Origin of the sequence: Sphingobacterium sp. UGAL515B_05 (assembly GCF_033097525.1) — a bacterium.
Classification (GTDB): Bacteria; Bacteroidota; Bacteroidia; order Sphingobacteriales; family Sphingobacteriaceae; genus Sphingobacterium.
Map to the genome: position 1 here is coordinate 230687 of NZ_CP109907.1, position 230686 is coordinate 461372.

The 230686-nt window shown below is 39.6% G+C and carries 192 protein-coding genes and 4 pseudogenes (2 of these 196 cut by a window edge); 80 read left to right on the plus strand and 116 right to left on the minus strand.

Annotated elements, in window-relative coordinates; translation table 11 throughout:
- The 10 genes and pseudogenes from OK025_RS00830 to OK025_RS00875 form a co-directional block, all read left to right on the plus strand.
- Positions 1-1858: the 3' portion of a TonB-dependent receptor gene (locus OK025_RS00830; protein ID WP_317667919.1), read on the plus strand. Its footprint begins 1433 nt before the window's first position; only the last 1858 of its 3291 coding nucleotides appear in the window; its start codon lies beyond the left edge, outside the window; its stop codon occupies positions 1856-1858.
- A gap of 11 nt (positions 1859-1869) precedes the next feature.
- Positions 1870-3348, plus strand: coding sequence for a RagB/SusD family nutrient uptake outer membrane protein (locus OK025_RS00835; protein WP_317667920.1), 1479 nt, complete (start codon positions 1870-1872; stop codon positions 3346-3348).
- On the plus strand, positions 3335-4738 hold the full coding sequence (locus OK025_RS00840) for an alpha-L-fucosidase (RefSeq protein ID WP_317667921.1): 1404 nt from the start codon (positions 3335-3337) through the stop codon (positions 4736-4738). The genes OK025_RS00835 and OK025_RS00840 overlap by 14 nt, the downstream gene beginning before the upstream one ends.
- The gene (locus tag OK025_RS00845) at positions 4725-6311 is read left to right on the plus strand and encodes a sulfatase (RefSeq protein WP_317667922.1); all 1587 of its coding nucleotides are present in this window, start codon (positions 4725-4727) and stop codon (positions 6309-6311) included. Before OK025_RS00840 ends, OK025_RS00845 begins: the two co-directional genes overlap by 14 nt.
- A gap of 571 nt (positions 6312-6882) precedes the next feature.
- A complete protein-coding gene (locus OK025_RS00850; protein ID WP_204990787.1) occupies positions 6883-7473 on the plus strand; it encodes an RNA polymerase sigma factor in 591 nt (196 codons plus the stop codon).
- Positions 7474-7556: 83 nt separating this feature from the next.
- Complete coding sequence (locus tag OK025_RS00855) at positions 7557-8573, plus strand: FecR family protein (protein WP_317667923.1); 1017 nt, start codon at positions 7557-7559, stop codon at positions 8571-8573.
- Between the two features lie 24 nt (positions 8574-8597).
- Complete coding sequence (locus OK025_RS00860; protein ID WP_317667924.1) at positions 8598-11948, plus strand: TonB-dependent receptor; 3351 nt, start codon at positions 8598-8600, stop codon at positions 11946-11948.
- Positions 11949-11959: 11 nt separating this feature from the next.
- Positions 11960-13345: a RagB/SusD family nutrient uptake outer membrane protein gene (locus OK025_RS00865; RefSeq protein ID WP_317667925.1), complete on the plus strand. Its 1386-nt coding sequence runs from the start codon at positions 11960-11962 to the stop codon at positions 13343-13345.
- Positions 13346-13373: 28 nt separating this feature from the next.
- Positions 13374-14846: a TlpA disulfide reductase family protein gene (locus OK025_RS00870; RefSeq protein WP_317667926.1), complete on the plus strand. Its 1473-nt coding sequence runs from the start codon at positions 13374-13376 to the stop codon at positions 14844-14846.
- Between the two features lie 328 nt (positions 14847-15174).
- A pseudogene (locus OK025_RS00875) lies at positions 15175-16202 on the plus strand (MBL fold metallo-hydrolase).
- A gap of 2 nt (positions 16203-16204) precedes the next feature.
- On the opposite strand, the gene OK025_RS00880 reads toward OK025_RS00875, so the two are convergent.
- The 9 genes from OK025_RS00880 to OK025_RS00920 form a co-directional block, all read right to left on the minus strand.
- Positions 16205-17020 carry an AraC family transcriptional regulator gene (locus OK025_RS00880; protein WP_317667927.1) on the minus strand — a complete coding sequence of 272 codons (816 nt, stop codon included), beginning with the start codon at positions 17018-17020 and terminating at the stop codon, positions 16205-16207.
- Positions 17021-17199: 179 nt separating this feature from the next.
- Entirely contained in the window at positions 17200-18537 is a 1338-nt protein-coding gene (locus OK025_RS00885; RefSeq protein ID WP_317667928.1) for an alginate export family protein, read from the minus strand.
- 272 nt (positions 18538-18809) lie between these two features.
- Entirely contained in the window at positions 18810-19394 is a 585-nt protein-coding gene (locus tag OK025_RS00890; protein ID WP_317667929.1) for a Crp/Fnr family transcriptional regulator, read from the minus strand.
- A 61-nt stretch (positions 19395-19455) separates the two neighbouring features.
- Positions 19456-21066 carry a Na+/H+ antiporter gene (locus OK025_RS00895; protein ID WP_317667930.1) on the minus strand — a complete coding sequence of 537 codons (1611 nt, stop codon included), beginning with the start codon at positions 21064-21066 and terminating at the stop codon, positions 19456-19458.
- A gap of 179 nt (positions 21067-21245) precedes the next feature.
- The gene (locus OK025_RS00900; protein WP_317667931.1) at positions 21246-21890 is read right to left on the minus strand and encodes a (4Fe-4S)-binding protein; all 645 of its coding nucleotides are present in this window, start codon (positions 21888-21890) and stop codon (positions 21246-21248) included.
- Between the two features lie 234 nt (positions 21891-22124).
- Positions 22125-22766: a hydrolase gene (locus OK025_RS00905; RefSeq protein ID WP_317667932.1), complete on the minus strand. Its 642-nt coding sequence runs from the start codon at positions 22764-22766 to the stop codon at positions 22125-22127.
- A 349-nt stretch (positions 22767-23115) separates the two neighbouring features.
- Positions 23116-23700, minus strand: coding sequence for a Crp/Fnr family transcriptional regulator (locus OK025_RS00910; protein WP_317667933.1), 585 nt, complete (start codon positions 23698-23700; stop codon positions 23116-23118).
- Positions 23701-23732: 32 nt separating this feature from the next.
- Positions 23733-24452, minus strand: a complete 720-nt coding sequence (locus tag OK025_RS00915) for a response regulator transcription factor (RefSeq protein ID WP_317667934.1) — start codon at positions 24450-24452, stop codon at positions 23733-23735.
- A 7-nt stretch (positions 24453-24459) separates the two neighbouring features.
- On the minus strand, positions 24460-25854 hold the full coding sequence (locus OK025_RS00920) for a HAMP domain-containing sensor histidine kinase (protein ID WP_317667935.1): 1395 nt from the start codon (positions 25852-25854) through the stop codon (positions 24460-24462).
- 130 nt (positions 25855-25984) lie between these two features.
- Here OK025_RS00920 and OK025_RS00925 point away from each other — a divergent pair, with 130 nt between their 5' ends.
- The gene (locus tag OK025_RS00925; protein ID WP_317667936.1) at positions 25985-27394 is read left to right on the plus strand and encodes an alpha-L-fucosidase; all 1410 of its coding nucleotides are present in this window, start codon (positions 25985-25987) and stop codon (positions 27392-27394) included.
- 87 nt (positions 27395-27481) lie between these two features.
- On the opposite strand, the gene OK025_RS00930 is transcribed toward OK025_RS00925, so the two are convergent.
- Both OK025_RS00930 and OK025_RS00935 read right to left on the minus strand, forming a co-directional pair.
- On the minus strand, positions 27482-27949 hold the full coding sequence (locus OK025_RS00930) for a hypothetical protein (protein WP_317667937.1): 468 nt from the start codon (positions 27947-27949) through the stop codon (positions 27482-27484).
- A 17-nt stretch (positions 27950-27966) separates the two neighbouring features.
- Complete coding sequence (locus OK025_RS00935) at positions 27967-28224, minus strand: hypothetical protein (protein ID WP_317667938.1); 258 nt, start codon at positions 28222-28224, stop codon at positions 27967-27969.
- 304 nt (positions 28225-28528) lie between these two features.
- On the opposite strand from OK025_RS00935, the gene OK025_RS00940 reads away from it, so the two are divergent.
- The 6 genes from OK025_RS00940 to OK025_RS00965 are packed head-to-tail and all read left to right on the plus strand — an operon-like array spanning position 28529 to position 34385.
- Positions 28529-29164, plus strand: coding sequence for a hydrolase (locus OK025_RS00940; protein ID WP_317667939.1), 636 nt, complete (start codon positions 28529-28531; stop codon positions 29162-29164).
- A gap of 33 nt (positions 29165-29197) precedes the next feature.
- Positions 29198-30595 (plus strand): alginate export family protein, encoded by a 1398-nt coding sequence (locus tag OK025_RS00945; RefSeq protein ID WP_317667940.1) that lies wholly within the window; start codon positions 29198-29200, stop codon positions 30593-30595.
- A gap of 4 nt (positions 30596-30599) precedes the next feature.
- Positions 30600-31364, plus strand: coding sequence for a M17 family peptidase N-terminal domain-containing protein (locus OK025_RS00950; RefSeq protein WP_317667941.1), 765 nt, complete (start codon positions 30600-30602; stop codon positions 31362-31364).
- Between the two features lie 11 nt (positions 31365-31375).
- The gene (locus OK025_RS00955) at positions 31376-33259 is read left to right on the plus strand and encodes an amidohydrolase (RefSeq protein ID WP_317667942.1); all 1884 of its coding nucleotides are present in this window, start codon (positions 31376-31378) and stop codon (positions 33257-33259) included.
- A gap of 14 nt (positions 33260-33273) precedes the next feature.
- Positions 33274-33714: a DoxX family protein gene (locus OK025_RS00960; protein ID WP_317667943.1), complete on the plus strand. Its 441-nt coding sequence runs from the start codon at positions 33274-33276 to the stop codon at positions 33712-33714.
- Between the two features lie 5 nt (positions 33715-33719).
- Positions 33720-34385 (plus strand): YoaK family protein, encoded by a 666-nt coding sequence (locus OK025_RS00965; protein ID WP_317667944.1) that lies wholly within the window; start codon positions 33720-33722, stop codon positions 34383-34385.
- An 89-nt stretch (positions 34386-34474) separates the two neighbouring features.
- Here OK025_RS00965 and OK025_RS00975 read toward each other — a convergent pair.
- From OK025_RS00975 to OK025_RS00990, 4 genes and pseudogenes are all read right to left on the minus strand, one after another.
- Positions 34475-35296: pseudogene (locus OK025_RS00975) on the minus strand (alpha/beta fold hydrolase).
- Positions 35297-35523: 227 nt separating this feature from the next.
- A complete protein-coding gene (locus OK025_RS00980; RefSeq protein ID WP_317667947.1) occupies positions 35524-36033 on the minus strand; it encodes a DsbA family protein in 510 nt (169 codons plus the stop codon).
- Between the two features lie 2 nt (positions 36034-36035).
- Entirely contained in the window at positions 36036-36497 is a 462-nt protein-coding gene (locus OK025_RS00985) for a redoxin domain-containing protein (protein WP_317667948.1), read from the minus strand.
- A gap of 278 nt (positions 36498-36775) precedes the next feature.
- Positions 36776-37327: a hypothetical protein gene (locus OK025_RS00990; RefSeq protein WP_317667949.1), complete on the minus strand. Its 552-nt coding sequence runs from the start codon at positions 37325-37327 to the stop codon at positions 36776-36778.
- Between the two features lie 377 nt (positions 37328-37704).
- Between OK025_RS00990 and OK025_RS00995 the strand changes: the two genes are divergently transcribed.
- Together OK025_RS00995 and OK025_RS01000 are read left to right on the plus strand one after the other, a co-directional pair.
- The gene (locus tag OK025_RS00995; protein ID WP_317667950.1) at positions 37705-38655 is read left to right on the plus strand and encodes an SDR family NAD(P)-dependent oxidoreductase; all 951 of its coding nucleotides are present in this window, start codon (positions 37705-37707) and stop codon (positions 38653-38655) included.
- Between the two features lie 74 nt (positions 38656-38729).
- Positions 38730-39644: a helix-turn-helix transcriptional regulator gene (locus tag OK025_RS01000; protein ID WP_317667951.1), complete on the plus strand. Its 915-nt coding sequence runs from the start codon at positions 38730-38732 to the stop codon at positions 39642-39644.
- Positions 39645-39655: 11 nt separating this feature from the next.
- Here OK025_RS01000 and OK025_RS01005 read toward each other — a convergent pair whose 3' ends face one another.
- The 3 genes from OK025_RS01005 to OK025_RS01015 all read right to left on the minus strand — a co-directional run bounded on the left by OK025_RS01005 (position 39656) and on the right by OK025_RS01015 (position 42263).
- A complete protein-coding gene (locus OK025_RS01005) occupies positions 39656-40180 on the minus strand; it encodes a hypothetical protein (RefSeq protein ID WP_120336645.1) in 525 nt (174 codons plus the stop codon).
- Positions 40181-40339: 159 nt separating this feature from the next.
- Positions 40340-41089 (minus strand): DeoR/GlpR family DNA-binding transcription regulator, encoded by a 750-nt coding sequence (locus OK025_RS01010; protein ID WP_317667952.1) that lies wholly within the window; start codon positions 41087-41089, stop codon positions 40340-40342.
- A gap of 4 nt (positions 41090-41093) precedes the next feature.
- On the minus strand, positions 41094-42263 hold the full coding sequence (locus OK025_RS01015; RefSeq protein WP_317667953.1) for an MFS transporter: 1170 nt from the start codon (positions 42261-42263) through the stop codon (positions 41094-41096).
- Between the two features lie 75 nt (positions 42264-42338).
- Between OK025_RS01015 and OK025_RS01020 the strand changes: the two genes are divergently transcribed.
- Positions 42339-42728, plus strand: coding sequence for a VOC family protein (locus OK025_RS01020; protein WP_317667954.1), 390 nt, complete (start codon positions 42339-42341; stop codon positions 42726-42728).
- A gap of 95 nt (positions 42729-42823) precedes the next feature.
- Here the strand turns inward: OK025_RS01020 and OK025_RS01025 are convergent, their stop codons facing one another.
- The 3 genes from OK025_RS01025 to OK025_RS01035 all read right to left on the minus strand — a co-directional run bounded on the left by OK025_RS01025 (position 42824) and on the right by OK025_RS01035 (position 44481).
- The gene (locus tag OK025_RS01025) at positions 42824-43423 is read right to left on the minus strand and encodes a hypothetical protein (protein WP_317667955.1); all 600 of its coding nucleotides are present in this window, start codon (positions 43421-43423) and stop codon (positions 42824-42826) included.
- A 55-nt stretch (positions 43424-43478) separates the two neighbouring features.
- Positions 43479-43730 carry a hypothetical protein gene (locus OK025_RS01030; protein WP_317667956.1) on the minus strand — a complete coding sequence of 84 codons (252 nt, stop codon included), beginning with the start codon at positions 43728-43730 and terminating at the stop codon, positions 43479-43481.
- A 346-nt stretch (positions 43731-44076) separates the two neighbouring features.
- On the minus strand, positions 44077-44481 hold the full coding sequence (locus tag OK025_RS01035) for a hypothetical protein (RefSeq protein WP_317667957.1): 405 nt from the start codon (positions 44479-44481) through the stop codon (positions 44077-44079).
- A 283-nt stretch (positions 44482-44764) separates the two neighbouring features.
- On the opposite strand from OK025_RS01035, the gene OK025_RS01040 reads away from it, so the two are divergent.
- On the plus strand, positions 44765-45367 hold the full coding sequence (locus tag OK025_RS01040) for a hypothetical protein (protein WP_317667958.1): 603 nt from the start codon (positions 44765-44767) through the stop codon (positions 45365-45367).
- 142 nt (positions 45368-45509) lie between these two features.
- Positions 45510-46448 carry an energy transducer TonB gene (locus tag OK025_RS01045; protein WP_317667959.1) on the plus strand — a complete coding sequence of 313 codons (939 nt, stop codon included), beginning with the start codon at positions 45510-45512 and terminating at the stop codon, positions 46446-46448.
- A 6-nt stretch (positions 46449-46454) separates the two neighbouring features.
- Here OK025_RS01045 and OK025_RS01050 read toward each other — a convergent pair whose 3' ends face one another.
- From OK025_RS01050 to OK025_RS01060, 3 genes are all read right to left on the minus strand, one after another.
- Complete coding sequence (locus tag OK025_RS01050; protein WP_317667960.1) at positions 46455-47819, minus strand: hypothetical protein; 1365 nt, start codon at positions 47817-47819, stop codon at positions 46455-46457.
- A 289-nt stretch (positions 47820-48108) separates the two neighbouring features.
- Positions 48109-48543 carry a hypothetical protein gene (locus OK025_RS01055; RefSeq protein ID WP_317667961.1) on the minus strand — a complete coding sequence of 145 codons (435 nt, stop codon included), beginning with the start codon at positions 48541-48543 and terminating at the stop codon, positions 48109-48111.
- 19 nt (positions 48544-48562) lie between these two features.
- A complete protein-coding gene (locus tag OK025_RS01060) occupies positions 48563-50545 on the minus strand; it encodes a hypothetical protein (RefSeq protein ID WP_317667962.1) in 1983 nt (660 codons plus the stop codon).
- A 397-nt stretch (positions 50546-50942) separates the two neighbouring features.
- On the opposite strand from OK025_RS01060, the gene OK025_RS01065 reads away from it, so the two are divergent.
- The 6 genes from OK025_RS01065 (at position 50943) to OK025_RS01090 (ending at position 60846) form a co-directional block, all read left to right on the plus strand.
- Positions 50943-51491, plus strand: a complete 549-nt coding sequence (locus OK025_RS01065) for an RNA polymerase sigma-70 factor (protein ID WP_317667963.1) — start codon at positions 50943-50945, stop codon at positions 51489-51491.
- A gap of 84 nt (positions 51492-51575) precedes the next feature.
- Positions 51576-52769 carry a FecR family protein gene (locus OK025_RS01070; protein WP_317667964.1) on the plus strand — a complete coding sequence of 398 codons (1194 nt, stop codon included), beginning with the start codon at positions 51576-51578 and terminating at the stop codon, positions 52767-52769.
- Positions 52770-52997: 228 nt separating this feature from the next.
- Positions 52998-56408: a TonB-dependent receptor gene (locus tag OK025_RS01075; protein WP_317667965.1), complete on the plus strand. Its 3411-nt coding sequence runs from the start codon at positions 52998-53000 to the stop codon at positions 56406-56408.
- A gap of 10 nt (positions 56409-56418) precedes the next feature.
- Positions 56419-58179 (plus strand): RagB/SusD family nutrient uptake outer membrane protein, encoded by a 1761-nt coding sequence (locus OK025_RS01080; RefSeq protein ID WP_317667966.1) that lies wholly within the window; start codon positions 56419-56421, stop codon positions 58177-58179.
- Positions 58180-58269: 90 nt separating this feature from the next.
- Complete coding sequence (locus OK025_RS01085; RefSeq protein WP_317669748.1) at positions 58270-59595, plus strand: alpha-L-fucosidase; 1326 nt, start codon at positions 58270-58272, stop codon at positions 59593-59595.
- A 216-nt stretch (positions 59596-59811) separates the two neighbouring features.
- Positions 59812-60846, plus strand: coding sequence for a hypothetical protein (locus OK025_RS01090; RefSeq protein ID WP_317667967.1), 1035 nt, complete (start codon positions 59812-59814; stop codon positions 60844-60846).
- Between the two features lie 238 nt (positions 60847-61084).
- On the opposite strand, the gene OK025_RS01095 is transcribed toward OK025_RS01090, so the two are convergent.
- The 8 genes from OK025_RS01095 to OK025_RS01130 form a co-directional block, all read right to left on the minus strand.
- Complete coding sequence (locus OK025_RS01095; protein WP_317667968.1) at positions 61085-61375, minus strand: hypothetical protein; 291 nt, start codon at positions 61373-61375, stop codon at positions 61085-61087.
- A gap of 74 nt (positions 61376-61449) precedes the next feature.
- Positions 61450-61962, minus strand: coding sequence for a hypothetical protein (locus OK025_RS01100; protein WP_317667969.1), 513 nt, complete (start codon positions 61960-61962; stop codon positions 61450-61452).
- 263 nt (positions 61963-62225) lie between these two features.
- Positions 62226-62579, minus strand: a complete 354-nt coding sequence (locus tag OK025_RS01105; protein ID WP_317667970.1) for a hypothetical protein — start codon at positions 62577-62579, stop codon at positions 62226-62228.
- Positions 62580-62799: 220 nt separating this feature from the next.
- A complete protein-coding gene (locus OK025_RS01110) occupies positions 62800-63156 on the minus strand; it encodes a DUF1493 family protein (RefSeq protein ID WP_317667971.1) in 357 nt (118 codons plus the stop codon).
- Between the two features lie 180 nt (positions 63157-63336).
- Complete coding sequence (locus OK025_RS01115) at positions 63337-63969, minus strand: hypothetical protein (protein WP_317667972.1); 633 nt, start codon at positions 63967-63969, stop codon at positions 63337-63339.
- Positions 63970-64069: 100 nt separating this feature from the next.
- Positions 64070-64276 carry a hypothetical protein gene (locus tag OK025_RS01120; protein WP_317667973.1) on the minus strand — a complete coding sequence of 69 codons (207 nt, stop codon included), beginning with the start codon at positions 64274-64276 and terminating at the stop codon, positions 64070-64072.
- A gap of 45 nt (positions 64277-64321) precedes the next feature.
- Positions 64322-64729 (minus strand): hypothetical protein, encoded by a 408-nt coding sequence (locus tag OK025_RS01125; protein WP_317667974.1) that lies wholly within the window; start codon positions 64727-64729, stop codon positions 64322-64324.
- 558 nt (positions 64730-65287) lie between these two features.
- Positions 65288-65719, minus strand: a complete 432-nt coding sequence (locus tag OK025_RS01130) for a hypothetical protein (protein ID WP_317667975.1) — start codon at positions 65717-65719, stop codon at positions 65288-65290.
- Positions 65720-65972: 253 nt separating this feature from the next.
- On the opposite strand from OK025_RS01130, the gene OK025_RS01135 reads away from it, so the two are divergent.
- On the plus strand, positions 65973-66431 hold the full coding sequence (locus OK025_RS01135) for a hypothetical protein (protein WP_317667976.1): 459 nt from the start codon (positions 65973-65975) through the stop codon (positions 66429-66431).
- 44 nt (positions 66432-66475) lie between these two features.
- Here the strand turns inward: OK025_RS01135 and OK025_RS01140 are convergent, their stop codons facing one another.
- The 14 genes from OK025_RS01140 to OK025_RS01205 all read right to left on the minus strand — a co-directional run bounded on the left by OK025_RS01140 (position 66476) and on the right by OK025_RS01205 (position 84295).
- A complete protein-coding gene (locus tag OK025_RS01140) occupies positions 66476-66982 on the minus strand; it encodes a hypothetical protein (RefSeq protein WP_293955573.1) in 507 nt (168 codons plus the stop codon).
- A gap of 313 nt (positions 66983-67295) precedes the next feature.
- Positions 67296-68009, minus strand: coding sequence for a LytR/AlgR family response regulator transcription factor (locus OK025_RS01145; protein ID WP_317667977.1), 714 nt, complete (start codon positions 68007-68009; stop codon positions 67296-67298).
- A 6-nt stretch (positions 68010-68015) separates the two neighbouring features.
- On the minus strand, positions 68016-69086 hold the full coding sequence (locus OK025_RS01150) for a sensor histidine kinase (RefSeq protein ID WP_317667978.1): 1071 nt from the start codon (positions 69084-69086) through the stop codon (positions 68016-68018).
- A gap of 4 nt (positions 69087-69090) precedes the next feature.
- Positions 69091-71316 carry an outer membrane beta-barrel family protein gene (locus OK025_RS01155; protein ID WP_317667979.1) on the minus strand — a complete coding sequence of 742 codons (2226 nt, stop codon included), beginning with the start codon at positions 71314-71316 and terminating at the stop codon, positions 69091-69093.
- Positions 71317-71546: 230 nt separating this feature from the next.
- The gene (locus OK025_RS01160) at positions 71547-73403 is read right to left on the minus strand and encodes a DUF4859 domain-containing protein (RefSeq protein ID WP_317667980.1); all 1857 of its coding nucleotides are present in this window, start codon (positions 73401-73403) and stop codon (positions 71547-71549) included.
- A gap of 22 nt (positions 73404-73425) precedes the next feature.
- Positions 73426-74394: a hypothetical protein gene (locus tag OK025_RS01165; protein ID WP_317667981.1), complete on the minus strand. Its 969-nt coding sequence runs from the start codon at positions 74392-74394 to the stop codon at positions 73426-73428.
- A gap of 79 nt (positions 74395-74473) precedes the next feature.
- The gene (locus OK025_RS01170; RefSeq protein WP_317667982.1) at positions 74474-75616 is read right to left on the minus strand and encodes a DUF4859 domain-containing protein; all 1143 of its coding nucleotides are present in this window, start codon (positions 75614-75616) and stop codon (positions 74474-74476) included.
- A 19-nt stretch (positions 75617-75635) separates the two neighbouring features.
- The gene (locus OK025_RS01175; protein WP_317667983.1) at positions 75636-77111 is read right to left on the minus strand and encodes a RagB/SusD family nutrient uptake outer membrane protein; all 1476 of its coding nucleotides are present in this window, start codon (positions 77109-77111) and stop codon (positions 75636-75638) included.
- 45 nt (positions 77112-77156) lie between these two features.
- On the minus strand, positions 77157-80315 hold the full coding sequence (locus OK025_RS01180) for a SusC/RagA family TonB-linked outer membrane protein (RefSeq protein WP_317667984.1): 3159 nt from the start codon (positions 80313-80315) through the stop codon (positions 77157-77159).
- Positions 80316-80709: 394 nt separating this feature from the next.
- Complete coding sequence (locus OK025_RS01185) at positions 80710-81573, minus strand: AraC family transcriptional regulator (RefSeq protein ID WP_317667985.1); 864 nt, start codon at positions 81571-81573, stop codon at positions 80710-80712.
- Positions 81574-81713: 140 nt separating this feature from the next.
- Complete coding sequence (locus OK025_RS01190; protein WP_317667986.1) at positions 81714-82241, minus strand: hypothetical protein; 528 nt, start codon at positions 82239-82241, stop codon at positions 81714-81716.
- 36 nt (positions 82242-82277) lie between these two features.
- Positions 82278-82820, minus strand: a complete 543-nt coding sequence (locus tag OK025_RS01195) for a hypothetical protein (RefSeq protein ID WP_317667987.1) — start codon at positions 82818-82820, stop codon at positions 82278-82280.
- Between the two features lie 97 nt (positions 82821-82917).
- The gene (locus OK025_RS01200; protein WP_317667988.1) at positions 82918-83226 is read right to left on the minus strand and encodes a hypothetical protein; all 309 of its coding nucleotides are present in this window, start codon (positions 83224-83226) and stop codon (positions 82918-82920) included.
- Positions 83227-83233: 7 nt separating this feature from the next.
- Positions 83234-84295 carry a hypothetical protein gene (locus OK025_RS01205; protein ID WP_317667989.1) on the minus strand — a complete coding sequence of 354 codons (1062 nt, stop codon included), beginning with the start codon at positions 84293-84295 and terminating at the stop codon, positions 83234-83236.
- A gap of 363 nt (positions 84296-84658) precedes the next feature.
- Here OK025_RS01205 and OK025_RS01210 point away from each other — a divergent pair, with 363 nt between their 5' ends.
- From OK025_RS01210 to OK025_RS01225, 4 genes are all read left to right on the plus strand, one after another.
- Positions 84659-85354: a hypothetical protein gene (locus tag OK025_RS01210; RefSeq protein WP_317667990.1), complete on the plus strand. Its 696-nt coding sequence runs from the start codon at positions 84659-84661 to the stop codon at positions 85352-85354.
- The gene (locus OK025_RS01215) at positions 85351-86436 is read left to right on the plus strand and encodes a hypothetical protein (RefSeq protein ID WP_317667991.1); all 1086 of its coding nucleotides are present in this window, start codon (positions 85351-85353) and stop codon (positions 86434-86436) included. Before OK025_RS01210 ends, OK025_RS01215 begins: the two co-directional genes overlap by 4 nt.
- A gap of 373 nt (positions 86437-86809) precedes the next feature.
- On the plus strand, positions 86810-87553 hold the full coding sequence (locus OK025_RS01220; protein ID WP_317667992.1) for a MauE/DoxX family redox-associated membrane protein: 744 nt from the start codon (positions 86810-86812) through the stop codon (positions 87551-87553).
- Positions 87547-87930: a hypothetical protein gene (locus OK025_RS01225; protein WP_317667993.1), complete on the plus strand. Its 384-nt coding sequence runs from the start codon at positions 87547-87549 to the stop codon at positions 87928-87930. Before OK025_RS01220 ends, OK025_RS01225 begins: the two co-directional genes overlap by 7 nt.
- Before the next feature lie 59 nt (positions 87931-87989).
- Here the strand turns inward: OK025_RS01225 and OK025_RS01230 are convergent, their stop codons facing one another.
- The 4 genes from OK025_RS01230 to OK025_RS01245 all read right to left on the minus strand — a co-directional run bounded on the left by OK025_RS01230 (position 87990) and on the right by OK025_RS01245 (position 94528).
- The gene (locus OK025_RS01230) at positions 87990-89348 is read right to left on the minus strand and encodes a RagB/SusD family nutrient uptake outer membrane protein (protein WP_317667994.1); all 1359 of its coding nucleotides are present in this window, start codon (positions 89346-89348) and stop codon (positions 87990-87992) included.
- A gap of 13 nt (positions 89349-89361) precedes the next feature.
- On the minus strand, positions 89362-92529 hold the full coding sequence (locus OK025_RS01235; RefSeq protein ID WP_317667995.1) for a SusC/RagA family TonB-linked outer membrane protein: 3168 nt from the start codon (positions 92527-92529) through the stop codon (positions 89362-89364).
- A 44-nt stretch (positions 92530-92573) separates the two neighbouring features.
- A complete protein-coding gene (locus OK025_RS01240; protein ID WP_317667996.1) occupies positions 92574-93878 on the minus strand; it encodes a TlpA disulfide reductase family protein in 1305 nt (434 codons plus the stop codon).
- A gap of 266 nt (positions 93879-94144) precedes the next feature.
- Positions 94145-94528 (minus strand): hypothetical protein, encoded by a 384-nt coding sequence (locus OK025_RS01245; protein ID WP_317667997.1) that lies wholly within the window; start codon positions 94526-94528, stop codon positions 94145-94147.
- A gap of 932 nt (positions 94529-95460) precedes the next feature.
- Here OK025_RS01245 and OK025_RS01250 point away from each other — a divergent pair.
- The 5 genes from OK025_RS01250 to istB all read left to right on the plus strand — a co-directional run bounded on the left by OK025_RS01250 (position 95461) and on the right by istB (position 102176).
- On the plus strand, positions 95461-95706 hold the full coding sequence (locus OK025_RS01250; protein WP_317667998.1) for a helix-turn-helix transcriptional regulator: 246 nt from the start codon (positions 95461-95463) through the stop codon (positions 95704-95706).
- A 440-nt stretch (positions 95707-96146) separates the two neighbouring features.
- Positions 96147-99248, plus strand: coding sequence for a hypothetical protein (locus OK025_RS01255; RefSeq protein WP_317667999.1), 3102 nt, complete (start codon positions 96147-96149; stop codon positions 99246-99248).
- A gap of 132 nt (positions 99249-99380) precedes the next feature.
- The gene (locus tag OK025_RS01260; RefSeq protein ID WP_317668000.1) at positions 99381-99677 is read left to right on the plus strand and encodes an ATP-binding protein; all 297 of its coding nucleotides are present in this window, start codon (positions 99381-99383) and stop codon (positions 99675-99677) included.
- A 189-nt stretch (positions 99678-99866) separates the two neighbouring features.
- Positions 99867-101420 (plus strand): IS21 family transposase, encoded by a 1554-nt coding sequence (istA, locus tag OK025_RS01265; protein WP_317667111.1) that lies wholly within the window; start codon positions 99867-99869, stop codon positions 101418-101420.
- Positions 101421-101438: 18 nt separating this feature from the next.
- Entirely contained in the window at positions 101439-102176 is a 738-nt protein-coding gene (gene istB, locus OK025_RS01270; protein WP_317667110.1) for an IS21-like element helper ATPase IstB, read from the plus strand.
- 165 nt (positions 102177-102341) lie between these two features.
- On the opposite strand, the gene OK025_RS01275 is transcribed toward istB, so the two are convergent.
- The 9 genes and pseudogenes from OK025_RS01275 to OK025_RS01315 form a co-directional block, all read right to left on the minus strand.
- Positions 102342-103004: an IS3 family transposase gene (locus tag OK025_RS01275; protein WP_317668001.1), complete on the minus strand. Its 663-nt coding sequence runs from the start codon at positions 103002-103004 to the stop codon at positions 102342-102344.
- A 179-nt stretch (positions 103005-103183) separates the two neighbouring features.
- Positions 103184-103600, minus strand: coding sequence for a transposase (locus OK025_RS01280; RefSeq protein WP_317668002.1), 417 nt, complete (start codon positions 103598-103600; stop codon positions 103184-103186).
- A 33-nt stretch (positions 103601-103633) separates the two neighbouring features.
- A pseudogene (locus tag OK025_RS01285) lies at positions 103634-104065 on the minus strand (transposase); the annotation flags it as partial.
- Positions 104066-104083: 18 nt separating this feature from the next.
- Positions 104084-104287 (minus strand): hypothetical protein, encoded by a 204-nt coding sequence (locus tag OK025_RS01290; protein ID WP_317668003.1) that lies wholly within the window; start codon positions 104285-104287, stop codon positions 104084-104086.
- A 443-nt stretch (positions 104288-104730) separates the two neighbouring features.
- A complete protein-coding gene (locus tag OK025_RS01295; RefSeq protein ID WP_317668004.1) occupies positions 104731-107355 on the minus strand; it encodes an NACHT domain-containing protein in 2625 nt (874 codons plus the stop codon).
- 92 nt (positions 107356-107447) lie between these two features.
- On the minus strand, positions 107448-109346 hold the full coding sequence (locus OK025_RS01300; protein WP_317668005.1) for a DUF2075 domain-containing protein: 1899 nt from the start codon (positions 109344-109346) through the stop codon (positions 107448-107450).
- A complete protein-coding gene (locus OK025_RS01305) occupies positions 109346-109675 on the minus strand; it encodes a nucleotide pyrophosphohydrolase (protein WP_317668006.1) in 330 nt (109 codons plus the stop codon). The genes OK025_RS01300 and OK025_RS01305 overlap by 1 nt, the downstream gene beginning before the upstream one ends.
- A gap of 110 nt (positions 109676-109785) precedes the next feature.
- Positions 109786-110658: a hypothetical protein gene (locus OK025_RS01310; RefSeq protein ID WP_317668007.1), complete on the minus strand. Its 873-nt coding sequence runs from the start codon at positions 110656-110658 to the stop codon at positions 109786-109788.
- Entirely contained in the window at positions 110643-111587 is a 945-nt protein-coding gene (locus OK025_RS01315) for a hypothetical protein (protein ID WP_317668008.1), read from the minus strand. The genes OK025_RS01310 and OK025_RS01315 overlap by 16 nt, the downstream gene beginning before the upstream one ends.
- Positions 111588-112172: 585 nt before the next feature.
- Here OK025_RS01315 and OK025_RS01320 point away from each other — a divergent pair.
- The 3 genes from OK025_RS01320 to OK025_RS01330 are packed head-to-tail and all read left to right on the plus strand — an operon-like array spanning position 112173 to position 119565.
- Positions 112173-114710 carry a hypothetical protein gene (locus OK025_RS01320; RefSeq protein ID WP_317668009.1) on the plus strand — a complete coding sequence of 846 codons (2538 nt, stop codon included), beginning with the start codon at positions 112173-112175 and terminating at the stop codon, positions 114708-114710.
- Between the two features lie 9 nt (positions 114711-114719).
- Positions 114720-117458 (plus strand): hypothetical protein, encoded by a 2739-nt coding sequence (locus tag OK025_RS01325; protein WP_317668010.1) that lies wholly within the window; start codon positions 114720-114722, stop codon positions 117456-117458.
- 13 nt (positions 117459-117471) lie between these two features.
- Positions 117472-119565 (plus strand): DUF262 domain-containing protein, encoded by a 2094-nt coding sequence (locus OK025_RS01330; RefSeq protein WP_317668011.1) that lies wholly within the window; start codon positions 117472-117474, stop codon positions 119563-119565.
- A 1083-nt stretch (positions 119566-120648) separates the two neighbouring features.
- Here OK025_RS01330 and OK025_RS01335 read toward each other — a convergent pair.
- Complete coding sequence (locus OK025_RS01335) at positions 120649-120804, minus strand: hypothetical protein (protein ID WP_317668012.1); 156 nt, start codon at positions 120802-120804, stop codon at positions 120649-120651.
- A gap of 384 nt (positions 120805-121188) precedes the next feature.
- Entirely contained in the window at positions 121189-121635 is a 447-nt protein-coding gene (locus tag OK025_RS01340) for a nuclear transport factor 2 family protein (RefSeq protein WP_317668013.1), read from the minus strand.
- Between the two features lie 216 nt (positions 121636-121851).
- Between OK025_RS01340 and OK025_RS01345 the strand changes: the two genes are divergently transcribed.
- Entirely contained in the window at positions 121852-122415 is a 564-nt protein-coding gene (locus tag OK025_RS01345; RefSeq protein ID WP_317668014.1) for a hypothetical protein, read from the plus strand.
- A 183-nt stretch (positions 122416-122598) separates the two neighbouring features.
- On the opposite strand, the gene OK025_RS01350 is transcribed toward OK025_RS01345, so the two are convergent.
- The 6 genes from OK025_RS01350 to OK025_RS01375 all read right to left on the minus strand — a co-directional run bounded on the left by OK025_RS01350 (position 122599) and on the right by OK025_RS01375 (position 126732).
- Positions 122599-123045: a nuclear transport factor 2 family protein gene (locus OK025_RS01350; RefSeq protein WP_317668015.1), complete on the minus strand. Its 447-nt coding sequence runs from the start codon at positions 123043-123045 to the stop codon at positions 122599-122601.
- A gap of 542 nt (positions 123046-123587) precedes the next feature.
- Positions 123588-123860: a hypothetical protein gene (locus tag OK025_RS01355; RefSeq protein WP_317668016.1), complete on the minus strand. Its 273-nt coding sequence runs from the start codon at positions 123858-123860 to the stop codon at positions 123588-123590.
- Between the two features lie 221 nt (positions 123861-124081).
- The gene (locus tag OK025_RS01360; protein WP_317668017.1) at positions 124082-124528 is read right to left on the minus strand and encodes a hypothetical protein; all 447 of its coding nucleotides are present in this window, start codon (positions 124526-124528) and stop codon (positions 124082-124084) included.
- A 167-nt stretch (positions 124529-124695) separates the two neighbouring features.
- Entirely contained in the window at positions 124696-125682 is a 987-nt protein-coding gene (locus tag OK025_RS01365; RefSeq protein WP_282253081.1) for a YhcG family protein, read from the minus strand.
- A gap of 132 nt (positions 125683-125814) precedes the next feature.
- Positions 125815-126261 (minus strand): hypothetical protein, encoded by a 447-nt coding sequence (locus tag OK025_RS01370; RefSeq protein WP_317668018.1) that lies wholly within the window; start codon positions 126259-126261, stop codon positions 125815-125817.
- Positions 126262-126474: 213 nt separating this feature from the next.
- Positions 126475-126732 (minus strand): hypothetical protein, encoded by a 258-nt coding sequence (locus tag OK025_RS01375; protein ID WP_317668019.1) that lies wholly within the window; start codon positions 126730-126732, stop codon positions 126475-126477.
- Between the two features lie 936 nt (positions 126733-127668).
- Between OK025_RS01375 and OK025_RS01380 the strand changes: the two genes are divergently transcribed.
- On the plus strand, positions 127669-128655 hold the full coding sequence (locus tag OK025_RS01380; RefSeq protein ID WP_317668020.1) for a hypothetical protein: 987 nt from the start codon (positions 127669-127671) through the stop codon (positions 128653-128655).
- 91 nt (positions 128656-128746) lie between these two features.
- Here OK025_RS01380 and OK025_RS01385 read toward each other — a convergent pair whose 3' ends face one another.
- The gene (locus OK025_RS01385) at positions 128747-129193 is read right to left on the minus strand and encodes a nuclear transport factor 2 family protein (protein ID WP_317668021.1); all 447 of its coding nucleotides are present in this window, start codon (positions 129191-129193) and stop codon (positions 128747-128749) included.
- 167 nt (positions 129194-129360) lie between these two features.
- On the opposite strand from OK025_RS01385, the gene OK025_RS01390 reads away from it, so the two are divergent.
- Positions 129361-129912, plus strand: a complete 552-nt coding sequence (locus OK025_RS01390; protein WP_317668022.1) for a hypothetical protein — start codon at positions 129361-129363, stop codon at positions 129910-129912.
- Between the two features lie 153 nt (positions 129913-130065).
- On the opposite strand, the gene OK025_RS26730 is transcribed toward OK025_RS01390, so the two are convergent.
- The gene (locus tag OK025_RS26730; protein WP_411567685.1) at positions 130066-130278 is read right to left on the minus strand and encodes a DUF1016 N-terminal domain-containing protein; all 213 of its coding nucleotides are present in this window, start codon (positions 130276-130278) and stop codon (positions 130066-130068) included.
- A gap of 259 nt (positions 130279-130537) precedes the next feature.
- Between OK025_RS26730 and OK025_RS01395 the strand changes: the two genes are divergently transcribed.
- From OK025_RS01395 to OK025_RS01405, 3 genes are all read left to right on the plus strand, one after another.
- Positions 130538-131881 (plus strand): hypothetical protein, encoded by a 1344-nt coding sequence (locus OK025_RS01395; protein ID WP_317668023.1) that lies wholly within the window; start codon positions 130538-130540, stop codon positions 131879-131881.
- A gap of 4 nt (positions 131882-131885) precedes the next feature.
- Positions 131886-132782 (plus strand): hypothetical protein, encoded by an 897-nt coding sequence (locus OK025_RS01400; RefSeq protein ID WP_317668024.1) that lies wholly within the window; start codon positions 131886-131888, stop codon positions 132780-132782.
- Positions 132783-133129: 347 nt separating this feature from the next.
- Entirely contained in the window at positions 133130-134089 is a 960-nt protein-coding gene (locus tag OK025_RS01405; protein ID WP_317668025.1) for a hypothetical protein, read from the plus strand.
- 272 nt (positions 134090-134361) lie between these two features.
- On the opposite strand, the gene OK025_RS01410 is transcribed toward OK025_RS01405, so the two are convergent.
- The 4 genes and pseudogenes from OK025_RS01410 to OK025_RS01425 all read right to left on the minus strand — a co-directional run.
- Complete coding sequence (locus OK025_RS01410; RefSeq protein ID WP_317668026.1) at positions 134362-134514, minus strand: hypothetical protein; 153 nt, start codon at positions 134512-134514, stop codon at positions 134362-134364.
- Between the two features lie 349 nt (positions 134515-134863).
- Entirely contained in the window at positions 134864-135310 is a 447-nt protein-coding gene (locus tag OK025_RS01415; protein WP_317668027.1) for a nuclear transport factor 2 family protein, read from the minus strand.
- 164 nt (positions 135311-135474) lie between these two features.
- On the minus strand, positions 135475-135693 hold the full coding sequence (locus tag OK025_RS01420) for a PDDEXK nuclease domain-containing protein (RefSeq protein ID WP_317669749.1): 219 nt from the start codon (positions 135691-135693) through the stop codon (positions 135475-135477).
- A 15-nt stretch (positions 135694-135708) separates the two neighbouring features.
- Positions 135709-135852, minus strand: a pseudogene (locus OK025_RS01425) (DUF1016 N-terminal domain-containing protein); the annotation flags it as partial.
- 236 nt (positions 135853-136088) lie between these two features.
- Here OK025_RS01425 and OK025_RS01430 point away from each other — a divergent pair.
- Positions 136089-137771 (plus strand): S8 family serine peptidase, encoded by a 1683-nt coding sequence (locus tag OK025_RS01430; protein WP_317668028.1) that lies wholly within the window; start codon positions 136089-136091, stop codon positions 137769-137771.
- Between the two features lie 135 nt (positions 137772-137906).
- Here the strand turns inward: OK025_RS01430 and OK025_RS01435 are convergent, their stop codons facing one another.
- Complete coding sequence (locus OK025_RS01435) at positions 137907-138353, minus strand: nuclear transport factor 2 family protein (protein ID WP_317668029.1); 447 nt, start codon at positions 138351-138353, stop codon at positions 137907-137909.
- A gap of 484 nt (positions 138354-138837) precedes the next feature.
- On the opposite strand from OK025_RS01435, the gene OK025_RS01440 reads away from it, so the two are divergent.
- Together OK025_RS01440 and OK025_RS01445 are read left to right on the plus strand one after the other, a co-directional pair.
- Entirely contained in the window at positions 138838-139362 is a 525-nt protein-coding gene (locus tag OK025_RS01440) for a hypothetical protein (protein ID WP_317668030.1), read from the plus strand.
- Positions 139349-139921, plus strand: coding sequence for a hypothetical protein (locus OK025_RS01445; protein WP_317668031.1), 573 nt, complete (start codon positions 139349-139351; stop codon positions 139919-139921). The genes OK025_RS01440 and OK025_RS01445 overlap by 14 nt, the downstream gene beginning before the upstream one ends.
- 122 nt (positions 139922-140043) lie before the next feature.
- On the opposite strand, the gene OK025_RS01450 is transcribed toward OK025_RS01445, so the two are convergent.
- Together OK025_RS01450 and OK025_RS01455 are read right to left on the minus strand one after the other, a co-directional pair.
- A complete protein-coding gene (locus tag OK025_RS01450; protein ID WP_317668032.1) occupies positions 140044-140469 on the minus strand; it encodes a hypothetical protein in 426 nt (141 codons plus the stop codon).
- Positions 140470-141010: 541 nt separating this feature from the next.
- Entirely contained in the window at positions 141011-141397 is a 387-nt protein-coding gene (locus OK025_RS01455) for a nuclear transport factor 2 family protein (RefSeq protein ID WP_317668033.1), read from the minus strand.
- A 466-nt stretch (positions 141398-141863) separates the two neighbouring features.
- Here OK025_RS01455 and OK025_RS01460 point away from each other — a divergent pair, with 466 nt between their 5' ends.
- The 4 genes from OK025_RS01460 (at position 141864) to OK025_RS01475 (ending at position 144374) form a co-directional block, all read left to right on the plus strand.
- On the plus strand, positions 141864-142445 hold the full coding sequence (locus OK025_RS01460) for a Crp/Fnr family transcriptional regulator (protein WP_317668034.1): 582 nt from the start codon (positions 141864-141866) through the stop codon (positions 142443-142445).
- A 247-nt stretch (positions 142446-142692) separates the two neighbouring features.
- Positions 142693-143583 (plus strand): MBL fold metallo-hydrolase, encoded by an 891-nt coding sequence (locus OK025_RS01465; RefSeq protein ID WP_317668035.1) that lies wholly within the window; start codon positions 142693-142695, stop codon positions 143581-143583.
- An 82-nt stretch (positions 143584-143665) separates the two neighbouring features.
- Positions 143666-144055: a nuclear transport factor 2 family protein gene (locus tag OK025_RS01470; RefSeq protein ID WP_317668036.1), complete on the plus strand. Its 390-nt coding sequence runs from the start codon at positions 143666-143668 to the stop codon at positions 144053-144055.
- A 28-nt stretch (positions 144056-144083) separates the two neighbouring features.
- A complete protein-coding gene (locus OK025_RS01475; protein WP_317668037.1) occupies positions 144084-144374 on the plus strand; it encodes a hypothetical protein in 291 nt (96 codons plus the stop codon).
- A gap of 146 nt (positions 144375-144520) precedes the next feature.
- On the opposite strand, the gene OK025_RS01480 is transcribed toward OK025_RS01475, so the two are convergent.
- Positions 144521-144967, minus strand: coding sequence for a nuclear transport factor 2 family protein (locus OK025_RS01480; RefSeq protein WP_317668038.1), 447 nt, complete (start codon positions 144965-144967; stop codon positions 144521-144523).
- Positions 144968-145185: 218 nt separating this feature from the next.
- Here OK025_RS01480 and OK025_RS01485 point away from each other — a divergent pair, with 218 nt between their 5' ends.
- From OK025_RS01485 to OK025_RS01500, 4 genes are all read left to right on the plus strand, one after another.
- Entirely contained in the window at positions 145186-145944 is a 759-nt protein-coding gene (locus OK025_RS01485) for a type 1 glutamine amidotransferase domain-containing protein (protein ID WP_317668039.1), read from the plus strand.
- A gap of 202 nt (positions 145945-146146) precedes the next feature.
- Positions 146147-147052 (plus strand): alpha/beta hydrolase, encoded by a 906-nt coding sequence (locus OK025_RS01490; protein WP_317668040.1) that lies wholly within the window; start codon positions 146147-146149, stop codon positions 147050-147052.
- Positions 147053-147142: 90 nt separating this feature from the next.
- Complete coding sequence (locus tag OK025_RS01495) at positions 147143-148000, plus strand: helix-turn-helix domain-containing protein (RefSeq protein ID WP_317668041.1); 858 nt, start codon at positions 147143-147145, stop codon at positions 147998-148000.
- A gap of 52 nt (positions 148001-148052) precedes the next feature.
- Entirely contained in the window at positions 148053-148967 is a 915-nt protein-coding gene (locus OK025_RS01500) for a hypothetical protein (protein WP_317668042.1), read from the plus strand.
- Between the two features lie 419 nt (positions 148968-149386).
- Here OK025_RS01500 and OK025_RS01505 read toward each other — a convergent pair whose 3' ends face one another.
- The gene (locus tag OK025_RS01505; protein ID WP_317668043.1) at positions 149387-149833 is read right to left on the minus strand and encodes a nuclear transport factor 2 family protein; all 447 of its coding nucleotides are present in this window, start codon (positions 149831-149833) and stop codon (positions 149387-149389) included.
- Positions 149834-150043: 210 nt separating this feature from the next.
- Between OK025_RS01505 and lepB the strand changes: the two genes are divergently transcribed.
- A complete protein-coding gene (gene lepB, locus OK025_RS01510) occupies positions 150044-151030 on the plus strand; it encodes a signal peptidase I (protein ID WP_317668044.1) in 987 nt (328 codons plus the stop codon).
- Positions 151031-151206: 176 nt separating this feature from the next.
- Here the strand turns inward: lepB and OK025_RS01515 are convergent, their stop codons facing one another.
- The 6 genes from OK025_RS01515 to OK025_RS01540 form a co-directional block, all read right to left on the minus strand.
- Positions 151207-151965: an NADAR family protein gene (locus OK025_RS01515; protein WP_317668045.1), complete on the minus strand. Its 759-nt coding sequence runs from the start codon at positions 151963-151965 to the stop codon at positions 151207-151209.
- A 115-nt stretch (positions 151966-152080) separates the two neighbouring features.
- On the minus strand, positions 152081-152467 hold the full coding sequence (locus OK025_RS01520; RefSeq protein WP_317668046.1) for a nuclear transport factor 2 family protein: 387 nt from the start codon (positions 152465-152467) through the stop codon (positions 152081-152083).
- A 495-nt stretch (positions 152468-152962) separates the two neighbouring features.
- Positions 152963-153580 (minus strand): hypothetical protein, encoded by a 618-nt coding sequence (locus OK025_RS01525; protein WP_317668047.1) that lies wholly within the window; start codon positions 153578-153580, stop codon positions 152963-152965.
- 167 nt (positions 153581-153747) lie between these two features.
- The gene (locus OK025_RS01530; protein WP_317668048.1) at positions 153748-154056 is read right to left on the minus strand and encodes a hypothetical protein; all 309 of its coding nucleotides are present in this window, start codon (positions 154054-154056) and stop codon (positions 153748-153750) included.
- A 296-nt stretch (positions 154057-154352) separates the two neighbouring features.
- Entirely contained in the window at positions 154353-155063 is a 711-nt protein-coding gene (locus OK025_RS01535; protein ID WP_317668049.1) for a hypothetical protein, read from the minus strand.
- A 609-nt stretch (positions 155064-155672) separates the two neighbouring features.
- Positions 155673-156236 (minus strand): suppressor of fused domain protein, encoded by a 564-nt coding sequence (locus OK025_RS01540; RefSeq protein WP_317668050.1) that lies wholly within the window; start codon positions 156234-156236, stop codon positions 155673-155675.
- Between the two features lie 421 nt (positions 156237-156657).
- Here OK025_RS01540 and OK025_RS01545 point away from each other — a divergent pair, with 421 nt between their 5' ends.
- Both OK025_RS01545 and OK025_RS01550 read left to right on the plus strand, forming a co-directional pair.
- Positions 156658-157227 (plus strand): DUF6088 family protein, encoded by a 570-nt coding sequence (locus tag OK025_RS01545; protein WP_317668051.1) that lies wholly within the window; start codon positions 156658-156660, stop codon positions 157225-157227.
- A gap of 103 nt (positions 157228-157330) precedes the next feature.
- On the plus strand, positions 157331-157639 hold the full coding sequence (locus OK025_RS01550; protein ID WP_317669750.1) for a nucleotidyl transferase AbiEii/AbiGii toxin family protein: 309 nt from the start codon (positions 157331-157333) through the stop codon (positions 157637-157639).
- Here the strand turns inward: OK025_RS01550 and OK025_RS01555 are convergent.
- A complete protein-coding gene (locus OK025_RS01555; RefSeq protein ID WP_317668052.1) occupies positions 157529-159142 on the minus strand; it encodes a family 43 glycosylhydrolase in 1614 nt (537 codons plus the stop codon). The two genes, OK025_RS01550 and OK025_RS01555, sit on opposite strands and share 111 nt — an antisense overlap.
- A gap of 566 nt (positions 159143-159708) precedes the next feature.
- Between OK025_RS01555 and OK025_RS01560 the strand changes: the two genes are divergently transcribed.
- Entirely contained in the window at positions 159709-160752 is a 1044-nt protein-coding gene (locus OK025_RS01560) for a hypothetical protein (protein ID WP_317668053.1), read from the plus strand.
- Between the two features lie 195 nt (positions 160753-160947).
- Here the strand turns inward: OK025_RS01560 and OK025_RS01565 are convergent, their stop codons facing one another.
- The 10 genes from OK025_RS01565 to OK025_RS01610 all read right to left on the minus strand — a co-directional run bounded on the left by OK025_RS01565 (position 160948) and on the right by OK025_RS01610 (position 172525).
- A complete protein-coding gene (locus tag OK025_RS01565) occupies positions 160948-163302 on the minus strand; it encodes a TonB-dependent receptor domain-containing protein (protein WP_317668054.1) in 2355 nt (784 codons plus the stop codon).
- Positions 163303-163391: 89 nt separating this feature from the next.
- Positions 163392-164099 (minus strand): LytTR family DNA-binding domain-containing protein, encoded by a 708-nt coding sequence (locus tag OK025_RS01570; protein ID WP_317668055.1) that lies wholly within the window; start codon positions 164097-164099, stop codon positions 163392-163394.
- Positions 164100-164101: 2 nt separating this feature from the next.
- Positions 164102-165163: a sensor histidine kinase gene (locus OK025_RS01575; RefSeq protein WP_317668056.1), complete on the minus strand. Its 1062-nt coding sequence runs from the start codon at positions 165161-165163 to the stop codon at positions 164102-164104.
- Positions 165153-165515 (minus strand): hypothetical protein, encoded by a 363-nt coding sequence (locus OK025_RS01580; protein ID WP_317668057.1) that lies wholly within the window; start codon positions 165513-165515, stop codon positions 165153-165155. The genes OK025_RS01575 and OK025_RS01580 overlap by 11 nt, the downstream gene beginning before the upstream one ends.
- A complete protein-coding gene (locus OK025_RS01585; RefSeq protein WP_317668058.1) occupies positions 165515-167692 on the minus strand; it encodes a peptidase domain-containing ABC transporter in 2178 nt (725 codons plus the stop codon). The genes OK025_RS01580 and OK025_RS01585 overlap by 1 nt, the downstream gene beginning before the upstream one ends.
- On the minus strand, positions 167682-170657 hold the full coding sequence (locus tag OK025_RS01590) for a lantibiotic dehydratase (RefSeq protein ID WP_317668059.1): 2976 nt from the start codon (positions 170655-170657) through the stop codon (positions 167682-167684). Before OK025_RS01590 ends, OK025_RS01585 begins: the two co-directional genes overlap by 11 nt.
- Positions 170654-171760 (minus strand): lanthionine synthetase LanC family protein, encoded by a 1107-nt coding sequence (locus OK025_RS01595; protein WP_317668060.1) that lies wholly within the window; start codon positions 171758-171760, stop codon positions 170654-170656. Before OK025_RS01595 ends, OK025_RS01590 begins: the two co-directional genes overlap by 4 nt.
- Before the next feature lies 1 nt (position 171761).
- Positions 171762-171917, minus strand: coding sequence for a hypothetical protein (locus tag OK025_RS01600; protein WP_317668061.1), 156 nt, complete (start codon positions 171915-171917; stop codon positions 171762-171764).
- Between the two features lie 198 nt (positions 171918-172115).
- Positions 172116-172271 (minus strand): class I lanthipeptide, encoded by a 156-nt coding sequence (locus tag OK025_RS01605; RefSeq protein WP_317668062.1) that lies wholly within the window; start codon positions 172269-172271, stop codon positions 172116-172118.
- Positions 172272-172369: 98 nt separating this feature from the next.
- The gene (locus OK025_RS01610; protein WP_317668062.1) at positions 172370-172525 is read right to left on the minus strand and encodes a class I lanthipeptide; all 156 of its coding nucleotides are present in this window, start codon (positions 172523-172525) and stop codon (positions 172370-172372) included.
- 347 nt (positions 172526-172872) lie between these two features.
- Between OK025_RS01610 and OK025_RS01615 the strand changes: the two genes are divergently transcribed.
- Complete coding sequence (locus OK025_RS01615) at positions 172873-172995, plus strand: hypothetical protein (RefSeq protein ID WP_317668063.1); 123 nt, start codon at positions 172873-172875, stop codon at positions 172993-172995.
- A gap of 3 nt (positions 172996-172998) precedes the next feature.
- Here the strand turns inward: OK025_RS01615 and OK025_RS01620 are convergent, their stop codons facing one another.
- Both OK025_RS01620 and OK025_RS01625 read right to left on the minus strand, forming a co-directional pair.
- On the minus strand, positions 172999-173811 hold the full coding sequence (locus tag OK025_RS01620; protein ID WP_317668064.1) for a hypothetical protein: 813 nt from the start codon (positions 173809-173811) through the stop codon (positions 172999-173001).
- Positions 173812-174222: 411 nt separating this feature from the next.
- On the minus strand, positions 174223-174816 hold the full coding sequence (locus OK025_RS01625) for a hypothetical protein (RefSeq protein ID WP_317668065.1): 594 nt from the start codon (positions 174814-174816) through the stop codon (positions 174223-174225).
- A gap of 84 nt (positions 174817-174900) precedes the next feature.
- Between OK025_RS01625 and OK025_RS01630 the strand changes: the two genes are divergently transcribed.
- The 6 genes from OK025_RS01630 (at position 174901) to OK025_RS01655 (ending at position 184243) form a co-directional block, all read left to right on the plus strand.
- Complete coding sequence (locus tag OK025_RS01630) at positions 174901-175065, plus strand: hypothetical protein (protein ID WP_317668066.1); 165 nt, start codon at positions 174901-174903, stop codon at positions 175063-175065.
- Between the two features lie 288 nt (positions 175066-175353).
- Entirely contained in the window at positions 175354-178563 is a 3210-nt protein-coding gene (locus tag OK025_RS01635) for a TonB-dependent receptor (RefSeq protein WP_317668067.1), read from the plus strand.
- 37 nt (positions 178564-178600) lie between these two features.
- Entirely contained in the window at positions 178601-180514 is a 1914-nt protein-coding gene (locus OK025_RS01640; protein WP_317668068.1) for a RagB/SusD family nutrient uptake outer membrane protein, read from the plus strand.
- A gap of 33 nt (positions 180515-180547) precedes the next feature.
- A complete protein-coding gene (locus OK025_RS01645) occupies positions 180548-181744 on the plus strand; it encodes a DUF5000 domain-containing lipoprotein (protein WP_317668069.1) in 1197 nt (398 codons plus the stop codon).
- A 30-nt stretch (positions 181745-181774) separates the two neighbouring features.
- Complete coding sequence (locus tag OK025_RS01650) at positions 181775-183010, plus strand: DUF4998 domain-containing protein (protein ID WP_201670357.1); 1236 nt, start codon at positions 181775-181777, stop codon at positions 183008-183010.
- Positions 183011-183019: 9 nt separating this feature from the next.
- Positions 183020-184243 (plus strand): hypothetical protein, encoded by a 1224-nt coding sequence (locus OK025_RS01655; protein ID WP_317668070.1) that lies wholly within the window; start codon positions 183020-183022, stop codon positions 184241-184243.
- 95 nt (positions 184244-184338) lie between these two features.
- Here OK025_RS01655 and OK025_RS01660 read toward each other — a convergent pair whose 3' ends face one another.
- Entirely contained in the window at positions 184339-188391 is a 4053-nt protein-coding gene (locus tag OK025_RS01660; RefSeq protein ID WP_317668071.1) for a two-component regulator propeller domain-containing protein, read from the minus strand.
- A 546-nt stretch (positions 188392-188937) separates the two neighbouring features.
- Between OK025_RS01660 and OK025_RS01665 the strand changes: the two genes are divergently transcribed.
- Together OK025_RS01665 and OK025_RS01670 are read left to right on the plus strand one after the other, a co-directional pair.
- The gene (locus tag OK025_RS01665; protein ID WP_317668072.1) at positions 188938-189279 is read left to right on the plus strand and encodes a hypothetical protein; all 342 of its coding nucleotides are present in this window, start codon (positions 188938-188940) and stop codon (positions 189277-189279) included.
- 539 nt (positions 189280-189818) lie between these two features.
- Positions 189819-190637, plus strand: coding sequence for a hypothetical protein (locus OK025_RS01670; protein WP_112373557.1), 819 nt, complete (start codon positions 189819-189821; stop codon positions 190635-190637).
- 309 nt (positions 190638-190946) lie between these two features.
- Here OK025_RS01670 and OK025_RS01675 read toward each other — a convergent pair whose 3' ends face one another.
- The 16 genes from OK025_RS01675 to OK025_RS01750 all read right to left on the minus strand — a co-directional run bounded on the left by OK025_RS01675 (position 190947) and on the right by OK025_RS01750 (position 220029).
- Positions 190947-192512 carry a DUF4832 domain-containing protein gene (locus tag OK025_RS01675; protein ID WP_317668073.1) on the minus strand — a complete coding sequence of 522 codons (1566 nt, stop codon included), beginning with the start codon at positions 192510-192512 and terminating at the stop codon, positions 190947-190949.
- Positions 192513-192556: 44 nt separating this feature from the next.
- The gene (locus OK025_RS01680; RefSeq protein ID WP_317668074.1) at positions 192557-193771 is read right to left on the minus strand and encodes a SusE domain-containing protein; all 1215 of its coding nucleotides are present in this window, start codon (positions 193769-193771) and stop codon (positions 192557-192559) included.
- 121 nt (positions 193772-193892) lie between these two features.
- Entirely contained in the window at positions 193893-195533 is a 1641-nt protein-coding gene (locus OK025_RS01685) for a RagB/SusD family nutrient uptake outer membrane protein (RefSeq protein WP_317668075.1), read from the minus strand.
- 16 nt (positions 195534-195549) lie between these two features.
- Positions 195550-198546, minus strand: coding sequence for a TonB-dependent receptor (locus OK025_RS01690; RefSeq protein WP_317668076.1), 2997 nt, complete (start codon positions 198544-198546; stop codon positions 195550-195552).
- 434 nt (positions 198547-198980) lie between these two features.
- Positions 198981-200150 carry a glycosyl hydrolase family 28 protein gene (locus OK025_RS01695; RefSeq protein ID WP_317668077.1) on the minus strand — a complete coding sequence of 390 codons (1170 nt, stop codon included), beginning with the start codon at positions 200148-200150 and terminating at the stop codon, positions 198981-198983.
- 138 nt (positions 200151-200288) lie between these two features.
- On the minus strand, positions 200289-204263 hold the full coding sequence (locus OK025_RS01700; protein ID WP_317668078.1) for a response regulator: 3975 nt from the start codon (positions 204261-204263) through the stop codon (positions 200289-200291).
- Between the two features lie 290 nt (positions 204264-204553).
- Positions 204554-205300, minus strand: coding sequence for a hypothetical protein (locus OK025_RS01705; RefSeq protein ID WP_317668079.1), 747 nt, complete (start codon positions 205298-205300; stop codon positions 204554-204556).
- 38 nt (positions 205301-205338) lie between these two features.
- Positions 205339-208104: a sugar-binding domain-containing protein gene (locus OK025_RS01710; RefSeq protein ID WP_317668080.1), complete on the minus strand. Its 2766-nt coding sequence runs from the start codon at positions 208102-208104 to the stop codon at positions 205339-205341.
- Between the two features lie 86 nt (positions 208105-208190).
- Complete coding sequence (locus OK025_RS01715) at positions 208191-209978, minus strand: glycoside hydrolase family 2 protein (protein ID WP_317668081.1); 1788 nt, start codon at positions 209976-209978, stop codon at positions 208191-208193.
- A 28-nt stretch (positions 209979-210006) separates the two neighbouring features.
- Positions 210007-211569, minus strand: coding sequence for a DUF4832 domain-containing protein (locus OK025_RS01720; protein ID WP_317668082.1), 1563 nt, complete (start codon positions 211567-211569; stop codon positions 210007-210009).
- Between the two features lie 612 nt (positions 211570-212181).
- Positions 212182-213186, minus strand: coding sequence for a S41 family peptidase (locus OK025_RS01725; protein WP_317668083.1), 1005 nt, complete (start codon positions 213184-213186; stop codon positions 212182-212184).
- A 202-nt stretch (positions 213187-213388) separates the two neighbouring features.
- On the minus strand, positions 213389-215941 hold the full coding sequence (locus OK025_RS01730; protein WP_317668084.1) for a tetratricopeptide repeat protein: 2553 nt from the start codon (positions 215939-215941) through the stop codon (positions 213389-213391).
- Between the two features lie 229 nt (positions 215942-216170).
- Positions 216171-216617: a nuclear transport factor 2 family protein gene (locus OK025_RS01735; protein ID WP_317668085.1), complete on the minus strand. Its 447-nt coding sequence runs from the start codon at positions 216615-216617 to the stop codon at positions 216171-216173.
- Positions 216618-217178: 561 nt separating this feature from the next.
- Complete coding sequence (locus OK025_RS01740) at positions 217179-217625, minus strand: nuclear transport factor 2 family protein (protein ID WP_317668086.1); 447 nt, start codon at positions 217623-217625, stop codon at positions 217179-217181.
- Between the two features lie 614 nt (positions 217626-218239).
- The gene (locus OK025_RS01745; RefSeq protein WP_317668087.1) at positions 218240-219454 is read right to left on the minus strand and encodes a hypothetical protein; all 1215 of its coding nucleotides are present in this window, start codon (positions 219452-219454) and stop codon (positions 218240-218242) included.
- Positions 219451-220029 carry an RNA polymerase sigma factor gene (locus OK025_RS01750; RefSeq protein ID WP_120335478.1) on the minus strand — a complete coding sequence of 193 codons (579 nt, stop codon included), beginning with the start codon at positions 220027-220029 and terminating at the stop codon, positions 219451-219453. The genes OK025_RS01745 and OK025_RS01750 overlap by 4 nt, the downstream gene beginning before the upstream one ends.
- A gap of 163 nt (positions 220030-220192) precedes the next feature.
- Here OK025_RS01750 and OK025_RS01755 point away from each other — a divergent pair, with 163 nt between their 5' ends.
- Genes OK025_RS01755 through OK025_RS01770 form a run of 4 tightly spaced genes read left to right on the plus strand, consistent with a single transcriptional unit; the run spans position 220193 to position 223004 of the window.
- Entirely contained in the window at positions 220193-221050 is an 858-nt protein-coding gene (locus OK025_RS01755; protein WP_317668088.1) for a hypothetical protein, read from the plus strand.
- Positions 221051-221073: 23 nt separating this feature from the next.
- Entirely contained in the window at positions 221074-221481 is a 408-nt protein-coding gene (locus tag OK025_RS01760; protein WP_317668089.1) for a cytochrome c, read from the plus strand.
- A 10-nt stretch (positions 221482-221491) separates the two neighbouring features.
- A complete protein-coding gene (locus tag OK025_RS01765; protein WP_317668090.1) occupies positions 221492-222043 on the plus strand; it encodes a YceI family protein in 552 nt (183 codons plus the stop codon).
- Positions 222044-222062: 19 nt separating this feature from the next.
- Positions 222063-223004 (plus strand): DUF5777 family beta-barrel protein, encoded by a 942-nt coding sequence (locus OK025_RS01770; RefSeq protein WP_317668091.1) that lies wholly within the window; start codon positions 222063-222065, stop codon positions 223002-223004.
- 171 nt (positions 223005-223175) lie between these two features.
- Here the strand turns inward: OK025_RS01770 and OK025_RS01775 are convergent, their stop codons facing one another.
- Complete coding sequence (locus OK025_RS01775; protein WP_046672091.1) at positions 223176-223361, minus strand: CsbD family protein; 186 nt, start codon at positions 223359-223361, stop codon at positions 223176-223178.
- A gap of 128 nt (positions 223362-223489) precedes the next feature.
- On the minus strand, positions 223490-223885 hold the full coding sequence (locus OK025_RS01780; RefSeq protein WP_317668092.1) for a hypothetical protein: 396 nt from the start codon (positions 223883-223885) through the stop codon (positions 223490-223492).
- 327 nt (positions 223886-224212) lie between these two features.
- Here OK025_RS01780 and OK025_RS01785 point away from each other — a divergent pair, with 327 nt between their 5' ends.
- The 5 genes from OK025_RS01785 to OK025_RS01805 form a co-directional block, all read left to right on the plus strand.
- Complete coding sequence (locus OK025_RS01785) at positions 224213-224578, plus strand: hypothetical protein (RefSeq protein ID WP_317668093.1); 366 nt, start codon at positions 224213-224215, stop codon at positions 224576-224578.
- A gap of 78 nt (positions 224579-224656) precedes the next feature.
- Positions 224657-225187, plus strand: a complete 531-nt coding sequence (locus OK025_RS01790) for a sigma-70 family RNA polymerase sigma factor (protein ID WP_317668094.1) — start codon at positions 224657-224659, stop codon at positions 225185-225187.
- Between the two features lie 42 nt (positions 225188-225229).
- Positions 225230-226255 carry a FecR family protein gene (locus tag OK025_RS01795; RefSeq protein WP_317668095.1) on the plus strand — a complete coding sequence of 342 codons (1026 nt, stop codon included), beginning with the start codon at positions 225230-225232 and terminating at the stop codon, positions 226253-226255.
- 25 nt (positions 226256-226280) lie between these two features.
- Positions 226281-229637: a SusC/RagA family TonB-linked outer membrane protein gene (locus OK025_RS01800; protein WP_317668096.1), complete on the plus strand. Its 3357-nt coding sequence runs from the start codon at positions 226281-226283 to the stop codon at positions 229635-229637.
- Positions 229638-229647: 10 nt separating this feature from the next.
- A protein-coding gene (locus tag OK025_RS01805) for a SusD/RagB family nutrient-binding outer membrane lipoprotein (RefSeq protein ID WP_317668097.1) crosses the window boundary here: on the plus strand, positions 229648-230686 show its 5' portion. It continues 461 nt past the right edge of the window; only the first 1039 of its 1500 coding nucleotides appear in the window; it begins with the start codon at positions 229648-229650; the stop codon falls past the right edge of the window.

Consider the following 230686-nt stretch of genomic DNA (forward strand, 5'->3'; position numbering starts at 1 on the left):
GCTACCGGCACACCTCAATGAACATGGTCGATACTACCTTAATAACTTTATCGCTTTAGACAATCCATTGGCCCTAATCAATGGTAAGGAGAATAGAAATATCTCCAATACCTTTTACGGATTGATTACCGCAGAAATTAAACCTTTTACCGACTTTACAGCAACATTACGTGTTGGTGGAAGTACCGCCAACATGATGAACTCCAGTTATACGGACCGATCGACCATAAACGGTCTTGCCAATGGCGGATTGGGTTCAAAAAATGCGTCAAGTGGCCACCAATGGTTGGGCGAGTTTTTACTCAACTACAATAAAAAAATTGGAAAACATCAATTGGCTTTCTTATTGGGAACAACATTTGAAGAGTTTCAAAGTGAAGGCGTGGGAGCCAGTTCAATGAAATTTTTATCTGACGTCACTTCTTACAACCTTTTACAGAGTGGAGATGGTGATAAAGGCGACAATGTAAGTTCTAGTAAAAGCCGAAACAGACTCAATGGTGTATTAGGCCGTATCAATTATAATTTTAACGATCGTTATTTTATTACAGCCTCTTTGCGTTCAGATGGTACATCGCGCTTTTCTGAAGAAAACAAGTTTGCATTTTTTCCTTCCGGAGCTTTTGCCTGGAAATTAACGGATGAAGATTTTCTTTCCCCTTTGAAAGAAAATGGTACCACGCTTAAACTGAGATTTGGATATGGACGATTAGGAAACCAAGGAATAGACAATTACCAAACAATCAACACCTTGGTCGCGTCGGGAAATGCTGTCTTTGGTGATAAGATTTATCAGGGTGTTGTCCCAGCGAGACTACCTAATAAAAATCTACGGTGGGAATCTACGGAAGAAATAAATCTAGGATTAGATTTTGAGCTTTTGCGTGGGCGAATTACGGGATCTGTCGACGCGTACAAACGTAATACTAAGGATCAACTATTCAGTAAGCCCATTTCTTCAGTGGTGGGTTTTAGCAACTACATGGTCAATTTTGGAAATGTTGAAAACCGTGGTATTGATTTACAGTTAAACAGTAAAAATATTATTCGTGATCAATGGCAATGGAACAGTCTATTTAATTTGGCTTTACTAAAAAATGAAGTCAAAGAGCTACCAGATTTTATTCCACAACTTATTACGGGATCTATTGCCAGTTTTATCTCCAACTATCAACTTGTAGAACGGGGTCAACCCATGTTATCTTTCTATGGGTATGAGACGGAGGGAATATTTCAGAACGATGCGGAGATAAAAAACTCAGCACAACCTGAAGCAAAGCCGGGGCATATTCGCTTTAAAGATCAGAATCAAGATGGGAAAATAGACTTAAAAGATCGAACCACTTTAGGAAAACCTTTTCCTTCAATCAATCTGAGCCTTTCCAATACGTTCAAGTATAAAGATGTTTCACTGGACTTCCTACTTCAATACGTGGGCGGAATTAGTATGTTAGACGCCAATATCACCGAAACTCTCTATCCTACCAACGAATACCGCAACAGGTTATCCGAATACTACCTGAATAGGTGGACTGCAGAAAACCCGACCAATCAATATCCGAGCGGCGTAAACCCCACTGCCTATGGTGGCGACTATATTATCAATTCAATGACGGTAAGAGATGCATCGTTTTTAAGACTCAAAAATATCAATTTAAACTACGAGGTATTGAAAAATGGAAAATCAGTCAATCGCGTCAATATATTTCTGGCACTAGAGAATTTGGCAACTTGGACCAAATATAAAGGTTATGATCCTGATGCAAGTGCGACAGGAACTAATGCCGTTTCCAAAGTGAGCTACAATAGCTACCCCTTAGCACGCACGATTCGATTGGGATTAAACCTTACACTCTAAATTCGACTAACATGACAACATTAAAACTTAAATATCTCACCATACTATTGCTATCCCTATCGACGATAGGCTGCAATTCATTTTTGAAAGAAGAAGTATATACAGAATACGACCCCAACAAATTCTTGGCCGATGAGACCGGCATTGATGCACTACTTACAGGAGCTTACGCGCAATCCCGTATTATTGCTTATGATCATCGTAACTATACCTATATGATGAATGAGTTCAACACAGATATTGCCTTTGAAACTGGCGGTGGCCTTGAAAAAGATGCCGCTCCATTTATTCAGTTTAATTGGTCTGTCAATAATAGTTTTTTAAACTCATTCTGGGAGAAAATGTATAAAGCCATTGCCAGTGCAAACTCGGTTATCATTCTATCCAATCAGCTCAACGGCTTAGACCCGGCCAAACTCAACAAAATACAAGCCGAAGCCAAGTTTATCCGCTCGTCATCTTATTATTTCCTTTATAATTTATTCGGCCCTACCCCCTTGATTGACATCCCCGTCGGCGCCAGTCCCCAGGAGATCGAAGAAATTGGAAAAAATGCCAAAAGAGCCGACAGAGATGCCTTTGTCAACTATATCATCAGTGATCTTGAATTTGCCAAACAATATTTACCGCTTACAGAAAGTCCAATAGGCAGGGCAACAAAAGGTGCCGCTCTTGGGTATTTAATGAAGATTTATCTCAAAGAAAAAAATTGGAAAAAGCTGACCGATGTCACTCAGGAAATTATAGACCTTCATCAATATGAACTGTATAGTAATTATCCACGACTTTTTGCCATTGAAGGAGAAAGCAATAAAGAATACATCTTTAGGGCACCTTGTATCGCGCAGGCAGGCTACCAAAATAACTACATGGCACATGCTTTCCCGCCAAACTACCCTATTCTCACCAACTGGGTCAATTTTGGTGCACAATTCCGTACCTATAGTGCATTTTACAAAACCTTTGAATCGAACGATAAAAGACGTGAACTTCTCATACGAAACTATACCGATATCTCTGGTAGAAATGTGGAATTGCTCGAGGATAACAATGGTAAAGCCCTCAATGATGTACGAAGCTTCAAATACTGGCCAGATCCAAACGGTGTGGGCGAAAATATGGGTAACGATATTGTCTACATACGTTATGCCGATGTTCTTTTAAGTCGTGCTGAAGCACTTAATGAGCTAAATGGTCCTAATCAAGAGAGTATCGACCTCATCAATCAGGTTCGTCAACGTGCTAATACAACTTTACTCAAATTTGCAGACTATAATGACAAATTATTGTTGCGTGATTTTCTACTGGCGGAACGTGGGCGAGAGTTCTTTTCTGAAGGATTACGTCGCGAAGACTTGATTCGACATGGAAAATTTATCCAGTCAGCCAAAGAGCGAGGTTATGCAGCCAAAGAATACCAGGTCGTTTATCCTATCCCACTCCAACAAATTGATGCAAACCCAAATTTAACGCAAAATGAGGGTTACTAAACCATACCACGATTTATTGCTGTTCATTATCATGCTTGGGCTTTCCTGTCCAAGCATATATGCTCAAGTTGTCGCCCTCCCAAATAAACAGCAGCTCGCATGGCAGAGAGCCGAATTTGGTATCATCTTTCACTATGATCTGCATGTCTTTGACCGGAAGGCATATCAACAGCAATCCAATCGCATTGTTCCGGTTCCTGATATACACATTTTCCAGCCGCAACAACTGGATGTCGAGCAATGGGTGCTGAGTGCAAAACTAGCCGGGGCTAAATTCGCACTCATTACCGCGACTCATGAAACTGGATTTGCCCTTTATCCTTCGAAAGTCAATCCCTATAATACGAGTGCTTTAGGGTGGAAAAACGGGAAAGAAGATCTTGTTGGTGATTTTATAAAAGCCTGTATCAAACACGGGATAAAACCAGGTATTTATGTAGGGATTCGTTGGAACGCTTACCTCGGTATTCACGATTTTAAAGCAATCGGTACTGGACAGCAGCAAATAGAACGGCAAAAATACTATAATAAAATGGTCGAGGGAATGGTACAGGAGCTATGCACATGGTACGGTCCACTGTTTGAGATTTGGTTTGATGGTGGAGCCAGCAGCCCTGAAAAAGGTGCTCCAAATGTGCTCCAAATTGTAAAAAAATATCAACCTAATTGCCTTTTTTATCATAACGACGAACTGGCAGAAGCAAGATGGGGCGGTTCAGAGTCTGGAACAGTACATTATCCGTGCTGGTCGATGTTTCCTTTTCCTTATACCGGTGCAGGAGAGAGTTGTCCAAGGGCAATTTCCGCAAACGATTTCTTACTCTTAAAAACCGGTGATCCGGATGGAACCTATTTTATGCCTGCAATGGCTGATGCCCCGCTCCGCGGAGCAAACGGTCGACACGAATGGTTTTGGGAGCCAAATGACGAAAATTCGATATTTTCTCTTAACCACCTTGTGGATATGTATCAAAAGTCTGTCGGCAGAAATGCAACATTGATCTTAGGAGTTACACCCGACACCCTGGGGCTTGTACCACAAATAGATCGGCGGCGATTAGAAGAACTTGGAAGTGAGATCAAACGTCAATATGGTAGTCCGATAAAGGATCTAGACCCAAAACAAGAGCTTATTCGCTTTAAAAAAGCAAAAGCTGTTAGCCAGTTAATGATTGAAGAAAGCCTTGAGCAAGGACAACGTATACGTGCTTTCCACATCACTGCGAAAACAAAGCAGGGATGGCAAACACTATTTACGGGTTCATCCGTTGGTAACAAATGTATCATTCAATTGAAAGGCCCGATTCGCTGTACACAAATTAAATTAACAATAGATAAGGCCATTGGCCAACCTATTATTCATACTTTTAATGCTTATGATACTTTCTAAGAAAAATAGCAAATTTATCCTATTAGCGACCCTATTTACAAATTTAGGGTTATTGCAGCAGGCGCAGAGCCAAACCAAGGCACAACTTGGTCCCACAACAGAACGCCCCAATATTGTCGTGTTTTTTGTGGATGACCTCGGTTGGCAGGACATGTCCGAACCATTTTACAAGGTCAAAACACCGATCAACGAAAAGTTTCATACCCCCAATCTGGAAACATTGGCCAAAGAAGCCATTAAATTTACCAATGCGTATGCAACACCGGTGTGCACACCTTCCCGGGTGAGCTTTCTGACCGGTTTAAATGCTGCTCATCATCGTGTCACCAATTGGACCCATCCCAAAGCTGACACCCCGACCGATAGCAAAGATGAATTGTTGAATCCACCGGATTGGAATATCAACGGACTAAGTCCTGTGCCCAATGTACCACATACCATATATGCTACTCCATTTCCAAGCATCCTTAAGGCCAATGGTTACTATACCATTCATGTGGGCAAAGCACATTGGGGATCTGCCGGAACACCTGGCGCCAGCCCTTTAAATTTGGGTTTTATGGTCAATATTGCAGGACACTCCGCTGGGCACCCACAAAACTACTATGGCGAGCAGAATTACGGTAACCTTCCTGGTAAAGCCGGTTATCAGGCAGTTCCCGACCTTATGGAATACCATGGCACATCCACATTTCTAACGGAAGCCTTAACCCGAGAGGCGCTGAAGGCACTGGAGGAGCCTATACGCCGTAAGGAGCCTTTTTTCCTTAATTTTTCCAACTATGCGGTGCATGTCCCGATCCAACCCGATCCACGTTTTGTACAAAAATACCTCGACCGCGGCTTAGATTCCACTGAAGCAGCTTATGCGTCACTGGTCGAAGGTTATGACAAAAGTATGGGTGATATCGTTCAATTTCTTAAAGACAAAAACCTATACGATAACACCGTCATTATTTTCCTTAGCGACAATGGCGGACTAAGCCTCAGCCCTATGCGCACCGGACCAAGCCATACACAGAACCTGCCATTAAAAGCTGGGAAAGGGTCGGTTTACGAAGGTGGAATCCGGGTTCCTCTGTTGATCAAACAGGCCAAACAGCACCCTGCAAGTACAGATGCTACCCCTGTTATGGTCGAAGATCTCTTTCCAACGATTCTCAGTTTAGCCAAAATAGATCACTATCAGCTCGTACAGGAAAAACCAGATGGAAAGAATCTTTTGCCATTAATGGAAGGCAACAGGTCCGACAATTGGAACAGCCGGCCATTGGTGTGGAATATCCCCAACAAGTGGACAGTGCCAGACGGCCCTGGAATCAACTTTTTCTCGGCAATAAGACAAGGTGATTATAAGTTGCTTTACGACATGAAAAATGGGAAGCTTGAACTTTATAACCTGCAGCAAGATATCGGTGAACTCAACAACCTTGCCCCAAAAATGAAAGGAAAAACCAGCGAGCTCAGCAAATTACTTTCTGATCAACTCCGGACCTGGAAGGCTCAGTTGCCGACCTACAAAGCTACGGGACAGCAGATCCCCTATCCTGATCAAATTAAGCTGATGGATTAAGGGGCTGCTTGGATGACTTATACAACGAAGCCCCGAAAGTATATATCGGGGCTTCGCTGGTTTATCCTCCCCTCTGAGGATACGATTTAGCAAAATATGTTGCTATCCATGACAACTATCCTTTTTTCTCTTTTTTTGCAGATTCAATCAGTTCACGCATTTCTAACTTAATGTAATCAACATTAGGGGTCTTTTATTAATTTAAAATATTATTAAACTTTGACAATAAAAACCGAATTTTTTATTGCCCTGCACGCATAAAACAAGATAAATTTCAGTACCCATCCAAAAACAAATGTACTTTTGACTATTTATTCGAAAAATTAAAAGTGAATTCTATTTTAATTTTATTCAACCTAATTTTGAGTTAATTACGGCTCAAAAACCAATTTCTTATGAGTATAAGCCCAAATGATGATGTCAAATGTTTAATGAATTTCAAAAGATTAAACACAAAAAATAAAAAATACGTACAGATCTTGACCTTATTTAATAAAATCTGTAATATTGAAAAAAAGTTACATTCCTCAACCCTACCAATCCAAGGAATTCAACTTCACACTATCATATCATGAAAAACGATAAATATCCAGCTCATAATGATGCAAGCTTGTTAGCTCGGCTCCGAGAAGGCGATTTAGAGGCTTTCAATATTTTGTATGATAAATATTGGTCTTTACTTTTAGATGAATCTTACAAAAGGCTCGAAGATTTGGCTTCCTGTGAAGAGATTGTTCAGGATGTATTTATTGAACTTTGGGAACACTGTCCGAGTAGAGAAATTCACAACCTGAAATCCTACCTCATTGCATGCATGAAATACAAAGTCTTTGAAACCTATAAGAAAAACAAACGCAGAAATATCCTTATCGAAGAAAATCATCACCTTTATCGAAGTTATGAAATTCTGGAAGGAGATCAGTATGCCGAAAAGGATTTAAAATCTTTAATTGAACAATGGGTAGCCAATCTCCCACAAAAAAGAAAAGAAATCTTTAAAATGAGATACTTAGATGGACTTACCACAAAAGAAATTAGTGATTTGACAGAAACTTCCCAAAATACAGTTCAAAATCACCTCGGAGTATCAATTCAAAAATTAAAAAAACTTGTTATCCAACATTTTTTGACGCTACTATTAATTTTATACAACTGTAAATAAGCAAATTACAAATAAACACCAATTTAGACTAGTACATTTTTTCCTGTTAGGGGCACTATTTAAGTGAACATTGTACTAATCATATGCAATATCCTAACCAAGAGCTCGAAAAGCTAATTGACAAATACTTAAAAGGCGAAGCCAATTCGGAAGAAATAGACGTCGTGGAACGTTTTTTCGATTCATTTTCATCCCGACCGAATTTAAGCAAAACACTACCCGATCATGTACAGAAAGCACTCAAAGCACGCATTCATGGCAGAATTATAAAGAAACTGACTCGGAGGAATCAGAAAACATTCAATTTCCCTAGAATTGCAGCAGCTGCAGCTATCCTCTGTATCGCTTTTACATCTCTTTATCTTTACAAAATTGCGCAATCAAACAATCAAGAACTTACGCTAACAAACGGACAACAGCAGCGAATTGTTCTAGAAGACGGTACAAAAGTTACACTTAATGCTTCGAGCAAAATAATCTACCCCGCCTCATTCAAAGATTCCAGCACACGTGAAGTTACTTTGATCGGGGAAGCATTTTTCGATGTCGCCAAAAATCCATCCAAGCCCTTCCTTATTCATACACCAAGAATGGAGATTAGCGTTCTGGGAACCGCTTTCAATGTGCGCGATTATGCCGAAGAAAATAATGCCGAAACAGCTTTGGTACGTGGCAAAGTCTCCATTTGGAAAAAAGGAACTGACAATCAGAAATTTATATTAAAGCCCAAAGAAAAGTTTGTGATCAGAAAGGTATATGGAGTTGAAAAGGAATTCCCATCGACAACTACTAAAACCGCATCGGCTCCCATGGCAATAGCTATTCAGCCATTTTCCATCTCTGAAAAAGACGGATCCGCTTTAGAAACCGAATGGTTATTAAATCGGATTACCATTCAAGATGATAGATTACTGGATATCGCCTTAAAGCTAGAGCGCATGTATGGCGTGGAAATTAAAATTACAAACAAAGCAGTTGCCAACCAACGCTACTCAGCAACATTCGAAAACGAACAACTAGAAAATATCCTAAAAGCATTACAAACTGTCAATTACTTTCAAATTAAAAAAACGGGGAAAAATCAAATACAACTATTCTAAAAACAATCAACCTATATAACTCACATGAACAAAACAAAACCCAAATTTAGAAAAGAGTCGAGATTGGCTTTACTGCTCATTTGTCTTAGCGCCATGCATATACAGAGCTTCGCCTATTCTCAAACTGAAAAAATTGATGTCTCCGTCCAGGGAGGAAAACTCGAAGATGTATTTCAAACAATCAATGACAAGAGCAAATACAAAATGTTCTTTAGCAAATCGACTCTCCCAAACTCGACAATCAATATTGTTGGAAAGAAAATCAGTGTAAAAGATCTTCTTTCCCAGTCTCTGGCCGGGAGCAACCTAACATGGGAAGTATTGGACAATGATATTATCGCTATAAAAGAAAAAAAACAGAATCAGCAACACATTGCGGGCCAAGTAGTCAATGAAAATGGAACGCCTTTGGCAGGAGTATCTGTTATCATAAAGGACTGGCAAAAAGCAGAATATCGCAATATGCAAACGAGTACCGCAACGGATGTCAATGGACAATGGGGACTGCGTATTCCAAATGACGATGTCATTATTACTTTTTCTTTTATTGGTTATCAGAAGGTTGATATCACTGCGAAGCAGCTTATTGCCAATTCTACTCCTATTAAACTTAAACCGGAAGAAGGAAGCTTAGAAGAAGTGGTTGTTATTGGCTACGGTACGACAACACGTAGATTGAATACGGGATCAGTTGCTTCGATCACAGCGAAGGACATTACCTCTCAACCTGTAAGTAATCCCCTTGCCGCACTATCGGGAAGAATGTCCGGTGTATTGATCGCCCAAAACAATGGTGTGCCCGGAAGTGCCGTTCAGATTCAGATTAGGAATCAGGCGTCATTAAGTGGAACGACCTCAGGTTCAATACCGCTATACGTGGTTGATGGAGTTCCCTTTACCAATTTTAACGGTGGACAACCTGCAACGGATAACCTCAATTCATTTGGGATCTCAGCTTCCTCAGGCGGCTTAAGTCCCTTCAGCATGATTAATCCAGCGGATATTGAACGTATTGATGTCTTGAAAGATGCCGACGCTACAGCGATCTATGGTAGCCGGGGCGCAAATGGTGTCGTATTGATCACCACAAAAAAAGGATCTGCAGGTCGTACTCGCATTGGTGTCAACTTTAACACCGGATTTACCGAGGTCAACCACTTTATCCCTATGTTGAACCTAGAACAATATCTCACGCTAAGAAAAGAGGCTTTTGCTAATGCTGGAGTTACACCTACAGCCGATAACGCTCCAGATCTTATGTTATGGGATCAGAACAAATCGACAGATTGGCAGAAAATGCTGATTGGAAACAAAGGACATATTACCGACGTTCAAGCGAATATGTCTGGTGGAAACGAATCGACCCGCTTTTTCTTTAATTCGGGATATAGACGCGAGAGTACTGTTTTTTATGGGGACAGCAAAAACAGTCGCTTTACATCACGGTTAAACTTGGATCACACCTCTTCTGACAAAAAATTCAATGCCGCTCTATCAGTTAGCTATGCCAACGACAATTCGGATATGCCTTCCTCTGATGTCACATCACTCTACAATTTGCCCCCCAATTATCCGATCTATAGTGACAATGGAAAATACTATTGGTTACCGTCATCAGCTTTTATTGACAACCCAATCGCCTTGCTCGAACGGAAATACTTTGGTAATACCAATAATCTGATCTCAAATGCCAATCTGAGCTACAAAATTATACCTGGACTGACAGCAAAAGCAAATTTTGGCTATACAATCACACAGTTGAACCAAAATAATCAACGGCCAATTACTTCCTTAAACAATACCGTTTCCAACCCGCTTGGTTCTTCTAGTTTCTCTAATACAAAGGCCGAAAATTGGATTATTGAACCGACATTGGATTATGTAAAAAGTATCGGCGGAGGTAAATTTACGGCATTAATTGGAACAAGTTTTCAGCAAAATTCATCCCGTTCACAGACAACCAATGGTTCTAATTATTCAAACGATGCACTTTTAGGTTCGCTAAGTGCCGCAGGATTATTCACTGCCAGCAATAACCTCGTATATTACAAATACAATGCACTATTCGGAAAAGTAAATTACGACTGGAAAGAGAAATATTTGTTTAATGGAACTTTTAGAAGAGATGGCTCATCTCGTTTTGGACCTAAAAACCGATTTGGAAATTTTGGAGCAATAGGGCTAGGATGGGTCTTTGGAAAAGAGGATTTTATACAAGATAATCTAACGTTTTTGAGTTTTGGTAAATTGAGAGCGAGCTATGGAACTACAGGTAATGATCAAATTTCAAATTACCTTTATCTTCCACTCTACTCTTCAACAACCGCGTATCTAAATAATCCTTCCATGAATATTGGAACACTTCCAAATGAATATATCAAGTGGGAAACAACCAAAAAACTGGAGTTTGCTTTAGATCTAGGTTTCTTGAAAGATCGAATTTTGTTTACTGGAAACTTTTTCAGAAATCGTTCTTCTGATCAGATAACTGATTTAGTTTTAAGTACTCAAACGGGCTACAACAGTTACAAAGAAAACCTACCAGCATTGATCCAAAATACAGGCTTGGAACTGGAGTTGAATACCACCAATATTACAAATGAAAATTTTACATGGAAAACATCTGCTAATTTCACGTTTTATAAAAACAAACTTGTCGAATTTCCTGGAATTGAAAACACATTTTATTCAAGTAGCTTTCTAGTTGGTGAGCCGCTCAATATGGTCCGTTTATATCACTATCAAGGTGTAGACCCCGGAACAGGAAGAGCGTTATACGAAGATCGCAATGGCGATGGGGCTATAACGGGCGATGACCGATACGTTGCTAACTTAGGTACACCTTTCTATGGTGGATTTAACAATACTTTTTCCTACAAAGGCTTCGAGCTCGGCGTATTTTTTCAATTTAACCACCGCTTTGGAGTAACTAAAATCCTCAACACAAGACCGGGTGCTATGCTCAACCAAAATGATTACTGGTTGGACAGATGGACACCAAATAACAGTAATACAAATATCCCGGGAGCAATTATCCCGACAGTACCGGCATCTTCAGCTGATGGAGTTGCATTAAACAACTCTTATAATCAATATACCAGCTCTGATGCTGTCTATGGGGATGCTTCCTATATTAAATTGAGGTCTGTCAATTTATCTTACAACTTGCCCAAAAGCTGGACTTCGAGATTAAAAATGTCTAATTGTAATGTATTTATGCAAGGGCAAAATCTCTTTACTTGGGCCAAGAACAAATATGTCCTGGATACCGAAACGACCGTTCAAGGTGGCCCATCTGGTTTAGGAACGGGAACGATTGCCCAGGTATTGCCTCCATTGCGGACGATTGTATTTGGATTTAACTGTCAATTTTAACACGAGAGATCATGAAATTAAACATCAATAAAAATATACTATTATTAGCAATTACCAGTGGAACTCTTTTGACCAGCTCCTGCGAAAAATTTGTGGAATTGGGCGCTCCACCGACACAAGTTGTAGCTGGCGAAGCATTCTCCACAGATGCTTCTGCAAATAGTGTCATACGCGGATTGTATACCACAGCATTAAGCATCAATCTCGCTGGGACTTCAACCTTTTACACGGGAATCGCTGCAGACGACCTTCAATACAATGCGGCTGATGCAAATACCTCGGAATTCGCCAGCAATAACCTGCTGAGCACAAATGGGAATGTCGCTAATTTCTGGTCAAATTGTTACCAACTTGTCAAGAATGCAAACAATGCGATATCCGGTCTCGAAGCATCCACCAGCCTTACCCCAAGTGTAAAAGATCAGCTCCTGGGCGAAGCGAAATTTTTTAGGGCCTATACCTATTTCTATCTCGTCAACCTTTATGGTGATGTGCCATTGCAATTACGTGATGACCTCCACGCTTTTGAAGATGCAATTCTTCCACGAACTTCTGCACAGCAAGTATATGATCAGATTATTGCTGATCTAAAAGATGCGGAAAGTAAGATGGCGACGGCCTATGATGCAACAGCAAGCCCGAGAGGAAGAGCTAACAAAGCTGCTGCAAGTGCATTATTGGCAAGAGTTTATCTTTACCAAAAGGATTATCAAAATGCCGAATCTTATGCGACCAAAGTATTACAGTCATCTGATTATGGCATGCCGACGCCAGATAAAAATTTTGTAAACTCAAGTAATGAGGTTATCCTTCAACTTGGCAGTCAAACGGGAGTAACGACATTTGGCTCCAACTATATTACCGCGGCTACAGCTACACCCGGCTACACCCTACCGGACGCTGTGTATAATAGCTTTGAGACATCTCCGACGGTTGACTTAAGAAAAACAAATTGGACAAGTTCAAAGACGGTCTCCAACAAAATCTATTATGCCATAACCAAATATAAAGTATCCTCGGGAACAGGTTCCGAATACCATATTATGCTTCGCTTAGCCGAGCAGTATCTTATTCGCGCAGAAGCGAGGGCTAAACTGGGAAAACTTGCCGAAGCCCGAACAGATGTGGATGCTGTCCGTTCTCGCGCTGGACTTGCAGGACTTAATTCAAGCTTAAACCAAACACAATTACTATCTGCAATAGAAATGGAACGCCTGCACGAATTTTTCGGTGAGTTCGGCCATCGTTGGCTCGACCTCAAGCGGACCGATCGTGCTACCGCTGTATTGTCTCCAATCAAATCAAACTGGCAGGCCACGGATGTCTTGTATCCCATTCCACAAGCCCAGATTTTGATCAACAATAAACTGACACAGAATCCAGGATACCAAGATTAATGAATTTAAAAAATCATACAGACAAAAAATGAAAACAAAAATCTTAACGGCTGCGTTGGTGTTTTCGCTAACAGCATCTTTTGCACAACAACCAGCAAAAAACAAATACCAACAGTATCTCCCAATTATAGAAAAAGGTACGTTGGTACAAAAGGATTCGCTTGCTAATGTATTAATGAGCGAATTAAAGACTTATAAATCAGAAGAAGACTACCGTACTACAATCAACATTTTGCGTTCTTTAGGGAAAGAAGATCTGCAGGCATCTGCAGAAGTACTGGCTAAGAAAAAATATCCAAAAGGATCACTAACCCGTGATGCCTTTATCACAGATGTTTTTTACAATGCAAGTACGCCAGTACAAAAAGAAAAAGCTTATAACGACCTTATCAAAAAATGGCCAGTTAAAAACTTCAAGGAAGAACCACTGACTTATGATTATGTATTGGCTAATTTAGCACAAAGTTTTGCGAACGATGGGAATGCACAAAAAGCAGTATATTATCTAGAAGAAATGAAAGAACGATTCTGGCGCGGAAATGGATATATCCCTGTTGGTCAAATCCTCCTGAGAACAGGTGATACGACTACTGCAGCAACACTCTTAAAAACCGCTATGGATGATAGTTATTACTATTTAACCCTTCCAGAGGATCAAAAAGACAATAAGGCCCGGTTTGCGGCCATGGGGTATGCAAGCTCCATGTCAGCTTATGTCAATATACTCGTTTCACAGAAAAAATTTACCGAAGCACAAGGTTATATAGAAAATGCATTAAATGCAGCACCAGAGCAAGCGGATGGTCTAGCAATGGTATACTACAAATCTTTAATGGGCACAGGAAGAAAGCTTGAGGCATATAATATTCTCACCAAGTTATATGCTAAAGGACAATTTGCGGTCGAAAATGATCTTAAAAAATTATATACTGAATTGAACGGATCTGTTCAAGGCTACGAGAATTTTAATGCATCCTTAAAAATAGAGTTAACGCAAAACATTCGCAACCATATCAAAGAAATGGCAACTTTTAAACCTGCACCTAATTTTGAATTACTCAATCTTAAAGGTGAAAAAGTATCCCTAGCCAGTTTAAAGGGAAAAGTTGTGGTATTGGATTTTTGGGCAACTTGGTGTCAGCCATGTATCCGTTCATTCCCAGGAATGAAGGCAGCACAGGACTCTTATGCAGATGATAAGGATGTACAATTCTTATTCATGAATACCTGGGAGCGCGATAAGAACTATAAAGAAAATGTGATATCCTTTATCACCAAGAATAACTATCCTTTTGAAGTTCTCTATGACGATCAAAAAGATCCACAAACCGGAGAAGTTATGGCCGCGAAATTCGGAGTCAAAGGAATTCCAGCAAAATTTATTATTGATAAGGAAGGGAATATACGCTATTTTCTTACAGGATCTACTCCAAATGTAGATTATATTAAATTAGAAATGAAAGAGCTCATCGAAGCTGCTAAAAAACCTTATAAAGGCTAAAAAGAAGGGGGCTGTTCAATCTTTTGAACGCCCCCTTCTTTTTATAATCCAACCAACTGTAATCCAGCCAGCTCCTGAGCGTAAAAGAAGAATTTTTTGTGGGCTTTAAGGCTTTCTTAATATTGTGGATCGGAGAATCTGCCGAAATGAGCCATACAGCACATAAATTTGAGCTATCAGCAAAAATAGATCTGTCTCAGCAGTCTTATCTTTGTTGTTATACAATATGCAGATGACAACAAGAAACAACAGCAATAAGTGGCTTCGGTTTTTGAAAAGAACAATCTTAGGACTGACTGTTCTCATCGCTCTTATCGGACTATATATGATGCATCCACAATTCGGCAAAAGACCCTCGGGTGAAAGACTTCAACGCATACAGCTATCGAAACAGTTTAAAAACGGAAAATTCCAGAATAGCAGCCCCACACCACAGCTCACGCAGCCCTGGACGGTCGCCCTATACGATTACTTTTTTAAACGCTCGAATGAAACAAGTCCCAAACACACTATTCCAACAGTGGATATCGACTGGGAAAAGTTGTTACGTCAGCCTCATGGGCTTGTTTGGTTTGGTCACTCCTCTTATTTCCTTCGTCTCGATGGTAAGAACATACTCGTCGATCCTGTCCTTAGCGGCAGTGCTTCCCCTATTCCAGGAAGTGTAAAAGCGTTTAAGGGAGCCGATGTCTCTACCGTATCTGCCCTACCGCCGATTGACTATCTATTCATATCACATGACCATTATGATCACATGGATTACAAGACGTTAAAGGCACTACAACCCGGGTTGGAAAAGTCATTGTTGGTCTTGGTGTTGGCTCCCATCTTGAATATTGGGGATATCGTCCTGAACAGATCATCGAAAAAGATTGGTGGGACGAAATAAATTTGGGTGATGGTTTCAGTGTAACAGTTGCACCCGCCAGACATTTTTCAGGCCGCAGTATATTTACTGCCAATACATTATGGGCATCCTATGCGCTCCAGACACCTTCCATGCGGCTCTATTTAGGCGGGGATAGCGGCTACGATAACCACTTCAAAGAGATAGGTAATCAATTGGGTCCTTTTGATCTGGCTATATTGGAAAATGGCCAATACGACCTTAGCTGGAAACATATACACATGATGCCGGAAGAGGTTGTCCAAGCGGCACATGATCTCAAAGCTTCCTTACTGTTTCCGGTTCATTCGTCCAAGTTTGTATTGGCCAATCATGCCTGGAATGAACCTTTAGAACGTATTTCCAAGGAAGCAATACGACAACAACAGCCCTTGCTTACCCCCATGATCGGCCAGGTCATCGACCTCGATCAGCCACCTTTAACACCTAGTTATTGGTGGCGGAAATAGTTTTAAGCAACGGAATTGATAGTCGCTGGTGTTATGCCAAACTTCTCCTTGAAAGAAGCATAAAAATGAGAAAGGTTTTCAAAACCCAGATCAAGATAAAAATCAGCAGGTTTTTGCCGCTTATTTTCAATTAGATAATAAGCCTCAGAAAGACGTCTTTCTTGCAGCCATTTTCGGGGCGATGTCTGAAATATTTTCTCAAAATCACGTTTAAAGCTTGCTAAACTCCGCCCTGTTAGTTTCGCAAAGTTTTCTAAAGGTACATTGTACCGATAGTTTTTAACCATAAACTGCTCGAGATCAATTTTATGCGGCTCTGAAAAGTCAAAAAGCAGGTCTTTTAACTGTGGATAGCTTTCCAACAACAAGGTGATCAACTCGTAGATCTTTATATTTTCCATCTGTGGGCTTACTCGGTCGATGGCTTCCGCATAGGGGGTCAGCGACTCAAAATAACTTTTTATAAACAGGTTACTTTCCAGTACAACATTGGACTCACCCTGATACTTTTTGTCTGAATTAAGGTGATGGTCCATCGCATATTGCTTCAGCCGATCAGCCCCCAGTAATACTGAAACAGATTTATAAACATTATTTTCTGCGGGATATTTAAAAGCTTTCGCCAGTTGGTTTCTACGGGCAACTACAATCTGACCTTCTGCCGCCACCAATTTTCCTTTCTGATGGTCCAGATGTGTTTCACCAGATAGCTGAAAAAAAACAACATGTTCGGGAATGAACTGTTCGTGCCCAAATGCTTTCTCGACATAACAGGAATATAAAAAAGCTTTTCCAAAATCTTTTTCCTCGATGCTCATTGCTATCTTTTACCAATTTATATGACAATATTTACCAATTTCTCAGAATCAATAAACAGAATCTAAAGATAACAAATATCCATTATCTTCCCGAACATTTATTTGGTATACAGCTCAAATGTGATACATTCAAAAGCTCAAATTTGCAGCAACAACAACAACAACAACAACAATCAACCTTATAGATCAATTTTCAATGTAAGCGCATTGTAGAAGGTGCTTGCACTTTCGCCTGTTTGTTTTATAAACTGTCCGGCCGCAAAAAAATAGGTCTCGGAAGAAAGCAGTAGATTAGGTGCAAATCGATATTCTAACTTTACTCCAGGCTGCCAGCCGATGTAGCGTGCATTTGTCTGGTCGCCGCGTCGCAGTAGCGCTCGCGACGAAGAATACAATCCGTCATCGAGCTGCGCCCGCCAATAAAAATCGGCCTCCAAGATCGTTTTAAACTTATCTCTGAAGACGAATTCGACCGAAGGATGAACATCGAACATATTCATGGCCGCAATTTGGTTGATCAAACCAAAATATGCAGGATTGTTAAACATCGGATTAAAAGTACCCAAATGGTTATCATCAACTTTACTATCGCCCGAAATATAATCCAACTTGATCCCATAGTCCATTGCAGTTTCTTGCAATTTCTTAATATAATGCCAATCCCCTTCGATTGAAAATGCTCGAATACGTTTATCTGCAAGACTACCAAACTGATAGTTTACCTCGGAATTATACCGAAAACGATTGGCAATTAACCCCGAACGACGAAAGCCAATGGTATTCCTTGTTTCATGGCCGCCGCCTGCATTGTATTTATTGTCGGCTTTATAACCGAAATAATAAAAATCTGTAGATCCCCCAACAAGTTCACTTGATTTTAATACATTATAAACTCCCCAGGTATACGCTCCATGTGCGGAAGAGTTGTCAAATATTCCTGTAGGCACTCTTACTTCACGGCCGTACCAGGCTTGACTCGAAAATTTCTTTTCCTCATACATAATGCGCTCCATATCAAAGCTCCGACGTATATTGAGTCCTTCGCGGGTTGCCATTAACCTGCCTGTCCCCAAGAAGACTTCCTGTCGCCCAGTTCGAATGGTCAGTAAAGCTCTAGGAGTGACGTTGAATGTCAAATCGACAAAGGCCTGATTCAAGTCCAATTTATCACTTTGTGTGTAGACGGGTTCCTTTCTTGAGATCAAGCCATGCTGCAACTGCCCATAAAAACGGAGGTGTTTTTTTAAGTGTACGTCTGCATAAAATTGAATTCGCTGGGAGTAATAGTTTTCATTTGCTTCAGCGGATCTACTCCAATTGGCATGGCGGGTTGTTTCCATCCGCGGTCGAAATTGCCCTCCAAAACTTAAGTAACTATCTCTTTTCTCATTCAGCGGAATATTTTTTATCCGTTCCAGCAGCCAATCTCCCAGTGTGTCTTTTGGGACAGGCCCCATATCCGCTGAGAAAATTTCAGATCTTTCAAAATAAGACCGATTTTCGGCATTAAGTTTCATATAGAATAAACTTAATAGCACACATATACCTAAACTTTTTCGCATTTCTTGTTGCACTTACATAGTAGATTTCCACTTCCTCAAAGGAAGCCCCAATAGGTCAATTATCTTGTTTCCACTCGATTTTTTTGACGATTATAAAAGTAGGTCAATACATGCCGATCCTCCAATAACAAATATTAAGTATTTGTCTTAATGAAGTTTAAGGAAAAGCAATAAAAAAGGGTAGCTACCTATACGGCAGACTACCCTTCTCTATTTATTTTTTACCTCTATTTCTTTTTTTGCATTTGAAACATCATCTTGCTAAAGAATTCAGGTGTGACACCAATGAATGAAGCGATATACTTCTGCGGTAGCTGCATTACCAGAGAGGGATAGAGCTTACAGAAACTTTCGTAACGCTCTCGCGCCGTGAATCCCATACTATTGACATACAATTGCTGGTAGGCCGCAAGTGAATTTTCGGCGAGAATACGAAAAAAGCGTTCAAATTTGGGATGAACATCATATAGCTGATCTAAATCGACCTTTGAAATTTGACACACCTCGCTATCTTCGATTGCTTCTATGTTTAATTCGCCAGGATTTTGACGCATAAAACTCTTCACATCCGCTATCCACCAGCCCGGAGGGGCAAACTGGAGATTGTGTTCGAAGCCTTTACTGTCTCGTAAAAAAATACGAAGAATACCAGACGTTACAAAATTGATATATTTATTGATTTCCGTTTCCTCAACGAGTAGCTGTCTTTTTCGGACTTTTTTATAGTGCAACATAGAAAGGAAACGTTGTTCTTCTTCTGTTGTAAGGTCGATGTATTTTGAAATATTGTCTAATAAAAGTTTTGTATCCATTTTAAATTGTTCCTATCAAAATAAAAAGCACATATACGTTGTACGTTAATACACAAAAATGTTAAAAATGTTTGTAACCAGCTATTTTTAACTCTTTCAGATCTAAAGAAGATTCTGCTTTCCGAATTTCTTCTTCACTGTACAGCTTTTGCTTTCTCATATTAACAAGTGCTTTTCGTTGTAATTTGAAAATATCCGCCAAAATACCGTGATATTCATTAAGTTCCTTTTGTTTTTGATCGTGCAATTCTGTGGCTGTCAAATGCAACTGTTCTATGGCCAGGTTATCGTTCAGTCTTTGATTCAAGTTTCTCAAGAAACTGTTCTGTTCAATCTGCAATGCATCGTTGCGTTCCAGCTCATCCTTGGCGACCTGATCCAAGATTTTCTGTATCCCCATTTGTTGTTCATGTGACGACGATACAGGATCTATTTCGTCTATTTTTATCCATTTGATAAGTAAGGGTAGAGTTAATCCCTGAAATACCAGTGTAATAAAGATGACAATAAAGGTGATAAATATGATTAAATTCCTAAAAGGAAATGCCATTTGCGCATAGACTACTGTAGGAATTGATAGAGCCGTCGCCAAGGAGACCACACCACGCATGCCAGCCCATCCGATAATAAGCGGATTTTTCCAACCCGGACTTACATCTTTTCTAGCCGCTGAGCTTACCCAACGGGGCACGTGAGCCAAAGGATATACCCACAAAATTCGGACTACAATAACAATCAGACTGATGATGAGCCCGTACTGAATACCCTGCACGATAGAGGTTTCGCCTAGTCCGCGAATGACTTCGGGTAACTCAAGGCCAATCATGATAAACAACAGGGCATTCATCGTGAATATAAGTGTTTCCCAGACACCTACCATATTCACGCGTGTCATACCTGTTTTAAAAATTTCATGGGAGCGGAAAGACATAAACAGGCCTCCACTCACCACAGCCATAACCCCAGAAAAATGGAAATGTTCCGCTGTCAGATACAATACATACGGTGTTATGATGGTGAAGGTAGCATCAATTGCTGGTGTTGTGGGCAGAAAACGATGGATCACGTAAAATAAGTGAGCCAGCAGGATTCCGACTACAATTCCCATTCCGGCCACAACAAAGAATTGTCCCACTGCTGCCTGAATAGAAAATGTTCCCGTAAAAATCGTTAGCAGTGCAAAGCGAAATACGATAAGTGAGGAGGCATCGTTCACGAGACTCTCTCCTTCCAAAATTGTACCGGTCCGTCTCGGAACTTTCATCCCCTTCAGCACGGTCGTTGCAGCTATCGCGTCGGGTGGAGAAATGATGCCCCCCAGTAAAAAGCCCAAGGCCAACGTAAATCCAGGAATCAAAACCGTTGAAGCATAGGCGACCACCGAAGAAGTAACCAGCACCAAGCCCAGTGCTAAAAATGCTATTGGGCGTTTCCATTTCCAAAAGTCGTTCCAGGAAGTATACCAGGCGGCCTCATAAAGAATAGGAGGAAGAAAGAACAGGAAAATGACCTCAGGATCCAGCTTAACTTCCGGAACCCCAGGAATAAAACTTATCCCTAAACCCGCTATCACGAGAAAAATTGGATATGCAATCCGTATACGTTGGGCTACCATGACCAATAACATCACGATCATCAGTAAACCTAATATTAAAAGTAAATCTTTTTGCATTAGTTTCTTTGGTTACTTTTATATAGTATATGAACTCAAAGTTACCATCTCGACCAAGTACACACAAATAACCTTTATTAAGTTTGAAACTTAATAAAGGTTAAGCTTGAAACCTTTGAGATAGCCCGAGTCTTGTTTTTCTTCAGGCCTAACTGGAAAGAAAATTTATTCTCAATTTACTATGAGTTCGTGTATTCAATAGAAAGCGCCCCAGTAGGACAGCGCTTTACTTGTTCAATCAACGCCGCTGTGTCTGCACCATTCACATTAATCCATGGACGTTCCTTTAAATTAAACACAGCTGGTAACTGTGTCACGCAGCGGGCTGAATGTTTACACAACTCGGGCTTCCATACGACCGTCAGATTTTCATTGCTATAATGCATTTTCTTTTCAACGTCTTCGTCATGATATAAGAAGGTTCTAATTTTTGTATCGCCTTCCAAAAGTTTTGAAATGGGGCAATGCTGTGCAATTTCCAACAAACGGTCCTTTTGTTCGGAAGACAATACACTTTCCGGAAAGGAGATATCCCGATCGATCACATAAGTTGTCTTTCCGCCTGAGGTAGTCTGAAATAAATTGGATTTGACAACAATTTTCGCTACATCCCAGCCTTTATTATCAATGTACATCCGTAGCGTGATAATTGTACAGGATGTAAGTGAACTCAATAATAGCGTAAACGGGTCTGGTCCTAAATCACGACCACCATTTTTTACTGGCTCATCAACGATAAAGCGGCCGTTACGCCATTTCATTTCGCATTGATACTTTGTCGTCCCGCCAGTTCCAATAATTGGTTCTTCAAATTTATAGCGCATTGAATAGCTTATTTTAATAATAAAATATGTTTATTTATTTTTTGAGGTTCAAGTTTTACTAAGGTGAAGAATAAACTTACTGTTGCCCCAATTTGCTTTATTACCATAAAAGATAGGCTTATAGGGGTAATCCCAAAAAAAATGCGACAGCGGACCTATATAAAAGCCCACTGTCACAAAAAATGTTAAAACAGAAAATGAGTATTCAAAATCAACATTTCTGTCTATCCCATCTTACTTGTGCAGGTGGGAATAGAAAGAAAGACCTGCTGTACCACCAGTTTCAATAAATAGGTTCATGAATCCTGCTGCAGTTTCAGACCGGTTCCAGTCACGTTGCATTTCACAGAACAACATAGGTGTGGTTACCGGAATAGCACCTGCCTGTTCGATACGACGTAAACCTGCATCATGGGCAACTTTTGTTACACCACCTACAGCGTCTACCACAGGATAAACTTCAAAACCTTCTTTTAGCGCATCAAGTGCCGGGAATGCAAGACATACTTCAGTCCAGAGTGCTGCCATAATTAACTTCTTACGACCAGTTGCCTTTACAGCTGCAACAAATTCTTTATCTTCCCAAGCGTTGATGGAAGTACGGTCGATTGAGGTTACACCATCCAAAACTTCTCGTAATTGACCGATGGTATCTTCGTTTAAGCCAGTAGATACATTCACTGTCGTTAACACAATTGGCAAATTATATAACTTCGCCATTTTAGCAGTACCAACAATGTTGTTCACCAACAATTGTCTGTCCATCGAATTAATCGAATTCACTTGAACTGGTTGAAAATCGATAATAACCAATGCTGAATTTTCAGGGGTTAAAAGATGATCATTTTTTTGATCACGAATTGGAAAACTTGCCATTTCTCTTACTTTTTAATTAATTACTATATAAAAAAAAACATTCTGTGATCATCCAAAGTCATAGAAACAAACACTAGCTCCTGGTAATACTTAAGAGCTCGATCAACAGCTGGCAAACAAATACTTACCAACACATCCCGCTTAATCTCAAGCATCAATCTATAGGTTTAGCCAGTGTCTGTTCAAATCATTTCCAGATGACTTTACAAAGCTACTATGTGTGCTGCTCCCCCTCCAATAACATTTATTAAGATGTTTTCTTAACTTTTATTAAGTTATTTTAACCCAGATAAGCAGCTCGAAATAAAAATAGGATGATAAAAATGATGAACTAAAAAGTAGGATATAGTTATTTTTTCGTGGCAAGTCTTTTACGAATAATGCTCACAAATTCAGGTGATACCCCCAAATAAGAAGCAATATAATATTGTGGTATCCGTTGGGAGATGGTCGGATACAAAGCGATAAATTCCAGGTAGCGATCTGCAGCGGGTTTTGCCATCGTGTGGATGAGTCTATTCTGCAGAACGGTTAGTCTACGTTGCACGAGCATCCGAAATACGCGTTCAAATTTGGGAACATCGAGCAAAAGTGTTTCTTTAGTTTCCGGAGTTAACACCAGTAGTTCACTATCTTCCAGCGTTTCCATATATAAACTTGATGGCGTATGGTAATGAAACGATGCAATATCACTAATCCACCAATCCTCGACAGCAAAGGCAAGGGTCACTTCAAAACCATTCTCATCAAGATAGTAAATCCTGACACAGCCTTTTTGGAGATATCCCTCAAATTGGCAAACCTCCCCTTCTTGCAACAGTAGTGTTTTCTTGGGCACCTTGCGTACCGTTAACAATCCCGTAAAAATTTGGATTTCCTCTTCCGTCAAGGTAATACACTTTGACACATTCTTAAGAATATTTTCGTATAGCATAAACGTTCCAGTAAAATATTTTTGATGTTTTTTTAAACGTCTTGAACAGTTTTATTTTCGTGCAATATATACCCTACTCCATAGATACTTTCAATATGAAGGTTATCATCCCGCTGCAAAGCTTTACGTAAGCGCGAAATGAAAACTTCCAAACTTTTGCCATTAAAAAAATCCGTATTGCCCCAAAACTGAAGTAGAAGCTCTTTTTTATTGACAAGTAGATTTTTGTTCCGGATAAGATGCCCCAACAATTCAGCTTCCCGAACCGTTAATTTCTGACAACCGCCCCTTCCATCGCTCAAGCTGTATTGCTCCATGTTGAGGGATAGTTCTCCAATCTTCAGCTCGGTTTCAGATAGGATTCCCGATTCGGTCACATTCGCAACGGTCAATAAATTACGGATTTTTAACAAGATCTCCTCCATGTCAAAGGGTTTGGCAATATAATCAACAGCACCCAAACTAAGCCCTTTGAGCCGCGATGTACGTTCATGAAGTGCTGTTAAAAAGAAAATGGGTTGCCCAGGATTAAATTGTATCATTCGCTCCGCCAGATCAAAACCATTGCCGTCAGGTAACTGCACATCAATAATAAGTAATTTGACCGTATAAGCCTGAAAACCCGCCCAGCCTCCTTGCACTGTACTTTCCCAGCGTACCGTAAAGCCCTTGTATCGCAAATAACGTGAGAAAACTTCGCCCAAATCAGGTTCGTCTTCGATCAAAAGGATATCAATCTTGTCTTTTGTCATTGAATACTTAGTTGCCCATGTAAATATAAAAAATAGTGCCGGAACCAGACTTACCCGCCTCGATATGAATCCTCCAACCCAACCTATCCAAGTAAGATTTAACATAATAAAGTCCAAGCCCCAGTCCAGGTTTATTGCCTGCTAATTTCCCTCTATAAAATGCTGTAAATATAGCTCTCTGATCTGCAGTAGCGATCCCAATCCCGTTATCCGCTATTCTGAGACTATATTGATGATCCCGCTGTTTCCAGGTAAACCGGATCATCTTGTTATGATTATTGTTAAATTTTATCGCATTGGAAACCAAATTATCTAAGATTGAAAAATAATAATCTTCATCAAGGTTTATCTTCACATCAGCAACAAGAGGTTCATATTGAATTTCAATTTCTCCTCGGTAGCGCAACTGAAGTTCATCTAATATTTGCTGTGTCAACCGATCAATAGAAACCGATACGATTTTAGTCTGTTGTTCCTGTAACGCAACAGCTCCCATGACCTGTTCAAAATAAGCTTTGAGCCGCTTGGCTTGTCTTTCCACGATGCGCCCAAGTTGTGTCACCTCCATATCGTCTTTTCCTGTCTCACGGTCGATCAAACTATGTGCACTGATCAAAATCGTCGTCAGCGGTGTATTAAATTCATGGCGCATATGATTCAGAAAACTCGTTTTCAGATCTGCAAGTTTGCGTTGGTTGATCCAATTGCTATAGGTTCGATAACTCAATAATACGATCACAACAATACAGGCTAAGGAGAGTAAAAACACGGGCACCATACGTTGGACAATACGCCAGTCTCTATTTTCGTAATCAACGTAGAGGCTATACGTAAAACGATAAGGAATCGGATTTTTGTCACTAACAGACAGTTGAAATACCCTATTATTGTCCGTCCCGCGTTTGAGGGTACCACTGATTAGACCTGTACGATCATTACTTGCAGCCTCATAAAAAGTCTTCCAGATACGATCTTTTGACTTATATATTTCCAATTTATCAAAATGAAATAGGTAAACAAGTGTCGTATCAAGCCGTTGCGCATGTACAATCTGACGAAAGATACTGTCTAACGACTGCTGCCTTCGCATTCGATCCAAAAAGTCATTCATACAACGGCTACCGTACTCGTCTGCATCTGCGGAGTCATTTATTTTTTTTTCATACCATATCGGCAAACAAGGCACTAATGTGGTTTGGAATATGGCATCCCCGCCAGGGAATATCTTATCGTCCATAATAGCAGCTCCATATGCATTCTGAATCCGGTTGAGCTGTCCAATCTGATAATTCTTATCTTCGAGTTTATAGGTGTTGAAGATAAGAAAACCGATCAAAACCGTCAGAATCAGAAAGCTTGTTCCAAATGCCCAGGGATATATATTCTTGCCGGTACTCTTCATGGTTTAAAAATAACATCAATTTGTCGAATCCAGATATTCATTAGGCTTTTATTAGGCTTTCGTTAGGTTTCCATTAGGCTAAAATAGTACATACATACCTTACCTTTACGGTATAACAACTTTGTAAATTATGTCCAAAATTTCACAGCTTCTACTTTACTGCCTATCTTTTCTTTTACTGGGCAACCCGCTAATGGCACAATCCGGTTTTTCAAAGAAGGTTCTTGAACAAAGGCAGCTCGACTTTGTCAATCTTGGGTTCGGGATGTTTATCCATTATGGCATGCCGACCTTCATGGAACAAGACTGGTCAGACCCCAATGCCGCACTTAAACTCTTCAAATCGCCAAAACTCGATGCAGATCAATGGGCTAAAGCCGCCAAATCGGCCAACATGACCTATGGTTGCCTTACCACCAAACACCATAGTGGTTTCCCTATCTGGAATACCAAAACAACAGATTATAATGTGATGAATACACCTTTACATCGCGATGTTGTCAAAGAGTTTACGGATGCTTTCCGCAAAAATGGTTTACGTGTCATGCTGTATTATTCCATTCTGGATATGCATCAAGGCATACGTCCACACACCATTACGAAAGCATATATCCAATTGATCAAAGATCAGCTGACCGAATTACTGACCCAATATGGCGAAATCGACGCCTTGGTCATCGATGGATGGGACGCCCCTTGGTCGCGAATTTCGTATGATGACGTTCCTTTTGATGATATCTACTATCTTGTCAAATCGCTCCAACCGAAATGTTTGTTGATGGATCTCAATTCGGCAAAATACCCAGGTGATGCATTGTTTTACACCGATATCAAATCGTACGAACAAGGCGCCGGTCAATTTATTTCTAAGGAGCATAACAAACTGCCGGCAATGGCCTGTCTTCCCTTACAGCAAAATTGGTTCTGGAAAACTTCGTTTCCAAACACCCCAGTTAAAAACGTCAATGAATTGGTCGAAAAGTTTGTAATTCCGTACAACAACGCGTATTGCAACTTTATGCTCAATGTAGCACCAAGTAGTGATGGTCTGATGGATCAAAATGCACTTGACGCACTGAAGACAATCGGTACATTATACAAAAATAAACCCAACTACAGTGCATTACCAAGTTACCAGGCACCTATAGTCGATCACAATATTGCCAAACAAGTGCCTTCATACAGTAGCTGGAGTGATGACATGAACATTATGGATTTTGCCAACGACGATAACTTTGGTAGTGCCTGGGTCTCCAATCCGGCAGTCAAAGGTGAAGTATGGTATGAATTGGATTTTGAACGTAGTAAAGCCTTCAATAGTGTTGTTATTACGGAGGGAAAAGACAATCCTTCACAGTATAACTTATCCTATCTGAAAGATGGTAAATGGCATCCTATCGCGGTTACAGCGGTACAACAGGGCCGCATCAAGATCTTTCGCTTTGAGGAAGTACTGGGACAAAAATTACGTTTCAGCATTAAACCTGAAAAAGGCCATGCGGTCGTAAACGAAATTGGCGTTTATCAAGAAAGAAGATAGCAGCCATACCCAAAGTAGCACTCAACGAGAGCTTAGTCTTCTCTTATAAAAGTTCCTCCAAGGCACTTTTATAAGAGAAGATTATTTTTATGGTTTATCTAGATAATCCTCCAAGACCTTTCCATTTTTATTAAATCTCACGTAATAACCATGCATAAGGACCTGAATACGTTTTGTCTCACCCTCTCTTTTTCCAAAAGTACCAACAGCGCTCCTATCGGGTGCTCCAAAATCAAAATCCATATCAAGCAATAACGGATATTTCATTGTATTGACCAGCCCCACGCGATTACTACCTTTAATCCAACGGGTCAAATCATCATCTCGATCATTGTAATAGGTCCCCAGCCTCAACAAATAAATTTCTTCATTCCTATCCAAGCTTAGATAAATCCTTTCCTTTTCGTTCTTAAATCGGCACTTGCCCACTTGTTGAGCCAGCAATTTCTCAATCGAATCTGGAAACACATACAAAATCTCTTGAGCAGACACAATTGAAGTGACATAGCAGACGATTAATAACAATAAACAAGTCTTTAATGGAAATACTTTCATCACATTTTTTTGAGGGACTATACTTTCTGTAAAATCAGAGGAACAGATTCCATTTCCAAAGAATTTATTTCATCCAAATGGACATGTGCACCTATCGGCACATCATCCTGTGCCAATATCAAAAGCTGTTTGGCCAGTGATATAAGTCCTTGCCGGTTTGCAGTAATTACAATTTCATCAGCTATTATTTTACTCGCAATTTCAAACCCTTCTTCCCAAGAAGACTGCACTCCCAAGGCATCTGCATAATCAGGTAAGTTAATTTCTATATTCATTGGCAATAACTGTATACGCATAAACTTACTCAAAATCGGATAGACTTAAGCGAATACGATCAAAAATTTCATCATAGCAATAAATATATCCCTTCAAAAACGACTTAGTATCATCCTCTTAGCCTATAGCTTGTAGAGCAAAATCAATTGTTCCTATGAAATTTCACCTTTTTCCATTTCTTAAACTAGTTCAACGTGCAATAACATATAGCCCCCTAACTTTGATTGCATGCGATATTCCCATGGAAATGATCCATGATAAACTGAAAAGATGTCGCATTAAATAACAATAAAATACATATTTATGAAACCATCACCTGCACTATTATCTCCGACCAATCATGCCTTGGTCCTCATTGACTTCGAAGGTCAAATGGCTTTTGCCACAAAGAGTATCACCATGGAAGAGTTGCGAACAAACGTCGCTATTCTCTGTGGAGCTTCCAAAATTTTCAGCGTTCCTACCATTGTTACAACGGTTGCCGAAGAAAGTTTCTCAGGTCCGGTATTTCCGGAAATTGAGGAAGTCTATCCGCAGACAAGCAATACCTATATTGACCGTACGAGCATGAATACCTGGGAAGACGAAGGTGCTTATCGTACCATCACCGGCACTGGAAAACAGAAGCTGGTTTTAGCTGGCTTATGGACAAGTGTCTGTATCGTTGGTCCGGCACTCTCTGCATTGGCCGAACATTACGAAGTATACGTCATCACGGATGCCTGTGGGGATATCAGTCACGAAGCCCACGAACGTGCCATCCAACGCATGATTCAGGCTGGTGTGCATCCCATTACTTCCATTCAATACCTTTTGGAGCTACAACGGGATTGGGCACGTGAAGAAACCTATGTTGCAGTAACAGATCTAATGAAAAAACATGGTGGCAGCTATGGCTTAGGGATTCATTACGCCCATAATATGATAAAACACGGCTAATTCAACGGCAAAAAATCATTCAAATCATAACTCGTGCAAAAGCAACAGACCATATTCAACTACATCCGTCAGGCGGCCGTCGTATTGTCGATAATCAGCCTATTTCCGCATTTTTCCAAGGCGCAGACCTATAAATTAATGCGTTTTGAGGAAGACTACAGCTACCTCGCGGACAGTACACGACATGGTAATCAAAAGCTTAAATATAGCCCATTAACCAAGAACGGTAAATTATGGCTTTCGATGGGTGGCGAGGCACGGTTGGAATACGTCGATTTTAACAATGAAGACTGGGGACGCATACAACTTGGGCATAACAACTTTCTACTGCAACGTTATAGCATGCACGCCGATCTACATTTCGGAACGCGTCTCCGTCTTTTCACCCAGCTTCGCTCGGCCCTACAGCATGGTCGTAAAAACGGTTCCCGCCAGATCGATGAAGACCAACTGAATGTACAGAACCTATTTATCGATGGAACGCTGTTCAAACAAAATGATAAATCAGTATTGATTCGCCTTGGCAGGCAGGAGCTTGACTATGGCTCCGGCCGATTAATCTCCGTCGGTGAAGGCCCGAATGCCCGAAGATATTTCACTGGAGCAAAACTAGCTTACAACAGCAGTAAAGTGAATATTGAAGCATTTGCCATGATGGCAGATACCATTAGACCGGGTGTATTTGACAATAAACCCTCCAAACAGGTGAACTTGTGGGGAGCATACGGTAAATTTATTGTTCCTCAACAGGCCAATCTCGATTTATATTACATCGGCATCTATCGCGATCGTTCGGTTTTCGAGGAAGGTATAGCACAGGAGATCCGTCATACCCTAGGAGCCCGGGTATGGAAATATGGCGGCGGATTTATTTATAACCTTGAAGGGGCTTATCAATTTGGATCTTTTGGCCAAAGTAAGATAGCAGCATGGACCGCTTCCGTCGATATCGGTTACCTCTTTGAAAATACGATGCTCAGACCATCCATAAATCTACGCAACGACTATATTTCGGGAGACAAAAAGGCTGGAGATGGAAATCTACAAACTTTTAATCCAATATATCCAAAAGGAGGCTATTTTGGCTTCAGCCCGCAAGTAGGCCCTGTTAATCTGATTGATATCCATCCCTACGCCACTTTCGATCTCCTTTCCAAACTCAAGATGCAGGTTGACGTCGTTTTCAACTGGCGGCATACCCTACAGGATGGTGTATACAGGCCAAGCGGATCATTCAATCTGGCTGGATCTGTTTCGCGTAAACGCTATATCGGCACGGCTTATCTGGCCAATTTCACCTACGCTGCCAGCAAGCAACTGTCGCTAGTAACAGGTATTCAATATTTCAAAACCGGCGCTTTCATTGAAGACATCATTAGCACACCAAAAAATGGCATTTTCTTCAATAGCAGAATCGCCTTTAAATTCTAAAAACATGAAAACAACAAAGAGACTCTTTCAAAAGAAAGCATTTCAATGGGCACTAATCGCGTTGTTTGGCCCCCTTGCAGTCACTCCCATACAGTCCTTTGCACAAGCAAAGGCAGCAGTTCCCAACAAAACGACAGCGATAGGAACAAGTACCATCTGGGGTGATGTCGATGGGCTCACTATTGAAGGCCTCGTTCAAGGTCCTTCGACAGCAGCAAGTGATCTACAGGTTGCCTGTATATTTGAATATACCGAAGGTGATATCTTCATCTCCCCTCCAGCATTGCCTGCCGCATTGAATGGACTTGTACATTTAGATGAAGCCTTACATGGCACACTCACTGAAATACGTAAAACAGGAAAATTTAAGGGACATGCACTCGAAACGCTGCTTTTAACTCCGAGCCAACAGGGCACACTTGCAAGTAAAAAGCTGTTGTTAATCGGACTAGGCAAACGGGAAGACTTTAGACCTGAACTCATGAAGGATGTCGCTCATGTGGCGATGCGTGAAGCGTTACGCCTTGGTGTCAGTGATTTCAGTTTTGCCAGCGACCTCAAAGATGCCGGAATAGATTCCCCGACAGCATTAGTAGCCGAAAATGTTGTACTTGGTAGCATCGAAGCTTTCCGAGCCCAAACTTGGCTTGTTAAAAAACAGCTCGACGAATCACCTTCTTTACGTAAAATCATCTTGCTGGCCGGACCTGCATTCTTCGAAACCGCTGGCGAAGGTATCAAAAAAGCTATTTCTTCTCTACACAACTAAATAATAAAATCATGAAAACAGATCTTATCTTATATAATGGAAAAATAACCCATTTTGGTAGTGCACAACAACAAGTGACAGCGGTTGCAGTTCATAAAGGCAAGTTTGTCGCGGTAGGATCGGACAAAGATGTTTTGCCCTTCGCCAGCACAGGTACCAAATTAATTGATCTCGGTGGCAAGCGGGTTGTACCTGGTATCAACGACTCCCATATCCACCTCATTCGTGGTGGGCTCAATTACAATCTTGAATTACGCTGGGACGGTGTCCCTTCGTTAGCCGATGCATTACGGATGCTTAAAGAGCAAGTTGACCGTACGCCATATCCCCAATGGGTTCGCGTGGTGGGTGGCTGGTCCGAGTTTCAATTTGCCGAACGTCGTATGCCAACCTTAGCAGAAATCAACGCCATTGCACCCGATACTCCAGTCTTCATCCTTCATCTATACGATCGCGCACTCTTAAATGCGGCTGCCTTACGTGCTGTGGGGTATACGAAAGATACGCCTGCTCCTCCCGGAGGAACCATCGAACGCGATCCACAAGGTAATCCTACAGGTTTACTTATCGCTTCTCCGAATGCCATGCTCCTCTATTCTACCCTGGCTAAAGGGCCGGCATTACCTTACGAAGAACAGCTCAATTCGACACGTCATTTCATGAAAGAACTCAATCGATTTGGAATTACAAGTGTCATTGATGCGGGCGGTGGTTTTCAGAATTATCCCGAGCATTATCAGGTCATTAGCGACTTGCATCGCGATGAGCAACTTACTGTTCGTATTGCTTACAATCTATTTACACAAAAGCCCAAACAGGAATATGAAGATTATCAGCAATGGATCGAAAGTATTCCCGTCTACCAGGGAGATGATATGTACCGACACAACGGTGCTGGCGAAATGCTCGTATTCTCGGCTGCAGATTTTGAAGACTTCCTTCAACCCAGGCCTGAACTTGCGGAAAATATGGAAGCCGAACTCGAAAAAGTCGTCCGTCTACTCGTAAGTAATCGATGGCCATTTCGTTTACACGCTACTTACAATGAGAGCATAAGCCGTTTTTTGGATGTATTTGAAAAAGTAAATCGCGATATTCCATTCGATGGACTTGCCTGGGTATTTGATCATGCCGAAACCATTGATGAGCGCAACATTGAACGTACCAAAGCTTTGGGCGGCAGTATAGCGATCCAAAGCCGCATGGCCTACCAAGGTGAATATTTTGCCGAACGTTATGGAAAAGCTGCCGCAGAACATACGCCACCCATCAAAAAAATGCTGGCAATGGAAGTTCCCGTTGGAGGTGGATCTGATGCAACACGTGTGAGCAGTTATAATCCCTGGGTATCGATGTACTGGCTTACTTCAGGTAAAACAATAGGTGGCCTCCAGCTGTATAATGATAGCCGGCTCGATCGTCTTACAGCCTTACAGTTGTATACGAAGGGAAGCGCCTGGTTTTCACAGGAACAGCAGAAAAAAGGAGACATCGCAGTCGGTATGCTCGCTGATCTGACTGTACTTAACAATGACTATTTCGCCGTACCCGATGAAGATATTAAAGCCATAGAATCCGAGCTAACTATTGTAGGTGGCAAGATTGTATATGCCGCAGGAGATTTTAATTCTTTCTCTCCGCCGCCTATCCCTGTATTACCGGATTGGTCCCCAACAAAAACTTATGGTGGCTATTACAGCCTTACAAAAGCAGGGCAAAGTAACCAATTCAAGTCCGATGCAACACCAAGTGCTGTCCTGAACACAGTTCACCTATGCAGCGGCAGCTGTCAGGTACATGGACACGAACACAACCAGGCCCGGACCAGCAACATAGCCCTTAACAATTATACTGCATTCTGGGGCGCCCTAGGTTGCTCTTGCTTTGCTTTTTAACACAGAAAACAATAATGGAACTTATTCAAAAACTTTTGTATACCGACTTAGGTAATACGGTCAATAATTCAGCCATCCTTGTTTTCCGTATACTATTGGCCTGGGAGCTGCTAACCGTTCATGGCCTCAAAAAGGTCCGTACTGGTGGTGCTGGAGGGCAAGCAGAGGAAGTCGCGAATCCTTTAAATTTACCGGAGAAACTCAATACCCTAATCGCGCAATTTGCGGACAGTACCGTTCCCTTTTTTATTGCTCTGGGCTTATTTGGCCGCCTTGTTATCCTACCGACCATTGGCGTCACTGTAATCGGTTATTTCGTTGTTCATCGCCGCGATTCACGCGAGGTACGCGACGTACCCTTTATGTACAGCATCTGTCTCCTTTTGCTCCTATTTACTGGGCCTGGAACCTACTCCTTAGACTACTATATTTTCCAACTTCTAACAAATCAATAAAACTTATGGGAAGTTCAAACCACACGCAACTAACAACACTGGTCCTAACGCTGGTAGGAGGCTACTGCGACACTGTTACCTTTGTTGCTGCCGACAAAATATTTTCGGCCCACGTTACAGGCAACTTTGTCGTCTTTGCTTACCAATTGATTAATGGTGGCGATGCGATGGCCTGGATCAAATTGGCCACCTTTCCGGTGTTTATTTTATCGGTCATGGCTGGCGGTTGGCTTAGCGCACGGTCACACAAAAAAAATACCGTTCTTTTTGTTGAAGCCATCCTGCTGTTCGTTGCCGGATTGCTAGCGATCGTGCTACCCATTCAAAGTTCACAAACATGGATGTATAGTATCGTCATGCTTATTGTCTTTGCGCTGGGGATGCAAAATGCGTTCGGTAAACTATTTGCTAAAGAGACCTATGGTCCTACGACCATTATGACCGGCAATGTTACTCAGGCGTCCTTGGATTTATGTGTGCTGATCGCCAACAAATTCAAAAAAACGGATAACCCAATCAGCCTAGGAAAACAGCTTATCACGTTATCTGGCTTTTTTATTGGCTGTCTTTCGGGTGCTTTTCTCGGCAAGCAGCTGGGATTAAGCTCCGTTGTATTTGCGGGGATACTGATGCTAATCTGCTATTTTTTATCTAAAAACAACGATCAGTAAAATACGGTATGCAAATATAAAACAGCAAAAAGGTGCTACTCGAACAAGAGAGTCAGCACCTTTTAGTTTTAATTGCGGCAATAGACCTATTAAGCTTCGATAAAAGCGAGGATATCTTTATTGATGGTCTCTGCTTCCGTCGTAGGCATTCCATGTGGAAAACCAGGATAGGTAATTAAAGTACCATTTTGGACTAACTTAGCCGCTCTTCTGCCCGTTATATCAATAGGTACGATCTGATCATCTTCACCATGCAATACTAAGACAGGAATCTAGACTTTTTTAAGTTCTTCCGTAAAATCAGTTTCAGAGAAAGCTTTGATACAATCATAGTGAGCCTTAATACCGCCCATCATTCCTTGCCGCCACCAGTTGTCCATCACGCCTTGCTGTACATTTGCTCCATCGCGGTTATAGCCATAAAAAGCGAGGGTAAAATCCTGAAAATACTGTTGTCTACGTGTTGCAGTATTCAATCTTATTTCGTCAAAGACCTCCATAGGTACGCCATCAGGGTTTGTTGCACTCTTGGCCATGGTTGGGGTAACCGCACTGATCAATACAGCTTTTGAAACCCGAGAAGTACCATGATTGGTTATGTAGCGGACGACCTCGCCACCACCTGTTGAGTGGCCAATATGGATGGCATCTTTTAAATCCAATGCTTCTACCAATTGTGCAATATCCGACGCATAGGTATCCATCTCATTTCCTGTCGCCGTCTGTGTCGAGCGACCATGACCCCGGCGATCGTGTGCGATCACACGGTACCCTTTTTCGAGGAAGTACATCAACTGCGCGTCCCAATCGTCGCTGGATAAAGGCCAACCATGATGAAATACGATCGGTTGTCCTGTTCCCCAGTCTTTGTAATAAATTTCTGTTCCGTCTTGAACTTTGAATGTTGCCATGATGAATAATTTAATAGTTTTCAGTATTTGATGGTGGAATTGCAATCTGCAATCCAAAAAAATTTAATCCAGGTCTTTTGAATTGGGTTACAAATAAGCTCAACAAGTAAAACAACGATATATCCTTATTTATACAGTCGTGTCATTCTTTTTTTACGATAGGTTCTATTTTCCTGCAAAAGGCTTCTCGTCGTGTGCGCCCCTGTTTTTAAATAATAATCATATATTCAGTTTTCACCTAATATTTGAACCAGATCTTCCGCGCCACCGTCAAATTTCTGTCCATTGACAAAAAATGTCGGTGTCCCATTAACGCCACTCAGCATACCACTTTCAAAATCGCCATCCACACGGTCCTGTAACGCCTCGTCCTGCAAATCAGATTTAAACTTTGGCATGTCCAAATCCAGTTGCTCGGCGATATCCAAAAGCAATCTCGCACTCAGCAAGTTCTGGTTTTCGAAAATAGCGTCATGCATCTCCCAAAATTTTCCCTGCAGTGCTGCCGCTTCCGCCGCCAATGCTGCAGGTTTTGCATAAGGATGCATTTCCGACAGTGGAAAATTGCGGAATACAAATCTGATCTGGCTTCCCAGTTCGGCCATCATTTCTTTTATTACGGGATGAGCTGCACCGCAATGTGGACATTGATAATCCCCATATTCAACAATGGTCAGCTCGGCCTGGCCATTTCCCAATATATGGTCAGCATTGCTGACCTTAGGTTTCAATGACATAATTATTTTGATTTAAGATTCTCCAATGCTTCGATAATACCGTCTGCACCTGGATTGACCGCCGTCGGAGATAGATAACTCCAAGCAATAACCCCTTCCTTATCAATCACAAAGAGTGCGCGCTTGCACTCACCTTCTTCTTCATCGTAAACACCATATTTTTTGGCGACCTCTCCTTTCGCTTCAAAATCGGCTAGAAGTGGAAAATGTAGTTTTCGGGACTGAGCGAACGCCAAATGACACCATTTGCTGTCAACGGAAATACCCATAATTTCGGCATCATATTTCTTAAAATACTTGAGCATTTCATTATATAGTGCCATCTGATCGCTACATACCGGACTCCAATCTGCAGGGTAAAATGCCAAGATCACATTATGTCCCTTGAATTCTGATAAGCTAATTTTTTGATCGGGGGTCGCATACAAGGTAAAATCAGGGGCAACATCATTTTTTTGTAACATACTAATATCTTTAAAGTGTAAGCAATATTGGCATTCCAGTCTGCCTGTTTATATATTTATAACTAGATCTGTGCCACCATAGTATAAAGGTGCGAACAGTTAAATTTGTTTTATTTAGTTTCAGGTTTGATAAAGATCTGACTTTCCGGAAGTCCTTTAAGGAATGAGTTTCCGATCCAAAAATCATTTTGAGCTGTCTCTCTCATACATCATAAATTATTTAGATTCAGAATTCCTTGAAAAGGCAGAAATTATCGTTCAACACAGCCAACCTTAGACTATTTATTTAGCCATTTACGAATCAGCTTTGTATATTTTGGCATGACAACATAGACCATCAAAAACACAATCGTACCAGAGATTAAGAGTGTATCCGAAAAGTGATTGAAGGATAAATTCAAAGCGCGCAATAATGGCACGAGTAACATGGGTGTACAAATGGATAATGGATAAATTGCAGACCAAGTGACAAGATATTGTTTCCAGCGAGGAGGGATTTTTGCACTATTCGCTGGGACTTCAAAAAGAAAATCTAAACCCGACTGGATCTGATAGTGATCGTGACGACGAAATAGTGGCTCAACCATTTCAATCCAGCGCTTCCGCTCCGTCGATTCTAGCCACATTTTGAGATGGTCGACCGTGTCAAAACGAATAATGATCGTATATACAAAAGTCAATTGAGGAATAGGCCTTACGATCTGAAGATCAATAAAGCCCTTTGCATGTCTAGTTAATGGCATAATCTCTTCAAGCCATTTTTCATATTCATAGATTTTATCATCCAGAATATGATGTGTGATTACAGCGGAAGCGCCTTGGTTTTCCATAGGATCAGATAAAATTAAAATGCAGGTTGGTATTGCCAGGGTATTGCACTATACTGTTGCATAGGCGATACCACAATTCTGTTCTTTAAGGTAAGATCGCCTAGTCTTATTGTTGAAAAAAAATTCATACTATTAGTTTTTTGGGTTCTTTTGCTCATAACTGATCTACTATTTTTTCAAAATTATAGTTGTTAAGCAGGAAACTTTACTATTCATCAAGACGGTCGATTCTTTTTTCTGGGCCATCAGGCTATTGGTTTTCATAACATATTGATTTAATGAAAAAGCGCTATTAGTCTTCCTTCATTTAAAATTACCCAATTTTTTCTTTTTGCTGTATAGATTTTGTCGAACCGGCAAATTCAGTCGTTGAAAGGATGATAATCCACGATCTGACTACAAGATCCGTTGATCTGCCTACATCCAAAACCGGTGGATTGGCCATCTTTGTATCATCAATTTATTTAAAACAGAAACACATGAAATCACAAAAAGTATGGTTCGTCACTGGTGCCTCCAAAGGGCTTGGTCTCAACCTCGTTAAAGAGCTGCTCGCCCAAGATTATTCTGTGGTTGCCACATCACGAACAAAACAGGCGCTGGAAGATGAAATCGGCGATCAGGAAAATTTTCTGCCGCTTGAAGTCGACATTACCGATGACAGCGACGTTGCCCGCGCTGTACTCTCGGCCATTGATTATTTTGGACGAATTGATGTACTGGTCAACAATGCCGGATATGGCCAAACTGGAACCCTAGAGGAGCTCAGTGACCTGGAAGCACGTCGCAACTTCGAAGTGAATGTCTTTGGATCCCTAAATGCCATCCGGCATATCGCCCCCCATATGCGACGCCAACAATCGGGACATATTTTCAATATCGCATCTATCGGTGGACTTGCAGGAAACTACCCAGCCTTTGGTGTTTATTGCTCCACCAAATTTGCTGTTGCAGGCTTTACTGAAGCTCTCGCTGTCGAAATGGAACCTTTTGGTGTACACACGACCTTGGTGTATCCGGGTTACTTCAGAACTGATTTTTTATCTGAAGGATCCCTACATACCGCAGCTAATCCGATTGCAGCTTATGTAACTGCCCGAGAAAACGAAGCCACCCATCTGCATCAGATCCACGGGAATCAGGCAAACGATCCCCAGAAAGCAGCAACCTTATTAATCGAACTGAGTACATTGGAGCAGCCTCCAGTCCATTTTTTAATGGGCGAAGATGCCTATGAGCTGGCGAAAAATAAGATCAATATGCTGACCGCTGAAATCGAAAAATGGAAGAGCTATACGGTATCAACCGGTTTTGAGCAATCCGTATAATAGCTTAATTCAGTGTAAGGAGCTTCCAAGGATATTTCACAACAATCAAATTAGAAATTCAGTAAATTTACAACATGGAGAATACATTTCGCTTTCATTCCCTTTCGGAATTCCACAGCTTTTGCGGACTACCTAAGCCCGAACATCCATTGATCAGCTTGGTTGATTATAGTCAAGTACATTATCCCATTAATGACAGCAAATTGAATTGGATACAACATTTTTATTCGATCGGTTTAAAGCGAAATGTAAATGCCCGGTTCAATTATGGACAGCAGCATTATGACTTCGATTCAGGTATACTCACCTTTATATCGCCCCTACAATTTCTAAAAGTGGAGATCAACCAGGAAGTGCAGGCGCAGCCCAGTGGCTGGATCCTGTTGATCCATCCCGATTTTCTTTGGAACAGCGAACTGGCAAAGCATATCCACTCCTACGATTTTTTCCAATATCAGGTCAATGAAGCGCTTTTTCTTTCGGACAAAGAGGAAGCCATCATTGTCGATATTCTGAAGAATATCGAAAAAGAGTATCAATCCAATATCGATAAATTTAGCCGAGAACTTATTCTCAAACAGATTGAGCGTTTGCTGATTTACGCGGAACGATTTTACGAGCGTCAATTTATCACCCGCAAACGCTCGACACAGGAGCTGCTCACCAAATTTGAGCAGTTACTGTCAGCACAGTTTCAGCAACAGACACTTATGGAGCATGGCGTACCGACAGTCAGCTTTTTGGCGCAGCAGCTCAATTTATCACCAAACTACTTGGGCAGTTTGCTGCGTATCTACACACAACAAAACACCCAGCAGCATATTCAGCATAAAATGATCGAGTATGCCAAATTAAGATTAAGCACGAGCTCCCTCTCCATCAGCGAGATCGCCTATGAACTAGGCTTCGAACATCCACAGTCGTTCAGTAAGGTATTCAAAAAGAATACCCAACAAAGTCCCGTGGAATTTAGGCAACTGTTTCAGTAGGTTATTCATCTTTACTCCGCGTAATATCCCGCTACTCCAATGCCAATCGTCCAAAAGAACTTTGACTTTTTAAGGTCCTCCAGCAGCATATCCGCATTGTCTTCGTATTCGCCATCGGCTTTGATTTCCTCAATCTCCTCCTGAACATCCTCTTCAGTAATCTGTCGCCAGACACCAACAGAGCTATTTAAAAATGTATAGCAATATCCCGCTTCGGCATCATCAACCTCACCCGCATTTTTATCACTCAGGATGCTTAAAAGTTCAGTCGCTTCGACCTGAAACGGATTAACACCATAGATACTGATTTCAGTTTTTTCTGGATAGGGTCCATTGATGCTTTCTATAAATTCCAATGTTCCCTGATCATTAAAATCAAGTCTCAATTCGAGTTCATCATAATAATATTGGTCGTCCAGCGCATCTGAAGGAGCACCAAGTACACGTTGAACTTCAGCACGGCCCGCACCGAGATTAACCTGACCAATACCTTCAATTTGAATCCCAACAAGTGGGACTAGTTCGATCTTTTTCATGCGTATTCAGTAAATTATAAAAAGGATACCTGCATCAATAACACTTGAACATCTGCTATCGTTTTATCCAATGATGAACATAGCTACAGTTTTATGCTGACATAACCCTGTCGGAAGGTTATAGAAACGTCGGATACATTGCTCATTGTTGTCAATTGGCTAGATAATCTGCAGATCCATATTTCTAAAGGGATTCAATTCGGAATCATTTGAATCCAGGTCGGTGATCAATGCCGTAAGCGAATCTATTGGACACACCCTAAACAGGTCACCTTGATAAAGCTTATTCTGACTGGCTAATGCTATTGTTTTCTTTGCACATTGAACCATCATCTTTTTGGTTTCGCCATCTGCAGCTGAGGCTGCCGAAACGCCGAGCTCAGGATCTACAGCACAAGTTCCCATGATAAAGATATCGGCATTATACTTAGCAACTTCCATACAGGTTGTGATGCCTGAAGTTACTGCCAGATCGGATTCAAAATTACCACCCAAAAAAATAAGTTCTACATTTTTCAACTTCTCGAGCAGCGGCACAATGGAAAAATTATTTGTAACTACCCGAATCCGGATATCCAATGGCATCGCATTCACTACGGCCCATGTCGTGGTGCCACCATCCACAAAAAGGGTCATGCCATCTTTCAGAAATGGCTGTACTTTTAATGCAATAATGTCTTTTTCTTTGGTCAGAAACGATTGCCTATCCTGGAAAGTGAGCGGATCTTTTTCTCGCAGTATCGCACCACCCCTGGTCTTGGAAAGTAACCCGTTCCGATAGAGAAGTTCTATGTCGCGACGGACAGTATCTTCCGATACCGCCAACAACAACGCCAGCTCTTCAAATTTAACCTTCCTCCGGCTCTCTAATTCACGGAGGATTACCTCAAAGCGTTCTTCTTTTAACATGTTGTTACTTCCTGATTTTATAGATAAGGGCTACCACTAGAAAAAGCAAAGCTATTGTTTCGAAAGCAATGATCAAAGAAAAATGCTGTGCAATAGCCCCCAAAAGCGCCGGCCCCGCCAGCTGACCAGCATAACCCATCGTTGAAATTACCGGAATAGCTACCGTCGGCGAAAGTCCTTCAATCCGTCCACCCTCGCTAAAAAATACAGGGACAATATTAGCGGCTCCCAATCCCAAAAGGACAAATCCAATAAGCGTTAGCGATAACCAAGGACTAAACACTACGATCAAAATGCCAAGAGATGCCAACAAGCTACCACCTATCACCACAACTTTACTATTCAGTTTACTTACTAATCGGTCTCCCTGCAATCTCATGACCGCCATCGCAACGGAGAAGGCCGCATATCCAATTCCCGTAAACTCAGGAGATACTCCTTTGTGATCCCGCAAGAAAATCGCACTCCAATCCAGCATTGCTCCTTCCGAAAGAAAGGCAATGAAACACATCAATCCAAGTATCAACACACTCCACCTGAGCCACTGAAATTTTCTGTTGGAAACCTGAGTCTCATCAATATGGGAAAACTTGACAATGATCTCCTTTTCCTTGTGATAATCCAGCAGCTTTCGATATTGTACGATCAGTAGCAGTATTAATAGAATAGCTATGGTAACTGCTGCATAAATAGGAATTAACCCCATCTTTATCAAAAAGCCCAAGCCGATCGATCCAAATAGCCCCCCTAAGCTGAACAGTCCATGTAGAGATGACATTATCGGTTTACCCATTGCATTTTGTACCTGCACACCATGTGCATTCATGGCCACATCTATACCACCTATACTACAGCCAAATATAAAAAGGACACAGGCCATCAAGTAGCTATTGGTGACCATCAACAGTACAGGGAGCACTACGGCAGCTATCAAACCTGAAATCAAAATCACCTGTCTGCTCCCAACTTTACCGATAAAAAAACCAGAAAGCGGCATCGTTAATAGCGCGCCACCACCCAAGCACAGCAGTAAAAGCCCCAGTTCGCCGTCATTAAGACCAAGACTGTCCTTGGCGAAGGGTACCATCGGTGCCCAGCTTGATAATGCGAGACCACATACCAAAAACATAACCTGTGTTGCTACCTTAGCCTTAATTATCGATTCGTTCAACATATCTTATAAATTTTATATTGCAATATTATGCAAATTTGCATAATATTGCAATATAATTAAACAAAAAGATTTGCCATGCGAATAGAACACCTCGCCCTATGGGTTGATGACCTTGAGAAAACACGTGCTTTTTACGCCAAATACTTTGGTACGGTAAGCGGAGAAAAGTATCATAACCCGAAAAAAGGGTTTTCATCTTACTTCCTAACATTTGGCGAGACTGGAGCACGTCTCGAGATTATGAATCGCGTTGATATTACTACTGCCGCGGCTGATAGAAGTCTGAGTAAAGGATATACCCATCTGGCCGTTAGCGTCGGCGGAAAGGATGTTGTCGATCGTTTAACCGAGCAATTACGGTCGGATGGTTATACGGTCGAAAGCGAGCCCCGTACTACGGGCGATGGTTATTATGAAAGCCTCGTGCTCGATCCGGAGGGAAATCCGATAGAAATTGTGGCTTAAACAGTTCAAAAAATAAAGCATCACGAACACGATCGAGATGCTTTCCCTTGTTCCGCATAAAAAGTGAGCCTAAAAGACTCTCATAAGAGCTTCTGTTAGGATTTTCTTATGACAGGATCGATCCAGTAATAGTCATGGTTGGTATGAGCGAAAAACTCCATCGGCGTAACATGGCAATCAATGGTATCGCTGAGTCCGTCGTCGGTATAAGTGACTACATCTTCGGATGGCATCAGCATCCCACTCATAATGGTTCCATAATCTAGGCAATGGAGATCCGAAACCAGCACATTGACCATATTGGACTGCACCCATTTTTCCATTTCTTCCTTGCTAACACGTTTCACACGCTCGGCTAAAAACCGTGCTTCCTCCAGCTCTTTTTCGACACTGTCCGGAAAAAAAAGCAACAGGAATGCCTCATATTTATCGAATTCTTTATTTCGGATTGCTTCGTTTCGCAGAAATAACTTCTCGCCTATCTGTCCATACTGATCGGCATATTTTTTCAGTTCCATTTCGGCTAGTTCCTTATCCGACCATTGCTGCAATTCTGAAAGTGCATAGACCTCGGTACCATGGCCATCACAGTGATTGAGATACGCCCAAATATCGCCCTGTACAACTTTGGGCTTCCTGTGCTCCAGCACATTGTATCCTTGCGCTACCCATGCTTCTATTTGTTCCCTTCTCATCTTAAGCTGTTTTTTAAAAATAAACAACAGCGCAGCTACAATGGTTTTCTTTTTTCTATTTGAGATTTCTGGCTTTCAGTTCCGCATCCACCGCTTTTTCATTCTTTCCAAAATATTTAAAGAATAAAACGGCCAATATCAATGGGAAAATTGTCGGCCAGGTTATACCGGCCACAAATAGACTGTAGGCAGCGATGCCTAGACAAAAGCCAATGATGGATGCATTGATTATTTTCGTGGGTTTAGCTTTCTTCTTGAGAACCAACAATTCTTCATCGCTCAGTTCATTTAATTTCTTTTCTTCCATCTGGTCTGTACTTTTGTAGGTTAGTTATTTTATATGTTTGATGCGAATATAATTATTTAAACGGACAGGAAGAAAATGAAAAATAAAAGCGATCAACCCGTAACCAAATTACTACCTATTACGGCATTTGTTCAGTGCTTGTTCAGTGCTTGTTCAGTGATTGTTCAGTGATTGTTCAGTGCTCACTCAGTACAAACTGAATAAGCAGTGACTAATTACTGTCTAAATACTGGTCAAATATTGTGATTAGATACAATTTGGTCGTAACGATAAACCTGCTTCTTCCTAGGCCATCCATCGGGTCAATCGTTTAGGTTTGACGCCTTACAAAATCAGTTTGTTTCCATCAGTTTTCATCCGATCGACTTTTGCTTGTACTTTTCAATGCCCATGCAACCAATATGGGCTGAAAAAATAAACGGGCGAGCCGCTTTCCGTCCGTATCCAATCCAAAGCCGTCGCGACGGTCTTTATATTGCGCAATATTTCCGGGAAACACGGCTGTAAAAAACGCTGCTGCGATTTTTCCAACGTTCGACCGCTGTTTAGCAGGTGTCAAAATCAAGGCAGCACCCAAAGCAATTTCAGCAAAACCCGAGTACAGCACCGTATCATCTTTGGGGATTGGAACCCAGTCCGGCACCTGTGCCTGGAATTCCTTGCGGGCGAAGGACAGATGTCCAATACCGGCAACAACCAAAAAGGCTCCTAATCCAACTCGTGCAATCTTCTGCATAGGTGATTTATCCATAGCTTTTTTACTTAAAGTACATCATTCGATGAGAAATCGTTTGTTCAACGCTGAAAATGATCCAGCTTATTGCAAAGGCACAATTTTACTAAAAGAAGCACCCCGTTTGGGAACAAGAGTGCCAAGACATTTTTGCAGCTGCCCCTCCCTTATTGAACAGGGAATGATTGACATCGCTTAGGACAACAGGTGAGACATGAACGTACTAAAAATTTAAATTTAATTTACAACGAGCAACCGTTGTCTTCTGATATTTTCCCTATCTTACTATAAAAATTAAACCATGCAGCGAATTATCTTTATATTTATACTAATGGGGACGTTCTTGATTGGCAAGAGCCAAGATCAAGCACAGATCAGCGTCAATCCGACTGGACTTGCTTTTCAAAATGGATCCCAGTCAATTATTATAGCGAACACCAAATCCGCAATGGAAATTAAACAAGATATCATAAGAAATCTCAAAATTTCCCACCAATCCAGGTTCTTAAAAATAGATTCTGCAAAAGATGTTCTTATTGTAAGTGATTTTATTCCGGGGTATACAAAATCAGATAAATTTCCGGAGAACGCCTATCAATTGGATCTTTTTTACAAAATTGTGGTTGATATTAAGGATAATAAGTTTAGAGTCCATCTACCGACGATCACCATTGCCTCGAATCAGAAATATGAATATGACGGATTAAATAAAAGAATTCAATTTTCGATAAACATGGCAATACGCGGTAAACGGGAGGCGGGAAGCAATATTGAAAAGCAACTATTTATTTTTAATGAAAAAGATAAGCTAATTGAGAAAATCACAAAAGAAAAACTTGAACAGGACTTATCAGCGATTGTCCGCCTTATCATTGACCAATCGGAAGCTCCAAATTGGGATTGATACATAAAGCCGCTCATCGGAAGTGAAACAAGATTATTTCACCAAAAAAATATATATTTGATCAAATGAAATTAATCCTATGCATTATTATTTCTTAAATATATATAAATACATTATTCTTCTTGTTTTTACGGGCCTTTTGATGCCGTCAAAAGCCCAGGAGACAATCGTCAGCTACATTAAGAAAAATGGTGGTTTTACTGCAATCAAAGATTCGGCAGCTTACACGAACATTATTCGGTTAACAGCAAATGAATTGGGGCTTCACGAATTAAACGATTACTATCCTAATGGCAATTTAAAAAGACATGGATGGACCAAAGTAGCCGACCCACGAAGATTATTTCTGGAAGGTACTATTGAAAGCTATCACAATAATGGCAACCTCGCGGTATCAGCCGGATATAAAGACAATAAACTGAGCGATACCGTAAAAAGATACTACGAAAATGGCCTTTTACGAGAAATTAGATTTTTCTCCAGTTCTGAAGCCAGTCCAAATGAATTTCTTTTTCAGGAGCAGCATAGCCGTCTACTCTATTATGCCGATTCAACAGGTCGCCAACAGATTGTGAATGGGAACGGCATGTTCGAATTTAAAGACAGCATAAATAGTGAAAAAGGGCAATATGCCGATGGTTTACGCCAAGGACATTGGGAAGGTACTTTAAAAAAGGGTAAGAGCAAGTTTGAAGAATGGTATGCAAAAGGTGTATTAAGCAAGGGCATTTGTACAGATAGTATGGATAACGTTCACCCTTATACACAACGGGATGTCCAACCGGAATACCCTGGCGGTGTAAAAAACCTGATGATCTTTATTGCACGTAATTACAAATATCCCAATGAAGCTTTAAAGGCAAAAGTATCCGGACAGCTCCTCATCAGTTTTGTCATTGAAAAAGACGGCACTGCAAATGAATTTAAAGTAATTAATGACCTCGGCTATGGAACTGCCGCAAGTGGCATAGAGGTACTTAAGAAAGCCGAAAAATGGACTCCGGGTTATCAATATGGCATGCCCGTGCGCGTGCAGTTTACTATTCCAATCCGCTTACATACAGGCCCGGCTCCAAATTAGCCTTGATCATAATCGTCTGGACTGTATCTGCTTCAAAACGGCCTGCATTTTTTCCTGATAGCGCTTATTTGACTTCGCTAATTTCACAGCTTTTTGTTGTTCTTCTTCTGCCTGCGCATAAAAACCGACCCGATACAACAATAAAGCCATCGTATAGCGGAATGCGGGCACATCAGGTTTGAGATCTATTGTTTTCTTTTGCCAACGGATCGCATCAAATATAACCTCAGCGTTATTTTTTTCAAAAGCCAGGATCTGCTGCGCACCGTAATTTAAATTAGTAGCCTGGTCATCCTGATAATATTTACGTCCCTTTCCTACGAGGGCTTTGAATTCTGCATTTTGTGCGCTGTCCAATAAAAGCCGGTTTCGCGAAAACTTGATCTGTCGATCTTGTGCAAAGTCTACGCGTGACAACGAATCGGGATCGACCCGATAAAATGATTGATTGTAATAGTTTCGCGCCATCTGTACGTAAGCCACACTATCTTTCATAAGCCTTTTATACTCGAGGGGATAAAAAGCTTGCGAATTAGAAGCCCGTAAATGATTAGGCGTCCATGTCGTATAGGCAAAATACCCCACTTCTTGAGCTAAGGAGAAGTTTTTGCTGTCAAGCGATTCCCGAAATGTCCGTTGTATAATCCTGTTGTTTATCTTTTTACGAACTGGTAACGGCAGAGAGGAATACAGGCTATCCACCATTGTGCTATTGGTACGTGCGAGTCGATAAGATTTGCTATTATAGACTGGGCCACAGCTCAATAAAAATATAACCGTCTCAAAATTATTCAATTGCTCTATTGTCAGCTGCGCTATATAGTCACTTAATAGCTGCTGGTCTGTATATTGGTCAAATGTTTGATTGTAGCGGAGTATTTTGTGCAACAAAGACTGCTGACGCATTCCCTTTCGATATTGTGCAGTAAGAACACCGAGCGTTTCAGCTTTCGCAAGCGTATTTGCCGAGTCTAGAAGCCTTTCCAGCTCATCTCCCCCATCAACCGCCTTGTCTACTCGTAAAATAGGAATCCCATCTTTATCGGTAACAAGGTACATCGGTTTGTTCAAATAGAAAGCTCGTTGCAACGGATGGTCAAATTCATCCCGATCCACCTGAACGATTCCCGACACAAACTGCGTACTGAGCATATCTTTTGCTTTTTTTGAAACAGCGCCTCTAAAAGGAATAATCTGATCGCTCCGCTGATGAACGACCAAGAACATTGGCTTATTTTCCTTTGCTGCGCGTTCCATAAGCTGCAAATAATCTTCCTCTTGCGGAAATTGCTGTTTCTGTGCTATCGCAGGGTAAACAAACATCCAACACAAAAATATGAATACAGCAGATTGTAATTTGAATTGACTCATTATTTAATTAAAATTAACTAGCAATATGTTCGCATATCATTTACAGAATCGGATAAAGGTCTCGACTCTTCTATTAAAAAAGTGAACAGCAAATTAAGATGTTCAACGACGAATAAAACAGCAAGAATGAATGCATAAAGCTAATCAAATATCAATAAAAATCCACAACAAAATTAACGCTGTACATAAAAAATTAATAACGAAAAGAAAGTACAGCAATAAGCAGTCTGGATTTGTTCAACTGCAAGCTGACAAAAGCTGAACATCGACCGTTTCAAAATCGCTTCACTTACTTTTTATTATTTTTAATCATACGGCGATAATAGACGACCTTACCAGTCTCCGTCAGCCCCTGGATTGTTACCCAGACCCCTTTATTGCGACTGTTGTTGTAGAATACAAATTCTTTGGATTGCTCGGCCTGATTAAAATCAAAAAACGGATCCCAGTACAAGGTCAAGCGAGTATCCAACCCAGAAGACAGACGCATTGCCGTCGACGAATAAACCTTATTAGTATACGCTTTTAAAGGCATATAACCTGCTATAGTTTCATGATATTCATCAGATCCCAAATCCCGATTTACCTCTGCCGGACTATATTCAAAGACAAGCAGCACATTTGTACCGGAATACACCGGAGAGCTATACGTACGGTAAAACTTCAGATAAGGATAGTTAGACACATCCTCATCCAAAAACGATAATTGGTACTGCCGATTCAATTCTTCTAATTTGTCGGGATCAGTTTTTGTTTTTTTTTACGACGTTGGACAGTCCACTGCCGTCTGCAGCTGCTTTCGCAACGTCGCCGGTTCCCCCGGCTAACTTTCCATTAAGAATAATCGAAACACTTTGCGCGGGAACTTTCGTAGCAATATACTCACGTAGAGACTGACTCATTCTAATAACCGAGCTGTCCATCAATGGAAGCAAGATTAAATCTGGTTGGTGGACAGTCTGAGGTTCTATCGTTCTGAAACGAAATTGCAAACGATCAATTTCCCGTTGCCTGCGCGTCCGCGTTACCTGCACTGTCTGCAGCACCCGATTTCCGTGCGCATCCATTGTAAAATAGTCTGAGTGAAGTCCCTTTAAATTATTCAACTCTCTTCTACTTGCATTAGCGGCCTGTACAGGTATTAGGATGGGATAGCGATAATTTTGGGGATCTGCAAATTTATACTGAACAGTAAAAGGGGTAAATTTCAGCTTTCGATAGATCTGTATAACCCTGGTTTCTAACGAATCAAATATAATCGAATTGGGCACCGCAAAATTTCCATTTTTGTCAAACATCAACTCAGTATATTGCATGCGTGGTGTTTCGGGATACTGATAGCCAAAAGAAATCCCCCTTGCAGGTAAATTTCTTTTTTTTCCTTTGTTTACTTCATCCAGATAATCGGAATAGAATTTAGCCCATGATCCCTTTTTCAGGCGGATCTGGCCTTGTATCTTTATGGGAGGATCCACCACCGTTAATTCGCTACCGGGACAATAGCTATCATCCCAAGTTTGCCCCTGGATAAAAAGATTCTTATTTTCTGTACGTTCCCACAACAGCTGCGGATTAACTAAAGGCTGTTGGCTTAAAGGCTGAAAGTAAATATCCGTCAACATACTTTGCGTGGTATCTACGGCGACTTCGGCATCAACTACCGAAACCGACAAACGGGCCATCTTCTCGCCCTTAGGCAAGGTCACTGTAACTGTACCTTCCGATTTTTCCTGAAAAGTACTGCTGACTGAGACAATAGGGCTTACTTCAATCTGTTCGTCGTCAATAAGCAAGCTTGTCCGCGATACGACCTGCTGTTTATCCCGTACGACAGCCTGCAAAATACCATATTCAAGATCCGCTTTCTTTAACGGAATATTCGTCTTTTTTCCTTCTTTGAGGTTGAACTCTTGATCAAAAAGGGCTCTTTTTCCTATTCCTACAGTGACATGAACAAGCTGGCTAGGCAGGTTGGTCTGCAATTGAACAAGTACCAGCGAATCCTGTTTTACCAAAGCAACCTTAGCGCCCTGCACCACTGGTTGAATTTTGTCTTTATGCAGTATACCCAGGGGATCTGCCCATTGGAGCATATAACTCCGATCTGGCTTAAAAATCGTCCGCAGCGTAGCAAAGCCAGCCGAGTCTGTCCTAAACTCCGCTATTTCACCAGCCTTTTCATCCACCATTTTTCCCTTAACAAAAGCTGGATATCCCCTACTGTCCAATGTTTGGATCAGCAGGGTATTTTCCAGTCCAGAAAGTAAGATCCCCCCCTCAGGCTGCTGCACAAGCTTGAACTCAGGTACTTTTTCAAGGGTAGATGTAGGGTTTTCATGAGAAAGCTGCAGAATGCCCAATTTTTTAAAATAGGGCCTACTATTGACGCAGGAGTCCAAGAGGGTATTGGCATTGATAAAAATCTCTTGACCAGGATAGCCTGCAGGTATGGTAAAATAGCTCGCTGTGACACCATCTTTGATTAAGGCCACTGATTGCCATATCTCCTTTCCCCCCTCGTCGATCAGTTTCATGTACATATTGTGGAGATCTCGAGCGATAGCTCCATCCTTTATAAAATAGCCCTTAAACCAGACCGTGTCTCCAGGTAAATAGTAGTCTCGATCAGTATGTAAGTAAAGTTGGCTCGTCTGGCCGTAGGTCGATTGAAAAAAAAACATCAGCAATAGGATGTGCAGCAAAAGTCTAACGATGTATTTCATCATTCGGTTTGATTTATTGGATTAAATAGGATAATAGGGCTACGGCTAAAAGTGCAACAGTAAGGGCTATCATCTATTTATTGAAAAGAAATAGATTCAATAGTTTATCGTTTATTGCAATTGGTTTCTATCTGAAAATTGAAAAGAAAAATTGAATAAAAAAAATATAATTTCGAAACAATCGATTGCGTATTTTTTAATCGAGCGGATAAACAAATATTAAACCGTGACCTTCATCTCATTTTGATGGGCTACTCATGAACTTTAAGCTCAATCGTTTTCGAAGAAATAAAATCACCAGCACCTGCTCTCACGCTAAAAGCTGAGCATATTTCCCTATCTTTATACCGTGCTCTTAAAGCATCTGTTATGTCAATTTCTTTATACATGATCAAACAAGTTGGAAAATTTGCAGATAGATTTACCTTACACTATTGAATCCCTTTTTCAGCAATACTACCGACTGCTTTGTCTCTTTGCAAACAATATCCTCCACGACGAAGCTTTAGCTGAAGACGTTGTTCAGAGCTTTTTCGCAGGACTCTGCGAGGACCGCAATACCTTACCCGATGATGAAAATGCGCGCCGGGGCTATCTCTTCATTTCCATCCGCAACAATTGCCTCAAACATATCCGCCGTGAAAAAATAAAAAGTAAATACGTCGACCAGCTTGACAAGGATATGATCGAAGAGCAGACCGTCATGGATGCCATGATACAGGCCGAAGTTATCGACCAGCTCATGGAAGCGGTTAATCAACTGCCCCAGGGCTGCAGACAAGTATTACACATGGCCATCTTCGACAAACTCTCCAACGAAGAAATTGCGGGCAACCTGACCATTTCCATCAATACCGTCAAAAGCCAGAAAAAAAGAGCCATACAGCTTCTCAGATCACGTTTAGATGCACATGCACTCCTCCTTTTGTTATTTTTACTTACTGAATAACAAGCATTTAAAACTTTATTTTTTTTTCTTTCCATCCTTTTGCGCACCCTGTGGCTCTTCTCCTTAAACAGCCAATTGAACATCATGATGGATCACCAATTTATACTCGTCGATTTCTTAGTCAAGCACTTTGGCGGGACATTGAGCCAAGCAGATATGCAGGCTCTCCAAAAAATCTTTGAAGATGATCCGACCCTACGCGAACAATGGGAACGATATACCAGTCAGGGGCTCAGATCTAGCGATGCAGAGTTCTGGGATAGACTGGACCTGGATCAGGCTCGAACGAAAATTTTACACTACGCTTCGGCCAAACCGGTAAAACGACCATTACAGATCGGCAATATGCGCCAGCTAATGATCTATGCAGGTCTTGCAGCCAGCCTGCTCATCTTTTTAGGTGTCGCATGGTTTTTAAACGCTACTCCTCAGGACAAACAAATTGTCGCCGATCACGTCTATCAGTATAACAACGATGTATTACCCGGTGGACAGAAAGCCACCCTCACGCTCTCCAATGGTAAAACTGTTGCACTCTCTGAGCAGCAGACAATTGTACAGGAAACGCATGGCGAACAGCTGCAGATCATAGATGGCCAACTGCACTACAAACCAAGCAGTGGGCAGACCGAACTTGCAAACCTAAAAAACACGTTGAAAGTACCCGAATCGGGCTTCTACCGGATGGTATTGCCGGACGGCACCAAAGTCTGGATCAATTCAGCTTCTGAGCTAAGCTATCCTTTGGCCTTTGGTAAATACACCCGCAATGTAGAACTACGGGGTGAGGCTTATTTTGAAGTAGCTCACGAAAAAAACCGGCCCTTCATCGTCAGCACGATCCACGGAGATATTAAGGTACTGGGGACCGCCTTTAATCTGACGGCTTATAGTAATGCAGCTTCCAATGTCACATTGGTCAATGGCAGTATCCAGCTGACCAACAAGAATAAAACGAGCAAACAAATTGTACCCGGGCAAAAAGTCGAATTCGACGGCAGCGCCATGCGCGTCTCTCAGGCAAATATCGAAAAGGAAACCGCCTGGCAACATGGCTATTTCTATTTCGAACACGACCAGATTCAGGACATCATGGAACAACTGGCACGCTGGTATGACATCCAGGTTATCTACAAAGGACCGATCAGTAAGAAAAAGTTTGGCGGCAGCATGAGCCGAAGCGTAAGCCTCGCTGAAGCCTTGGAACTCATTAAACGCGGAGCCGGCCTTGAATTTGAAATTGATGGAAAAACCGTCACCGTAAAGACCAAAAACTAAAAAGATAAACCAATTATTGAAGGAGGACGGATTATGATATAAAAATTTACAAAAAGACTAACGGTACCCAGTCCAGAGGTGCCCTCCGCAGGTGTGAACCTGCCCCAATGAAAACCTAAAAAACTAACCCTTTTGCTGAAAAATATGAATTACTTTATCAAATGTAAAAATTACCTATTCGGGAACAGAATGATCGAACCGAGTTTTTCGCCTCTTATCACGAAAAAAATGAAAGCAAGCTTATTTCTGGGTTTACTATTTACCTATGGAGTATATGGTAAAACCGAAGCCCAGCAGGTCACCTTGAATATCAATAAAGGAAACCTCAAAACCGTCTTTCAGGAAATCAAGAAACAGACCGGTTATCATTTCTTTTATGATGAAAGCCTATTTAATGGCCTAAACATGGTCACAGTGCATGCAAACAACCAAAAGCTGGAGAATGTGCTCAAAGAGCTTTCGGACGAATTGCCAATGACGTTTGAAATTCACAAGCAGCACATTATCGTCCTGCCAAGTTCGACCAAAATTGAACAACAGGCACAGCAACAATATACCATCAGTGGCCGTTTGCTTGCTACCAAAGACGGCGCTCCTATTGAAAATGCGACGATCAGACTAAACGGCAGCAATAGCCGTACATCGTCGGATGCTAAGGGTAACTTTACCCTTAAATCAACACAGTCAGAAGGAAGCCTGACTATTTCGCACCTGTCTTTCAAACAGCAGACAGTCCGTTTTAACAGTGCCAATGCAAACGCACTGACAATCTCACTGCAAGAAAATGACAGCGCACTGGAAGAAGCCGTTGTTGTCGGTTATGGTACACAAAAGCGTATCAACCTAACGGGTGCCGTAGACAATGTCAGCGGTGATTTATTAAAAAACAGACCGATCAACAATGTAGCCCAAGGTCTTCAGGGAGCTATCCCTAACTTGACCATTACTCCTTCCAGTGGTAACCCTGCAAGCAATCCGGGTATCAATATCCGTGGTACCACCTCGATCAATGGTGGTGGTCCACTTGTACTGGTGGATGGTGTGGAGATGAATATGAACCTGGTCAATCCAAATGACATCGCCAATGTTACGGTTCTCAAAGACGCCTCCTCGGCCGCGATATACGGTGTGCGTGGTGCCTTCGGTGTCATCCTGATCACCACCAAAAGCGCAGCCAATGTGGATAAGACAACGGTATCTTACAACAATAATTTCGGTTTCTCGCAACCCAGCATTTTTCCGGAGATTGTCAAGAAGAATTACGAGCATGCTGAATATATCAATCAGGCCATGCTCAACGCGGGTCTCGCACCGATGTACGATGATGCCACAGTCGCCGGGATGAAGTCCTGGACGGAAGATCCAGCCAATAATCCGGTTTATGAAATCGTTGGCGGCAGTTACCGCTTTTACGGCTATAACGACTGGCAAAAGATGCTGATGAAAGACTTCGCTTTCTCCCAAAGACACAATATCTCCCTCTCCGGTGGAACCGAGAAAACGAAATTCTTCAGCTCTGTCGGCTACAACAACCAGACAGGCTTACTCAAAATCAACAGCGATCAATTTAAGCGTCTCAATACGCGCCTGAGTGTCGAAAATCAGACCACAGATTGGCTAAAATTGGGTTTGCGTGCCCTCTATAATCATACGGACAACGACGAACCTTACAATTATGGTAACTCTATCTGGCACCAGTTTGTGTTTACCAGTCCGGTACGTCCTTATCAGTGGAACGGCGATCCCGCCTATCCGCAATATGACAAATACAATGGCATGTATTTCGACGATCAAAACCCTATCCCACTGTTGGAAAAAGGTGGACGCAACCATTCCATGAATGAAGATATCTGGACCTCTTTCAATGCCGACCTCAAATTCATGCCAGGCTGGACAGGGCATGTCGATTTCAATTACAACCTGAATATCGACAAAAACACCTCCCAGCGCAAGAAAGTGGATATGATCAAATCCAATTTTGTTCCGACGGAAGGAAATTCAACCAACAACTCCTACAGTGTCGAAGACAATCGCAGAGATTACTACTCATTCAATGCCTATACACAGTATGAGAAAACGTTGGCCAAACATTATTTCAAGGGAATGGTGGGGTATAATCAGGAACTGACCAAATATGGTTCCAACAAAGGAACACGCCTTGGTATCCTCAATCAGGAGCAACCAACCCTCACACTGGGTTCTGGCGAACAGCGTGTCGAGCAGACGGGTTATGAATGGGCTTTACGCGGAGGATTCTTCCGTTTAAATTATATCTATGACGACAAATACCTGCTTGAGGTCAATGGCCGTTATGATGGTACCTCGCGTTTCCCGAAAGACAACCGCTTCGTCTTCCTGCCTTCGGTTTCGGCCGGATGGCGCATCTCTGAGGAGAATTTTATGCGCTGGTCACGCAAAACCCTCTCGAATCTAAAACTACGCGGCTCCTATGGTGAACTGGGCAATCAGCTCCTCACCTCGAACAGCTGGTCGGGTAATACCCGCTATTACCCCTTTGTGCCTTTTATGTCAGCAGGTATCTCCAGTAACTATATTTTCGGCAATCAGACGCAGGTGATCGTCAATCCACCGACACTGGTTTCTAATAGTCTGACCTGGGAGAAGGTGGCCACATTCAACTTAGGAGCCGATCTTGCCTTTTTCAACAATAAACTCGACGCCTCTTTCGACTGGTATCGCCGTACGACCTCCGATATGCTCACCAGTGTTGTCTATCCTGAACTGCTGGGAGCGACCTCTCCGGTAGAAAATAAAGCCGAGCTCCGCACTAAAGGCTGGGAACTATCACTGAGCTGGAAGGACAAAGTCAACGAAAAGCTCTCTTATTCCCTGGGGTTCAACCTCGGCGATTCACAGGCCGAAATTACCAAATTTGACAATCCTACCCGTTCACTGACCAACTACTATGTGGGCCAGAAAATAGGCGAAATATGGGGCTATACTACGGAAGGCTTTTTTGTCGATGCCGATGACGTGGCCAACCATTCCGATCAATCTCGCCTCGGAAGCAACTGGGCAGCTGGTGATATCAAATACCTCGAACGCGACAATGTACTGAAGAACGGTAAAAATGAAATTTCTCCGGGCGACAATACCGTGGACAATCCAGGCGACCGTTCAATCATCGGAAATACCACACCGCGTTACACCTACGGTTTTAATGGTGGCATCAACTATGCAAATTTCTCTCTAGACCTCTTTATTCAGGGTGTTGGCAAACGTGATTTCTGGCCGTCAGGACAGGCATTCTGGCCTGTAGCGACCCAGTACTTCGCTACGCAACAATGGTGGATAGACGATACCTGGTCACCGACCAATACCGATGCATACTTCCCACGGGCAGTAGCGCGCAGTACAAAAAATCAGCAGACGCAGACCAAATACCTGCAAGATGCATCTTACCTGCGCCTCAAAAATGTGACGCTGGGCTATTCCTTCCAGCCGAATATCTTACGTAAATTAAAACTATCCAATGCGCAGGTATTCCTCAGCGGCGAAAATCTATTTTTCTTTTCACCGATCAAAGGAAGTTATGACCCTGAGGCAGCTGCTGGCGGCGGGGCCATGATCTATCCGTTCTCAAGGACCTATTCATTTGGAATCACTTTAACGTATTAAACCTACAGCAATGAAAAAATATTCTATTCCTATCCTTTTCTCCCTAGCCATCGCCTTCCAGTCCTGCAACGACAGTTTTTTGGATCGGCTACCGACAACAGATTTAAATGATGGCCTTTATTGGAATTCCGAAGATGACCTGAAAGCCTATGCCAATGGCATCTATAATCAGGCGGGAAACAATGCCGACTATATGTTTTTCCTCGGTTTCACCAATACTGCCTTTGGCAGTGCAACACATGCGGTTGTGCCGATTGAGTCACAGACGGACAACCATGGTTCGCGCGCTTCCGAACACGAGACATTTATCCGTCGTGCGGCAGGTCAGCAGACGGTCCCGAGTGATGCGGGCCAAGGTGGCTGGTTGTGGCCATTTCTACGCGTTTGTAATGTCATGCTAGCCAACTATCAACATGTGCCTATTGCCGAATCGATTAAAAATCAATACGCCGGCGAGGCCCTCTTTTTCCGCGCTTGGTTCTATCTCGATAAAGTACAAAACTATGGCGACGTACCTTATGTCTCCACACCGCTGAATACCGATTCACCACAGCTTTTCGACAAACGTACACCCCGCAAGCAGGTGATGGATTCTGTCTTGCGTGATATCAATCTGGCTATTGAATATCTACCGACAAGCTGGACGAATGGTGCCGGCCGCATTACCAAGTATACCGCATTGGCCCTCAAGTCGAGACTGGCACTTTACGAAGGGACCTATCGCAAATACCATGGGCTGGGTGATGCCGAAAACTACCTCCGCGAATCACTCGATGCCTCCGAGAAGTTGATGGCAAGCAATGTTTACAAAATCTACAACACAGGTAAACCAAAATCAGATTACCGTTCGCTCTTTATCAATTCGGAGCTGGCAAGCAATCCCGAAATCATTATGGCCCGTAATTATGTCAAAGGTATTTTGACCCACAATATGAGCGGTTATGTACAGACACTGAATGCGGGCCCTACACGTGATTTTGTTGAGGACTTCCTTTGCATCGAATCCGATGGCAGCGCAAAACCCATCGGCTTAAGCAGCATATACAACGATGCGACTATCGAAAACGTATTTAACAACCGCGATGCGCGCCTTGCACAGATCGTCCTCGACCCCCGCGAAGAGCAGGCGATATTCCGTTCCAATGTGGGCTATCCACGGCTATTGGGTATGGGGGGCGACATCAGTGCAACAGGTTATCACCTGATCAAATATTTCGATTATGACCAACGGCAGCTGGCAACCAATTCAGATACCGACGCCCCTATTTTCAGGTATGCAGAGATTCTACTGAATTACGCCGAAGCAAAGGCTGAGCTGGGAAGCTTATCGCAAACAGACCTCGATCGCTCCATCAATCTGCTGCGCGACAGAGCCGGAATGCCAAAGCTGCAGCTTAATCCACCAATGGACCCGAAATACGCTGGCGAGGGCATCTCATCCAATTTGGTGGAGATCCGTAGGGAGCGCCGGATCGAGCTTTGCTATGAGCAGACCCGTTTTCAGGATCTCATGCGCTGGAAAAAGGGTTCCTATCTGGCAAAAAAAGTACTGGGTATCCGATTTGAAGACAGCGACCGCAACAGTCCACGCTTTGCCAAAGTATCGAGCAGTGTCAAAACCGTCGACGTAGGTGGCAAGAAATACATCGACGTATATGCAGGTTCAGATTTTGTTAATCGCGTGTTCGACGAAGACAAATATTACCTCATGCCACTTCCGATCAATGTATTATCAAAAAATCCAGCCTTAGGGCAAAATCCAAAATGGTAAAAAAGGCCAATGAACAAACGACAAAATCAGCTTAAAGGGATTGTCCAAAAGATCCTCATAAGTACCCTTATGCTAATTAGCGGGCAGGCCATGAGCCAGCCCGCTCCTTGGTTTACCGACAGTAAATTCGGTTTGTTTCTGCACTGGGGGCTCTATTCCCAGACCGCGGGCGACTGGAATGGACATCCCACCAAAGGCGGTGAGCATTTTATGCTTTACGAACGCATACCCGTCAAGACCTATGCAAAGATCGCCGATCAGTTTAATCCAACAGGCTTCGATGCCAACCACTGGGCACAGATGGCCCACGATGCCGGCATGAAATACCTGGTGATCACGGCCAAGCACCATGATGGGTTTGCGATGTACAATTCGGCCGTCAGCGACTATAATATCGTCAAGAGTACCCCTTGGGCAAAAGATCCGATGAAGGAGCTTGCTGCAGCCTGTAAGAAATATGGTCTCAAGCTCTGCTTCTATTATTCCCTCGGGCGCGACTGGGAGAACCCCGATGTGCCCACCAACTGGCCTACCAAAGCCGGGCGCAGCAATACCTGGGACTATCCCGACGAAGATGCCAAAGACCTCAACAAATACGTCGAAAACAAGGTCAAACCGCAACTGCGCGAATTGCTGACACAGTATGGTCCTATCGGTATTATCTGGTTTGATACTCCCGAGCTGATCACCAAAAAACAAAGTCAGGAAATCAAAGATCTGATCCATTCCATCCAGCCCGACTGTATCATCAACAGCCGGATAGGCAATGGGCTTGGCGATTATGCTGTTGTTGAGCAGTCGCTTGTTTCTACTGCCCGGAAGAACTGGGAAGCCTGCATCACGATGAGTGAAAACTGGGGTTACAATAGACATGACACAAAATGGAAAAGCCCCGAGCTGCTGGTTCGCAACCTTATTGAAGTCGTGAGCAAGGGGGGCAACCTGCTGCTCAATGTCGGCCCCAAAGGTGATGGCACCTGGCCAGTTGAAAGTCAGGAAAATCTTCGCATCATTGGACACTGGATGAAGACCAATGGTGAAGCGATTTACGGTACGACGGTCTGGAACAGAGCCAAACAAGCGCTGCATACCTTGCCGTCGGACAACAAAGTAACCGAAAAGGATAAAGCCAGTATGAAAGATGCTGTGAATGATGCAACGTCGAAAGAAATCGTGTCAGACTACCGCTTTACGCAGAAAGGGAAAAATGTTTATCTTTTTGTGCGTAGTCCTTCAACCGCTACGATCGACGTCCCGGAGCTTGCAAAAAGTAGCCTCGAGATCAAAAGTTTAGCGCTTCTGGGCAGTTCCTCAAAGGTCAAATGGACACAAGGGAGAGATGCGCTACAGCTGTCTTTACCCACTGTCAAAGACCCAGAAATCCCGATTTACGTATACAAGATCGAAACGAAATAGCCCAGCGCCTATTTCACCAATCGTCTTACTCCCTTTAACAATAAGCTCCCTGATCATTAAATTATCAGGGAGCTTTTACGATTAACAAAGAACCTCAAACCATTATTCATCCAGGTGCAACGAATCGTAAGCCAAAGCGATCGGATATAAATCCACAGAAAAGAGCAGTCTTAAAATGTGCATCTTTGCTTCAACGACAAAAGACAAAGCACACACATGAAAAAATATATTATCGTATTCAGTCTATCCATACTTACGTTAAGCGTCTCGGCGCAGAAGAAAAAGAAAAAACAGGGCCCGCCACCCGTGGTGAAACCCATCCCCGAGCCACCAAAAGTGATCGAACAGGCAGGTACTTCGGAAAGCATGCCTGTTATGATATCCATGCCCATGCGAGCAGCAGATCAGGTGCGCATCAAAAAGACGGATGGGCAAGAACTGAATCTGGAGAAACTGGAGGAATTAGTAAGCACAGACCTAGCTCAGGTAAAAACCTTATCCCTGGGTTCTTCCATCTCCGGAAAGAAGCTCAGCAGCGAAATCCTGCAAAAGATTATGGACGAAGGCAATCAAATGGAGTCACTGGAAATTAGCAATCTAGACATCAGCACATTTCCTGAAATCACAGCCGCCCATCCTAAACTTAAAAAGATCGCGTTAAGCAGAAATAATCTCAGTATACTTCCCGCAAGCATTTCCAATCTGACAGCGTTGGAAGAATTTGACTGCAATAATCCCTTGACGGGTTTGCCTTCAACCTTTGCACAACTCAAAAACTTAAAACAGCTCGGGCTCAACGGGAATCTGTTCAGCACTTTTCCCAAAGAAATTTTTAGTTTGAACAAGCTGTCATTCCTATACCTTTCGGGCAATTACAAAGGTGAGACCAAGCTGACAGATCTGCCCGATCTATTTGAGCAGTTGCCCGAATTAAAAGAACTCGGCGTAGAACATGCGGGGCTATCGACACTGCCAAAATCTATTGCTGCATTAAAAAAACTAGAAAAGGCCAATTTTTCTTTCAATCAATTTACAAGTTTCCCCGCCGCATTGTACAATAATCCCAAACTGGTGTTTGTACCATTTACAAACAATCCCCTGCAATGGGAACCGTTTTTGGCTTCTGTCAAAAAAATAAAATGGAGCGGTCTCTTCTTTTTGAACGATACGGGGCTTAGCAAAAAACAGTACGAACAGGTACAGCAGATCCTGAGCAAGACGGATGTCTATTATGATGAGATGAATGATTAAATCTTATAGTTAGCCCAAAAGATAATTTTTGGGCTAAAAGAAGTTCGTTTAGAAATTTCTTTTTCGTCATCAATTCAAGTAATCTAAAACCTGTTGTTAATTTATCAATTGCAATCAAACCTTGTCAAAACCGATTGACTAAATGTCGTTCTTTTCATACCCAGTCTGTCACCCCCAGGAACTATATCATCAATTAAATTGAAGTAAATAGACGCCTTAGTGCTGTAAATTTTTATCTTCAAAATTTTATTCTCGCTATCATAATTGAGCCAATTATCATAAAAAAGAAACTCGCGATTAAAGTGAAAAGAGCAATTGTTCTTTTTACATAGACCTGCGATTTACTTAGACTTTTATAGTATTTCTCAAATACAGGATTTCTCACGGTTTGTTCAATGGGTGAACGGCCAATTAAAATGACTAAAAAAACACAAAATCCAATTTCAGCATCTTTTTTACCACTTGACAAAGTACGTTCTTCTTCTTTAAATTCTAATAAACTTAAGCGGCTTTCAATATACTTTTCCAAGATTTAAAAGAGCACCTTCGCATGGAGGCTTTGTGTCTCTTTCTTAGCATAGTCGGAAATTTCTATCGTATCATTTAGAAATAATATGTTGGCTCTAGCGTTGAAGTACCAGTCTTCTTTAACTTTTCTTCTATCGACAATAGATCATATACCCGTTCGAGTCCCAATCCTGGAGCTGAAAAGTAGTAGAAACCAGGGGCCTGACTGTTTTCTAAATACTTCTTTTCATCCTGTTTATTCTTTGCAATGACCTTTAAAGTATCCTGGTCTATCTTATAAATTCCATAGGGTTTTTCCTTTGCAATTTTATCGAAATATTTAAGATTTGGGCAGTCTGGCAAAATGCTATCCCCAGTAACAAACACACTATCAATTATTCTACTATGATCTTTTGTTGTGCAATACCATCCTTTCTTCCCGCCCGGCATTCCGATCGCTCTATCGTATATGTACAATTTATTATTTTGAACAATATAGTTACCGTTATCGGTATCTTTCAAAAGATAATATACCGCATCCTTTCCCGTGGAATACCTCAATACCAACAATATATTATAATCTTGTAAAAACGGGCCATTATTAATCATGGGGATTAATGTTAGCGAGCTATCAGCATTAGTCCAAACAACGTGGTTATTATTTTCATATCTATTAAGATCGGTCGCTGTAACCCTCCGAAAAGAATCTTGACGACAACCTATTGTTAAACTCAAAAAACCAATAATCATCAGTTTCCATAATACTTTCTTTAAAATCATATTTCTCTGTTAATGATACTTCAAATTAAAAGTAAACCTTGTTCATCGCGTTACCTGTATGTTTGTACCGCAATCCCAGATTAGGCTTTACTTTAACATTGCTCCTTTATCTCCGATGCTACATCCGAAAAATCTTTCCACTCCAAATGCGAATAAATATCCTTGACCACACCTATCTTATTGAAAACTGAGTTAAAATAGCCCTCATTTAATACAGCCTGGAGCGCTGCATGAATCCCTTGATAAGAGAGCTCTTTTACAATAAGCATATCTGTAGACCAAAAATAAATTTCACGATTTTTCTCCATCAGTTTATCGATATTAGTCAACGTAAACAATGTTCCAAAATAAACCTCATCATTCTCCAAAATAATATTGACATCAAGGTTATCATCATATACATCGACAACTTGATAAGGAGAAGTAAACCGAACTTTAAATTTCATAAGCTTCTTACTTTTTATAAACTGTCAACCAAACTCCATCTGTCTTGTCACCTTTTTTACCACTATCTAAAGATATCTAGCGTCCCGAAATTGCACCAGCAGCTTTTTATCCATGCCTAATAGGTCGATATGCGAATAATCAAATACTTTTAAAACGAACTGCAGTTCGCACGGTGAAATATCAATATTCGAAGAATACGAGCAGTCTTCCTTAAAATACTTAAAAAGATCCCTGTACAATTATACTCTTAAGCATTCCTATGGTAAGCTTTTTCTTCTGCCCCACGTCCCTTTTCAAAAACAAGAAGTTAAAAATATCAAAAGACGGCTCTGGATGAAAAAAATCATCCGCTTTGTTACCATTGGTCTCAATATTAAACGTTGTACAAAAGTCTTCGAAAAATTCATAGCCATCCTCTCCAGAAATACCTAAATCACCCTCAATCTCCATATCATCCGACAGAATAGCTATTTCATGCTTACCTAAATGGCGTTCCAGAAAGTTGATCCATTTACTATCCATAATATTTCGCGTTAACGCCACAGATCGCTCTGAACCGCCGTAAGCCCTTTTCATATAGTTAACGTAAAATTATAATTATCTATAATTTTACATATTTTTTATCACTTTTTTAGCCGTAGTAAATTAATCCGAATTGACGTCTTCCCGGTAACTATGGATAATAGATAAAAAATCATTAAATAATCACCACAAGTTAACATAAAGTATTATAAGATGTTAAAGTTTTATGAGCACTTACTCATATTTTACATCGACTTCACAATAAGTTTTTGGGGGATCTGATGAATTTTTTATGGCCTTATATTTATGTTTATCCAAAAATGCTGAATTTCCAGATAAATAGATCCGGTCGACCTTCTCAAAATAATTGTAATAGTCAATCAGCGACCTGATTTTATCCCCAAAATCCTTATCCCGAAACTTAACGATGCCGTTTTCGCTCTTATAAAAAATATCGTTATCATTATTAATCAATAAGATATCGTCTTTAGAAGTAATCAGGTAAATTTTATAGTCTCCATAAGGGTACATTTTATTGTCTTCGCGGTTAACAGTATCTCCCTGAGTTCGATATTTATTTACTATCGTTTTATACAACTTGTTCCATTCGGCACTATCTAACAGTTTATCATGGGCCTTTGCAACAGCATCGTAATCAAATATATTTTGTTGAAATGTTGAAAAACTAAATTTATCATCTTGGATAAGTCCATTTTCAAAGATAACTTTTATATAAGCACTGTCTGTCCTAGATGCGCTGTCTATCTTTTTATTTTCAACCACAGGTCCATTGCAGCTTGATATAAGCAGCAGGCAACTTATTATGCTGGCGAACAACCAATGTAGAATCTGTTTCGTTTTTTTCATTTCAGATTGCCCATTTTTAAACATATTTTCATAATGCTATGTTACGGAAGTTTATTTCTTACGATGTTTATTGTCCTAACTTTCCATAATTATGCTTGGATTAATGCCTTTCCAAATTCCATCCAATCGGTTTATCTTCCAGGTCTGTGATGTCAAGCCCATTGATTAGTGTAAAAAGTGGCTCTTCAGGAAAATTATTCATCCGCAATAGAATGAGCTTGTCGTATTCTTCATTGTAATAGTAATACCCAATTTCTGGATGTTTTTTCCAAAAAATAGTTGACGAAATTAATTCTTCATTGTTCATAAGATCTTTATTTAGTAAACCTTGTTCATCGCGTTACCTGTATATTTATTCAGAACGATAAGAATCTATTTCGATCCAATTGCTTGACGTTATAATTCTCCCATTTCCCTTATTTTTTAGATATAGGTGCAATTTCACCTTCCTATCTGCGGTCGAAACTCTCAATTCATCCCTTCCCACAGTAAATCGATATGAAATAATACTGTCCTTTTTCAATTCCAATTTGAATTCCTCTAAAAATGCGCAGTTTGGCAGTATAGCCGGTACATCCATTCCTTCTGGAAAAAACTGTCCTGACAATAACCTGATTTTATTGTCTGTATTTTCAACAATAATTTGGTTATGTTTTAGCGCACTTGGATTCTTCGTTTTATAAAATACGGTCGCGTCTTCCCAATAATCAGGACAGCCAGTTGCAAACATTCGCTGATCTAATTTTAATATTGTATCCATTTTTGATTTGAACTCCAACCGTACAAGATAATCATTCCCCGTTTTTCTAATCGCTGTTTTTAAACATATTGAATCTTCGCATTTTTCAACAGATTGACATGAAGATAAAACACCTAATAAGGCAATATTTAAAAGTAGAAATATTTTCATAATGCTATGTTACGGAAGTTTATTTCTTACGATGTTTATTGTGCTGACTTTCCATATTTAAAATTGACTTGGTCTAAAATAAATTGCGGCACTTACTTATCCATGCTATTTCCATAAGCTGTCCATCGTACTCATTAATATTTTTCAATAGTTCGGGCAGATCCTATAAGGAAGTTCCTCTATAGGGCTTTAATAGAAAAGAATCCGACTTGCTTTCAGAGACAACTTTGCGCAGCAGCTTTTCATCCGTACTTAATAAATCGATATTCAGATTCACGATGTGAAATATCAATATTCGAATAGAACAAGCCCTCTTCCTTATACGACCCATAGGGATAAGAGATCAAGTCTTTTGATAGCTCCATCAAAAGATCTTCGCTACAAATCAATGCACCTCTAAAATTAGCTTCAACGGGAGTTATACGATCTATTCAGCTTATTACCATAACTTTCTTCATATTCATTCCACTGCTCTATCGTTTTTCCGTTTATGAAATAATCAATACAATTTAACTCTATGTCAATCCGAGTAGTATCGAACATCTTTTTTGTTTTATGGACTTCAATTATGGGAATGCCTTTCCGTTTAACAATGGTATCACCTATATCACAAAAAGGTATAACATGGTAAAACCACCTACCTGGCAGCGATTGTACAGTATCTCTTTTTGTACTAGGATCAACACCAATAAGGATAAAATCCTGATACTTGATCTTAGGTTCTTTTAAAAGAACAACATTAGCCTCGAAACTTTCAGCATATTGTTTAGTTGTTTCACATCTATTTGGATCATTACATCCAATAACTAATAAAGCTAGTATACAATAAAATGCCTTCATATTTTTTTGTCTGAATTCATTCTTCCCAGTTAATGATACCTCATAATAAAAAATGCAGTGGTTTTTATGGCCTTTTTTTTTCTAAAGCAAATTTATAACTTTATTTACTTGGAAACTTAAAAAATGTAATCATTTACTGAATATCTAGCGCAATTCACTAACAAATAATGATACTCTCTAAATCGATTATAACATACCAGATAACCGCATCAGCAGATTGGAATATTGATATAGCTAAATTAGCGATAAACACATGAAAAATTTCGAAAGAAACGGAAATGAATACAAAATGAAACCCCAGTTAGGAACCTATGTTCCTTTGGTCGCTATATTTGCCATAATGGCAATTGTAGGTTTTGTCAAAATGCCGGAGTCCTCTTTTAAATGGTGGATGCTGGGTATTGTGGTCATCCTGATGATTTCCCTGCTGAGAGCTTATTTTATTATTGATATGGACAGACGGGAAATGCGGGTACGCAAAGGGCTGTTTGGCAAAGAGGTAACTGTTCCGCTGGAAAACCTACAGGGATTTACAATCCATAAACTCAAACAGTACGGCCTCATCACCGTGAGTGTATCGCTTCTGGCACGCTATCGAAATGAAGACGGTAAAGAAAAAAAGGTGCAGCTCGCACAGCACTATTTCACAAAACCGATACAGCGGATATGCAATGAGATCGATGAAATCATCGCTGAAGATCATAATCGATAAATTAAAAGCAGTATTCTGGCACATCCCCTATCATTGAGTTTCGTCTAAACCCCATTTCTTCTGATATATACGAGTTTATTGCTTTTAGGAGTATACAACATAAAATAGCTTCCTCCAGAATCAGCATAGATATAGGCATAAAAATTTCCCGGTTGGCTGAGCTTTCTATTCAATTCCTGAAAACAGCTATTTTCGAAATTAGCACTATCCAGTTCCAGTGAAAATAACGCTTTGGTTTCATCGTCAATAGGGCACTCTTTCCACTGACCAATTTTTGCATCGCCGGCAATAGTTCTATTTCCCCATTTTGAAATGGGTTTTATATCTTTCTTTAATAGAATATTTTCGGCCTTATATTGTATTACATCAAAAAATTCACCCCGCATGCTAAATCCGATAAGATCTACTGCACATTCCTGTTTTAAGGTTGGTAGCTGATCAAACACGGCCAATTGATCACTTTTTTTCAGGAAATCAACAGACTGATTTTTAATCATAAAAAAGATCAGTAAGCAAATCAGCACGGCACCAATTAATTTCCAAGCATTCATACTTTTTCTATTTTAAAGGTGTTGTTATGGACTTAATGCTGAACAAATTATCACCAAATAGTGAATACATGTTAAATTCTCCACTTGGAAGTGTATACCAATAATACATGCCCGAAATCATAATCAAACAAACCAACACTTCTATCACTAGATATGTTCTTAATCTGTATAGCCTCAGCGGTAAATTCTTCCATCTTAACGTTTAAATATTTGGGCCAAAAATAAGGATAAAATGGACTTCTACTAGACCTTTGGAAAAGAAAATACGCGTATCATCTGGCTCAATATTCTTTGCTGAATAAGACGTACGCACTCAGCTGCGATTTAAGATCGATGCCATCACGTCCTCCCTTAAATTTCGGGCGATCGGAATTTTATATTCCCCCACATGTAACTGATTCCCTTCTATGATTGCTATCCTATTCCTATTGACAAGATAGGATCGATGGCAGGCGATAAACTGGTGGACTGGCAGCGTACTTATCATCTGCTGTAGGCTGCAATACGTCACTTCCTGCGAATCTATCGTCTGTACGATCACATAGTTTCCCATACTCTGCACGAATAGGATATCGTGCAGAAAAATCTTCTTTAACTGTTTGTCCACCTTCAGAAAAATATGCGCATCTGGAGAAGCTGCCAACAGGCCTACAGATGGAGCAGCGCTGCTGAGCACATCAAATGCCCGATTGGCCGCCTTAAAGAAGCGTTCGAAGGGCACCGGTTTTAACAGATAATCGACAACGTCCAGCTCATACCCCCGCAATGCATATTTTTCATACGCCGAGACGACGATTATCTTGGGCGGATTGCTCAGGCTCGCTATATAGTCCAAGCCTGATATCTCGGGCATCTCAATATCAAGAAAGATAAGGTCAAGGGGATGCAAACGCAGATACTGGCTCAACTCGATCGCATCTTCGCATTCAGCAACAAGCTTCAAAAAATCTATTTTCTCGATGTAGGATGCGATTCCTTTGCGCGCAAAAGGTTCATCGTCTACTATAGCACATCTGATCTCTCTCATAAACAGTTATAAATCTAGTATTAACTCAGCAAAAAAATGCGTTGTATCGGCATGCGTATTCAAGGTATGCCGCTGCGGATAGCGCAATGCCAATCTCTTTTTCAGATTGGTAAGTCCCGCCCCCGACTCCGCTACCTCAGCCCGGGGAATTGCCGCCTCAACTGCCGCGGCCCCGGATAGGCTATTGGAAATGCTGAAGCATATGTTAGTAGGACGACGCCTGAGACAGATGACAATCTCGTACTGCCCGCGCACATATTTAAAAGCATTTTCTATTAAAGGCTGAAAAAGCAAAGGAAAGATGCTGATGTCTGCCCAATCCCCGTCAATGTCTGTGCGCACGGTCAATCTTGCTGTCAACCGCTGCTGCTGAAACGCAATATAAGATTTTAAATATGCAAGTTCCTGCTCCATCGATACCTTTTCATCCACCGTATAAATCTGATAACGTAACAGTTCCGAAAGCTGTTCGACACTTTTTTTTGCCAATGTATTGGATTCATCAATTTGAAAATAGACCGTATTAAGCGCATTAAAGAGAAAATGTGGGTGGTACTGACTTTTCAATAACTGCAATTCGGTATTTAGCTTGTCCGCTTTGATCTGTTCCACATAGATGCGATTGTCGGCCATATTTCTGTCGCTGCGCTCGTTCCGCAAAAACATGTAGTAAAGCAGAAACAAGGGAACATAAATCGCATTAACCAAGATGTAATCAATATAACCATCCCCCATATAGATCCAGCCCAGGCGTTCGGACACGAAGACCGTTGGATTCAATATCCCCATGATTTGTACAACAGCAACGATATACTCTACTGCGACATTTGGTTTGATGGTGGGCTTTGCAGCAAAGATCCTCGCCAGTCTCCGACGCCAAAGCAGTGTTATGACGTAACAAAAAACCACAGAGATAAGCAGTCCAACCGAATGGATCCTAATTCCGCCAGACCAAAATTCATCTTTCTTGGTTATATCTGTCACGACACGAAGAATGTTGAAAGAAGCGATTCCCCAGAGTGCCGGACCTAGATAGTGTATGGGGTTTCCGCTTAATTTTGCTATGTTCGCTCTCATGATATCAGTAATTAATCCGGCTATTTTCTTCCAATCGGTCATTGGCACGATCGCTTTTTAGGTTACCTTTCATTCCGCGATGTAATCGGTAGGAAAGGTTGATCCCAATAGCTCTACTATCGTACAACTCCCTGTACTTCCCTTCCATAGCATCACTGCTAAAAATTATTTTAGGCCTGTTGGTCCTGAAAAGGTCATTGGCATAAATATACAAAGTTAATTTATCTTGCAAGATGGTTTTGCGTACGGCAGTATTCATAGACCAGAGGGAAGCCATGGTAGCCTGCCCCTCGGCAGTAGCCCCATTCCAGAAGCCATTGAGCTCGAGACTGAGTTTAAAAGGCAGACTTACCGTATTTTGTACCTGCAAAGAAGGTACCAGCCGCCTGTTGCGATGCACATCAGTTGCCGTCCGCCATTCAAAAGAGGTATAGTTTAGGTTCCCGTTCAGCTGTATGTTCCACTTTTTCAGGGGGGAAATAGTCGCTGCATTAAACCGCACCCCTACATTGGATGCGTGCTCCAGATTCATCGGCATAACGACAGTCCGCCTTTGCTCGTCCAGGTTGTAGCTCTTGCTGATCGCATTTTGGCGCAGGTTATAGCGCAGCTGCAACGAATAGCTGTTTTTGAACAACCAGGTCAGTTCCATCGTATGGACAAACTCGGGCTTCAATGCTGCGTTTCCCTTCTCGTACAAATAGGGGTCGTTGACCTCCACAAAAGGACTCAGGTCTTTGAAATTGGGACGATTGACCCGCCTGTGGTAATTGAGAGAAAGCTTTTGTTCAGCATCCATTGCATAGGTCGCGGTCAGGTTCGGAAACAAATTTTTATAGGATCTCAGCATGGTAAAATCTGTATCCTTATCATGGACGGTCCTGCTCTTAAATGCAGCAGCCTCAAATCGTAGTCCCACATCGATTTGGAAGAGGTCTGAAGGGCTAAACCGCGTCTGCATAAATAGCGCTTTCAGCTGCTCCGCATGACCGAATGTATTGGTCAGGTCGGCGCGCTCCTGCCAGCTGTTGTCATGAGTTTGCTGATAAAATGAATTGGTGCGCATATTAACCTGCGTCAATTTTCCACCAAAAGAGGCCGTCATATTTGGACGGATGTCGAGCATATATTTCGATTGCACGGTCGTAATAGTAACCTTTCCTCCCGTCTCACCGCGGAGTTTTTGCTGCAAGGCCGTTACTGAACCATCAGCACCAAATTTGTCCAGCAGTTGATCTTGGGTTTCGGATTGGTTAAACTGTTGCCGATCAAGATAATTTTCCCATTTGGAGCCAGCGCCAAACAGAACCGTCAAATGAGCTCCGGTACTAAAGTTCCTAAAGGTATGCCCCAACACATTTCCTGTTGCTATGCTGGAGTCCACCTGTGAAGAGCCGTTCAAGAAATTAGAATGCACAGCTTCCTGTTTGGTCCGCTCATGATTGTTGATTAATACATAAGTCCCCATTTTCACGTGATCATTTGGTGCATAATCGAGCGTGCCGTTGTAATAATGATTGCGATAATTTCGCTTTCTAACGGCGTCCATATCCAATCGCAATGCATTGCCCCCCCTATCCCCCTCCTTGCTGATATACCTGGTCGAATTAACATCAATTAATTCCGTCCCTTCTCCATAAGAATAGGTATGCGACATTGCCAACTTAGCGGTATTGGCGGCTACGGCGATATTTTGGAAGGTTCTGCTGTACTTTCCTTGTTCGGCATTGGTCGATAAAGAAACACTGAGGCCCGGGGTGGTCCTGTTGATCCGTTTCAGATTGATAAAGCGGGCATCACCATTGGCATCCATTGTAGCATCTGGTTGCGTAATAAGTTCGACAACATCGAGCGATGCGGCTGGCATGGAGGCCAAAAAATTGATCAGATTTTCGCCATCCATAAAATTTGTTTTGCCGTCGACCAGCAGTTGAATGCCCGCTTGCCCGTTTAAACTGATCTTACCATTTGCTAAAATGCTCACACCAGGCATTCTGCGCAGCAGCTCCAGGGCGCTACCCGAAGAACCGGCGCTGCCTTTAGCGACCTGATAAGTCAGCCTGCCGGGAGCAATTTTAAGGGGATTTAAACGTCCAGACACGTGTACCTCATTCAAGCGTATCGGTTTAATGGTGGTGGTATCCTGCAACGAACAGCCTGTCTCCCCATAAGCGGTACGGCAAGCAAACAGCATTGTGGCCAACTGTAGATAGATTAATTTTCCGATCATTATTCGTATTCTTTAATTTGATACGAATGTATGGGCCTAACAGCGGTTGCCTAAATAATTTATTCGAACGGTATGATTTTCGGGATGAATGGCCACAGCTAAGCGCAGATGCCCAGAGGCATCGATACAATAGCAACAATAAGAAAAACAAAAAGCCACATCTCCCGACGTGGCTTAAACTAAACATAAACATATGAACCACCACCTCATCTTGTGGTTTTAACATACTCTTATTTGATATTCACATTAAATGTGAACGTCGCCTGCACAGTTTTCGTTCCTTCGTACGTATACAGCAGTGCCTGCTTGATGGTGTATTTCTTTCCAGTGGCCAAAGCCCCCGGATATTGACCGATGGAGAACGTTATCGTACTGGCGTTAAATTCTGAAAACAGGCCCGCACTGGCGCCCCAATTGGTAACAGCCCCAGCTGTAGTAAACCAATGCCCATAACCTGTGGCCGTATTGTTGGGATTTAAACTTCCATTCGGCTCCACGGCATAGAACTTAATTTTTCCGCTGCTCATCAAAGTCGCAAGGTCTGCCGAAGATATGGCCAAAGCCTCCCCTAGCTGAGCGGCATTGACGCTTACCTGCGCACCCGAATACCCTGTGGCATCTGCCGGGAAGCTCAGGTCATAATTCAATGCGATATCTTTGGGCTGACTGCTCACCTCATTGTATCCTGTAGCCGTTGTACCCTGAATTTTGATTTCGTAAGGCCATTGCTCATCATTGCTGTCGTCATCATCCCAGGCATGTGGCTGGTAAACAGATGGGGCGCCTGTGACAACAAACCAGAGGTTGCTGCAATTGGCCGGAACAGTAAACGCTACCGTATTCTCCGAGCCCTCCGCCCTGTCACCATATACCCGCGTGCCATCTTTCAACAAAGCCACATAGCCATAGCGCCATCCGGCACGGCTGGCATCCACCGGATTGAATCCGGCAGCATTTGGTAAGCCTTTAAAAGCCACCGAAACCTTGGTTCCAGCAGCCGGCAGGTCCAGCGGAATCACATTGTAACCTGTAGTACCCGGACAACGATCATAGGCAACGCGAAGACTACCGTTGGATTGCCGCGTAAATTTGGTCGTCAGCTTACCGATATAATTCTTTCCATAATCCCTGATGCTGTTCAGGTCCCAGGTCACAAAGTGGGTCGCCGCATCATAGATCTCATTGTTGAACTGTTTCACATCGATACCCGTTATACGCATATAGGCCTGCACCGGATCTTCGGGTTTTAACGCTTCGCGCCAGATGCGGCCAATCATATCGATCCCATGTTTACTTGTCCAATACCAATGGATGAAATAGCTGGCATAACGATATTTCTCGTGATGAATATGGCGATGATAATTTTCGGTATAGACGGGAAAATCGGAGCCCGAAAATGCCTGTGCGGGATAGGTTTGGTAGGCCTGCCATTGCGCGGTCTGCTCCCAGAACCCGTTGCCGCTCGTTCCGCCGTAGCCGTAACGAAATCCATGTCCACCTTTCAGATCAGCAAATACCTGATATTGAAAACTATGCCCGATCTCGTGGGCAATCACTGCACCCACCGGCTTACAGGTGGCCGGATTAACCCACAATGCCCCGATCGTATCGTCGTAACCACCACCATACGCCATCCATTCTGTCGTATAATGAACAAAAATCATCATTTTGTATTTATCCAGATTGGATCGGTTTACTTTACGTTCTGCAAACTTCAGCGTGCCGACGTTCAATGCGTAAAACTGTTCGGCCTTGGCCAAGAGATCATCAATATCGACGCGGTATTCTTCGGGTACAGCGTCCGAATTGGGGTCATTCTTCCCATAGCTTGCCCCCCAGAACACGATAAAATGCTCCGACTGACGGCTGCGCGAATAGGACCATTTGCTCCCTTTATCGTTATAATCCATCCCTTCAAATTCCTTGGGCTTATAAATCTTCAAAGAATCTGTCCCCACAGTTACGGGCGGCGTGGTGACCTCTTCCTCTATAGGAAGTTCCACTTTTTTGCTGCATCCCTGCGAAAGGAATACAAGTGCTGAAAACAGTGTCAGCAGAACTTTATGCAATACTATACTTTTCATCATTTGCGCTTTTAATAGGTAGAGATCAGCTATGTGTGACAGTCAAAAAACGGAAGCGAACGGTATAGGTACCACTTCGGTAGAATTTGATGGTCGATACCGGGTTAAGATTACGTCCCAGCGTAGTCGCCGTACCGACAATACGGTAATAAGAAATGGGATCGCCCGACCAAAATTCTGTACCTACATAAGTACCGTTCATGATCGGATACACCAGCCCTGAAACATCTGGATAGCGATACACCAACCCCGTATCGGTAACTTCCTCCGGATAGTAAGGCGACCAATTTTTGAATGTCGGCCGGTCGCCACGCTTGATGACCTCGCCTTTTTTAGGATTGAAGGGCTTGCCGTTTTTATCTTCCCATTGATATACAATTTTGTTTTCTCCTTCCGGCTGATGTTCCACAACAATCTCATAGTCTGTATACGGTAGAAAATTGGATTCGGCACCGTAGTCCGAACTCGTGCACGACTTAAATAAAATATCTTCCTTCTTGGCACCGATAACATTAAAATCGAGGATGTTCTTAAATTTTTTCTGTCCGGCGATATTGCTCACCTCCACATCTATGGTGTACTGCCCCGGGGTCACAAATTGCGTCGCCTGTGTAAAACCCACGCGGCCACCGGTCGCATTGACCATCATCGGCGGATATTTCGCCTTGCCGATTTTGGCCTTCAACAGCTCCAGGGTTGTATCCCGCCAGGTGACTTCAGCCAGGTAGGTCGATATTTCATGTTCTTTTGAAAATTCTGTTGAGAGCTCGCCGGTTTCCTTGTTCCGTACCGCAACCAGATTGACGGTTAGCGGGGTTGTGCTTCCATTGGCAACAATGGCATCCGTGTACACCACCGTCCCCTGGTTGACTTGCAGATTCTCCACATTATAGCGTAAATTTTCACTTAAATAACCTATTTGGTCACTTTTGCAGGAATCCAATAGTCCTAGGGATAAACCTGCTAAGCCGATTATAAAACTTCGTTTTTTCATCTGTTTTATTTTTTCATTTGTAATGAAGCTATCCGGTTGATTCGGTATTGCAACCGAATCAATCCCGCTAGTTTCATATTTATTTGATCTTAACATTGAACACAAAAACAGCATTCAAATCACCCTTTGTCTTTGATTTGTACACGAGCGATTGTCGAACAGTATAGGTACTACCCACCGTTGTTTGCCCTGGATATTGCAAAATATTGAAGGTCATCGTTGAAGTTGCCAGCTCAGATACAATGCGAGCATCGGCACCCCATGAACAGGTCTGTCCTTTGGTATCGAACCAGTGCCCGGGGGCGTTGGCAGTACTGTTTGCATTTAAGCTACCATCGGGCTGTACCGCGTAGTAGGTGATATCCTTACCTACCAGCGCCGGTATTGCACCGCTCTCCACGCCATAAAAGCGGGCTAAACGCGGAAGCATGACGTCTACGGTCGTGCCCGTATATCCCGCTGCATCATATTTAATGCTCAGGTCGTAGGTAAAGGTAAGCGTAGAACCGTTTTCCACGATTTTAGGCCCCGTCAGGAGGCGCGGCACAAAATCCCCTATAAACGTATGTGTATTGGCCAATACGTTCAGCATGGTTCCTGAGGCCGTTTTGATCCCCGTTGTCTGACAATAGATGCGCATGTCGGCCTGATCATCTTCTTTGACGGTCACAATACCATCGGGGCTGATCTGATCGGCCTCGCCACGCACTTTCACATAATATAGATAATAAACGGGCTGCGAGGACCAGGCTGCTTTGGGCTGCTTTTGTCTATGGTAAACAAATCCACCCACATTGGCCGCATTGCTGATCGTCGTATACGCTGTGCTGGCTGTTTCCAAATTGTAAGCTGCATCATTATAGATGTATGCCCTCACCGAATCTACGGGTATTTCGTTCAGAAACTGGTCAAAAGAATACTGTGCATTTTCATCCACATACTTCACCGAGTCTACTTTCTGTTTATAATAGCGGTTGACCGAATAATCCGACGGTGCCCAAAAGGTTTTCGCCTTGTTGATTTCATCTTTGAGTTTAAAATGGTCAATCACCAGCAGCAAGGTGTCAAACATCCCATTGGGATGAGCCGCCAGATAATCGTAAGTAGACAGATTGACTTCGGCTACATGGAGGCCGTCATCCGTCAGATAAGCCGCTTTCTTGCAACCGATCACGGTAAGTCCAAAAGCCAGCAGCAACGCAAATCGATATAAGGTTTTCATTTTTTTCAGGTTTAGTGGTTTACATGTTGACAGTTCCCCAGTATGGTGTCTGATTCAGCAGCGGATTGGTTGACAACAACGATGGGTCAAATGGCCAAAGGTATTTCTTCGCGTTAAATTGCGACTGGTTCATTTTGCCTTCCGGAAATTTATAGACATTGAAGTGTTTATACAACCGCACGAGATCGTAATAGCGATGACCTTCCAGAAACAGTTCGCGCGCTCTTTCACTAAAGATGGCCTCGATGAGCGGTTCCTCGTTCGTGTAGGCAGGCAATCCAGCTTGCGTCCGGATTTCATTTAAAATGGTTTCTGCCGAACTTGTCTTACCGATCGCTGCCAAGCCCTCTGCCATAAGCAGCTTAATATCAGAATAGCGAAACATGATGATGTTATTTTTAAATATCGCATTGGCATTTGAGGCATTACTCGAGAACTTCACATTCGCATATTTTGTACATAGTGCATAGTTACCGTTATAGTCAATATCAAACACACTTTTAAATCGTTTATCGTTGCTGTCTTTAAAGAGCGTTTTAATATAATCCTGGCTGATTCTTAAAATTGGATCTGTTAAAGACCGAAAATAAGGACCGGCTAGCGAAAAGTATCCTATCCCCAAGTTTGTGCCTTCGTTTTCACCATTTTGGGAGATTTCAAAAATACCTTCATTGGATTTTCCCTGATAAATACTGCGGTAGTTCAGACTATCCCTTCCCACAAAGGAATACTCGCCGCTTTCCAGTACCGATTTGGCCGCCTCGATGCAGTCGGCATATTCGCCGCGCCAGGCACTCAGATGTGCCTGCAGGGCAAGTGCTGCTCCGATATTCGCACGCAAGGCAAAATCATTCTGGTCAATATTATTCCATTTCAATAAGGTCAGTGCTTTGGATAGATCTGCCTGGCTCTGATCCAACACATCACTCTCTTTACTTGCTGGGAGATTTACAGCATCGATGGGCACCACAGATGCTGTGATAATTGGCACTGTTCCCCATACTCTCGCCATATAGAAATAGGCAAATGCTCGCACAAAGTAAGCTTCGCCGATATAGTAATCCCTGGTCGATACATTGTCAAAGGCATTTTCATCCATTTTAGGGAGCTTTTGAATCACGCGGTTGGCCTGGTCTATGGCCTGATAGAAGACATCATAGCGTCGCAGCTGATACGCGGGCCGCCAAGTTTCCGAAGCTGCTACAGCCGTGTTGAGCTGCATATTGACAATTGGATTAAAGTCGGTGTTGGTCGAAGAAGTAATTTCGTCCGTTAGCAAATCGCCATAGGCATAGTAGGCCATACCGCTGGCTTGATTTAGGGCCTTGCGCAGCAGCGCATACATGGCGTTGGTTGCACTATTGGCATCTTCCTGCGTTTTCCAGAAGTTCTCGTCGGTTGCCGAACTGACAGGCTCAATGTCCAGAAACTTGGAGCAGCCTGAAGCGAGATACATAAAAGCACTCAGCATTAAAAACAATATTTTTCTTTTCATCTCTAACTAATTTTAAGCCACCGTTATGCGATGGAACTGACATGATTAAAAGGTAACATCCAAGCCTATTGTCCATTTCTTCGGGATCGGATATCCGTTACCCGTTGAATAACCATTGGCTTCCACTGCTTCAGGATCCGGCACAGAAGACCAGGACTTGACAGCCACATTATCTACCACCCCATAAACGCGGAGCATTTTCAACTTAAGTTTCTTAATCATGGCCTGTGGAAATGTGTAGCTCAGCTGAATATTTTTCAGGCGCACAAAACTGGCATTTTCGACAAACGTGCTGTTGGCGATGTGCCAATTGTCTACCGTATTGCGAAACAAAGTCGGGTATTTGGTCTGATCGCCATCTTTCATCCAGAAGTCGCTGGGCTTAAAATCGCCTGCAATAGCCGAGTTGGTCCCCCAGGTAGAATACAGGGCAGACGAACCGGCATCCTGTAATTTGTCCGACAGGTAACCGTTCCACAAGGAGCGTCCAAAGACAAAACTCACGAGTGTGGATAAGCTAAAATTCTTGTAGGAAAACTGGTTGATAAATCCGCCTACGAGGTCTGGATTTGGATTTCCCATATCAATTTTGTCGTTGTAATCGATCACATAATCCCCGTTGACATCCCGGCGGCGCGGATCGCCAGCCTGATATAAATTCCCCCTAAAATGCGAGAGTCTTTTTCCTGTCAAAGGATCTACAGGTACATCTGCATTGGTCGCATAAACCCCATCCACATCCCATACTTTGAACGGAAAAATAGGCTGGCCTACATTCAGTGCACGTTGCATCCAGGGTGGTCCCACTTGTATTTCCTTTCCGCCGTCAGGCAGGCTGGTGACATAATTTTTATTGTAAGCGATATTGAAATTGGTCGTCCACTGGAATGCCGACGAAGGAGCCATATTTCGGGAAATAAGCGTCATTTCTACCCCACTGTTTCTTACACTGATAAAATTGTTGGAGACGGTGCTATACCCGGAAGTAGCCGGCATGGTCAGGTTGTATACCAGCTGTTTGGAGTCGCGCACATAAAAATCTGCCGTCACGGTAACCCGATCGTGCAAGAGGTTCATATCAAAACCGGCATTAAACTGCGGTGAGCGCTCCCATTTGATTGTCGGTGAGGTTGCCGCTGACGAATAGTCAGGGGCTACAGTAGGCTTGCCATTATAGGAGAGCACCGAACCACTAATACCATTTTCCAATACGGATCCGGCATATGAGGCATCGAAAGTAAGCCCGGTATAGCGCGCGTAGTAAGAGCCCGGATCACGTCCGGTAACGCCATAGCTACCCCTAATTTTGAAAAAGGATATCGCGTTTTTGACACCCTCAAAAAAAGGCTCCTGCGAAAGCACCCAGCCGGCAGATATTGACGGAAAAATACCCCAACGGTTATCCTTGCTGTAGCGCGACGATGCGTCCATGCGATAGCTGGCAGAAAGCAGGTACTTGTCTTTGTAATCGTACCCAAAACGACCGAATACCGACACGCGCGAGCGCTCACTGATGGATGTCGTCGCATAGAGATCAGGCCCGGAAGGGATACCGGTTACGGTTTTCACATAAGTTCCATTGTCGTTGTAACCATACATATAATTTTCATTGGACGTATTGCGTTCAATACCGGTTCCCAAAACGGCACTAATATTATGGGTGTTGCGAATGCTTTTGATGTAGTTAAAATAGGTTTCCCATTCCCAGCGCTTATTCTGGTTCACCCAATTCTGAGCATAGTTTCTATTACCTGTCAGCAGTTTGGGACGAAAGAGGTCGCGGGTATTGTTATTGACATTAAACGAAAACTGCGAACGTAGGGTCAGGCCGTTGATCAGAAACTTTTTAAGTGTTCCGGCGAAATTTCCATTCAGGCTGAAGGCGTTGTCGCGATCCATCATACCATCGTAGCGCCCCGTATAGATCTGTTGGTCTATGTCGGTAATCTGATAGAAAGAAGAAGGAAATCCCCAGGTGCTAAATGGATATTTTGTCTCGTCCCCCGAACCATGTTTTGCTTTTGTAAAACCTGCGAACAAATTTGTTTCAAACTGGAAATTGTCGGTTGGATTGGCCTGCAACATCAGGCGTGGCGTCAGGTTTTCATTTTCAAAGCCCATCATTACCCCTTGCTCATAATAACGCTGTGCCGAGAAGCGGTATAAAAATTTCTCCATGGTGGCGCCGATACTCACATTGACATTGTTGATATTGGCCGACTGCAGAAAAAGGCCCTGCCAATCGGTATTGTTGTTAAAGGCCGGATTTAAACTATCTGTCAGCATGGGGCTAATGGATCCATTGTTGAACCAGTCGTACGATCCACCCTGATAGAGCAAGTTCATTTTCAGCCTGCGCTCGGCCGCACCAACGGTGATGGGCTTCATGGCCGGACGGCTCGAAACCCCATTGTAAGCCGAGATCCGTATTTCGGGTTTCCCCACAGCCGGACGTTTGGTTTTGATGATAATGACCCCATTCGCGGCACGGGCTCCATAAATGGCCGATGCCGAGGCATCTTTCAGGATATCAACCGATTCGATGTCGTTAGGATTGATAGCCTGCAAGGGGCTCGCATTTCCATACGCCGCCTGTATATCGCTCACATCGTAAATAATATTGTCGATGACATACAGAGGAGCCTGCAGCTGATTATCGGCCAAGCCTAAGTTGCTCGTTCCGCGAATATTGACGATGTTGTTGGTACCCGGTTCGCCCGATGTACTCAATACTGTCAGACCGGCCACACGTCCCTGCAACATGGCATCGAAGGTGGCGTAAGGGGTATTTTCAAAATCCTTCCCTTTTACCGTAGCAATAGCTCCTGTTGTCTTCCGCCGCTGCACATCCTGATAGCCCATCACGACCACCTCATCAAGCCCCGTTCCATCTTCCTTCATGGTGATCTGAAGTGTATTTTCGCCGGCACGCAGCTGTTTCTCCTGCCGTACATAACCGACGTAACTAAAAATCAAGGTCGGATTGGCCGATTTAAGCGGTAGGCTGAATTTTCCGTCAGCATCCGTTTTGGTCGCATTACGGATGCCTTTCTCTAAAATACTCAGATCGGACAGCGGCGTACCTTTTTCGTCTTTCACGATCCCCGTAACCGTTCTCTGTTGTTGCGCATACAGCTGTTGACAGACCAACAGCAGCAACATCAAAATACCCGTTAGGCATTTTTTTGGAAGATTTTCATACATAGTCATAATTTCGTTAAGCAGATGTTCCGTTTAACATACCGTCAACTACACGTGTACCCCTGGGATAGACGCGGTTCCTTTCGCAAAAAGGACATTGCCAGCATGTTAAAAAATTGATTAGTTCTTCTTTCTGTAACAAAATTAGTACTTCGAATTAGCGGTTTTCGGTCAGATCTTACCCACTCATTCTAGCATTTTAACAAAAGAAAAAGAGGCCTATTGGCGAGCTGTAAGATTGCAGCATAGGGCATAAAACAGCAATTCCGTCCAATCCTATCGGGAATATTTCCCCTGTTAGGATTAGACGGAATTGAATCAGAGCCCAAATCGCGCAGGAAATTGAGCGACCTTCTGCCACATGGGATCAAATAGCCTAAAGCGATTAAGAGGGCTGTTAATCGTATAGGTAATTTCGGTAGTTGCGAACGTATATTTTGGGCGAAATACCCAAGATATTCCGAAACACACGATTAAAATTAGTAATGCTGTTAAAGCCCGAATCGTAGGCTATTAAAGAGATCGAATCGTGCCTACCCAAACCCAATAATTTACAGGCTTCGCGGATGCGCAGTTCATTTAAATAAGCGACAAAAGTTTTTCCCGTACAGTTTTTAAAATAGCGGCAGAAGGCGTGCGGCGTAAGATTTGCCTTTTCGGCTATTTCATCCAAACTGATATCCTCTTTAAAGTGCTCTTCCAAAAATTTGCAAAGCTTTTCAATACGGAAAGGTTTGGCTATCTCCCCTTTGGGCAATTGTACACCCGAAAGAGGCTCCAGTTCCGTAAATACTTTGCTGAGTGATTTTAACAGATAAAAGAAATTGACGAGCTGATCCAGAAAGTCGGACTTTTGCAGGATTTCAATATAATCACATACCTGCCCCCGATGTTTCGGCGGGACTTTAAATCCCCGATGGCATTTATGCACAAAATCAAGCAGGTTACGAAGTTCGGGCATGGTGGCCATGGTAGACAGTGCTCCTTTCGGGCTAAAAAATAGTGAGACAGACCGCACAGATACTCCTGCGATGAAACTTTTAAACACATGGGCCTGGTTTGTTCCCAAAAGAAAAATGTCGCCGGGCTGAAATTCATGTACATTATCGTCCACGAGTAGCTGGCCGATACCTTCTTTGATCCAGATTAATTGATATTCCTCATGGCGATGCATATAAGGATAGAACTTATCCAGTACATCTTCTTGAATATAGATAGATTTATCCTGAGGGGCAGGAACTTTAAATTGAACTGGCTTCATAACAATTTAGATTTAAATAAATGTCAACTTGACATTAAATATACTATAGCCAGTTTAGTATTACAATGCTTAACAAAAAAAGGTTAAAATAAGGTGATAGTTGGTTATAATTTGCACATGAGTGCCGCCACTGCTAGCGGTTAGCCAGCCCCCAGCTCTTCAGCCAGCGATTGTAAGCCTTGATTAGCTTCTTCAAATCGTTTGAGTTCGACCGCATAAGATTCCGTAACCGTTTCGAGCAAGGCACTTCCAGCGGTAAAGTCAACATAGGCCATTACTGTATCACCACCCCACATCCAGTCAAAAATCAGGGCATAACCCTCCAAAACAAAGCCTTCCAGTTGTTTTAAAAGAGCCAGCATCGGCAATATTTCAAGATAGTTTTCACTGAAGTTCAGTACGGCGAATGTCCAGTGTTGCTTTTCCTCATCGTAATACTCCTTCGCGCCATAAAATTGATCCTTGAGCAGATTATCGAAGACTTCACGAATGCGCGCCTGTGAATAACCCGGAATAATTTCCAACGTTGTTTTGCTGTACATCTGCCGGCTCTCCCACCACTGCGACCAATTATCATCTTTGTTCGGGGAAATCGGTTTAGAAGAAAAATACTCGTTTAATCTCGATTTTTCTATTTTAACACTTATGTAAAGGCTATCCAGTTCCATACGATTGTTCTAAGCTATTCTTAACTTTTTTAAACGTTACCAGCTCGACAGTTTGATTTTACCATCGCTATCAAAATCCGTATTGTCGGTCACTCTTTTGAGGTTCAGCTGCTTCAATGATAGGCCTTCTTTCAGGGGCAAATCGGCAGCTTTCATCCGAAATAAGGGATAAGATAGCGGCTTCTCATTCCATTCGAGCACAAAATGATAGCCATCTACGATCTTTTGCTGGTCGTCGGTTTTGATGATCAAGATATTGTGGAAGGTTTGCTCCGGCTTGGCCGGATCACTATCTGGTGAGATCCCCCTTGCTTTATAGGTGGCGATAAACTTGTAATAATGGAACTTGCCATTTACGGGATTGAATACTAATTCACGGCTGTTGTTTTCCTTGATTAAAGCTGAAAAAGACTGCTCAAAATCATCCAGCAACTTATAATTAAAATCGGTATTGATCTTATTGGCCACCAATACATAGGTCTTTTCATCTTTACCGGCACTATTTCCCTTCACTTGGTTTTGCGCAGCGACCGAATAACAAGTAAACCAGCCTAACAATAGGACTATTAAATATCTCATCCCACTAATTTATTAAAATTCAAAGAATATTCCTTTAGCTGGCCAGCAATCATTTTATTTTTCGATTTCTAGGTGACACAAGCGGAGAACTATTACACTACTCCAATAAATAGTTCCAGTCGCTTATTACGGACGAAATGTCCCAAGTTAAGGCCGTTTTCTTGTAACGCTCAAAATCGCTCCTTTTCCATTTGGTAATATGATATCCTTCACAGAGCCTACAATAGTAGGCTCTGCGGCAAGCCGGTTTTCCCATACGGTGTTTGATGCGTTTACCATTTGTTACATTTTTGACGCGCGAGCGTAATTTAAACCGGAACATTGCATACTGTGCCTCGATCCGGGATGGAAAGGCTACCTTTCCTGTGGCTCGGCATTTCCAGGTGTTGCTTTTTATGCTTTCCATAACCGATCTATTCAAGGTTATTATTATTTGTATTCTCTTTTTCAATTGGCACCTGGAGCATGACCCAATCTTTTATCCGGCGCGCAATGGTCGGGGCAACCTTAAAACTTTCAATAGCTCCAAAGGGTCTGTGCAAAAGGATCCGAAGCCGACCTCCCTTCAATTGATAACAGGCCTTAATCATGGCCAACGGGATTGCATGATGCCGGTCTATTTTCTGCACAAAGCCATGGGTATCGCGCACAATTTCATTCAGACTACGCTGTTCACAGCCTTTGCTATCGGCCATATCTTCTTTTAGGTATAGCTTAACGATAGGCGTATTATTGGTCTTCTCAAATAAAAATATCCCCAGTTCGTTGTACATGATCTTTTTTGTGAGGTATCTGTTGTTGATCACAAACTCCTTCAGTGCCGGATTTATTGATTTGAGTAGCGTCAGATCAATTTCCTCCACCGAATCCGTTTCCTTACCGGTCTCATCAGCCAATGATGGCTCCATGTAATCAGATGAATCAAAAGATTGCAGGTCTACTTGCCCCCCTTCCCTACCTATTATATTATTATGCTGTTGTAAAGCACGCTCCAATCGGATCAGATACCTTTCTCTTTTTCGATAAACACTCCAATAAAAAAAAGTGGTATAGATCATATTAAAAAGTAGGATGCAGACAAAAATCACCAATAAAGGCAGCCATATCCATTCACTTTTAGGCGCAGCGACAGGCCTGAGAACACCAAATATGAGGACCGTTGGCAGTAGTACACAGAAAAAGAACTGCGTTCCCAGCCGATCACCCAAGTGTAGCAGCCAGCTTTTCTTTTTGTCCAACAGTTTGATAACAGACCGTATATAAAAAAGCGCCAAGCTAGCGATTAAGACGTTAAATAGATAACTCACGATTAGCGGTCTACCGTCAAACCAGTTTGACAACGAAGCGACAGTTCCGATATACCAACAGATACCTCCAAAAAGAAAAGACGCAATACACACCCAGATGAAATCTGGATAATGTACGTACATCTCCATATCGTTCCCATACTTGACCTGTTGGATACTTTCCATCATGTATTGATTATTTTAAAGATTAATACCTGGGCTGATCGATAGATAAATACAGGGCAGGTGATTTCTTTTTAAAAATTCCGAATTAAAGAAATTTCTATATACTAAATTTAGCCATTATTTGCTTAAAACGGTCCAATGCGATAGGTAAACCACCCTTTTGTGTACTCCGAAACAGGGCGAAACCTCCCATTTTAGCTTATAAATACCATGCTTATTGTATAGATTGTATTCCTTGTTACAGAAAAATGTAATTCGATGCAAAAAACATACACTTATTGAAATAAAGATAATATTCAGGCAGATTAGCATACGTTATAGGTAATTTTAACCAGATGTCAAATCATTGATTTAATAGCCATGCGTATGACACCCACCAAGCAAATAGTCAGACGGATCAGCCGCAACCACGTTCTGATAACTATCGCGATAGCGGTGACTATCTACGGATCTTTTTTAGCGCCGGAATTCTACTTAAAGGTATATAGCATCGGCGCCCTTGTATTGCTGATCCCCTTTTTGGAAATCCGTAGTCATCATGTGGTACTTCAGCTTTGTGCTCTATTTTTTGTTTGCATTCAGATCTGTAGTATAGCCGTGTATGATCGCTTACCCTATGAACTATTGCTGAGTTCACAGCCGCTCAAGCCAGCATTTAAACATGCCTTACCGATCGCCCTTGGCAGCTGTGCGGTGGCCAATATTATTTTTGTCAAACGTGCCAATCTGGTTACGCTGTACGCCATCCAATTTCCACTGATGCTCCTTGCCTGTACCTGGTATATCCGGATGAACCTTATTATGAACAATTGCAAGCATGTCGATAATCCCAAAGCGGTCTATATCCAGGCCGAAGTAGTTCAGAAATGTCCGGTTTGCTGCGATATCCATGAGCTCTTGATCGCCTTTCGCTATGAAGGTGAGGAATATCAACTTCCAATGGATGTGCATCCGAAGACTTTTGAACAGGCAAAAGAAGGCGGAAAACTCTTTCTGACGCTTCATCCGGGTGTGTATGGCTGGCCATGGTATCACAAAAACATGAAAAGGAGGTACAAATGATCACGAGTTTATATCACCTGATGCTTCTGATCGAGAACGTTGCCCATATCGGTCCTTCCAGCCGCACCCAACATTTTGATGCCATCGCTTCTGCCTGTACCGGCCGTTTGAATGATGCACTGGCGATCCATCGCCAGTATACCCAAGCCGATCAGGCGATACGCGGCGTGCAGCTCTACCATACCCTGTTGCTTCGTCTCCATGAGATATTATATACTTACTGCGATCGGTCCGTTCCCGAGGAACTCAACGCCCTTCATCGCCTGGAGGAAGTATTGGAAAATATCGAATTCTTATTTAAACGAGATATCAATCCCCTGACACCGCTACCGCAACACCATGAAGAACGCATCCAGCACTATATAGATCTTCATCTCGAGTGTACCCTCGACAGATTAAGGCTTAAACAGATTCCTTCAACCTATCTGGATGAAGTGCAATCCGCTATGGCAAGTCTTTTGCAACGGGGCAAAATACCCTACATGCAATATCATCACCAGCACTACCTTATTCAGCTGATCGATGCACTCAGGCAATTGGCCGATGATGAGCGTCAGCATAAAAACTGGCCTTCTCGCTTTTTGATCCTGATGATCAATTTTAATTTTAACCACATCGGATTTTTAAATCGCTGGAAGGAATTGTACGAATCAGATCCTGCTCCTACGGAAGACCTACTGCGCTATCCACAGCATTTCTCCGCCATCCCGGGCTTTGCCTATGATCCCAACCGCAGCTCCCTACTCACGCTGATGTGCCAGTATATTGAAACAGAAACAGCGGATAATCAGCCATCCAATGATATTCCCAATCGCTTTATCCACAGCAATCTCAATGGCAAAGAGCTCAAGCTCTGGCTGCATTTATGTGTGAAAGCTAATTTAACGCGATCTTCCGAAAAGAAAGAAGCAGCAGAAGAATTTTCAAAACTCGTCAAAACCAAAGAGGGCATACTGCTTTCGGTACATAGCCTCACAAAAATGGACAAAGGCAGCGAGTTTCCGGCTGCTGTCCATATCCGCAAGGTATTGAAAACCATGTTGAATGAACTGCACGAAAAATTTCCCGAATTAAATGGATAAAAAATCCAGTAAAATTTTCAAAAAGCAGGGGTATTCCGTCCTTACCCCCACGATTACAGCCTTGATCCCTGTTTAAATCCCGTTTAAAATCATTAACTGCCTGCTATTTTGCTCCGCCATGATCCTAGCAGTTATTTCATCTCCAATTCCCCTCTCCCTTCCATACAGCTATTTTAAACAGCATGTGTAGGCTCCACAAGCCCTACCTGCTGCCCCTGCGGTCGGCTGCTATCCGATCTATCTTTGTTTTGAGGCGTACGAATGGTAGAAGTTGACGCTGAAGCAGGCCGCTGTACCCGAGACGGGAGGGGCGGGTACGGCGCCCTGTTTTTGAAAGAAAAAAATAAGATACCGGAAATAAATAATTAAGGTCATGAAAGCAATTCCAACCAATAAAACTATTTACATGATCCTGCGGGCGGTGATGATCCTATTCTGGGTATATGTGGGTATTGAAAAGCTCTGGCAGCCCGAAGCCTTCAAGATTGCCCTGCAACAGCAGCCCCTGATCAGTATGTATGCGTCGGTATTATTTTGGCTGCTTCCATTGTCGGAGGTAAGCATCGGACTTTTGCTGGGCTTCCCCACACTGCGGTTACAAGCTTGGGGCTGGCGAGCTTCCATGTTGTTAATTACGCTTTTTAGTATTTATATCGGACTGGGTGTATTGAATGTATACGACAGGAAGCCCTGCATGTGTGCCAGCTTCCTCAGCAATATCTCCTGGACAAAGCATTTGCTTGTCAATAGTCTTATTCTCATTTTTTCCCTTGCAGGCTGGCTTATCAATAGATCCCGTTTGGACAATTTAAATAAAAATATTACGGCCGCTATACCTATGGCGTTGCTTGTTTTTTCCTTCTTAACCCCTGCCCTTGTTCAGTACAGCAGTATCCCGCGGGTGCAGTCTAAATATCGTTGGATACTGCCAGACAGTCTATACCAAATTCCAGCATATGACAGCGTCAGTAGGCCTATAGTAGGCAGCCTGGCATACAGATATGATCGGTACACAGAATCTTACCGACACTATTTATTTACCAATAGTATGCAGGCCAACAGCATGACTAATCAATTATTGGCCTGCAGTGCAGAAAGGAGGGTAGCGTTATGCTAACCAAATTTTTAAACAATTATGGCTACATGATATTAGGCGGAGCCATGATTATCGGATTCTCAGCATTTAAAGGTGCTGAGGTTTATGCAGGGAAAGCAGATAACCCTGTAACTATCTACTTCCATGGTAATCCACAAGATGCAAATCAGGTTAAAGATGCATCACTTTGGGATACGACATCCAACGATGAGGACTGTAACAGTGCAAACGTTATGGCTTGCTCACAGGTAGTAGACGAATCTGATCTAAATGCTTCAGATCAGCTGAATCCAGCAAAGATTCAACTTGACGCGACCGCAACTTCTGGAGGGAACTATATCCCATCTAGAACCGGTGGCAGCAGTTCAACCACATTTACTCCGATCAATAGGGGATAAATGGAAGGAAGGGGTAGTCCGATCGGCCTGCCCCTTCCCAATTTGCGCCTACATATTCATTATTTCGGATTTTGTTGCATTCCCGTCAATCTAATGATATCTTCAGGAAGAGGAAGTGCATAAGCGTTGGAGTTTGGTTGTAAAGTAATCAATTGTCCGTTTAGTTTCCTTGCTATTGAGATTTCTCTTCCCTCTGCATTCAACCTTTTAAGGTCCATCCACCTCAGTCCCCTATACAGTAATTCCTTTCTTCGCTCTTTTAGGATTAAAGCCAGTGCTTCTGTTTTGTCTTTTATCACATAAGGAACAAATGTGCCAACTTTATACCTGTACCTGAGTAAATAGTTTAGATCTGCCATTCCTGAATCTATATCTCCCATTCTTACGCTGCATTCAGCTCGCATAAGATAGAGCTCGTCTGTTGCTATTCCCGAAAACATTTTCGATGACCCTGCGTAACTACCTTTGAATGTAGTCGTTCCGTTTGCCGCTACTTTGAAGTATGCTGACCTGCGAAGATCATTGCTTTCATAAGAGCGATACAGGAGTGTATCAGTCAAAGCGCGCGAACTTGTCAGATTGATATTTACTAATAATTCGGCATAAAACAATGTCTCCTTATTAAAAAGCGTAAATGGATAGGACGCTGTCATCTTTACTTCCGATAAATTATTAAAATCGAGCAATTCAGCATTGTACTTTAGGGCTAAATCAACATAATAATAGGCCGAATCATATACTTGCATTGAAAGGTAAGCACGGCCCAACATGGCGTAAGCCGCATACTTATTGGGACGCATGACATGACTGGTTTTCTCAGGCAGCATATCACTACATTCTTTCAGGTCTGTGATTACTTTTTCGTAACACTCCCCTATCGACGATCGATACGATGGCTCATGAAAATCCGAGCTATTCCGCAGCACAATACCCATATCCGTTTTTGATTCTTGAGTATAGGCTTTTGAATAGGTCCATAATAAAGCCAGATATTGGCTCGCCCGATAAAATTTAGCAGAAGCATAAATGGCATCATACTGATTAGCATTACTTTCATTTCGATTGATCTTTTTTATACGATCCAACACAAGATTACTGTTATAGACAGTGTTGTACGAGGAGGACCAGTCGTTTCCGTAATTCATATGATAATTCTGCCAGATATAGGTCTGTTGACCATAGTCAATCAATGCGTCATATATAGATTGGCTCAAATAATAGTTATCTGCCGAAGCTTCACCAAAGGAAGGAAACTTGAGATTCATCATTTGGCTATCATCCAATAGCTTTTGTAAGTCGTCCAAGCTTTTAGGTACAGCCAAACCATAGTTTGACTGTACCTCTAAATATTTTTGACAAGCGGACAAGGTGAAAACGAATATTCCTATCCACCCTATTTTAAGAAATTTTTTCATCATTTACGTTGTTAGATCAATAATCAATTTTTAACCCGATAGAAAAAGTCTTCGGCGGACTTAATCGGTACGGAAATTCCGGATCGATACCGATCTTGTTTGCGCGCCATAGTACCCCTAGATTGGCTACGTTTGCTGACAGGCTCATATTAAATGCACGATTTCCGACTGTATATTTACCCTGCCAGGTCAACGAAACATATTCCAGTCTTAGATGATCTCCTTTATAGACATTGATATCAGCATATTGATAAAATGCATCCGACATGGAATTTATAGGATATTTCATCCCGGGAACCTGCGTATATTTTTCGTCCCCTGATTGCTGCCACCGCTTATCAAAGTCTGGATAGGCCTTGCCGTTGGCAAAAAGTGAAAAATAAGATGTCACTGGGCGTCTGACATAATAGTCGCCCTTATAACTGATATTGAAAGAAAAAATCAAAGACTTCCAAGCTAGGCTGTTGATTATATTTCCAAAGACCTGAGGTTTGGAGGATCCAAAATAGACGATACTTTCATTTCCTTCCGGTAATGCATCGGCCTGATTGCGTATAGCCGTATAGTTTGTACTTAGCTGCCCATCCAATAAGCCCTGTCCTTCTCCAGATTCATTCAGCCCCATCCATTTATAGGCTGCCAACGCGTTCAGCGGTTTACCGACGATCGGTGTGATGGTATTTCCACTTGAGAGAAAGGACGTGACGCTGTTTTGTAGATTGTAATATTGCGTTGTTTTGTTTCTATTCAAGCTCAATATCATTCGTGTATCCCAATTGATCTTTCCGCTTATATTCTTTGAATTTAAGTCGATATCAAACCCTTTTCCCCGCATTGCTCCCACATTCTTTACGACTGTTCCCTGTAAGCCCCATGCCGTATAATCATATTCACTCTGACCATATAGATCTTTGCCTTTTTTCACATAATAATCAATACGTCCTGACCATCTACCCTTGCTCAATGAAAAGTCCAGTCCAAAGTTAGTGGTTGCCACTTTTTCCCACTTCAGCAAGGGATCATTCAAAGTACTTATCTGGTAAAACGGATAACTGGTATACGTTGCCGAGCCGATATACGCTATTGGATTTGGAGACCGTCGGAGATCTACATTGCCACTGGTTCCATACGTTGCCCTGAATTTCAGATAATCAAACAAGGCCAGCTTAAAGAAAGACTCTTTATAAAGATCCCAAGACCCGCCTATTGACCACAGTGGTGACCATTTATCATTGGTCGATGCGCCAAAGATATTAGCCCCGTCTTTACGCACACTCATCGATAGGCCGTAACGATCCATAAACCGGTCGCTTATATTGGTATAAGGCGAAACAAATCGATTTACATTTTTAAAAAACTGAGGTGCCCCCGGTATCCGTCGCGCCCCATCGTCCGGCAACGTTGGAAATCGAGTTACAAAGTCGACAGAAATGCTAGACATCGGCAATTCATTGTATCCATAGGCTGTATAGGAATTTGTGTTCGACCTATTCTCCCGTACTTCACTACCAAGAATACCGACCAACAGATGCCGACCAATAGATTTGTTAAAATCAATTTGACCACGCATGGTATAAGATCTGCCCTCAGCAGCTGAATAGCGTTTTATACCGCCGAGTGGGATGTTATATTTTGTGGGCGTGGTACCTGAACCAATGATTGTAAACTCATTGATCCACTTGCGTGCTTCATAACTTTCTAAGGTATTTAATTCGTTATTTTCTGTACGCTGCTGCTGAATCTGTCCGCCGACATTTAGGTGAAGGTATGGCAATATCTTATATTTCAGGTTTATGCTCGAAAACCATTCATTGCTCTGCCGCCGGTCTGTCGCATATTTATATTCCGACAGTGGATAATAATCCCATGGCAGATAACCTTTTGTATAGTTTTGTTTCAGATAACTGCTTCTATACTCCTTTTCATATGGAATTTCAGTTCCATCTTCGTCTAGAAATTGAAGATATGGAGTCTGCATACTGCCATAGCCCAGTGAAGAGAATTCAGGTTTGCCTTTTCTGCTATCCTGATTGGTATACAGCACCTGGAGGTCCAACTGTAAATTGTCGGTAGGCCTGAAACTATTGGACAGCTGGATATTGATCTTTCTATCGAAAGCATCCAGTTCGGATTTATTCCCCGTATATCCAATACCAAACCCATACGAGTTGCGTGTACCTCCGCCCGAGATATTCAGCGCGTGCTGATTGACAAATGGCACATTATAAAAAGCATCCATATAGTTTTGTCTTCCATTTTGCCCCAAGAGTTTAGCTATACCGCTGGCCGAATCTGCTGGAGAAATCAGGTTGCGCTTGCGTCTATCCAATAGGTCGATCACTGGCGACTGTGCCAGATACGGCTGGTATAGCAATTCCGAATCATAATACCCCTTATCAAAAAGATATTTTTCGAGTGCGATAAAATCCGCATTTTGGGGTTGATAGATTTTATTCAGATCGCTATTTTCCTTCAAAATCACAGTATTTGACAATGTTATTTTTGTCTTCTGCTCTTTGGAAAAAGTACCTTTTTTTGAAGTCATAACGATGACACCGTTCCCGGCACGCGCCCCCCATATGGCACTCGCCGCAGCATCTTTCAGGATGGAGACGCTTTCGATATTATTAGGGTCTATATTTCCGATATCCCCCTCATAGATAAATCCGTCGAGCACAATGAGCGGATCCAGATTGCCATTAATCGTACTCAGTCCTCGTACAGAAATATTCAGTTTCTGCAGGTCGGCATTTTGAATCGGCTGATTGTCAAAACGAATGGCCGTTGTCATGTTATTGAGCCTATCCAATATATTGGTTCCCACCTGCTGATTGAGCATCTTATTATCTACCACATCAATGGCTCCTGTCACCTCATTGGCTTTCAATGTTTGATAACCTGTACTGACAATAGCCTCTTCGAGATAAGTCTCTTTTACGGCAAGGGCCAACACCTTATTCTTTTCAAAAAAGCTGGCCGCTACTGTTCGATCTAGGAAACCAATACAGCTTATCATTAAAGAATCTTTTTCATTCCCTACCTGAATAGCAAATTTCCCCTGCAATGAGCTTACCGCCTGATTATGCACCGTTTTATTCCGTATGGATGCGCCTACCAACTCTTTGTCACCATTTGCTGAAACAATTGTACCCCGTATCCATAATTTTTCCTGAGCCTTGCTCATGAAAAACAATACGCTTGTAAAAAGCGTCGTCAACAAGACCTTCATTACTTCGTATGTTGCGTAGATACTGCATAGAAATAAGGATATTCGCCATGGTATTGTGTTGGCCTAAGCTTTATACCATGCTGTTCCAGCACTGCTATTTTTTTTTCAATAGAAAGATCGAGAAAGTTTCCCGGCAAACGCAGATCAATCCCTTCGGCACTTTTGCTCTCAAAAATTATCGGTCTATCTAGCACAGACCTGATGAAGCTAACCACACCGTTTAGGGGTACATTTTGCAGGATCAAAGATTCATTCCCCCTATCCACACTATTGATGTACATCCCACCATTGGTCTTCCATAGCGGATGCGATATATCCAGCGAAAGTGCGTATGCAGCAACAACACCTTTTTTTCGCTCAACGGAGACATTAAACCGTTGAATCAAAGCATTTCTAAAATAATCGAAGGCTAACTCCTGTGTGATACTATCACGCAGATAGAGCTGATACCAAAACTGTCCTTTTGTTGTTTTAAAGTCGTATATGAGATCCACAAATTCCTTATTGATACGATCATCAAAAACGAAAAGGCTCGATTGTGCTCCTTTGAAGACATCAGGAAAAGCCAACTGGTAACAGGTATTGAGAAAGTAATTGCCCACCTGAAACAGCGAGCTTCCTTTGTTGTAGGACACAGCCGGATACACGCCGAGATAGTTTTCCCGGTAGCCTGACATTACTGAGCAAAATAGAAGTCCTGTAGTATCCACTAAAGGCGGCGTGTTTATCCGAGCAGTATTTTTGATTTCCGATTTTTCTATAAACCTGTTCGATACTCCAGTTTTCAAAAAATCTCCTATAATATCCTCCGTAATAGAACTTGCAAATGAATTGAGGACAAATTCACCCTCGGGATTGATAATCCCTATTGTTGGCAACGTATTATGCGGAAAAAGTGACGTAAACAAGGTATCATTCAGTATTGTCGGCAATACCGGTGTGTAATTAAAGTCCTCTTTATATTTCTTGAATCGCTTATGTATCCGCTCCGGGGTATCCTTATTCCGCTTACTATTTACCATCACAACCTGTACCTTGTCCTGAAAGCGTTGCTGGATCAATTCCATGTCGGGAATCCCTTCAATGCAGCTCGGGCAACCTGTAGACCAAAAATCCAGTAAGATCAACTTCCCTTTCAGATCAGAGAATTTGATCATCTTTTTTTTGCCACTAAAATAATTCAGTTCGAGGGATTGGTTCCATACTGCATCCGGGATCTTATCGCCTGGTTTTAGGGCAACGAGACGAGATAGCCCATCCACCCCGCTGTCCTTGCGGGGCGTCTGAGCCGATAAACTAAACATAGAAACAACTGCGATGCAACTGAGCATTAGTCGCCCAACAGCAAACCAACTTTTTCTTTTTTTCGAATGGTATCCGATATTTCTTCGAGCGGACTTCGAGTCACACTCGATAAAATCCGAAAAAACGGCCGAGGAAAGTCGCCTTACCATCTGCTTGGTTTGCACAAATCTTGTGCTTACGTAGTACTTAACAGGTACTTGAAATATATAGGTTATATATAGCCTTACAAAGGCTAGTAATTTTAGGATATTCATTATTTAGTTTGTTAGTGGTTTTGAGAAAGCTGATAAAAAAAATCGTAGATTTCCTTGCTACTTTCGAGTTCACAAGCGATGAATCTGTTGCTTCGGAGAAATGAAATTTCCACCTCTGACAGATTAATCTTTTTGTAGTGAATCAGAAAGTAGGCCATTAGCATCCGAAATAATGCGACGGAGAAATTCTGTACATCTGTTGTACTGATAGTGGGATTAACTCCCCTTTCTCGATCGAAATAAATCGTAAGCAATTCTACTAGATGATTACGACAACTATCCATATCGTATCTAGTCCAAAAATCTTTAATACATGCTACCGGATCATACTCCAGATGATGGATTTCGTACATCGCCAGGTCAAAGGCGACAAGTTTCTTAAAAAGCTCTTTCATTTTTTGGCTTTGAGGGCGTGTATTTGCATAGTTTCTTTGGAAAAAAAGAATAAAACACCCCCTATCGAGCCCAAAGTCCCAATACAGATACACTGTTAAAAAATTTATTAACTAAACCTCAGAATGCCGTTTTACTCTTAATTACTCGGTTATATATGGTTCGTCACGGACATCCATTTGAAATAGGAATAACCGACCCTTTGTTTTGTTACGACAATATTTTGAATAGAAAGTTGCCAGCAATAAAAAGTTTCCCTAAATTTATGGTGCAAAACAATTATTTAGTACTAGCCATCTTCATGCCTTTTTTCTCTATTTATATATTGATGTAAGGGTCGGTGGCAGACACGCAAAGGGGAATTTGGCTATTCTTTTGAACAGGAATTCCGAGCCATTTTTATTGACTCCTCTCCTCTTACGTGCCGTGTATTGCAATTGTGTCTAATCCGGCGCTCGGATTAAATTTTTGAAATGCTGCTTAGCGGAATAACGAGTGAATTGAAACGAGACTCGGTACCGCTGGTATGAAGTTTTATTTAACATCGTTATCATAATTTTATCTATTTATGATGAACGTCGTTGTCTTAATGAGTACCGTTGACTTGTTTAGGTTAGCTAAGCAAGGAGCGGCTTCACACTTTGAACCCAGGGGAGCTAACCCTTGTCACCTCTACATCTGCAAGAGATTTCGAAAATGACATCGCCAAAGCTACACGCGAAACCGCTCGCATGCCGCATATATCAAAAGTATTAAAACTTTTTGAACACACAAAAGCATGGAGCGATCTACACGGGTTCTCTCGGCGAATTTTAGCTCTGTTCGGGTACGAGAAAACGTCGTTCATCAAGGTTATTTACCTCGAATATTAAATCGTCCATACAAATATAACAATAAATATGAAGTGTGGCAATAGAACCACAAATATATTTCCATGATTGAAGACAAACATTCAAAAACCTATAAGACAATAGGAAAAAATTTAAGAAAAAGAAGAAATGAGTTGGATTTAACTCAAGATGAAGTAGCTGAAAGAATCGCTAAAATGGACAGATCAAAAATTAGTGATATGGAAAACGGAAAGGAAGATTTTGTTTTTTCTAAACTTTTAAATCTTTGTGAAGCTTTGGAATTATCTGTAATTGAAGCTCTGAAAGAAGTGGAAGATCAAAAAGAATGAATTGTGAATCATAGTAAAATAATGTCCAAGCTAAAAATGCTGTAGATATTGTCCTTGCTAAGACTGCAATAAGTAAACAACGACTTACAGACAGTTATTTGATACGGGCGCACCTGAGCTTTATGAATTATTGCTCATAGGAAAAGTTGTCGGAAAAAGTACTGGAGAAATGATGAAAGAGTATGTTAAAGAGTTTCTAGTAAGAAAATAAAAGAGGGAGTATGACTATTCTTTCAATTTATTAATCGCTTTTAGGGAAACACGGAAGTACTCGTCTTTTAAGGAGAAAGATGGAAGTTTTTGAAGGGCACACAAAAGATAAAAATTACTAGCAATTATAGATTCAAAATCTAATTAAGATAACTAATGAAAAAAAAATTAGTACAAATTGTTGAAATCGATGCTGATACAATGGCAGAAGGAAATAAGTGGGGTAAAATATGAGTAAAGTTCTTTCTTTAAAACAACTTGCAGACACAACTCTATATAAAGAATTGCTCAATAGAGAAACTGCAGAAAATAAATCTATGATTGCAAACCTTCCTGATCTTTGTCAAGAAGCTAGTGACCGGATTAAATTAGTACCAAAACACTTTCCTGAGTATACACTCCATGATAACACTCACTTTTTGAGAGTGACAGAAATAATGTCGATGATTTTAGGAAATCGAATAAAGGTATTAAATGATCTTGAAATATGGTTTTTAATAATGTCGGCTTTTTATCATGACCAAGGCATGGTTTTAGAAGGGTCAGAAGAATCAAACTTAGACTCTGATGAAAACTATATACTTTTCAAAAAAAACTGGCAAATAGATCATCCCAATTATTTTGAAATCATCAGACAACTAGAAAGCAATCATATATCAAGCGATGAAAGAACTCGAATAGCAACTTTAATTAATGAATTAGATGCTGCTTGTTTAACAGATTTTTTACGCATAAATCACGGACAGAGAGCTGTTGATTACATCAATCACATTTTTACGAACGACCCAAGATTATCTATCTATGGAGCGAATCTTAGCCATTATCTTGCTACAATATGCTTGTCACATACAAAATCTTCCGAATGGTTAATAAATGAAAGCGGCCTGAACTATGATGATAATATTGGTAACTATAGGGTTAATAGTATATTTCTTTCACTACTACTACGATTGGCTGATATATTAGATTTCGACTCAGACAGAACCCCAGATGTACTGTTTAAGTCCATTCATTTTACTAGTCAAATCAGTGTACAAGAATGGCAAAAACACAGAACCGTCCAAGGTTGGGAGATCAATAATTCAATAATTCGATTTACCATGTTATTCGACCATCCTGTCTATGAAAAAACAGCTAGGGGGTTTCTGGATTGGATTGATGAGGAGCTATCCGATGCTCAAAAAATATTAAGAAATTCTCCTAAGACCGTAAGTCATTATCAGTTAGATATACCAGAAAAAACAGATAGAAGTCGTCTTTCAGCAAGAAATAAATCATATTTATACAATGATGTTGAATTTACTTTATCCCGCGATGAGATAGTCAAACTGCTATTGACCGACAATTTATACCGAAATACCTCTCTATTTATAAGAGAATTACTTCAGAATGGACTGGATGCATTAAGGTTACGAAAAGCATTATTTGCAAAAGAGGGTATAAATTGGACAGATGGTAAAATCCGATTTAGGCACTATATAGATGAAAATGGAGAAAATATAGTGGAGTGTGAGGATAATGGGGTTGGAATGGATGAGTTAATAATTTCAAAATTTCTGGGAAAAGTAGGCAGAAGTTATTATAGATCTCCAGAATTTGAACGACTTAGAATTCTCCTAAAAGAAAAAAAAGTCGATTTTGATCCATGTGCACAGTTTGGAATAGGGTTTATGTCATGCTTTATGGTGGGCGATAGAATTGAAATATTAACAAAAAAAGATAATGGTCCTGGTTTCCAATCAGGAAAACCGTTAAAAATTGAAATTAATGGCCTTGGTGGATTAATGGTTATCCGAAATGGTGATAAAAACCAACCTATTGGCACAATTATAAAAGTGTATTGTAGAGACCGTGAACCATTTTATGATGATTGGTCTGATCCGATTCGATTGACCACAACATTAAAAGGTGTAGCCTTAGCGAACGAATTTTCTATCGAAGCATCATGCGAAATTGAACCTATTTGCAAATCTGTCTCGATTCCACCGATCATAGATAAAAAACGAACGTTTTTAGAAAAACTAAATCTTGAAAAAATCAAAACCATAGAGATAGATTTAACGACAATACATCCTTACCTACAAGGTTTTCTAAGACAGAGTTTTCTATTAGATGACCAAGGGCTTCCTAGCTTCGAATCTTCGGAGGCCTACTTTGAGATAAAGACTGAGAATAACTCAAAAACGAATAAAACGCCGGTATTAACACTCTATAAAAAGAATTCAGCTGAAAATAAAGAATATAATATTACATTTAGAGATAACCATAGTGTTTGCATTGATGGCATATTAGTTTGTGGCCGCCCTGGTAGAGCTGAATATGATAAACACGAAATGATGATGCTAGGTCATCTTTCAACTCAAATATATTCTGAGCATTCTTTTACTATTGACGTACGAGGTGATATAAAACCTGAATTAAACCCCGCGAGAGAACCATTAGATCAACGAGGAATATTCAGAAATGCTCCAAAGTGGCGACAATTACAGTATTTAATCTATGAGGGTAATGGTAAGCTTTGGGAACAACTTTTAAAACAAATCAAATACGGCCTTAGTATTGAAACTTTTTGGCAACTTCTTATTGCTTATGATGGTTCAATTTCAAATATTCCAAGCCAATCTATATACAATTTTATTAAGTTACCAATTTCTGGAGGCACATGGATTAGTATTTCGAGTATAAATTATGCATTCATTTATTCAGAGAACATTGTAATTATTGACACTAACGAAACCAAGCACATTTTAGAATTTCCTGAAAGCATAAAAAGGTACGCAAAAACTCATCACAATGGGGTTAATTTTTCTTACTTAGTTAGTAATGTTATTTTAGGTATATCAAATATTGAATTTGGATCAGAAAATCCATTGATCAAAATTAGGAATCTTTTTTCTCCAGGAGAACTACCGTCTCACAACATAATGAAAATGGATTTTTCCAGAGTCAGGTTTTTATCATTTACTAATGTAAACAAAGACATTATAGCATGTGTGCAATATGAGGATTTAATAAATCTTCAAAGTCCCATTATAAGACTTAGTTACGAATGTCATTTAGGTAACCTGACGGATGCATTAGAACATTTTTCCGTCACTTTAACAGGTACAATATTGTCCTTAATTAAGCATCAAAAAGAAAAAAATATTCCTTTTTCCCTCAATGTTAAATCTCGTTCACTGAAACTATTAGGCTATCGTTATACACTAGTAAATTGGAATAAGTATGATGACAAATTTAAACCACCATATAAAATATTCGTTGATAACAATACAACACTAGAAGTAACCCATGATCTATTAAAAAATTGGGCTCAAATAAAGTTAAATTGACGGTATTCAATAATAGACATATTAGCTAAAAGTATTAAAGATAATATCAATATCGCCCGACCATGGAATTTCCACTTATTTACAATAAATTCCGTGGTTATTTTGCATTTTTATAATAGCGCAGACAAAAAGTTGCAGAACTGTCAAATCTCTTATAAGCACCTAGAAGGTACACTGCACAAGCTGATGGACAGGTTGTCAAAAACAGACCTGCTTATTGTCGATGACTTCGGCCTGGTAAATCTGGACCAGCAGCAAAGGCTGGATCTGATGGAAATAATTGAAGATAGACACGCTAAAGCCTCGACAATAATTGCCAGTCAGCTTCCCGTAGCAAGTTGGTATGATGTGATTGGGGAAGAGACAATTGCGGACGCTGTATTAGACCGTATTGTACATACTTCTTACCGCGTTGCTTTAGATCGGTGAGTTGTCTCGTGGATATTACGGTTTGATTTGTGCCAGTCATTTCGGTCGGATGGTGCCAGCTATTACGGTTCAAATGATGCCACTTTAGTGGTTTAATTTTCGCTCATCCATCCGTATTTTTTACGGTTTGAATCGTGCCACTTTAAAAAGATCAAGAAAGAATTACCTTGTCGCTTTAAATACAGCGATATGGCCAACAAACTTGATCCGATGGACTTAAAACAAATACTCACATTACATCTGGACGGTTACAGTAACCGTAAAATAGGTTCCGTTCTCGGTATTTCCCGCAATACAGTCAATACCTATATGCAGCTATTTGCAGGCAGCGGCTACTCATTCAAGAAGCTTCTGGACTTTGATACCGCTGCTTTATCCGAACTGTTTTCATCCCATACGACGCTGGACGCTACCCGCCATAATGAACTCATGCTTTACTTTCAGGGGGTCAACAAGGCCCGGAATCATCCCGGCTTTACCTTTCTGTATCATTATCAGCAATATGTTGAGCTGGCCGCAGAACCATATAGCTACACGCAGTTTCTCGAACATTATCGCCGTAAATATCCAAAAGAAAAGGGTTCAATGAAACTTCAGCATATTGCGGGAGAAGAAATGTTCGTAGACTTTGCCGGGAAGAAGCTGCAGATCATCGATAAACATACCGGAGAGGCTATCGCTGTGGAAGTATTTGTGGCCATACTGCCGTGCAGCCAGTACACCTATATCCAGGCATGCAGGAGCCAGAAACGCGAAGATATGATATCCTGTTGCACGGCGGCACTTCGTTTTTATGGTGGATCGCCCAAAGCGATAGTATCCGACAATCTAAAGTCTGCCGTCAATAGATCGAGCAGATACGAAGCGGACATCAACCGTAGCTTCAAGGACTTTGCCCGCCATTATAACTGTGTCATCAACCCAACGCGTAGTTACTCTCCACAGGACAAGGCGCTGGTTGAGAATGCGGTGCATCTGGCCTATCAGCGTATCTATTATCCATTACGTGAAATGACTTTCTTCTCGCTGGAAGATCTCAATAGAGAAATTGCAGTACTACTGGAGCGTTATAACAATCTATTGTTCAAACGAAAAGAATCGAGCCGTATCGAGCTCTTCCAGAGCATTGAACGAGAATATCTCAAAGCCCTTCCCACTGATACATATGAACTGAAAGATTACAAAAGGGCCAAAGTACAGAAGATGGGTTACGTATACTTTTCTCCGGAGAAGTGTTATTATAGCGTTCCATACCGCTATATCGGAAAGGAAACAATGATCCATTACACCAGGAGCCGCGTAGAGATCTTTTATAATCATGAAAGAATTGCGCTTCACCAGCGCAATCTGACCAAAGGCAGTTACATCACTAACGCAGATCACCTGAGCAGCACACATAAGTTCTATTCGGAATGGAGCCCAGAGTTCTTTAGAAAAAAAGCGCTGCCACATGGGGAATATGTTCTGGCATGCATCGAAAAGATCCTAGCTTCCCATGATTATCCCGAAATAAACTACAAACGCTCTCTTGGAATTATTCACCTGCACCGAGCCTATGGATCCGGGCGTCTGAACAATGCGTGTAAAAGAGCATTGGATACAGATAGCTGTTCCTATCTGCGGATAAAGAATATCCTAAAAAACAATATGGACAGGCTGCTTTTATCAGTGAGTGAGCTTGAGCCTCAAAAACCACATATACCTTTTCACAGCAATATACGCGGTGCTTCCGCTTATGAATAATAATCAAGAATCAAAAAAATGAACAATCAGACAGTTGAAAAACTACGCGACATGCGTTTAGGAGCTATGGCTCAGTTACACCAGCAGTACGTTAAGGAAAACAGGCTCGAAGGGATAACCTGCGACGAATACCTTGCATTACTTATTGACCATCAGTGGGAAGACCGGGAAAATAAAAAGATAGAGCGTTTGCTCAAGCAGGCAAACTTTAGGCATAATGCCAGTCTAAGTGATATAAACTACGCCAGCGAAAGAAATCTGGACAAAAATATGTTTGCGCGTCTGGGTACACTGGACTTTGTGCTCCGAAAAGAAAACATTATCATCTGTGGTGCTTCCGGTACTGGAAAAAGCTATTTGTCCCAGGCTCTCGGACACCAGGCCTGTATTACGGGGATAAAAACCTCATATACAGTAACTGCCAGACTGATCAAAATGCTGAAATTGAGCAAAGTTGACGGAACGTACCTTAAAGAACTGGAAAAACTAACGAAAACGGAACTGCTGATACTTGATGACTTTGGTTTGCAGGCTTTTGATAGTCAAGATCGGGAAACACTGATGGATATTATCGACGACCGACATGGTAAAAGATCAACCATAATATCATCCCAGATACCGGTATCGGCCTGGTACGAGGTCATCGGCGGAGAGGGCACTATTGCGGATGCGATCTTGGACCGGATTGTGAACTCCTCACATCGGATAGACCTAAAAGGTGAATCGCTTAGAAAAGGAATATTGAAAAAGGAATAATCAAATCCTTTTTATATAATTGTATGATCTTTTAAGTGGCACGGTTTGACCGAAATCACTGGCATCATTACTCCGAAATACCCAGCCTCGTCCTGAAAAAACTTTACAGATGGTCTAATACGGTTCTTACTTTACAGTTTTGGTAGGTGAATTGATATTATGAATTTAATTGTTTTTTTGTAAACTTTTGTATTTTTTCCTACAGTTTTTCCAACGCTTGATTAATGGTACATCTGTTACATGTGCTACCTCAGGTGTTAGAAAATCACAACTCATATGCGGACGCAAATGATTATATGATTCTATACTTTTAGTCACTTCCAGCAAGGCTTCACTTCTTGAAGAAAATACCCTTTTGAGTTTAAATTCTGTTTTTAATATGCCATTAATTCTTTCTGCAATAGGGTTTTCATAGGCCTCTCCGTTTTCTGTCATGCTGATTTTTACACCCGCTTTTTTCAACCTTACTATATAGTCGAAGGAACAGTACTGCACACCCCGGTCCGAATGATGAATCAGAGTATTGGGAGCCGGTTTTTCCTTCAGTGCCATTTGCAGAGCTTTAATTGCCCCTTGAGCAGTCAGCTGGGGATGAAGGCAATAGCCCATAATTTTTCTCGAGTATGCATGAGTTATGAGAGAAAGATAATTGAAATCATAGCCCACTGAAATATATGTAATATCTGAAACCCATAATTCATTACTACGCGTAGGTGCTAACTCTTTGATTAGGTTGGGATATTTCAGATAGGAATGATTAGAATTCGTAGTTCCTGGTGCACGCTTCTTTTTCCTGTCTATCAACCTTGTATAACTTGTCTCTACCAATATTTATTCCATTACTTCGGAAAGGAGTATATAGACATTTATAAAGCTTGTGACCACCTAACCCAGGTAGTTCACGGCGAACAAGGCGAACCATGTCTACAGCCAGATTTTCCTGATCAGTATGGTCGTGAAGATGCCATATATGATCGTAATAAGCTTGTCGGCTTTTACCAAACAATTTACCAAGTGGACCGACCCCCATCCTTGTCACATGCTTTTCTTTGATTAGCTTTATTGTTTGGTACCACGCTTTTTCGGATTGCAATTTTATTCTCCTTTTCAGCATGGTCAATCATAAAGTTAAGACCGTAAATTAGCACATTGGCTTTTTCTAAAGCTTTCTCCAGATCCTTGATCCGTTTTTTTAAAGCGGTAACGTCTTTTGTTCCTGGCTTTTCCATAGGTACTAAAGTTACGGCTCCCTTTTCTAATTTGCGTTTATAATTGTTAATCCAATTGATTAAGATCGTCGTATTGGGTAGTCCATACTTTCTTGCAGTTTGTTCTGCTGACACATTTTTATAAAGCACCAGCTCTACTAATTTCTCTTTAAATTCTTCTTCGAATTCAAATCGAGACAAAACTTGTTCTTTCATGTTTCCTTTACGTTTTTAACCAAAACTGTAAAGCTATAGACGTATAAGACCAACTGTAAAGCTATAGACGTATAAGACCGATAACCAGAATTTTGCTCCCTCGTTTTCTGAACTATAAAGCCCTATCAGGTCTTTGCGACCATCCATTCCTATGCCCAGGATATTATAAATGGCCCGGGACTCAACCGTACCGTTCTGACGGAATTTATAATACATGCAGTCTAGGAAAGCAAAGGGATAGACGGCTTCTAGCGGACGACTTCGCCACTCGTTAACAGCAGGCACGACGCTTTCTGTAATACGGGATATTTCAGTTGCAGAAATTTCCATAGCATACATCTCACGGATAAAATCACTTATTGCACGTGTGCTCATACCGTTGGCATACATGCTCAGCACATGACCTTCCAGCTGTTCCGTTATAATAAGCTGACGTTTGGGAACTACCTTGGACTCAAATTTACCAAATCTATCCCGTCCAGACTAAAGTTCAAATGTACCGGCATTAAGACCTCGAACAGTTTTTTTGGTCTTGCCATTCCGACGATTGGAGTTCCCGGAAGCTTTATCTTCCTGAAGGTGACTTTCCAGCTCGCTGTCCATCATCGACTCCAGTAAGTGCTTCATTAAGGGCGCTAGAACACCATCATAGGGAGATAAACTCTTTCCGTTATAAAGACCTTGCATAGCTTCCTCTTTGAAGCGTTCAAAACGGCGAAGCCCTCTTGAGTACCTTTAAAAACAAACACTAACGAAAAATCAAATGGGGTCTTTTCTTTCATGACCATGTCGTTTGAATAATTAAATATAAAAAAACCTTATTGAATTATTCCGTTGACACAGTTCACGTTACAGTCTCTTAGGAAATATTAAGCATCTTCCTAATAGAGTTTTTTGAAGATAGAACTAACAATTTAATAAAACTGTTCCATAGTGTACAAATCACAAAAAATGCGGAGTCTTTTCGACATCCGCATTTTTCATATACTCAACTATATGAGCTTATAATTTACAATGGACCGCTATTGATGATAAAAACAGGTAAGGCTATCATTGACTAACCTAAATAGATATTATTAGAAATTAACTCAATTACTATCACCTCAAAATCAATTAAATAGATTTATTTACTAAATCCCGCTAATTAAGTCATTTTCATTTTTTTTAATGCGATATCTTTCATATTCTTTCAAATATTTTTCACATTTTTGAAAATCCAAGACCCAGCCCTGTAAATCATCCCGTAAACTTATCATTAATTTATTGTGAAATTCAAATTCCGTACAATCGCTTAAATCATTAAACTTATCATTGATTAAGCAATCCTTTCGCATATTTCCTTTTTCTAGAATTTTATCCAAATCTCTATTCTTCTTAAAATCGTGATAACTTAAGATTGGAGATTTCTTATTTACTAATATTTCTATAATGTCATTAAATTTTCTTGACACAATTGACATCATAGACATTGACACAGTTATAGATAGAATTTCGTACTCTTTAAATTTAGTTTCTACAAAGACATCGCGATTTATACCATTTTCTGTTTTAAAAAAATCAATTGCCTCTTTCATATAACTTTTATCAAGATCATTCTTCTTAAATCTGAATAGATATGAACTATTAAAAAGCAAGCCTTTTCTCAATGCAATTTGTTCATTACGGATATTCTTATTTATAACAATATCTTTAAAAATATCATTACAAAATTCCAAATATCCCTTCACATAAGGTATTAATATTGCCTCTTGGAAAGAATTAAAATCAATATCATAACAAAGGTCCAAAATGAAAATATATCTTTCAAATTTTTCACTAACATGCATTGATCTTAAAATCTCTATTTGTTTCTCTTTAGTATCTCTACAAATAAATTCAGCCGAAAAATACTCCTGAAAAGACTTGTGAGCCCATCTATATTGTAGCCCCTCCTTGTTAAATAAAGGTACATTTTTCACCAAATCCTCTATAAAGTCAGGAATATTAAACTCTATATTTGGTAACGTTTTAGATATTTCATTCAGATATTTATTAATTAGAGCATCATTATAAATAACTTCTCCCTTTTTCAAAGTAAAAAAAGAAAATGTTCTCAGTATTTGGAAAAACTCAGAAAATGATAATTTTGATTTTTTAGGTCGAATATAGCTATCCCCTTTGGTTAAATCGTGATCTTGAAATAGCGCTTCGAATATTTCATAATAAAATTCTTGTATATTTAATGGTATATTTTCCCTATGTTCAAATTTCTTATAAAGCAATGAAACCAATAATGGACTTCGTAAAAAAGCATTGATATTTTGAATTTTTTTTTCTTCAATTTTTTTAATTAATCTCTGAGACTTATCACTATTATTGCCAATTTTTTTTATTAGCTCAAATGCTTCCTTTTCTTCTAGATTTTTAATCTTAAACTCTCTAAAATCACTAAAAGTATTCAATGCAGTTTCTGGTCGAGAAGTCATTATAAAAAGATTATTACCTGATTTAGATATAAAATTCTGAAGATCAGTTGTAACAAAGCTTCTGTCGATGTCTGTAATTTCGTCGTATCCATCAAAGAAAAATATAAAATTTCCCTGTTCAATCAATTTGGTTACTATGTCTCTTTCCAACTGCTTATCTATTGGATTTAATTCTTGAACAATTTCGTCCAATACCGTCCTTCCATTAATAAGCTTTCTCAATTCAATAAAAATAGGGATTCCCTTTCCTTCTTTTATGATACTAAGAAATAACCATTTCATAATGGTTGATTTCCCCATTCCCCCATCATCAATAATAATGATTTTCTTAAATTTAGGTAAAAAATCATCTTCGAACTTACTCGTACTTATACTCAACCTTTTCCCTTTTTCCAGATCAATAATGCACTCTACATTCAATGGGTAGTAAAAGTCTTCCAGCTTTTTTTGATGATTTCCAAAAACCAGCGTTCTAGAAGATGAATAATAGCTATAAACTCTCTGTAAATATTCTTTGAATCTAAACGTAAAATCTTTGTAATCTTTGTTCCCTTTCGGATATAGTTTACTCAGAATGGGTGCCAAATAATTGTCAATAATCCCTTCTAAAAGTGTATTATCCGTTACAGTTAATATCCTAAAAAAATTTTTAATCAACTTTGGGTGTTCGAATAAATATTGATTTAAATCAGCAGGTTTTAAAGTATATACTCTAATTTTTTTTATTGCGTTCTTAATTGTCTCTTCAATCTCTTGATAAGAAACTTCTCTTAGAGAACTATAGGATGATAATATCTTTTCACAATTTCTTTTTACTTCCTCTTCGTCATAGCTATCATTAAAATTGGCTAGCAATACAGATGCTGTCTCAGCAAAACCCTTTGAAACAGCGAAATAATAATCAAACTTTTCTATGTCTGTAATTAAAGATTTATCTTGGGTATAATGAATTAAAAATTTCAAAATTTCCTTTAGTACATCAGTTTTATTTAGATTTTTATTAAGTTTTTTGCACTGAATAACCCCGACATTTTTCCCATTTTTTGTTAAAAAGCAATCACGACCTCGTTCTCCTACCCCTTGCATTAAAACGACATTATCATATCTCTCAGCCAATGTAAAATCATTATTTTCAATCCTTGCTTTGAAAATTTGGTATAAAAGAATTTCAAAAATTCTATCATCTAACGCTAAAAAATTCAATTCTTGTCCACTGTAAGCTGTCGGTTTAGGGTTGATGTTGGTTAAGGCTTCGAACATATCATTCTCTGTCTGTGAGATATATTTCATAAATTTCTTATTTTAGGTTTTTATATAGAATTTATTAAAAAAACAACAATTTTATTATTCAGATTTTAAAAGTTAATAAAGGATTTTGTCTACTACTTCCTCACCCTACTCCTAAAATACCGTTCAGTTTCCTTATCCATAAAATAAACATAAGAAGCTTTCATACCACGTCCCAAAAGAACGCGGTAAGTATTCTTAACTAGTTGCAAGTAATCAGGTCCCTTTACCTGACTATCATATGAATGTTCTGGGAAGCCTTCCCATTCTGCTGTATCCGGGTTATAGCGTAAATCGGTACCAAAGATCACTCCTGCATAATCAAACTCAAAGCCCTGGGCTGTGTAAATACATCCGACCTGATCTATTCCTGCATCTTCATAGGCCCAGTATTGTGACTTCGGAATACCTCGACGCATACCCTTGGTCTTCTCATCTGCATTCCAAGGACGAATATAATCACCTACGACGACATCTTTGTGCAGTTCTCCATCGGCATCAGCCTGCTTAGTCCAAGGCCAACAGAACCCTGCCATCATACGACCTGAATAGCCTTCGGCTACTTTATCACGGATAGCCTGCTCAACGGCATGTGGGCTATCCATAATCTGGAACTCAAAATTATCTTCCTGCTTCCATTCAGTTGTTGCTGTCTCACGGATATGCAACGTATGATCGATCCACTGGCTGTATTTTTCTGATCCACCATTCCGAAATTGTGATTCAAGATTATATTCGTACACTGTACAACCTATTTTCTCAGCCTGCTGGCGAATGAAAATGGACTGACCGATCTCTCCTCTTCGCACGGCTTGATAATCGTCTACAAAGAATACGGAGATCCGCGCCGCACGCAGTAGATCTTCAATCTGTAAGCGGCCTGTGGATTTAAAAGGATAACCTGTACGTTCTCTTATGCGATGTGCCTCATCCATCAGTAATACGTCAATGCTATTCGGGTCGGCATCGCCATAGGACATAAAATATTTGAGCAGGCTATTGGCTTCTTTGCCTAGGATCTTACGCAAAGTCTCGGTGAATGATTTAGAACCTGTTGCATAGTGCGCATTGATATTGCTCGCGGTAAGGTCTGCCAATAGCTGCATGCCTACGACAGACTTGCCTGTTCCAGCGCCTCCTTTGACAATAACCGCATATTTTTGATTATCTTTTGCTTTCTTGGCAATAGACATGACAGTATCATACACGATCAGCTGTTCATCCAAAAGGATATAATCGCCTTTGGCCCTTACTTGGCCAAAGAGCTGCAATTCACCTTTCAGCTTTTGCTTAATAACACCGGAAACTTGTTTGAGCAGTTTCTTCGATGGTCGCAACTTACTCTGTTCGACCTCTTGTAGGATAGTCATCCCCTCGCCTGCTCCTACACGGCTATAGATAAAGGCAGAAAGCTGACTACTGTCTTCAGATCCATACATCGGAAAACGTTTAACAGCTTCCTCAAATCGCTGATCCTGAAGGGTAACATCACTTGATATATTATAATTATGTAAATAGCTGCAAGCTGATACCTGAATGGGATCTTTTTCTTGATAAAAGGCGCTGTTATTTTCCTTGAGATAATATAAGTAGTTCCCCACCTGGATACTTGGATGCAATACAGAGCGATGACCACCGCCTACCCAAGTCAGGACGTAATCGGAATCGTAGTCGGTAAACTCGCATTTCTCCCATTGCTTGAGTTCGACGATCACAGCTTGCTTATGCTGCTGTTCATCATGACCGTAAATAACAACATCGATACGCTTGGCGCTTAGAGGAAGTTTGTACTCCACCATGACACCTTGATCTTGCAGATTCTGGCGTTCCATAATATAGGAAAGCCGAAACAATGAATTGCGCCATGACATGGCTTCATTGTGTGACGGGTTGTATCCAAACTGTTTTAAAAACTGCTCTCTAAGTAAATCGACAAGTTTATTCTCTGCATTGAGATGGATAAAATCACTTGCCGAACCAGCGTATAATCTCATTATAGTTCGTAGTATTTTTTTGCGGTTCCCTTGGCTTTTTCGACCGGATATTTTTCGTTGTTAAGTTTCATCTTGTCCTCGATGATCTGTTTGACATCAAATCCCTGCTTATCGGCAAGCAGTAGCGCATACATCAGTACGTCGGCAAGCTCATTCTTCAACTTATCGGGATTGGCATCTTCATTGCCTTTCCACAGAAAAAGTTCCAGTAGCTCGGAAGCTTCAATGCTCAATGCCACCGCCAGGTCCTTGGAATTGTGAAACTGCTCCCAATCTCTGGCATCTCTGAATTCCTTGATCTGTGCTATTAAATACTCAATATCCAACATGATAAAATCCTTTAACTAAAAACTGGCCTTTGTCCAAATATCCGAAATATTGTTTAGGAATGAAATATTTCTTCAAGTTTAAAGCTAAAGAATACCTTTTCAACAGGTTATTAAGTCGAAATGAAGCCCTCCCCTTCCTCAAAAGGATTTTGAGTAGCAGCGATAATCAATGATTCTGCCACAAGCATGAACATGCTCTTTTTAGTCAGAGATTCCATGTCATTACCAACATGGAGAAGCGCTGGCACCATTTGGTCATATATCCTCTTACTCTTCCGTACTTTGTGCTCCACAGCCTTTATATCATTACCCGACTGCATATATATAAGCACCAAATTGTCAACTATCTTTTCCTGCTTACCGCTATAGGATTGGTCATAAAATTTCTCTACAGCTTCCTCAAGCACCATCACCCATGCACTTATTTTATTAAACTTTTGGCTCTTGACGTAGCTCTCCTGACCTGTTAAATGTTCGATTTCAAACATCAATAGCATAATCAAATCGTTTTGCTGGTAAGCATAATCCAAAATGCGGATAAGATCGCTCTTTTTGATGTCGCCTGTCTCCCTTATCGTGAGCTCATCGGTCATCTGCTGCATAAGCGTATGATAAAGCTCAACCACTTTCCGGGGTTTATCCTTTTCCCCTTTCTGCGCAAAATGTGATAAGGGTATAAAATCGAAACGGTCTTGTAAATATTGATTTAATATCGCCCCGCTTTCTCTGCTTTCGTCCAGTTTTTCTAAGGGCAGATCCAAGTCGGGAACGAACATATTTAAGATCCAACCAAACTCTTGCATCCCGAGATCGCCTACATAAGGTTGCTGCGTGTAGCGGGTGTAAAATTCAAGCTGATCTCCTCTTGGTTCACACAGTTCAAAGGATTGATCGCAAACCGTAATAATAGCCTGTGCCAAGGTTTGTTCTTCATGCTCACTTAGTTTAAATCTCTTCTTATGCTCATCTAGCTGCAGTGCCATCCAAAAGTATGCCTCAAGAGATCTGCCGAGTCTCCCATCACCTGACGATAACATACTTTGACCTCCTGCTCGAGCGCACTATGTCTAACCCGATCTGCCTTGAGCTCCAAATATTCTTGTTTATATTCATAAAACTTGTCTATCAGCTGTTTACGACTATAACAACGCGAAATAATTTTTAAAGAATTATTCTGTTCTTCAGAAAATACCTCATCTTCCAAATTAACAAAAGCACTATCGTAAGGTCGTTTGACGGCATTTTTCGGTAAAGGCTCCACCTCAACGGAAATACCGATGCTCTGAAGTATAAGACATTCACTAAGATGGCTTAATCGCTGGTCGCTTACTTGATAGATCGTAACTTCATGAAACATAGCATCGATAAAGCTAAGAACCTGCTGGTCAACAATACCTACGGAAAAATCCAACGAACTTTCACTTTCTGTAGCAACTTCCATGGCCAATTCGCGGAATATGGGGTGACGGTCAGCCATATTCAAAAAATGACTCGGTCGGATATACAGTTCCAAATAATCAGGTTCTGTCGGCGGCAATATATATTCCAATGCGCGATCATTCTGCCAGAATAATTGAAATTGTAATTCATCACAACGGCTTTGATGCTGTTCCTTAACTAAGTCAGTAAGACAATCAGCAAACAACTCTATACGGAAAGTGACTACAGGCTGGGCGGGAATAGCATATATCTTTTTTTTATCCTCTATAAGGCAGTTGGAGAATCGTGCTGTTATATTTCTACCGTAAAGGTCGTGGCATTTGATAATGGAATTGTCAAAAACATGCTCCTGGAAATGAAAGATTGGCTCACGATCTGATAAATAAAAATTGGAAAGTTGCGTTGGAGTATCCATTGTATCGCTGAGAAATACCTGTATGACTGGATGCTGATCTGCTGATTCTGAGTTCATAATGCATTCAGTTATATAGAAGGTTCGAATTCCTAAGGCACTGCCGTCGGATATCATATCGGTTTATAATCAATAGATCTTAATGATCAGCCAATGATTTGACTAATCTGTTTATAACTTTAAGATAGAAAAAGTTAATTAATTAAACAAGGAAGTAAAGCTCTGATCGGCTCAAATAAACTATCTGACATGGTACTGATAGATCAAAAATTTCTGCTCGTACCAACTATACTGTTTCAAACTTAACCAAATTTGATGTATATTCACATCATAAACTACAACACAGCCATAAATACTAAATTATGATAATTGAAGCTTTTTTTAGGGGAGATTACAAAAACGCCAATTAGAATTGCTCTTAAAGAAAAAAAAACCTTATATTAGTAACAGCTATTTTTAACTTGAAAAGGAGTCTTTCTTGATTTTAAATCCTAGGTAACTAATATAGTTCTATTCAAAAATATAATAAGGGAATACCTAACTCTCCTATATTTAAAGGAGGTATAATTATACTTTCAATTATTGGATTATTAAATACCTAGTCGCCCTTCTTTAGTTAAAAAACTTACAACTAATTTAAAAACAATGAGCGATATAAAAAAAATTCAAATTGATATACCTCAAAATTATCAAATCTCCAATGAAACCCCCAATGATTTTCAAAATTCCCCTTTTTCAAAAACTTATATAAGAGCAATTAAGCTTTTGGAGAGCATTATTACGGAACAGAAGAAATCTGTAACTTCTAACGGCAAAAAATATGATGCCTATAATAATATTATAGCATTTACAGGAGAGAGAGGAATAGGAAAATCTTCTACTATGCTTAGCTTCTTGAATGCATTATCTGGCGACAAAACAAGTTCATTTTTCAAAGATAATCTGGGAGAAGAATCCTTGGTTAGTAGAGTAAATTTTTTATCTCTCGAAGTAATTGACCCTAGCTTATTTAGAGGTAACGAGTCTATATTTGAAATGGTCCTAGCTCAAATGTTTAAAAAATTTAAGCAAACTTTAGAAGAGTCTACAAAGAAAATTGATGATGATCTAAGAAGAAATCTTATACTTTCTTTTCAGAGAGTTTATGACACGTTCAAAATAACTAAGAAGGATAATAGAGAAATATATACGGAAGAATCTCTAGATAATTTAGTTAAATTATCTAAAGGCAGCAATTTAAGAATAAGCTTTGATGAATTAGTGGAGTGTTATTTAAATTGTATTGGTGGAAAAAGAAAAAACAAACTCATTATTACAATAGATGATTTTGATCTAAAAATAAAGGGAATTCACGATATGCTTGAGGATATCCGTCAACTTTTAATAAATGATAATATTGTGATTTTTATCGCCTATAAAAAAACTCAATTACAAGAAGTAATTAAGAGAGATCTAAGTAAACAAACAGAAGAAATATCAAGTAAACTATATCGAGTAGATTTAAAAGAGATTCAGGAACAAACCAACAAGTATTTAGAAAAACTCTTACCTAGCGAACACCAATTACCTTTATTGAGTTTAAACCATTATGAGATAGAATCATATTTATCCAAAGCAATAAAATATGATATTGATACGGAAAATGATGATACTGTATCAGCTTTTAAAAAAGCTGATACTAGAGTAATAGCAGCAACATACTTAAAACAAGGTCTGTTTATTAGACATGAAGATTATTCCACCAGTATATTATATAACCCAAATCTTAGGAGTTTAAATGAATTATTGAAAAGTATAGATTCAAGTTTTGAAATATTTGCTCATTATATTCAAAATTCTTTTTACTTATCGGCACATCAGAAATGGAGTGAAAGTCTATGGACGTCTGAACCAGAATTAATAAATAAAATTACTTTAGACTATTTAAAAGGACAGTTTGGAAGATATATCACAAACTTACCTAATGACACTTTGGAGGAAAAAAGGATCCGAAACTCTATTAATAATTTGCTTATCACAACGAATTATAGTTTAATTCAATTCGCAGACATAGTCGCCATAATAAAAATTATTCAAGACAGAATTGCAGTTACTGATAAAGCAAAATTTCAAACAATGCAATATATAAAATTGTGTTACAATATAAGAAGACTTCAATTGTCTAAAATTAACATAAATTACATCAAAGAATCGTCCTTATCAGGAATAATCTCTTCGTCATTTTTAGATGACGCAAATCGAATTAGCCGAAAACAATCCACTAACGAATATAGAGATTACTTTAGTGTCAATACAAACTTAAAGAGTTCCATTCTAAAACTTGATAAAAACCACTCAACAGATACCGATGGATCTGATCAAGGTAAAGATCATTTTGATGGTAATTTCCTTCAAACGTTTTTAGTTGAGACTATTAATAAAGGTATATTAAAAAATAACCTTTACACTAAAAAAAACATATATTCTTTTGGAATAGATGAAATAGATGATAAAACATTGAATTTCACATTCAATATTTACAAACCTTTTAACTATTCTTCCATAAAAAATTCTCAGATAATTGAACTAATAAAATCTGAAAATAAGTATTATTATCTATTTCAAAATATAGATTTTGTGATTGAATTCTATAATATATTTATTGAACAGCTGGATCGATATTCGAAAAATAAACTTGTAAAATTGTCAGACGATAAATATTCAAAAATTTTACTCGTACTTTATGATAATGCACTTAAAGACACCTTTATTGCGTTAAATAAAAGATACCCTTTCTTAAATTTGGAAGTCACAGAATATATTGATAGCCATGATTTTTTTAAAATGTATTTAAAGATTTCTGACACTCTAGACAGTGATGAGATGAACAATAAATTAGAGATATCAAATATAATTGATGATTATTTCAGAAACCAATCAAATAATCAAAATTTTAAAAATCTTCGTATTGAAGATTTAGACGAAATTACAGATCCTGAAACTATAAGCCCAATTATTACAATTTTAAATGAAAATAAGATAATTACGAAGACTCTTAGAGAAACATTCAAAAACGTTAAGGATATAAAACTTAATTATATTTTAAATCAAGAGGATTTTATTAAATCTTTAACTTATGAGACTAAAGATTATAAAACGAATCGTGATAAATTGAAGAAAGAACTTGAAAGATTAACTAAATAGCTGTAAAGCATGGATCATCTTAGAAATAGCATCAAGCTATATTTCTCAGAATTATCTTTGGATAAAATATTCAAAAATAATTCTGAAACCGAAAAATTAGAAACTGAGGAACTAACATTTAGAGACCATGCTCCAAGAGTATCAGATTTCAGCTATAGAACATCCGACGAACTAAATAATCTATATTCAAAATTAGAAGACGACTGGTTCAGGGAACCAAAAAAGCAATACAGTGGAGAAGGAAAATCAATTTTTTATTTATTAACTCATTTTAATGAACAAGTACTGACCGAAATTGAAACCAATCCTTATGTAAAGTATGAACATTTACTCAAATGGCGAGATTTATCGTTCACCCTAGGAGAAGATATATTTACAACCAGTTATCTTGCTTATAGAGATGTTCAAAGCAAAAAAAATAGAGGGTATTTTTCATGGAAATCTACCATAGCAACAGATAATAGACGACTTAGCCAGATCTTAAAAGCCGGTGTAGCTGAAAATCATGCTCATTTCGGAGCTACGGGTCCAACTTTCGAATTAAGTTGGATAGTTCTTATGAATCAATATTACAAAAAAGAGATTCAGGAAAAAATCAGTCTGCTAGCTGAAGAAGGAAAGCTCACACCAAAGTTACAACATAAATATAAAGGTAATGATTTGACTCTGCATGAAATGATCAAGCTGGCGAATGTACTTCGTTTTGAACTTGTAAGAAGATACATTGACATAGAGACTGGAAAAGACATAGGCGCCAATTGTACCAGAAACTTTTTTAATAGCAATTTTTTAACATCATCTCATGAAGTAGAAAGTATCCTACTCAATTTTAGTGAATGTATTGAAAACATAAGGGTATTTAAAGATATTTTTTCACATACATACTATCATGGGAGTACTGATAATAAGATTGATTATGCGATTCCTGATAACTTGCATACTGAGAACAACAAAGAATGCTTCTATTTTGCTGGTGAAAGGATCCTACTGTACAAAAGTTTCTATTATGTATATAAGAAAGATACACCCAAAAAATTGCTTCTTGAACATATACTTCACGCTTATCTCTTAATAAAGAATGTTATAAGACATGAAATAATCCAATCAAATCAAAGATTAGGGTTTGGGAATTTCAAACGATATCAAGACAGAAAAAATCTCTTCATATTACCGGGAAGCATATATGAAAAATTATTCGCCCAGCACGTTTTATTGACAAATGTCAATACTATGAACATTATATCGCACGAACTTAGAATAGGTCCTAACGGTAATGAAGAAAAAATAAATAAGACCATAAAAAATATATTAAAAGCAGAAAACCAACTAGTTTTTCCGTTAAGAAGTACAAGTCTGATTTCTGAAAGTGTAGAAGAATACCTCACTAATAATAGTCAGACTTACAGTGAAAGTACGTTAAGAAATCCAACATTTTTTACCTTACATTTTATCAAATCAAAAGATACCAAGGCTACATTATTAAACCCAGATTCGCAATCCTGCAGAAATAAAAAACTTAGAAATGAGGTAAAAAAGCAAGCTCAGGGTATTGTAAAATTTAGGAACAAATATCCTGACTTTGCCAAGTTTGTAAAAGGTATAGATGCTGCATCTTCCGAAATGAATGCTCGCCCAGAAGTTTTTGCACAAGCATTTAGAATGTTAAAACACCATCAATTGAGAAACAATGAAGCACTGTGGAATGATACTATTGTCAATAATAGATTGAATATTACATTTCATGCAGGTGAAGATTTTTTTGATATTATAGACGGGTTAAGATATATAGATGAATGCCTATGCTTTCTCGGCATGGAAAATGGCGATCGTTTAGGTCACGCTTTAGCACTTGGAATTGACGTTCAAAAATATTTTGAGCTAAAAAGGAACAAACTTCTTATCCCTAAACATATACTACTGGACAATCTGGCTTGGATTTTATCGTCCATAAATAGATATGGCTTAAAAGAGCACTTAAGCGAATCAAATCGTCTTGAAAATTTGTTTAAGGCAATTTATAGCGAGCTCTATATTGCAAATATCCAAAATAGTGAAAGAAGCAAAAATCTTCTTTCACATATTTCATATCATGAATATTATGATGCTTGGATGCTTCGAGGTGACGATCCTCTAGTATATCAAAAGTTTTGTAATGAAAAGAAAAATACGAATAGCAATCAATTTTTTGATAGCCTAACCAATGAAACTTATTGGGAAAGATGCCAATTAAACAATTGCAACCCAAAATTAGTTGGATTGCGACATCGCGAAGAACTTGTACGACTCTATTATGAATATCATTACAACTACATGGTAAAGGTAAAGGGAGAAGAAATAAAGCAATTTGAAATCACAATTCCCTATATAAACTTAGTGCATGATATCCAAAATAAAATGATGGAACAGATCGCGGCTAAAAACATAATGATTGAAACTAATCCTACGTCAAATTATCTGATTGGTCCAATACAAAAATATATTGAGCATCCTATTACCAGATGGTATAATTTAGGACTCGAAACAGATGTAGACATGATCCGATCTTGTCCTCAAATTTGTGTATCTATTAATACTGATGATGCGGGTGTATTCTCAACATCTCTAGAGAACGAATATGCGTTAATGGCAATCGCACTAGAAAAAGAGAAAGATAAATCTGGAAATCCTAAATATAAGCCTAGTATGATTTACGATTGGTTAGACAGAATTCGTCAAATGGGGATCCAACAAAGTTTTATGAATAGATAGCTAAAGGTAAAAAATGAGTATCAAGAATAATTTTTACTCGCTTGAAGAGATTGCTACTTGGCAATCGGAACTTTCAAACGGTGATATAGATCAAAAAATAACATTACCCTCTCTTCAACGCGGCTTTGTGTGGAAACCGCATCAAATGGAAGCCCTATGGGATTCTATTTTAAGAGGATACCCTATCGGATCGCTACTTATGAGCAGTGATGGTAAGGAAACAAAATTTTTGTTAGATGGCCAGCAGCGCTGTACCTCAATAGCACTAGGATTTCATAATCCCATGTCTTTAGTTGAAAAAAAAATATTCGCACTTAGAAAATACCTACCAAGTATCTGGATCGATTTAAAACCGGGACATATTCTTTCTAAAAGCTATCGTTTTTCAATACGCGTGTTAACAAAATCGCATCCTTGGGGATATGATCAAAAAAATAATACCTCAGCCCTAACGATGAGGGATAGACGAGAAGCGCTTGCTTATTTTAAAACGAGAAATCCAAATGTAAAACACTACACAGACTTATTACCATCTAAGATCTCTCCTTGGGATGCTTACTATCCTGTTCCATTATCAATTGTTTTACATGCGAGAAGAACTAGTATTGAACTTTTTACAGAAGATATAAAGAGTCAAATGGCGGATATCTGTATTAGGACCAAACATTCTAAGGACAACGATGTGGATTTTAACCAATTATGTCCCGCTGATTTAGAGCATATTTTTGATGGTGTAGAACGAGCTCTACAACTTACTATACCAGAGATCACGATATCGAATCAAGTGCTTTTAGAGTCAGACAACGATATATCAGAAAGTCAAGACCCAACATTATTTATAAGATTAAATTCCGCTGGTACAGCATTGTCAGGAGAAGAATTGATATATTCTATATTCAAGGCAATGTATCCGTCATCAAAAGATTTGGTTGAGAATATAGGTGCAAGCTACCTTTCACCCAAGAGAATTATAAGCATTTTTTCTAGACTCACCGCGTGCAAGAATAACGACTATACCAGCGTTCCACCAGAATATAATATTAAAACATTCAGAACTTCACTAAGCTCAGTTGAATTTAGAGATGGGTTAAAAGAGTATATAAATCAAGGCGAACTTAGTCTTGCAGAGCAGCTAATTAACTCTGTAGTATTTATACTTTCAAAAGGTAATGTAGATACTGATATACCTACCATTGTTATTAAACAATGGATGGTTACTAATAACGAATTATTCTTATTATTACTTATATATTTAGAATACTACGCTTTAGATCAGTCCAATTTGGATTTTGAGGTTATAAATGACATTAGTTCTGCATATGTTCACCTCCTTTGGTTTTCAAAGGACAAGAAAATCACTACTAAGCTATTTGATATTCTCATTGCAAATAAAGAAGTAAGACAGTCTCCCCCATCATGGCGAGAGGCAATCAACACAATAATTCAAAAAGACCCTTCTCATATTTTACAATTGATAGATCCTGAGTCATGGAGAAAGGTTCTCGTTGATGTTGTTGTAAAACAGCATAAAAATCATAAATATTATGTAGACAAAACAAATAATGAGATAACATACAATCAAATCTCAACATTAGTAGCAAAAGAAAACTATTGGAATGACGAAAGTTTAATAAAAAACCTCTGGGATGACTTTCTAGGAAGAATATTTTGGAATAAGACAATGCTTCTCTACGCTCAGCGCAAATACATAAATGATAAGTTCGGTGAATATAATCAATTTGAAAACATAGAAGATACAAATAGGCCGTGGGATTGGGATCATATTTACCCTAATAGCTGGGTATATAATAAAAACAGAATACATGATCTCGTTAAAGCATGGGTCAACTCAATAGGCAATTATAGAGCATTGTCCTATGATGAAAATAGAAGCGAGAACAACCATGAATCACCTATGGAAAGATTAAATAGTTCCGAAAAAAGGGAAACAAGCTTCGTTTTAGAGAATGATTTTAAATATTGGAATTTAATAGTTTCAAAACGTATTTACGAGGGTAAAGAATTGGATGATTATCTTAATGCCGTAGTAAATAGAACTGTAAATATATATAAAGAATGGTATGTAAATTACTATCAGGCATTGTAAATATTGTTTAGGATTTATTTGTCAACATACCCTTTAAAACCTAATGATAAAGATGTTGCAATCAAAATAAATTTCAGATATACTGTCAATCAAAAATCTATTTATGGATCATAATGTCTATATCAATTTTAGGCTTTTTGAAAATTACGTATTGGTTTTTAAGGTCCTGCTCGCAGGTCTTCAACTCCGACACTGGTTTCGACACAATAAAAAGTAATAAATATATTGTTAGTCGTTTATTCAACAAGCTCAGGTTTTAGCTAACCTCAGAGTGACCGGCGGAGAGTTATTACCGTTAAAAACAACATAGAACTGATGCCTCTTGGGGCTAAAATGTTAAGAAAGAAAAGATGTTAGGAATATAGGCAAGCATATACTCCAGAAGCGCGGATAGTGTTATCCGCGCTTTTTTGTTGTACAAGTTGCATTACTTTTAGAAAATTTCAGTGATGGGATATTGAAATTACTAAAGCTGTATTTACAGAAATAGTCTTAGATGTGACTTTATTTTCTTGGAGGACGAACCGTCCCCATATCACCACCATTATCACCTGGTTGATCAGCTTCTGATGATTGTACCGCTGCCGTTTCTAAGTTTGATTGCGAATTGGACGGCTGTCCGATTCCAAATAAAAAGTATAAAATTAAACTCCACATAAAATTGATTCTTGATTAAAAATTATTATTACTTGCCTTTTGGTGGTCTTGGCGGTATTGGCGTACTTGTTTCACCCCCATTGTCTCCTGGTTCATCAGGTTGATTAGAATCTGTCGATTGTACTATCGCTATTCCCACGCTTGGTTGGGAATTAGACGGCTGACCGATACCAAACAAAAAATATAAGATTAAACTCCACACAGTTAGCTGATTGTTTTTTGATATTAATTACTAATTATGGCTATCCTCTAGGAGGAGGATTCCCTTTATCGCCACCATCACCGTCATCATGGGTATCATCCGTAGTTACATTGACTATAGAACTGTTTGCAGATGAACTTGTATTGGCAGGTTGGCCAATACCAAATAAAAAGTATAAAATTAAACTCCACATATTTGAATGATTACAAGTTTTAAAACAGTAATTATTTTTTAGGAGGAAAAGGGTTTCCTTTATCCCCACCATCACCGTCATCATGGGTATCATCCGTAGTTACATTGACTATAGAACTGTTTGCAGATGAACTTGTATTGGCAGGTTGGCCAATACCAAATAAAAAGTATAAAATTAAACTCCACATAAAATAAAATTTAGATTATTTATAAAATTATTACCATAAGAATATAGCCCGTTTTCGAATATAGACAATTAATGCAATATTTAATTATCCGATTAGAAGTAATTCAATTTTAACCGACTTGTAAGATCGGATCGTGCTTTTCTTGAAAGTATTTGATTTTCCATAATGTTGTTGTTTTTAATTCTTATAAAAAATTAGGCTTCATTCAAGGGCAATTTAGGTAAAAAGCCCCCAATGTAAGCGGTAGAATACAACTACCGAAAAGTTGAGCCGATGGGCAACCATAAAGCGTAAAAAAGCCACATCTCCCGACGTGGCCTTGATAAACATATGAATCACTAGTGGTTTGTCTTTTATTATTGGCAAACCACCAGTTATTGAATACTACTTATAAGAATTGATCGATTTGGACACTTTCCAGTCATTGCCCACACGCTCCAAAGTAACTAGATCAGTTTTGGTGAAGTTTTCAAATTTCAACGTCACTTTAGCGACCATATAGTCTGCCGATTCCTCGATGATATCGGTGCTTACTGTACAGTTTAGCTTTTCGCCTTTTTGTTTTTTCAAGGATTTAACCACTTCACTACGGCTATTGGACTGCGCATTGGTAGCTTGTATCTTTTGATTAAAATCAGCTGCGAATAACTGCTCCACGCCTGCTGATTCTCCCTCCGTAGTTACCGCAACATAGTGCTCTAAAGCGAAATCTGCTGTAGAAAGGTTAATGTTAGCTTTTGCTGCTTTTGCTCCAGGTCCTTCAGCTGCCATAGCGAAAGTAGATACTGCGATTAAAGCTGCTGCTGCGAATGTTTTTACTAATGCTTTCATAATGTCTTTTTTTATTGTGTTAGTTCTGTTGTTCTTATTTGTTGACTCAAAACTACAACACAATACGCCCCTAGCCTATGGGCTTTAGACTAACGATCAGTAAAACTCGGTGAATGGCGGGAATAGGGAGGTGGAAGGGCTTAGAATAACGCACTGAATTTTCGATAATCAGACTATAACAGCTATCTTTAATAGCAAAAGCTTCTACAAGTCCAAATGATTGAAATTGCCCATCAACAATATAAAGTATTAATCTATACCGATCATCAATATACTGTTGAATCCGCCGATAATCTCAGACGCTACAAACGGGTATATGTCGATGATTCTTGCGATCGATATAGCAATGTATCTAACATTGCCATTTTAGTAAAGCATGGTCAAGATGAAGTGGCTAGTGCTATTCTTTGTGATACAGGGGTTTTCACAGGACTGAGCCAATCCTCCTTTATAATCGAAGATCGTGTGCTTTATATTTGCACGGGGAATAAACTGTACTATTTAAATATACCAGACTTAACGCTCAGATGGTCAGGACAAGTAGATTACGTAACAAATTTCAGTGTTCAGAAATTAGAAGATGATTTACTCGTTCATGGTGAACTCGAAATCACAAGAATAACAAAGCTCGGAGAAATAAAATGGCGATTTGGGGGACACGATATCTGGGTAAATAATAATGGTTTCCCTGAGATAACTATACTGCATGACCGGATTAAACTAGTTGACTACCAATCGAATTTTTATGCTATCGGATTTGATGGAAATACTATTTTCTAAAAAAGCAGAGAATTATACAGCGGCAGTCATCTATTCATTTGATAAAATCATAGGGTCAGCAAAACTAGCGAATGAAAAAGGAAGGCAACTGATTTTGAAATAGGGGGCAACAATGGAATTTATACAAAAAAGCCACGTCTCACAACATGGCTCTACAACATATATATTTATTTGAGATGGCTCTTATTTATACGAATTAATTGATTTGGATACTTTCCAGTCATTGCCCACACGCTCCAAAGTAACCAAATCTGTTTTGGTGAAGTTTTCAAATTTCAACGTCACTTTAGCGACCATATAGTCTGCAGATTCCTCGATGATATCTGTGTTTACTGTACAGTTTAGCTTTTCGCCTTTTTGCTTTTTCAAGGATTTAACCACTTCGCTACGGCTGTTACTTTGTGCATTGGATGCTTGGATCTTTTGATTAAAATCAGCTGCAAATAACTGCTCTACACCTGCTGATTCGCCCTCCGTGGTTACCGCAACATAGTGCTCTAAAGCGAAATCTGCAGTGGAAAGGTTAATGTTAGCTTTTGTTGCTTTTGCTCCTGGTCCTTCAGCTGCCATAGCGAAAGTAGATACTGCGATTAAAGCTGCTGCTGCGAATGTTTTTACTAGTGTTTTCATAATGTCTTTTTTTATTGTGTTAGTTCTGTTGTTCTTATTTGTTGACTCAAAACTACAACACAATAGGCTCCTAGCCTATGGACTTTAGACTAACGCTCAGGAAAACTCGGTGAATGACAGGAATGGGGAGGTAAAGAAAAAAGTTTATAGTAATAGTACTCCCCCTTAAGACAACCACTTACCAAGATAGACTATAAACATAATCATACACATAATTACAACTCCCCACATTCCGATATAGTTAGAAGGATTGGAACCTTGGTGACCACTATCATGAGAAAAAGGATTTTTTTCACTTTTCAAAAAAATCAAATAGAGAAGGCCTCCAACAACAAAGAATAGCATGGCTGTAATTAAATCATTATTAAACATCATTATTTTCCTTTCATAATTAACATTGGATAAAAACATTAGATTTCATAAAGTAGTTACCAATTTAACCCTCATTATGCTTAAATTAGAGACTCTCAGAGCGCGGCCTATCATTTATTAATTCAAAAAAACGAAAGTAATAAGTCATAAAACGCGCTAATCTTGTATTGTTAAAAGAAAAACTCAAGCAGCTTTCGCCCGATATACAAAACAGTCCATAGGATCATTCCCCCCACAATAGTAATAAAGAAATGTGTGACTATGGGAATAATAGCTCCGTATATACCCTGAAAATATTCTCCATTTAATTGTGCTGCCTTTTGTCCGGTATAAGCCATTACCGATGCAATTAATGTAAAAGGTAATAGACCAAAAAACAGTTGCCAAAAAAATGCGGCAAACGATAATGTTGATTTAGCCAAGATTTGAAAATACGCTTTCATAAAATAATTATCTCAATATTCTTAAATAGCTAAAGATAAATATTTCCTTAAGTTATCAGCCATCACAGCTATATCAAAAGCTTTTAAAATTCCCAATGATTGAAATCATCAGGCCCTTTTGACGTAAAAAAGCCATATCTCCCGACATGGCCTTAAATAAACATATGATTCACTAGTGGTTTGTAGTCTGCCTGAGCTGACAAACCACTAGTTATTAGATACTATTTATACGAATTGATTGATTTGGATACTTTCCAGTCATTCCCCACATGCTCCAAGGTAACTAAATCTGTTTTGGTGAAGTTTTCAAACTTTAGAGTCACTTTAGCGACCATATAGTCAGCTGATTCTTCTAAGATGTCGGTGCTTACTGTACAGTTTAGCTTTTCGCCTTTTTGTTTTTTCAAGGATTTAACCACTTCGCTACGGCTGTTAGACTGCGCATTTGTTGCTTGGATCTTTTGATTGAAATCAGCCGCAAATAACTGCTCTACACCTACCGATTCTCCCTCCGTAGTTACCGCTACATAGTGCTCTAAAGCGAAGTCTGCTGTGGAAAGGTTAACGTTTACTTTTGTTGCTTTTGCTCCAGGTCCTTCAGCTGCCATAGCAAATGTTGATACTGCGATTAGGGCTGCTGCTGCGAATGTTTTTACTAAAGTTTTCATAATGTCTTTTTTATAGTGTTAGTTTATCTGTTCTTATTTGTTGACTCAAAACTACGACACAATAGACTCCTAGCCTATGGGCTTTAGACTAATAGACCGGAAAACTCGGTGAATGGCGGGAATGGGGAGGTGATTGCACCGACGATATATAATAAACAAATAACAATCTAAATATCACTATTATCAGCCTGTTCAAATAATTCGTGTAACTTTTGTTGAAGTAGCTTTTTATCCGGTAATTGTGTTTTATATTCCGCGACTACTGTGGGTGAAAGACTGCGGCTCAAAGCATACTCAACCACCTCACTATCTTTATCTTTACATAATAGAACACCAATACTTGCGTTCTCATTGGATCGCTTAACGTCTCGGTCAAGAGCCTCTAGATAAAAATTCAACTGACCAAGATGCTCGGGCTTGAATTTATCTACTTTTAATTCAAATGCCACTAAGCACTGTAATCCTCTATGAAAAAAAAGTAGATCAATATAAAAGTCAGAGTTGCCCACTTGTACTTTATATTCTTGGTCAATAAATAGAAAGTCTCGCCCTAGCTCAAGAATAAAATCTTTCATCTGACGAAGCAGCCCTTTTTGAAGATCCCCTTCATTATAGGATTCTGGTAAATTTAAAAAGTCAAAAACGTAGCTATCTTTAAACGCTTTATTAATGTCTACTTCAAATTCTCTCGGCAGTGACGAGAGTTTTACATTTCCAATCATTGTGCGTTCAAAGACAGAACTATTAATCTGTCGCTCCAACTCCCTGGAACTATATTTTTCCTCGATAGTTAGCTTCAAATAAAATTCCTTTTCTTCAACTGTCTTGGTACGACTAAAAATTAAAACATTATTTGTCCAACTCAATTCTCTCGTCAATGCCGAGAGTCTTTCACTACTGCGATAAGTTTCGTAAAACTGTTTCATTCGCCAAAGATTCTTATCTGAAAAACCTTTCAATTCAGGTTCATGCTGCTTAATAAAAAAAGCCAATTCTTTGACGACCGACTGTCCCCATTCGGAAGTTTCAATCCGCGCGCTAATATACTTTCCAATACGCCAATATAAATTCATTAATTCCGTATTAACTGCCTTAATAGCTTTAGATTGAGATTCTTTAATAAGCTGAATTATTTCTACAAAACGCTGTTCCATGTACAAAGGTTTATTTCTCAAATATATAGAAATCTAAAAAAATTAGCAATCAAAAGAGAATCTTATTATCAGAAAAAACACCACATCAATCGATGTGGTGTCATAACATGATATATTTATTTAAGATGGCTCTTATTTATACGAATTGATCGATTTGGATACTTTCCAGTCATTGCCCATACGCTCCAAGGTAACGAGATCTGTCTTGGTAAAATTCTCAAATTTCGAAGTCACTTTAGCCACCATATAGTCTGCTGATTCTTCTAAGATGTCGGTGCTTACTGTACAGTTTAGCTTTTCGCCTTTTTGTTTTTTCAGAGATTTGATAACCGATTCACGGTTATGAGACTGTGCATTGGTAGCTTGGATCTTTTGATTGAAATCAGCTGCAAATAACTGCTCTACACCTGCTGATTCGCCCTCCGTAGTTACCGCAACGTAGTGATCGAGCGCCAAGTCTGCTGTGGAAAGGTTAATGTTTGCTTTTATTGCTTTTGCTCCATGTCCTTCAGCCGCCATAGCGAAAGTTGATACTGCGATTAGGGCTGCTGCTGTGAATGTTTTTACTAATGATTTCATAATGTCTTTATTTTATTGTGTTAGTTCTGTTGTTCTTATTTGTTGACTCAAAACTACAACACAATACGCCCCTAGCCTATGGGCTTTAGACTAATGGTCTAGAAAACTCGGTAAATGGCTGGAATAGGGAGGTGAAAAAATCAGCTTGGTCAATTTGTAAATTGATATCGAACACCTGGCTAGAGACCAGTATTAGATAGAAGATACTGATTGCTATAATTGATCCTCATTTTTATATTTAATTAATATACCCGGATAGTCATATCTATTACAAATTGACTCCAAATATTCTTCAAATCTTTTTGTATTTTCTCTTTTATCTTCTAGAATTAAAGCTGGCAGATATTCCAAATCATCCAAAAAATCGAACATGACTTCATTTGACACCTTTTCAAAAGCCATCAATCTAGCACGTATAATTAAATCATGGATTGCCAAAATAGCATCTCTTAACTTTTTCTCATCTACCATAATATAGCATCCTTACAAATTTAAAATTATCGGCTTATTCTTCATCTCACACCAATCATCTAACATACTTAGCTGCACTAAAATCTCTATTTGAACCTATTTTTAATTCTTTTTTATACATGAATACAAATAGCCCACTCTATACGAGTCATTTGTTGATAAAATTTAGATTTTTCAGGCTCTTTGCTTTTCGAAGAACTTAACTTCCTCGAGATTCCCAAATACAGTTGTTATCTCAACTTCAAAAAATGTTTTTCGATTACGATCATCCTCAACATCAACTTTAAAAATAGTAGTGGAAAACGGCGAACCTGTAGAAAAATGAGGTCTAACTTTAAATTCTGATTTACCTAAAGTTAGTTTACTTATTTTCTTATAACCAACAAGTTTATATTTATTTTCAATAAGATAAATCTCTACATGATCTTGGAATAACCTCCTTAATCTGTATTTACTTCGATATGTAGCTAATATAAAAATTGCTATAAACATTATGGGTACTAATACAAAATCAAACCTTATCATATAATAAACAATCTCATGAAAAACCAATTTTTAAACTAACATCTCCTCAGAAAGATAAGTAAAAATCCAGTTTCTTTATCTTGCAGTCTAAAAACTTATAAATATTTCCATTCTTGACGACATCAAATTTTCATTCATACAATTTTGGTCATAAGGTGCTTGGATCTTTTGATTAAAATCGGCTGCGAACAACTGATCTACACCTCCCGATTCGCCCTCCGTAGTTACCACAACCTTGTCTCGCTCTGGAGAAACGTTACAGATTTAACCATAAGTCCTAAATACATGGAAATTTAGAGCGTGAATCGGATTATGAATTAAACAGTAATACTTGTATATTCATCAAAAGTAAATCTATTCGAAATCATAAATATGCTATTAAAGCGGAGTAGACTAAATCATAAATAAGCCATGTCAAAATTATTTCTTTGTGTCTTAACGAACTTCTTATTGTACAATTATGGTATAGCCCAGATTAATTGTACTTCACTACTTAAAAAAAAGTTTGAGAATAAAAGCTATTCTCCGGCCGAACTAGACAGCTTAATCAAAGATTTCTCCAAACTAAGAGCATGCGGACTCGACTCTGTCGCACTAGAAATTGCAACAACTTCGCCCGGAGTATTTAATACATTGATAGCTCCTCCAATGCAAGAGCCCAACAAGCTGATTACGTATAGCGAGGTATTCAATAAAATAAAAGAATTCAAAGCGTCGCCTGAATACCCATCCATATTGAAATTTCATATTGCCAACAAAACATTAAGGTCACGTACGGTTAATCTGAAAGAATGGTCAAAGGACAGTTTATTATTTATTGATATTTTTGAATGGGACAGATCAGCAACCGAAAAAGGTGAATTGGATTCCTTTTATAATTTTATGAAGGAAAATAAAATCGGTGAGATAACTTATTACCAAGCTTGGGCCATTTTTAAAAATCAGCAAAGGCTAATGACTCCCACAAAACCACAGAAAAAAATACTTTGGGATGATAACCAGGACAGCACTCTTGCGGAGGTGATACAGGCAGCTAAAGAACAAAACAAAAGGGTCATTCTCTATTTTTCCAGTTGGACTGACATCACAAGCAGAAAGCTAGAGGCTGAACTAATGTATCTAAGTGACGATAACATACTAAAATATATCCGCAGTAAATTTGTTTTTGTATCCATCCTTATTGACGACCGAAGTAAACTGACAACAAAGGAATTGCAACAGGATTCAAATTTTGTAAAAAACGCTGATAATAGAGGCGCGAAAAATCGAAATATCCAAACTTATTATACACATTCAAAAAAAATACCTTATTTCATTATGCTAGATGAAACAGGTAAAATTCTCAAATCATTAAGTGAGAATATAACTAAAAAGACGCTTGATAAATTTTTAGAGTAAAAAGCCAGATCTCGCGACCTGGCTTTAAACTAAACTTAAACATATGATTCACTAGTTGTCTGCTACCGAGCAGACAACTAGCTATTAAATACTATTTATACGAATTGATCGATTTGGATACTTTCCAGTCATTCCCCACACGCTCCAAGGTAACTAAATCTGTTTTGGTGAAGTTCTCAAATTTTAGAGTCACTTTAGAAACCATATAGTCTGCCGATTCCTCGATGATATCTGTGCTTACTGTACAGTTTAGCTTTTCGCCTTTTTGTTTTTTCAATAGTTTAACCACTTCGCTACGGCTGTTAGACTGTACATTGGCAGCTTGGATCTTTTGATTAAAATCAGCTGCAAATAACTGCTCTACACCTGCTGATTCTCCCTCAGTAGTTACCGCTACATAGTGCTCTAAAGCGAAATCTGCTGTAGAAAGGTTAATGTTAGCTTTTGTTGTTTTTGCTCCAGGCCCTTCAGCTGCCATAGCGAAAGTTGATACTGCGATTAAAGTTGCTGCTGCGAATGTTTTTACTAATGCTTTCATAATGTCTTTATTTTATTGTGTTAGTTCTGTTGTTCTTATTTGTTGACTCAAAACTACAACAAAATACGCCCCTAGCCTATCGGCTTTAGACTAACGATCGGGAAAACTCGGTGAATGGCGGGAATGGGTAGGTGAATATTTGCTTATCTTTAAGAAAACATTTTAATATGGTTGACTTAGCCCGTAGAAAGGTACTTGCGTATCATTTAAGACATTTAGTTGTCGGGCTTATTAGCAATGATGAGTTTGAGGAGGAAATACTAGACAATGTATCCTTTGGTTATCTTCCTGAACATTATTATTCTTCAAAACAAGCCAAATTTGATGATCCTATCATAAGACCAATGCTCGAATTAAGCTGGTGTTTATATAGCGACTTAGAAAATCATAAACTTACTGGTAAACACCAACTTTCTGATGGAGACCTGAAAAATATTGCTCGGTTTATTTTATTCCTAAATTCGGATTTTGAGTACGAATGGCCTTACTTTGATCGTATGAATCCGCTATTACGGTTTTCATTGAAAGACTTGTTATTTACTGTCCTTAGCTTAGGACAACATTATAACGTAAAACTAAATGAGAGGAAAGAGCAGTTTGAAGAATTTAAGCTTTCAGGGGATCATGAACTATGGCCATTTATAAGCAAAGAACAATACGAACAGCAATTGAGAAAGCAACCATTTTTAAGAGGCATAAATTCAATAAAATCCAACTAAGGGCGTAAATTACATTCGTATTCTCCTTTACCTGCTTTCAGCATAGCAAAAGCTTCTACAAGTCCAAATGATTGAAATTGCCTATCAACGATATAAAGTATTAATCTATACCGATCACCAATATACAGTTGAGTCCGCCGATAATCTCAGACGCTACAAACGGGTATTTGCCCAGCTAAGTTTCGTTACGCACTGCGTTACGGATTGGAAATTCTCTACGCGCTGCGTAGAGGATTGGTCGAAGTCGGGGAAGGTCTGGTAAAAATGCCGCATATTCCGTAAATTGGCTGCTGAAAAACCTTTTCCTAATGTAACTGACAAATACTTAGAAAGGCCTGATATCAAGTATGACAAACTGCGAAGCATTAAAAAAGAATGGGATGCAATCCGATTTCTTTTTTAACTTGGTTTGGCATATCTTTATGCTAGTGATTCCAAAACGGAATGCCATATAACCTCCATGTGGATTTGATCCATAAGTCTTATTTATATACACAATTGTGTAATATTTTGATTTTTTTTAATCATAAAAGAAATAAATACTATATTCACTACTAGTGTTTTTACTGAAAAAATGCATTTATTTCATGGATAGCCAAAATAATAAATTTAACCAATTAAAATTATGTATAGAATTTTAAAGGTGTTTACCTTGCTAATTTTATTTTTCTCTTGTAAGCATATCGAAACTTATGAAGGGTCATCTGATGATGAGGTTGTTCTTGCGTTTGATAAAGTGAAACAGAGTTCAATCAAAAGGGATATTAGTTATCTGCCGCGATGGCAAGAACGGATTGAATTTGAGGGCAGTTATTATATTCCTTTAAATACAGATAAAAGAATATACTCCTTTACGCCTGATAGTGTAAAATATTCTTTGGTAGATAAAATTTGGCTAAAGGCAAATAAACAGGGGGATGTATGGAGTTTTACCAAATTGATCGTGTTACCTAATGATATCCAAAACAGTAGAGCTTCGGGTTTGTTTATCTATGAAGATTGGCAAACGGGAGCATTGAGTTATGAAGGATATATCGAAGATAAGCTTTTTAGTCCCATTACCTATAAGGTTAACCTCAGAATGACAGCATATGGCAAGAAAGCAATGAATAACCCTAATATTCCTTGTCAAACTGTACCATTTCAAGTTTGTGCAGGAATAGGAGGACCATATGAGTCATGTACAACTCATTATGAGACTATTGGCAACTGTAATGACGGAGGTGGAGACACAGGTCATTATGGCGGAGGTGGAAATAGTGGTGGAGGTAATCATGGTGGAGGTGGTGGTAGCACTCCTCCTATTATTCCTCCCGATAAAGATGATGACGATGATGACAAAGAAATTATAGATTCTTTGCAGGGATATCCTTGTGCACAACAAATACTAGCAATGTTGCCTTATTTAAAAAGTGATATATCAGATTTAATAGATCAAACTTTTAATGGAAGCACTGAGAATGGCTTTAAAAATTTAAAATTTTCAGCGGTTAATGCGAATATTATTGGTCAAAAAGTTGACGGTGATGCAGGAGGAAATATTTTAAGCCCGACAATTAGGTTGAACAAATATGTCTTGGAAAATAGTTCCCAGGAATATGTTGTCGCAACAATGATTCATGAAGCGCTTCATGCTTACCTAAATTTTTCAAAGCAATCTTTAGGAAGCGAAGCTTTTCAACAACAATTTCCATCCGTGACCGAATATTATGATGCTAACAGTAATCGAACATTGTATTTAATAAATCAAAGCCACTCTAGTTATGGCCCATTTGTCAATGCAATTAAAAATGCTATTTTAAATTATAATCCACAATTTGATCCGCAAAAGGCTTATGCCTTAGCTTTGATGGGTGTCGTTACTAGATCTTCTATGTCCGAACAAGAAATCAGAATTAATGATCAAGAGAGAAATAGAAAAACAAACCCATTAGGCAGTGGTACACTCTGTGATCCAACTAAATTATAATATTATGTATACTAGAACTCCTTTAATAATATGCTTGTTAACATTTTTCCTCAAAGGATACTCTCAAGATTTTCGCTATATCATATTGGATAATTTGAGGGATAAGAGTAAAATTACCAACTATACACTTCGAGTTAGGGATCTGTATGATTATGATGGATCAATAGAGCTGTTTAATATTCGACCAAACCCAATCGCTTCTTTACCCAAGACATATTCTGATGTCCTTATTCTTTGTTCGGTATTGCCTGATTTTGAATCCAGTGAAAATTGGTCTTCAATTGATTCGACAGATCTTAAAACAAATATAATTTCCTTTCAAGAACTTCTTGAGGATGTAACTTCTAGTTTGAATATTCTTGATATGCAAATAAAAAAGGACACAAAATTTTTACACAAATATCAGGTTGTAAAGAAAGTTGGTGATCAGTATCTCGTCAGTAAAAAGTGTCTTGTAGAATTTTATGCAATCAGAGAATATCCTAGTAATTATAACATTCCCTATGCGACTATTGATACAACCCAAAAGAAAGTAAGTATAAGGGATATGAAGAATGTTTTTGAAGGCCTTCTTCAAGAAAAAAAAGTATTTCCTCTGGACATTCACGAATTGCCAACTTATTTAGATGATAATTTAAGAGTAAGGCGAGAATACCTAACATCTATTTTTAAACTAAAGGATGATACGGCATATAAATTTTGGACGTTTACAGATTGGAGTATTACCGATGGCTGGAATGTTGATAGAGGGATAGATCGTTTTATTTACATTCCTAATAAGGGGATTGTTGGTGGATCTTATGATTTTTATTTTCATTTCTTAAATAGGATTCACGATAGCAATAAATGGTTCAAAAATATATTGAATGAGAATGTGATGATCGCAGAGGAATTTAAATGATGTTGAGAGACTTAATCAATAAGTAAACCCCACTCACAAAACTCTCCAAGTTTCAATTGAGTGGGATCGCTAAGTAGATGTAGGTTCCAATTTGAGGCTTTTAGCGAAGCAAGTTTTCCTTTTTCTTGGTAATATAACAGTTTGGAATTCTTTATCCAGGCATAATACCCACTGAGATTGGAAATCAAACAAGATTTGTATTGGAACATTCAGCCTATGGTACTTTGCTTGAGGATTTAAAAAAGGCAAAAAAAATTTTAACCCAAATATAAGCGATTACGATGCAATGGCTCTTGCAAAAGGTGGAGTTATTAAAGATTTAAATTCAGTTGAATTATCAGTCAATTATGCACATAAAAAAGGAACTTCAGGGACAAAATGCAATTAAGCTTTTGTTTCTTTTCATACTGCTACTAATATGCCTTTATAAAACTCAGGCACAGACAAAATATTTTCTTTTAGAGGATACTTCTGAGAATTATAAAGTTCATCAAGTTACCATGTCTGCCAAGGAGTTATATGGAATTGATGCAAAGGTCGAATGCTTCAATATATTGTATGATGGATATGCTTTAGATAAGAAAGCATTCAAAAAAGGTTATGATCAAAATCTGATCCTATTTTCGGTTCTCCCTGATCTGGAAGGAAAGGAAACCTGGAAAGAAATAGCATTGGATTCTATTCAAAAGTCTATAATCAAATTTGGTACCTTAAACAATTTATTTGAATCACATACATATTCATTATTCTTTAACAAATATGGTAGTAAGACAAAATTTCTAAATGAATATAAAATTATTGTAAACAGAAAGGGCAAATTTTACGTACCAACAACTTGTTTATTACAGTTCTATGCGATAAGGAACCGAGCAGAAATATTTACAAATCCGTTTGGCACCATAAACACTGATTTACATGAAATTTCAATAAAAGAGGTGGAAAAGATATATATGGACAGGTATCCCTATAGCGAATTTCCATTATATGGCATAGGTGAATCTCCTTACAGAATTATATCTTTTGACCGGCTTAGGGACAGACGAGAATACCTGTCAAAAAAGATTAATTTGAAAACGGGTGAAATTGGATATCAGTTTTGGACATTTACAGATTGGTACGAGCATTCTCATAATTATGAATTAGAGCGGGGCATTGATCGTTTCCTATATACACCCGGAAAAGGAATTATTGGCGGTTCATTCGACTTCTATTTTTATTTCAATAGAAAAAAATTGCCAATAAAATATATCGACTTCTTGAATAATATTAAAGAGGAAAAGGTTATGATGGGTGATGATTTTAAATAAGAAATAAAATCCCACTCACCAAATCCTCAAAGTTTCAAGTGAGTGAGATTTTATTTTTATTGATTATAAAGACGTAAGATATTATCAGCCCTTGTTTCAAATGTATTATTTCATTCCGCAAGGGAGTGTAACCCCAACTGTGTCATAGAGTTAAAACTTAAAAACCTCTTTCGAGTTTGAGCCTATCCCCAAATCTAATATATAAAGTTGGGATATGATCAAGCCCCAGTTATGCATTGGCATCGTCCATTTTTTTGCGATATCCTCTATGGTCAACCATACCTTGCACGGCTATTGCCTTGCTGTTCTTGCTCCACAATACGCTTACCGATCTGCCAATAGGTGTGCACCATAATGGTAATAGGTCTTCTAATAATTTTACTTATAAAATTGATCTTGACTTTTCGATTAAAAGCAATTTCCAAGCATCTAAGAAGGTTTTTGGGGAATCTAATTACAGGCTCTTCTAATAAAATCGCCTATTCTTTCTACTTATCTTACTCCTAACTTTTCGATTGAAAAATGGGTTTAAAGTAATTAAAAAAACATTTATGCTTGATTTTTCTCCTAATTCTTCTCCTAATCATTTATTTTCCCTACTTAATTATGCTAATTGAGTAGTACTAGCTACAGTTATCCTCGAGGCACTTCGCTATTTTAAATAAAACATAAAAAAGCCAGATCTCGCGACCTGGCCTTTAAACTAAACTTAAACATATGATTCACTAGTGGTTTGTAGTCTGCCTGAGCTGACAAACCACTAGTTATTAAATACTATTTATACGAATTGATCGATTTGGATACTTTCCAGTCTTTGCCCACACGCTCCAAAGTAACCAGATCAGTTTTGGTGAAGTTCTCAAATTTTAGAGTCACTTTAGCCACCATATAGTCTGCTGATTCCTCGATGATATCAGTGCTTACTGTACAATTCAACTTCTCTCCTTTTTGCTTTTTCAGAGATTTGATGACCGCTTCACGGTTATGAGACTGCGCAGTTGTAGCTTGGATCTTTTGATTAAAATCGGCTGCAAATAACTGCTCAACTCCTGCTGATTCTCCCTCCGTAGTTACCGCTACATAATGCTCTAAAGCGAAATCTGCTGTGGAAAAGTTAACGTTTGCTTTTGTTGCTTTTGCTCCAGGTCCTTCAGCTGCCATAGCGAAAGTTGATACTGCGATTAAAGCTGCTGCTGCGAATGTTTTTACTAATGCTTTCATAATGTCTTTTTTATTGTGTTAGTTTTTAGTTCTTATTTGTTGACTCAAAACTACAACACAATACGCCCCCGGCCTATGGGCTTTAGACCAACGAACTATAAAACTCGGTGAATGGCGGGAATGGGGAGGTGAAAAAAAAGTAGATCAATATAAAAGTCAGAGTTTCACACTTGTACTTTATATTCTTGGTCTATAAATAGGAAGTCTCGCCCTAGCTCAAGAATAAAATCTTTCATCTGACGAAGCAGCCCTTTTTGAAGATCCCCTTCATTATAGGATTCTGGTAGATTTAAAAAGTCAAAAACGTAGCTATCTTTAAACGCTTTATTAATGCCTACTTCAAATTCTCTCGGCAGTGAAGAGAGTTTTACATTTCCAATCATTGTGCGTTCAAAGACAGAACTATCAATCTGTCGCTCCAACTCCCTGGAACTATATTTTTCCTCGATAGTTAGCTTCAAATAAAATTCCTTTTCTTCAACTGTCTTGGTAAGACTAAAAATTAAAACATTATTTGTCCAACTCAATTCGACACAATAAGCCTCTAGCCTATGGGCTTTAGACTAACGCTCAGGAAAACTAGGTGAACTGCGGGAATGGAGAGAAAGAAATATAAAGCACAAACCATACAAATACTAAAATTAAATAATAAATAAAGAGAATTAATAGTCAATATTTATTTAATTTGCACTCGATTTCACTACAAATACAAAAACTTATTTGGCAACACAAATAAGTCTTTATATACCACAAAAATCAATTGAATTATAACATATAAATGCTTCATTCATTCAAAATTTCTTCGTATTTACTTTTACTGTGCTTTTTATTTAATTCATGCAAAAAAAATGAAGAGACTGTCATTGCCGAACCTGTAAAAATTGTCATTAAACCAGATGAAGTTTACTTAAAACGTGAAATACAATTTTTAGGGGCCAGGCTGTCCGCTGAGATACAGAATCTGCCGGTAGGTGACTCAGATGAAATAAACTGGACAGTCGAGAACACAAGAATTGCAAGTTTAACACAAAATCCAGAAACAAAGGAAGCTTCAGTATGGCCTGAAGGAGCTGGTGAAACATATGCAATAGCAACCCTTGCGAATGGCAAGGCAACAGCGAAAGTAAAAATCATTGTAACAGATGCCAATGACTACAAGTTTAGGTTAGTACTAAAGGACAAAGGAACATCTTCTCATACGTTGAATAATCCTGAAACATTCTTATCAGAGAAGGCTATCCAGCGGCGGCAGAAACGAAACATCGCAATCGACAATTCCGATCTTCCGATTTCGGAGGACTATTTAAATCAAATTGAAAAGATAGGATGTAAAATTGTCTCCAAAAGTAAATGGCTAAATACCGTCACGGTACATTGTGTAGATTATTTCCTTATTGACAACTATAAAAATCTCCCCTTTGTGCACTCCGCAGAAAAAGTATGGGAAGGACCTAGGGAAAACTTGACCGAGAAAGGAAAGTATAAAGATATCCCGCAAAGGGTATCCAACAATACCCCTAATAATAAATTGGACTATGGCGGAGCTGCCTCCAATATAAGCATAAATAATGGCCAGGTGCTTCATGAGAATGGTTTTAAAGGAGCAGGTATCGATATTGCTGTCATCGATGCCGGTTTTTTGAATCTTAAAAATAACCCAGCTTTTAAAAATGTGAATATCAAAGGTGCTAAATCTTTTGTCTATGAAAACGATGATCCATATGCGATCGATATTCACGGAGTTTGGGTAAGCTCCTGTATGGCTGTCAACCAACCTGGAACATATGTGGGTACCGCACCGGAGGCAAATTACTGGCTGCTTCGCTCAGAAGATCAATCATCTGAACAGCACGTTGAAGAGGACTACTGGGCCAGCGCGGCTGAATTTGCGGACAGTGTTGGTGTAGATATCATTAATTCGTCACTTTACTATGGTCCAAAAAGTTTCTACAATCCTGCCTATAAATTTGAAGAGATGGATGGAAAGACCACATTTGCCACCAGGGCTGCTAACATAGCAGCCAGTAAAGTTATCTTGATTGTCAATTGTGCTGGCAATGACAGAACCTGGGTAGGGAGTCCGGCCGACTCTCCTCATGTACTTACAGTAGGTGCGGTATTTAATGATCGTGACGTAGCATATTTTACATCTTGGGGAGTGACAGTAGATGGTAGAATGAAACCGGATGTTATGGCCCTAGGTGAAGGAGCATGGGTAATCGGGAAATCAGGCGCCGGTGAACTACGTAGTGGAACCTCCTATTCGAGTCCTATACTTTGTGGTTTAGCCGCCTGTTTATGGCAAGCTTATCCGCAATTGAGCAATAAAGAACTAATGGATGTAATACGCAAATCAGGAGATCGAATCAATACCCCGATTATCCCTTATGGTTATGGTATTCCTGACATGAAGAAAGCAATGGAAATGGCAAAAGAGATCAAAAAATCAAGAAACCTTTAATAGGGATATTAAAGCTACGGGGAGTAATGACTCAAAAAAGCCAGATCTCGCGACCTGGCTTTTAAACTAAACTTAAACATATGATTCACTAGTGGTTTGCCTTTTTATGACTGGCAAACCACCAGCTATTTGATACTACTTATACGAATTGATTGATTTGGATACTTTCCAGTCATTCCCCACACGCTCCAAGGTAACTAAATCTGTTTTGGTGAAATTCTCAAATTTCAACGTCACTTTAGCCACCATATAGTCTGCCGATTCCTCGATGATATCAGTACTTACTGCACAATTCAACTTCTCGCCTTTTTGCTTTTTCAATAGTTTAACCACTTCGCTACGGCTGTTAGACTGCGCATTTGTTGCTTGGATCTTTTGATTAAAATCAGCTGCGAATAACTGCTCTACTCCTGCTGATTCTCCCTCAGTAGTTACCGCTACATAGTGCTCTAAAGCGAAGTCTGCTGTTGAAAGGTTAATGTTAGCTTTTGTTGTTTTTGCTCCTGGTCCTTCAGCTGCCATAGCGAAAGTTGATACTGCGATTAAAGCTGCTGCTGCGAATGTTTTTACTAATGCTTTCATAATGTCTTTTTTATTGTGTTAGTTCTGTTGTTCTTATTTGTTGACTCAAAACTACAACACAATAGTCTCCTAGCCTATGGGCTTTAGACTAACGATCAGTAAAACTCGGTGAATGGCGGGAATAGGGAGGTGGAAGGGCTTAGAATAACGTACTGAATTTTCGATAATCAGACTATAACAGCTATCTTTAATAGCAAAAGCTTCTACAAGTCCAAATGATTGAAATTGCCCATCAACAATATAAAGTATTAATCTATACCGATCACCAATATACTTTTGAATCCGTCGATAATCTCAGACGCTACAAACGGGTATATGTCGATGATTCTTGCGATCGATATAGCAATGTATCTAACATTGCCATTTTAGTAAAGCATGGGGATTGGGAACAGATGATGCACATGGCTTATATGAAAAATTTGGATTCACCCCGCTGTCTAACCCAGCGAAAATGATGGAAAAAATAAACAAATAAACTACAAATATGATCATTGAAGGCCAAATAATAAACCGTCCTTATTCTGGTGAATACGATGAGAGAATCTATGATAATACTAGCTCATGGAATTCTCAGAATTGGACATATATCAAATTTACAAATGATGATTATTCAGAATGGTGCGGTGTCTTTAGAGGTCTTCCGAAAGCCGTATCGATTTCATCGATAAAAAATATTATCTTGGTTTTGACCTCAGATTATCTATATCAGCTTAGTATCAATGGAGATCTAGTGGATCTAGAAGAACAGTCAGACTATCGAAACTTAACCGCAACACCTCTTGGAGACTTTCTCTTATCAGACTATTATAATGTTATTAGGATCATCAATAGTATACAACATTGGGAGCAAATTTCAAGCCCAATTGAAATGGACAATATCAGATTCAAAACTTGGAATGGACCAATACTTGAGTTTACCTGTGATGAATTTTGTAATTGGGACAGGCACTTAAATATGAGCTATAATAGCGAAACAAATAAAATTGAAATAAAGAATGAGAGCACCTGATTTTGAAATTGACGGCAAGAATGGAATTGTTTCTAGATCATTCAACAATTTAGCTATAAACAGCTTTGCCGAAGCTTGTAAATGGGTAGAAAGCCTTGAGTATAGACGAAACAATGATAAAAATAGTAAATTGGTTTTGTTTGATGAGTTATGTGGAACTTGCAGTACAAAACATGCACTATTGAAAAGATTGGCTGAGGAAAATGGGAACAAAAGCCTAAGTCTTCTATTAGGCATTTTCACCATGAATAGCAATAATACCCCTAAAATAAAGGATATCCTAGCCAAATATAATCTAAAAGATATCCCGGAGGCCCATAATTATCTGCGAAATCATAATTACATGTTGGATTTTACAGGCATTAGTGTTGACGAGACTGAGTTTGAACTGGATCTTTTAGAAGAAGTCGAAATCAGCCCTGATCAAATCACTGACTACAAAGTTCAATATCATAAGGAATTTTTATCGCGCTGGATCGAAACCAATAAGATCCCATATCCATTAAATGAGCTCTGGAAAATACGGGAGGAATGTATTGCAGCACTAGCACAGAATTAAAAAGAGACTTAAAAACAAAATTACATACAGCAGGATTACTTACCAGCCTATTAAATAAAAAGACAAACGATATCATGATAACAAACGTAGCTCCCTGAAGAATAAAATATTGAAAGAAAAGATTAATCCGAGATCTTCCAATCAGTCTTTTCATAAAAAAAATCACAGGTTTCATCCAAAACAATATTGATCCTGTTTCCAACTTTTTTTATTTCTAGCTCATTTGAAACCGTCCCACCTGAATTGCTTAACACTAATACTGTTCTAAAAATCTCATATTCTATACGATACTCTCCACTTCCCCAGTAAGAACTTCTATATTTATTTTCATCAAGCAAAGTAAGCATATCGTCCCTATTTGGTAAATCCCCCATAGCAGTACAAGCGTAATATTTAAAATAATATTTCCCTACAATCATCGAATGAGTAATTAACCGTGAATATACGATTGCCAAAACCAATAAAAATACAATAAATAAGAATGGCCAATTTTTAGTTTTTTTCACTCTTAACCCGATAGTGTACTGATGATCATTATTGAATTGCATAGATTAAAACATGTTAATATGATCGACTATTGTTCACAGTACCTATAGGTCTTTTGATCAGAAAGCCTATTTAGATATAATCTTCTTTCGCCATAATAGCTATCAATCCGGTTAATTACAGCGATTGGGGAATCAATAACCAGCCTGCTATAGATGGTATCATTCCGTACGAAATTATACGTATCATTAAATACAAGGATATCCTGTAGGCCACTATTATCGCCACAATTTTTCCACATGGAATTTGTTAAACTCTTGTTTTTGCAAGAAAAAAGCAAAAAGCCCGGCCCCAAAATAACAAGGAGAAATTTTAGTCTCATCGTAAAACTACTTTGCATAATATGTACGCTAACAATAATACATAATTTTCTAAACTATTTCAGCCTCCAATTTTGCACAGAAGTTTTTTATTTTCTTCGGAGTTGAAAACAGCATAAAACAAAAAAGCCAGATCTCGCGAACTGGCCTTTAAACTAAACTTAAACATATGATTCACTAGTGGTTTGTCTTTTATTATTGGCAAACCACCAGTTATTGGATACTACTTATACGAATTGATCGATTTGGATACTTTCCAGTCATTCCCCACACGCTCCAAAGTAACTAAATCTGTTTTGGTGAAGTTTTCAAATTTCAACGTTACTTTAGCCACCATATAGTCTGCCGATTCCTCGATGATATCTGTGCTTACTGTACAGTTTAGCTTTTCGCCTTTTTGTTTTTTCAAGGATTTAATCACTTCGCTACGGCTGTTAGACTGCGCATTGGAAGCTTGGATCTTTTGATTAAAATCAGCTGCAAACAACTGCTCAACTCCTGCTGATTCTCCCTCCGTAGTTACCGCAACATAGTGATCAAGAGCCAAGTCTGTGGTGGAAAGGTTAACCTTTGCTTTTGTTGCTTTTGCTCCTGGCCCTTCAGCTGCCATAGCGAAAGTTTATGCCATAATTTTATAACTAGTTTATATTTATAAAGTAGGACTATTCATTCAAATAGCGGTAACATAATTCAATTAAATAGGACTATTCACAAGCGGATGGATAATATATCTGTTTTATCCTATCAAAATGAGGTCAAAGCAATATGGGGTTAATCCATTTTACTTTTTCTTTATAATATATAACAAGGAGTTTATATCCAGGACCAACATGGGACTTGATTAAGGTTTTCTTTGCTAAAAGAGGGCAGAAAATATATCGATCTTAAGAATACTTTGGGCACAAAATTTAATATATTAATTTTAAACAGAAGAGTCATTTGTAAACTACAAAGTTGAAAGTTTTTTTTATCTAGAATGACGAATCTTAGGAACCTTCTCCAATAGTTTTTTTTGATATCTGGATCGTAATTCCACATTAATTTGATATTTTTATTTTATCAACAATTATATACGTATGATTGAAGTTTTACATCTTAATATTTCGCGGAATATCTCAAGTTCTCAGACTGACATTTCGCAGTTTTGCAACTTATTCCGTCCAAAATCAATTCAAAAAAAAGACTTTCTACTGCGGGCTGGCGAAGTATGTAAATTTGAGGCTTTTATAACTAAAGGACTCTTTAAGGTGTATCACATTGATACGAAGGGCACGGAGCAGACATTATACTTCGGAATGGAAGATTGGTGGCTCACAGATATCGATAGTTTTTCCAACCAGACACCCTCTCAGCTTTTTATTGAAGCTATTGAAGATAGTGAGGTGCTGATTATTTCGAAAAAGGACAAAGATTTTGCCTATGAAAATTTCCCTTTTGTAGAAAAGCTATTCCGGATCATGACACAAAAAACCCACACTGCACTACAGCGCCGAATGATTGATAATCTAGGTAAAACCGCGGATCAACGTTACCTGGATTTCATTGAAAATTATCCTTCATTAAACCAGCGGCTGACCAATTTGCAAATTGCCGCATATCTCGGGATCAGCCATGAGTTTCTAAGTAAAATAAGAAAGAAAACAGCAAATAGAAAGTAATATATATTCGAGTACCTCGCGATTTAAACAACTGCAAAAATACTGTGCTACCGAAATAGAGCTGCTCTAAAGCATCAGCATAGTTCTGCTGTATTTAATAATCTTTTGTGCCATACGCTCCATATTTATAGCAAAACCCGAATCCCCACCTGCTATTTAATTTTTAAGATTTTCATTTATTGAACTTGTTCAATGGTAAACGATGTCCGTGTACGGTAATTTTGTCTCAAATAAAATGAAAAAAAAGATGAAATCATTATTAAAAACAAAAGTATTAACATTTATAACATTATTGAGTATGTCAACACAAGCACAAAATTTTAGAAAATTGAACGCAGGAAAGTTTAATTTAGACGTTTACAATGCATCTGAGAGCAGTTTCGGAGTAGCTTCTGTCGTTGTTTCCGGTCAGACAGAAGCGGTTTTGTTAGATGCGCAATTCACTTTGGCAGATGCTGAAACTGTAGCAAAGCAAATAAAAGATTCTGGTAAGAAGTTAAAGGCGATTTACGTGTCGCATAATGACCCTGATTTTTATTTTGGACTGGAAGTTTTTAAAAGATATTTTCCTGAGGTAACTGCATATGCTGCACCTAAAGTTGTAGAGGAAATTTCAAGAACAGCACAAAAGAAATTGGATGTCTGGGGCGGTCAATTAGGCTCAGCGATCACGAGTAATGTAGTATTACCACAGGTGTTAAAGGGAAATAGTATCGAGTTAGAAGGGGAAAAACTGGAAATTATCGGGTTGGATGAATTTCCTTCAAGAACATTCGTTTATATACCTTCCATAAAAACCGTACAAGGCGGTATAAATGTATTTGGTAATTCATTCAACCTCTGGATGGCAGATGCACAAACTGCAGAGGCACGCAACAAATGGATCAATGTATTGGATAAAATTATAGCATTACAGCCTTCAATTGTCATTCCGGCACATGGAAAAAATTCGGATATTTTGGATCTAACTTCGGTTAAACACAGCAAAGAATATATTCAGTTTTACGAAAATGCTTTGAAAACAAACAAGACATCTGTCGCATTGGTGAACGCAATTAAAACCCAATATCCGGATCTTACCTTTGAGACTGCTCTTCAGATCGGAGCAAAAGTAAATACTGGTGAAATGAAATGGTAAATTGATCGGTATGAAATTATTAATTCACAGCCTGATGGTCTTATCTCTACTATCGGGCTGTTCAATAAGAAATAATAAGATAATGACAAATTTAGAAATTGTAAAAAGTACCTACGAAGGGAAAACTTCGGAGGAAAACGGAAGAGCATTAGCAGCGCACGTTGATGATAGTGTTCAATGGACTGAAGCTAAAGGCTTTCCATATGCGGGAACATATGTGGGATTGGAGGAAATTACCAAAAACGTTTTTAGTCGTCTTGCAAGTGAATGGATAGATTACAAATTCACGCCAGAAGATTATGTCGCTAGTGATGATAAAGTGGTTGCCTTTGGATCCTATACAGGAATAAATAAAGCAAGTGGAAAACCATTTTCGGCCAGAGTAGCTCATATTTGGCTATTGAGAGAAGGAAAAATCATCAAATTTGAACAATTTGTGGACAGTAAAACTGTCGTAGATGCAATGCAATAGTGAGGATGAGTTTAAAAAAAATAAGGCAATGAAAATTATACATATCATGGATCCCCTATGTGGATGGTGTTATGGTAATACAGAAAATACGGTAAAACTATATCAAAAATACAAAGACAGGTTAGACTTTGAAATCATTCCAGCTGGAATGTGGACCGGAAGTAATGTGCGGAAACAATCGCCACAGATGGTTAATTTCTTTCTCAAACATGATGCTGTCGTAGCAGCACGTACAGGAGCTGCATTTGGGAAAGAGTATGCAGCCCTACTGGAACAGGAGATTGACCTTGACAGTGAGGTTCTAATTGAGCTCCACTAACTAAGTTATTCTCGACACCACTCGCTATTTTAAATAGATCATGAAAAAGCCAGATCTCGCGAACTGGCCTTTAAACTAAACTTAAACATATGATTCACTAGTTGTCTGCTACCGATCTGACCGAGCAGACAACTAGTTATTAAATACTACTTATACGAATTGATCGATTTGGATACTTTCCAGTCATTGCCTACACGCTCCAAGGTAACTAAATCTGTTTTGGTGAAGTTTTCAAATTTCAAAGTCACTTTAGCAACCATATAGTCTGCCGATTCTTCGATGATATCAGTACTTACCGCACAATTCAACTTCTCTCCTTTTTGCTTTTTCAATAGTTTAACCACTTCGCTACGGCTGTTAGACTGCGCATTTGTAGATTGGATCTTTTGATTGAAATCTTCTGCGAATAACTGCTCTACGCCTGCTGATTCGCCCTCCGTGGTTACCGCTACATAGTGATCCAAAGCGAAGTCTGCTGTGGAAAGGTTAACGTTTGTTTTTGTTGCTTTTGCTCCAGGTCCTTCAGCCGCCATAGCGAAAGTTGATACTGCGATTAAAGCTGCTGCTGTGAATGTTTTTACTAATGCTTTCATAATGTCTTTATTTTATTGTGTTAGTTCCGTTGTTCTTATTTGTTGACTCAAAACTACAACACAATACGCCCCTAGCCTATCGGCTTTAGACCAACGATCGGGAAAACTCGGTGAATGGCGGGAATGGGGAGGTGAATTTTAATTTTGTGATGTAAGTCACGGTAAATTACTATACAAAATCAAGAAATTTGTTCCAACAAGAAGAAAATCAAATCGATATGAAAGCAAAACGACTCTTTAGGCAAATAGGAATATTTTCGGCTCTATTAATCCTAATAGTAACGCATAGCTATGCAACAAACCAAAAACCAAAAATTCTATTTGTAGTGACTAGTCACGATACAAAAGGCGATACAGGCGAAAAAACAGGTTATTATCTCGGTGAAGTCTCACATCCATGGGAGGTTTTAACAGCTGCTGGATATGAGATTGATTTCGTTAGCCCACAGGGTGGAAATCCACCTGTGGATGGATTTGACCTAAATGATCCCGTTAACAAAAAATTCTGGGAGGATAAATACTATCACAGTAAAATCACCCATTCACTCAAACCTTCTCAGGTAAAACCTGAAGAATATAAAGCTATCTTTTATGCCGGAGGACATGGTGCGATGTGGGATCTTCCTTTCGATTCATCAATCGCAAAGATTGCGAGCAAGATATACGAGGCAAATGGGCTTGTCGCAGCTGTATGTCATGGACCTGCAGGCTTAACAAACATCAAACTGAGCACCGGCGAATATTTGATAAAAGGGAAAAAAGTCAATGGCTTTAGCAACGAAGAAGAAGAGCTTGTAAAACTTAGCAATGTGGTCCCCTTTTTACTAGAGGATAGGCTAAAGGCAATAGGTGGGATTTATGAAAAATCCGAACCATGGCAGTCGCATGTTACTATTGACGGCAGATTGATCACTGGCCAAAATCCACAATCAGCCAAGGCCGTGGGCGTGGCTATCGTCAAGGTATTAGGTGATTAAGGGATCAGCCCAAGATACAACATTGGGGGAAAGCCTTGGTAAGAACTTCAAATTTTAATATTACTTTGGATTCACGGCTATTACCCTTAAATTCTTTGCTAGGGAAAAAAGTACAATACATATCCACCATTATCCATTCCATACGAATCAAGCTGATTATATCTTTGTATCATAACTTTTAAACAATTTAAACATTAAAAAAATGAAAACAATTATTGCAACAATCAGCTTAGTGATGACTTTATTGAGCACTTCTATTTTTGCTCAAGGGAAAAGAGTACCAGCTTCTGCCGGAAGAGCAGAATACATCGAAGTAGAAAAGGGAGTAAAGCTCCATGTAACCGACCTTGGCGAAGGTAAACCTATCGTATTGATTCACGGTTGGCCATTGAGCGATGAAATGTACGAATACCAATACCAATATCTATCCCGCAGAGGATTCAGGGTGATTGGAATTACACTTCGTGGTTTTGGAAAATCAGATAAACCTTACGGAAAGTATGACTTTGATGTTTTTTCCGATGATATAAAAGTGGTTCTGGAAAAACTGGACATACAAAATGCTACGCTTGGAGGGTTTTCGCTCGGTGGCGCAGTGGTGCTGCATTATGTAACAAAATATAACTCCGCCCATATAAGCAAGCTAGCGCTGTTTGGGGCGGCAGCACCATCGTGGAAACAGCGGGAAGGTTTTCCTGACGGATTGCCGGATGCAGCTGTACAAGGATTGATAAACGCAACCAAAACACAAAGAGAGGATCTGATCGCAAGTTTCGGTGCAGGCTTCGTGGCGAAAGAGGGCAATATCTCTAAAAACGTAGAAAAATGGTTGGAGAATATCAACTTGCAGGCCTCTCCTTATGCCATGACAGAATCGATCACCGCACTCCGCGATTTAGACCTACGCCCCCAGCTTTCAAAAATCAATATTCCTGTGACCATATTTCAGGGAGTTTATGATAAAAACTGTCCGCTTGTTTGGGCCGAACAATTACAGAAAGGCATAAAAAATGCAACGCTTATCCGCTTTGAAAACAGCGGTCATGCCTTATTTGTCGAAGAAATGGAAAAATTCAATACCGAGCTGGAGAAATTTGCAAAATCATGATGAATTGCAAAACAGGAGAGCAAGAATATTATGTTCTCCTGTTTCTATTTAAACTGAGATTTGTATTTTTAACCCCATTAGTTTACCAATATGGCAAGTGAAAAAGTATTTCGAAACGACCTAAAAACCATAGGACTTATATCGTTGCATGAAGAAAATGTTGACTCCATTAATAGCGCGGGTTATAAACAATACATAAAAGTACTGCTTCTTTCAAAGGGAACTGAGTTACAGGTTGATCTTGCTGAATATTCCGTAAAACAGCCCTCCCTCTTCTTTGTAAGCCCCAATCAGCATCTGCATATAAAGAAGCTCGGAAAAGAAGAGGGACACTTCATCTTTTACAACCGCAACTTTTATTGTATCCAGATACATGATGAGGAAGTAGCCTGTAACGGATTGCTGTTCAGCAACATCTACAATATGCCGAAGGTGGAATTGGACAATGGCGAAATTCCTTTCTTTAGCTATATTTTCGGACAGATTACGGATGAGTTCGGATTGAACGATACCTCGCTGGAAGAGATGCTTCGTACCTATCTCAAACAATTGTTCATCAAATCCGCACGGTTGTGGAAAAAACAAAATCTCGATAAAGAACTTACTGAACAGAACAGCGACCTGGAGTTTTTCAGGAAGTTTACCTTGTTGGTTGACGAACATTATAAGGAAAAGCACCATGTTGCCGACTATGCCGAACTGCTGTTTATGGCTCCAAAAACGATTAGCCATAAATTTAAAAGACTCAATCTGCCACAGCCTAATGATGTGATAAAGAACAGAATTCTGTTAGAAGCAAAACGGCTGCTGGTACATACCAATCTGACGGCAAAAGAGGTTGGTTATGAACTGGGATATGAAGATCCAGCATACTTCAGCAGGCTATTTGTGCAGAAATCAGGTGAAACGCCATCAGCATTCCGGGCAAAATTTCTTGCCATAAATTAAATTCAGTTTTTTTTGTAAATTCAGTCTTTTTTGCTCCAAAACAAAATTCAATATGATAAGCAGATTTTTTACTTACTTATTTTTTTCTCTTATTATCCCGATGGCTCTTCGCGCGCAAATTCCAGAAAGTCGGTCCTTGTCAGCATTGGCAGAACGAATAAAACCGGCACCGGACGAAGTTTTCAACAAATTTCGCGAAGCAGGGATGCAGCCTGTGGATCATGTACTGACAGCAAAAGAAAAAGACAAGGTCGCAAAGGCTTTCAGTATGCTGTCGCCGCTGCATAGTAAAATTCTGAAGCAACATCTGCACAGTATAAGTTTCATGGATAATATGCCCAATACGGCACTTACATCCCCGGTTGAAACAGCCGATTCAAGCCAAAAATTCAACATAATTTTTCGTGCAGAGATTATTAATGAAACTGTTTCCCAATGGGCCACATGGAAGGAGAATTCGTACTACACATTTCCTGAAGACAGCGGACTGAAGGTAACGATAGAGGCCGGCGAGCTGGACGCTATGGTGTACGTATTGCTTCACGAGGCAACGCATGTAGTGGATGCGGTACTGGCACTTACACCTCACTCCGTCGCGGGTGATACAGTTGCGGCACCTACAGCATTTACCCGGGGTATCTGGCATGCCGCGAATATGCCCGAGAAAGCATTCATCAGCCCTTTGCTGGCAACGACACGCTTCCGGAGCGGAAAGCAGGTGCCGGTTTCTGATGCACCTAAAATATACAAAGAGCTTCAAAAAACACCCTTCGCGTCACTTTACAGTACAGCTGCATGGTTTGAAGACCTCGCTGAGCTAGTGGCTATCTATCATTTAACAGCAAAGCTAAACCAGCCGTTTCGGGTATCCGTAAAACAGAACAGCAAAGAAATCATGAGTTTTGAACCGATGAAGAGTAAGCTGGTAAAAAAGAGGCTGGAGCAGCTGAAGGTATTTTATGATTAGCTGTCCTTCATGATTAATCGCGAGTTGTAAGCTCTGGTTGATAACCAAAGGATGTTTAAAATATTTACTAGTACAACCTGTACTTCACTAAGAGCGTAAGCTTTTTGAATTAAAACTGCAGTTAATAAAAAATTATAAAACTATTTTGAACTGGCTATTGTTCTTCCAATACAAAACGGCTACAAGCTACCTTTCGGAAGAAGGGTTCAACATAAAATTGGCGTCGTACAGTGAAAATCCAATAGTCTTTAAAAACATTGGATGACGAAACAAAAAAGAGGAAACGATAAGAAACATAAAAATTACTGTACAAATAAACGCTAAGAGAAAGGGTCTGATGAGAATCAGGCCCTTTTGACGTAAAAAAGCCACATCTCTCGATATGGCTTCACAACTTATACATTTGTGTGGAATGGCTCCTATTTATACGAATTGATTGATTTGGATACTTTCCAGTCATTACCCACACGCTCCAAGGTAACTAAATCTGTTTTGGTGAAGTTTTCAAATTTCAAGGTTACTTTAGCGACCATATAGTCTGCGGATTCTTCTAAAATGTCTGTGCTTACTGTACAGTTCAGCTTCTCCCCTTTTTGTTTTTTCAATAGTTTAACCACTTCGCTACGGCTGTTAGACTGTGCATTGGAAGCTTGGATCTTTTGATTGAAATCTTCTGCGAATAGCTGCTCTACGCCTGCTGATTCGCCCTCCGTGGTTACCGCTACATAGTGATCCAAAGCGAAGTCTGCTGTGGAAAGGTTAACGTTTGTTTTTGTTGCTTTTGCTCCAGGTCCTTCAGCCGCCATAGCGAAAGTTGATACTGCGATTAAAGCTGCTGCTGTGAATGTTTTTACTAATGCTTTCATAATGTCTTTATTTTATTGTGTTAGTTTTTTTATCTGTTCTTATTTGTTGACTCAAAACTACGACACAATAGGACCCTAGCCTACGGCCTTTAGACCAACGATCTGGAAAACTCGGTGAATGGCGGGAATGAGAAGGTAAACGTATAGCACGAATCCGGTACAGAATACCTGATAAAGTTTTTAGAATTGCCAGCCACATTCAAAAAATAAATGATTAATTTTATTGCCGGGAAAGGCTTCCTATATGCAGGCAGTCAATCACCACGCTGTAATTATACCTATTATTCTTTTATGGAAGATCCAACGACAATTGATGTACCTCAGTCACATCCAAGAAATGCTTTTTTGGCAGGGTTATTTTCTTTAGTTTTTCCTGGCCTAGGGCAGGTCTATAATGGACAGATAAAGAAAGGTATTCTTTATTTTGCCCTAAGTTATCTAATCCCCGCAATTTTTGCTGTTACCCGTTGGGCAACCTCCTTTACCGGCGTGATCATTTTTATGGCGATCGGTATATCATTCCTTTTAGTTATGGTAGTGGATGCTATACAAAATGCAAAAAAACAAAAATTTTATACCCTCAAACCTTACAACAAATGGTATAACTACGTATTGATCGCCATCTTTATCTCCACAATGACCTTGGTGTTTGATATGAAAAAAATGATAGGCATACAATCTTACATTGCTCAAACAACAGCCAATAATCCAACGATTCTGGTAGGCGACTGGATTGTAACAGATACAAAAGCCTATGAAAAAAACACACCTAAAACTGGAGATCTGGTTACGTTTACGAAAGAAGATGGTCAGTTATTCATGTATCGTATAGTTGGTCTACCCAATGACACGATCTCACTTAAAGACAATATTGTATCGATAAATAACAAGCTAAGTAAATCCAAATTTATTGCAGACAGAAATGTAGAGGGTATAAACTTTTCTGAATTGGAAGAGACATTTCCAAATGGACACAGTCATCGCATCTATAAAAGTAAAGAAGAGTTCGATAATGGTATAAAGAATATGAATGATTTCGTTGTTCCGACAGATAGTATTTTTGTATTGGGCGATAGCAGAGATAATGCGCTTGACAGCAGATACATAGGCTGCATCGCTAAGAATCAAATCACGGGAAAGATTAAATTCAGTTATTGGGGTAAGACTGGCTTCAAAAGAATGAATATAAAATTCTGACAGGGACACACGCCACATATATAAATTCAGAAGAGCCCGAGTATACCCGATTGTCTGTCTTCAAAATGAGATAAGCCACATCTTCCGACCTGACCTTAATAAATAGATGATTCACTAGTGGTTTGTCTTTCATTACTGGCAAACCCCACCAGTCGTAAAACTCTATTTATAGGAAGTTAATAAAAATCCATCCATGAATAAGGACAAGGATGGCTGAGCTTATATATCATTTGTTCTCTTTCAGACAGATTATCATAAAAAGCACCGAATTCACTCAAATATTCCTCTCCAGCTCCCATTCTCCAAAACATGTCGCCACTATCCTTATCGGAAAACTTCGACCAAGGTGCTTGCATAGCGTTTTGAAGTGCTTGAAATTGTCCAAATTGACCTAGAAAATCTCGTACTTCCATCAACGCAAAGCCTAATAAATTTTGACCACGCCAACAATAGATGTTTTCAATATCAACGTTATCTTGTGCAAGTCCAATACCCCAGATGGCATCAACGGGGCTTGCCTCAACGAGAACTCTATTTTCTGTCTTTAACAGATATTCTGCCAGCTCCCAATGTTGATTAAACTTATGGATGTTTCCGTTCCTGACGATCTCAAATTTTCGTTCGTTCCAAATCTGATCATCATAGCCTATAACTTGCCTTCCCAACTCTTTGGCCTCCCCCGGTTTAATACAGTTTATAATTTTCTCGAAATTCTTTTTATCATCAAAAAGTAAAGCTTTTTGGGCCATCATCCAATGCTCCGCAGTCCTATAGGTAATACTATCTACTGTAAACGGACTCTCATACCATTGACTGAAAACAAATTTTCCAACTTCCTGATTTTGCTTAGCTGTATGCCCCCAAAAGAAGAGAAATTTGAAGCTATCTCCATTTTCAAATCTATCTGTTAGCCATTTGATATTATATTGTACCATATACTCAATTCAAAACTGATCGTCTATTATCCATCGACATACAATGATACGCAAAAAATAAAAGCCACATCTCTCGACATGGCTTCACAACTTATATATTTGTTAGGGATGGCTCTTATCTATATGAATTGATTGATTTGGAGACTTTCCAGTCATTGCCCTCACGCTCCAAAGTAACTAAGTCTGTTTTGGTGAAGTTTTCAAATTTCAAAGTGACCTTAGCGACCATATAGTCTGCGGATTCTTCTACAATATCCGTGTTCACTGTACAGTTCAGCTTTTCGCCTTTTTGTTTTTTCAAGGATTTAACCACAGCTTCGCGGCTGTGAGACTTCGCATTTGTTGCTTGGATTTTTTGATTGAAATCAGCAGCGAACAATTGTTCTACTCCTGCTGATTCTCCCTCCGTAGTTACCGCAACATAGCGATCAAGTGCCAAGTCTGCTGTGGAAAGGTTAACGTTTGTTTTTGTTGCTTTTGCCCCAGGCTCTTCAGCTGCCATAGCGAATGTTGATACGGCGATTAAAGCTACTGCTGCGAATGTTTTTACTAGCGTTTTTTATCGAAATTATTTATTTTTTATTTGATGATAAAGCTATCATGAGTGTCCTTTGAATACACTCATGATGGTTCATAATGTCTTTATTTTATAGTGTTAGTTGTTAGTTCTTATTTGTTGACTCAAAACTACAACACTATAGACCCCTAGCCTACGGGCTTTAGACTAACGCTCAGGAAAACTCGGTGAATGGCAGGAATGGGGAAATGAATTTTAACTATGTGATGTAGATCACGTTAAATTACGATATGAAATCGAGAGAGTTGTTCCAACAAAAAGAAAATCTCAACGATATGAAAGCAAAACAACTCTTTATACAAATAGGAATATTTTTGGTTTTATTCACCGTCAAGGAATTAAGTAAGAAAGGTATAACTCTCAAGATAACAACATTGGCCTTTGAAAAACCATAGGGTCTTTCAATATTATTGCGGAGAATCACCTTAAGAATATTATGATACGTAATATAATTAAACCAGCAACAACTAAACAGATAATAAGCGGAGCAATGATGCTTCTTTTCTTATACTTTATTCCTTTTAAATATTGATCCCAAAACCCAAACTGCAATATGGCGGCACCTATTCCATATAACAAAATACAAGTGAATCTACTCTGATCAAAATAGTCTTTAAATTCGTTGTATACCAAAATTAACGCTATGGTATAACCAAATCCAAATAGGAGTGTTGCCCATGCTTCTTTTTTCTTGGATACTGTGAATAAATTAATCGCTAGCAATATAGCGCCTGTAAATAATCCGAATAGTATACTAAAATACCATATTGCTTTTTGTGAATAGAAACTGACGGAAGCTTTTTCAGCATCCTCATCAATATCCCATGTGTTAAGGGATTTGTAATCAGGCTCCTCTTTTTTCCTTGACGCTATAAGTTGATTTATCTTAACAATTTCTGTTTCGGAAAAAAAATACCCCCTTTTTTTGAGAATGTCGAAAGCCATTTCTATAGCTTCAGGGACTGATCGGGTATCTGCTGAAGTATACCGCAACAGGTCCTTATTGGATAGCTTTTCTAAGACTGATCTTTTTACCATAAACCTAATATAAACAAACTACCAATTACAGTTATCACACTTTTAAAATAACGGTGCTAAAATATTATTATCTGACAACAAATGTTTCCAAATCATTTCGCAGTTTAGATCTAATTTTCCATTGTAGCAGTAATTTCATCAAAGAAGTAGAATAACTGATAGGTATATTAAGTTAATTTCATATAACATTGCAATAGCGTTATAAACGCTAAGATATTAGCGGCAATAAAACAATATACTATCCACTTAGTTTTAAAGCCATAATAGAACAATCCCAATATCCATGGATTCCCAAAAAGATATATTCTAAAAATTTGAAAGCCATCAAATTTATGCCCCAAATGAAAAAAATCAGCCAATAACTGACTAAAACATCCTTTAATTGATTGGTGCTCTATCGCAATAAAATTCATCACCATCAAACAAACATAGGTCAGAATATAAATAGCTGGAACAACTTTTTTATTAATTTTCACTTCTTAACATTTATTGATTTGTACGTTATATAACTTCAAACAGAGTCCATCTACCACCTCACTGGAAGATATAAATTAGCTAGATTGTCAAAGGTCACTTGAGAGCCTTAAGTTAACAAATTCTTTGGGAGTTAAACGCTAGATTTTAAATCGAATTGCAATCAGAAACTGTCTTGGCCTGAGTTCGAAATAACTCTGTATAAGCTCATAATCTGAGGAAAATTGCTGCAGATAGTTTTTATTATAAATAGAAAACAATTTACGCTAGTGCTGCGGGATGGAAATGGAGAAGATTGCTAAAATGGCATTGTTACCACGCGTGCTTTATATTTACCTTTTTTAATCTCAAATAAAACTGCATACCCACCAGCTCCATCGCCATTAACAGCAGTAATGTATAAAATATCATTTGAGTCATCATAGTAGCATGTTGCAAACTCGTTGTTTACATTAAATAGGTTTTCGATTTCCTTTGTTGGGATCTGGATAAATCTCCCCTTTATAGTAGCTTGAATAGAGGTGTAATGGCTTGTAGGGATTTCGCCATCTGTTCCCCAGACCTGCTGCCCTCTAAATTTGTCTACAACGGCATAGCCATCATATTGAGTCGATGAAAAATCACCTTTATTTTTTTCATAATCGAAACGATCGGAATTCATTTGCACGGTTATATCTTCTGCCATAAATTTTGCGCTACCTTCATCAGCAAATACTGTAGGGATCTGCTTATAGGATTCGATATATTTAATTCTTGAATTGTGTACATATCCAGTGATGCTCTTGTTATGGTTGTCGGTATAATCAACAATTACCCAATCGCCGAACTTTTCATCAGGAAATGCATAAACAATTTTATCAGCAGCAATTTTTGAAACAACCGCACTATTCACTGTAGCTTGTTTCCTCACATTTACATAGCCGTCTTTGTCAATGATTTTTGCAAATTGAGCCGAGGCCAACTGGCATACTGTGAGAAAAAGCAGTACTAAAAAATATCTCTGATTCATTTGGTATAAAGTTATTACTGATAATATTTTGGCCCCGACTAATAAGATCTTGGACCATATGATCTTCCTTACGAGGACTCATATTTACGAATTTAATTGAAAGATAACAATCTCGCTACCTTTATATCACTTGTTGATTAAAAAAAGTTTAAAATATATGCTCGGACTAGCTATTTATGCATTTATATAATGAAAATCCTTTTATCTGTTTTCTACTGAAAAATCGCTAGGGTTAATGACTTTTTTGTGGATAAATTTCATCTCTAAACAATTCTAAATGTTCTTGCAACAATCTTTATGTCGCTAGAAGTGGAAGCTGTTTTAATAACAGAACAGTATAACCTATTATTAACTCATTCCATGAGATTTGAAATCATATTCCTCCTCCGTAATGGATTATTAATGATTTCCTGAATGAATAATCCCCAATCCTGTTCCATATCATTTAGATAGTCAAATGGCGCTGGATAGTTGAATTTTTAAACTCTTTGCCAGATTCTAAATCAAACAGTATATCGTGTAATTCAAAATTTCGAAGTAGTTTCATAGCTATCTATTTTTTAGAAAAACTGGTATTTTTGACTACTAAATCCCGAGATATTATTTCATTCAAACCAACGTGTTCCTGAAAGGATCTAAATAATTTAATCCCCGTTCTTCAAATATTCCCTCAAGCTTTTCGGCACCATTTTCCTTTTTAAAAGCTACTTCCTCCTCGGTAATAGGCAGCAACCAATAGAAATGGACTGATTTATTGTTATCAAGGGTAAGAATTTCGAGTTTGGGTCCGTCGAGATAAGGCAGCGAAATAAGGCCATAAGAACAGGGAGAATCCATGCGCCATCCTCTTCCCCAGTTGATGGTATGCCAATGTCCCAAACTTGCGCCAAATCTATGATAATGTGCTACGACTATTAATAATTCAACCAATGTTTCATCTTGCTCACCAGAAAAAATGTGCAGTTCGAGGGCAAATTCATCATGCAAGCCAGACATACCTATAGTAGCATAAGCCCACATGTTCCGTTCGGTTGTAGGCGGAAATTCCAGCACCCTAAAGTGATCGCCTAGATCCTTATAGGGGCCTTTTGACCAAGTCAAGACGTTATATTCCTGCCCCCAATTACAGGTATAGTGTTCTAAAAGCTTTTGATGATATAAGACTGTATCCATTTTTTTTTCAATTTATCAAAAAATAATTTACTTCAATAAAACTATTTGGAAACGACTATTGTTCTTACTATACAAGACGGCTACAAGCTACCTTTCAAATGGAAGGTTCAACATAAAAATTGGCGTCGTACAGTGAAAATCCAATAGTCTTTAAAAACATTGGATGACGAAACAAAAAAGAGGAAACGATAAGAAACACAAAAATTACTGTACAAATAAACGCTAAGAGAAAGGGTCTGATGAGAATCAGGCCCTTTTGACGTAAAAAGGCCAATCTCACAACATAGCCTCAATAAGTAGATGATTCATAAAAATCACTACCTCCTCAAAAAACTCATATACAGAAAATTAAAAAAAGCAAAACTACTTTATGTAAAAACAATTTGCATGAAATTTGAATTTTATTTCATACATTTGAATCATGTATAAGCTGGATAATTTAAGGAAATCAATACGAAAAGGGCTGGTATATCGTAGAGAGGATTTAGCAAAATCTTCAAAATCGATAGATCGTGATTTAGCGAACTTAGTACAAGAAGGTAGTCTTAAAAAATTAGCTCAAGGCCTATACTATGCGCCTAAAAAAACAGCTTTTGGAGATTCTGTACCTGAGGAGAGAGAGGTAATAAAAAAATATTTAAAAGATGATGATTTTTTGATAACATCACCCAATTATTACAATTCATTGGGATTGGGAACAACACAACTGTATAATAGCAAAAAGGTTTACAATCATAAAAAACATGAAGATGTCAAACTTGGCAATAAGGTTTATCAATTTAGGCGTAAGTCTAAATTCCCCAAGCAACTGTCATCTGAGTACTTAGTTATCGATTTATTAAATAATATAAAAAGCTTGGAAGAAGACGAGCAAACTTTAGTAGATAATCTAAAGTCAAAAGTACCACACTTTAACAGAGCGCTTCTTAAAAAAAATGCTGATAAATATGGTTCTATAAAAGCTAAAAAAATAATAAATAAATTAGAATAGAACAATGTATCTACATCAGCACAAGAGCTTCAAAGACTTACTGCTTAGGGAATCTGAAGAAAGGGCAATTGATCCCATATTGATCGAAAAAGATTATTGGATTATGCATTGCCTTTACGGACTTCAAAGATTAGGCTTTCATTTTGAGTTAAAAGGTGGCACGTCTCTATCAAAAGCATATAAAATAATTGATAGGTTTTCAGAGGATATTGACATCCACATCCACCCTGGCGCAACATTAGGGATAAATGAAAATCCTAAAAATACCAATGCAAACAATGTTGCCAAAAGGCTAGCTTTGTTATTTAGATCGAATAAGTGTTACATCATCAATATGGCAATAAGCATTCGCCTTTCCACTAGCCATAAAACCTATTTCAACGCACCCATTTTTTATGGATATATTCGCTAAAGTAATATTACCCCAATGCTGATCCGCTTTGCTCAGTTTCTGTTTATACGTTTTACCATTACTTAAAGCATACATATATAAATCCTCAAATCCGCTGCCACGTTTAAATTTTGCAGATAAAGTATATTTTCCATCCGCTAGTTTCATATGCTGGCTAGACTGAATAATCTGTGAGACTTTACGCTTAAAATCTATTTTATCGTTAATCTGCAAACTCTTTTCTCCAATTACCTGCTTTCTATCCTCGGCTGTATTGAAATAATTAAGCACGGGCGATAAAGAATCGCTTACAGAGAGTATATTTCCTTTAATGATCGTAGTTTGCCATCCTAATAACTGTTCCTGAACAGGCTTTACCGGACTTGGTATATGTCTTCTATCGGCCTCGAAACTCCCGTTCTTAACATAATTATTGTCACCGTTCACCTGCCATTCTCCTGTTGTTGGATGAAGACTCCATGAACTTAACGAATTAAAAATAGGCTTTTGGCCATCAAAGGAAAGGGGACACCACTGGTTATATCCTAGACCATTGCCCGCAAAATTAGCCCATCTGTCGCCACAATAAATAACCGTCTGCTTTTTGGCCCCTTTTAGCGTCACAAAAAATCCGGTTTGCGTAACATGGGCATAATCTGCCTCTGAACCTTCCATGATCAGCATTTCATTCGTTGGCGTATATGGACCATAAATATGATCTGAAACGGAGTAATAGGCAAAAGAGGAATCCCAGCCATATAAGTTGGAGGCAAATAAATAGTATTTTCCATTATATTTGAACATACAATTCCCCTCTCTTCCCTCCCCTTTAAATATCATATTACAATCCAATAGCCCTACCTTACCGTCCTTGATACCAATTTCTGAGATGTAAATCTTGTTTCTTCCTCTTCCGTAGGAATACACCAGGTAAGACTTTCCGGTATCCTCATCGGTGAATACCGTTTGATCTCCGGTGTTGCTTGTGCCTATCATACCCGTCATATTGATACGCTGGTGCCATTTAAATGGGCCATTGGGACGGTCTGATAAGGTAACCAATAATTGATCATTGTGCTGGATGAACAACGCATACTTGGCTATTTCCTTGATGTATGCAACACCTAGACGTCCTGCCCAGCGCGTCTGGATAGAATTTTTATTAAGTTCATCAAGAGTCAGTACATCTCCCTGAGAGGTCCAGTTTACGAGATCCTTAGACACATAACACGTTACAGAAACAAAATTGTCGCGTTCAGGAGTAACACTGGGATCATTTCGGTATTTTTCAGATTCTTGATATTTTGCTCCATACCAAAAATATTTAGTCTGCCCATCTTCAGGATCTCTGAAAGAAAAAATACCTCCTCCTTGGCTATATATAGGCTGTCCATCTTGGGTATCCCAAAAAATATCATTTTTAATTTTCAAAAATCCTGTTGTAGGATCTGACTGGCCTTGCAACTGTGAAAATAACAGGCAAAGTATAAAAGAAAATAAGATGTGTTTAGATAAGGTGATCATAGTTTTGGTCCAATGGAAAAATCCAAGATAAAGCAATAATTCTTAAAAGCCATCATGCCCCAACCTGTACTTCCCTAATTTATTTTACACAATACCCCCCGGCTTATCGGCTTTAGACCGATGATCAAGAAAATCCGGTGAATAGAAGGTAGAGAAAGCTGCGTCTGATTCGTACCAGGTTCGCCCCCTGTTCGGATCAACAACAGATAATCTACAGCTATTCACCAGACATTAACCAGTCCCTGAACAGAAAATATCTGGATAAAGACTGTACAATATTCGATCCGTATCTGTTACGATCCGAAGGTGGTACGAAGCAGGTACGAACACAACCCCTATAAAAGTTTTAATTCATCCCCGGATAACAGATTTTCAGACGTGCTAAAATCAGAATTTTATATTTTACAACATTGACAAACCTAAGCTGATCACAGTAATATTCATACCTAACGATTCGCCAAACGCGGTTTACGATAAAACTGAAAATAATATTTGTAGGGTACATTTTCCAAAGAATCATGAAAATTTAGGTACTTTTAAAGATATGTTAAATCATAAAAAATAGCATGCGCAACATAACAATCTTATTTACTTTCTTAGCCGTATCAGTCTTCCAACTTATCGGTAGCTGCTTTGCTCAAACCAAGTATGTTATCTTTGATCAAGACAAACTAACCGATTCATTGAATGGCCATTTATTCTGCAAAAGAACATATGCAGAAATCGAATCTGACAGTACCGATTTTCCAGATTTGACTATTTATAATTTTCTGTTCAAAAAAAGCATCCTTACTGATGATTCAAATCAAAAAGTATTTCAGAATTTTTTAAGCTTTGAGCGCGATGGGAAAAATTTGCCCGTTGATATCTTAGTTACAATAACGCCGCTGACAAGAACTAAATTTGAGTTAAAAAACATCTCGAAAGCCGTTGCTAACAGGGAGATTAACGTAATTTCTTTGGATAGCCTGTTGCGAACCTCAGCAAAAGATATATTTTATGCCAGGTATGCACCTTTAGGTGTTTTTTCAGACACGCCATCACTCAATTTGAAAAGGACCAATTATAAAATCGTGGTAAAACGAAAAAATGAATATTTTCTAGTCGACAACGAGACCTTAACGGAGTCCTATTTTATTGGTCATGGTTATATGGAGCCTTATAGAACCAATGCAGCAGGAATATATCCGCAGAGTAAGAATTTTTCAAAACAAAATTATCTCGCCCCTGAAAAGTCAAATATGCTAAAAGGGGGAATAATAAAAGATACTACCATAAATTTAAATAATCAGGACCGAACGATAGTAATCGATAGATTTTGGACAAATGAACCATACATTCCTTTTACAAAAAGTGCAGGTTTAAATAAAGGTAACGATTGGTATGCAGTAGAAGGAATTGGAGATTTTGAGTTCTATTGGGACAATGGTATAGTAAACGGTAATTTTTTGGACTATTTCAAAAAAGCCAAATTAAACTATATGCCCGATAAACAGCTCAATAGAAAACTGAACCTTTGGTATAAAACAAAGAAAATAAATGGAATACCACTCAAATATTTTTTTAAGAACAAAGGTTTGGACAACACAAATTTGAAATCGATAATATAGCTAGCAATACCCAATGTTTCATTGATTACAACTTGGAAATTCAATTGTACTTTAAAACATTGCATAACGGAATATAAAAGTGGAAACGTAAAAAAGCCACATCTCACAACGTGGCTTTAAAATATACAAATTACAGGCTCCTTTTGACGAAATCAAAAGAGAATCACATAGTAATTTTCCTTGATGCGCTTACCTTTACATTCCGAGTCTTTCTTTTAACGTTTTGTTCCCATCGTTTTCTAAACTTTTACTTTTTGACTTAGCCCCCGCAGAAAAATTGTATTTAAAACTAAGGGTAACTTTTCTCGTATCTCTTTTGAGATAACTCTGAGATATCGCTGGCAGGTCTTCTGTCTTTACTTTTACATTAGCATCATAGAAAAGGTCTGACACAGATAATTTAATAAATGCCTTTTTGCCAAAAAGAGATTTTCGAACCCCCAAAGTCGTGTTTGAAAAAGCACCTATGGTATAAAGTCCATCCAAGAAAGCAGTACTTCCAAAAAATACAGCCTCAACATTCCATCCTTTAGCTACCGCAAAACTATTATAGAAACTTAAATTCCCATAATACTTCGACTTACTTTTGATTTCCCCGCTCTGCAGTCCAGGGTAATTGAACTTTAGATGATTACCTTCTAAATAGAGATTGGAATTCCAAAATTTCACAAAATTGAAAGAACGAGAGAGACTCAATGTCCATTGATATTTATTATAAAAATTGTCTGTGGTAAGGGTATATTTATAGGTTTCAGGATTATATAGATAATAATCGTTCAAACTATTATTTGTAATGATATAGTTTAATGTAAGATTAGTTTCCTTTATACTGGCATTTATAAAAAGCTCATGATTAACTTCCGGAATTAATTTTGAATTTCCACGACTAACCGTATAATTGTCTATGATAAATTCATATGGTATCAATTTGGCGTATGAAGGTCTATTTATATTTCTTGCATAACCCGCAGAGAAAGTATAACTTTCATTGAGCAAATAATCAAATCTTACTTTAGGTAAAAGATGGAAGTAGTTTCTTTTGAGTTCCTGCTGAAGAGAAAGCTGATAGTCTGTATTTTCACCCCTTAATCCTAAACTAAGATTGACCTTGTCTGAAAATTTATATTCACCAGAAAGATAAAGGGCAAAAATGGATTCATTAAAACGACTTTCCAAGCTATCAGTTTTACTTACCTGATTAAACAACTGTGTATTATCACTCTGCGTGTGAACATATTTGGTTCCGACACTATACTTAAGTTTTTTATAGTTCTTGTCAAAATCTATGGCAAATGTCTTTGCATTAAACTTGGAATATGTATTATTAAAGGTATATTGAGTCCCGCCTTCGATAATTTCTTTCAGTTTTTGATTTTTTTCATTTTCATATATTAAGACATCTCCAGAAAACTGAATCCGTGAATCCAAGGTATCTAGCGTTCGACTATAATTGGTACCAAACGTATAATTGTTGATATCATATCTGATATCATTTTTGCTATCTATTTTTGACAAATTACCATTTTCGCTTTTAGTAATGAAAACATTCCCTAGACCATCGTATTTATTGTAATTTCTTCTAAAAGTAAGCGCCAATTTATCATTATCAGTTGGCTGATATCCCATACCAGCTGAATATGATCCGGAATTATAGTTATTATCTGAAAAGTCTATATCTTGATTTAACACTCCGATTTCTTTCGAATCCTTTATAAGTGATCTATTTTGATAACCTTTTTCGATCATTTTTTTGGTATTATGATTTGCATCGGCTTCAAAATAAATTTTCCCAAGATTTATACTGGCCGTTAAACCACCACTTCCCCCAGCTTTTATACCTTTAAATAAACTTCCTTCTATTGAACCAATAATACCTTTCGTTTTTTTCTTTTTGGTATAGATTTCAATAACAGCCGAAGTATTTCCATCATATTTAGATGAAGGTGCCGTGATAATTTCTATTCGCTCAATTTTGTCACCTGACAACGTAGACAATACCATTTGCAAAGAAGTTTCTGGTATACGTTGCTTATCAAGAAAAACAGCGATATTGGTTTTACCTTGAACTTTAATTTGATTATTGGCAACCTGTACATAGGGGCTCATGCCTAATATAGCCATAACATCATTGCCCTGAGCTATATCAGCCCCGTCCAGATTCAGTACCACACGATCCGTTTTATAATTTAATAATTTTTTTGTCCCAGTCACCTGGACCTCATCAAGGATGAGCTCATTTTTAACTAGAAAAGTCGTGTCAACTTTAGAGGAGATGTTGGGAATAACAATTTCACGCACAGAACTTTTGTACCCGATCGCAGTTAGTATCATTTTATACCCTCCAGCATGAATATCTTTGAGCACAAATGAACCATCACGAGCAGACATCAACACTTTACTTGACTGGTCGTCGACAGGGCCGATAATCTTTATAGATACCCCTTCTAAACCTTGTAATGATTGTTGATCTACAATAGTACCAGAATATAGGTTTTGGCTTTTGGCATGTAGTGATATAAAGAAAATAGTTAGCAGCAACAGTGTCCTCATTGTTATACGTGTTAATTTCAACAAAAAAAAGACTTGAAATTTAAATCAAGTCTTTTTTTACACCAAACCCTATTTTTGGAGGACGAATACTAAATTTCGAGAACTTTCATCAGGTGTTCTTTATAGGATTCCCCGATAGGGAACAGGCGATCTGATCCTTCCAATTTCAGATGCCCGCCATTGAATGTTGCTATCTTTGAGATTGAAACAATAAAGGAACGATGAATTCTGATAAAACCTGAATTCATTAAAGTAAGCTCGAGATCTTTCATATTCATTAATGTTGTCAATTTGTTATTCAAAAAGGATATTGACACATAATTTTTTAATCCTTCTATATAAAGCACCTCATTGAGCTTTACTTTTAGATACTTGCCCTTCTGATCGCCTTTGACAAACAAAAAGTCCTTAACGAGTTTTGGCGTACTTGTACTGCCGACATTATTCCTTCTATTGAATTTACCCACAGCAGTCATAAATCTTTCAAAGGTAACCGGCTTCAGCAAGTAATCCACGATATCATTTTCAAATCCTTGAACCGCATACTCTTCAAATGCAGTGACCATAATAAATTTATGCTGTCCATTCTTTATCCTGACAAACTCGAGCCCCGAGAGCTCCTCCATATTGATATCGATAAAGACCAAATCTATATCTTCATTTTTATCCAGATATTCCAGAGCCTGCAAAGGATTATTAAAGGTTTTCTTCAGTTCAAGATGGGCCGTCTTATTGACATAACCAGCTAGTAATTCAACAATATGATGTTCATCATCAATTATAATACAAGTATTCATTATCAAATCCTTAATAATACTTCAAAAATATACCTGTCCCCCTCTACATAATTTTTATGCTCAAACCTGTCTTTGTAATATATAGTAAGTCTTCGAATTGTATTCTTTAATCCTATTCCCGAACTTTCATTATATTTTCTAGGTGTAACCGGAACATGGTTAATGCAAGTGAAATATAAATAATTTTCTTCTATTTTAAAAGATATAGCAATAGGTTTGTTTGGATCATGCAGTATACCATACTTAAAAGCATTTTCTATTACAGTAATGAAAATTAAAGGAATAACTTCAACATCTTTTAATAATGGGTCATAACTCAATTTTACATAAATCTGGTTGTTGAATCTGATTTTATAAATTTTAATTAAATTTTCGATATGTTCAAGTTCCTTTGATAACCGTACATAATGATTTTCCCCTTCAGTTGTTGATAACGAATAACGCATGATATTAGAAAGCAAATAAATTGCCTCAGCAAGCTCAGGCGAGTTGTTGACCGATTTACCATATAGGAAGCTTAACGTATTATAAAGAAAATGTGGATTAATTTGGGCTTTAAGAAAATCCAGTTCCATCCTTGCCGTTAGAATCTCTTTACTCTGCTTTTCAATGAGAATTTCGCTTTTTTCTTTTTCTACTTTTTGTAGTATGCTGGCACTTCTTTTAATAGTCCAGTACCCAAATGAGACGAGATATAACTGAAAATACAGATATCCTGATTCGATAATAAATAGTTTTAATTGAAATCCCTGTTTTATACCATATAAAAAATTAATAAAAGGGATTTTAATTAGATAGCGCAAGATGAGATATAACGCTAAACAGGCAATAGATAGATAAACAGTTTTGAATAAATTTACTTTACAATATTTAAGGACATAAGCAGAATTTATATAGAAAAACAATGCCAGCAGTACATGAGATAGAAAAAAATCAATAAAATAAAAATCACTCTCAAGAATATATAATAACACTAATTTCAATAAAAAATATAAAGTCCAAAGAATAAGTTGGACTTTGATCGGTTCAAATTGTTTTTTCATTCGAAATTTATCAATACTCATCAAATATAATCGTTTTTTTATTTGAGAATTGAGTAAGATTATTGTTTTGCGGAATTATGCACAGGACACTATCATTAAACTGCAGAATTTTCACGGGGTATCCTTTGATGTGGGCACGATCGGGGAGTCGGCTCTTTGATATATTCTTCCCATTTGCGGGACTGATAATTATAAATCCAAATTCCCGATTAACATATTCAATTTTGAACCTATCCATTTTGGATACGCTATCCTTTCTATTATATAGCATGCCGTACACCAGACCACTCATAACAAATACGACAATAAGTACGATAATTAAAGGAACTAAGGGGATCCTACCTAGACTTTTATCTAATTCTTTTTTTTCCATTATGCACCTAGTTCTAATTGATTTTTTACTAATTGAAAATATTCAGTCTTTTGTTTTGTAAGTTCCTGGTGGGTGCCAGTTTCTACGATCTGGCCGTCCTTCATCACAATAATCTGATCAGCGTTTTTTACTGTACTTAACCTATGTGCAATAACAAGAACTGTCTTCCCTTCGAAATAATTATCCAAGTTTTCGGTGATCTTTTTCTCATTATTAGCATCAAGAGCACTTGTTGCCTCATCAAAAAAAAGATAGTCCGGGTTTTTATAAACAGCTCTCGCAATTAGAATACGCTGTTTCTGTCCTGTGCTGATCCCGATTCCATTTGTCCCCAATATTGTCTCGTACCCCATTGGTAATGAATGGATAAAATCATGGATATTAGCAATTTTCACAGCATCTTCCAATCTTTGGTAATCTATCTCCGCTTCATGGACCACGATATTATTTCTAATGCTATCTGTAAAAATAAACCCTTCCTGCATCACAGTTCCACATATTTTCCGCCATGAATGATTTGAAATAGAATTGATATTTAGGTCTTCAATCATGATTGTGCCCATCGTGGGCTTATAGAATTTCAAAAGCAGTTTTAACAGCGTTGTTTTCCCACTCCCACTGGTACCAACGATCGCAGTAATCTTATTTGAAGGTATGGTTAGATTTATCTTATTCAATACGTTTTTTTTGCCATCATAAGAGAATGAGACATCTTTAAGGATGATATCATTCGCTTTTGCTATGTCGACATTATCGGATTCCAATTGGCTTTCATCCTCGTAATGATGTATATCATTAATCCTATCCATACTCATTTTCGCTTCCTGATACGTTTGGATAAACTCAACGATCTGTACAACCGCCCCATTTAATTGACCTATAATAAAAGAAATTGAAAGCATCATTCCCAAGGTCAATTCCTGATTCAAAACCAATCGTGCAGCCATGAACGTAATAAAGATATTTTTAAGCTCATTGATCAGGGCGGCGCCGGTAATCTGATGCTGTTTGAGCTCTATGCTAGTCAAATTGATTTTGAATAATTCAACCTGCAATTTCTGCCACTGAGAAATCTTGCAGTTTTCGGCATTGTGAAGCTTAATTTCCTGCATTCCATAAATCAGCTCAATATTTTTATCCTGATTTGTTGATAGCTGGTTAAATCTTTTATAATCTATTAATGCGCGTTTTTTAATAAAAAGACTGATCCATGAAAAATGCAAGATGCTTCCAACAAGAAAAATTAGAAATATAAAAGGATTATAGTAAAACAGAACTCCTCCAAAAATAAAAAAGGCTAAAAATGTAAATACAATATTTAGTAATCCACTCGTAATAAAACTATCAACCCTTTGATGATCCAATATTCGTTGAAGAATATCACCCGCTAATTTCGAATCGAAAAACTTGAGCGGTAATTTCGTCAATTTGTAAAAAAAGGCCGAAATAAGATTTAGATTGACTCGTGTACTGAGATGAATAAGTACCCTGGTTCGTATGACTTCAATGAGGGTCTTGCCGAAGAATAGAAAAATCTGTCCCAGAAGCATCAAGTAAATAAAAGAAAAAGACTTCCCAATGATCCCAATATCGATTATTTTTTGATTGATAAAAGGCAAGGTCATTTGCATCAAACTTGTAAGTACCAGCGCCAAAATCAATACAAATATTGTTTTCTTATACTGAAAAAGGGTATCAAATACATGGTCGAAACTTACAGAACTTCTGGTTTCAATCCCTTCGATAAAATCTTTAAAGTTCTCATTCGGTTCTAATAAGAGTAAGATTCCTTCGCCTTCATCGCTGAAATATCTTTTAAATTCGGCATGTTTATACCTGATCAGGCCCGCTGCAGGATCTGATATATACATATATTTTGAAGTGATCTTATATAGCACGACAAAATGCTTTTGTTGCCAATATATAATACAGGGTCCTAAATCTTCTGTTATTAGATCCTGGAAGCTGATTTTAATGGCATCAGACTCAAAACCGATTTTAATGGCAGCATTCCTTAATCCACCGATTGTACTCCCCATACGATTGGTCCCGGAGACATCTCTCAAGTAATTGATGTCCATCTTCTTTCCATAGAAACAAGCGATGATTTTTAGACATGTTGGACCACAATCCATCACATCTTTCTGAATAAAATGGGGGAACTGCCTAAACAACATAATTATTTATTTTTATTAAGGATGTATAGCCTTTTTTCAACAAATAGTAAATCATATATTCTTTAGTCCTATCGAACTTAGCAAGATACCTGTTTACCGTCATATGAATAATCGAACGCATTAAGTTTTCAAATACAGTAGGAGCATTACTTTCTTTTAGCATCCTGGAATGGATGGAAAACATCCTGTCTTCCTCCGAATTTAAGTGTAATGAACGAATTAGATCCTTACCTAAGTCCCTAAAGATCAAATCCCCATTAACACGATTTTCCTTTTTACCGAAATATCCAATGTCATGTATCAACCGCTCAAAAAATTCAAATTTTTCTTCCCAAGCATAAGCAAAAGAATCCATAATGGTGTTAACACGAATAGCGACGGCTTTTAGCTCATCATTTAATTCATCACTGTAATCTTTATTCTTATGATCTAAAAAATGAAGACTGTCTTCATAAAAGATATTCTCTATTGATTCGATATTGTGCTCACCATACCTTTCTATTTCACGGTCATATTCTTCGATAGACAGGCGCAGAATTTCTTCACTGGAAAGTTTCTCAGCAATCATGTAACGACATTTCCATGCTTCATCTAAGCTTTTTAGGCAAATTCGTAACCTGATATGGGTATCTGAATCTTCATATTTAATGAAGAAGAATTTCTCTAACATTCCGTTTTTTCGTAGTTCAGAGATGATAGGCTTCACTATTTTCACCAAATAAGTATCAAAATTACTTTCAGACATGTAAATTTTATAATATAGCCACTCCGAACTTAGCTCAAACTTTCTTTTTACATTTCCGTTTTCACTGAACCTTTCGTTTCTTGGTATTTTTCTAATCTTTGAATTTTCAACTTTCAGTACATATTGATTTGATGCAGGGACGAGTATTCCATTATTTGATTGAGAAATTACATTCAGTTCAGGCAACAGATGCTCCCTTAGTATTACTTTTTCCATTTTCTTTATCGATTCTTTAAGGATCGCAATGGAAATTTCATTATTTAAGTCAATAACAAGGTCATTGTCATTCTCTTTCAATTCGATGAACCGGGGCAATAGGTATTTCTCCCGTAGGAAATGGACATCCTGATCGTTTGACAATCCCAAAATCTCCCGAGTAGATAAATTCCAGGTAGCTGGGAAAATAATTACATTTTTTAAAACCACCCTCGGAAGAAACTCGAAGTTCTTTGAAAATTTCCCCCAGTAGAAGTATGCTCCCAAATTATTGTGTTGCGTCTGTACATCAACTAGAAATTCATATAATTTAAGTGTATTATAACTGGTGTTGTGGGCAGAAATAATTTTAGGACTTAGAAATCGACCTAATTTTTTACTCCTTAAATAAACAAAATCATCAATAACAGAAACCATAATATCATCTAATGGAATCGTATGCTCCGGGTTCTTATAGGAGTTTGATAAAAATGGAATCTCATAATCCAACGAAAAATCTCTATTTAAAATGTTAGCGACCCGATTGTCAGGAAGATGTGAAAGATCGCAAAACAGTAGGTCAGGATTTCTCTCTTTTTCATAGTCTGCAATATTTTTAAGTTCCTCTTTGAATTGACTTCCTAAATGCGAAAACCGTCCTAGGATGTTCCCTGAACTCATCCCTCCAAAACTCTCAATAAGAAGATCTTTACCGTCATGGTTTAATGTCTTAACTACTAAAGTTGAGGTAGATGGATATGCATACTTATGAAGTGGAAAATCGTTGATATCACTTTCCTTTAGCGCTATTTCATACGTGTTATTTATATGAGCATCAACTAACTTTTTTAATAGAAAATCTTCGATCAAACATTCTGTTTCATCGGAAATGCTATTTTCAAAATGATATCCAATTCCGAGTTCTGGGTCCAACACTTCCAATAGAGGCACCTCTCTTGTTTCAAATTTTTGGAAAAACTTTCTGGCAAATAATTGCATTTTTCCCCGATAGATAGGCTTAGATAATCGACAGAAAAGAGGTAGAATCTTTTCTATTTCTTCGATAGTCTTTGCGGCCAATCCACCAGATTCCAACTCACGATAGCTATCGACCTGAAACAATTTCTTTTTGGTCAGATCAAGTCCAAGTTCGATAAGAATTGTTTCTACTTCCTTATATTTTGAAATATTATCCGGTCTGTTTTCACGATCTATATCTTCTATTATCCGAATGATTCGGGTCAGAGAGGAATTAATAATCGTTAATGTGGATTTTAATGCCTCCTTCTTGCTGAGGATGTCTAGCAGATCGTACAGAAAATTTCCTCCAATTATTCTTGGTTCAAGTTCACTTACTATAATTTGTGAAGAAATTAGACTATTTATATATTCATCAGTTTCCTCGACTGAAAACCCAAAATTTTGGATAGTTGCCCTAATTTCAACATAGTCAACAAAAGTATTTTTACAAAGATTATATACCGCTTTCAGATATTCGTCGAGTTCGACAGATGAAATATTAAATTTCTTCCTAAACCCAGCTATCTTTCCTTCATAGTATCGTAAACTACCTCTTAATATATAAGATGTCGAATTTAAAGTGAACCTTAGATTTTCTCTGACGCCATCCTTCGATAATATCAGTTCTTTTAGTTCACAAAGAACATCCATATCTAGTCTCGTTTTCTGTTTTAACTCGCCTAAAACTATTTTTTCTGATTCATTTGGCAAATTTGGCCCTAACGTTACCGAAGAGAATTTTCCGAATGGCGTTGATCTGGTGGATGCCCTAAGTATATATTTAGCTAATTTTTGTACTAATCTTTTATTTCGCTTAATAGCTTCAGGGTCAAACTCCAGTTTTTCTAGCTCGCTATATAGATCTGCAGAGGCTAGATAAAGGCTTTCAAGAAACTGTCTGTCATTTATGAATGTAGATAAATCATCTTCGGTTAATGAATTGATGTATGTAAAAGAAGGAGTTCTGACTAACAGGCTATCTTTTTGTACTTGATAATCTTTCATAAAAAAAATAATTTTAAAAAATCATTATGGGGTTCTTTCTCTATCATAGCTAAAGTAAGACAAACGCCTGTGCCCCCATTGAGAAGAGATTTTTGATTCAGTTCTGCATTGTTGTTGCTATCTAAAAAATCTTCCACTGGAATGCTATAAGATTGCCCCAGACTAACTGTATGAATATTTGAATTGACGTTCTTCAGGGCTTGACGGAGAAGAAATTTGGACGATAAACCATGACATAGGAAAATATCTTTTTGGTCCTTAACCAGTGGTCTTTCTGCAATTGATTGAATCGTATTTTTCAAATTCGGATAAATAGGGTTTAGAGCTGTCAAGGTTGAACATTTTAAAACAAAATTCACGATGCCAAGGTCCCCATAACACCAGCCACTGATTGCTGAATAAGCATAGCTTCCTGTTTCCATATCATACTTTATTGGAAAAATATTTGCCCCCTCCTCTGCAAGATTTAATGGCTGATCCTCAAAAACCTTTAAAATATTAACTAAACTAGTAGTAATCAAGTCGGTTAATACCCCTTTTTCTAGTAAATTGAATAAAATATTACCCAAACCGGCATATCCGTGAGCAATACCAAAATCAACCGTATGCTTGCCTATCAATGGATTTACAATGAAATCATTTGTTTCTTGCTTTTTGGTTCTTTCGTTTAATTCAATCAATACGCTTTCGAGCACTTTGGTATCTACCGGACCCACAGAAAAAGCTGCAAGGATTCCTCCTGCACCATATAAATTATCCCAAATATTATTATTTACTAAATATAAAAGCTCTTCGCCCAGTGCATCATTTGCATCGTCAAAATCAGGAAATTGAAGAAATGAGAGTTCTTTTTTACTTGACAAATACCCATAAATTGCATATACTCCAGCCAGACCATCTATATAATTCAGAACTAAGGGATTTTTTTCTTGTATACTGTCGATCAGAGAGTTGTTCAGAGAAATTAGATCTTCCTTTTTGATAAAAGAATAACTTTTCAAGTATAGAATACAGCATAATAGAAAGTATCCTCCTTCGCCATCCAGTCCAATATTTTCTGATTGACTTCTATCTAATCCTCTAAACAATTTCTCTAACAACATATTAGTAGTTTTTTGTCATGTCCTGCTCTAGTGCTGTAGTCAACATTGTTGGAATAGTACCAAAGTCATTCATTTTTGAATTCCCTGCCGCTACAAATTGAGATTCGTTTTCACGAAGTATTGGGTATTTTCTGATAAGAAGTTGGATTTTTTTCATAATTTTTTACTTTGGTAAAGCACCTCGGTATGAGGTGCTTTATTGGTCTATTAAACGATTGCATTCCCTGGAGTTGGAGAAATTTTGATGAAGTATTCCGCTCCTGTTACTCCTCTTAGTGTTCAAGGATTGGTCCATTGCACTTCGTTTTAAACTGTGATTTAAGAAATCAGTGTCTTTGCATTTTTTTGTACAATACTAGGAAAGAGTTTCTTTTTCCTTAATAGTACACGATGACGATTTGAATACACATACATCACCTGCCGCAGCTTTTCCGCCCTGAATTTGGTCTAAGATACTTTCGTTCAACTTCGCTACATTTTTCTTGTTGATTTTTAATTTTTTTGAGTTCATAATAATTTGATTTATAAATTTGTCCCTACTCTAACTGCTTTTCGGGTCCCGCCTATTTTTCTTCCTTTTTTGAATCAGTTTCCTGACGTTTTTTTATACTAGGAAAGAGTTTCTTTTTCCTTAATTGTACACGATGACGATTTGAATACACAGACATCACCTGCCGCAGCTTTTCCGCCCTGAATTTGGTCTAAGATACTTTCGTTCAACTTCGCTACATTTTTCTTGTTGATTTTTAATTTTTTTGAGTTCATAATAATTTGATTTATAAATTTGTCCCTACTCTAACTGCTTTTCGGGTCCCGCAATAATTTTGATATACGAATGTAGCAGCTAAAAAAAATTGCACATTATTTTTTACACAAAACCCGAATATCCACTGATAAAACCAGCGTTTGAAGAAATTAAAATCTTTAAGAAAGAATTCATTAGTCGTATTTGGGAACACAATAAGCACCTTTAGACCAACGATCTGAAAAGTTCAATCGGTAGCTGTTCTCATTATATAAAACGACAACAAGCTTACTTTCGAAAGAAATGCTCAACATAAAAATTGGCTGGCGTCTTACAATGAAAATTCAATTGTCTTTTAAAACATTGGATGACGAAACACAAAAGAGGAAACGTAAAAAAAGCCACATGGTATGATGTGGCTTTTAAACTATCGGCTGTAGTCCAACGATCAGGAAAACGCGATAAATGGTGGAAATGGGAAGATGGCTAATTGTTATTGAAAGTATTCAATGACATGATAAGTACCATCTTGATATTTATCGAGTAGTTCTTTTAAATAATATTTGTGTTGTACTCCGGTCAAGACAACTATTTTTTTCCCACTATACTTGTTAGCGTGTCTGATGATATTAATAGCCATTGTATTATTTCTTAGATCCCAAAAATTACACCAAAGCTGATAGCCATCCCGGTAAGAGATCTTTTCACCATTTGGTTTCACAATATATTTCTCTCCAAAAATTACTTCGGAATGAGCTATTTTGGGCATCTCATGATGCTGAAGAGTTTGTCTATATCTGTTCAAAGTTTCAAAAGCGACGGAATTCAATGTTTTTATATCTGTTTTTGAAAAGTTAAACAGCGCTTTATTCGCTTCTTTATATTTCTCATAGATCGCTTTATTAGATTCACTTAACTTACCGACTTGATACAAGCTATCAATAAGCTGTACTGTAAGGTAATCCGCCGGTACCATACCCCTATCTTTTCTATACTGATTTCTACCCTCAAATTCGAATGGTAAATTGAGTGTTTCAGGATACTTTTTTAGATATCTTAATGTAGCAGTCTGCTCGTTTGACGTTAGACGGATTTCCTTCGCATAATCTTTAATCTGTTCGCTATCATTTTCTTGCAAGAGTATATCTGGTCCGATCTTATCTAAAATTTCAAATAGCATATCTGGACTCAATATGGCTGAGGAGTCATGCACCGTGCCAATGATATAGAGCTCTGTCTTAATCGAGGTCTGAGCTTGCGTCAAGTTTAAAAATAAAACTGATAGACTTACAAAAAGGTATTTCATTATAAAATTAATATTTAGGTATTGTTAAAAGTAATACTTCCAAATATAAGAAAATCAGTAGTTAGGCGAAAATTCTTATCCATTTGAACCGATTTCATCGATATATGAAAAAAGATTTTTCATAATACTATTTCAGATTTGCCATTGTTCTACTGATATAAATGCATCAAGCTAGCCTTTTTAGAAGAAATGCTCAACATAAAAATTGGCTGGCGTCTTAAAATGAAAATCCAATTGTCTTTTAAAACATTGAATGACGAAACAAAAGAGGAAACGTAAAAAAAGCCACATGGTATGATGTGGCTTTTAAACTAAATTTGAATGGTTTACTCGTGATCTGCCTTTATACTCATCTAGGCAGATCACGCGTTATAGAGATACTTATTTATACAAATTGATCGATTTGGATACTTACTCATACCAATAATCGAGTGGTACATATTGATATTTAGTCTTCACCGTTGTCTTATTGTTGTACATATCGTAAATACGCTGATGAACAATATAAAATTTCCCATCAGACGAAGTCGCCCGTATTTCATAGGGTTTTGTTGCATGATCTCTATAGGCAGCTGAATAAATTCCTTCATATCCTTTATAAACAGTGACATTTAAAATATTACCGGAATCATAATACTCAATAATCAACGTATTTCCCCCATTCGGATCAACTTCTCGATATCTAGCCTTACGGCCAAATACACGATCAACTACCGGTTTATTTGCCTTGGGTGTAAATCCGGCAGGAAACAGCTCAAATGTATATCCCAATCGATGTTTGTACGACCTAAATTTGGCTTTAACAGCTGTCTTTGACGGAAGGCTAGCAATAGCTCGATTGAACTCAAGTTCTTTTTGGCTTTCAATAATGCTATCCTGTCGTTGCTTTGCCTGCATAGCCATCAGGGTCTGAACAATAAATTCGATTTTATCAGTGTCATTTATATCGCCTACCGATAATACATCAGCTTCAAACTCCTTATCTGTATTCTTATATCCGATCACTCTATACTTCTGCTTTAACTCAGTTTTCCTATTCCTCAGATCGTACTAACCTTTGGAGAAATTCAAAACTTTACATTTATAGATGTGGATAAAGCCATTTCTACTGCCTTATTAGCGCATAAAGATGGACTATACGTTGTATTTGTCAATGGTACCGAAATCAAGCAGCTTACAGATCCTGTTGAGATCGATGAAAAATCTGAGATAGCCATCATTAGATTAACATTTCTGGCCGGAAGAATGACGTAAAAAAAAGCACATCTCCCGATGTGGCTTTAATAGACATATAGCCCAGTAGTGGTCTGCCCTCCCCATTACCGGGCAGACCATTCCCAAAATTCGCACAAAGTCGGCGGTAAATAACATGTATTCAACAGCAACTTCCCAAACGTCACCCCATAGTGATAACGCCAAGAATTGATTGGCATATTGACCATTTCACCCCCTTTTTTTGCTGTAAATCCCCTCGAATTATCCAATTCATTGTAACGATAATTGTACCTAACATAACTCAATTTATAACCAAAATTCTTATTAATGAAAAGATGGAAGAAGATTAAATCTCGTCTAGGAATTTTTATATTTCTAATGACGGCAACTTGTTGTGCAGCTATGGCGCAACAGGTTCGTGTACAAGGAAAAGTCTCCTCGGAAAATGACGGCACAGCGGTATCAGGCGTCACAGTAAGTGTCTTGGGGGGCACTATGCGCGTATCTACGGATGGAAATGGAAACTATGTACTTAATACCAACAAAACTGCGACATTAGTATTTAGTAGTGTCGGCTACGCACGTCAGGAAATTTCCCTGACCGGAAAAAAAACAGATGCCAACAATACCATCACCTTAGACATCCAAATTAAACTAAACGAAAATGTTATCGACGATGTCGTTGTCACGGGTTTTGGTCAACGCGAAAAAAGAGCTTCCGTAGTTGGCTCCGTAACCACGATTAATCCGAAAGAATTAAAAGGCCCGACGAGCAACCTAACCACTATGCTCGCTGGAAGGGTTGCCGGTATGATTGCCTTTCAACGCAGTGGTGAACCTGGATCTGATAATGCGAATTTCTTTATTCGGGGACTTGGAAGTTTTGGTACCGGAAAACAGGACCCATTGATTCTCATCGATAACATCGAATCTTCACCGACCGATATGGCCCGCTTACAGCCCGATGATATTGCGAGCTTTTCTGTCCTTCGCGATGCCAATGCGGCCGCCATGTATGGTGCCCGGGGTGCAAACGGCGTCGTTCTGATCACCACAAAACTGGGTAAAGAAGGGGCTACAAAATTTGAATTCCGTACAGAAAGTAATGTTTCTACCAATACCCGAAATTTTAAATTTGCAGACAACATCCGCTACATGGAAATGGCCAACGAGGCCTACCTGACAAGACCTGCTGACGCGGCCAGTGGACAGGGGCTTCCGTATTGGCAGACCAAAATTGACCATACAAGAGCCGGAGACAATCCGCTGCTCTACCCGAATAATAATTGGATTGACCAGCTTATAAAAGACTATACCATAAACCAACGCAATAACCTAAATATCAGCGGCGGTGGAGCAAAAGCAAAGTACTACCTATCCGGTACATATAACATCGACAATGGTATTTTGAAGATGAACGGAATCAACAATTTCAATAACAATATCAAGTTAAAAAATTACTCCGTCCGTTCAAATGTTGATATCAACTTTACCCCTACAACGACAGGTATCGTACGTGTATATGCTCAGTTTGACGATTACAATGGACCGATCGGCAGCACAGACGAAAATGGAAGCCGTATCAATGGTGGAGCTGCGACCTTCAGACGCGCCATCTGGTCGAATCCTGTGATGTTCCCGGCGATCTATCCGTCTTCGTATATGCCATACATGAATCACCCTTTATTTGGTAATGCACTAAATAGGAATGGTGGTTTATTTGTAAACCCTTACGCCGAAATGGTACGTGGTTACCAAGAATTTAATACCTCGACGATCATGCCACAGATTCAGATTAACCAAAATCTAAATGCATTGATCCCCGGTCTGAGCCTTACGGCAATGACCTATCTAAAACGTTATGCTTATTTTGAAGTAAGCCGCAAATATAATCCTTTCTATTACACGGCATCTGCTGATGCTTCTGGCGATCTAAGCCTCCGGGTCATGAACGATGGTTCACTGGGATCGATCGGAACTGTTGGTACCGAATACCTCGATTATTCGGAGTCTGCAAAAGAAGTGAATTCGATGTTTTATGCACATGCGATTGCCAGCTATAATCATGCTTTTGGTAAGCATAATGTAGGAGCCACAGTGATCGGTTTAGTTCAGAATTCATTGAGTGGGAATGCCGGAAACTTGCAATTGTCGCTGCCTTCACGCAATATCGGTCTTTCTGGTCGCTTTTCGTACAATTTTGATGACCGTTATATCGCCGAGTTTAACTTTGGTTACAATGGTTCGGAACGCTTTGCCAAAAATCGTCGCTTAGGTTTTTTTCCTTCTTTTGGGCTTAGCTACAATATTTCCAATGAATCATTTTTCGAACCTGTCAAAGATGTCATTTCAAAACTAAAAATCCGTGCCACCCATGGTTTTGCCGGGAACGATCAGATCGGCCGTTCGCAAGATCGCTTTTTCTATTTATCTGATGTAGACATGAATGCCTTTCAGATTGGATTTGGTGAGCTTTCGGGATATACCAGACCAACCATCGCCATACGACGTTATGCCAATGAGGATATCACATGGGAGCGATCGCGCCAGACAAACTTAGGACTCGAACTCGGCCTCTTTAAAGACCTCGAGTTAAATGTAGATGTATACAAACAGATCCGGAGCAATATTCTCACCGGCCGATCATATATACCGAGTACAATGGGCCTTCGCGCCGCGATCGTCGCCAATACGAATAAAGCCGAAAGTAAAGGGGTAGATGTGACGCTAAATTATAACAAAAACTTTGGCGACAGCTGGTACATTCAGGGACGTGGAACGATGACTTATGCCGTGAGCAAGAAACTGATTGTAGATGAACCCGCATACAAAGAAGCCAGTCGCTATACAGTAGGTACTTCGGCGTCCCAAGAGTTTGGTTATATCGCTGAACGACTTTTTGTGGACGATCAGGAGGTACTGAATTCTCCGGTTCAATTCGGAAAACCGGGCTTAGATTATCTGGGTGGAGACATCAAATACCGTGACGTAAATGGCGATGGACAGATTACAGATTTAGACCGCGTCGCGATCGGATACCCCACCACGCCAGAAATGATCTATGGCTTTGGCGGTACTGTGGGTGGAAAAGGCTTAGATTTTAGCTTTTACTTTCAGGGATCTGCACGCTCTTCCTTTTTCATTAATCCCGAAAATATTTCGCCCTTCTATTTAAATGGTGGTTCGCAAAACGGCCTTCTACAGGTCATTGCCGATAGTTATTGGAGTGAAGAAAATCGAAATCTATACGCCTTTTGGCCTCGTCTAAGTGAAAACATTATAGCGAATAATAACCAAAGAAGTACCTGGTGGATGCGTAGTGGTGCTTTCCTTCGATTGAAAACAGTGGAAGTAGGTTACACGTTTAAGGAAAGTTTGATGAAACGCCTCAAAGCAAAAAACCTTCGGGTATACGCCAATGGAATGAATTTATTTGCCTTAAGCTCTTTTAAAATGTGGGATGTCGAGATGGGTGGAAAAGGAATAGGCTATCCGATTCAGGCCGTATATAACATAGGCTTACAACTGAGCTTTTAATGTGAACTACAATTAAGAAATCATGAAAAATAAAAATATGAAAAAGACAGCAACCTATATCGCATGCCTCTTGTTTAGTGCTTTTGGAGTTTCTGCCTGTAAAGATTATATCGATGTCGTTCCGGACAACGTGGCGACAATTGACAATGCCTTTTCCTTACGAAATGAAGCTGAGAAATTTCTCTTCACCTGCTACTCGTGGTTACCAAATAATTCGGATGCCCAAAGCAATATTGGATTTCTTGCCGGCGATGAGGTATGGCTACCTGTTGCCCAGCGGGAAATCTATCCGGCGAATAACTGGCGTATCGCCCGCGGCGGGCAGAATGTCAATCAACCACTTGTAGACTCCTGGAGAAGTGGTTTATGGATCGCTATCCGAGATTGCAATATCTTTTTAGAAAATGTTTCTGATCTGTCCAAGGTACCTGATCTCTCAATCGATGATCGTTCGCGATGGATTGGAGAAGTATTGTTTCTAAAAGCTTATTACCACTATTTGTTATTCCGCCAATATGGACCAATTCCCGTTGTCGAAAAAAACATCTCACTTGACGCAGATCAGTCTGCTGTACGGGTAGAACAGCGCCCTGTCGATGAGGTGGTCAATTACATTGTTTCTTTGCTGGACTCTGCTGCACAAAAATCTGTTCCTTTAATTATCCCCAATAAGGCCGCGGAACTTGGACGGGTGACCAAACCCATCATTCAGGCTGTAAAGGCTGAGGTATTGCTGACTGCCGCAAGTCCCCTATTCAATGGAAATACAGATTATCAGGCCATGCGCAATAGCAAAGGCGAACAGCTGTTTAATCCAACTTATGAGGCCTCCAAATGGACGAAGGCCGCGGAAGCTGCAAAAGCGGCAATTGAATCTGCCGATGCTGCGGGCATCCGCTTCTTCCCTTTCAATAAGGCCGAATATGGACAGTTTAAAATGAGCGATGCAACCGCACAGGTGCTGGGCATCAACCTGGGCTTCAATGAGCGTTGGTCTGCTGAACACATCTGGGCAAACCCCAATTACCAGGCATGGAATATACAGCGGGATGCGATGCCCCTCTTAACCCCGGAAGCAGTGGTCGGTACGGCAAGACAACACCTCAGCGCACCGCTGAAAATTGCAGAAATGTTTTACACAAAAAATGGTGTCCCCATCAATGAGGATAAAACCCTCGATTTTAACGACAAGTCGAGTCTACGCGCGGCTACCGCTGCAGATCGGTATTATATCAAAGAAGGGTATACTACAGCGCGTCTAAACTTCGACCGCGAGCCCCGATTTTATGCTGACCTGGGTTTTGACGGCGGCATCTGGTTCAAGTTTGATACCAAAAGCCTATCGGATGAGGATACGTATTATGTACAGGCGAAGCTAAATCAGCCGGCTGGTGCCAATAACCATGGGTGGATCAATGAAACTGGATACTTCCTTAAAAAATTAGTGAATTGGGAACAAGCTTTCAGTAGCAATGGTGTCAGTTATAAATCCTACCCTTGGCCAGATATGCGCCTAAGCGATATTTATCTGATGTATGCTGAGGCGTTGAATGAAGCCAATGGTCCTTCAGCTGATGTTTACACGTATTTAGACCGCATACGTGAACGTGCTGGGATCCCCGGTGTCCTAACGTCTTGGAGCCAGTATTCGTCAAACCCAGACAAGCCTACGACCAAAGAAGGTCTTCGCGAAATTATCCAGCGTGAACGAATGATCGAATTGGCCTTTGAAGGAAAACGCTATTGGGATCTAAGGCGCTGGAAACTGGCCGTTAAATATTTCAATCAGAACATTACCGGATGGAGCGTAAATCAGGAGATCAGTGCAGATTATTACCAGATAAGAACATTGTTTCAGCAGACATTTGTGGCCCCTAGAGATTATTTCTGGCCAATTGCCCAAGGTGAATTAACGGTAAATCCTTCGTTGACACAAAATTTAGGCTGGTAGTCCTTTCAATTTTATCCTTAAAGTCATAAAGAAATGAACATAAACAGAAAATTGATACAGACCATATTTTTGTTCTGCATCTTATTCCAAAACTGCAAAGAAGAAATTCAAGTCGCTCCTGTTGTCAACAGTACTGCACCGGGGCAAGTCAGTAATGTGAAGGTAGAAAACCTGGCCGGGGCCGCACGTATTACCTATACCTTACCAAAAGATCAGGATCTATTGTATGTCAAAGCCGTCTATCAATTAAAATCAGGTAAAGAAATGGAGGTGAAATCCTCCTACTATAACAACACACTTCTCGTGGAAGGTTTTGCAGATACAAATCCGCATTCGATCAAGCTCTATGCCGTAAATAGAAGTGAAATCAGTTCGGCGCCTATCGAAGTCTCCGTAACGCCTTTAGAAAATCCCATCTGGAATACCTTTCGGAGTCTGGAGGCCATTCCAGCTTTTGGTGGCATTCGGATCACTGCCGAAAACGAGACTGAGAAAAATCTCACCGTGATGGTGATGGTCGATTCGTTGGGTGAATGGGTACCTTCTGTAGACAACATCTATACTTCCGCTAAACAGATTTCACGTACCATCCGTGGGTTTGCACCAAATCCCAAACAGTTTGCGATTACCGTGAGAGACAAATACATGAATTTTACCGATACGCTTGTGACGACTTTGACCCCGCTGTTTGAACAGGCACTTCCCAAATCACGGTATACTGCGGTTACATTACCCACCGACGCCAAACAGCAATATACTTCCACCGGACTATCCAAGATGTGGGACGGAGACAATTGGAACTGGCCCAATATATCTTTGACTGACGTCACTGTCAATGGCCCACAATGGGTCACATTTGATACCGGTAAGTTGGCCAAAATGAGCCGCATTGTGATCTGGGACTATCCAGAATACACCAACAGTGGCCGTATGTATTATTATGGTGGGAACGTGCGATTTTTTGAAATATGGGGTTCGGACAACCCGCCTTCAGACGGAAGCTGGAACAACTGGACGCGCTTAGGTACCTTCGAAAGCAAAAAGCCTTCTGGACTACCCATGGGGCAACAAACAGATGAGGACTATCAACTTGCCAATTCGGGTTTAAGCTTTGACTTTGATATCAGTGCACCGAAGGTCCGCTATCTACGCATCAAAACCATTAAAAATTGGCAGGGATCGTCCTTTATGTCCATCGCCGAATTACAGGTTTATGGCGATCCACGTTAATACAACTTGTTTATTATCAATTAGACTATTATGAAAGTAGCACATATTAAAACATTCTTTATCATGTCTTTGCTTAGCATGGCCATGCTTTCTTTCCTTTGCTGTTCAAAAAGTGATGATTATAAAAAGTACCTGGAAGGCGGTGAAATTTCCTACACCGGAAAAATTGATTCCGTCAAGGTCTTCTCTGGTAAAGAGCGCGTCTATATCACTGGATTATTTATGGCCGACCCCAAGGTAGATCGCCTCAAAATATACTGGGATAATCGGCAAGATTCGACTGAGTTAAAAATCAATCGTACGGCTGGCGTAGACACCTTAAAAATTTCACTGAAAATAAGTGAAGGAGTACATAATTTTGAACTTATCACCTATGATGCCCAAGGCAATAAGTCGCTAAGCGTTTTTAAAACTGGCGTATCTTATGGCGAACGGTTCAGCTCGGGACTTATCAACAGACCAATGTATGCTGTTGACTACTTTGCTGGCGATCAAAAAACCACCGTCAATTGGGGGGGAATCGATCTGACAAGTGGTGCTCAGTTTACAGAAGTTGAGTATACCAATACGTCAGGTAAATTAGTTGTTCAAAGAGACTCTATCAAGTTAGGTAAAAGTATTCTATCGGATTTTCTCCCTGGCAAACCACTCCGCTATCGTACATTGTTTGTCCCGGATTCTTTAAGTATAGATACATTCTACACGAACTATTCCGCAAATATATCGCCCAAGGAGGTTTATCTAAAAAACATGAACTTTCCTTTCGAGACTTCTGCCATGGGCGGTGATCGCTGGGGCACTCCGGCGGTGTGGCTTGTCAATGATGCGGCAAAGAACTTCAAGACAGCAGATGGAAAATATTATGGTGGAATTGAGATTCGGGATAAAAAAGCCTGTTTATCTTTGGAAGCAGGTTGGTGGCAATGGGCCTCACCCTCACCCAACTTAGCGCCAATTGTAAATGGTAAGATTTATCAAACGACCAACCTACAGCCCGGAAAATATCGTTTTACAGTCTCAAAGATTGACAAAGGCAGCGCCGGTGTCGTTCACCTCATCGCCGCAAAAGGCAATGCCTTGCCCGATCAATCAGCCTTGAATACAGCCTTAGGCTTTCAAACCCTATCTGGAAGCAGTGCAATATTCGAATTTACCGTAACAGAAGCAGGACCTGTAACCTTGGGTTTTCTCGGAAACATGAATGGAACCGCATCAGACGGCTCTTATTTTAAAGTCTCTGGCAATATGATCTTTGAAAAATTATAACCAAAATAGATGAATAGATTAGTTTTTTATGTCTTTTTTACAGCCTGCACTTTAGCAGGCTGTAAAAAGGCTACTCCCGAAAGCAGTATAGTAAAGCCTACAGAAAAAACAGATGATATCGCACTTGCTACGCTTGGTAAATTAGCTTTTTCCAATATCACGACTACAGGTGCTATGATTACAGGAAAAGTGCTAAACAAAGGTGGTGCACTTGTTACCAGTCGTGGCATCTGCTGGAACAAAGACCCGAATCCGACAATCGACAACAATCCGATGGAAGCAACTTCCAGTAAAGGTTCTGGTGAATTTACTGTGGCACTAACAGCCCTTGCCCCCTCACAAACCTATTACATTAGACCTTACGCCAAAAATAAGGGCGGAATTGCTTATGGCGAACAACAGGTATTGACCACTGCCGATATCCAATCGGTTACATTCGGGACGAACCCCATCTTTATTGTAGGATCATCAATTGCTTACTACGATGTCAATATTATCAGCAGTGGTGGTGGCGCTGTGACTGAACGAGGGCTATGCTGGGGCCTACAGGAAAAACCGACGGTCACTGATCATAAGGTTATGAATGCTGCAACAGGCACGGGCAAATTTCGAATCGGCATGCTCAATCTTACCCCGAGTACAAATTATCATTTACGCGCTTATGCGATCAATGAAACAGGCGTAAGCTACGGACCCGACATTTCCTTCCATACAATCGCCAAGGGCAAAGTAACCTATACATTCAATAAAGTCGACAATCCAACAGCGCAACAACTTGCTGCATACCAACGATTGCAAGTGGCTCTGGACAGTGCGGTCTGGTATGCCAATAATTATACTTCGGCCACCAAACATGTTTACCTCAACTACGACCCCGGGGTTCCGACAGCCGACGCGAATAACGAGGGCTGGATGCGATTTGGTGCCAGCGAGGGCTACCAAAATATCCGTACCATGTTGCATGAGATGAACCATACCCTCGGTACCGGGACGACAAGCTGGTGGTCACAAGCGATTATCAATGGCAAATATAGTCTGGCAAATGCCAACAATATGTTAAAAATGATCAACTCGGACGAATCAGCCGTTATAAATGGCGATAGCATGCACTGGTGGCCCTATGGTTTAAATCAAAATTCAGAAGTCAGTTCAAGCTGGGATTACGTATACAATTGCCTGATCATAGAAGCAATGCGGAAAGACGGCATGACCAGTCACAGTGGCGCTTACTAGCGGATAACTGAGCCACAAAAAAAGAGAAGAAAAACAGCAGTATGTTAAATAGCTACCGTTTTTCTTCTCTTTTGCATTTTAAGTGCCTCAGGTGATTAACCGATACTAGTAGGTACGCTTCCCAGATGGCTGTAGCGCTTGCGGTATTCTGAGGGCGAACAACCAAAAATTTTGGAAAAATGCTGCCTAAAATGTTTGATATCTTTGAAACCAACTTGATAAGCGGTTTCATTAATGTTAGTCTTGTTTTCTATAAGTAATTGCGCAGCCCGACGCATCCGAATAGATCGGATAAATTCGTTGGCAGATTTGCCTGAGATAGATTTTATCCGCCTATACATATTGGAATGACTCATCCCGAGCTCTTCGGCAAGCATCTTTACCGTAAAATTTTCATTCAATAAGTGCTTTTCAACCACGGCTATTGCCCGTTGCAAAAAATCTTTAAAAGCTGCCGGAACTTTATGGTCTTTGGACTGCAAGGTAATTTCACTATAAAAATAGGTATGTAATCTATTTTTATTTTCAATTAGACTTTCTACACGTGCAACGAGTAGCTCCCTGTCAAAAGGTTTGACGATATAGTCATCTGCACCAACTTCTATGCCTTTTAATTTGACATCAAAAGACGCACTTGCTGTTAACAAGATAATAGGTATATGACTTAGCTTTATGCTGCTCTTCATCTGTTTGCAGAGATCAATTCCGGAAGTTCCGCTCATCATTACATCACTAATGACAATACTTGGTTCTAATTTCTCTAAAATGGCTGATGCCGTTTCAGCACTATTTGCTTTGACAACCTGATATTTGTCAGAAAAAATACGAGCAATATAATTTAGCATATCTTCACTGTCGTCGACGATCAATATTTTCTCCTGCAAATCATTTTCATACAATTCATCAAGTGCCTGGCTTTTCACGGGATAAGTTGAAGCTGAAGGTTCGGGCTGCTCTCCGGCTACGGCACTACGATATCCAGTCGCTGTTTGTTGTAATTCGACGCGGTCCACAACAGCTGATGAACTGGCCTGGGTAATCGGTAATGTAATTGAAAAAGTTGCTCCAGCATGCGGATTTGCAAGATATTCCAATCTACCTTGATGTAGATTAATGAATTTTTTCACAAAAAACAGTCCGATTCCAAAACCATCAGCACTATGATTAAATAAACTAAAATTGCGTTTAAAAGGTTTAAAGATTTCTTCCGTTAGCTGAGTTGGATAGCCCTGTCCCGAATCAATGATATCACACCTTAGTTCCTGGTTTATACGACTCACTTTAATACAGACAGATCCGCCATTTATCGTATATTTAAGTGCATTTTGAAGTAGATTGATAAAACAAATCTCCAATTTTTCATAATCTGCATTTAAGATTAGTCTTTCAATATCAGTCTCAAATGCGTAACTGATATTTCGAGAATTGGCCAATTGCCTAAAAGAATCAAATGTCTCCCGCAAAACCTGTATGATATCAAATACTGTATAAGCAAGCTCATCAAAATTTCCATCGGATTTTCTAAACAAAAGAAGTTTATCTGCAAGATTTAACAATCGCTTGGAATGATTGTAAACAGACAGCAGTTCCTCTGACTCGCCCATATTTTTTTTTGATTTGTTGACAATGTCTTTGATGGGATTTACAATGAGTGTCAGTGGTGTCCTAATTTCATGGACGATATGGGTAAAAAATGTCAGCTTATCTTCGATTAACTCGTGCTCTTTTTCCCGTTCAAATTCGGCCGTCTTTAATTTAAAAAGCAATAGATCCTTATTCTCCCGATACCTATTATAAAGATAGATGACCGCAACAAGCAGCAAAAGATACCCGATATATGCCCATATACTTCGATACCAAGGGGGTAAAACTTCCACGTCAATAACACGTTCTGCTTGATTCCATTGGCCATTTGCGTTACTCGATCGGATATGCAATTTATACTTGCCTTCCCTGAGATTCGAATAATAAGCAGTCCGCTGTTTATTGACGTAATTCCAATCTTTATCCCAACCTTCTAAATAATAGGCGTAGTCGATCCTATCCGAAAAACTATAATCCAATGCTGCAAAAGAAAAGGATAAAATGGCCTTATCATACGGTATTTTTAAGCTTTGAACAGCGTTCAAAGAGATTTGCTTATACGCTTCACTTTGCCCATATGGCACATTACCAATGCTCAATCGGGTCAATTTTAATGCGGGAAACCTGGTCTTAAAAAATATATCCTGCGGTCTGAATAAATTGAACCCACGGATACCACCAAAAATCAACAGATCGTCCCGTAATTTAATGGCAGCGTTGTAATTAAATTGATTGCTCTGGAGACCGTCTGACTGATAGAAGTTTTGAAATGTTTTTTTTTGTACATCCATTTTGGAGAGTCCATCAAGTGAGGACATCCACATATTACCCTGTGCATCCTGTAAGCCATTCAACAACGTATTGCTAACAAGGCCATCCTTTTCGGTATAGCGTCTATAGTTCATCGAGCTTAGATTCAGATGTAAAAGTCCACCACCCTCTGTGCCAAGCCAAAGAAAACCGCTTTCTGTTTGTTGGATAAAACGAATTGGGCTTCCAATGTGATAGCTATTGTATTTCATCGTACGCAAGTCTAGTCGGAATAAGGCACTCCACGATCCCATCCACAAAACAGTATCCTTGTCTTCAAAAAAAGTTAACACATCGTTTATCGGCAAATTGAGGTGTTTAAACTGATCTGCGATGGTATCCAAGTAATAGACATTTCCACTGGCGAGTGTTGAAGCCCAAAGCGTACCCCTACTGTCTTTAAATAAACGCCATACAGCATTATTGACATATTGAGAATTAGGATAATAGCAGGTATAATGTTTTACCTGCCCAGTTTTGGGACTTAATTTGACGATTCCCATATCATAACTTCCAATCCACAACTGGTCATTTTGATGTTGGATTAATGAGGTTATAAAAGCGGGTTTAACATCCTTATGCGCTGAATAGGGATAATGGACCAAGCTACCTTTTGATATACTCCATTTGTATAATCCATCCCCATCAGTTCCGATCCATATATGATTTTGATCGGCTTGCTCGAACGATAAAATAAAGTCGGCAGTATTTACCTGTTGGCTATTGGGATTAATTTTAAATGTATGGAACCTTCTTTTTGCAGGATCCACAATATTAACCCCACCTCTCAATGTACCGATCCATAGCCGGTCGTCCGCATCTTCCAGTACGGCAAAAACAGATCGACTGGTTAATTGCTGTTGGTCAAATCCGATATCATATTCAAACGTTCGCGTCATGCTATTAAATTTCTGTATGCCGCTGCCGTCTGTACATATCCATAGCTTTTTGTCTTTTCCAAAATAAAGGTTAACGACTGCTTTTCTATAGGTATCGTAATTATAGTTCGTAAAAGTGCCTGTTTTTATATGATAACAGATAATTTTTTGGTTGCTGGCAAACCAAATATCTCCTGTAGGTGCTACAGCCATCGTTGTCGACTGGAAATCAACTGTTTTTACGATTGAAAAAAGGTGTTTTTTGCTATCGTAATAAGCCAAACCAACATGGTCTATGAATGCCCATACTCCCGCATCCACTGCTTTGCAAATAGCAGAAACACGATAATAGGGCAGCTGTTGGCCAGCGTAGTGTAAGGGTATCTTTTGGGCGACACTTCCCGTTTTTGTTTCTTCAATTTTAAATAGTCCTTCAGATCCACCATGTACAAACAATTGGCCGAGAATATCTTTCTCTATCTGATGAATCGGAAAATTTAGGGGCCTATTTCCTTTAGGTGAGGTCACCAAAACTTGCTCACACTGTGTGCGATTGGGATCTATCACTGCTAGTCCACCTTTGGTCGCAACATATAGTTGTGCCGAAGGACTTTCGGCGACAGCTGTCACCCGGTTGTCAGGCAATGTATTTTTAGACAATGGATCGTTTTTAAAAACTTTAAATTCGTACCCATCGTAACGGTTCAAGCCATTTGATGTTCCAAACCACATAAATCCCTCCCCATCCTGAAAGATCGCAGTAACGAAATCATTGGAAAGCCCTTTATCAAGGCCTAAATAGACGATAGACGACTGACACCATACGACATGAATAGGCCAAAATAATCCCAAAAGAATCAAGTAGAGATTTTTCATAAATAGTTTATAACTGTGTTTGTGACACTTAAATTACGAAAAGCCTCTTGATCAACAAACTGAAATGCAATATTTATTATCCAACGAAAGTATCCTTCCCGTGATTATTGCAGTTATTTGCTTTAGAAGTGTTATTACTACATTTCAGGGAGCATTAACCGAAGAGAATTTAATATCATAAATAGGTAAGCCAAAAGGAAAAAAAGTGTACATCAAACCGTTTACTCCATGGAGACTACAAATGTATTTTCGGCGTATTATATAAAAATAATTTTATGCGGCAGAACTATGAGCTCTAAAATAACAGAATAGAAAAATTCGGCAAATGGATGGAACGACGAGGGGAAATCAGCGATCCATTGATTGCTATAGGCTGACAGCTGGTGTAAGTAAACTAAATATCAACCAAGTAAGCACGAATATTAGTTCAACTCTAACGAATACGAATCGCTGAGCCCAGTCAAATTTCTTGTGATTATTTTAGTATTAGAGAATTAAAACATGTCCAAAAGGCATGCATTATTTAACAAATAAAACTTAAAAACAATGAAAAAGTTCTTGATGAGTTTGGTAGCCGTAGCTGCGCTATCGACAGCGGCTTTTGCAGGAACTGACACAAAAGTATCCAAAGAAAATGCAGAAGTAAAAACAAGTACTTCGGCAGTAGCCGAAAACACCAACAAAGTGGAAGTTGCCGAATCAACAAAAGAAAGCAATGCAAAGTTTCTAAGAAAGTGTGTTTACACGCTAACAGTCTACAATAGTAGTGGCGAAGTGATTGATACCTTCACTTCGCAAACCTATGTTGAAAATTCCTGTTCAGGCTTCTTCGACAACTGCAGAACGATTTACAGACATATGCTTGCCCATGGTGAATTGGGAATATAGTCTGCAAATTATATTTCATTCGAATTATAATTACAAAAATTTTAGTGGGGCTTAGGCCCCGCTTTGCATAATACCTAAATCATTTCCTACAAATTCAAAAGTTGCCCCGCATGAATATTGTTAAAGGTTCCAGCCAATTACATTGTTTTATTTTGCTTCATTGAGGACCAAAACGACTTCAAATCGGCTGTTGTTCTTACTATACACAATGGCTGCAAGCTACCTTTCTTTTATAAAGAAAGGATCAACATAAAAATTGGCGCCGTACAGTGAAAATCCAATAGTCTTTAAAAACATCGGATGATGAAACAAAAAAGAGGAAACGATAAGAAACATAAAAATTACTATGCAGATAAACACTAAAACAAAGGGTTTGGTTGAACATCAGGCCCTTTTGACGTAAAAAAGCAACCAAGACTTAAGCCAGGATGACTAAAGCTCGAAGAACAGCGAAAACGAGCGTTAAAAAAAATACCGTACTAAGCAATAAAAATACTATTGCCATTGATTAACTTTAGTGAATATTAACAAATTCAAAAATGAATTACTATTTTACATTATTATTTTTAGTTGCTTTGCAGTACGTTAACGCACAGGAATCCTTTGTCTTTAAATACCTTCCTCAACCACAATTAAAGTACGAGACAACGGGTATATATCAAACCAAAGCAGCAGGCAAATTGGAGGGACTATTCCCCTTTACAATGAATCTGGAAGGAAATAATAAGGTCCAATCGACCACCTCTACAGGTGCAGAAGTCAAGCAGATAATTCCCTATAAGACAGAAATACTTTTTGTAGAGACTAGCATGAAATTTAACGAGCAAATAACTCCTTTAAAGGCTCCGCTAAGTGGCTCTACGATATATGGCTATTACGATGAAAATGGCAAAACAAAGATTGATTCGATCGTAAACAACACGCTAGATTCCCTGGAAAAACAACATTTAAAAACCGAAATGGAACAGAATCAGTTTGAAGATAAAACGCCAAATAAACCAATGAAAGTTGGTGATTCCGTTGAAAAAACAGAAACAGTGGCATTTCCAGTCTTAGGAGCAGATCAACAGGAATTTTTGGTAAAAACCAAATACACCCTACAAAAAATTGAAAATGGGACTGGCTATTTAGATGCTACGCAAACATTTCAATTAAAAAGTCCAAATGAGCAGATCGAAGTCCTACCCAACAGCAATGGTTCAGGAAAAGTCGAATTTAATATCAAACACACTTACGTAAGCAAAAAAGTAACAAGCGCTAATCTGTACCTCAAAGTCAAACAGGATGGATATGTCATGTCCTGTATAATTTCGTCAAATAACTCTGATATCACAACCGCCTCTTCACTGATACGATAGGCGGTCTAAATCATCTTGCAAACTAGATCAAAGTTTAATCGCTATTGTTTTTGTCAATTCTATTGAAGGTATAAAAAGAATACATTACAGAAACCATAACTTGTTTCCTCAAATTTCAGCTACATATAGGCCAATAACTCGCGACTTAGCATATAAAAATTAGATAATAAACCTACAAAGAGGGCGCAAGGATCATAAAAATTACTGTACAAGTACACACTAAAACAAAGGGCCTGATCAATTATCAGGCCCTTTTGACATAAAAAAACATCCGATGATTTCGCTTTTGATCGAGAGTCATCAAGAAATTTATTGTACTTGTACTTTCAATAGTTTTAACCATCCAGAATCAGTTATATCGCCATTTACGGCAAGCCTTATTCCCGGCTGATTTTCATTTGTTGTATCTACGATGGCAACGGCCCAGGTATAGTTTCCGGCAGGTACATCAACATTAGCTTTCAACTCGTATGCGACTGGATTATTCTTAAGCCAGGTGGAGGGCTCTCCTTTGTCATCAACAAATACTTTTTTCACTCTGTTTTCTTCATCCAGGAGTGCAAAAGCTACTTTATATTTATAATTCCACTGGGGAATATTGTTCGGAAAATATCCCCAGCCCATGTTCCGCCAGCGGTGGTTAATTGTCGTTTCTGTCCCCGAATTGACTTTCTCCGGTAAATAAACACGATCGGGATATAAACGATAGCCACCTTCAGAAATAAAACGCTGGCATAAGGTAAAAGATTTGGTGAACCAGCTTTCAATTTCACCGATACGGAAATCCATCATGTTTACAGCAGCTTCCAAGGAGCTGTCAAATTCGCCCTGCCGAACATCTTCGGGATGGTTTTGCCTATATTTACCGCTTGGATCAGTCCAGTAACGATGTGTACCAGTCGTAATCCAACCACCTTCCATAATAATCGGACGTTTAAAATTCCAGACCTTGGCAAAATTCTTCTCCCAGCTTTGATAATAATCGGTCATTCCAAAGGCATCCTGACGCAGGCTGTACCCTTTGTTGATCATCTTATTCAACAGCTTCTCTGAATTAGGATTGGGAGCTCCATTGCCCGCAGGGTCGCCAACTACGCGATGATAATTGATCAGCAAGGGCACTTTTGTAAAGTTTTTCGAATACACGTCCGAAATCCAATCAACGACTTCTTCTTTGATCACCTCAATGTTTTGGCCGGATGGATTATTAGGATCTTCGTAAATGACACTATGCCCTTCACCCCACAAGCCTAGTCCGTAGGCATCGACAAAGGAGGTTTTATTTAAATCATTAAAATCCTTCGCCAACTCTTCGATCAGCTTGCTATAATATTTCCTAAAAACAGGATCTTGCAGCACAGGTGTTTTTCTATCCGGAAAAGAAGCATTGGCAACATAATACTTGGCGCCTGCATCGAACACAAACTGCGGCGTATTTGCCCCTTGATCGCGGCCATCGACCACGATACGAAAGGCGATTGGCAATCCTTTATCTTGTGCCCCTTTGATCATTTTATAGATTGCCGTGCTGGGATCCCTCCAGGCATATACGCCATCTACAGGATTAAAAGTCCGCCAGCTGGTACGGATATAACAGGCAGATGCATAGTCAATTGCTTTGACCGTTTTACCTAAGTCAGGTACATAGAATTGGGTGTCCCAATAGGAAGGAGTCCCCGAAGCTGAAGCATACATAACCCAGCCGTTTAAAGGGTTACGAAACATGGAACTGCGGTTGTAGCTGGGTTTCACCAAGGTACCAGATAGTGCACTTTCACTATCGGCACCATCTTTCTTACATGAAACTGCTAGAAAGCAAAGCATAACAGCAATTGCTTTGAGGCAGGCTTTTTTATAGTTTGTATTGTTTTTCACTTTCAGAAATGTTAAAGTTAATTTATGCGCTTTTATACGACGGCTTACCGTTTTAACGCCAGAATTGTCATGTTCCTTAAATCAAAAATCAGCACATTGGTCGTCGCCGGAATGGTGAAATAAGAATTGCGGTTGGCGCCGACGGTACCGCCGCCCAATTCTGCTACTTTTCCTAAGGTAAGCGTCAGGGTCTGAGCCACACCTGCAGTTGTAGGCGGAGCACTAAAAGCATAAGCCAGATTTTTGTTATTACTGTTATCTCCGGTTACGATAAACTTCGTGGTCCCGACTTTACCGCCGGTATAGACTAAAACCTGCGGATCCGCCAAACTTACCTGACAATCCATCTTCACCGGAGTTCCCCAGCCATTAATGCTTCCGTGCATCCATAAATCGGTTACGGTAGTCGTATAAAGCTGGTCTCCTGTCCATGTCACGATTTTAGGAGCAAGTGCTTTCGCTGGCGAATAAATGGTTGCGGTCGCTTTTTGCATATTAACCACAACGCGATACTCGCCCGCAGTTGCTATTTTCCAGGAGAACACATTTTCTCTCATTTTAATGCCAACAGCATTTCCATCGTTTAGCTCACCGCTTCCATCGGCGGTTACGACATAATTGGTTTCACCGTTAAATTCGACCGGGATTTCGAGTTCACCAGGCTGTAAATTCAATACATAAGCATACTGATCCAGATTTTCCAATGTTTTTGGCATCTCCACCTTGCTCCCGCCAACGGCACTTCCGCTTAAAAACACTCTATCGGCATCAAAAACAACCGTTTTGATGGGGTTTACTGTAATTCTTACGGTCCGTACTTCGGGTGCCTCAAAAGTAGCGCCCCCCTCCCATTGTGCAACGACTCTAAATTCCAGTGTAAAGCTCTTATTTGCGGGTATGCCCCACTTTTCATTTGCCCAATTTTGTAATTGCTCAGAGGTAAAGCTTCTACTAAATACGTTATCGTCTTCATAGTTGAATATCGCTGTACCGGTACCAAAATTGTTTCCCACCACATCCAGCATCGTACTGTAGCTGACCAAATGATCATCTGATTGAACCCTAGCCGGCTTCCAGTTAAATGTGACAATATCTTTGGTCAAATTGACCTCGTCCAGCGTAATGTTTTCCGACGAAGGCTGAAGCTCCATCGTTTCATTGACTTTGGGTATATCCTGAATTTCCTGTTTGCAGGATAACTGGCAAAGCACCATGCATAAGAGAAATAAGGTTTTGTATAAATAATTGATAATTTTCATTGATTTATATTTTTGCTAATATTTTGGATAGAATCATACGTTTGACTCGCACAACTACTTTTTTCATCAGGTGGAAAGCTGCCGAAAATACGATCAGGATTCGGACAGCCTCCCATAAACATTAATTATAACCCGGATTCTGCGGGAACGGTGCACCTGTATTGGCATCCCTGATTACCTGTGGAATAGGCCACAGGATATTGTTGTCCGTGATTTTATCCTTTATCGCATTATTATATTTTTTGACCCGCTCCACCAAAGTATTGGTACGCACGAGGGTAAACCTTCTGCTTTCTTCACCAACTAATTCGCGGATACGCTCATCGAGCAGGAAATCCATATTCATCTGAGCGCCCGTAATTTCGGACGCTCCTGCCCTTTTCCGCACCTCATTGACGGCTTGGGCAGCTTTATCCGGCATATTTTGTCCCAGATAGGCTTCCGCAAGCAACAGATAAGTTTCGGCTAAACGGAATTTCATACGGTCTTTATAACTACCGGTCAAACTTAAATTTTCGGTACGCCCGTAAAAGAATTTTGTAATCGCCGGAAATAAGCTTTTTGTCGTAAACCAGGTCTGCTCGGTAATATTAGCTTTTTTGCCATATAGTGAAGCCTCGTTCGCATTGTTGTAATACCAGTTGCGTTTAATGTTATATCCTGAATTACGGATATCATTTACTTCGAAAATACCAGCGACATTGCCTGTAGCATTGGTACCTGTGGTACCTACCCACCACTTCATAGGCACTAATTGGGCAATACCACGACCACCCAATGTGTCGGCCAAAACAAATCCCGTAATCGTCGAATAGTTCGGTATCCAAGCCCTACGGGTCCAGTCATCCGAATTGGTACCGCCGCCAATGGTATTAAACTGGAACTGCAATACCCAGATACTTTCTTTATTGCCACTTTTTCTATTTTGGTTATTTTCCAGAAATAAATCGCTAAATACATCGCCCGGTTTGCTGCCATTTACGCCGTATCTGTTTTTCATCAGGTTATAATAACCACTATTGATGACCGCCAATGCTGCCTTTTCTGCTTCGGCATGATTGCCCTGCAACAGGTAGATTTCGCTCAGCAAATGACTTGCGGCCCATTTGGTCAACTTCCCTTCTTTGACGTCGTCCGGATTTGTAGGCAGGTTATCCACCGCAAACTTCAGGTCGTCTACCATGTGGCCGATGACTTCGGCCTTTGGTGTACGGGTAAAATTAAGCTGAAAATCATACAGAATAGTTTCCACATAGGGTACATCGCCATAGAGATAAACCAGAGTACGGTAAGCATAAGCCCGAAAAAAACGGGCTTCGGCCTGGAAGCGTGCTTTATCTTCCGGCGTGTCCCAATTGGTGTTTTTTTCGGAATAAACCAACATGAGGTTTGCCGATGAAATAAGATTATAAGCCCAGTTCCAGTAGGTTCCTACAAAACGCTCGGAGGCAGTCAATGTCAGATTGGCAAAAGCAGTCAATGAGCCATCGCTATTAATGGCATCGGCAATATCCGTAGATACCTGTAAGGCTTCGTATGGGCAGGCACCATTATGGATGAAGGCGCCCCCTTCGCCATAAGTATTGTATTCTGAACGTGTGAGTGCATACAAACCAGCACTCCCCACCTCGAAACCGTAGGTGCTGGTATAGGTATTGGAGGGGGCCAGCTCAGTTTTCAGTTCTTCCTCCAGAAACTTCTTACAGCCTCCTAAGGTAAACAATACGATAAGTACCAAACTTGTTGTGATAATATTTTTCATTTTCATGTCCATTCGATTAGAAGTTTACATTTAAGCCAAACATGTACGAACGTGCCGTCGGATAGGAGGCCATCCAGGTGTTGTCGTAATTGAGTACCTCTCTGATATTAGAAATAGTATTCAGATTGTTCACGCTAGCGTTTATATCAATACCATTTACACCTACCTTTTTAGCAATTTTGTGTGGTAATTTATAGCCAAAAGTGATGTTCTTCACCTGCACGTAGCTCACCTTTTTATAGTACCCGTGCCCTAATGGATTGAGATAACCGGGTGAAACAATCGTCGCATTGGGATTCTCCGGTGTCCAATAATTGGCATCGTGTACATAGTTGGTAATCCCGAAAGTCCAGGCCCCAAGATTGGCCATGTGATCATCGCGCCATACATCAAAAACCCCGGTAACCAACGCAGATGCATAAAAATTTTTGTAAGAAAACCGATTGGCTAAAGATGCTGTATAGCGTGGATTTTTAGATCCGATGACCACCCTGTCACTCGCTTCTATCTTGCCGTTACCATCGCGGTCGTACAGCTTGGCAGCTCCGGGTGCTGCCCCATCCACAGTAATGGTTTCCCCATTTTGCCATACACCGATCATTTTATAATCGTAGAATACTCGTAATGGCTTACCAATAAACCAGTTGTTGGCAATATCATCGATACCGTCCCCTCTCAACTCGACAATTTTGTCTCGGTTTAAGGAAAACACAGCGGTCGTATTCCATTGAAAATTTTCTCCTTTCACGTTCGTCGAGTTTAAGGTGACTTCAATACCTTTATTTTGGGTGGCGCCGATATTGTCCCAAATCCGGTTATACCCGTTCATGATAGGTACAGTGCGGGTCATCAGTAAATCTTTCGTTTTAGAGAGATAGGCATCGATAGTTCCTCCCAATCTGTTATTAAATAACTGAAAGTCCAGCCCCAGGTTGGTCGAATAGGTGGTTTCCCATTTCAGATTAGGGTTCCCCACACCATCACCGGCCAAATAGGCTGTCGTAACGGCAGTACCATCATCGCCCCAGATATATTTTACATTGGAGTATAAGCGGTCTAACGTGCGGTATGGTGTAATCGCCTGGTTACCGTTGGCACCATAAGAAAGGCGGATTTTCAGCATATCCAGCCATGTTACATGATCTTTTAAGAAGCTTTCCTCCCCGATTTGCCACGCCGCCGCTGCGACAGGAAAAAATGCGTATTTATTGTTGACACCAAATACAGACGCTCCATCTGTACGTCCTGTCAGGGTCAATAGATACTTGCCTTTGTAGGCATAATTTATTCTGCCCATGTATGACAGCATCGCAGATTCCGATAAGGAAGCGCTGTTGGAAACAAGACGGCTGGCCGAACCGATCATAAAGTATTCGGTATCGTCGGTTACAAAACCTGCACCGCTCTGGGCTGTTGACCAGCTTTTCGTTTTTTGCATACTGAATAAACCCGTCACATCAAAACGATGATCGCCGATCTGCCGCTCGTATTTGAGCAGGTTCTCCCAGGTATAATCGTTATAATTGGAATTGTTAATGGAAGCACTACCTCCGGCCTGCGCACCCTGATCCCTGCCTTCAAAAGTATTGCGCCCGTAATAGGTTCCAGTAAATCCGTTCCGATAATTATAACCAAAATTTGATCGTAAGGAAAGACCCTCTACCGGCAGCAAAATATTGGCATAGCCAGAAAGAAAGAAATTGTTATTATACCTATCCTGAATCGCATTGACGTTGCGCATCGGATTGACAATCAATGAATACTCCATGGGCTCGGGCACATACTTCCCCGATTCGTCTTTATAGCTCCCATAAGGACTTTGTTTTATGGCATGTTCCAAATTTGGCGTAATACCACCGTCGCTTTTCCGGGTATATTGCAGGCCAACACCCGTGGTTAACCATTTATTAAAAGTCTGATCCACATTTGTGGTAATATTTAAACGGGACAACTTAGAATTGTATACCACACCCTCTTGGTCCAAAGCTGCAAGGGCAGCCATATATTTTGTATTCTCTGTACCACCGGAAATGCTCAGCTGATGATCCATGGTCATGGCTTTTCGAAAGACGTAATCCTGCCAATTGTTCGTAATACCTTTCGCATAATTACCGCGCTCTGTTACGCTAATAATATCCCCGGCGATAGGATCTAATAGAGCTCCAGTATAGCCCTGCCTAATTCGGGCAATATCTTGTTGAAAGCGGATATACTCATTTGGTCCCATAACATTGATGCGTTGCATAGGCTCGGCCATACCGATCAAACCTTTATAGTTTACCTGAGCTCTACCCAGCGCTCCCCTTTTGGTTTGTATCAGAATAACCCCATTGGCCGCACGCGAGCCGTAGATGGCCGAAGCTGAAGCATCTTTTAAGATCGAAAGGTTTTCGACGTTGTTGGGATCGATATCTGCCAGGGATCCGCTGTAGGGAATACCATCCAAAATAATCAATGGACTATTGTTGGCCGATATCGAATTTTCACCCCGTATCAACAGGGTCTGTGATGCTCCCGGCGCAGCCTCGCCGGTCGTAATAGAGAAACCGGCAACCTGTCCCACCAAGCGATCCATCAGGTTTGAGGTAGATACCATGCTTAACTGCTCTTTTCCAACCACGGCCAAGCCTCCCGTTAAATCTTTCTTCTTGGCTGTACCATACCCTACAACCACAACCTGATCCAGTACATTATTTCCTGACATCTTCACATTGATGATTCCTGATGGATTGACCTTTAATTCCTGGTTATTGAAACCGATGTAGGTAAAAAGTAGCGTAGCCGTGCGTGGCGCCAGAATGGTATAACGGCCATTTGCATCTGTCTGAACACCGGTTTTCGCCCCTTTAATCATGACTGAAACACCCTTAAGTCCTTCTCCTGCATCATTGGTGACCTGACCTTTGACATTTAGTTGATCTGTTGCTTGCGAATAAGCATAATTAGTCGCCACTACCGATAGGGTAGCACTCATTATCCAGCTCCTGAGCCAGATATGTATCTTTTGTATCATTGATTTATAATGGTTAGTTTAAAATTTACTTGCGTTCTTTACTTTCCCTTTCTCGTAAAGAATATGAGTTTAAAATAGGTCTGCTTCAATAGGCTTGGATTTTAATTTAAATTTTGTGATACATAATATCTCATTGCTGCAAATGCATGCGCAATGCCGAGGGCAAGACTTCGTTTTCGTTCTTATTGACGAAACCTAAAATTCCGTTGCGCCTTGCTATCGATTTTTGTAAAGTTCGGATTACCCTGCGTGAGCCTAATCACCTGGTCGGGAGGAATTTTCATACACATATTTTGCTTTTTTAAAATTGGTTAAGACAAAACTATAATCATCAACAATTCGTAGGGTTCGTTTTTGTACGAAAATGGTTTGATTTTGTACAAAAGGCAAAAACATGTGTTTTTCGCTGTAAAATGGAGGTTAGGAGCGCTTTATTATTCGTTTTTTATACGCATTATTTGATCTAAGATAACAGTATCGCTTGGTTGCACATCGATAGCTTCACCCCGGCCTTTATAAATGATATCGCGGAAACTGGCCTGGGAGATACCTTTGGCTTTTATAGGTTGATGACTGATTAAATTTCGTACAAATAAACCCTGCACATGCTCGCCATACTCGACCACCAAACCTTGTTGTGCTAGCGGACTGATGACCATATTCTCGATAAAAACATGACTTATACGGAGTTTACCTACAGGCATAATCCGTATGGATCGGTGTGAAATTGAATAGAAGTCCTGCCAGTTCTGGAGATAAATAGTTGAGATGTTGTCGATTTCGCCCCTATAAATCGAACCACTTACCACATTTACATTTTCTTCACCCGCTCCCACTCCGGTATCTGTCAACCCGATATTAATAAAGTCGTCACCGCTTTTACCTTTGCAATTCGCAATAATAATATTTTTACAGCCAAAACGTATGCCCATGCCGTCTTGGTTCAAAATCTGTTTGTCTACTCCATCAACAGTTACTGCCTGCCTTACGTTAAAAGTAATATCGCTTACCTTACCGTTTGTACAGCGCTCCAATACCAGGCCGTGTCCATGATAATCCTTTAATGTTATGCCGCTAACCTCAAATACATCAATGTAAGCCAATATAATGGCGTGGTTACGCCATCCACCTTTCTGGTTCTCTCCGGGCTTACCTGCATCGGTACCATAAGATTGTCCAAATCCGCGGGGATTTAAGGACAAGATTTTATTATGGTCACCGGTAGCTCTGGGATGATCAGCTCCTTCTAAAAGAACATTTCCTTTTCCAATAATCCGGATATTCTTTGCGGGTGCTATATCTTTAATTGCCAGCCCTGAATTTGCCGAACGAATAAAATTATCCCGGCATTTATCCGATAGCTTAATGGTACAGTTATTCAATTCAAGTTCAAAATCGCCGGGAAGCAAAATGGCCTGATCAATGAGCCAGACACTTTTTTTCGTTACCGCATCGTATTTAGGGATAACAACTTTCCCAGTCGACTTTTTTGCTTCATTTATGGCTTTTTGTATACGTTCTGACTGGGAACCACTTTTGTATTTATTGGGGCTGATAGAAGTCTCATCTACCTTTTGGGTAACAGCCGCTGTCAGAAAAATCACGTTAAACAAGCAAAAGCAATATGTAAGCAGAAGCGTTTTTATAAAAATTGTCATTTTCATGATCATTAGGATTTCAAAAATATAGAATTGCCTTTCACCTATCTGAAAGGGTATATCGGTCAACTATTGGCTGTATTTTTATTTCTTTCCACTGGAAACCTTTTTCTTAAACTCTGAAGGGCTCAGTTCAAACTGTTTTTTGAAACAGACGCTAAAGTATTTGGCATTGTTAAACCCGGTTTGGTAAGCAACTTCCGCTATCGTCAAATCCGATTTTTCTAATAGATAAGCACTTCTTTTCAGCCGCATATTCAAAATAAATTCTTTGATGGACATTCCCACAATATCATGTATTTTTTGATAAAGGATGGTTCTGCCGACGTTCATATCAGCCACAAAATCTTCCACGGAATAACTGGCATTGTCAATATTTTCTTCAATGACCTGAATGGCCTTAATCAGCAGTTCCTCGTCCATGGAGGTGACGGTTACATTGGAGGGATCTACCTGAACGTGTTTGCTGTATTTTTCTTTTAGTTCCCGCTGATTTCTTAGAATGGTTTCCGTCTGTTGCAACAAATAGTCAACATGAAACGGTTTATCAATAAACACATTGGCGCCATATTCCAATGCTTTTATTTTATGCTGGTTGTCATCTCCCGTACCCGAAATCATAATAATAGGAATATGGCTAGTTTTAAAATTTTGTCTAAGGCTACGGCATACTTCCAAGCCGTTGCGATTTGGCATGATCAAATCGGTAATAATAAGTTGCGGATAAATTTTTTCGGCTTTAATTAAGCCCTCTTCCCCGTCACTCGCCGTGTACACATTATATTTTTCGGCCAGACGCTGCTCCAGATAGACTCGCAGCTGTTGGTCATCTTCAATGAGCAGGATATTATCTGTCTTTTTTATAGGGATCGATCCCGTTTCTGGGGCTGCAGTATCCTGCGTGATAATATCGTCGATTTCAGAAACGGTGTAATCATACACGTTAGGCTGCATGTCGCCTGCCCCGGCCTGTTTCCTTAACGGTAGTGAAATGGTAAATGAAATTTTATCGGTCTTATTGACCATCCATATTTTACCCTCAAGCACATCTACCAGTTCTTTCACAATAGCAAGTCCAAGTCCTGAACTTTCTTCAAAAGTTGGCCTATGAGAAGATAAGCGGTTAAAAGAAGTGTAAAGCGTCGCGATCTGTTCTTCAGAAAAACAATCACCGGTATTTATAACTTCAATGGAGATGTATTCGACTTCCGTCGGATTTAACGAAAGAAACCGTTCTTTTTCTTCTGCTGTTGCACTATAGATACGTACGCCCACATACCCATTATCTGGTGTATATTTTAGGGCATTGGAGAACAGATTAGTCAATATTTTTTCGATAACATCGTAATCAAAGGCAACATATAAATTGTCCTTGTATGCGGAAATATTGGTTTCAACACCTTTTTTATTGGCATAGAGCTCAAACAGGCCAAATATATCCCTAACAAAATTGATAAAATCACCAACCTGCGGATTGAGCGTAATTTTTTGGCTTTCTATTTCGCGAAAGCGCAGCAATTGGCTAATCATCCGCTGTATTCTGGATACATTTTTCTCTATTAAATCCATGTATACCAAAGCAGTATCGTTGGATACAATAGTATCTTTGAGTTGCTTAAGCGGCTGTAAAACCAAGGTTAGCGGTGTTTTTAAATCGTGTGAGATATTGGTAAAGAAGTCGGTACGCGCCTGGTTCAGCTCTTGCATATTCTGTTCTTTTAAACGCTCGAGTGCTAATCGCTCTTTAAACACTCTTTTATTGCTGTAATATCTCATTATGAAAAAGAGCAGAGCAGAAAAAAGTGCTGCATAGCAGCAATATGCCCACCAGGACAAGAAAAATGGTGGATCGACATGGATATATAATCGTGATATTTGATCGCCCCATAGCCCATCATTATTGGAAGCCTTGATTTCGAAGGTATAATCTCCGCCCGGAAGGTTGAGAAACTGTACAGATTTCTGATTGGCATGACTGATTTGCCAGTCTTCACCTAGCCCCAACATCCGGTAAGCGAACTGGTTCTTCTCTGCGGATAAATAACTATTTGCAGAAAACTTAATTTCTACATTAGACTGGCTACTGGAGAGCCTTATCTTGTCTTCTTTTCGATTGGAAAGACTACCAATGTCTTTCGTTAAAACTGATGAGCCATCCGCTGGTTTCACGAGTTTATTGTTGACCAGAAATCCTGTAAAAAAAACTTTCGGTTTTTGAAGATTTTTATTGAGGTACGCCGGATCGAAAAGTAGAAATCCATTGGTACCACCAAACAGCATTTCACCCCTGGAAGTTTTGTAAGCGGCATGAATATAAAATGAACCAATGTTATTTTCCTGATAAAATCTCGCTTTCTCAAATTTACTGGATTTCCAATTGAAACAAAAAAGACCATCACTGGTACTTAACCAGATATTTTTCGTGGCAACATCTTCTAATATGCCAAATACCATTTTTGCCGGGAATCCGTCTCTTACACTATAGTTGACATATGTCCCATCTCTTTTGAGTACATTTACGCCTTTACCCAATGTTCCCAACCATACTTCGCCATTTGAAGTCACTGTATAACTACACAGGTAATTTGCTGAATAGGAAGCATCTTTGAGCACGTAGTGCTTCAATATCTTTAACGTATGGGGATTTACAACAAAAAATCCCTGATGGCTAATTAAACAGAGCTGATCTTGGTTATTCACATACAATGCTTCGACTTCGAGGTTCAATTTTTTGCCCTGCGCATCAAGTATGCTCACCATCTCTATAGGACCTAGGGGCTTCTTTCGATATAAAAATGATTTATCGGGGTCTGTCATCCACCAGGTGCCTTCCTTATCGTTTACAAAATCATAAACGGTGAGTGGTTGCTGGCTCTCCGGAGAGCGGAAATTGAAACTGCTGAAATGCTGCTTGTCCACATCATAACTGCCGATACCGCCGTTATAGGCTGAAATCAACAGTTTTTTGCTCATTCGATCAAATTTCAGGCGTTTAATCATATGGGGACTCGACGAACTACCCTGCGATTTTTCTGGAGGGTTAAACTGATCTCTTTTTCTATTCCAGTAATTCAGGCTCCCCCCCTCGGTACCGATCCATATATTTTCCAGATGATCTTCCTGAAAACTACTGACTATGGGGTGATTGAGCCCCCCTGGACTGGGCTTGAAGTAACGTACTCGGGAATCGTAAAGCGAGCAATAAGCTATTTTACCCCCGTAAGTACCTATCCAGGCCCCTTGGTCCGGGTCTGGATAAATTGTCCATATCGAGTTATTCGGTAATGAATAAGCATCGTTCAAGTTCATTTGCAAGGTGCTGCTGCTTTCATTGGATGGATCATAAAGATACAGTCCAGCTTGCGTAGCCACCCAGATCACCCCGGTTTGGTCCAAATATAATTTTTTGGTTAACACGGATGAATTTCCCATAACGCTTACTGGTATCTTCTGTTTTAAGGTACCTGTTAAATCTGTTACATGGATTCCCCCTCGTTGTGTTAAAAAATAATATACCCCCCCGTACGCGATCGCATCGTTCACCTGATTTGTCGTACTACCAAAATCCGCAAACTGTATTAGGCGTTTTTTTGCCATTTCAACTTGATACACGACAGCGCCTTGGCTTAGAAACACCTGATCTTTAGCACTCAATATATTTTGGAAAGACTTGTTTTTCGGCAATAAAAAGCTTTCTGTCTGTTTATTTTGCGGATTATAGCGTAGTATGCTATTGTTTGATAGCATGTAAACCTGACCATCGCTATGTACACAAAGCGAACGGATCATTCCGGGAACCACGACATGAAAAGAAAACCGTTCGTAATCGAATTTTAATAAGCCTTGCCCCGAAGCTAGAAACAGATTTCCATTTTTATCCCGAATTAAAGAACCATAGCCCCATTTTTGCGCTGGTTTGATCGAAGAGACGATATCATTTAACTGATAAAAACTATTGCCATCGTACATGAAGAGCGCATCGGGTCCTGTGTACCAAATACGCCCTAAACTATCTTTTGCGATGCTTTGTATACCGCCATAATAGGAAGTTTCGGGCATCAAATGAAACCTATATCTCGAAAGATCGATGCCGAGAACACATTGTCCCAAAAAAAAGACGAAGCAAATTATCAGACTGTATTTATTCATTTACCGATGCTACTAAAGCTGTTTAAATTTCTATCCAAGATTTACGCTTGCCAGTTACGATCAAAATATCCTGCTGCTAATTGTTGATCAGTGGTTCTATAAACTTCGATTATCATACTATTAGGCAATGAGCTTCGTCGAAATTCTGGTCTCAGCTCTTTTTCAGCTTTGCAGATCCATGCGAAGCCAACAGTACCAATTTACTTAAAAACGGGCGTTGGGGACAAACTTATCTTCTTTTGCTGATTATTTTTGAGTTCAAAGATCACAAGCTCATTCTTTCCGGGTTTTAAATCCGCCGAAGGAATTAATATCGACTGCTGTTTTTCTTCCTCCCAGTAAGATCCCAAATATTTTTGATTTAACCAGACCTCGCCCATTCCCCATCCTGTCATATTAAGGTATTTGTTTTCGGACAGATGGTGTTCGAACTGACCTTTGTAAAAACCGGGACTATCATTAGCTGATCTTTGTTCAAAAACCAAATCCTTCAGTGGATAATTACGCGCCGTTAAGGGGATCATTTTCCAGTCTTGAAGGTCGTTTCCGTCTAAAGTAATGGTGCCAAATAGCCCTTTTGAATTATCTGTAATTTCTGGTCCGTAGGTAATTCGACCAATATTCTCGACATAAAATTGAAGCAAGTGTTTGCCTGGATGTGTTTTGATGGCTAGTTTTTTACTCTTATCTGTCAGGCTCCCCTGTTCCTTACCGTCGACATAGACCACGGCATAATCGCGTACGTTCTCCAATTCAAGCTCTTCGCTTTCGGCATCAGTATTTATCTCGGTCTGATAAAGTACATAGCCTGATTCGATGTCCAAATCATTAAAAGATAATGCATTTTTCGCCTCGACAGCCTTATTATAAACCTGGTTTACAGACGCTTTCTCTTCTAACCTAATTTCCTGTGCCATGAGGTTCTGACCCAAAAAAAGAGTCATCATAGATAATATCATTGTTCTTACCATTGTGTAAATCTTTCTTATTTCTCTAAAAATGATTGAATAAAGGTCTCATCAACGGCCACTTGCGGCGAGAATTTCTCACTTTTTACATAATTATCGATACTGTACAACAATTGTTGGGTAGCGGGACGGTTATCCATATCATTTTTGGTATCCAATGCCAGTACCAGCAGTTTACCGCCGTGCAGTTTGGCTTCGAAACCAATACCCAATTTCTGGTTGTTGTCGTAGCTGTCGATGACCTGTATAAAGGGACGCAGTTGTTGTGGTGCATGTTGCATTTCGATTACTTTCGCATGGTTCAGGATATCCCACCATTGCCAATCGGTATGGTATGAAGTAAGAAAATCCTTAAACATGGCCTGCTTATGATGGACCAGGTTGCCGATGGTCATCGGTGCCCATGCAAACATAATGGGGTTCCAAAAATGATTGTGAAACAGTGACTTTCGGCCTTTAACCTGGTCTGGAGAAGGATAAAGAACCACGGTTTTACCCTGGGCCAACTGCCTTTTGGCAACATCATCGTAGACATCGGTGTACAATACATTAGCTGTAGACTGCATCAGATGTTGATGCTTTGGATATACCCAAATGTCCCAGCTATTTTTAATGCTATCGTTCACCGCAAGATGAACCGTAACTTTTTGAGTGCTGATGTTTTTTAGGGGAATCTCAAATTCACCTACCGGCGATACATTTTCGTTGGCAATGGTTTGCTTTTTCAGCGTTCCCTTTTTCAATACGTTGCCAGCGGTATCGGTCAACCACCATTTAATTTTCGCATTTTCAAGTGCAGAATTGCTAAAGTTATATACCTCGGCTTTACCCCTAAATGTTTCTGTGTTGAAAAAACTGCTTTTATCGTAGCGCAATAGAGCGACCGTTGGCGCGCAAAACTCGCTGAATTTTTCTGCTGTAACCAATCCTTTCGAATCCCAGAAAGGATCAAAGATCCCTACCGGCGCGTACCCTTGTCCCGGAAAATCGTTCATTGACAAGAGCTGGAAGCCCGCAGATTTACCTGATCGCAACAGGGCTTCGATCACGGCTTTGTACTCCAGCACGGTCAACGCACCAGATGCTCTGAAGAAATCCTTTGCTTGGTCCAACATGCCATTTTTTTGTAATAGATCGCTAAATACTTCAAAATTGCGGGCCTCTACGGGACTGTTGGCATATTTCTTTATTTCATCAAAGTTTGGATAAATACAACGTTGCCCTGACTCGTGTGAAATGACGGGCACATCTACATCAGATTCCAAATTCTTGTCCCAATCGGTACCGGGCAGACCTTCGTATACCTTCACCGGCCCTTTATTGGTTTGCTGGGAAACGTAATATTGATCTGATTTAACCCGTGTTCGTGCCGTAGAACCGCTGTAAAGATGGCGGGGATCAGCTTTTCTGCCGTAGGCAGTCAACTCCTCGATAAAGTCGAAGTTCCCGGTAATTTCATTTCCGTTGCAGTACAGAACAAAAGAAGGATGGTTGCCATATTCTTTTAAAATAGCTTTAATTTCCCTACGGAAGAAGTTATATCTAGACTCGTCGGGTTCGGCATCTTTGCCCCACATAGGCATTTCCACTTCAAAATATATCCCATGTTTGTCTGCCATGCGAAAGGCCGCCGCCGGCGGGCACCATGAATGGAATCGTAAATGGTTCATGCCATACGTCTTCATCAGCACCATGATTCGTTCCCAATTGGCATCGTCGAGCGGAGCATGGCCTGTTTTTGGAAACACTGCATTTTCTACATTGCCCCTTAAATGGATGGGACGATTATTGAGCAACACATGGTTTTTTCCTTGTTTTACTTCTCTCATACCAAAGGTAGTAGCCTTTTCATGCCGATAGGTATTTTTGCCGTCGGAGGTATTCAGTTGACAATTTATTCGATAGAGGTTTGGGTTAAACTCATCCCACAGTTTGATATGCTTACCTAATGGAATAGTAGTCTCTACGAAGGCCACCGAATCGGTACTTACCAATGCAACTTCATCCTTAAGGCTGTAATTTGTTCCCTCGATGGCGAAAGATACTTTGCCCTTTACCTGTTTTTTGGTCGCATTATTTACCTGTAGTTTTACTTTTATGGACTGATCGGCTATATTTGGATATACCTGAAGATCTTCCAGATAAACTGGGTCTATAGCCAGCAGTTTTATTTCTCCTAGAATTCCGTTCCAGTTAATCTGCGTAAATTCAGTATGCGCATGGTTCCATTTATGGGTGTTATACTGAAACCGGTTATCGATACAAATGGTTATGCGATGCTTCTTTCCCGGCTTTACAAATGAGCTCAGATCGTGGTTGTGGGGCACACTTACATAATCGATACTGCTAACTTCCTTGGTATCTACAAAAACTGAACTCAACCAGTGGGTCCGTTCAAAGTATAGGAATATTTTTTTCCCTTTCCATTCGGCAGGGATTTCAATATCACGTTGGTACCATGCCGGTCCCATATATTCGTATTTTCGGGTCAGACGGTCGATATATTTATAGGGATTTTTATATCCTATCTGATAATCATCGGTAATACCGGGAAGCTTAATTGTTTCTTGCAAAAGATGGTTATAGCGGGGAGACAGCGAGCCTCTACGGAAATCCATCACGTCCGTCTGAAACCCCCAAGTGCCTGATAAATCGATAGCATCTTGAGCCTTTAACGAGGCTGCCTGCAGGAAAAACCCCGTTAGGCACATCATTTTAAAGTATTTATAGATGCTTGTCCTGTATTCATCCATTTTGTGTTTCGATAGTTTAGGTGCTTTCATTCTTTTCGGTATATTATTTTTGTAGGCATCGAAAAAATAGTGTCAATGTGATGCTTCTCTTTAAGCTCGTTTTCGGAATTGAATTCTTATTTATTATCATAATAATGCTTCATCAGAAACCAGGCTTTCTTTCGGTAGCCTTGGTCTGAGATTAATCCTTTGCGGTTCCAGCCATCTTGGTTGGTCGGATGAAAACGGAACGGCGAACGGAAATCAAATAGCACCCAGGGTGAAGTTCCGCGCAGGTTTGGAATATGCTTAAACATTTCGAGGTTGTTTTTGTATAAAGTCTCTTGGTAATCTTCACTCCATGAGCTGACGACATCCTTTTCGCCCGTTTTACCATACAGCGCCTCGCCTCCAAATTCAGAAATAATTAAAGGCTGGCCTTTTGCCACATCCCATACTGCTTTATCAGGAGAAACTGGCCAGGAGTGGTACCAGCCTAAATATTTGTTAACAGCTACGACGTCCAATTCTTTTGTAAAAGGATCATCCATAACAAAGGTTTCCTTTTCCTTATTGAAACGAACAAGATCAAAAGCAGCGGTTATAAGTCTGGTCGTGTCAATGGCTCTGCATGTAGCAATCAAATGCCTGATAAAAGCATTTCTAGGCTGGGACGGTTGAGTTTCATTGGCTACCCCCCAAAAAGCAAGTGCGCAACGATTTTTGTCTCGAGCGACCATTTCTCGCATCATTTTACCGGCTTTCTCTTTGGTCGATTCATTTTCAAAATCGATGCCTTGCCAAATGGGAATTTCTTCCCACAACAAGAAACCCATTTTTTCGGCCATTCTCACGATATATTCATTTTGTGGATAATGCGCCAAACGAATCATATTACAGCCCAAAGCTTTCGCTTCTGAAAGCAGCATCACTGCATCGGCCTGTGAAAAAGCACGACCTTTGCGCTGAGGTATTTCCTCATGAAATGAAATGGACTTGAGAAAAATAGCTTCGCCATTCAGAAAGATATCTTCCCCTTTGACCCAAATATTTCGAAAACCTATTTCCTCCTCTATTTGATCATCGTGTGTTGAAATCTTCACGTTATATAGTTTAGGTGCAGTAGGCGACCAACGTTTGATTTCTCTCGATAGGAATGACGTTTTTACTTCTCCCTGCGCATCTGTTTTAAGCGTTTGTTTTAGTTGTAGTTCCGGTATTTCGATAGTTACCAAGGAATTGGCCATCTTTTCCGAAAGTTTGACCTTCGCATTGATTTTATCGGCTTTGGTTTTGTCCAATTGAACAAAATAATCGTCGATAAAAACTTTTGGCGTGCTGACCAAAAAGACATCTCGGGTGATGCCGCCATAGTTCCACCAATCAAAGGCCATTGCCGGAATGGCATCAACTTGCCGGCTATTATTTACCTCAACTACCAAAAAATTATCGTTTTCTTTAGCTGCATCCGTTATTTCAATCTGAAAGGGGGTAAATCCACCTTCATGTTGTGCTATCTCCTGTCCATTGAGATATATGCGACAACGGTAACTTACAGCAGCAAAATACAAGAACAGCCTTTCGCTACTTTCTTTCACTGCATCAAACTTGCGGCCATACCAGATGGTACCTTCGTAATATTTAAGTTCAGGCATTTGACTGTTCCAATCTGAAGGTACATTTAAACGGAGACCATTCTCGAAAGCGTATTCATAAAAATCAGTCTTGTTTTCGGGTTTTTTATTCAGGTAGACTTGGTTTTTTCTTCCCTGGTCGTATAAGTCTACAATAGCGTTCCACTTTCCATTTAAGGATTGAGCTCGCCTATCATACACATTGGCCATATTTTGCTGTGCAACAAGGTTGGAGGTTATCAGACTAAAAAAAAGAGACAATATCAAAGATAGATTGATCAGCTTTATCATAATAGGTGTTAGTTCTTAATAAAATTTTCTATTTTACCTGCAATTCCGACAGCTTTGTCCAACCCTGAGCCGTTAAATATCCATCAAGAGCAAGTTGAATTGCCGGCTTATTTTCCCTGGTCGTATCGACAATGGCGACAGCCCAGCTGTAAATTCCTGCAGGTAGATCTACTTTTGCATTTAATTCATAACTCGAAGCAGCACCTTTCAACCAAGCAGACGGCTCACTCTGACGATCTACAATAATTTTTTTGACATTCCCTTTGGCATCTAACAACGCAAAAGCAACTTTATATTTGTAGTTCCATTGTGGAATATTATTAGGTAAATAGCCCCAGCCCATATTCTGCCAACGATGGGAAATTAGGGCTACCTTACCCCGCTTGATGTCTTGTGGCAGGCTGATTTGGTCTGGATATACACGGTAACCTCCTTCTGAATTAAACCGTTGAACCAAATCAAAGGACTTAAACCAAGATTCAGTTTCTCCACCTGCTCTAAAGTCCATCATATTGACATGGGCTTCGGCCGACAGGTCGAACTCACCTTTCCTCACATCCTCATCATGACCTTCTCTATATTTCCCACTGGGGTCTGTCCAGTAGCGGTGCTTACCTGGAGCGATAATCCAGCCTCCTTCCATAATGATAGGACGCTTAAAATTCCATTTCCTGGCGAAATCCTTTTCCCAATTCTGGTAATAGCCAGTCATGCCAAAAGCATCTTGGCGAAGGCTATACCCCTTATCAATAGCTTTAACCAATAAGCGTTCACTATTCGGGTTGACGGCTCCCCAACTTTCGGGATGACCTACCAGACGATGGTAGTTGATGACCAAAGGAACTTTTGTAAATGTGTTAGCATATAAACTGGTCACCCAGTCCAGGGTTTCCTCCTTTATTTTTTCAGTACTTTCGGGCGTTGCCATTCTAGGATCTTCATAGACAACATAATGTGCTTCACCCCATTTTCCCAAGCCATAGGCATCAATAAAAGAGGTCTTTTCAGGATCATTAAATTCCTTGGCCAAAGCTGTAATAAATTTGGAATAGTATTTTCTAAATACCGGATCCTGAGGATAAGGTGTTTGTCTATCGGGATGATTTTCATTTTCCAAATAATATTTGGCTCCAAGGTCAAACACAAATTTGGGTGTATTTTGGCCTTGGTCGCGACCATCTACAACAATACGGAGCGCTATGGGCAACCCTCTCTTTTGCGCGCCTTTAAGGAGCTTTCCTATTTTAGAGTTTGGATCATCCCAGGCATAAACACCGTCACTGGGATTCAGCGAAGACCAGCTCGTGCGTACATAACATGCCGAAGCATAATCGATGACCTTTACCTTTTTACCCAATGCTGGCACAAAATATTCGATATCCCAATACGTATCATCGGCATTACGGGGAGCATACATTACCCAACCATTTAAAGGGTTGCGCAAGACTGAATGACCATCGTATTTTGGCTTTAATAAAATATACCCGGAGTTCCTTGCACTGCTTTTCCCTTCATTCTTTTGAGAAAAACCAAGCGATGCAGTAGTGCACAATAAAAGCGTTAAAAAAAAAATTATGATCCAATTTGACATTATCTGTTTGTTTATCATTTCGTATCTGAACATATTTTCAAGTCTACTGGTTATTGGTTATTGTATTCTATACTATATTGGTCTTATTTAAATCAAATTGATCTAATGGGACGACACAAAAATAGCCACAGCAGATTTCCGCTAGGGTATTGATTTGTTCAAAAAAGGTTCGTTTTTGTACAAAATTGGGACAGGAGCATAGTTTTTTATATTTGATGGAGCGATTTTGGATCTTCCATCCTTGCTCATGATGGCAACTGTTCTTATTTGATGACTAAGGACTGTGTCACACTAAATTTCTCTTCTAGGAGCTTTAAACTAGCAAAATGAAAAATTTGCTGAATAGCGAAGATAAATGGCAGAAATGAGAAACATTACTTTTCTCTTTTATAAAATCTGATTAGCAAAAAAGCTATTGTAATCGTCTGATCGTTTAATAATCTCTTTCTAGTTCAGTGATAAATAAATTAGGATTGTCAACGGCATACCTTAACCATATAGAGTCTCTTTCGTGTATATTATTAGGATTAATAGACCATTCAAAAAAGACCTCCTACGGTAAGACTCACAAAAAAATATTACATAAAACCAATTTAAATTTGTCCATTACAATTAAATACCTTTGGCTTTTAAAAGCTCAAGTGCCTTATTAACAAATACTGGTTTTTGTTCTTTTATAAAATGATAACGTTCTTTAAAAGTGTTGATTTTTTCAGGGTAAACTACATCAATCAGGATATCCGGATCGATGCCTTCGCCAACAGCATAAGATTTCCCTTTTCGATCATGAAGCAATGCTGTCATTAAATTAACAGAATAACCTTTGTTTATATAGTAAAGCTCATTAGCTGAAGTTAAACCACAGGTTTTTGTTCCGATGACAGTGACGTTCTTTTGCCCCAAGAAATGACTCGCAGTGATCTCACCGGAACTTGCTGTAAGTTCTGAAACCAAAACGATAATTGGTATTTTATTATTTTTAAGCTGCTGCCCCTGCACTGTATCAAATTTACAGTATTTGGCTTCTATGCTATTGTCTATATATAAACCATTTTGAGGAATTTGAAATTTATCTACCAGAATCTCATTACCATCTTTATCCCGCGTCCCATCAAAATAAGAAAAAGTCTGGCTGGTGTCAATTAAACTATGGAAAGGAATAACCATGGGCACAAAACTACCGCCGTCATTTTCAGTTAAATCAATAATCCAGGCCTTGGGTTGTTTATCATCCAGTTCACGCATTTGTTTCTGTAGGGTATTGAGGTAACGTCTGTGTTCTAGTAGTACTCCAGGAACATTAATGTATGCATACTTACCTTCGATCATGTGATGCTGAAAATTGAGCGGGGACATACCTTCTTGTTCATATGTTGTATTAGCGATCATTTTGATCAATGCTAATTCATCGGTCGTATCTTCGACGCGCATGGCTCGAGAGTGATGATCTTCTAATTCGGAAACTACATTTTTAAATGTCGGCAATAACGAATCGATTTTATCAATAGCAACTGCTTTTAACTTCGTCTCTCTACGTAATTTATCGAAATCAACTTTGCTACGCATAAAAGAATGGGTTGCCAAGGTATCGATAAATTGATCAACCAAGTTGTTCACTTCTTTATTTTGAGCACGACAAATACTGAAAACGAAAAAACAGGTAAAAAAGAAAATGAGTCTGTACATGGATTAAAGATTAATTAGTTTTTAAAACTAACAAATATCAGCCATTATAGATCGATTAAAATAAAACTATTTAACCGCATTGAAAAAAAAGAAATCCTCAAAATAATAAAGATCCCGAATTCAAGACGGGGTATTACTTCAATTTCTGCAAGCGTTCTTTTGCTGATGGGACGATATCATCATTTTTTTCGTAGTTATCAATAATACTTTTCAATGTACTCTTCGCCTGAAAGGCATTGCCTTTTCGCGCATAGGCATCGGCAAGTAATAAGAAGCTCTTGGCTACCCAGTATTCTTGTGCTGCCCTATTGTTGATTACATCAAAAGCTGTTTCCAGCGCTTTATCGTATTCCTTGTTATCATACTGTAATTGTCCCACACGGTAACGGGCCTCCGCGCCGATCGCCGATTGGCTTTTCAGCGCAGCCAGGCTGAACTCTTTCGTAGCAGACGCTACATTCTTTTCTTTCAATAAAGCTTTTCCACTGTATAAATGTGCCTTAGCAATTTCCTCCTGTGTTGCACCAGGATAATTCTTAACCAGGCTCGCATACTTGGCCATTTGCTCCATATCGCCGAGTTCGAAGTAACACACCATCAGGTTCGTTACTGCGTAGCCATAGTTCTTTTTATATTCCTCATTGAGTTCCAATTTTTTAAGATGCACAATAGCCTCATTGTATTCTTTAAGATCCAGATAGAGCGCAGCCACCGTCAGCAAGGTATTCTCTGAATACTTGCTCGTCCAGTCGTTCAGAATAATATTTAGATCGTGTAATGCTTCCTGTGGGTGCCCCGTACGGTACGAACTCACCCCACGGATATAACGGGCAAATTTTTCTTGTCTGGGTTTTGGAAATTTATCAAAATAGGCGTTGATCGCCTCCACTGCCGCTCCGTATTCGCCTCGGGCGAATAGCGACTGAGCCGCCTGGAAAGCCATGTTATCTAGCTCTGCTGGACTCAGATTACTGACATTGGTACCGACAGCATAACGGATATAGCTCGAAGCATCCCCCTGATCAAGGTAGATATTTTCAATAAAACGCATCGCCTGCTCCGCCTCAGCAGTTCTGGTGTATTTCTCTACTACTTTTTGGAAGGTGGCTTTCGCCGCTTCGGGTTCATCGTTATTGTACTGCACGAGCCCAATCGTCATTAAGGCACGCGGAATATAACTACTGCGAGGGTACTTTTCAACCATTGCCTGTAGTCCTTCGATCGCACGGCCATAATCACCCATCGTGAAATAAGTGTAAGGAATTTCAAAGGCTGCATCATCCGCATAGTTCGAAGATGGAAATTGTTTCAGAACGGACCGCAGCGTACTGAGCTTGGTTTCGTTGTTACCTTGCAGACCAAATAAGATACCGCGCTGGAATAAGGCATAATCCTGATTGGGCGCTTTGCTGTTGATCAGCTGATCGTAATATCTGTTGGCCCGGCTGTAATCGCGCAGACACAGGTAGGAATCGCCCAGACGTGCAATAACATCATACCGTATATTCTGATCCACTGTGGTTCCGCCAGCGGTCAGAAAGCGTTCAAAATAATCGGCCGCCAGCTCAAAACGGTTGTTTCGATAGGCCGCATAGGCCAATCCATAATTGGCATAATTATACAGGCTGCTATTCCGCGCATCGGGCAGGCTTAGGAACTGAGAGAAGTTTTCTACCGCTTCGCCAAATTTGCGCACCTCATACATAGCCTCTGCTTTCCAATAAGTTGCAAGAGCGGCCATTTCGGCATTGATAGGAAACTTTTCCGATCGCATAAACATGGATATGCTATTCTCGAAAGCGCGTTCGTTATAAAACTCCAGACCGCGGTAGTAAGTTACCTTTTGATAGATCGCATTGACTTCCCGCCCCCGCTCCCTAAGCGATTCCAGCATACTAACGCCGGCATGGAAGTTGGTCGTTCCACGTAGAATTTCAGCGGATAGTGTTTCGGCACTTTCCTTTCTTTTTGAACCCGGATCGACAGGTTTCACTTCTTGGGCGATATATTTTTCGAGGACTTTTTGTGCAGCCTGGGTGGAGTCCATTGCAAGCAAGATTTTAGCATAGTTAAACAGCGCATCGGCTTTCACTTGCTGGTCTAAATCCAGTTTTGTCGCTTTGACAAAAGCATTTCGTGCCGTTTGCTTGTCGCCAGTCTCCAGAGCGATATGGCCTAATGTCATGATCGCCCCCTGATAAAAGGCATCCGAAGGTTTTATGGCCTCCAACATACCACTTGCTCTTTTGTATTCGCCGGCGCCGTAAGCCAGATAGCTGATGCGATAATTATCGATATTACTTTGCGAAGCGTCTGGGTGCCGTTTCATCAATTCGTGATAATAGGCCTGTTTGTATTTTTGTTGTGCTAAATAGGTAGCTGTGGCAATCTGGCGCAGCTCGGTTTCGATAGCATCGCGGTTGATATGCGTCATATCCGGACTGCGGCGCACCTTAACCGCATCGGCCAGCATAGGCCGGTAGTCGCGTACGACATCAATGGAATCCATGGTCTGAACCTCTCCGCCGCCACCTTGCACACTGTTTTGCTGTTGCTGTTGTTTCTCTTTCTTTTCTTTCTGCTGTTTCCCCACTTCCTGTGCATAGCCTGTTACCAATAAAGCCGAAAGCGTCCCAGTAAAAAGGTATTTCAGGTAATTGTGACCGATTCTTTCTTTCAATATCATTATTCGTCCGTATTTCTGAATTTTTCCAAACGTTCCTTTGCCGAGGAGACAATAGGGTTATCCCTAACTAGTGTATTCAAAACTAAAGAATTCCAAGCACATTCGGTAATTTCCGCCTCATACTTGCTTCGTTTCGACTATTTAAAACAAAACACACTATTTCATTGCTCTACCGGCAACTGAATTTATACAATAATGGAGCCAAGAAGAAAAAATAAAAACCTAGCTCTTATTGATAAGAATGGACTGACTTGGACACCTGCCAACCGCCATTCTCATAAACTAAAGTCACCAGATCAGTCATACTGAAACCATCAAATTTCAATACAATCTTTGCAACCATATAATCTGCGGATTTTTCGACGATCTTGATATGCGTTTTACAATTTAAAATTTCACCCTGCTGTTTCTTCAACGATTTAATCAAAGTCTGGCGTCCATAGGTCTGCGTCTTGAAGGCCTGGATTTTTTGGATAAAATCTTCCGCAAACAACTGCGCTAGACCAACAGTTTCTCCAGCTGTCGTTACAGCAACATAATGCTGCAAAGTGAAATCTGCTGTGGAAAGATTAACACTAACTTTTTCTGGTTTTGATACTGGTTTTTCAGCTGCTATGACAACTGACGATAAGGCGATTAAAGCTGCTGCTGTGAATGTTTTTACAATTGTTTTCATATTATCTTTTTGTTCTATTGTGTTAGTTTATATACCCTTTGTTGATGCAAAACTGGCGTTCAATATGCCGCTAGCCTATGGAATTTAGACCAACAATCTACGAATCCCGGTGACTGGCAGCACCCTTATTTGTTGTTTTTTGCTTGCTATTTCTTTGGTGTTTCTCTGGTGATTCTTTGGTGTTTAATTGCTGTTTCATTGGTCTTTGTTCGGGCCTTCTTTGGACTTGGTTTGGGCTTTGTTTGCCGATTCTTTGGTGATTCTTTGGTGATTCTTTGGTGATTCTTTGGTGTTTAGTTGCTGTTTCATTGGTAAAAAAGCAAAGAAACAGCAAGAAAATACGTAATTATAAGATAACTTGGTTCCAAGCATAAGTAAGCATATGTCCCAAAAAAAGCAATACTGACTAGTATATTCACGAAATATTCACGAATAACTAGACGGCTTTTTAGATCGCATTTCATACGTGAAAGCCAAAAAAATATACTGTTCGCAATAGCATAAAAAAAACCACATCTTGCAATGTGGCTCTACAACCTATATATTGAATTAGAATGACTTCTATTTATACGAATTGATCGATTTAGATACTTTCCAGTCGTTTCCTTCACGGACAAAAGTCACTAGATCAGTCTTTGTAAAATCCTCAAATTTCAAGGTCACTCTAGCCACCATATAATCTGCGGATTCTTCAAGGACGTCTGTACCCACTGTACAGTTTAGCTTCTCGCCTTTTTGTTTTTTCAAGGACTTAATCACTTCACTGCGGCTATTTGACGTCAAGTTTGCCGTTTGGATTTTTTGGTTAAAATCTTCGTCAAACAGTTGCTCTACACCAGCCGACTCACCTTCAGTCATTACCGCAACATAGTGCGCTAAAGCAAAGTCTGCTGTTGATAAGTTAACGTTTGTTTTTGCTGATTTTGATCCGGGGCCTTCAGCTGCCATAGTAAATGTGGAAACTGCGATTAAAGCTGCTGCTGCGATTGTTTTTACTAGCGTTTTCATAATATCTTAATTTTATTGTTTTAGTATGTTATTTAAATAATTTGCTATTCAATTGTGATGAAGCTATCATGAGCATTTCCATCGATACTCATGATGGTTTTTGTTCTTATTTGTTGATTCAAAATTACTACTCTAGATGCTTCTTGCTCACAGACTTTAGATCAACAACGGGTAAAACTCGGTGAATGACTGAAATGAAAAGGTGAACTTCAAAATGCATAAAGAACTTAAGATCAATTTTATTAGCTCCGTGCCAAATACCATACCAGTTGGCCCCAAGGTTCATTTGTGCCTTTTAAAGCCCATTATGGGCGATCTAAGCTCTTCTTCAAAAAACGAAATGTACGTATGCGAACAGTTATTAACCGAATTGTTCGCATACGTACAGGACATTAAAATGAAATAGAAGTCTAATTTTCTGTGCATTTTGAAGTGAATGACGATATACGGTAAAAAAGAAACGTACTTATTTGCCTGATCAGAAAGCGTACTTATTTGCCCGATCAGACAGATCAGGCACCAATTTTTTTCGCGGGGGACAAACAGGCTAGTAACAGGGTACAAGCTCGCTAAACATAGGTTTAACTGTTCATCATCGATGGAATATATCGGAATTACAAGCTCATTCCCAAGGTAAAAGCCACCCCTTTAGATTCCAGGTCCACATTTCCGTAGCCTATCCCTGTCAATGGCATTTTAACAAAAGGTTTTACACCGATGTTAATTTTATCATTGATTTTCTTCTCAATAGAGATCGAAAAATCGGCAACACCGAAGATATGCTGGTTCTCTCCATTCACTTCATAGACGGCACTTTTCTGAGATCCGCCGTAACTACCTCCGTTTTCATAATCAAAGGTGTATTTTTCCTTTAGCATAAAATAGCTCGAAAGTCCAGCGCTAACATTAAACTTTACTTTTTTACTTTTCAATACCGTATAACTTGCAGTCAATGGTACATCAATAACATCACATACCGCACTCACATTGCTCGGCAATTGCGTCATTTCGGGTGAATTTGATGGCGCATAAAATTTATAAGCTGACTTATAATTCTTTTTAGCATAGGTGGCTCCCACAGACACACTTAATCCTTTTGTAAGGGGATGAGAATAGGCAAAACCGATATTCTCACTAAGTGAGGATTTGCCTGCTCCACGTACGCTTGTGAGATCTGGTCCCGCCAAGAAACTTACAACAGACCGTTCTCTTTCCTGAGCTTCGGATCCGATACCTTCTTTAGGCTGATAGATGGCTGCCAGACGCTCCCCTAGCCCTTCAACCGGTTCTTCTCTTAAGTTGAAATGAGGCAATCTCTGATTGTTATAGTCCATGCGTGGAATTGTCACTAGCGTGTTCAGCTTTCTTTCTTGCACCCATATCGGATTTACTTCAGCGATCTTTGTTAAACGAATATCCTGCAGTACCACGGTTGCATTCGGTATCAGATGTGGATTGTCCGCGCGTTTACTCGGTTCAAATACAATCCCGCCATGATTCCGTATGGTTTCGTCTAGCGAATTCTCCCCGGGTTGAACAGTTTTGCTCTCCGGAATCTCTTTTTTCGGCAAAATACTGGCCTCATTTATTTCACTTTGTAAATTATTCGATTTAAATAACGCGCTATTCCAAATAAAAAAGATAGTTAAAACCGCAGCGAGCGTGGCTGCCAGGGTCATTAAAACGACTATCTTGTGTCTCTTTGAACGTCTTTCACTGTCTAACCGCGATTCTATATCTTGCCAATGTGATTCATCAAAGTCAAAGTTAGTATCACTTAGGCCCTCCTTAAATAGCTCGTCAATCTTGTTCTTATCCTTTTCCATCATCTTTTCTCTTCAGTTTTACCAAATTTTACACCTTGAACTTCCACCATTTCTGCCAGTCGGCCGCGTGCCTTATGCAGATTAGATTTTGATGTTCCAATGGCAATACCCAACATGCCACTAATTTCTTCGTGTCCATAACCATCGATCGCATAGAGATTGAACACTGTCCTGTAGGCAGGTGGAAGCTGCTGTACCATGGCCAATAAATCTTCATAGTTTAACTTTTGACTGATGCTATCATCTTCAACAATGGTATGCTCATACATGGATACATCGACCAAAATGCCCTGTTTAATCTTTGCTCGATAAAAATCAATTGCGGTATTTGTCATGATTTTTTTGATCCATATGGAAAAAGGTTTCTGGAAATCATATTTACTGATATTTTTAAAAACCTTGAAAAAACCTTCATTTAAAATACTTATGGCATCCTCTCTGTGATTAGCGTAACGCAGACATATCCCTAAAGACATAGCGTAGTAGATAGTATAAAGATCTTTCTGAGCCCTGCGGTCCTCATCAATACATCCTTTAATAATATGGATAGATTTTTCGTCAACTTCTGTTATCGCCACTCGCTATTGCTTCTTTCTTTTGATAAATATAGTATTAAGTCTAATACGAGTAGATAATCGAAAAGGTTGCCTGCAAAAAATATTTTTTTTCAGCCCGATTTCAAAGCAACCATTCCTCTTAGGTCAACGTAATATCAAGACAATATTCTAAAAACATACAGTTATGAAATCAAACAAAAAACAAGTCAAATTAACCTTTATAGCTGGTCTATTGACCTTAGCGATGTTTTCTGCATGTTCAAAAAGCGATGGTGAGCCTGGCAATGTCGAACATAAAAACAAGGGCGTGCAAATGTCTGCCAATACACAGTTTGGCAATATTCTGACCGATGCCAACGGCAAAACACTCTATTTCTTTTCGAATGATACAAAAGGAACTTCAACCTGCAGCGGTAATTGTATAGCCACCTGGCCGGTTTATTACAGCAGCGAAACAAGTACAGACCTGAAAATTGACAAAAGCCTGCTCGGTGAAATAACACGTGAAGATGGTTCCAAACAAAGTACATATAAAGGCTGGCCTCTTTACTACTATGCAGGCGATAGTCAATCTGGTCAGGTGAAAGGAGATGCTGTCAATAAAATATGGTACGTGGCCAAACCAGATTATTTACTCATGGTGGCCAATGCACAACTTATTGGACACGATACTAAAAACTATTTAGGTGACTACACCGAAGGAACCGGAAAAACAATTTATCTGACAGATGATAAGGGCAGAACCTTGTATGCCTTTAAACCCGACAAATTCAACAAAAACAATTATACTGCTGCAGATTTCAGTAATGATGCGACCTGGCCTATCTTTCAAAAAGAGACGGGAGCTCTGCCTTCCCTTGTTCGTACAGCTGACATTGCTGTCATTACCGTCTATGGAAAGAAACAATTAACCTTCAAAGGATGGCCCCTGTATTACTTCGGCCAGGATATACAACGCGGAGACAACAAAGGAATAAGTTTCCCACGCGTGGGTGTTTGGCCAATCGTAAATGACAACACAGCCGTTGCTCCTGCTAACTAAGTCAAGACTAACTATTCAAACTTATGGAACAAAATCTAAAAACGACAGATCCTTGCCTCGGCGCACATCGTTACTTTGTTATTTCACTTTTGACCTTAACGGTTCTCTCGTTGTCGGCCTGTACCAAAAAGCAAGCACAAGAACTTACAACCAGCCCGGATAACGGAACTGAAACGGTGACAGTCCAGAATGTGTCCTATACGAATTTTTCTAAAGCACTCTTTGAAACGAAATGTAGTTCATGCCACGCAGCAGGACGTTCGGCCAGTGGACGATGGACGTTCAGTGGTTATACCTCTGTCAAAGACCATATTGCACAGATCAACAATGTAGTACTGGTGGCCAAATCCATGCCACTGGGCGGCTCACTCACAGCAAAAGAAATAGAACTGCTGGATGCATGGATTAAGAGAAATTCACCTGAAAATTAATGTTATACCTATGAACAAAATCAACATTTATATAGCGCTCTTTATGCTGCTTATTAGTATGAAGACATTTGCTCAACAAAAGGCTTCCCTTGTTTCAAAAGAGACCAGCATCAGCTTTTTCAGTAATGCACCATTGGAAGACATCGAAGCCAAAAGTATCTTGGGCGCTTCGGCTATGAACCTCCAAAGCGGAGATATCATCTTTCGGGTAAAAAATACATCTTTTCAATTTGACAAAAAGCTCATGCAAGAGCATTTCAATGAAAATTACATGGAAAGTGATCGATACCCCCTATCAGAATTTAAAGGTAAAGTCGAAAGTGCAGACAAATTAACAAAGGACGGCAACTATACGCTGAACGTAACGGGCACACTTCTGATCCATGGGGTTACCAAACCTTTCAGCACCAAGGCTGCATTTATTGTTAAAGATGGGACATTAAAAGCTGTTGCAAGTTTTCAGGTAAAACTCGCCGATCACAAAATTCCTATTCCTTCCATTGTCGGAAAAAAAATTGCTGAAGTAGTAAAAATCACTATTGATGCGACCTACAAACCATAATTACTCGAATTCATTGCAAATGAGAAAAACACTATTTATACTCCTGTGCTTTATTTCCACAACGTTACTTGCTCAGGAAGACCTTGATAAATTAATCCATATCGATGGGGATAAAAATGAAAAAGTCACTGCAACCTTTAAATCCGGTAACCTGATCAACCTCAAGACGACAGAAACAATTCACCGACATGAAATGGACTTTAGAGTAGATCACCGTTTTGGCGATATCGCAGGCAGCGCCGGTGGAGGGAAGAATTTCTTCGGTCTCGATAATTCGACCGACATCCGAATCGGTTTTGACTACGGTCTATTAGATAATCTAAACATTGGAATCGCTCGCGCGAAGGGTGCAACAGAGGTCAGACAACTCTTTGAGGGGAATGTGAAATACCGATTTATCGAACAGACGGTCGACAATAATGTACCTGTTTCCGTTGCTTTTTTTGGAAGTACAACCCTATCTGCCATGGAAGCCAGCCCGGATAAATCTTCGGCAGCAAGCTTTGAAGACTTCAATGACCGATTGAGTTATGTGACGCAGCTCATCATTGCCCGTAAATTTAGCTCAAATCTATCGCTTGTTGTAGTCCCAACCTATCTTCACCGAAACTATACAGCTTATAACGATCAGAATGATGTATTCGCTCTTGGTATTGGTGGGCGGGCTAAGGTCAGCAATAGGATCGCATTAGTAGCAGACTATACATTACCTTTCCGAAAGTCGGCGAACAAAAAATACCATGAAGATGTAAGCGGACAGCATTACTATAATGCATTAGGTGTCGGTTTGGAAATGGATACCGGAGGCCATATCTTCCATCTCAACTTTACCAATGCCACCGCATTACAAGAATCTCAGTTTATTAGCGAAACAAATAGCTCTTGGGGTAAGGGACAATTCCGTTGGGGATTTAGCATTGCTCGCCGTTTCAATTTTAATAAAAAGAAACCTATTGGATAAAAAGCTATTCAAAGCAAAAAATAAAATGCTCAATCGGGGACTTGGAAAGAAAAGAATCTATCCAAAACAATAGGAATTCAAAATGCTTAAAAGCCTCGAGAGTGATATGGCCTTAAATAAAAAAGCGGATAACAATACTGTTATCCGCTTTCTTATCACACAAAATTAAACCTACAAATCATTTAACCACTTATTTACCTCATCTTGTGTTTTACCAGTCTTCTTTTGAAGTTTACCTACCAACTCGTCTTCTTTGCCCTCGGCATACAATAGATCATCATCAGTAAGATCTGCATATTGTTGTTTTACCTTACCTTTGATTTCGTTCCAACGGCCTTTCCATGTTAATTCGCTCATAATTATTTTCCTTTTATTGTTTATTAATAGAACAGTATCGTACAGCTAATCGTTTAAAAAATAATGTTATAAAATGTTAATACTATAACATTCACTTGATAAACAGGCACTTTCTATTCTTCGTAGTATTATTTCCGGTTACAATTGGCCGTCCATACCTTGCTGTCTTTTGTATAACCAATTGTCAATTTACCGGCATCAATACGGATAACTCCTGTACCTGCCGAACCAATGTTGACCAAGACGTTATCCTTTTTTTCAAAATCTACGCCGTTGAGATTTGGAATGCCATTACCAAAAGCGAAATTATAGGTATCGCCAACTTTTGTTACGGTAACTGTCCCTTCTGCAGCGGCAACATCATTGTCATTGTTATTTATATCATCATACGAGATCGTGCCTTCATATTTACCAACAAAAAGATCGTTGTCGGCCGGATCATCGTCTTTGCTACATGATGTAAAACCTACCAATACCGTTAAAATAAGCATACCTAGTCCCAGTGTTTGAATTAATTTTTTCATACGTCGATGTGTTAATGTGAAAACTCTATTTTATTACAGCTGGGTAAAATTCAAACTTTATGCCAGTCCAAATTCAGTCTTACAAACACCCGTATCAAACACCCAAGAAGGGGTATAAATACCGAACTAGCGAATAAATACACAACGATCGTATACAGATATCCGTTAAATACCCCATTTCTATTAATAAGTCATTATGATTTTTTTGTATTTTTAAGACCATAATTGGTTTTTCCTACTACATTGGAGTAATCTAACTCCAATGTAGTAGGAAAAACCTCCGGTATGATACATGATTAGATCCCATATAAAAAAACTGCCTTATTTATGAAATTATTTTCCGTCTTTCTATTTTTCATTGCCCTCCAGTCTTGCACCGCTCAGCGGATAGAAAAAAAAGAAAAAGGCTCTTTGTTTATCAATACATCAATCCCCGCACATAGTTCCTTAGCCATCTCAACCGAAGATGCCAGTCTATTTTCCATTGCGGCTAAAAAAACGTCGATTGGTCGGCTAAAAATTTTGAATGAATCAGAGGAGATTGAGATGGAGAAGAACAAAACATACACACTGAATGTCAACCAGAAAGGGAACATCGTATTCCTAAATCAATCCGATCAAGAAACTAATATCAAATTGAGAGTCTATAACCATACATCGAAGATCATTCAGAAAACAAATCTCATCCACTAGAAAAGAGGCAAAATATTTTTTAAAAAACTTGGAGTGAAAGCGCATTATCGCTAAATTCATTTATTCCAAGCCTACACTATGGAAATCAATTATGCGCTTATCGTTCGAAGATTCGAGGAATATTTTGACCTATGGAGTTCCAAAGTATACCAATATGCAATCCATAAAACCAAATCTTCTTACCTAGCCGAAGAAACTGTACAGCGTGTATTTATCAAACTCTGGAAAAATATGCGTGACAAAAATATCGATGCCACCGTAGAATCCCAGATTTTCTGTATCACCCGAACTGTGGTGATCGATCTGGTCAAGGCGGAGTATAATCGAAAGAAACTTCTGGATCACGATCAGACATTTGTCTTGCGCCATAGTCCTCAGGATGATTTTTATGCCAAACAACTTACATCCACACTTCATGAAATTGTCGATAAACTACCGGAGAAACGCAAGGAGATTTTTATGCTAAGCCGGTTTTCTAATCTTTCACATAAGGAGATTGCGGACAAGCTGGCCATATCGACGAAAACTGTGGAGAACCAATTGACACTAGCACTAAAAACCATTCGAAAGGCTTTACTGTTCAGTATGCTGGTGCAAATTATTTTTTAATTTCTTTGGGGGCTACCTCATTTTCAATCGTAATCTTTATACATGAAGATTACAAAAACACTCATCGACAAATACCTAAGCGGTAAAGCCAGTGCGGAAGAAATTGCCGCAGTAGAAAATGCGCTGGCCAATAACGAGTTTTATTGGGAGGATTTTATGCCGGAAACGGAATGGCAAGCATATGAGGTGGATTCGGATTTTAAAAACCAAAAGGAAATAAAAGCGCATATTTTCAAACAAATAGGGCAAAAAAATAAGAATCGTTTCAGCTGGTTAAAATATGCGGCGATTATCTTCTTCATTGGAATAGGAGCCTGGCTGGGATTAAACCAAATCGATTCTCCTAAACATACCACCGCATATCGTAACTCTAAGAAAGTCCAGCCCACACTGCAGGAGCAACCAAGTAATTTATATTATATCAATTCAGGTAATACCATTCAACAAATTGCAGTTCCAGACGGTTCTACGATCGACCTATACCCCAATTCTGAAGTAAAATTCAGTTCAGATTTCACAACGATTAGCGCGCGAGAAATTCAATTAAAAGGTAAAGCCAAATTTACGGTAGCAAAGGATAAAACAAAGCCTTTTCGCGTTCATACGGCAGATTTGACAACAACCGCACTTGGCACTGTTTTCAGTGTGGAAGAAGGTGGCAGTGCGGTTACCAAAATAAAACTCTATGAAGGCCGTATTGAAGTCAAAAGCAATCAGCATCCTGAAAATAAACAGACCTTAAATCTACAGTTTCAACCCAACGAAGAAATCAGCATTGATCGCAAGCTACAACAGATCATTGCCGAAACCCGAGTCAATACTTCTCAATCCAGCAAAAGGGGGTCTTACTTAAAAACTAGCGGACAGCTGATCTTTAAAAACCTCCCATTGCAAGATGTACTTCACATCATCAGTCATAATTATGGCCTTAAACTAAGCTTTGAACCTAAAGATATACAAGATAAATACTATAGTGGAACGTATAAAAATACAGCATTAGCATACGTCAACATGCTAGCTGATATCCAAGCACTCCATAAAATAACCATTCATGTACAAACCGAATAACATTCACTCACATAACCCACAAATTATGCACAATTATTTACCTTCCAAGCATAGTATCCTAACTATGCTATTGTTGAGATCCAACATTCGAGCCGACGTAAACTGGGCACTGCGTCTTGGCCTCATGGGGCTTTTGTCAACAAGCTATCTTCTTGCTAATGCCCAACAAAATGCGTCCATTAACGGAGTAATCAAAGATGAAACAGGAAAGCCCATCCCCTCGGCGACGGTTACCATACGTAATGCGACGAGCGGAATGAAAAAAACAACAACCAGCAGACCTGACGGAACTTTTTCACTCGACCAGATTCCTGCTGGACAGGGCTATCAGATCAGCGTATCGTCTATCGGTTTTAAAAGCAGAGACCTATTGGACTACACCATTACCGACAGAGACAAGCTAGCGATCAATATCAGTCTGGAATCGAGTGCGCAAAACCTACAGGAGGTCGTCGTTACAGCGCTTGGTATCAAACGCGAAAAAAAAGCGCTCGGTTATACGGTCGCTGAACTCAAAGGCGACGAGCTGACGCAGGGTAAGGAAACCAATGTAGCGAATGCCTTATCGGGTAAAGTTGCCGGCGTGCAGGTGAGCCGCGCTGCATCCGGTGCCGGAGGTTCATCCAAGGTCGTGATACGTGGTAACAACTCACTTATCGGTAATAGCCAGCCGCTCTATGTTGTTGATGGAGTACCGATTGATAATCAAAACATTTCATCTCCAAACCAATCTGGGGGAACCGATTATGGTGACGGAATCGGAAACATCAATCCCGAAGACATTGAAACGATGTCGGTATTAAAAGGCCCAAATGCGGCCGCACTTTATGGACAAAGAGGAAGTAACGGCGTTATCTTGATCACAACTAAATCTGGTAAAGCTGGTAAGACCCGTTTTAGTTATGGTACAGATTTTTCATTGGGCAATGGGCTGGTCTTACCTGATTTTCAAAATGTCTATGGACAAGGATTGAACGGAACATTTACACATTTCAGAAAAGATGACGGCACCATTGTTTCCATGAGTGAAGCGCTGAAAAATGGTTACAGTGGTATGCCTAAAATGAGTGCCGGACGTGACCGTACGACACGGGCAAGCTGGGGTGCAAAAATGGAAGGCCAGACTTATGAAGATGCTTATGGCAACATCTTACAGTTAACACCAAAACCAGATACCTACTCGTCGTTTTTTCAAACAGAGAAACAGTTTGTCAACAACCTTAGTATTGATGGCGGAACCGACAAAGTAAACTACCGTTTTTCATTTGCCAATACAGATGTAAAGGGTTATATCCCAACCAATACGCTGAAGAGAAACAATTTCGGTCTGCGCACGCAAGCCAAAATAACCGATAAATTTCATATCGACATCAAGGCGAACTATATTGCACAAAAGGGACAAAACCGACCTACGTTGGCCGATGCTGCAGACAATCCTGCCTACCTATTTATCAGCCAGCCGCGAAGCCTGGGCAACGACATCATGGCACAGTATAAATGGACCGCGCAGGAGATCAGCAGACAGCTTGGATTTTCGGGATTGACGGAAGGATTGGAGAAAACATATGCCACCAATAGTTCCACAGCCAACCCCTTTTGGACCATTCATGAAAACCACAATGAAGATCGTCGGGACCGCATCATAGGGTTACTCCGTCTGAGTTACGACTTTGCTCCTTGGCTTAAGGTCACAGCGACCGGGGGTACGGACTTCTATACCGATCAACGGTTTCGTTACCGTCCAATAAACACCTACCAAAGCTTGAACCGAAAGGGTGATATTCGCGAAGAGGTCATCAGAGCCCGCGAAGACAATTTTGACGTCCTCGCTAGCTCCAACTTCAAATTGACCGATGACATTAAACTCAGTGCCAACTTAGGGGCCAGCCATCAAAGCCGGTATTTGCGTATGACAGGAAATTCAGGCAATCAATTTATTGTTCCGAATCTCTTTGTAATCAATAACACCACGACAAATAGTTACATATTTGACCTGATCGAGTCCAAGATTAATTCGGCTTATCTATCGGGCCAGTTCAGTTACAAAGACTATTGGTTTGTTGATTTCTCTGCCCGTAACGACTGGTCTTCGACCCTATCAAAGGAAAACAATTCGTTTTTCTACCCGAGTGTAAGTTCCAGTTTGGTCTTATCGGATGCTTTCAAATGGCAATCTGACGTACTGTCTTTCGCCAAAATCAGAGCTTCATGGGCCCAGGCCGGTAGTTCAGGAAACCCATATCAGCTGACAGGAGCATATAGTCTCAACCAGTATACCCATGGTGGCGTACCGATGGCTTCCTATACAGAAATTATTCCTGATCCGAATTTGAAAAACGAACTGACCACGTCGATCGAAGCTGGGGCAGATCTGAGATTCCTAAAAAACAGACTTTCTTTCTCCTTCACCTACTATCAGGCCAAGACAAAGAATCAGATTTTGGACGTACCAATCGCCCCTTCCAGTCTCTATGTAAAAAACAGGATCAACGCTGGAGAAATTAGCAACAGAGGTATTGAATTTGTATTGGGAGCAACACCGATCAAAAGCGAATCGGGATTTGAATGGAATACAACCTTCAATTACAACCGCAACAGAAATAAAGTTGAATCACTCTATCCCGGTGTAGAAAGCTTTTTACTCGCTACAGACCGCGGGATAAATGTGGTTGCGGAGGTCGGAAAACCATTTGGACAACTCATTGGGACACAGTTTGCATGGATCAAAGATGATCAGGGAAATAGATTGATCGACCCGACTACTGGGCTCCCCTTACGTACCGCAGGACGTGTAGAAACCGATCTTGGAAATGCGCAACCCGACTGGCTGGGTGGTTTTGCCAATACCTTTAAATATAAAGGTTTCAACCTCTATGCACTTGTCGATATCCGTCAGGGCGGCGTAATCTTCTCCCAATCCAATCGTGAACAGATCATTTATGGTACTTCTAAAAAGACCTTGGAAGGCCGTGATGGCACCTACGTTGCCGAAGGGATGGTCGGACAAAAAGATGGGTCAGGGAACTGGACAAGTACAGGAACAAAAAACAGCAAGCAGGTTGCCGCACAAGATTACTGGAACATGGTAGCGAGTGACAAAGAAGTCATGGTATCCGAAGAAATGATCAATGATATGAGTTATATTGCCATGCGCGAAATCAGTCTCTCCTATTCTTTCCCTAAAAAGCTGATGCCACATAAACTTGTTAACTCCCTAAAATTGGGCGTCTATGGACGTAACCTATTTTATTTTCAACGGAAAACTGATGGATTTTCACCAGAAGCTTCTGCTTTCAATGTAAACAATAGCTCGATTGGTATTGAATCAACTTCACTTCCAATGATGCGCACATTCGGTATTAATCTCACTGTTGGTCTGTAAACCCTTTATCATGAAAAAGAAACTATTTAAAAATACATTCATCGTCGGACTTATTTCTGTGGCAGGATTAGGTTCATGTACCAAAGATTTCGAACGGATCAATACGCCGCCGACATCGGTCACCACTGTAGACCCTTCCTTACTTATAGCCCGCATTCTACGTGATGGTACTTTTCAGGAATCTGGGGAACTACCCAACAACAAGTTTGGCTCTTGGATCCAACATTGGGCCGGGGGACCGGTAGTGCCTGTTTCTCGATATTTTGAAGGACCCGAAAATCTTATTTGGTCGCAGCACTACACCTTGCTCCGCAATATCGTTCAGATCAAACAGGAATTGAGCGGCAAGGAAGACAATGCAGAAGGAAGAAGTAAACTGGCTATCGCCGAACTTTATGAAGCATACCTCTATCAGCGCCTTACAGATTTGTTTGGTGACATCCCCTACTCTGAGATCACAAAATCCAATAAGGAAATTAACCGTACGCCAAAATTTGACAAACAAGAAGAGATCTATCCGGCACTGGTTCAAAAGGTCGATGCAGCTATGGCAAAGCTTACAAGCGGCGACCTGTCCTACGGCTCTTCAGATTTCTTTTACAAAGGCAGTATTGATAAATGGAAAAAATTTGGCAATTCGCTCAAATTAAAGCTCGGCATGCGCATGCGGTACGCCAATCCTTCTTTGGCCCAGAAAACGGTTACCGAAGCCATGACTTCTGCAATAGGTCTATTCTCCAGCAACAGTGATAATGCCGCAGTACCGACCTACAACGATGCTCAGGCTGAAAACCAGAACCCGATTTTACGTCAAATGACTACCGGAAGTGCCGATCTACGTTATTTGGCTAATACCCTGGTTGACAAACTTAAAGAATACAATGATCCAAGGCTCCCTTTACTTGCCGAACCGGTCATTAGCAATGGAGTTCCAACCTATCAAGGTATTGGGGTTTCGTTGACCGATAACCAGCTATCACAACTGATTCGTGCCAACTATTCAACGGCGAATAAGTCTACTTGGTTCAGCCTTTCATTTGCACCGATCC

Bases quoted from the DNA above. Each gene is read 5' to 3' on its own strand.
- OK025_RS01795 (WP_317668095.1), top strand. From the start codon at position 225,230: ATGAAGATTACAAAAACACTCATCGACAAATACCTAAGCGGTAAAGCC.
- OK025_RS01155 (WP_317667979.1), bottom strand. From the start codon at position 71,316: ATGATCGGAAAATTAATCTATCTACAGTTGGCCACAATGCTGTTTGCT.
- OK025_RS00960 (WP_317667943.1), top strand. From the start codon at position 33,274: ATGGAACTTATTCAAAAACTTTTGTATACCGACTTAGGTAATACGGTC.
- OK025_RS01160 (WP_317667980.1), bottom strand. From the start codon at position 73,403: ATGATGAAAAGTATAGTATTGCATAAAGTTCTGCTGACACTGTTTTCA.
- OK025_RS00920 (WP_317667935.1), bottom strand. From the start codon at position 25,854: ATGAAGAGTACCGGCAAGAATATATATCCCTGGGCATTTGGAACAAGC.
- OK025_RS01420 (WP_317669749.1), bottom strand. From the start codon at position 135,693: ATGATTGGAAATGTAAAACTCTCTTCACTGCCGAGAGAATTTGAAGTA.
- OK025_RS00985 (WP_317667948.1), bottom strand. From the start codon at position 36,497: ATGTTACAAAAAAATGATGTTGCCCCTGATTTTACCTTGTATGCGACC.
- OK025_RS00950 (WP_317667941.1), top strand. From the start codon at position 30,600: ATGAAAACAACAAAGAGACTCTTTCAAAAGAAAGCATTTCAATGGGCA.
- OK025_RS00910 (WP_317667933.1), bottom strand. From the start codon at position 23,700: ATGCTATACGAAAATATTCTTAAGAATGTGTCAAAGTGTATTACCTTG.
- OK025_RS00860 (WP_317667924.1), top strand. From the start codon at position 8,598: ATGAACAAAACAAAACCCAAATTTAGAAAAGAGTCGAGATTGGCTTTA.
- OK025_RS01195 (WP_317667987.1), bottom strand. From the start codon at position 82,820: ATGAGATATTTAATAGTCCTATTGTTAGGCTGGTTTACTTGTTATTCG.
- OK025_RS00905 (WP_317667932.1), bottom strand. From the start codon at position 22,766: ATGGCAAGTTTTCCAATTCGTGATCAAAAAAATGATCATCTTTTAACC.
- OK025_RS01680 (WP_317668074.1), bottom strand. From the start codon at position 193,771: ATGAAAATTATCAATTATTTATACAAAACCTTATTTCTCTTATGCATG.
- OK025_RS01200 (WP_317667988.1), bottom strand. From the start codon at position 83,226: ATGGAAAGCATAAAAAGCAACACCTGGAAATGCCGAGCCACAGGAAAG.
- OK025_RS01235 (WP_317667995.1), bottom strand. From the start codon at position 92,529: ATGAGCAAGGCTCAGGAAAAATTATGGATACGGGGTACAATTGTTTCA.
- OK025_RS01475 (WP_317668037.1), top strand. From the start codon at position 144,084: ATGAAAATTATACATATCATGGATCCCCTATGTGGATGGTGTTATGGT.
- OK025_RS01780 (WP_317668092.1), bottom strand. From the start codon at position 223,885: ATGAAAAAATTAATTCAAACACTGGGACTAGGTATGCTTATTTTAACG.
- OK025_RS00930 (WP_317667937.1), bottom strand. From the start codon at position 27,949: ATGAAAGTATTTCCATTAAAGACTTGTTTATTGTTATTAATCGTCTGC.
- OK025_RS01710 (WP_317668080.1), bottom strand. From the start codon at position 208,104: ATGAAAGCACCTAAACTATCGAAACACAAAATGGATGAATACAGGACA.
- OK025_RS01500 (WP_317668042.1), top strand. From the start codon at position 148,053: ATGATAAGCAGATTTTTTACTTACTTATTTTTTTCTCTTATTATCCCG.
- OK025_RS01300 (WP_317668005.1), bottom strand. From the start codon at position 109,346: ATGAGATTATACGCTGGTTCGGCAAGTGATTTTATCCATCTCAATGCA.
- OK025_RS01415 (WP_317668027.1), bottom strand. From the start codon at position 135,310: ATGAAAGCATTAGTAAAAACATTCGCAGCAGCAGCTTTAATCGCAGTA.
- OK025_RS00885 (WP_317667928.1), bottom strand. From the start codon at position 18,537: ATGAAACTTAATGCCGAAAATCGGTCTTATTTTGAAAGATCTGAAATT.
- OK025_RS01760 (WP_317668089.1), top strand. From the start codon at position 221,074: ATGGAACAAAATCTAAAAACGACAGATCCTTGCCTCGGCGCACATCGT.
- OK025_RS00940 (WP_317667939.1), top strand. From the start codon at position 28,529: ATGAAACCATCACCTGCACTATTATCTCCGACCAATCATGCCTTGGTC.
- OK025_RS01140 (WP_293955573.1), bottom strand. From the start codon at position 66,982: ATGAATGCTTGGAAATTAATTGGTGCCGTGCTGATTTGCTTACTGATC.
- OK025_RS01450 (WP_317668032.1), bottom strand. From the start codon at position 140,469: ATGCAATTCAATAATGATCATCAGTACACTATCGGGTTAAGAGTGAAA.
- OK025_RS01255 (WP_317667999.1), top strand. From the start codon at position 96,147: ATGAGTAAAGTTCTTTCTTTAAAACAACTTGCAGACACAACTCTATAT.
- OK025_RS01590 (WP_317668059.1), bottom strand. From the start codon at position 170,657: ATGAAAGATTATCAAGTACAAAAAGATAGCCTGTTAGTCAGAACTCCT.
- OK025_RS01135 (WP_317667976.1), top strand. From the start codon at position 65,973: ATGAAAAATTTCGAAAGAAACGGAAATGAATACAAAATGAAACCCCAG.
- OK025_RS00870 (WP_317667926.1), top strand. From the start codon at position 13,374: ATGAAAACAAAAATCTTAACGGCTGCGTTGGTGTTTTCGCTAACAGCA.
- OK025_RS01325 (WP_317668010.1), top strand. From the start codon at position 114,720: ATGGATCATCTTAGAAATAGCATCAAGCTATATTTCTCAGAATTATCT.
- OK025_RS01520 (WP_317668046.1), bottom strand. From the start codon at position 152,467: ATGGCAGCTGAAGAGCCTGGGGCAAAAGCAACAAAAACAAACGTTAAC.
- OK025_RS01250 (WP_317667998.1), top strand. From the start codon at position 95,461: ATGATTGAAGACAAACATTCAAAAACCTATAAGACAATAGGAAAAAAT.
- OK025_RS01060 (WP_317667962.1), bottom strand. From the start codon at position 50,545: ATGATGAAATACATCGTTAGACTTTTGCTGCACATCCTATTGCTGATG.
- OK025_RS01740 (WP_317668086.1), bottom strand. From the start codon at position 217,625: ATGAAAACGCTAGTAAAAACAATCGCAGCAGCAGCTTTAATCGCAGTT.
- OK025_RS01655 (WP_317668070.1), top strand. From the start codon at position 183,020: ATGAATAGATTAGTTTTTTATGTCTTTTTTACAGCCTGCACTTTAGCA.
- OK025_RS01150 (WP_317667978.1), bottom strand. From the start codon at position 69,086: ATGAGAGCGAACATAGCAAAATTAAGCGGAAACCCCATACACTATCTA.
- OK025_RS01430 (WP_317668028.1), top strand. From the start codon at position 136,089: ATGCTTCATTCATTCAAAATTTCTTCGTATTTACTTTTACTGTGCTTT.
- OK025_RS01390 (WP_317668022.1), top strand. From the start codon at position 129,361: ATGGTTGACTTAGCCCGTAGAAAGGTACTTGCGTATCATTTAAGACAT.
- OK025_RS01720 (WP_317668082.1), bottom strand. From the start codon at position 211,569: ATGTCAAATTGGATCATAATTTTTTTTTTAACGCTTTTATTGTGCACT.
- OK025_RS01220 (WP_317667992.1), top strand. From the start codon at position 86,810: ATGAAAGCAATTCCAACCAATAAAACTATTTACATGATCCTGCGGGCG.
- OK025_RS01000 (WP_317667951.1), top strand. From the start codon at position 38,730: ATGGAGAATACATTTCGCTTTCATTCCCTTTCGGAATTCCACAGCTTT.
- OK025_RS00980 (WP_317667947.1), bottom strand. From the start codon at position 36,033: ATGTCATTGAAACCTAAGGTCAGCAATGCTGACCATATATTGGGAAAT.
- OK025_RS01455 (WP_317668033.1), bottom strand. From the start codon at position 141,397: ATGGCAGCTGAAGGGCCAGGAGCAAAAGCAACAAAAGCAAAGGTTAAC.
- OK025_RS01690 (WP_317668076.1), bottom strand. From the start codon at position 198,546: ATGATACAAAAGATACATATCTGGCTCAGGAGCTGGATAATGAGTGCT.
- OK025_RS00880 (WP_317667927.1), bottom strand. From the start codon at position 17,020: ATGAGCATCGAGGAAAAAGATTTTGGAAAAGCTTTTTTATATTCCTGT.
- OK025_RS00865 (WP_317667925.1), top strand. From the start codon at position 11,960: ATGAAATTAAACATCAATAAAAATATACTATTATTAGCAATTACCAGT.
- OK025_RS01440 (WP_317668030.1), top strand. From the start codon at position 138,838: ATGATCATTGAAGGCCAAATAATAAACCGTCCTTATTCTGGTGAATAC.
- OK025_RS01020 (WP_317667954.1), top strand. From the start codon at position 42,339: ATGCGAATAGAACACCTCGCCCTATGGGTTGATGACCTTGAGAAAACA.
- OK025_RS01330 (WP_317668011.1), top strand. From the start codon at position 117,472: ATGAGTATCAAGAATAATTTTTACTCGCTTGAAGAGATTGCTACTTGG.
- OK025_RS01175 (WP_317667983.1), bottom strand. From the start codon at position 77,111: ATGAAAAGAAAAATATTGTTTTTAATGCTGAGTGCTTTTATGTATCTC.
- OK025_RS01670 (WP_112373557.1), top strand. From the start codon at position 189,819: ATGAATTACTATTTTACATTATTATTTTTAGTTGCTTTGCAGTACGTT.
- OK025_RS01105 (WP_317667970.1), bottom strand. From the start codon at position 62,579: ATGAAATTTAAAGTTCGGTTTACTTCTCCTTATCAAGTTGTCGATGTA.
- OK025_RS01635 (WP_317668067.1), top strand. From the start codon at position 175,354: ATGAAAAGATGGAAGAAGATTAAATCTCGTCTAGGAATTTTTATATTT.
- OK025_RS01210 (WP_317667990.1), top strand. From the start codon at position 84,659: ATGACACCCACCAAGCAAATAGTCAGACGGATCAGCCGCAACCACGTT.
- OK025_RS01465 (WP_317668035.1), top strand. From the start codon at position 142,693: ATGAAATCATTATTAAAAACAAAAGTATTAACATTTATAACATTATTG.
- OK025_RS01785 (WP_317668093.1), top strand. From the start codon at position 224,213: ATGAAATTATTTTCCGTCTTTCTATTTTTCATTGCCCTCCAGTCTTGC.
- OK025_RS01110 (WP_317667971.1), bottom strand. From the start codon at position 63,156: ATGAAAAGGGCTTACGGCGGTTCAGAGCGATCTGTGGCGTTAACGCGA.
- OK025_RS01305 (WP_317668006.1), bottom strand. From the start codon at position 109,675: ATGTTGGATATTGAGTATTTAATAGCACAGATCAAGGAATTCAGAGAT.
- OK025_RS00935 (WP_317667938.1), bottom strand. From the start codon at position 28,224: ATGAATATAGAAATTAACTTACCTGATTATGCAGATGCCTTGGGAGTG.
- OK025_RS01700 (WP_317668078.1), bottom strand. From the start codon at position 204,263: ATGCCCGAAACTTCCTATTATGGCGGTATACAAAGCATCGCAAAAGAT.
- OK025_RS01585 (WP_317668058.1), bottom strand. From the start codon at position 167,692: ATGTTGTTTAGGCAGTTCCCCCATTTTATTCAGAAAGATGTGATGGAT.
- OK025_RS01040 (WP_317667958.1), top strand. From the start codon at position 44,765: ATGCAGCGAATTATCTTTATATTTATACTAATGGGGACGTTCTTGATT.
- OK025_RS00900 (WP_317667931.1), bottom strand. From the start codon at position 21,890: ATGCGCTATAAATTTGAAGAACCAATTATTGGAACTGGCGGGACGACA.
- OK025_RS01560 (WP_317668053.1), top strand. From the start codon at position 159,709: ATGCGCAACATAACAATCTTATTTACTTTCTTAGCCGTATCAGTCTTC.
- OK025_RS01345 (WP_317668014.1), top strand. From the start codon at position 121,852: ATGATTGAAATTGCCCATCAACAATATAAAGTATTAATCTATACCGAT.
- OK025_RS01540 (WP_317668050.1), bottom strand. From the start codon at position 156,236: ATGGATACAGTCTTATATCATCAAAAGCTTTTAGAACACTATACCTGT.
- OK025_RS01295 (WP_317668004.1), bottom strand. From the start codon at position 107,355: ATGAAATATATCTCACAGACAGAGAATGATATGTTCGAAGCCTTAACC.
- OK025_RS00955 (WP_317667942.1), top strand. From the start codon at position 31,376: ATGAAAACAGATCTTATCTTATATAATGGAAAAATAACCCATTTTGGT.
- OK025_RS01660 (WP_317668071.1), bottom strand. From the start codon at position 188,391: ATGAAAAATCTCTACTTGATTCTTTTGGGATTATTTTGGCCTATTCAT.
- OK025_RS01035 (WP_317667957.1), bottom strand. From the start codon at position 44,481: ATGGATAAATCACCTATGCAGAAGATTGCACGAGTTGGATTAGGAGCC.
- OK025_RS01100 (WP_317667969.1), bottom strand. From the start codon at position 61,962: ATGATTAATAATGGCCCGTTTTTACAAGATTATAATATATTGTTGGTA.
- OK025_RS00890 (WP_317667929.1), bottom strand. From the start codon at position 19,394: ATGGATACAAAACTTTTATTAGACAATATTTCAAAATACATCGACCTT.
- OK025_RS00845 (WP_317667922.1), top strand. From the start codon at position 4,725: ATGATACTTTCTAAGAAAAATAGCAAATTTATCCTATTAGCGACCCTA.
- OK025_RS01310 (WP_317668007.1), bottom strand. From the start codon at position 110,658: ATGGCACTGCAGCTAGATGAGCATAAGAAGAGATTTAAACTAAGTGAG.
- OK025_RS01435 (WP_317668029.1), bottom strand. From the start codon at position 138,353: ATGAAAGCATTAGTAAAAACATTCGCAGCAGCAGCTTTAATCGCAGTA.
- istB (WP_317667110.1), top strand. From the start codon at position 101,439: ATGAACAATCAGACAGTTGAAAAACTACGCGACATGCGTTTAGGAGCT.
- OK025_RS01445 (WP_317668031.1), top strand. From the start codon at position 139,349: ATGAGAGCACCTGATTTTGAAATTGACGGCAAGAATGGAATTGTTTCT.
- OK025_RS01480 (WP_317668038.1), bottom strand. From the start codon at position 144,967: ATGAAAGCATTAGTAAAAACATTCACAGCAGCAGCTTTAATCGCAGTA.
- OK025_RS01485 (WP_317668039.1), top strand. From the start codon at position 145,186: ATGAAAGCAAAACGACTCTTTAGGCAAATAGGAATATTTTCGGCTCTA.
- OK025_RS01595 (WP_317668060.1), bottom strand. From the start codon at position 171,760: ATGTTGTTAGAGAAATTGTTTAGAGGATTAGATAGAAGTCAATCAGAA.
- OK025_RS26730 (WP_411567685.1), bottom strand. From the start codon at position 130,278: ATGCTTCGCAGTTTGTCATACTTGATATCAGGCCTTTCTAAGTATTTG.
- OK025_RS01460 (WP_317668034.1), top strand. From the start codon at position 141,864: ATGATTGAAGTTTTACATCTTAATATTTCGCGGAATATCTCAAGTTCT.
- OK025_RS00990 (WP_317667949.1), bottom strand. From the start codon at position 37,327: ATGGAAAACCAAGGCGCTTCCGCTGTAATCACACATCATATTCTGGAT.
- OK025_RS01490 (WP_317668040.1), top strand. From the start codon at position 146,147: ATGAAAACAATTATTGCAACAATCAGCTTAGTGATGACTTTATTGAGC.
- OK025_RS01565 (WP_317668054.1), bottom strand. From the start codon at position 163,302: ATGAGGACACTGTTGCTGCTAACTATTTTCTTTATATCACTACATGCC.
- OK025_RS00925 (WP_317667936.1), top strand. From the start codon at position 25,985: ATGTCCAAAATTTCACAGCTTCTACTTTACTGCCTATCTTTTCTTTTA.
- OK025_RS01010 (WP_317667952.1), bottom strand. From the start codon at position 41,089: ATGTTAAAAGAAGAACGCTTTGAGGTAATCCTCCGTGAATTAGAGAGC.
- OK025_RS01090 (WP_317667967.1), top strand. From the start codon at position 59,812: ATGAAAAAATATATTATCGTATTCAGTCTATCCATACTTACGTTAAGC.
- OK025_RS00855 (WP_317667923.1), top strand. From the start codon at position 7,557: ATGCAATATCCTAACCAAGAGCTCGAAAAGCTAATTGACAAATACTTA.
- OK025_RS01730 (WP_317668084.1), bottom strand. From the start codon at position 215,941: ATGATATTGAAAGAAAGAATCGGTCACAATTACCTGAAATACCTTTTT.
- OK025_RS01315 (WP_317668008.1), bottom strand. From the start codon at position 111,587: ATGAACTCAGAATCAGCAGATCAGCATCCAGTCATACAGGTATTTCTC.
- OK025_RS01130 (WP_317667975.1), bottom strand. From the start codon at position 65,719: ATGAAGGCATTTTATTGTATACTAGCTTTATTAGTTATTGGATGTAAT.
- OK025_RS00835 (WP_317667920.1), top strand. From the start codon at position 1,870: ATGACAACATTAAAACTTAAATATCTCACCATACTATTGCTATCCCTA.
- OK025_RS01800 (WP_317668096.1), top strand. From the start codon at position 226,281: ATGCACAATTATTTACCTTCCAAGCATAGTATCCTAACTATGCTATTG.
- OK025_RS01395 (WP_317668023.1), top strand. From the start codon at position 130,538: ATGTATAGAATTTTAAAGGTGTTTACCTTGCTAATTTTATTTTTCTCT.
- OK025_RS01400 (WP_317668024.1), top strand. From the start codon at position 131,886: ATGTATACTAGAACTCCTTTAATAATATGCTTGTTAACATTTTTCCTC.
- OK025_RS01405 (WP_317668025.1), top strand. From the start codon at position 133,130: ATGCACATAAAAAAGGAACTTCAGGGACAAAATGCAATTAAGCTTTTG.
- OK025_RS01005 (WP_120336645.1), bottom strand. From the start codon at position 40,180: ATGAAAAAGATCGAACTAGTCCCACTTGTTGGGATTCAAATTGAAGGT.
- OK025_RS01205 (WP_317667989.1), bottom strand. From the start codon at position 84,295: ATGATGGAAAGTATCCAACAGGTCAAGTATGGGAACGATATGGAGATG.
- OK025_RS00895 (WP_317667930.1), bottom strand. From the start codon at position 21,066: ATGCAAAAAGATTTACTTTTAATATTAGGTTTACTGATGATCGTGATG.
- OK025_RS01290 (WP_317668003.1), bottom strand. From the start codon at position 104,287: ATGCAAGGTCTTTATAACGGAAAGAGTTTATCTCCCTATGATGGTGTT.
- OK025_RS01190 (WP_317667986.1), bottom strand. From the start codon at position 82,241: ATGGAACTGGATAGCCTTTACATAAGTGTTAAAATAGAAAAATCGAGA.
- OK025_RS01320 (WP_317668009.1), top strand. From the start codon at position 112,173: ATGAGCGATATAAAAAAAATTCAAATTGATATACCTCAAAATTATCAA.
- OK025_RS01165 (WP_317667981.1), bottom strand. From the start codon at position 74,394: ATGAAAAAACGAAGTTTTATAATCGGCTTAGCAGGTTTATCCCTAGGA.
- OK025_RS01170 (WP_317667982.1), bottom strand. From the start codon at position 75,616: ATGAAAACCTTATATCGATTTGCGTTGCTGCTGGCTTTTGGACTTACC.
- OK025_RS01370 (WP_317668018.1), bottom strand. From the start codon at position 126,261: ATGAAATCATTAGTAAAAACATTCACAGCAGCAGCCCTAATCGCAGTA.
- OK025_RS01610 (WP_317668062.1), bottom strand. From the start codon at position 172,525: ATGAACTCAAAAAAATTAAAAATCAACAAGAAAAATGTAGCGAAGTTG.
- istA (WP_317667111.1), top strand. From the start codon at position 99,867: ATGGCCAACAAACTTGATCCGATGGACTTAAAACAAATACTCACATTA.
- OK025_RS01645 (WP_317668069.1), top strand. From the start codon at position 180,548: ATGAACATAAACAGAAAATTGATACAGACCATATTTTTGTTCTGCATC.
- OK025_RS01080 (WP_317667966.1), top strand. From the start codon at position 56,419: ATGAAAAAATATTCTATTCCTATCCTTTTCTCCCTAGCCATCGCCTTC.
- OK025_RS01605 (WP_317668062.1), bottom strand. From the start codon at position 172,271: ATGAACTCAAAAAAATTAAAAATCAACAAGAAAAATGTAGCGAAGTTG.
- OK025_RS01570 (WP_317668055.1), bottom strand. From the start codon at position 164,099: ATGAATACTTGTATTATAATTGATGATGAACATCATATTGTTGAATTA.
- OK025_RS00995 (WP_317667950.1), top strand. From the start codon at position 37,705: ATGATAATCCACGATCTGACTACAAGATCCGTTGATCTGCCTACATCC.
- OK025_RS01745 (WP_317668087.1), bottom strand. From the start codon at position 219,454: ATGATGGAAAAGGATAAGAACAAGATTGACGAGCTATTTAAGGAGGGC.
- OK025_RS01790 (WP_317668094.1), top strand. From the start codon at position 224,657: ATGGAAATCAATTATGCGCTTATCGTTCGAAGATTCGAGGAATATTTT.
- OK025_RS01770 (WP_317668091.1), top strand. From the start codon at position 222,063: ATGAGAAAAACACTATTTATACTCCTGTGCTTTATTTCCACAACGTTA.
- OK025_RS01045 (WP_317667959.1), top strand. From the start codon at position 45,510: ATGCCGTCAAAAGCCCAGGAGACAATCGTCAGCTACATTAAGAAAAAT.
- OK025_RS01085 (WP_317669748.1), top strand. From the start codon at position 58,270: ATGAGCCAGCCCGCTCCTTGGTTTACCGACAGTAAATTCGGTTTGTTT.
- OK025_RS01030 (WP_317667956.1), bottom strand. From the start codon at position 43,730: ATGGAAGAAAAGAAATTAAATGAACTGAGCGATGAAGAATTGTTGGTT.
- OK025_RS01650 (WP_201670357.1), top strand. From the start codon at position 181,775: ATGAAAGTAGCACATATTAAAACATTCTTTATCATGTCTTTGCTTAGC.
- OK025_RS01555 (WP_317668052.1), bottom strand. From the start codon at position 159,142: ATGATCACCTTATCTAAACACATCTTATTTTCTTTTATACTTTGCCTG.
- OK025_RS01705 (WP_317668079.1), bottom strand. From the start codon at position 205,300: ATGATGACTCTTTTTTTGGGTCAGAACCTCATGGCACAGGAAATTAGG.
- OK025_RS00840 (WP_317667921.1), top strand. From the start codon at position 3,335: ATGAGGGTTACTAAACCATACCACGATTTATTGCTGTTCATTATCATG.
- OK025_RS01550 (WP_317669750.1), top strand. From the start codon at position 157,331: ATGCATTGCCTTTACGGACTTCAAAGATTAGGCTTTCATTTTGAGTTA.
- OK025_RS00915 (WP_317667934.1), bottom strand. From the start codon at position 24,452: ATGACAAAAGACAAGATTGATATCCTTTTGATCGAAGACGAACCTGAT.
- OK025_RS01225 (WP_317667993.1), top strand. From the start codon at position 87,547: ATGCTAACCAAATTTTTAAACAATTATGGCTACATGATATTAGGCGGA.
- OK025_RS00850 (WP_204990787.1), top strand. From the start codon at position 6,883: ATGAAAAACGATAAATATCCAGCTCATAATGATGCAAGCTTGTTAGCT.
- OK025_RS01665 (WP_317668072.1), top strand. From the start codon at position 188,938: ATGAAAAAGTTCTTGATGAGTTTGGTAGCCGTAGCTGCGCTATCGACA.
- lepB (WP_317668044.1), top strand. From the start codon at position 150,044: ATGATTAATTTTATTGCCGGGAAAGGCTTCCTATATGCAGGCAGTCAA.
- OK025_RS01775 (WP_046672091.1), bottom strand. From the start codon at position 223,361: ATGAGCGAATTAACATGGAAAGGCCGTTGGAACGAAATCAAAGGTAAG.
- OK025_RS01515 (WP_317668045.1), bottom strand. From the start codon at position 151,965: ATGGTACAATATAATATCAAATGGCTAACAGATAGATTTGAAAATGGA.
- OK025_RS01075 (WP_317667965.1), top strand. From the start codon at position 52,998: ATGAAAGCAAGCTTATTTCTGGGTTTACTATTTACCTATGGAGTATAT.
- OK025_RS01495 (WP_317668041.1), top strand. From the start codon at position 147,143: ATGGCAAGTGAAAAAGTATTTCGAAACGACCTAAAAACCATAGGACTT.
- OK025_RS01365 (WP_282253081.1), bottom strand. From the start codon at position 125,682: ATGGAACAGCGTTTTGTAGAAATAATTCAGCTTATTAAAGAATCTCAA.
- OK025_RS01125 (WP_317667974.1), bottom strand. From the start codon at position 64,729: ATGGATACAATATTAAAATTAGATCAGCGAATGTTTGCAACTGGCTGT.
- OK025_RS01615 (WP_317668063.1), top strand. From the start codon at position 172,873: ATGACGAAACACAAAAGAGGAAACGTAAAAAAAGCCACATGGTATGAT.
- OK025_RS01620 (WP_317668064.1), bottom strand. From the start codon at position 173,811: ATGAAATACCTTTTTGTAAGTCTATCAGTTTTATTTTTAAACTTGACG.
- OK025_RS01115 (WP_317667972.1), bottom strand. From the start codon at position 63,969: ATGAAAAAAACGAAACAGATTCTACATTGGTTGTTCGCCAGCATAATA.
- OK025_RS01575 (WP_317668056.1), bottom strand. From the start codon at position 165,163: ATGAGTATTGATAAATTTCGAATGAAAAAACAATTTGAACCGATCAAA.
- OK025_RS01070 (WP_317667964.1), top strand. From the start codon at position 51,576: ATGATGGATCACCAATTTATACTCGTCGATTTCTTAGTCAAGCACTTT.
- OK025_RS01385 (WP_317668021.1), bottom strand. From the start codon at position 129,193: ATGAAAGCATTAGTAAAAACATTCGCAGCAGCAACTTTAATCGCAGTA.
- OK025_RS01350 (WP_317668015.1), bottom strand. From the start codon at position 123,045: ATGAAAACACTAGTAAAAACATTCGCAGCAGCAGCTTTAATCGCAGTA.
- OK025_RS01505 (WP_317668043.1), bottom strand. From the start codon at position 149,833: ATGAAAGCATTAGTAAAAACATTCACAGCAGCAGCTTTAATCGCAGTA.
- OK025_RS01280 (WP_317668002.1), bottom strand. From the start codon at position 103,600: ATGAAAGAACAAGTTTTGTCTCGATTTGAATTCGAAGAAGAATTTAAA.
- OK025_RS01600 (WP_317668061.1), bottom strand. From the start codon at position 171,917: ATGAAAAAAATCCAACTTCTTATCAGAAAATACCCAATACTTCGTGAA.
- OK025_RS01240 (WP_317667996.1), bottom strand. From the start codon at position 93,878: ATGTTTAGTTTATCGGCTCAGACGCCCCGCAAGGACAGCGGGGTGGAT.
- OK025_RS01580 (WP_317668057.1), bottom strand. From the start codon at position 165,515: ATGGAAAAAAAAGAATTAGATAAAAGTCTAGGTAGGATCCCCTTAGTT.
- OK025_RS01765 (WP_317668090.1), top strand. From the start codon at position 221,492: ATGAACAAAATCAACATTTATATAGCGCTCTTTATGCTGCTTATTAGT.
- OK025_RS01715 (WP_317668081.1), bottom strand. From the start codon at position 209,978: ATGATAAAGCTGATCAATCTATCTTTGATATTGTCTCTTTTTTTTAGT.
- OK025_RS01120 (WP_317667973.1), bottom strand. From the start codon at position 64,276: ATGAACAATGAAGAATTAATTTCGTCAACTATTTTTTGGAAAAAACAT.
- OK025_RS01025 (WP_317667955.1), bottom strand. From the start codon at position 43,423: ATGAGAAGGGAACAAATAGAAGCATGGGTAGCGCAAGGATACAATGTG.
- OK025_RS01215 (WP_317667991.1), top strand. From the start codon at position 85,351: ATGATCACGAGTTTATATCACCTGATGCTTCTGATCGAGAACGTTGCC.
- OK025_RS01050 (WP_317667960.1), bottom strand. From the start codon at position 47,819: ATGAGTCAATTCAAATTACAATCTGCTGTATTCATATTTTTGTGTTGG.
- OK025_RS01525 (WP_317668047.1), bottom strand. From the start codon at position 153,580: ATGGTAAAAAGATCAGTCTTAGAAAAGCTATCCAATAAGGACCTGTTG.
- OK025_RS01375 (WP_317668019.1), bottom strand. From the start codon at position 126,732: ATGGTAGATGAGAAAAAGTTAAGAGATGCTATTTTGGCAATCCATGAT.
- OK025_RS01015 (WP_317667953.1), bottom strand. From the start codon at position 42,263: ATGTTGAACGAATCGATAATTAAGGCTAAGGTAGCAACACAGGTTATG.
- OK025_RS01535 (WP_317668049.1), bottom strand. From the start codon at position 155,063: ATGAATCAGAGATATTTTTTAGTACTGCTTTTTCTCACAGTATGCCAG.
- OK025_RS01755 (WP_317668088.1), top strand. From the start codon at position 220,193: ATGAAATCAAACAAAAAACAAGTCAAATTAACCTTTATAGCTGGTCTA.
- OK025_RS01545 (WP_317668051.1), top strand. From the start codon at position 156,658: ATGTATAAGCTGGATAATTTAAGGAAATCAATACGAAAAGGGCTGGTA.
- OK025_RS01685 (WP_317668075.1), bottom strand. From the start codon at position 195,533: ATGAAAAATATTATCACAACAAGTTTGGTACTTATCGTATTGTTTACC.
- OK025_RS01185 (WP_317667985.1), bottom strand. From the start codon at position 81,573: ATGAAGCCAGTTCAATTTAAAGTTCCTGCCCCTCAGGATAAATCTATC.
- OK025_RS00965 (WP_317667944.1), top strand. From the start codon at position 33,720: ATGGGAAGTTCAAACCACACGCAACTAACAACACTGGTCCTAACGCTG.
- OK025_RS01360 (WP_317668017.1), bottom strand. From the start codon at position 124,528: ATGAAAACTTTAGTAAAAACATTCGCAGCAGCAGCCCTAATCGCAGTA.
- OK025_RS01145 (WP_317667977.1), bottom strand. From the start codon at position 68,009: ATGAGAGAGATCAGATGTGCTATAGTAGACGATGAACCTTTTGCGCGC.
- OK025_RS01335 (WP_317668012.1), bottom strand. From the start codon at position 120,804: ATGTGGAGTTTAATTTTATACTTTTTATTTGGTATTGGCCAACCTGCC.
- OK025_RS01230 (WP_317667994.1), bottom strand. From the start codon at position 89,348: ATGATGAAAAAATTTCTTAAAATAGGGTGGATAGGAATATTCGTTTTC.
- OK025_RS01180 (WP_317667984.1), bottom strand. From the start codon at position 80,315: ATGTATGAAAATCTTCCAAAAAAATGCCTAACGGGTATTTTGATGTTG.
- OK025_RS01380 (WP_317668020.1), top strand. From the start codon at position 127,669: ATGTCAAAATTATTTCTTTGTGTCTTAACGAACTTCTTATTGTACAAT.
- OK025_RS01735 (WP_317668085.1), bottom strand. From the start codon at position 216,617: ATGAAAACAATTGTAAAAACATTCACAGCAGCAGCTTTAATCGCCTTA.
- OK025_RS01245 (WP_317667997.1), bottom strand. From the start codon at position 94,528: ATGAAAGAGCTTTTTAAGAAACTTGTCGCCTTTGACCTGGCGATGTAC.
- OK025_RS01340 (WP_317668013.1), bottom strand. From the start codon at position 121,635: ATGAAAGCATTAGTAAAAACATTCGCAGCAGCAGCTTTAATCGCAGTA.
- OK025_RS01470 (WP_317668036.1), top strand. From the start codon at position 143,666: ATGACAAATTTAGAAATTGTAAAAAGTACCTACGAAGGGAAAACTTCG.
- OK025_RS01355 (WP_317668016.1), bottom strand. From the start codon at position 123,860: ATGAAAGCGTATTTTCAAATCTTGGCTAAATCAACATTATCGTTTGCC.
- OK025_RS01640 (WP_317668068.1), top strand. From the start codon at position 178,601: ATGAAAAAGACAGCAACCTATATCGCATGCCTCTTGTTTAGTGCTTTT.